Origin of the sequence: Citrobacter sp. XY323 (assembly GCF_025106035.1) — a bacterium.
GTDB lineage: Bacteria > Pseudomonadota > Gammaproteobacteria > Enterobacterales > Enterobacteriaceae > Citrobacter > Citrobacter braakii.
This window is the reverse complement of record NZ_JANYUK010000004.1, coordinates 459,354-642,944: the sequence shown is the minus strand read 5'-3', so window position 1 is coordinate 642,944 and position 183,591 is coordinate 459,354. Positions and strand designations below refer to the sequence as shown.

The 183,591-nt window shown below is 53.1% G+C and carries 163 protein-coding genes and 2 tRNA genes (1 of these 165 cut by a window edge); 104 read left to right on the top strand and 61 right to left on the bottom strand.

Features of this window, described 5'->3' with window-relative positions:
* Nucleotide 1: 1 nt before the first annotated feature.
* A tRNA-Ala gene (locus N0B36_RS09465) sits at nucleotides 2–77 on the top strand.
* 153 nt (nucleotides 78–230) lie between these two features.
* On the opposite strand, the gene nupC is transcribed toward N0B36_RS09465, so the two are convergent.
* Nucleotides 231–1,433: a nucleoside permease NupC gene (nupC, locus tag N0B36_RS09460; RefSeq protein ID WP_016153912.1), complete on the bottom strand. Its 1,203-nt coding sequence runs from the start codon at nucleotides 1,431–1,433 to the stop codon at nucleotides 231–233.
* A gap of 344 nt (nucleotides 1,434–1,777) precedes the next feature.
* On the opposite strand from nupC, the gene N0B36_RS09455 reads away from it, so the two are divergent.
* A complete protein-coding gene (locus N0B36_RS09455; RefSeq protein WP_259687136.1) occupies nucleotides 1,778–3,016 on the top strand; it encodes an Nramp family divalent metal transporter in 1,239 nt (412 codons plus the stop codon).
* 83 nt (nucleotides 3,017–3,099) lie between these two features.
* Nucleotides 3,100–4,647, top strand: coding sequence for a hypothetical protein (locus N0B36_RS09450; protein ID WP_153690165.1), 1,548 nt, complete (start codon nucleotides 3,100–3,102; stop codon nucleotides 4,645–4,647).
* Here N0B36_RS09450 and N0B36_RS09445 read toward each other — a convergent pair.
* The 5 genes from N0B36_RS09445 to mgrA form a co-directional block, all read right to left on the bottom strand.
* On the bottom strand, nucleotides 4,640–5,851 hold the full coding sequence (locus N0B36_RS09445; protein WP_200046902.1) for an N-acetylglucosamine-6-phosphate deacetylase: 1,212 nt from the start codon (nucleotides 5,849–5,851) through the stop codon (nucleotides 4,640–4,642). The genes N0B36_RS09450 and N0B36_RS09445 overlap by 8 nt on opposite strands.
* Nucleotides 5,844–7,196: an adenylosuccinate lyase family protein gene (locus tag N0B36_RS09440; protein WP_049281513.1), complete on the bottom strand. Its 1,353-nt coding sequence runs from the start codon at nucleotides 7,194–7,196 to the stop codon at nucleotides 5,844–5,846. The genes N0B36_RS09445 and N0B36_RS09440 overlap by 8 nt, the downstream gene beginning before the upstream one ends.
* 16 nt (nucleotides 7,197–7,212) lie before the next feature.
* Nucleotides 7,213–8,772, bottom strand: a complete 1,560-nt coding sequence (locus N0B36_RS09435; protein WP_016153907.1) for a PTS transporter subunit EIIC — start codon at nucleotides 8,770–8,772, stop codon at nucleotides 7,213–7,215.
* A gap of 402 nt (nucleotides 8,773–9,174) precedes the next feature.
* On the bottom strand, nucleotides 9,175–9,504 hold the full coding sequence (gene ypeC, locus N0B36_RS09430; RefSeq protein ID WP_016153906.1) for a DUF2502 domain-containing protein YpeC: 330 nt from the start codon (nucleotides 9,502–9,504) through the stop codon (nucleotides 9,175–9,177).
* Nucleotides 9,505–9,632: 128 nt separating this feature from the next.
* Nucleotides 9,633–10,631, bottom strand: a complete 999-nt coding sequence (gene mgrA, locus N0B36_RS09425) for an L-glyceraldehyde 3-phosphate reductase (protein ID WP_016153905.1) — start codon at nucleotides 10,629–10,631, stop codon at nucleotides 9,633–9,635.
* A gap of 182 nt (nucleotides 10,632–10,813) precedes the next feature.
* On the opposite strand from mgrA, the gene N0B36_RS09420 reads away from it, so the two are divergent.
* Nucleotides 10,814–12,466 (top strand): alpha-keto acid decarboxylase family protein, encoded by a 1,653-nt coding sequence (locus tag N0B36_RS09420; protein WP_047358784.1) that lies wholly within the window; start codon nucleotides 10,814–10,816, stop codon nucleotides 12,464–12,466.
* Here the strand turns inward: N0B36_RS09420 and N0B36_RS09415 are convergent, their stop codons facing one another.
* The gene (locus N0B36_RS09415) at nucleotides 12,467–13,702 is read right to left on the bottom strand and encodes an ion channel protein (RefSeq protein ID WP_259687135.1); all 1,236 of its coding nucleotides are present in this window, start codon (nucleotides 13,700–13,702) and stop codon (nucleotides 12,467–12,469) included. It lies immediately after the preceding gene.
* A 204-nt stretch (nucleotides 13,703–13,906) separates the two neighbouring features.
* Between N0B36_RS09415 and glk the strand changes: the two genes are divergently transcribed.
* From glk to ptsP, 6 genes are all read left to right on the top strand, one after another.
* On the top strand, nucleotides 13,907–14,872 hold the full coding sequence (gene glk / locus N0B36_RS09410; protein WP_016153902.1) for a glucokinase: 966 nt from the start codon (nucleotides 13,907–13,909) through the stop codon (nucleotides 14,870–14,872).
* 220 nt (nucleotides 14,873–15,092) lie between these two features.
* Complete coding sequence (locus N0B36_RS09405; RefSeq protein WP_003028254.1) at nucleotides 15,093–15,419, top strand: PTS fructose transporter subunit IIB; 327 nt, start codon at nucleotides 15,093–15,095, stop codon at nucleotides 15,417–15,419.
* Between the two features lie 20 nt (nucleotides 15,420–15,439).
* Nucleotides 15,440–16,687 carry a PTS fructose transporter subunit IIC gene (locus N0B36_RS09400; protein ID WP_016157076.1) on the top strand — a complete coding sequence of 416 codons (1,248 nt, stop codon included), beginning with the start codon at nucleotides 15,440–15,442 and terminating at the stop codon, nucleotides 16,685–16,687.
* 17 nt (nucleotides 16,688–16,704) lie between these two features.
* A complete protein-coding gene (ypdF, locus tag N0B36_RS09395) occupies nucleotides 16,705–17,790 on the top strand; it encodes an aminopeptidase (protein WP_259687134.1) in 1,086 nt (361 codons plus the stop codon).
* Entirely contained in the window at nucleotides 17,790–18,830 is a 1,041-nt protein-coding gene (ypdE, locus tag N0B36_RS09390; protein WP_200051577.1) for an aminopeptidase, read from the top strand. The genes ypdF and ypdE overlap by 1 nt, the downstream gene beginning before the upstream one ends.
* A 23-nt stretch (nucleotides 18,831–18,853) precedes the next feature.
* The gene (gene ptsP / locus N0B36_RS09385) at nucleotides 18,854–21,349 is read left to right on the top strand and encodes a phosphoenolpyruvate--protein phosphotransferase (RefSeq protein WP_259687133.1); all 2,496 of its coding nucleotides are present in this window, start codon (nucleotides 18,854–18,856) and stop codon (nucleotides 21,347–21,349) included.
* Nucleotides 21,350–21,426: 77 nt separating this feature from the next.
* Here ptsP and N0B36_RS09380 read toward each other — a convergent pair whose 3' ends face one another.
* The 4 genes from N0B36_RS09380 to N0B36_RS09365 form a co-directional block, all read right to left on the bottom strand.
* Nucleotides 21,427–21,615 carry a hypothetical protein gene (locus tag N0B36_RS09380; RefSeq protein WP_032931709.1) on the bottom strand — a complete coding sequence of 63 codons (189 nt, stop codon included), beginning with the start codon at nucleotides 21,613–21,615 and terminating at the stop codon, nucleotides 21,427–21,429.
* Nucleotides 21,616–21,714: 99 nt separating this feature from the next.
* Entirely contained in the window at nucleotides 21,715–22,578 is an 864-nt protein-coding gene (locus N0B36_RS09375; RefSeq protein WP_259687132.1) for an AraC family transcriptional regulator, read from the bottom strand.
* A gap of 15 nt (nucleotides 22,579–22,593) precedes the next feature.
* Entirely contained in the window at nucleotides 22,594–23,328 is a 735-nt protein-coding gene (ypdB, locus tag N0B36_RS09370) for a two-component system response regulator YpdB (protein ID WP_016153896.1), read from the bottom strand.
* Nucleotides 23,329–23,342: 14 nt separating this feature from the next.
* Nucleotides 23,343–25,040 (bottom strand): sensor histidine kinase, encoded by a 1,698-nt coding sequence (locus N0B36_RS09365; RefSeq protein ID WP_029139619.1) that lies wholly within the window; start codon nucleotides 25,038–25,040, stop codon nucleotides 23,343–23,345.
* 387 nt (nucleotides 25,041–25,427) lie between these two features.
* Here N0B36_RS09365 and alaC point away from each other — a divergent pair, with 387 nt between their 5' ends.
* Complete coding sequence (alaC, locus tag N0B36_RS09360) at nucleotides 25,428–26,666, top strand: alanine transaminase (protein ID WP_016153894.1); 1,239 nt, start codon at nucleotides 25,428–25,430, stop codon at nucleotides 26,664–26,666.
* A 65-nt stretch (nucleotides 26,667–26,731) separates the two neighbouring features.
* Here alaC and ypdK read toward each other — a convergent pair whose 3' ends face one another.
* Nucleotides 26,732–26,803, bottom strand: coding sequence for a membrane protein YpdK (gene ypdK / locus N0B36_RS09355; RefSeq protein ID WP_010723117.1), 72 nt, complete (start codon nucleotides 26,801–26,803; stop codon nucleotides 26,732–26,734).
* 343 nt (nucleotides 26,804–27,146) lie between these two features.
* Between ypdK and N0B36_RS09350 the strand changes: the two genes are divergently transcribed.
* Nucleotides 27,147–27,761, top strand: coding sequence for a lysozyme inhibitor LprI family protein (locus N0B36_RS09350; protein WP_259687131.1), 615 nt, complete (start codon nucleotides 27,147–27,149; stop codon nucleotides 27,759–27,761).
* A gap of 41 nt (nucleotides 27,762–27,802) precedes the next feature.
* On the opposite strand, the gene lpxP is transcribed toward N0B36_RS09350, so the two are convergent.
* Entirely contained in the window at nucleotides 27,803–28,723 is a 921-nt protein-coding gene (lpxP, locus tag N0B36_RS09345) for a kdo(2)-lipid IV(A) palmitoleoyltransferase (protein WP_016157070.1), read from the bottom strand.
* Between the two features lie 442 nt (nucleotides 28,724–29,165).
* On the opposite strand from lpxP, the gene N0B36_RS09340 reads away from it, so the two are divergent.
* Complete coding sequence (locus N0B36_RS09340) at nucleotides 29,166–29,408, top strand: DUF2545 family protein (protein ID WP_016153891.1); 243 nt, start codon at nucleotides 29,166–29,168, stop codon at nucleotides 29,406–29,408.
* Nucleotides 29,409–29,491: 83 nt separating this feature from the next.
* Here the strand turns inward: N0B36_RS09340 and pgtP are convergent, their stop codons facing one another.
* A complete protein-coding gene (gene pgtP / locus N0B36_RS09335) occupies nucleotides 29,492–30,883 on the bottom strand; it encodes a phosphoglycerate transporter PgtP (protein ID WP_259687130.1) in 1,392 nt (463 codons plus the stop codon).
* Between the two features lie 421 nt (nucleotides 30,884–31,304).
* Here pgtP and pgtC point away from each other — a divergent pair, with 421 nt between their 5' ends.
* From pgtC to pgtA, 3 genes are read left to right on the top strand one after another with little or no spacing between them, the layout of a single operon-like run.
* Complete coding sequence (gene pgtC / locus N0B36_RS09330) at nucleotides 31,305–32,498, top strand: phosphoglycerate transport regulator PgtC (protein ID WP_409065454.1); 1,194 nt, start codon at nucleotides 31,305–31,307, stop codon at nucleotides 32,496–32,498.
* Nucleotides 32,499–32,509: 11 nt separating this feature from the next.
* Nucleotides 32,510–34,504, top strand: a complete 1,995-nt coding sequence (gene pgtB / locus N0B36_RS09325) for a two-component system sensor histidine kinase PgtB (RefSeq protein WP_170973721.1) — start codon at nucleotides 32,510–32,512, stop codon at nucleotides 34,502–34,504.
* Entirely contained in the window at nucleotides 34,494–35,741 is a 1,248-nt protein-coding gene (gene pgtA / locus N0B36_RS09320) for a two-component system response regulator PgtA (protein ID WP_235116919.1), read from the top strand. Before pgtB ends, pgtA begins: the two co-directional genes overlap by 11 nt.
* A gap of 104 nt (nucleotides 35,742–35,845) precedes the next feature.
* On the opposite strand, the gene N0B36_RS09315 is transcribed toward pgtA, so the two are convergent.
* A complete protein-coding gene (locus N0B36_RS09315; RefSeq protein ID WP_235116918.1) occupies nucleotides 35,846–36,385 on the bottom strand; it encodes a DUF2058 domain-containing protein in 540 nt (179 codons plus the stop codon).
* A gap of 373 nt (nucleotides 36,386–36,758) precedes the next feature.
* Between N0B36_RS09315 and N0B36_RS09310 the strand changes: the two genes are divergently transcribed.
* Nucleotides 36,759–38,657, top strand: a complete 1,899-nt coding sequence (locus N0B36_RS09310) for a methyl-accepting chemotaxis protein (RefSeq protein ID WP_259687129.1) — start codon at nucleotides 36,759–36,761, stop codon at nucleotides 38,655–38,657.
* Between the two features lie 66 nt (nucleotides 38,658–38,723).
* Here N0B36_RS09310 and N0B36_RS09305 read toward each other — a convergent pair whose 3' ends face one another.
* Complete coding sequence (locus N0B36_RS09305; RefSeq protein ID WP_049281499.1) at nucleotides 38,724–39,755, bottom strand: isoaspartyl peptidase/L-asparaginase family protein; 1,032 nt, start codon at nucleotides 39,753–39,755, stop codon at nucleotides 38,724–38,726.
* A 317-nt stretch (nucleotides 39,756–40,072) separates the two neighbouring features.
* Between N0B36_RS09305 and N0B36_RS09300 the strand changes: the two genes are divergently transcribed.
* A complete protein-coding gene (locus tag N0B36_RS09300) occupies nucleotides 40,073–40,705 on the top strand; it encodes a DNA-binding protein (RefSeq protein WP_047500165.1) in 633 nt (210 codons plus the stop codon).
* Nucleotides 40,706–40,752: 47 nt separating this feature from the next.
* On the opposite strand, the gene N0B36_RS09295 is transcribed toward N0B36_RS09300, so the two are convergent.
* Nucleotides 40,753–40,824 (bottom strand) — tRNA-Arg (locus N0B36_RS09295).
* Nucleotides 40,825–40,899: 75 nt separating this feature from the next.
* Entirely contained in the window at nucleotides 40,900–41,841 is a 942-nt protein-coding gene (locus N0B36_RS09290) for a formate/nitrite transporter family protein (protein ID WP_047500861.1), read from the bottom strand.
* Nucleotides 41,842–42,129: 288 nt separating this feature from the next.
* On the opposite strand from N0B36_RS09290, the gene mlaA reads away from it, so the two are divergent.
* Nucleotides 42,130–42,885: a phospholipid-binding lipoprotein MlaA gene (mlaA, locus tag N0B36_RS09285; RefSeq protein WP_003028190.1), complete on the top strand. Its 756-nt coding sequence runs from the start codon at nucleotides 42,130–42,132 to the stop codon at nucleotides 42,883–42,885.
* Nucleotides 42,886–42,944: 59 nt separating this feature from the next.
* On the opposite strand, the gene fadL is transcribed toward mlaA, so the two are convergent.
* Nucleotides 42,945–44,225: a long-chain fatty acid transporter FadL gene (gene fadL, locus N0B36_RS09280; protein WP_016157062.1), complete on the bottom strand. Its 1,281-nt coding sequence runs from the start codon at nucleotides 44,223–44,225 to the stop codon at nucleotides 42,945–42,947.
* Between the two features lie 371 nt (nucleotides 44,226–44,596).
* Between fadL and N0B36_RS09275 the strand changes: the two genes are divergently transcribed.
* From N0B36_RS09275 to sixA, 4 genes are all read left to right on the top strand, one after another.
* Complete coding sequence (locus tag N0B36_RS09275; protein ID WP_003834838.1) at nucleotides 44,597–44,881, top strand: YfcZ/YiiS family protein; 285 nt, start codon at nucleotides 44,597–44,599, stop codon at nucleotides 44,879–44,881.
* A gap of 176 nt (nucleotides 44,882–45,057) precedes the next feature.
* Nucleotides 45,058–46,368, top strand: coding sequence for an acetyl-CoA C-acyltransferase FadI (fadI, locus tag N0B36_RS09270; RefSeq protein ID WP_016153879.1), 1,311 nt, complete (start codon nucleotides 45,058–45,060; stop codon nucleotides 46,366–46,368).
* The gene (gene fadJ, locus N0B36_RS09265; RefSeq protein WP_259687128.1) at nucleotides 46,368–48,515 is read left to right on the top strand and encodes a fatty acid oxidation complex subunit alpha FadJ; all 2,148 of its coding nucleotides are present in this window, start codon (nucleotides 46,368–46,370) and stop codon (nucleotides 48,513–48,515) included. Before fadI ends, fadJ begins: the two co-directional genes overlap by 1 nt.
* 208 nt (nucleotides 48,516–48,723) lie before the next feature.
* Nucleotides 48,724–49,209, top strand: a complete 486-nt coding sequence (sixA, locus tag N0B36_RS09260; protein ID WP_003028179.1) for a phosphohistidine phosphatase SixA — start codon at nucleotides 48,724–48,726, stop codon at nucleotides 49,207–49,209.
* 80 nt (nucleotides 49,210–49,289) lie between these two features.
* On the opposite strand, the gene smrB is transcribed toward sixA, so the two are convergent.
* A complete protein-coding gene (smrB, locus tag N0B36_RS09255) occupies nucleotides 49,290–49,841 on the bottom strand; it encodes an endonuclease SmrB (RefSeq protein ID WP_016153877.1) in 552 nt (183 codons plus the stop codon).
* A gap of 166 nt (nucleotides 49,842–50,007) precedes the next feature.
* Here smrB and prmB point away from each other — a divergent pair, with 166 nt between their 5' ends.
* From prmB to N0B36_RS09225, 6 genes are read left to right on the top strand one after another with little or no spacing between them, the layout of a single operon-like run.
* Complete coding sequence (prmB, locus tag N0B36_RS09250) at nucleotides 50,008–50,940, top strand: 50S ribosomal protein L3 N(5)-glutamine methyltransferase (protein WP_003028173.1); 933 nt, start codon at nucleotides 50,008–50,010, stop codon at nucleotides 50,938–50,940.
* Between the two features lie 39 nt (nucleotides 50,941–50,979).
* Nucleotides 50,980–52,065 (top strand): chorismate synthase, encoded by a 1,086-nt coding sequence (gene aroC / locus N0B36_RS09245; RefSeq protein ID WP_003028170.1) that lies wholly within the window; start codon nucleotides 50,980–50,982, stop codon nucleotides 52,063–52,065.
* A 3-nt stretch (nucleotides 52,066–52,068) separates the two neighbouring features.
* Nucleotides 52,069–52,893, top strand: coding sequence for a penicillin-insensitive murein endopeptidase (mepA, locus tag N0B36_RS09240; protein ID WP_137351911.1), 825 nt, complete (start codon nucleotides 52,069–52,071; stop codon nucleotides 52,891–52,893).
* Nucleotides 52,893–53,702: a sulfite exporter TauE/SafE family protein gene (locus N0B36_RS09235; protein ID WP_016153874.1), complete on the top strand. Its 810-nt coding sequence runs from the start codon at nucleotides 52,893–52,895 to the stop codon at nucleotides 53,700–53,702. Before mepA ends, N0B36_RS09235 begins: the two co-directional genes overlap by 1 nt.
* Entirely contained in the window at nucleotides 53,702–54,250 is a 549-nt protein-coding gene (locus tag N0B36_RS09230) for an elongation factor P hydroxylase (protein ID WP_016153873.1), read from the top strand. Before N0B36_RS09235 ends, N0B36_RS09230 begins: the two co-directional genes overlap by 1 nt.
* Before the next feature lie 32 nt (nucleotides 54,251–54,282).
* Complete coding sequence (locus N0B36_RS09225; protein WP_016157057.1) at nucleotides 54,283–54,561, top strand: YfcL family protein; 279 nt, start codon at nucleotides 54,283–54,285, stop codon at nucleotides 54,559–54,561.
* A 103-nt stretch (nucleotides 54,562–54,664) separates the two neighbouring features.
* On the opposite strand, the gene mnmC is transcribed toward N0B36_RS09225, so the two are convergent.
* Entirely contained in the window at nucleotides 54,665–56,665 is a 2,001-nt protein-coding gene (gene mnmC / locus N0B36_RS09220) for a bifunctional tRNA (5-methylaminomethyl-2-thiouridine)(34)-methyltransferase MnmD/FAD-dependent 5-carboxymethylaminomethyl-2-thiouridine(34) oxidoreductase MnmC (protein WP_259687126.1), read from the bottom strand.
* A 159-nt stretch (nucleotides 56,666–56,824) separates the two neighbouring features.
* Between mnmC and fabB the strand changes: the two genes are divergently transcribed.
* The gene (gene fabB / locus N0B36_RS09215) at nucleotides 56,825–58,045 is read left to right on the top strand and encodes a beta-ketoacyl-ACP synthase I (protein WP_141875461.1); all 1,221 of its coding nucleotides are present in this window, start codon (nucleotides 56,825–56,827) and stop codon (nucleotides 58,043–58,045) included.
* A 53-nt stretch (nucleotides 58,046–58,098) separates the two neighbouring features.
* Here fabB and N0B36_RS09210 read toward each other — a convergent pair whose 3' ends face one another.
* From N0B36_RS09210 to N0B36_RS09200, 3 genes are all read right to left on the bottom strand, one after another.
* On the bottom strand, nucleotides 58,099–58,623 hold the full coding sequence (locus N0B36_RS09210; protein WP_103766585.1) for a YbjP/YqhG family protein: 525 nt from the start codon (nucleotides 58,621–58,623) through the stop codon (nucleotides 58,099–58,101).
* A complete protein-coding gene (locus N0B36_RS09205; protein WP_016153868.1) occupies nucleotides 58,623–58,991 on the bottom strand; it encodes an NlpC/P60 family protein in 369 nt (122 codons plus the stop codon). The genes N0B36_RS09210 and N0B36_RS09205 overlap by 1 nt, the downstream gene beginning before the upstream one ends.
* Before the next feature lie 161 nt (nucleotides 58,992–59,152).
* Nucleotides 59,153–59,398: a helix-turn-helix domain-containing protein gene (locus N0B36_RS09200; protein ID WP_141875460.1), complete on the bottom strand. Its 246-nt coding sequence runs from the start codon at nucleotides 59,396–59,398 to the stop codon at nucleotides 59,153–59,155.
* A 173-nt stretch (nucleotides 59,399–59,571) separates the two neighbouring features.
* Here N0B36_RS09200 and N0B36_RS09195 point away from each other — a divergent pair, with 173 nt between their 5' ends.
* Both N0B36_RS09195 and N0B36_RS09190 read left to right on the top strand, forming a co-directional pair.
* Nucleotides 59,572–59,949 carry a hypothetical protein gene (locus N0B36_RS09195; RefSeq protein WP_047500873.1) on the top strand — a complete coding sequence of 126 codons (378 nt, stop codon included), beginning with the start codon at nucleotides 59,572–59,574 and terminating at the stop codon, nucleotides 59,947–59,949.
* A gap of 179 nt (nucleotides 59,950–60,128) precedes the next feature.
* On the top strand, nucleotides 60,129–61,307 hold the full coding sequence (locus N0B36_RS09190) for an MFS transporter (RefSeq protein ID WP_016153865.1): 1,179 nt from the start codon (nucleotides 60,129–60,131) through the stop codon (nucleotides 61,305–61,307).
* On the opposite strand, the gene flk is transcribed toward N0B36_RS09190, so the two are convergent.
* Nucleotides 61,304–62,305: a flagella biosynthesis regulator Flk gene (gene flk, locus N0B36_RS09185; RefSeq protein ID WP_016153864.1), complete on the bottom strand. Its 1,002-nt coding sequence runs from the start codon at nucleotides 62,303–62,305 to the stop codon at nucleotides 61,304–61,306. The genes N0B36_RS09190 and flk overlap by 4 nt on opposite strands.
* A gap of 108 nt (nucleotides 62,306–62,413) precedes the next feature.
* Between flk and pdxB the strand changes: the two genes are divergently transcribed.
* From pdxB to hisP, 15 genes are all read left to right on the top strand, one after another.
* Nucleotides 62,414–63,550, top strand: coding sequence for a 4-phosphoerythronate dehydrogenase PdxB (gene pdxB / locus N0B36_RS09180; RefSeq protein WP_016153863.1), 1,137 nt, complete (start codon nucleotides 62,414–62,416; stop codon nucleotides 63,548–63,550).
* A gap of 67 nt (nucleotides 63,551–63,617) precedes the next feature.
* Entirely contained in the window at nucleotides 63,618–64,631 is a 1,014-nt protein-coding gene (locus tag N0B36_RS09175) for an aspartate-semialdehyde dehydrogenase (protein WP_016157051.1), read from the top strand.
* A complete protein-coding gene (gene truA / locus N0B36_RS09170; RefSeq protein WP_016157050.1) occupies nucleotides 64,631–65,443 on the top strand; it encodes a tRNA pseudouridine(38-40) synthase TruA in 813 nt (270 codons plus the stop codon). Before N0B36_RS09175 ends, truA begins: the two co-directional genes overlap by 1 nt.
* A 24-nt stretch (nucleotides 65,444–65,467) precedes the next feature.
* Nucleotides 65,468–66,127, top strand: coding sequence for a DedA family protein (locus tag N0B36_RS09165; protein WP_016153860.1), 660 nt, complete (start codon nucleotides 65,468–65,470; stop codon nucleotides 66,125–66,127).
* Nucleotides 66,128–66,276: 149 nt separating this feature from the next.
* Nucleotides 66,277–67,191, top strand: coding sequence for an acetyl-CoA carboxylase, carboxyltransferase subunit beta (accD, locus tag N0B36_RS09160; RefSeq protein WP_016153859.1), 915 nt, complete (start codon nucleotides 66,277–66,279; stop codon nucleotides 67,189–67,191).
* 192 nt (nucleotides 67,192–67,383) lie between these two features.
* On the top strand, nucleotides 67,384–68,652 hold the full coding sequence (folC, locus tag N0B36_RS09155; RefSeq protein ID WP_259687118.1) for a bifunctional tetrahydrofolate synthase/dihydrofolate synthase: 1,269 nt from the start codon (nucleotides 67,384–67,386) through the stop codon (nucleotides 68,650–68,652).
* Nucleotides 68,642–69,304 carry a cell division protein DedD gene (dedD, locus tag N0B36_RS09150; RefSeq protein WP_016153857.1) on the top strand — a complete coding sequence of 221 codons (663 nt, stop codon included), beginning with the start codon at nucleotides 68,642–68,644 and terminating at the stop codon, nucleotides 69,302–69,304. Before folC ends, dedD begins: the two co-directional genes overlap by 11 nt.
* Nucleotides 69,305–69,525: 221 nt before the next feature.
* Nucleotides 69,526–70,014, top strand: a complete 489-nt coding sequence (gene cvpA, locus N0B36_RS09145; RefSeq protein WP_005129678.1) for a colicin V production protein — start codon at nucleotides 69,526–69,528, stop codon at nucleotides 70,012–70,014.
* 33 nt (nucleotides 70,015–70,047) lie between these two features.
* Nucleotides 70,048–71,565, top strand: coding sequence for an amidophosphoribosyltransferase (gene purF, locus N0B36_RS09140; protein ID WP_005129677.1), 1,518 nt, complete (start codon nucleotides 70,048–70,050; stop codon nucleotides 71,563–71,565).
* 95 nt (nucleotides 71,566–71,660) lie between these two features.
* Nucleotides 71,661–72,230, top strand: a complete 570-nt coding sequence (locus tag N0B36_RS09135; RefSeq protein ID WP_019077299.1) for a UbiX family flavin prenyltransferase — start codon at nucleotides 71,661–71,663, stop codon at nucleotides 72,228–72,230.
* 288 nt (nucleotides 72,231–72,518) lie between these two features.
* Nucleotides 72,519–73,301: a lysine/arginine/ornithine ABC transporter substrate-binding protein ArgT gene (gene argT / locus N0B36_RS09130; protein WP_006683634.1), complete on the top strand. Its 783-nt coding sequence runs from the start codon at nucleotides 72,519–72,521 to the stop codon at nucleotides 73,299–73,301.
* Between the two features lie 247 nt (nucleotides 73,302–73,548).
* On the top strand, nucleotides 73,549–74,331 hold the full coding sequence (gene hisJ / locus N0B36_RS09125) for a histidine ABC transporter substrate-binding protein HisJ (RefSeq protein ID WP_003028120.1): 783 nt from the start codon (nucleotides 73,549–73,551) through the stop codon (nucleotides 74,329–74,331).
* Between the two features lie 186 nt (nucleotides 74,332–74,517).
* Nucleotides 74,518–75,204 (top strand): histidine ABC transporter permease HisQ, encoded by a 687-nt coding sequence (locus tag N0B36_RS09120; protein ID WP_016153853.1) that lies wholly within the window; start codon nucleotides 74,518–74,520, stop codon nucleotides 75,202–75,204.
* Entirely contained in the window at nucleotides 75,201–75,908 is a 708-nt protein-coding gene (hisM, locus tag N0B36_RS09115; protein ID WP_003028116.1) for a histidine ABC transporter permease HisM, read from the top strand. The genes N0B36_RS09120 and hisM overlap by 4 nt, the downstream gene beginning before the upstream one ends.
* 13 nt (nucleotides 75,909–75,921) lie before the next feature.
* Entirely contained in the window at nucleotides 75,922–76,695 is a 774-nt protein-coding gene (gene hisP / locus N0B36_RS09110) for a histidine ABC transporter ATP-binding protein HisP (protein WP_043017062.1), read from the top strand.
* 18 nt (nucleotides 76,696–76,713) lie between these two features.
* On the opposite strand, the gene N0B36_RS09105 is transcribed toward hisP, so the two are convergent.
* From N0B36_RS09105 to yfcG, 4 genes are all read right to left on the bottom strand, one after another.
* The gene (locus N0B36_RS09105; RefSeq protein WP_016157046.1) at nucleotides 76,714–77,244 is read right to left on the bottom strand and encodes a GNAT family N-acetyltransferase; all 531 of its coding nucleotides are present in this window, start codon (nucleotides 77,242–77,244) and stop codon (nucleotides 76,714–76,716) included.
* Nucleotides 77,245–77,315: 71 nt separating this feature from the next.
* Nucleotides 77,316–78,209: a TIGR01777 family oxidoreductase gene (locus N0B36_RS09100; protein ID WP_016153850.1), complete on the bottom strand. Its 894-nt coding sequence runs from the start codon at nucleotides 78,207–78,209 to the stop codon at nucleotides 77,316–77,318.
* Nucleotides 78,210–78,229: 20 nt separating this feature from the next.
* On the bottom strand, nucleotides 78,230–78,592 hold the full coding sequence (gene folX, locus N0B36_RS09095; protein ID WP_016153849.1) for a dihydroneopterin triphosphate 2'-epimerase: 363 nt from the start codon (nucleotides 78,590–78,592) through the stop codon (nucleotides 78,230–78,232).
* Between the two features lie 54 nt (nucleotides 78,593–78,646).
* Nucleotides 78,647–79,282, bottom strand: coding sequence for a GSH-dependent disulfide bond oxidoreductase (gene yfcG / locus N0B36_RS09090; RefSeq protein ID WP_016153848.1), 636 nt, complete (start codon nucleotides 79,280–79,282; stop codon nucleotides 78,647–78,649).
* Between the two features lie 134 nt (nucleotides 79,283–79,416).
* On the opposite strand from yfcG, the gene yfcF reads away from it, so the two are divergent.
* From yfcF to yfcD, 3 genes are read left to right on the top strand one after another with little or no spacing between them, the layout of a single operon-like run.
* Nucleotides 79,417–80,061, top strand: a complete 645-nt coding sequence (yfcF, locus tag N0B36_RS09085; RefSeq protein ID WP_200080063.1) for a glutathione transferase — start codon at nucleotides 79,417–79,419, stop codon at nucleotides 80,059–80,061.
* Nucleotides 80,062–80,116: 55 nt separating this feature from the next.
* On the top strand, nucleotides 80,117–80,668 hold the full coding sequence (yfcE, locus tag N0B36_RS09080) for a phosphodiesterase (protein WP_016153846.1): 552 nt from the start codon (nucleotides 80,117–80,119) through the stop codon (nucleotides 80,666–80,668).
* 56 nt (nucleotides 80,669–80,724) lie between these two features.
* Nucleotides 80,725–81,279, top strand: coding sequence for an NUDIX hydrolase YfcD (yfcD, locus tag N0B36_RS09075; RefSeq protein ID WP_006683645.1), 555 nt, complete (start codon nucleotides 80,725–80,727; stop codon nucleotides 81,277–81,279).
* Nucleotides 81,280–81,335: 56 nt separating this feature from the next.
* Here the strand turns inward: yfcD and yfcC are convergent, their stop codons facing one another.
* From yfcC to ackA, 3 genes are all read right to left on the bottom strand, one after another.
* Complete coding sequence (yfcC, locus tag N0B36_RS09070) at nucleotides 81,336–82,856, bottom strand: putative basic amino acid antiporter YfcC (RefSeq protein ID WP_016157044.1); 1,521 nt, start codon at nucleotides 82,854–82,856, stop codon at nucleotides 81,336–81,338.
* 200 nt (nucleotides 82,857–83,056) lie between these two features.
* Nucleotides 83,057–85,201, bottom strand: a complete 2,145-nt coding sequence (gene pta / locus N0B36_RS09065) for a phosphate acetyltransferase (RefSeq protein ID WP_016153844.1) — start codon at nucleotides 85,199–85,201, stop codon at nucleotides 83,057–83,059.
* Between the two features lie 75 nt (nucleotides 85,202–85,276).
* Entirely contained in the window at nucleotides 85,277–86,479 is a 1,203-nt protein-coding gene (ackA, locus tag N0B36_RS09060) for an acetate kinase (RefSeq protein ID WP_016153843.1), read from the bottom strand.
* Nucleotides 86,480–86,818: 339 nt separating this feature from the next.
* On the opposite strand from ackA, the gene yfbV reads away from it, so the two are divergent.
* The 4 genes from yfbV (at nucleotide 86,819) to N0B36_RS09040 (ending at nucleotide 90,432) form a co-directional block, all read left to right on the top strand.
* Nucleotides 86,819–87,274, top strand: a complete 456-nt coding sequence (yfbV, locus tag N0B36_RS09055) for a terminus macrodomain insulation protein YfbV (protein ID WP_259687115.1) — start codon at nucleotides 86,819–86,821, stop codon at nucleotides 87,272–87,274.
* An 83-nt stretch (nucleotides 87,275–87,357) separates the two neighbouring features.
* A complete protein-coding gene (locus N0B36_RS09050) occupies nucleotides 87,358–87,852 on the top strand; it encodes a YfbU family protein (protein ID WP_016153841.1) in 495 nt (164 codons plus the stop codon).
* Entirely contained in the window at nucleotides 87,845–88,522 is a 678-nt protein-coding gene (locus tag N0B36_RS09045) for a sugar phosphatase (protein ID WP_085951065.1), read from the top strand. Before N0B36_RS09050 ends, N0B36_RS09045 begins: the two co-directional genes overlap by 8 nt.
* Before the next feature lie 77 nt (nucleotides 88,523–88,599).
* On the top strand, nucleotides 88,600–90,432 hold the full coding sequence (locus tag N0B36_RS09040; RefSeq protein WP_137380921.1) for an SLC13 family permease: 1,833 nt from the start codon (nucleotides 88,600–88,602) through the stop codon (nucleotides 90,430–90,432).
* Nucleotides 90,433–90,484: 52 nt separating this feature from the next.
* Here N0B36_RS09040 and yfbR read toward each other — a convergent pair whose 3' ends face one another.
* Nucleotides 90,485–91,084 (bottom strand): 5'-deoxynucleotidase, encoded by a 600-nt coding sequence (gene yfbR, locus N0B36_RS09035; RefSeq protein WP_003028083.1) that lies wholly within the window; start codon nucleotides 91,082–91,084, stop codon nucleotides 90,485–90,487.
* Nucleotides 91,085–91,179: 95 nt separating this feature from the next.
* Nucleotides 91,180–92,397 carry an alanine transaminase AlaA gene (gene alaA, locus N0B36_RS09030; protein WP_005129483.1) on the bottom strand — a complete coding sequence of 406 codons (1,218 nt, stop codon included), beginning with the start codon at nucleotides 92,395–92,397 and terminating at the stop codon, nucleotides 91,180–91,182.
* 928 nt (nucleotides 92,398–93,325) lie between these two features.
* Here alaA and lrhA point away from each other — a divergent pair.
* The 14 genes from lrhA to nuoN all read left to right on the top strand — a co-directional run bounded on the left by lrhA (nucleotide 93,326) and on the right by nuoN (nucleotide 109,849).
* Complete coding sequence (gene lrhA / locus N0B36_RS09025; RefSeq protein ID WP_016153838.1) at nucleotides 93,326–94,264, top strand: transcriptional regulator LrhA; 939 nt, start codon at nucleotides 93,326–93,328, stop codon at nucleotides 94,262–94,264.
* Between the two features lie 627 nt (nucleotides 94,265–94,891).
* Complete coding sequence (gene nuoA / locus N0B36_RS09020) at nucleotides 94,892–95,335, top strand: NADH-quinone oxidoreductase subunit NuoA (RefSeq protein ID WP_003028077.1); 444 nt, start codon at nucleotides 94,892–94,894, stop codon at nucleotides 95,333–95,335.
* 15 nt (nucleotides 95,336–95,350) lie between these two features.
* Nucleotides 95,351–96,013: an NADH-quinone oxidoreductase subunit NuoB gene (gene nuoB / locus N0B36_RS09015; RefSeq protein ID WP_003028075.1), complete on the top strand. Its 663-nt coding sequence runs from the start codon at nucleotides 95,351–95,353 to the stop codon at nucleotides 96,011–96,013.
* A gap of 85 nt (nucleotides 96,014–96,098) precedes the next feature.
* Complete coding sequence (nuoC, locus tag N0B36_RS09010) at nucleotides 96,099–97,901, top strand: NADH-quinone oxidoreductase subunit C/D (protein WP_016153837.1); 1,803 nt, start codon at nucleotides 96,099–96,101, stop codon at nucleotides 97,899–97,901.
* 2 nt (nucleotides 97,902–97,903) lie between these two features.
* A complete protein-coding gene (nuoE, locus tag N0B36_RS09005; protein WP_003028069.1) occupies nucleotides 97,904–98,404 on the top strand; it encodes an NADH-quinone oxidoreductase subunit NuoE in 501 nt (166 codons plus the stop codon).
* The gene (gene nuoF / locus N0B36_RS09000; protein WP_016153836.1) at nucleotides 98,401–99,738 is read left to right on the top strand and encodes an NADH-quinone oxidoreductase subunit NuoF; all 1,338 of its coding nucleotides are present in this window, start codon (nucleotides 98,401–98,403) and stop codon (nucleotides 99,736–99,738) included. The genes nuoE and nuoF overlap by 4 nt, the downstream gene beginning before the upstream one ends.
* Nucleotides 99,739–99,818: 80 nt before the next feature.
* Complete coding sequence (gene nuoG, locus N0B36_RS08995; RefSeq protein WP_259687112.1) at nucleotides 99,819–102,545, top strand: NADH-quinone oxidoreductase subunit NuoG; 2,727 nt, start codon at nucleotides 99,819–99,821, stop codon at nucleotides 102,543–102,545.
* Entirely contained in the window at nucleotides 102,542–103,519 is a 978-nt protein-coding gene (gene nuoH / locus N0B36_RS08990) for an NADH-quinone oxidoreductase subunit NuoH (protein ID WP_016153834.1), read from the top strand. Before nuoG ends, nuoH begins: the two co-directional genes overlap by 4 nt.
* A gap of 14 nt (nucleotides 103,520–103,533) precedes the next feature.
* A complete protein-coding gene (gene nuoI / locus N0B36_RS08985) occupies nucleotides 103,534–104,076 on the top strand; it encodes an NADH-quinone oxidoreductase subunit NuoI (protein WP_005129470.1) in 543 nt (180 codons plus the stop codon).
* Nucleotides 104,077–104,087: 11 nt separating this feature from the next.
* Entirely contained in the window at nucleotides 104,088–104,642 is a 555-nt protein-coding gene (gene nuoJ, locus N0B36_RS08980) for an NADH-quinone oxidoreductase subunit J (protein ID WP_016153833.1), read from the top strand.
* Complete coding sequence (nuoK, locus tag N0B36_RS08975) at nucleotides 104,639–104,941, top strand: NADH-quinone oxidoreductase subunit NuoK (protein ID WP_006683663.1); 303 nt, start codon at nucleotides 104,639–104,641, stop codon at nucleotides 104,939–104,941. Before nuoJ ends, nuoK begins: the two co-directional genes overlap by 4 nt.
* A complete protein-coding gene (gene nuoL / locus N0B36_RS08970) occupies nucleotides 104,938–106,779 on the top strand; it encodes an NADH-quinone oxidoreductase subunit L (protein ID WP_016153832.1) in 1,842 nt (613 codons plus the stop codon). The genes nuoK and nuoL overlap by 4 nt, the downstream gene beginning before the upstream one ends.
* A gap of 76 nt (nucleotides 106,780–106,855) precedes the next feature.
* Nucleotides 106,856–108,385: an NADH-quinone oxidoreductase subunit M gene (nuoM, locus tag N0B36_RS08965; RefSeq protein WP_016153831.1), complete on the top strand. Its 1,530-nt coding sequence runs from the start codon at nucleotides 106,856–106,858 to the stop codon at nucleotides 108,383–108,385.
* Between the two features lie 6 nt (nucleotides 108,386–108,391).
* A complete protein-coding gene (gene nuoN / locus N0B36_RS08960) occupies nucleotides 108,392–109,849 on the top strand; it encodes an NADH-quinone oxidoreductase subunit NuoN (RefSeq protein WP_016153830.1) in 1,458 nt (485 codons plus the stop codon).
* A gap of 92 nt (nucleotides 109,850–109,941) precedes the next feature.
* Here nuoN and N0B36_RS08955 read toward each other — a convergent pair whose 3' ends face one another.
* Both N0B36_RS08955 and rbn read right to left on the bottom strand, forming a co-directional pair.
* Nucleotides 109,942–110,946: a chemotaxis protein gene (locus tag N0B36_RS08955; protein ID WP_016157041.1), complete on the bottom strand. Its 1,005-nt coding sequence runs from the start codon at nucleotides 110,944–110,946 to the stop codon at nucleotides 109,942–109,944.
* A gap of 64 nt (nucleotides 110,947–111,010) precedes the next feature.
* Nucleotides 111,011–111,928 (bottom strand): ribonuclease BN, encoded by a 918-nt coding sequence (gene rbn, locus N0B36_RS08950; protein ID WP_016157040.1) that lies wholly within the window; start codon nucleotides 111,926–111,928, stop codon nucleotides 111,011–111,013.
* Nucleotides 111,929–111,995: 67 nt separating this feature from the next.
* Here rbn and N0B36_RS08945 point away from each other — a divergent pair, with 67 nt between their 5' ends.
* The 9 genes from N0B36_RS08945 (at nucleotide 111,996) to pmrD (ending at nucleotide 120,353) form a co-directional block, all read left to right on the top strand.
* Nucleotides 111,996–112,457, top strand: coding sequence for a GNAT family N-acetyltransferase (locus tag N0B36_RS08945; RefSeq protein ID WP_016153827.1), 462 nt, complete (start codon nucleotides 111,996–111,998; stop codon nucleotides 112,455–112,457).
* 63 nt (nucleotides 112,458–112,520) lie between these two features.
* Nucleotides 112,521–112,826 (top strand): stress response protein ElaB, encoded by a 306-nt coding sequence (elaB, locus tag N0B36_RS08940; RefSeq protein ID WP_003027683.1) that lies wholly within the window; start codon nucleotides 112,521–112,523, stop codon nucleotides 112,824–112,826.
* 104 nt (nucleotides 112,827–112,930) lie between these two features.
* Complete coding sequence (menF, locus tag N0B36_RS08935; protein ID WP_103766579.1) at nucleotides 112,931–114,229, top strand: isochorismate synthase MenF; 1,299 nt, start codon at nucleotides 112,931–112,933, stop codon at nucleotides 114,227–114,229.
* Nucleotides 114,230–114,313: 84 nt separating this feature from the next.
* Nucleotides 114,314–115,984 (top strand): 2-succinyl-5-enolpyruvyl-6-hydroxy-3-cyclohexene-1-carboxylic-acid synthase, encoded by a 1,671-nt coding sequence (gene menD / locus N0B36_RS08930; protein ID WP_103766578.1) that lies wholly within the window; start codon nucleotides 114,314–114,316, stop codon nucleotides 115,982–115,984.
* Nucleotides 115,981–116,739, top strand: coding sequence for a 2-succinyl-6-hydroxy-2,4-cyclohexadiene-1-carboxylate synthase (gene menH, locus N0B36_RS08925; protein WP_155574476.1), 759 nt, complete (start codon nucleotides 115,981–115,983; stop codon nucleotides 116,737–116,739). Before menD ends, menH begins: the two co-directional genes overlap by 4 nt.
* Nucleotides 116,740–116,753: 14 nt before the next feature.
* Nucleotides 116,754–117,611, top strand: coding sequence for a 1,4-dihydroxy-2-naphthoyl-CoA synthase (gene menB, locus N0B36_RS08920; protein WP_003027671.1), 858 nt, complete (start codon nucleotides 116,754–116,756; stop codon nucleotides 117,609–117,611).
* A complete protein-coding gene (gene menC / locus N0B36_RS08915; RefSeq protein WP_259687109.1) occupies nucleotides 117,611–118,573 on the top strand; it encodes an o-succinylbenzoate synthase in 963 nt (320 codons plus the stop codon). The genes menB and menC overlap by 1 nt, the downstream gene beginning before the upstream one ends.
* The gene (gene menE, locus N0B36_RS08910) at nucleotides 118,570–119,994 is read left to right on the top strand and encodes an o-succinylbenzoate--CoA ligase (RefSeq protein WP_259687108.1); all 1,425 of its coding nucleotides are present in this window, start codon (nucleotides 118,570–118,572) and stop codon (nucleotides 119,992–119,994) included. The genes menC and menE overlap by 4 nt, the downstream gene beginning before the upstream one ends.
* Before the next feature lie 95 nt (nucleotides 119,995–120,089).
* Nucleotides 120,090–120,353 carry a signal transduction protein PmrD gene (gene pmrD / locus N0B36_RS08905; protein ID WP_104651206.1) on the top strand — a complete coding sequence of 88 codons (264 nt, stop codon included), beginning with the start codon at nucleotides 120,090–120,092 and terminating at the stop codon, nucleotides 120,351–120,353.
* A gap of 2 nt (nucleotides 120,354–120,355) precedes the next feature.
* Here pmrD and arnF read toward each other — a convergent pair whose 3' ends face one another.
* The 8 genes from arnF to nudI form a co-directional block, all read right to left on the bottom strand.
* The gene (arnF, locus tag N0B36_RS08900; RefSeq protein ID WP_181221399.1) at nucleotides 120,356–120,742 is read right to left on the bottom strand and encodes a 4-amino-4-deoxy-L-arabinose-phosphoundecaprenol flippase subunit ArnF; all 387 of its coding nucleotides are present in this window, start codon (nucleotides 120,740–120,742) and stop codon (nucleotides 120,356–120,358) included.
* Nucleotides 120,742–121,077: a 4-amino-4-deoxy-L-arabinose-phosphoundecaprenol flippase subunit ArnE gene (gene arnE, locus N0B36_RS08895; RefSeq protein ID WP_016153819.1), complete on the bottom strand. Its 336-nt coding sequence runs from the start codon at nucleotides 121,075–121,077 to the stop codon at nucleotides 120,742–120,744. The genes arnF and arnE overlap by 1 nt, the downstream gene beginning before the upstream one ends.
* Complete coding sequence (gene arnT / locus N0B36_RS08890) at nucleotides 121,074–122,732, bottom strand: lipid IV(A) 4-amino-4-deoxy-L-arabinosyltransferase (RefSeq protein WP_131379688.1); 1,659 nt, start codon at nucleotides 122,730–122,732, stop codon at nucleotides 121,074–121,076. Before arnT ends, arnE begins: the two co-directional genes overlap by 4 nt.
* On the bottom strand, nucleotides 122,729–123,631 hold the full coding sequence (arnD, locus tag N0B36_RS08885; protein WP_259687107.1) for a 4-deoxy-4-formamido-L-arabinose-phosphoundecaprenol deformylase: 903 nt from the start codon (nucleotides 123,629–123,631) through the stop codon (nucleotides 122,729–122,731). Before arnD ends, arnT begins: the two co-directional genes overlap by 4 nt.
* Nucleotides 123,628–125,610: a bifunctional UDP-4-amino-4-deoxy-L-arabinose formyltransferase/UDP-glucuronic acid oxidase ArnA gene (gene arnA, locus N0B36_RS08880; RefSeq protein WP_259687106.1), complete on the bottom strand. Its 1,983-nt coding sequence runs from the start codon at nucleotides 125,608–125,610 to the stop codon at nucleotides 123,628–123,630. The genes arnD and arnA overlap by 4 nt, the downstream gene beginning before the upstream one ends.
* A complete protein-coding gene (gene arnC / locus N0B36_RS08875; protein ID WP_049281478.1) occupies nucleotides 125,607–126,590 on the bottom strand; it encodes an undecaprenyl-phosphate 4-deoxy-4-formamido-L-arabinose transferase in 984 nt (327 codons plus the stop codon). The genes arnA and arnC overlap by 4 nt, the downstream gene beginning before the upstream one ends.
* Nucleotides 126,591–126,592: 2 nt before the next feature.
* The gene (arnB, locus tag N0B36_RS08870; RefSeq protein ID WP_200051644.1) at nucleotides 126,593–127,732 is read right to left on the bottom strand and encodes a UDP-4-amino-4-deoxy-L-arabinose aminotransferase; all 1,140 of its coding nucleotides are present in this window, start codon (nucleotides 127,730–127,732) and stop codon (nucleotides 126,593–126,595) included.
* A 289-nt stretch (nucleotides 127,733–128,021) separates the two neighbouring features.
* On the bottom strand, nucleotides 128,022–128,447 hold the full coding sequence (gene nudI, locus N0B36_RS08865; protein WP_016153813.1) for a nucleoside triphosphatase NudI: 426 nt from the start codon (nucleotides 128,445–128,447) through the stop codon (nucleotides 128,022–128,024).
* Between the two features lie 317 nt (nucleotides 128,448–128,764).
* Here nudI and N0B36_RS08860 point away from each other — a divergent pair, with 317 nt between their 5' ends.
* The 6 genes from N0B36_RS08860 to yfaU all read left to right on the top strand — a co-directional run bounded on the left by N0B36_RS08860 (nucleotide 128,765) and on the right by yfaU (nucleotide 134,984).
* Nucleotides 128,765–129,307, top strand: a complete 543-nt coding sequence (locus N0B36_RS08860; RefSeq protein WP_016153812.1) for a YfaZ family outer membrane protein — start codon at nucleotides 128,765–128,767, stop codon at nucleotides 129,305–129,307.
* A 79-nt stretch (nucleotides 129,308–129,386) separates the two neighbouring features.
* Nucleotides 129,387–130,589, top strand: a complete 1,203-nt coding sequence (locus N0B36_RS08855) for a nicotinamide mononucleotide deamidase-related protein YfaY (protein ID WP_094761629.1) — start codon at nucleotides 129,387–129,389, stop codon at nucleotides 130,587–130,589.
* A 218-nt stretch (nucleotides 130,590–130,807) separates the two neighbouring features.
* Nucleotides 130,808–131,590, top strand: a complete 783-nt coding sequence (locus N0B36_RS08850) for an IclR family transcriptional regulator (protein ID WP_047500908.1) — start codon at nucleotides 130,808–130,810, stop codon at nucleotides 131,588–131,590.
* Between the two features lie 13 nt (nucleotides 131,591–131,603).
* Nucleotides 131,604–132,809: an L-rhamnonate dehydratase gene (gene rhmD / locus N0B36_RS08845; protein WP_016153809.1), complete on the top strand. Its 1,206-nt coding sequence runs from the start codon at nucleotides 131,604–131,606 to the stop codon at nucleotides 132,807–132,809.
* 56 nt (nucleotides 132,810–132,865) lie between these two features.
* On the top strand, nucleotides 132,866–134,155 hold the full coding sequence (locus N0B36_RS08840) for an MFS transporter (protein WP_019077274.1): 1,290 nt from the start codon (nucleotides 132,866–132,868) through the stop codon (nucleotides 134,153–134,155).
* A 25-nt stretch (nucleotides 134,156–134,180) separates the two neighbouring features.
* Nucleotides 134,181–134,984, top strand: coding sequence for a 2-keto-3-deoxy-L-rhamnonate aldolase (yfaU, locus tag N0B36_RS08835; RefSeq protein WP_049281473.1), 804 nt, complete (start codon nucleotides 134,181–134,183; stop codon nucleotides 134,982–134,984).
* A gap of 39 nt (nucleotides 134,985–135,023) precedes the next feature.
* Here yfaU and glpC read toward each other — a convergent pair whose 3' ends face one another.
* From glpC to glpA, 3 genes are read right to left on the bottom strand one after another with little or no spacing between them, the layout of a single operon-like run.
* Entirely contained in the window at nucleotides 135,024–136,214 is a 1,191-nt protein-coding gene (gene glpC / locus N0B36_RS08830; protein WP_016153805.1) for an anaerobic glycerol-3-phosphate dehydrogenase subunit GlpC, read from the bottom strand.
* Nucleotides 136,211–137,470 carry a glycerol-3-phosphate dehydrogenase subunit GlpB gene (gene glpB / locus N0B36_RS08825; RefSeq protein ID WP_259687105.1) on the bottom strand — a complete coding sequence of 420 codons (1,260 nt, stop codon included), beginning with the start codon at nucleotides 137,468–137,470 and terminating at the stop codon, nucleotides 136,211–136,213. The genes glpC and glpB overlap by 4 nt, the downstream gene beginning before the upstream one ends.
* Nucleotides 137,460–139,088 carry an anaerobic glycerol-3-phosphate dehydrogenase subunit A gene (glpA, locus tag N0B36_RS08820; protein WP_016157025.1) on the bottom strand — a complete coding sequence of 543 codons (1,629 nt, stop codon included), beginning with the start codon at nucleotides 139,086–139,088 and terminating at the stop codon, nucleotides 137,460–137,462. Before glpA ends, glpB begins: the two co-directional genes overlap by 11 nt.
* A 270-nt stretch (nucleotides 139,089–139,358) precedes the next feature.
* Between glpA and glpT the strand changes: the two genes are divergently transcribed.
* Together glpT and glpQ are read left to right on the top strand one after the other, a co-directional pair.
* Nucleotides 139,359–140,717: a glycerol-3-phosphate transporter gene (gene glpT / locus N0B36_RS08815; protein ID WP_016153802.1), complete on the top strand. Its 1,359-nt coding sequence runs from the start codon at nucleotides 139,359–139,361 to the stop codon at nucleotides 140,715–140,717.
* Nucleotides 140,718–140,720: 3 nt separating this feature from the next.
* Nucleotides 140,721–141,788 carry a glycerophosphodiester phosphodiesterase gene (gene glpQ, locus N0B36_RS08810; RefSeq protein ID WP_016157024.1) on the top strand — a complete coding sequence of 356 codons (1,068 nt, stop codon included), beginning with the start codon at nucleotides 140,721–140,723 and terminating at the stop codon, nucleotides 141,786–141,788.
* A 172-nt stretch (nucleotides 141,789–141,960) separates the two neighbouring features.
* On the opposite strand, the gene yfaE is transcribed toward glpQ, so the two are convergent.
* The 4 genes from yfaE to ubiG all read right to left on the bottom strand — a co-directional run bounded on the left by yfaE (nucleotide 141,961) and on the right by ubiG (nucleotide 146,915).
* Nucleotides 141,961–142,215 (bottom strand): ferredoxin-like diferric-tyrosyl radical cofactor maintenance protein YfaE, encoded by a 255-nt coding sequence (gene yfaE, locus N0B36_RS08805; RefSeq protein WP_016153800.1) that lies wholly within the window; start codon nucleotides 142,213–142,215, stop codon nucleotides 141,961–141,963.
* Nucleotides 142,215–143,345: a class Ia ribonucleoside-diphosphate reductase subunit beta gene (nrdB, locus tag N0B36_RS08800; protein ID WP_016153799.1), complete on the bottom strand. Its 1,131-nt coding sequence runs from the start codon at nucleotides 143,343–143,345 to the stop codon at nucleotides 142,215–142,217. The genes yfaE and nrdB overlap by 1 nt, the downstream gene beginning before the upstream one ends.
* A gap of 112 nt (nucleotides 143,346–143,457) precedes the next feature.
* The gene (nrdA, locus tag N0B36_RS08795; protein WP_016153798.1) at nucleotides 143,458–145,743 is read right to left on the bottom strand and encodes a class 1a ribonucleoside-diphosphate reductase subunit alpha; all 2,286 of its coding nucleotides are present in this window, start codon (nucleotides 145,741–145,743) and stop codon (nucleotides 143,458–143,460) included.
* A 443-nt stretch (nucleotides 145,744–146,186) separates the two neighbouring features.
* Nucleotides 146,187–146,915, bottom strand: a complete 729-nt coding sequence (gene ubiG, locus N0B36_RS08790) for a bifunctional 2-polyprenyl-6-hydroxyphenol methylase/3-demethylubiquinol 3-O-methyltransferase UbiG (protein WP_016157023.1) — start codon at nucleotides 146,913–146,915, stop codon at nucleotides 146,187–146,189.
* Nucleotides 146,916–147,073: 158 nt separating this feature from the next.
* Between ubiG and gyrA the strand changes: the two genes are divergently transcribed.
* Nucleotides 147,074–149,710: a DNA topoisomerase (ATP-hydrolyzing) subunit A gene (gene gyrA / locus N0B36_RS08785; protein ID WP_016153796.1), complete on the top strand. Its 2,637-nt coding sequence runs from the start codon at nucleotides 147,074–147,076 to the stop codon at nucleotides 149,708–149,710.
* Nucleotides 149,711–149,753: 43 nt separating this feature from the next.
* Here gyrA and N0B36_RS08780 read toward each other — a convergent pair whose 3' ends face one another.
* From N0B36_RS08780 to atoS, 6 genes are all read right to left on the bottom strand, one after another.
* Nucleotides 149,754–150,938, bottom strand: coding sequence for an acetyl-CoA C-acetyltransferase (locus N0B36_RS08780; protein ID WP_259687103.1), 1,185 nt, complete (start codon nucleotides 150,936–150,938; stop codon nucleotides 149,754–149,756).
* Between the two features lie 30 nt (nucleotides 150,939–150,968).
* Nucleotides 150,969–152,291, bottom strand: coding sequence for a TIGR00366 family protein (locus tag N0B36_RS08775; protein WP_016153794.1), 1,323 nt, complete (start codon nucleotides 152,289–152,291; stop codon nucleotides 150,969–150,971).
* Nucleotides 152,288–152,938: a 3-oxoacid CoA-transferase subunit B gene (locus N0B36_RS08770; RefSeq protein WP_016157021.1), complete on the bottom strand. Its 651-nt coding sequence runs from the start codon at nucleotides 152,936–152,938 to the stop codon at nucleotides 152,288–152,290. Before N0B36_RS08770 ends, N0B36_RS08775 begins: the two co-directional genes overlap by 4 nt.
* A 2-nt stretch (nucleotides 152,939–152,940) precedes the next feature.
* A complete protein-coding gene (atoD, locus tag N0B36_RS08765; RefSeq protein WP_016153792.1) occupies nucleotides 152,941–153,600 on the bottom strand; it encodes an acetate CoA-transferase subunit alpha in 660 nt (219 codons plus the stop codon).
* 199 nt (nucleotides 153,601–153,799) lie between these two features.
* On the bottom strand, nucleotides 153,800–155,185 hold the full coding sequence (gene atoC, locus N0B36_RS08760; protein WP_259687101.1) for an acetoacetate metabolism transcriptional regulator AtoC: 1,386 nt from the start codon (nucleotides 155,183–155,185) through the stop codon (nucleotides 153,800–153,802).
* A complete protein-coding gene (gene atoS / locus N0B36_RS08755; RefSeq protein WP_137351858.1) occupies nucleotides 155,182–157,020 on the bottom strand; it encodes a two-component system sensor histidine kinase AtoS in 1,839 nt (612 codons plus the stop codon). The genes atoC and atoS overlap by 4 nt, the downstream gene beginning before the upstream one ends.
* 168 nt (nucleotides 157,021–157,188) lie before the next feature.
* On the opposite strand from atoS, the gene rcsC reads away from it, so the two are divergent.
* Complete coding sequence (rcsC, locus tag N0B36_RS08750; RefSeq protein WP_019077260.1) at nucleotides 157,189–160,035, top strand: two-component system sensor histidine kinase RcsC; 2,847 nt, start codon at nucleotides 157,189–157,191, stop codon at nucleotides 160,033–160,035.
* 112 nt (nucleotides 160,036–160,147) lie between these two features.
* Here the strand turns inward: rcsC and rcsB are convergent, their stop codons facing one another.
* Nucleotides 160,148–160,798 carry a response regulator transcription factor RcsB gene (gene rcsB / locus N0B36_RS08745; protein WP_003027592.1) on the bottom strand — a complete coding sequence of 217 codons (651 nt, stop codon included), beginning with the start codon at nucleotides 160,796–160,798 and terminating at the stop codon, nucleotides 160,148–160,150.
* A 16-nt stretch (nucleotides 160,799–160,814) separates the two neighbouring features.
* Nucleotides 160,815–163,484, bottom strand: coding sequence for a phosphotransferase RcsD (rcsD, locus tag N0B36_RS08740; protein WP_049040855.1), 2,670 nt, complete (start codon nucleotides 163,482–163,484; stop codon nucleotides 160,815–160,817).
* Nucleotides 163,485–164,222: 738 nt separating this feature from the next.
* Between rcsD and N0B36_RS08735 the strand changes: the two genes are divergently transcribed.
* The 6 genes from N0B36_RS08735 to mgtE all read left to right on the top strand — a co-directional run bounded on the left by N0B36_RS08735 (nucleotide 164,223) and on the right by mgtE (nucleotide 171,546).
* Nucleotides 164,223–165,323 (top strand): porin OmpC, encoded by a 1,101-nt coding sequence (locus N0B36_RS08735; protein ID WP_016153787.1) that lies wholly within the window; start codon nucleotides 164,223–164,225, stop codon nucleotides 165,321–165,323.
* A gap of 115 nt (nucleotides 165,324–165,438) precedes the next feature.
* Nucleotides 165,439–166,491 (top strand): FAD:protein FMN transferase ApbE, encoded by a 1,053-nt coding sequence (apbE, locus tag N0B36_RS08730; protein WP_259687099.1) that lies wholly within the window; start codon nucleotides 165,439–165,441, stop codon nucleotides 166,489–166,491.
* Nucleotides 166,492–166,570: 79 nt separating this feature from the next.
* Entirely contained in the window at nucleotides 166,571–167,635 is a 1,065-nt protein-coding gene (gene ada, locus N0B36_RS08725; RefSeq protein ID WP_016153785.1) for a bifunctional DNA-binding transcriptional regulator/O6-methylguanine-DNA methyltransferase Ada, read from the top strand.
* Nucleotides 167,635–168,285: a DNA oxidative demethylase AlkB gene (gene alkB / locus N0B36_RS08720; RefSeq protein ID WP_016153784.1), complete on the top strand. Its 651-nt coding sequence runs from the start codon at nucleotides 167,635–167,637 to the stop codon at nucleotides 168,283–168,285. The genes ada and alkB overlap by 1 nt, the downstream gene beginning before the upstream one ends.
* Nucleotides 168,286–168,360: 75 nt before the next feature.
* Nucleotides 168,361–170,004, top strand: coding sequence for a multidrug ABC transporter permease/ATP-binding protein (locus tag N0B36_RS08715; protein ID WP_103766564.1), 1,644 nt, complete (start codon nucleotides 168,361–168,363; stop codon nucleotides 170,002–170,004).
* A 105-nt stretch (nucleotides 170,005–170,109) separates the two neighbouring features.
* A complete protein-coding gene (mgtE, locus tag N0B36_RS08710; protein ID WP_259687098.1) occupies nucleotides 170,110–171,546 on the top strand; it encodes a magnesium transporter in 1,437 nt (478 codons plus the stop codon).
* On the opposite strand, the gene N0B36_RS08705 is transcribed toward mgtE, so the two are convergent.
* Nucleotides 171,509–172,756: a SulP family inorganic anion transporter gene (locus N0B36_RS08705; protein ID WP_049281469.1), complete on the bottom strand. Its 1,248-nt coding sequence runs from the start codon at nucleotides 172,754–172,756 to the stop codon at nucleotides 171,509–171,511. The genes mgtE and N0B36_RS08705 overlap by 38 nt on opposite strands.
* A gap of 277 nt (nucleotides 172,757–173,033) precedes the next feature.
* Between N0B36_RS08705 and mqo the strand changes: the two genes are divergently transcribed.
* Nucleotides 173,034–174,695 carry a malate dehydrogenase (quinone) gene (gene mqo, locus N0B36_RS08700; protein WP_016153779.1) on the top strand — a complete coding sequence of 554 codons (1,662 nt, stop codon included), beginning with the start codon at nucleotides 173,034–173,036 and terminating at the stop codon, nucleotides 174,693–174,695.
* 47 nt (nucleotides 174,696–174,742) lie between these two features.
* On the opposite strand, the gene eco is transcribed toward mqo, so the two are convergent.
* On the bottom strand, nucleotides 174,743–175,240 hold the full coding sequence (gene eco, locus N0B36_RS08695; RefSeq protein WP_029139607.1) for a serine protease inhibitor ecotin: 498 nt from the start codon (nucleotides 175,238–175,240) through the stop codon (nucleotides 174,743–174,745).
* Between the two features lie 413 nt (nucleotides 175,241–175,653).
* Here eco and napF point away from each other — a divergent pair, with 413 nt between their 5' ends.
* From napF to N0B36_RS08645, 10 genes are all read left to right on the top strand, one after another.
* Nucleotides 175,654–176,145, top strand: coding sequence for a ferredoxin-type protein NapF (napF, locus tag N0B36_RS08690; RefSeq protein ID WP_016157008.1), 492 nt, complete (start codon nucleotides 175,654–175,656; stop codon nucleotides 176,143–176,145).
* Nucleotides 176,135–176,398, top strand: coding sequence for a chaperone NapD (gene napD / locus N0B36_RS08685; protein ID WP_016153776.1), 264 nt, complete (start codon nucleotides 176,135–176,137; stop codon nucleotides 176,396–176,398). Before napF ends, napD begins: the two co-directional genes overlap by 11 nt.
* The gene (gene napA / locus N0B36_RS08680; RefSeq protein WP_016153775.1) at nucleotides 176,395–178,881 is read left to right on the top strand and encodes a nitrate reductase catalytic subunit NapA; all 2,487 of its coding nucleotides are present in this window, start codon (nucleotides 176,395–176,397) and stop codon (nucleotides 178,879–178,881) included. The genes napD and napA overlap by 4 nt, the downstream gene beginning before the upstream one ends.
* A gap of 6 nt (nucleotides 178,882–178,887) precedes the next feature.
* Nucleotides 178,888–179,583, top strand: a complete 696-nt coding sequence (gene napG, locus N0B36_RS08675; RefSeq protein WP_259687097.1) for a ferredoxin-type protein NapG — start codon at nucleotides 178,888–178,890, stop codon at nucleotides 179,581–179,583.
* Nucleotides 179,570–180,433, top strand: coding sequence for a quinol dehydrogenase ferredoxin subunit NapH (gene napH / locus N0B36_RS08670; protein WP_259687096.1), 864 nt, complete (start codon nucleotides 179,570–179,572; stop codon nucleotides 180,431–180,433). The genes napG and napH overlap by 14 nt, the downstream gene beginning before the upstream one ends.
* Nucleotides 180,430–180,879, top strand: coding sequence for a nitrate reductase cytochrome c-type subunit (gene napB, locus N0B36_RS08665; RefSeq protein ID WP_016153772.1), 450 nt, complete (start codon nucleotides 180,430–180,432; stop codon nucleotides 180,877–180,879). Before napH ends, napB begins: the two co-directional genes overlap by 4 nt.
* Before the next feature lie 9 nt (nucleotides 180,880–180,888).
* Complete coding sequence (gene napC / locus N0B36_RS08660; protein WP_003027548.1) at nucleotides 180,889–181,491, top strand: cytochrome c-type protein NapC; 603 nt, start codon at nucleotides 180,889–180,891, stop codon at nucleotides 181,489–181,491.
* 20 nt (nucleotides 181,492–181,511) lie between these two features.
* Nucleotides 181,512–182,132, top strand: coding sequence for a cytochrome c biogenesis heme-transporting ATPase CcmA (gene ccmA / locus N0B36_RS08655; RefSeq protein WP_016153771.1), 621 nt, complete (start codon nucleotides 181,512–181,514; stop codon nucleotides 182,130–182,132).
* Nucleotides 182,129–182,788 carry a heme exporter protein CcmB gene (ccmB, locus tag N0B36_RS08650; protein ID WP_003027542.1) on the top strand — a complete coding sequence of 220 codons (660 nt, stop codon included), beginning with the start codon at nucleotides 182,129–182,131 and terminating at the stop codon, nucleotides 182,786–182,788. Before ccmA ends, ccmB begins: the two co-directional genes overlap by 4 nt.
* Before the next feature lie 76 nt (nucleotides 182,789–182,864).
* Nucleotides 182,865–183,591, top strand: partial view of a heme ABC transporter permease gene (locus N0B36_RS08645; protein WP_016153769.1) — the 5' portion only. It continues 11 nt past the right edge of the window; the window shows 727 of its 738 coding nt (coding positions 1–727); it begins with the start codon at nucleotides 182,865–182,867; the stop codon falls past the right edge of the window.

Below are 183,591 nucleotides of genomic sequence, written 5' to 3'. Positions count from 1 at the left end.
TGGGGCTATAGCTCAGCTGGGAGAGCGCTTGCATGGCATGCAAGAGGTCAGCGGTTCGATCCCGCTTAGCTCCACCAAAATTTAAACCCTCGCTGAAAAGCGGGGGTTTTTTGTTTCTGCATCCTGCCAGTTCTTACTCTTTATCTCTTTGGTTTGCTGAATCGCAGGCATAAAAAAACCGGGGAGAATATGAATCTCCCCGGTCTTATCACTGCGACGTTGTCTTACACTTACAGCACCAGTGCGGCGATAGATGCGGACAGTACGCTCACCAGCGTAGAGCCGTACACCAGCTTCAGACCAAAGCGAGAAACCACGTTACCTTGCTCTTCGTTCAGGCCTTTAATCGCACCGGCGATAATACCGATGGAAGAGAAGTTAGCGAAGGAAACCAGGAACACGGACAGGATGCCTTCTGCGCGCGGGGAGAGCGTAGCGGCGATTTTCTGCAGATCCATCATCGCAACGAATTCGTTGGAAACCAGTTTAGTCGCCATGATACTGCCCACCTGCAGCGCTTCGCTGGACGGCACACCCATCACCCATGCAACCGGGTAGAAGATGTAACCCAGGATGCCCTGGAAGGAGATGCTGTAGCCAAACCAACCGGTCACGGTGGCGAACAGGGCGTTCAGGGCAGCGATCAGTGCGATGAAACCAATCAGCATCGCCGCAACGATAATTGCCACTTTGAAACCAGCCAGAATGTATTCACCCAGCATTTCGAAGAAACTCTGGCCTTCGTGCAGGTTAGACATCTGGATATTTTCTTCGCTGGCATCAACGCGGTAAGGGTTGATCAGCGACAGCACGATAAAGGTGCTGAACATGTTCAGAACCAGCGCCGCAACCACGTATTTCGGTTCCAGCATGGTCATGTAGGCGCCGACGATAGACATGGAAACGGTCGACATCGCCGTTGCTGCCATGGTGTACATACGGTTGCGAGACATTTTACCGAGAATATCTTTATAGGCGATAAAGTTCTCAGACTGACCCAGGATCAGAGAGCTGACGGCGTTGAAGGATTCCAGTTTGCCCATACCGTTTACTTTGGATAACAGGAAACCAATCGCGCGGATGATTACCGGCAGTACGCGGATATGCTGCAAAATACCGATCAGGGCGGAGATGAAGACGATCGGGCAAAGCACTTTCAGGAAGAAGAATGCCAGGCCTTTATCGTTCATGCTACCGAAGACAAAGTTTGTCCCTTCATTAGCAAACCCGAGCAGTTTCTCAAACATCTCGGAGAAGCCTCTCACGAAGCCCAGACCGACATCAGAGTTCAGGAAGAACCATGCCAGTAACACTTCGATAACAAGCAATTGAATAACATAACGAATGCGGATTTTTTTACGGTCACTGCTTACCAGCAGTGCGAGTACCGCAACCACGGCAAGGGCCAGGACAAAATGAAGAACGCGGTCCATATTTGCTCCAAATATGAGGCAGGTTTAGTTTTCGTGCACATTCTATGTAACAACCATAAAGAAAACGAGATCAAACACACACTATAATAAGGACCTGTGACGAGATTCAAAATTAGTGATCGGTGATACACTTCCGTTATGTTTAGTATGGAAGTGAAAAGTTATGTCATTGTGCTATTCTCATAACAATAATTAAACATCTCGCCGGTATTTCCAGAATCCTTATCGATCCATAGACAAACGCTATCAGAGAAATCAACGTCACCCATTAAAATGAATTTGATAATCATTCTCAGTAGGCGTAGCTTGAAATATAGCAAAGGCTATGTTTCTGAGGCACTAAAATGACTAACGATCGCGTTGAGAGTGGCAGTGGGCGGGCAGCGCGCAAGTTGAAGCTCGCATTAATGGGACCTGCGTTCATTGCGGCGATCGGCTATATCGATCCGGGTAACTTCGCCACCAATATCCAGGCAGGGGCCAGCTTTGGTTATCAATTGCTGTGGGTGGTGGTCTGGGCAAACCTGATGGCGATGCTGATTCAGGTGCTGTCGGCAAAACTCGGCATTGCTACGGGTAAAAACCTGGCGGAGCAAATTCGCGATCACTATCCTCGCCCGGTGGTGTGGTTCTACTGGGTGCAGGCAGAAATTATCGCTATGGCAACAGACCTTGCTGAGTTTATTGGCGCTGCGATTGGCTTCAAACTGATCCTCGGCGTTTCCTTATTGCAAGGGGCCGTACTCACCGGTATCGCGACGTTCTTAATTCTGATGCTGCAGCGTCGCGGTCAAAAACCGCTGGAAAAGGTGATTGGCGGCCTGCTGCTGTTTGTGGCCGCGGCTTACATTGTGGAGCTGGTTTTTTCCCAACCGAACTTTGCGCAGCTTAGTAAGGGAATGGTGATCCCAAGCCTGCCTAATTCCGAAGCGGTGTTCCTGGCCGCTGGGGTACTCGGTGCGACTATCATGCCGCACGTCATTTATCTGCACTCTTCCTTAACTCAGCATTTGCACGGCGGAACACGCCAACAGCGCTATGCGGCCACTAAATGGGATGTGGCTATCGCCATGACGATTGCCGGATTTGTCAATCTGGCGATGATGGCGACGGCTGCCGCTGCATTTCATTTTAGCGGGCATACCGGTATTGCCGATCTCGATCAGGCGTATCTGACACTTGAACCGTTGTTGAGTCACGCTGCAGCGACGGTGTTTGGTTTAAGCCTGGTGGCTGCGGGACTCTCTTCTACCGTGGTCGGTACGCTGGCGGGGCAGGTGGTGATGCAAGGGTTTATCCGTTTTCACATTCCGCTATGGGTACGCCGTACCGTCACCATGATGCCATCATTTATTGTAATTCTGATGGGATTGGATCCGACCCGTATTCTGGTGATGAGTCAGGTGTTGCTCAGTTTTGGTATCGCGCTGGCGCTGGTGCCGCTGCTGATCTTCACCAGCGACAGTAAGCTGATGGGGGATCTGGTCAATCGTCGTTGCGTTAAACAGATTGGCTGGGTCATTGTGATACTGGTCGTGGCGCTCAATCTCTGGCTACTGGCAGGCACGGCGATGGGGCTATAATCAACCGTGACTCGCGACGGGTCACGGTTTTAATTGAGCTTTTCCTCTATTATGTGCCCTGCATAATTAACTGGCAGGCGTTCATGAATCACTTTGATCTCTCTTTCCTGAAATATCTCCAGGACAACAGTCCGCTCCCCGTTGAAGAGGCTGTCGAGCGTTTCGGTAAAACGCTCTCCACGCTAAAACGGACAATGAAAGAGCTCAATGAACTTCTGCCAGAAAATGTCCAGCTACATCAGGATAATCAGTTTATTACCACCCGGATTGGCTACAGCGAATACCGACAGTTTTTAGCGCGCGTCCAGTTTAATCGCTATATCACTACGGCAGAAGAGAGGGTGAAGGATCTCTTTGTGGCGCTCTGTTTGCACGATGTGGTGAATAAAAATGATTATTACAAAAAATTTTATGTCAGCGCGGGAACGGTAAAAAATGATAATCCCGTCATGATGAGCCTGGTGCAGGAACGCGATCTGATTGTGCAAAGTATCCCGCGTAAGGGCTCCCGGCTTGCGGGGGATGAGTTCCAGCTGCGGCTGGCGGCGTGCATGACGATATTAAAAACGGTCGAAATTGGTGAGGATCACCGACTTATCGCCCACCAGGCCAATGAGCCGACAGGCCGTTCGATTGCCGAACAGTTTCTTCATCAGTGTGCTGCAGAGATAAACCAGGCGGCAGACTATTACGAAGATAAAATCAGTCCGGTCATCGCCTTGGGATATAACGGCAGAAAATACTTACTGGTCTATCTTAGCCTTGCCCTGCACCGTATCCGCAGGGGACACAGAATTACGGAGAGTTCGGCGGCTGAGTTTTTGACAACCTTTCCTTATGCCGTATTGCCTGATGCGGATGAAAATATCTGTCTGGATCTGCTGATTGCTTCACTGACGTTTACTCATCGCCCCTTCACATTATACGACGCCCGGCTGGTCTCTTACGTTAAGCGCACCTGTCACGCTTTAGCCGGATGTCTGGAGAACACCATTCACAATCAGCACGCCTGGTTTGCGGAGATTTATAATTTTATCTATGCCGCCATCATCCAGAATAAATTTCATCTCTGGTTCGATGATAAAAAGCTCCATGATGTCCAGCGACGCTATCCTGAGCTATGGGATCATGTCCAGTATGCGGTGAAGGAGATTGAACATCACTGGCAAACGACCTTTTCTGCTATTCACCTGGCAACCCTGGTGCTGATTATCAAAAAGTATGCGCTCAAAAATCGGGTTGTTGGCGATAAGAAAAAGCGGGTCATTATTGTGACGAACTCGTCAGAGAGTAAGGTCGGCTATTTTAAAGAGATGCTTTTCTCCCGCTTCCATATTGAAATCCCCGCCTGCATCAACATCAACGAGATTGCGCGGCTTCAGCAGCTCGAATTCGACCTGCTGATTACCTTTACAAACAAGATATCGAGTCATCTCCGCTACGCAGGGCTGGATTATGTCAAAGTGAATTTCTGGCTCACGCAGGACGATCTCCTGTTATTACGCGAAAATGGACTTCCCTCCGCGCGCAAAAAAATACCTGCTGAGGACTTTATTCAGCAGGTTCAGGGAATGAGCCAGGAGGCGTTAAAAATTTTTCTTGATACGCATTACAGTGATATTTTTATTTAGCCAGAGGTTGCGAAACGCCGCGACACCAGACGGCTTCCAGGTTTAACTCTGCACCCAACACGAGAATATCGGCATCTTTTCCTGACGTCAGGCTGCCTTTTCTCGCGTCAACACCCGCCAGGATTGCCGGATTAAGGCAGGCAATCTGCGCGGCTGAAACCCAGCCTTTTTCCAGCCTGTCGACCACATTTTTCACGGAGTCCAGAAAGCTCATCTCCAGTTTGCACACTTCGGACCACTCCGTGGGTGAAACCGTTCGGGTCTTTCCGCTGTGGTCGGTGATTTCAAGACAATGATTGTGAATGCGAAACGTCTCCTGGCGCAGGTAATGGTGGAATTCAGATCCTTCGGGAAAATCCACATATCCCAGACAATCGCTGACCATGACCAACCGGCGATCTTTTTTCAACCGATAGAGAATGTCGAACACTTCTGGTCGCAACGTAATCCCGCTCTGCTTTGCCACCTCGGCATACGTATTCTGATGGTACATCAGCGCCCCCACCACGCCAGGCTCCCGGTGATGCAGCCCGCGCATGGCGCTAAAGGCATGGGTAAAGTGGGTTAAACCGGCTTCAATGGCGAGGGTGGTTTCATCAAAGGTGGCGTCGGTATGACCGGCTGACACGGTGACGCCTGACTGGCGTAAATAGCGGATTAGCGCCAGGGCGCCCGGCAGTTCAGGTGCGAGCGTCATCAGACGGATATTTCCCCTCGCGGCGTGCTGATAGCGTTTGAATCCTTCGATACCGGGTGGTTGAATCGCGTCCTTGCTCTGCATTCCGCTGTATGCAGGGTTAATAAAGGGGCCTTCCATATGAATACCCACCGCTTCGGCACCATCTTCCGCTTTTGCGTCTGCAATCCAGTCTGCGGCGGTGGAAAGACTCTCCAGCAAGAACGTTTCCGACTGGGTGGCTGATGTTGCAAGCCACGCGGTAACCCCGGCGTTAACCAGATCCCGGCTCATCGCCTGCAAAGAACGGCGTTCACCTCTCCAGGCAAACGACCCTCTCCCCCAGCCGTGAACGTGAATATCCACAAAACCGGGCATCAGCATGGCATGGCGATAATCGACGATTTTTCCTCGCGGTGTACTGTCGAGGCCAGAAATACGTCCGCTTTCAATATGCAGATAGCCGCTTTCGATTCCATTCGGGGTGACAATGCGTTCACTTGCCAGAGAAAGCAGGGGATCAGCCATTGTCTTTCTCCCATACGCGAGCGGCCGTTTCCTCGGCGATTTCTGCGCAAAGGCCGATGTAGTGAGCAGGATCCAGCAGCGTATTAATTTCTGAGTCGCTAAAGTGCTGGCGAATAAGAGGGTCATCACGCAGCACATCAGCGTAGGGGATGCCTTCATGCGTGCTGCGCATTGCCAGTTGGTAGACGCGTTCATGTGCGGCATCTTTGCCCAGCCTTTCCACCAGCTGCATCATGATTTTTTCGCTATTAATAAGACCATGCGTTAACTGCACATTCTGGCGCATACGCCCAGGATTGATGACCAGCGTTCGCGTCAACTCTTCGGCTCGCATCACAATCTCAGCCATTAGCTCCATACTCTCCTGGATATTACCGTCAAAGATAAAGTAAGCGGAGCTGTCTGCTTCGAAGGGACGTGGGCTGACATACAGGCAGGAGGTCATTACTGAGTACAATTTCTGCGCGTTGGCGATGATCCCCTTCGCCAGTTTAGGATTCACTTTTTGCGGCATGGTGCTGCTGCCAACGGTGCCTTTAGTGAAGGCTTCTGAAACTTCGGCAAACTCTTCACTTGAGGTCTGATAAACCTCTTCGGCTATTTTGTGTAACGTCGTCGCCAGCAGGCACAAATTACTGATGTATTCAGTGCGGTAAATGCGCGAGTTGCGGGAGGGAATCGCCATTGAATGCATTCCCAGCTTTTGGGCAACGCTATCCTGAACCCGGCGGCCGGTTTCACCGGTCGCGTGGAAGGCGCCCACGGCTCCCCCCATCATCACGGTAAAGACGCGTTTTTCCGCTTCCCGCATGCGCTGCTGGGCGCTCAGTAACTCATCAATCCACACGGCGGCTTTATAGCCCCAGGTGATGGGCAGCGCGTGCTTACCGTGGGTACGTCCGGCCATAATCGTTGCTTTATGGTCAGATGCCATCTTTGCCAGGTTACGCAGTATATCGTCCACAAAACCCTGCATGATGGTATCGAACTGCTTTGCCAGATAAAGCTGTGCGGTTTGCTGAATATTCTGCGTGGTGACGCCGTAATGCACGTATTTTCCGCTTTCACTGTCACAGGCTTTGACCAGTACTTTGATGACCGGAACGAAGCCGTGACCAATCTCGCGCAGCAGGCGTTCCATTTCCGTCAGGTCAATCTTATCCACGTGGCAGTTAGCGGTAATATTGACAGCGGCGCTGGCGGGGATCATGCCGTGTCCGGCCTGAGCCTGAGCCAGGGCGGCTTCAACATCGAGCCATGACTGTACCCGTGCTGGCTGCGCGAGGAGAGATTTCATTCCTCGATCGTCGATCGTTTTGCTTTTTGAATCATACAGTGCACGCATTACTATCTCCTTGAATTTATTTCGCACCGACGAGGCGGTCGTCTACCGCGTTACGGACAAATTCTACGTGTGGGCCGAATACCACATGAACATGGTTGCTGGAGGGGATAAAGGTTCCCAGCGAGCCAGATTCTTTAAGAATGGCCATGTCCATTTTTTTCTGATCTTTCAAATCAATACGTAACCGTGAAACGCAGTTTTCAACGCGCTTGATATTGTCTGTCCCGCCCAGCCCCTGAATCACCAGTTCGGCGACTTTGTCGTACTCTTTATTGTTCAGTAAGGTGCTGTCAGCGATTTCACTCTCGCGGCCTGGGGTCTTAATATCAAATTTACCGATCGCGAAGCGGAAGACGAAATAGAAGACAACAAAGTTAATCACGCCGAGGATAATTAAATTAATCCATTGGGTGTGTTCATACATCAAACCGAAAATACCAAAATCAAAAATGGTGCCGCGAATATAGCCGATGGAGACTTCCAGTAATTGCAGTGGAATGGTCAATAAGCCACAGAGTACCGCATAGACAATAAAGAGTTTTGGCGCGATAAACAGGAAGGAGAACTCCAGCGGTTCGGTAATATTCCCCAGCATGGCGGTCAGCACCACGGTCAGGATCATCCCTTTGGCAAATTTCTTATTCTTGAAATAGGCCATGTGGTACATCGCCAGACCAATCGCCGGAACGCGGAACAGCGTCGTGAGCATTTGTGATGAGGCAAGATAGCTGGTGAGCGTCGGCATATACTCTTTCCATGCCGGATGGGTGGGACCAAGCTCAAACAGGATTTTATTGATAGCGGGTAAAATACCGACATAGGTCTGCCCGTCAATCAGGTACGTACCGCCTGCCGCGGTGAAACGCACGGTGGAACTGAGGACGTGGTGCAGGCCAAACGGGATTAGCAGGCGATTGAGCGTCATATAAATACCTGCACCAATGTTGGGTGCCATCATTATTGTTGATATGGCGCGCATACCTGCGGTAAACAGATCCCAGATAAAAGGAATGATCAAGCCGACGGGAATGGAAAAAGCAATGGCTAAGATCGCGACGGATTTTTTACCGCTGAAAAAGGCGAAAGCGAGAGGTAATTGCAGCCGGTAAAAACGGTCGGTTATTTTAGCTGCCAGCAGCCCGGCAATAATGCCGCCCAGCGCTTCGATTTTCAGCGTCTGAATACCTAATACCATTCCCTGTCCGACGAAAGCCATATCCTCTTTCGCCAGCGTACCCGCCAGCTTAAGATGCACATGCATGGCGATAAGCAGAGTCAGGTAAGCCACGACGGACGCAAATACAGCAATCCCTTTTTCTTTTTTAGACATGCCATAGGCGACACCCATCGCGAACAGTAAAGGAATATTATTAAAAACGACGCTGCTGATTAATCCCAGAGAAGAGAGAATTGCTCTGAAAATTTCATTGCCCAGAAAGGGGAGTTTATCAATCATATAGCTCTGCCCTAACGCAGCGCTAATTCCCATGACCATCCCCACAGGCGCCAGTACGGCGATCGGTAATAATAGCGATCGACCGAATGTCTGAATTTCATTCTTAAAATTAGCATTCATAAGTTAATCCTGACGTGAATTCTCTTGAGGATAAGATACGTTCAGGAGATTTTTGCTCAAGGGCAAATAGTGAAAAATAAAAAGCGCAGGATTTGACCATAAAAAAGCAGCCTGCAGGCTAATGCTGGTCACTTAAGGGTTGATTAGCCGCAAAGGTATTTTTTATTAAAGCGAAACGGATTGAACTGAAAGTCAGCGTACTGAAGCGATCCGAAGGAAGACGACATAAGGCGAATGGATCACGAAGTGACGATTTTTCCTGCCGGAAGCCTGGGTGGCAAGGGAGACGGTGAGCCTCCCTTGCCCGTTACGGGAATGAGGGGTTCAGAGATACAATGAACATACGGTGAACGGAACCCTTTGCCATTGTTAAAAATTCTCTGTTATCGCAGGTTCCTTTTCTTAATGACGATGCCCGTGACCGCCGCGCCCACGACCGCGATGGTCGTCACGGTCATTCCAGCCTTCTCGATAGCCGCGTTCATAAGCTTTGCGTTTATCCCAGCCACGATGGTAGCCGTTGTCATGACGCCACCAGCGATTTTTGCGCCACTCATAGTTATGGTGCCAGTAATCCCGGTCGCGCCAGCGGCCGCCATCCCAGTAGTTACCGTAATTATCGCGATCGCCAATTTGCAATTTTATTGATGGCAGCAGGGTGATTTCGCCAGCGTTCGCGGCCAGCGGTGTAAAAGCCATTAAGACTGCCGCCAGAATCAGTGACCTGAACATGTTTTCTCTCCTTCACGATCGAGCCGTAGCCGGCCTGTTAACGTAATATTACGGGGCAGTAAAGCCCCGTTTCATCGCCACAACTCTTAAATCGCAAGTGAGAGCACTTTTTGTTAATAAATGTGTCTTTATTTCAACCGACTCAGAATGGCATCAATCTCCGCGCACTCTTCAGGCGTAAAGTGACGGTTTGCCAGCATGCCGACGGCATCTTCAATTTGCGCCGGTTTACTGGCGCCAATCAGCACAGACGTAACTTTGTCTTCCCGAAGAACCCACGCGAGCGCCATCTGAGACAGCTTTTGTCCCCGTCGCTCTGCCAGTGCGTTCAGCGCTCGAACTTTTTCCAGTTTTTGTGGGGTGATCTGGTCCGGATTCAGAAAACGGCTGGTGCTTGCGGCGCGAGAATCCGCAGGAATACCGTTCAGATAGCGGTCGGTTAACTGCCCGCCAGCCAGCGGTGAGAAGGCGATACTACCGACGCCTTTTTCCTGTAAAAGCGACAGCAGGCTCTCTTCGACCCAACGCTCAAACATAGAATATTTAGGCTGATGAATAAGGCATGGCGTACCTAAATCGTCGAGTATTTCAATCGCTTGCCGGGCAAGTTCAGCCGGATAGTTAGAGAGGCCTACGTACAGCGCTTTGCCCTGACGGACGATATGATCCAGCGCGCGCATGGTTTCTCTGAGCGGTGTTTCAGGGTCGGGGCGATGGTGGTAGAAGATATCGACATACTCCAGCCCCAGACGCTTCAGGCTTTGGTCGAGGCTGGCAATCAGGTATTTGCGTGAGCCCCAGTCCCCGTAAGGGCCTTCCCACATGGTGTAACCCGCTTTGGTGGAGATGATCAGCTCATCTCGCCACGGTAAAAAATCTTCCTGCAGGATGCGACCAAAATTTCGCTCCGCTGAACCCGGCGGTGGACCATAGTTATTCGCCAGATCAAAATGGGTGATCCCCAGATCGAATGCACGCTGTAACAGCGCCCGACTGTTCTCGACCTGCGTGGTATCACCAAAATTGTGCCACAACCCCAGTGATACAATCGGGAGCTTGAGGCCGCTCTGACCGCAGCGGCGGTACTCCATTGTCTGATAACGATTTTCAGCAGCCTGATAAGCCATATAGCCTCCTGTCAGATAAGGTGTGACTTTGAGTGTATACGTTTACACAAGGCCAGCTGCAATTAAATTTAGGGATGAAAACTGTACATCTTGCTTTCCACCCCCTTCACAGCGACTTTCCTGGACAGTCATCACAGTTCTTCGATACTCAACATGAGGTTACCGTCAGAAGGAAAGCTGTCATGCAAACCCCGTATTCCGTTGCTGATTATCTGCTGGACAGGCTGGCAGGCTGTGGTGTTGGCCATCTCTTTGGTGTGCCTGGCGATTATAATTTGCAGTTTCTTGATCACGTGATTGAACATCCCAGCGTACGTTGGGTCGGGTGTGCGAACGAGTTGAATGCGGCTTATGCTGCGGATGGCTATGCCCGGGTATCCGGGGTGGGGGCGCTGCTCACCACGTTTGGCGTGGGTGAGTTAAGCGCGATTAACGGTATCGCGGGAAGTTATGCGGAATATGTTCCTGTTTTGCATATTGTTGGCGCGCCCTGTCGCGGTGCCCAACGTCGTGGGGAGTTGATGCATCACACCCTTGGGGACGGTGATTTTCAGCATTTTTATCGTATGCAGCAGGCGGTGACGACGGCCAGCGCAGTGCTGGATGAACAAAACGCCTGTTATGAAATTGACCGCGTGCTGCGAACAATGCTCATCGAACGCAGACCGGGCTATCTGATGTTACCTGCTGATGTGGCAAAACAGCGGACCACGCCGCCGAATGACATCCTGATTGTTCCTCTGAGCGAGCCAGAAAGCAGCGTGGCAGAAGCGTTTCGCTACCATGCCCGCGAGCGGTTACTGGACAGCCCGCGCGTAGCGCTTCTGGCAGACGTTCTCGCGCAACGCTTTGGCCTGCAGCCGGTATTGCAACGCTGGATGGCGGAAACGCCGATGGCCCACGCCACGTTGTTGATGGGCAAAGGGCTATTCGATGAGCGCCATCCGGCGTTTGTCGGCACCTACAGCGCTGGAGCCAGCAGCGACTATGTACGTCAGGCGATAGAAGATGCCGACACGATAGTATGTGTTGGCACACAATTTGTTGACACTCTGACCGCCGGGTTTACGCAACAGTTACCACAGGAGCGCACGATTGAGGTGCAGCCACATGCCTCACGGATTGGAAACCGTTGGTTTAACGTCCCGATGGAGCAGGCGGTAACCACCTTGCGGGAGCTGTGTCTGGAGATGTCCTTTTCACTGCCGCCAGAACGCCCGCCAGTTAGGCGTATTCAGGTTGAGAAGGGACCTTTGACGCAGGAAAATTTCTGGCATACGGTGCAGCAATATCTGGCGCCCAATGACATTATCCTCGTCGACCAGGGGACCGCTGCATTTGGCGCGGCTGCGCTCACGCTACCCGGTGGAGCGGAGGTGCTGGTTCAGCCGCTGTGGGGGTCTATCGGCTACGCGCTCCCGGCTGCATTTGGCGCGCAAACCGCCTGCCCGGACCGCCGGGTGATCCTGATTATTGGCGATGGTGCGGCGCAGCTCACCATTCAGGAACTGGGCTCTATGCTCAGAGACGGGCAATCTCCCGTTATTTTGCTGCTAAATAATGACGGCTATACCGTGGAGCGGGCTATACATGGGGCAAATCAGCGCTATAACGATATCGCCGCCTGGAACTGGACGCAGGTGCCGCAGGCGTTTCGTCGTGAATGTCAGGCGGAGTGCTGGCGTGTGGAGCAGGCGGTACAACTGGAAGAAGTGCTGGCCCGTTTGTCCCATCCGCAACGATTGTCGTTAATTGAGGTGGTGCTACCGAAAGCCGATCTTCCTGAGCTATTGCGCACGGTGACCCGTGCGCTTGAAACGCGTAACGGAGGCTAACTACTTATCGGTACGCTCGGCGATCATCATCGGTTTGCCCGCCAGCAGCAGCCAGGCGGGCAGCATGACGATGCACAGCAGCGGCAGCAGGGTGGAATCTGGCACCACCACTGCTGCCATAAACAGGCTCAGCCAGGCGTCACGGGTGACGACCAGCACCAGTCCAAGAATCGCGCAGGAGACGGTAATGGCCGCTGGCACCGCTTCAACGTGGGCGTGCAGCATCAGGCCAAGCGCGACCCCAACGAATACTGCCGGGAAAATTCGCCCGCCGCGAAAACCACTCGCAGCTGCAACCACTAATGCCGCCAATTTGATCACGGCGAGCATGAAATAATCCGATGCTCCCAGCGTCTGGCTAAATGCCATTTGCTGCATTTCGTCCAGTCCTTTAAACAAGGTAAGCGGTCCGCCGAAAACGCCTAAAATGCCGAGGATTAAGCCGCCAGCCCCAAGAATCAGGACCGGGTGTTTCAATCGATGCATTAAATGGTGTAAACGTGGCAGACACCAGACAGCCACCATCCCGGCGGCAATGGCGATGGCGGCAACGACCGCACCGCTGAGGATATCGATCACATGCATCTGCGTGTAGTGCGCGATGGGCAGTGAAAAATGGGGGTGAAAAAACAGACTGGTGGTCAGCGAGCCCGCGGCGGCGGCCATTAACGGTGCAAACAGGCGATCCCACAAAGGAACATTGTCCGAGCTATTCAGCGTTTGTGAAAAGACCAGCGCGGCGGCAACGGGGGTGCCAAATAGCGCGCCGATGGTGCCGGCAGAGGCGAGGATGGTCCAGTCCAGCTTAGCAATGCGGGGAAACATACGGCTGCCGAGCGCCACAGCCAGTGCGATATTCACGGTCATGATCGGGTGTTCCGGACCCAAACTGACGCCACCCGCCAGGCCGAGGATGAGCGCTGCCAGCAAGCCCGGAATTGCTGAGGTGGGGACCGGCATTCCAATTAACGGCTCACAGGCAGGATCCGGTCCCGCGTGACCCTGGCTGTAGCGAATAACTAACCCGACCATGATCCCCGTGAGCGTCAGCATGCCGATAATCCACAGCGGAGAGTCCTGGGCAATACCGATGCTAACGGGCAGGCGTTCCCACAAAAATTGCTGTAAAACGGACGCCACTTTCATCACAACGATCAACACCAGGCTGGAGGCAATACCAATAATTAGCGCAGGAGTTGATAGCAAGAGCATCGTTCTGGCTCGTGGATGAAGCATATTCTATTCCTTAAAACAGAGTCATAGACATAGTTTGCACAGCCTGCGCAACCGCATCGCTGCAAATGGTGCTGAAACGATAAAGTAATTATGTGATCTGGATCGATTTTCCACGGGCATCAGCCTTCAGGGCGTTGTTGTTATGCCCCCATGAATTTACAGTGTGGCAAAGATTTATTCTGACTTTAGCGGAGCAGTGGAAGAATGACAAAATATGCTTTAGTAGGTGATGTTGGCGGCACCAACGCGCGTCTTGCTCTGTGCGACATTGCCAGCGGCGAGATTTCGCAGGCAAAAACCTATTCCGGGCTGGATTACCCAAGCCTCGAGGCGGTAGTACGCGTATACCTGGATGAGCATAGCGTCAGCGTTGAGGATGGTTGTATTGCCATTGCCTGTCCGATTACCGGTGACTGGGTGGCAATGACCAACCATACCTGGGCATTCTCTATTGCTGAGATGAAAAAAAATCTGGGCTTCAGTCATCTGGAAATCATCAATGATTTCACCGCCGTGTCGATGGCGATCCCGATGCTGAAGAAAGAGCATTTGATCCAGTTTGGCGGTGCGGAACCTGTTGAAGGCAAGCCGATTGCTGTCTATGGCGCAGGTACCGGACTCGGCGTGGCGCATTTGGTGCATGTAGATAAACGCTGGGTTAGCCTGCCCGGTGAAGGCGGTCACGTGGATTTTGCGCCTAACAGCGAAGAAGAAGGGATTATCCTTGAGGTCCTGCGTGCGGAAATTGGTCACGTTTCCGCAGAGCGCGTACTGTCAGGTCCGGGGCTGGTTAATCTGTATCGCGCCATCGTCAAATCAGACGGGCGCCTGCCGGAAAATCTGCAGCCAAAGGATATCACCGGGCGTGCGCTGGCTGATTCCTGTATCGACTGTCGTCGCGCGCTGTCGCTGTTCTGCGTCATCATGGGGCGTTTTGGCGGCGATCTGGCGTTAACGCTGGGCACGTTTGGCGGTGTGTACATCGCGGGCGGCATCGTACCGCGCTTCCTCGACTTCTTTAAAGCTTCGGGTTTCCGTGGTGGTTTTGAAGATAAGGGGCGTTTTAAAGCCTACGTACAGGATATTCCGGTATATCTGATCGTGCATGATAACCCGGGCCTGCTTGGTTCCGGTGCGCATCTGCGCCAGACGCTGGGCCATATTTTGTAAGACCAACGCCGGACGGTGCACAGCGCTTATCCGGCTTACACATATCCCGCAAGACCGCGTTATTACGCGGTTTTTTTATGCCTGCCGCCCGCCTTTCCGACCTTCGTCACATTTCCGAATGGCGGGATTATTTGTCCAGTAAAAGCATTATTTGTCTGATAACGGTCGTTACTTTCCCCGGACCATAATTTCACTCGTTAACTATTACGAGGAAATGATTATGAGCAAAAAACTGATTGCCGTTTGCGCGTGCCCAATGGGGCTGGCCCATACCTTTATGGCGGCTCAGGCGCTGGAAGAAGCCGCGGTTGAAGCGGGTTATGAAGTGAAAATTGAAACCCAGGGTGCGGACGGAATTCAAAATCGCCTGACGGCGCAGGATATCGCAGAGGCAACGTTGATCATCCATTCTGTTGCCGTTACTCCGGAAGATAACGAGCGTTTTGAGTCGCGTGACGTCTACGAAATTACGTTACAGGACGCGATAAAAAATGCAGCCGGCATCATCAAAGAGATCGAAGAGATGGTTGCCGCTGAACAACAATAATCATCGACAGGGAATTACGTATGGCCATTAAAAAACGCAGTGCAACCGTTGTGCCTGGCGCATCTGGTGCGGCAGCGGCAATAAAAAATCCACCGGCCTCCCACAATAGCTTCTGGGGCGAACTTCCGCAGCATGTGATGTCGGGTATTTCGCGCATGGTACCGACGTTAATTATGGGCGGGGTAATTCTCGCCTTCTCGCAACTGATCGCCTATAGCTGGCTCGATATTCCTGCTGACACCGGCATCATGGATGCGCTGAACAGCGGAAAATTCAGCGGTTTTAATCTCTCATTACTGAAGTTTGCCTGGCTGTCGCAATCTTTTGGCGGCGTGCTGTTTGGTTTTGCTATTCCGATGTTTGCCGCGTTTGTCGCCAACTCTATCGGCGGTAAGCTGGCGTTTCCGGCGGGGTTCATTGGTGGACTGATGTCCACTCAGCCCACGCAGATACTGAATTTTGACCCAGCGACGCTGCAATGGGCAACCAGTGCCCCCGTCCCGTCAACCTTTATTGGCGCGCTGATTATCTCGATTGTCGCCGGGTATCTGGTGAAGTGGATGAACCAAAAAATCCAGTTGCCTGATTTCCTGCTGGCATTCAAAACCACCTTTTTACTGCCCATTCTTTCCGCGATCTTCGTCATGTTGGCGATGTATTACGTGATAACGCCGTTTGGCGGGTGGATCAACGGCGGAATTCGTTCTCTGCTGACGGCGGCTGGAGAGAAAGGCACGCTGATGTACGCGATGGGGATTTCTGCGGCAACGGCGATTGACCTCGGCGGTCCGATTAATAAAGCCGCAGGATTTGTCGCCTTCAGCTTTACTACCGATCACGTTCTGCCGGTAACCGCACGCTCTATTGCCATCGTGATTCCTCCAATTGGCCTCGGGTTGGCTACGCTTCTCGACCGGCGCTTAACTGGCAAACGCCTGTTCAACGCACAGCTCTACCCGCAAGGGAAAACGGCAATGTTCCTCGCGTTTATGGGCATCAGCGAAGGGGCGATCCCGTTTGCACTGGAAAGCCCCATCACGGCAATTCCATCCTATATGGTTGGCGCTATTGTCGGATCGACGGCTGCCGTCTGGCTGGGGGCGGTGCAGTGGTTCCCGGAATCGGCTATCTGGGCATGGCCGCTGGTCACTAACCTCGGCGTCTATATGGCGGGGATCCTGTTAGGTGCGGTGATTACGGCGCTGATGGTGGTGTTCCTGCGCAACATGATGTACCGCAAAGGCAAATTGCTGATTGAAAGCCTCTGATTAGAAGGATTGTGACCATGAGCTTACTTGCCTCGCTGCGTGACTGGCTAACGGCGCAACATCTCGATGCGATGCTGCTGTCATCGCGACAGAATAAACAGCCGCATATGGGGATCTCCAGCGGTTCAGGGTTTGTGTTTATCAGCCATCAAAGCGCGCATATCCTGGTCGACGCCCGTTACTACACCGATGTCGCTACGCGTACTCAGGGCTATCAGATCCATCTACTTGATGGCGCGCAGACGCTGTATTCACGGGTGAATCACATTATTGCTGACGAAAAGCTGCAGACGGTGGGATTTGAAGGCGAGCAGGTAAGCTGGAATACGGTGAATGGATGGTCGGGCAAACTGCGTGCCCGACTAGTGAGTGCCGTGCCGGATGTGCTCCGGCAGGTAAAAACGGCGCAGGAGATAGCCTGCATTCGCGAAGCCTGCCGGATAGCTGACCTTAGTGCTGAACATATTCGCCGCTTTATTCAACCTGGCCTCAGTGAGCGCGAAATCGCCGCTGAACTGGAGTGGTACATGCGCACGCTCGGTGCAGACAAACCCTCTTTTGACACCATTGTCGCCAGCGGCTGGCGCGGCGCGCTGCCGCACGGTAAAGCCAGCGACAAGCGTGTCGAGGCGGGTGAGTTCATCACGCTGGATTTTGGTGCGCAGTATCAGGGCTATTGTTCGGATATGACGAGAACCTTTCGCATCCCAGACGCAAACCAGCCAGCGGAAGAAAGCCCGCTGTTTTCCGTGTATCAGATTGTCCTGGCGGCGCAGCGGGCGGCGGTGGCAGCAATTCGACCAGGTCGGCGTTGCCATGAGGTTGACGCCGCAGCCAGGCAGGTCATTACGCAGGCGGGCTATGGTGATGAGTTTGGTCACAATACCGGACACGCTATCGGCATTGAGGTGCATGAAAATCCCCGTTTTTCCCCCACCGACGCGACGCTTCTGGCGGCTGGCATGCTGCTCACCGTTGAGCCGGGTATTTATCTGCCGGGGCAGGGAGGCGTGCGTATTGAGGATGTGGTGCTGGTTACGCCAGACGGCGGCGAGATGCTCTACACCATGGCGAAGACATTGTTACACACGGGAGAGGCGTAATGGACTTATCGCTACTGAAGGCGCTGAGTGAGGCGGACGCGATCGCCTCTTCAGAACAGGAAGTGCGGCAGATCCTGCTTGAAGAGGCGGATCGTCTGCATAAAGAGGTGCGCTTTGACGGCCTGGGATCGGTGCTGATCCGTCTGAATGAATCAACCGGTCCGAAGGTAATGATCTGCGCGCATATGGATGAAGTGGGATTTATCGTGCGCAGTATTTCCAGCGAAGGAGCGATCGATGTATTGCCGGTGGGAAATGTGCGTATGGCGGCCAGGCAATTGCAGCCGGTGCGGATCACTACCCGTGAAGAGAGCAAAATTCCCGGTCTGCTCGACGGAGAGCGCAGCGGTAATGACGTCAGTGCGCTGCAGGTGGACATTGGCGCGCGGTCTTATGAAGAGGTACTTCAGGCCGGCGTACGCCCTGGCGATCGCGTCACCTTTGACACGACGTTTCAGGTTTTGCCGCACCAGCGAGTCATGGGCAAAGCCTTTGATGATCGACTTGGATGTTATTTGCTGGTGGCGCTGCTGCGCGAATGGCATAACGCCATTCTCCCATGTGAGGTCTGGCTGGTGGCCAGTTCCAGTGAAGAAGTGGGACTGCGCGGAGGACAAACGGCAGCACGTGCGGTCGCCCCGGATGTGGCGATCGTGCTGGATACCGCCTGCTGGGCCAAAAACTTTGATCATGGTGCGGCCAACCATCGGCAGATTGGTAATGGCCCGATGCTGGTGTTAAGCGATAAATCGCTGATTGCCTCGCCAAAGCTGACGGCGTGGGTTGAAAGCGTGGCCACCGATGCGGGCATTACCCTGCAGCTTGACATGTTCAGTAACGGCGGCACTGATGGCGGGGCGGTGCACGTAAGCGGCACGGGGATCCCCACGGTTGTCATGGGGCCAGCTACGCGGCATGGACACTGCGCGGCGTCGATTGCCGACTGCCGTGACATCATCCAGACGCAGCAGTTGTTGTCGGCTCTTCTTTCACATCTTACGTGCGAAACCGTGGTTCATCTGACGGATTTCAGGTGCTGATTTCGCGCTAAACAGGAGTTGTTATGCTAACGATTCAATTTCTTTGCCCGCTACCCAATGGCCTGCATGCGCGTCCGGCGTGGGAGCTGAAAGAGCAGTGCAGCCAGTGGCAAAGTGAGGTGATATTTCTTAACCATCGCCAGAACGCCAGGGCAGATGCGAAAAGTTCGCTGGCGCTGATTGGCACCGGGACGCTGTTTAATGACAGTTGTAGCTTAACCATCACCGGTCGCGATGAAGAACAGGCCCGGCGAGCACTGGAGGAGTACCTCCTGCACCGGTTTATTGACAGCGACAGCGTTCAGCCGACGCCAGCGGAACTGGCGGCACATCCGTTGCCGCGTTCGCTGATTCGCCTCAACCCAGACCTTCTTTATGGCACCGTACTGGCAGGGGGCGTAGGGGCGGGTTCGCTCACGCTTTGGCAGAGCGATAATCTGGAAAGCTATCGCGCAATTGCGCCGAGTGCGGAAGACAATACCCGGCTGGAGCATAGTCTGGCGACGCTTGCCGAACAGCTCAATCAGCAACTGCGCGAGCGTGAGGGTGAGAGTAAAACCATCCTCAGCGCCCATCTGTCTCTGATTCAGGACGACGAGTTTGCCGGGAATATTCGTCGCTTAATGCGGGAGCAGCATCTGGGGTTAGGGGCGGCGATTATCGCCAATATGGAGCAGGTGTGCGACAAGCTGTCGGCCTCCGGTAGCGATTACCTGCGCGAGCGCGTTAGCGATATCCGTGATATCAGCGAACAGCTGCTGCACATCACCTGGCCTGAAAGACGTCCGCGCAATGCGCTGGTGCTGAATAAGCCGACGATTCTGGTCGCTGAGGATTTGACGCCCAGCCAGTTTTTAAGCCTCAATTTGCAGCATCTGTCAGGCATGATCCTGGAGAAGACAGGGCGCACCTCGCACACCCTGATCCTCGCTCGCGCGTCGGCTATACCGGTGCTTAGCGGCTTGCCGCTGGAGGCCATTAGCCGCTATGCAGGCCAGCATGCGGTACTGGATGCCCGCTGTGGGGTACTGGCCATCAATCCAGACGATGCGGTTCGCGGTTATTACGCGATTGCGCAGAAGCTGGCCGATGAATGCCAGCGGCGGCAGGCGCTGGATGCCGCTCAGCCCGCGCTGACCAAAGATAATCAGCGTATTGACGTTGCAGCGAATATCGGTACCGCGCTGGAAGCGCCGGGGGCGTTTGCCAATGGCGCGGAAGGGATTGGGCTGTTTCGTACTGAAATGCTGTTTATGGACCGCGACAGCGCTCCCGACGAGCAGGAACAGTTTGAAGCCTACCAGCAGGTCTTATTGGCCGCGGGCGACAAGCCGGTTATCTTTCGCACCATGGATATTGGGGGGGATAAAAATATCCGTTACCTCAATATTCCGCAGGAAGAGAATCCTTTCCTGGGCTACCGCGCGGTGCGAATTTATCCAGAGTTTGCCGGACTGTTTCGCACGCAACTGCGCGCCATCTTACGTGCGGCAACCTTCGGCAATGCGCAGCTGATGATCCCAATGGTGCACAGCCTTGACCAGATTTTGTGGGTAAAAAGCGAACTGCAAAAAGCGCTGGTGGCACTGAAAGCCGACGGTTTACGCCATGCTCCGACAATTTCATTGGGGATTATGGTTGAAGTGCCGTCGGTGTGTTACATCATTGACCATTTCTGCGATGAGGTGGATTTCTTCAGTATTGGTTCAAACGACATGACCCAGTACCTGTACGCCGTCGATCGTAATAACCCGCGCGTTTCGCCGTTGTACAACCCGATTACGCCGTCGTTCCTGCGAATGTTGCAGCAGATTGTCCGCGTGGCGCACGAACGCGGTAAATGGGTGGGCATTTGCGGCGAACTGGGGGGCGAAGGACGCTATTTACCGCTGCTACTGGGCTTAGGACTCGACGAGCTGAGCATGAGCAGTCCACGTATTCCGGCGGTGAAAAGTCAGCTTCGTCAACTGAAGGGCCAGGCATGCCGTGAACTCGCCATACGGGCCTGTGAGTGCCGTAGCGCTCAAGAGATAGAAGATCTGCTCAACCAGTTTGCACCGCAGAAAGACGTGCGTCCGCTGCTGGCGCGGGAGAACATCTTTGTTGGTGAATCTCTGAGTAACAAAGAGCAGGTGATTCAGTTTCTGTGCGGCAATCTGGGTGTTAATGGGCGAACTGAACATCCGTTTGAGCTGGAGGAAGATATCTGGCAGCGCGAAGAGATAGTCACCACTGCTGTCGGTTTTGGTGTGGCTATTCCGCACACTAAGTCCCAGTGGATCCGCCATTCCAGCATCAGTATTGCCCGGCTTGCTCATCCCGTTGACTGGCAGTCAGAGATGGGCGAAGTGGAACTGGTTATCATGCTGACGCTGGGGGCTGATGAAGGCATTAACCACGTGAAGGTCTTCTCGCAGCTGGCGCGTAAGCTGGTGAACAAGCCGTTCCGCCAGTCGTTGTTTGCCGCTGAAAATGCCGACAGTATTCTCGCGTTGCTGGAGGCGGAACTGACGTTTTAAGCTTCACTGAAAGAGCGCTCTCCAGCCTGCGACGATCTGGTTGCAGGCTGGATGAACGCGACCGGAAAGCGACATCATCAATGCGGCGCGTTTGGCACCGGCAGTTTCCCGGCTCTTAAGAGCGTCATTTCTTGCTTACAGAGCAGAACCACCGCCTGGCGAGCTTTAACACGGCGGGAGGTAAGGGCTCTTTTCACGGTCTGACGATCCGCACCTGATTCCAGCATCTGAAAACACATCAGGGAGAGTGCACGTCTGTTTTTCATCGCATATTCACTTTATTGAGTAAGCCTGCAGGGGGAGCTACATGCCGTTATTTTACAACGATGCAAACGGATATTACTAACCTGTTGGCGTTGTCTCACTTAACGTGCTGACTGAAAACGTACGCTGTACTCTCCCGGAGTCAGGCCAAACTGACGCCGGAACAGGCGGCAGAAATAATTACTGTCCTGATAACCGCACCGCTGTGCGACTTCGCTAATCGACAGATGGTATTTCTGTAAGATGATGCGCGCCTTCGCCATTCTGACCCACCGCAGGTACTCGACGAATCCCATGGTGCCGTGCTGGGCAAACACTTTTGACAGGTGGTTGGGCGTGATATTAAAAAACTGCGCTACGCTTTCCCGGGTCAGCGGTTGGGCATAGTTATCCTGCACCCAGTTACACACACTGTGATAGAGAAATTCAGCGCGCGGACGCTCTGTGTCAGGGCGGGTATTCACCACGCTACGACACAGATGCAGCAGGCTAAGCACCAGCGGCTGAATAATATCCTGGGCCTGAGGAGAGCGGCTTAAATGGGTTAATGCGGTGAGCATCGCCTCGCCTTCGCCGCGCTGCGGATGTGGTAACTCAATACGGCGGATTGGACGTAACAGCGATGCCGTTCGATTATCGTAAAAAGAGAGCCCCAGCCAGGCCGGAGAAAACACCAGACTCAGTAGCATCACGGGTTTATCGCTGCCGGGCAAATTCGCTGCCTTCGCCGGGATAAACAGCATGTCGCCTTCTGGCAGGCTATGCTGCTGTTTTTCCAGTTGATTACTGTATTCGCCACGCAGCACGATATCGAGGCGCGGAAGGTCAATACACAAACTGCCGGACGGTAACGTGCTGGGCTGGGACGCGAACCACACGCGGCCAAGACGCTGCGGGTTCAATACCAGGCCGCTGAACAGATCGGCGAAAAACTGTTGGTCTGCGGGTAGGCCTGGCTCTTTCATCGCTCTTTCTCTGCGCTATAAGTGCATTAACTGCCTGAACTCTTTCACTTTACTCCGACTCACCGGGATTTCAAATTCCAGATCTTTTAAGCGCAAAATGTAGGTGTTGTTAAACCAGGGTTCGATCTCGCGGATTTTATTCAGATTCACACAGAACGAGCGGTGGCAGCGGAAGAAATGCGAAGCAGGCAATTTGCTGCAAAATTCAGTGATGTTCATTGGCATCACATACGATTCGCGCCGGGTGTAGACAAACGTCATCTTTTCATGGGCTTCTGCGTAGTAGATGTCGTTGATCGGGGTCACGATGATCCGCTCATCTTTGATCAGATTGATTGTATCGTTTTCGCGGGTCACCGGACTGGCAGGCGAGGTTCCCGTTTGCTGTTGCTGCCAGGCGGCTTCCAGCTTTTGCAGCATGCCGACGATGCGTGATTCCTGATACGGCTTCAGGATGTAGTCAAAGGCCTCCAGTTCAAAGGCTTCAACAGCGTGCTCTTTCCACGCGGTAATAAAGACAATAAAGGGCTTGTGCGCGAACTGGCTGATGTTTTGCGCCAACAGGACGCCATCCAGCGAGGGAATATTGATATCCAGAAAAATGGCGTCAACGCGGTTGTGCTGGAGATATTTCAGCACGTCCAGACCGTCGTCAAATGTGCCGACAATCTCCATCTGGCTGTGCTCTTTTATCAGCCAGCTAAGTTCCTGTTGGGCCAGGAATTCATCTTCAACAATGATGACTTTCACGACTTCACTCCTGGTTAAAGCAACAATGTGGCCGGTGCGGCTGCGGGCGAGTGCTGATTAGGCACATAAAAGGCAATCTCTGTGCCTGGCTCCAGACGGCGGATATGGAGGCCCTCGCCGTAGAGCAGCTTAACGCGATGATGCACATTCAACAGACCAATTTTATTGCCCGGCATTTCATTGGATTCGACCCGTTCAATCACTTTTGGATCGATACCGTGGCCCGTATCCCGCACGGCAATCCGTACCCGATTACCGCACTCCGCAACGCTGATAGTGACCACCCCTTTTCCTTTGCAGGGCTGAATCCCATGGACGATAGCGTTCTCTACCAGCGGCTGAATCAGCAGGCTGGGAATATAACAGCTTACCTCTTCATCGATATCATAAATAACCGTCAGCTTGTCGCCAAAACGGGCCTGTTCGATGGCGATGTAATCCTTGATTTGATACAGCTCTTTTTTGATGTCGATCTGCTCATCGTCTTTTAATTCAATATTATAGCGAAGATAGCGCGATAAATTAAAAATCAGCTGGCGCGCTGTGTCTGGATTCAGTCGCACAGACGATGAAATTGCGTTCAGGGCGTTAAAAAGGAAATGGGGATTTATTTTACTTTGTAGCGCACGCAGCTCTGCCTTATTTGCCATTTCACGTAGCTGCTCCGCGCGGGAGACTTCCAACTGAGTCGAGATAATTTGCGACAGGCCGATGGCCATTTCTTGTAGCGAGGAGGTTATCTGGTGGGCGTGACAGTAGTAGATTTTTAGCGTACCGGTGACAACACCTTTCTCCCAAAGCGGAATCACCAGCATGGAGTGTATTTCCGGCGTACGGTGCGCTTCATCATTGTTTTTAATGATGATTTTTCCGTAATTGATCGCCTGTTGCGTAGTCGGACTGACGAAATCATCATTATCGCGGTAGTTAAGTTCACCCACGCCAACGTAGGCCAGCACGTGCTGGGTGTTGGTAATAGCGACGGCATCAGCATGGATATCATGGCGAATAATTTCGCACACCTGGCGAAGCGATTCGCTATTGACCTGGCGAAAAAGCGGCAGAGTTTTGTTGGCGATATCCAGAGCCAGCTTAGCCTGCTTCGCGGCGCTGGCTTCTTTCTCGCCTTCCACGCTTTGCACCAGCATGACGATAAAACCAATGCAGACACTACCCAGAATCATTGGGATGCCGATCTTCGAGACGATATCCAGCCCCAGTTCGGTGGTGGGCGCCCAGGCGACGACGAGGATCATGGTCAGAGATTCACACAGCATTCCGCCTAAAATACCCGCACGCCAGTGCTGCGCTTTGGGGATCCTACGGTTGATCCAGCCAGCAATGCAGCCTGCCAGAATGCTGGTGATAAAGCAGGGCAGGGCGGTTACGCCGCCGATGTCGATCAGGTAGCGGTGGGTGCCCGCGATCAGGCCTGTAATGATACCGACCCAGGGACCGAACAGAATTCCCCCTGACATGACGGCGATAATACGTACGTTAACCAGTGAGCCTTCAACCGGTACGCCGGACCAGGTACTGAACAGGGCAAACATTGAGAAAATCGCGGTAACGGCGAGCAGCTCTTTCGGGGAGTGGGCTGACTTGTGCAACAGTTCGCGAAACAGGCGGATACGAATCAGGAAAAACAGACAGAACAGCATCAGCGCTGCCCGGTCGAATACCGCCAGCAGCATATTGAATATTTCGTGCACGGGTGACTCTTGCGCAAGGGTTAAACCTCTATGATAGGTAACCTGAGGCTGGATGACCAGCACCCGCGCAGCCTGTAGCTAATGGGGAAAAACCTTAATATTAAAAGGGGATTGTTGCATGATTGTTGTATTTACAATGCCTGTCCTGTCAACAGAGCGCACAAAGTAATATATTTAACAATAAAATGTTAAATGGTGGTAATTTTAAGTGGAGTGTGAAAAATTTTATTTCCTCATTTTTTCTGGCTATTCCTCTTTTACCTCAATAAAAAATATTTTGTTTTGCCTCTCGACAGAAGGAAATTATTCAGGCTATTTTCTAAACGTGCCACCATCGTGGCAGCGTCGCTCGGACGGTCCGGGCGCTAACGTTAATCTGAGGATATTATGGCTGACTCCCGCCCTGAACGTCGCTTTACGCGTATTGATCGTCTTCCCCCTTACGTTTTTAACATTACTGCTGAACTGAAGATGGCTGCGCGTCGGCGCGGCGAAGATATTATCGATTTCAGCATGGGGAACCCGGATGGGGCCACGCCTCCTCACATCGTCGAAAAACTCTGTACCGTGGCGCAGCGCCCGGATACGCACGGTTACTCCACCTCGCGCGGCATTCCGCGTCTGCGTCGGGCGATTTCCCGTTGGTACCAGGAACGCTATGACGTTGAGATCGATCCGGAATCCGAAGCGATTGTGACGATTGGCTCGAAAGAAGGATTGGCGCACCTGATGCTGGCCACGCTGGATCACGGCGATACGGTCCTCGTACCGAACCCGAGCTATCCGATCCATATTTATGGCGCGGTGATTGCCGGCGCGCAGGTACGCTCAGTGCCGCTGGTCGAAGGCGTCGATTTCTTTAATGAGCTGGAGCGCGCGATTCGCGAAAGCTACCCGAAACCGAAGATGATGATCTTAGGTTTTCCTTCCAACCCGACTGCGCAGTGCGTCGAGCTGGAGTTCTTCGAAAAAGTTGTGGCCCTGGCTAAACGCTATGACGTGCTGGTGGTTCATGACCTGGCCTATGCCGATATCGTCTACGATGGCTGGAAAGCGCCGTCGATTATGGAGGTACCGGGCGCTCGTGATGTCGCGGTGGAGTTTTTCACCCTATCGAAAAGCTACAACATGGCGGGCTGGCGTATCGGTTTTATGGTAGGTAACAAAACGCTGGTGAACGCGCTGGCTCGAATTAAGAGCTATCACGATTACGGAACCTTTACTCCGTTGCAGGTTGCAGCAATCGCCGCGCTGGAAGGCGATCAGCAGTGCGTGCGGGATATTGCTGAGCAATATAAACGTCGTCGAGATGTGCTGGTTAAGGGGCTGCATGAAGCCGGGTGGATGGTCGAGATGCCCAAGGCCTCGATGTACGTTTGGGCGAAAATCCCAGAGCAATACGCCGCGATGGGATCACTTGAATTTGCCAAGAAACTGCTGAACGAGGCGAAGGTATGCGTTTCGCCGGGGATTGGTTTTGGTGATTATGGCGATACGCACGTGCGCTTTGCGTTAATTGAAAACCGCGACCGTACCCGCCAGGCGATCCGTGGCATCAAAGCAATGTTCCGCGCCGATGGCTTACTGCCTGCCAGTGCAAAATCGGCCACTGAAAGTACCGACTAACAACACGTTTCCCCAAAAGCAAACAGGAGCCATCAGGCTCCTGTTTATTTGCTGCGTCTTTTAATTTAGATCATCAGGGCGAAAGTACCGGCCCAAACGATGACCATAAAAGAAATGCCCATAAAGAAATATTTCACTTTTCATCTCTCCGCGTACCTGAGGTACGTCTAAATGAACATATGCTAACCTGACAGAGAGCTGATGCACGCGTAAACGAAATGGAGAATTCCCTTCGTTTGCTTGTCTGCATCACCTCAGAATTCTGAGCTTTTATGCTCCAGACGGCGCTAATGTACGCCTAAAAATGAGGTGAGACAAGAGGCATTTTTTTATTTAATTTTAATAACTTACAAGTGTCGTGATTCGGCGACAGTTTAATTTCTATCGGTAATAAATTGCTATTGAGCGACGGAATGTTTACTCGGAGAATTCTCATATCTCCATGATGTTAATGCGGTTAATTTTTCGCGGAATGAGATTATGAAAAGGTTAAAAATGACCAGATTAATGATGTTAGCACTCGTTCTTACGCCAGTGACGTCGATGGCGGCCTCGCCGATGGCATTCAATTTCAGCTGCGCAATTATTGGTGGTGTGAATAGTGATGGTAAAGGCAATATCTGGATTGATGGCACTAAGGCGACGGTAAAGGCCTTCAATGAAAATTACTGGGAAGCAAAAAGCGGTAACAATACCGTGTCTATCTCCCGTAAAGATGACGGGAATCCGGACGTTTCCTGGACCGGGCCTAATCGTAAGCACGGGATTTGCCTGCCTGAAGACAATATCGACTTTTCAGGGGCAAAGAAATCGACCAGCAACGGGCCTTCTTTTTCCTGTTCTGCGGTAGCAAAGGGCAGTATCGAAGAGGTTATCTGTCAAAGTCCTTCGCTCTCAGCCATGGATTTGGCATTGAACGGGGCCTACAAGCAGGCGCTGGTGAAATCGAGTAATAACCCGACTCTTAAAGCAGAGCAACGCGGCTGGGTGAAAGGGCGTAACGAATGCTGGAAAGAGCAGGATAAGCCAGCGTGTATAGCCCGTAACTACAATGAGCGAATGGCTGAATTACAGAACAAGTGGGGCGTGAAGTAATTCAGGCGCAGAAAAAAAGAAAGGCCTTTCGGCCTTTCTTTTTAGATGTACAACGAGGCTTCACCCATCGGGCGAGTTTTGAAGCGACGGTGGATCCAGAGATACTGCTCGGGCGCGCGCATGATCTCTTTTTCGATAATTTTGTTCATATACGCCGCTGCCTGGCTTTCATCTGTTGGATAACCTTCCATTTCTGGCGTGATGAACAGGCGGTAACCGGAGTTATCTGCTTTTCTCACCATGGTTACGGTCAGCATCGCTGCGCCCGATAACCGTGACAGCACGTAAGTACCGTTGGTGGTCGCGACGTTTTTGACTGCGAAGAAGGGGGCGAATGAACTCCCTTTACGACCGTAGTCCTGATCGGGGGCAAACCATACCGCTTCCCCTTTTTTCAGGGCGCCGACAATACCGCGCAGATTATTTCTGCCGATCATGGCCTTGTTGGAGCGCATACGACCGCGGGTTTGGATCCACTCCATCAACTTATTGTTGTGCGGGCGATAGGTTGCCATCATCGGTTGGCAAAGTCCCATTACGCGACCACCCAACTCGAGTGACATAAAGTGTACGCCTACCACCATCACGCCACGGTTTTGCATCTGTGCGCGTTTCAGGTTGTCCAGCCCTTCTACATCAAACCATTTGCGTACCCGGCGATCCGGCCAGAACCAGGCCATACCCGTTTCAAGCAGGGCCATGCCGAGTGAACGGAAGTTCTCATCGACCAGTTTGTCTCTTTCTTCTTGCGACAGATTTGGGAAACAGAGTTCGAGATTTTTATGAGCAATAGATTCACGGCGCTTTAAAAATGGACGAGCCAGCGTGCCTGTACGGGTACCAAGAAAACACAATACCGGATAGGGAAGCTGTACCAGTAACCAGAGCACACCGACGCCAAACCATGTGAGCCAGTAGCGCGGATGCAAAAACGCGCGTGAAAATTTACATTGGGGGAACATAAGCACCTGTTGTTGATACGAAATAGGTGTATCGCGAAGATTCTTTAGTCTGCCGCTTTACAGTCTGTACTGATCGTTAGGCCGCCATGAACGACATTGGTTCCTGTAAAGAGTGTAAAACTGAGTCAGGACAAAACCAGGAAGGGGCATGAATGATCGGACGCTCAATGTACACCCGAATATTAATGTCAGCCAGAAATAATTACTCAAGATGCGTAAATGTTTTTACGGCGATTAAGGTCAAAAATGAGTCGATATATAATGCGTTGTTTTTATGACGATTAAATAAACGGCAGTCGAATAAATTATTAGTCAGCGATTGAGTGATTTTTGTAACGAAAATGTTGCTTAAATTGCGAACCATTGGGAATTGTCTTAGAATATAAACTCAAGGGAGTGTAAGGACTTACGTAAATTTTTACGGCAAACAGGAGGTATCGCTATGTTCTATTTTTGGATCTTTCTCGCGTTGAGCATTCTGAGCGTCAGTTGCTATATCTGGCAGGTTATGGGGGCTGCGGCGTCAATAAGTGCTTTTATCGGCATGGCCATACTCACGGCATTAATTTACGTTTTTACTATGCAGTTGACCAATGGTAACGAGATGGTTACCGGATTATTCCTTTTTCTTGCCCCAGCATGCGGTTTGATCATCCGCTTTATGGTGGGTTACGGTAAGCAATAAATTATCACGCTGAGCTATTTATTCTTTATCTGAATGTATTGAAGTGCCAGCATCGCTGGCACTTTTTGCGAGACTGAAATCGGCTACCGGGCATCAGCCAACTGGAGTGACGCTTCCTCTTGCTGAGCGTTTTTCCGCTGTTGTTCGAGCTCCAGCGCGCCGCGATGGGAGAGGTAGCAGAACAGGATGCAGCAGACAATCCCGCCCATCAACAGATAGAAGCCGCCATGCCATCCCATTTTATCGACCATCACGCCAAACAGGCTGGTTCCCAGCGATGCGCCAAAAATGTAGCTCATGAATCCGCGTAACCCTACCGCAGAACCTACTGCGAAGCTGGGGACGATTTCCATGGTCTGCACGGAGGCCAGGAACTGCGGAACATAAATCAGGCAACCCACGATGGCGGCAAAAATAGTGACCATCAGCAGCGATTCACTTTTCCAGTAACCGATCAGGCAGACGAAAATCAGCGCCATACAGATCATGGCCAGCGGCATGCGACGGCCTTTAAACAGTTTATCGGTGAGCCAACCCGCCAGTAATGTGGAAGGAATTGCCGCCCATTCGAAAAACAGAAAAGCTATGCTCATTTGCTCTTTCGAGAAATGTTTTTCGGTTAATAAATAAATTGGCAGCCAGCTAATCATACCAAAACGCACCATATAGACAAAGACGTCTACCAGTGAAACATACCAGGCATTCTTATTACGCAATACATAGGTGCAGAAGATCTGGAAGGCACTCATATTTTCTGGCACCTGGACAGCGTGTCGGGAATTTAATACGACTTTTTCTTCCGGCATCATTTGTTCCAGAGCCGGTAAACCCTCCTGGCGTGGTGAACCTTTCCCCAGCATCAGCACAATAAAAGCAAACAGTACGGCAACACAGGCCGGAACAATATAGCTGGCGCTTTGCCAGTGTTCGCTCCCCAAAATGGCAAACGCGGCGCCAACAATCGGGGCGACAATACCACCGCCAACGTTGTGTGAGATATTCCAGAATGCGCCAACGCGTCCACGTTCTTTACGTGGAAACCAGTTAGCGATGGTAATAAATGAAGGGCCAACGCCCATCCCCTGAAACAAACCGTTGAAAACGACCAGCGCGGCAAATATCCAGAATCCGGTACTGAACCCCAGGCCTACGTTGACGATAGCGCACAGGATCAGGCCGCATGCCATGAAGACTTTCGGGCTGGCCTTGTCTGCCAGACTGCTCATAATGCCTTTACTGATCCCATAGGCAATAAGCATGCAGCTGCTGAGTAAACCAATCTGCGTAGCGCTGAGATCCAGGTGCTCCTTCAGGTATGGAGTCGAGAGCGTGAAGTTATTGCGCACAATATAGTACGCAAGATAGCCAAGAAATACGCTGAGTAATGCCTGAATGCGGTATCGGCCATAAGTTGCCTGGACTTTCTCCGCCGGGACTTTATTCGCCGCTGGTCCTGCCTTAAATATTGATAACATATCATCACCTAATTTTTTATTGATGTGAATATCAGGATTTTTCGCAGTGAAGAGTGAAATAGACGGCAAAGAAACTCAAGTTGATGAAATGTGTCACTATTGACTCAATTTACGGGCGGCGTGGCAGATTTTGACACTTTTTTAATAATGGATTTTCAATTCTATTCTTTCACGGGCATTTTTATCATCGGCGTGTGCGGGTATTAACAAATTCAGGCTGCATTTTCGGGTATTCTTTACTGATGTCGTCACTTTCCGTTTGGTTATTCTACGAATAACCTTATTCTTCCCCCCAGCGGTGATAAACGGGTAAGTTTTGTCTCAATATTATTTTTTGTACATGTTGGTATTTATGAACGGGATCACAAACAGACTGTTGGGCCGGGGGCGTTTTTGGGCATTCTTGCTCTGTTTTATGTCGCTGTCGGCGAGCTGCCAGGTCCTGGGTAAAGAGCTGGTGATGGCGACCACCTTTTCCCCAGGGGCCACGGCCTGGATTATCCAGCGCTGGCAGACGGAGCCAGGGTCAGTGATGATTCGCACGTTAAACCGGACCAGCGGTTCGCTGGAACAGTTGCTGGATACTGCGAATGCGGAAAACGTCGATCTGATTTTGACCTCATCACCCATGCTGTTGCAGCATCTTCAGGAGCACCAGAAGCTGGCACCTTTCGATAATGCGCTGCCTGAAAGCCAGCGGCTGGTGCCAGACTCGATTCGCTCGACCTCCGTGGCTGTGGCGATATCAGGGTTTGGCCTGTTGATTAATCGTTCTGCGCTGGCGGCGCGGCATCTTCCGCCGCCTGCCGACTGGGGGGATTTAACGCAGCCTAAATATCAGAACGCGCTGTTGATGAGTAGCCCGTCGCGTTCCGATACCAACCACCTGATGGTTGAGTCGCTGCTGCAACAGAAAGGGTGGGAAGAGGGCTGGGCGACGTTGTTGGCCAGCGCCGGTAATCTGGTAACGATTTCATCACGCAGTTTTGGCGTGGCCGACAAAATTAAGAGCGGTCTGGGGGGGGCGGGGCCGGTTATTGATAACTATGCCAACCTGTTGCTTAACGATCCGCACCTTACTTTTACCTATTTCCCTCGCTCGGCGGTGTCACCCACCTATGTTGCCGTACTCAAGAATAGCCAGCACCCCAACGAAGCGCGTCGCTTTATCCGCTATCTGTTAAGCCCGGAAGGACAGCGGATCCTTGCGGATGCGAACACGGGGAAATATCCGGTCACGCAGCTCGCGCCTGATAACCCACGCGCCGCTCAGCAGGCTATTTTGATGAGCCAGCCCGCGCTTAATTATCGGCTGATCCTTAAGCGGCAACAGTTGGTGCAGCGGATGTTTGATACCGCCATCAGTTTTCGACTCGCGCAGCTGAAAGATGCCTGGCGGGCGCTATACAGTGCGGAAGCGCGCCTGAAACGCCCGCTACCCGAAATCAGAGCATTACTGACCAGCGTCCCGATAGATGCCAGAAGTAGTGAGGATGAGGCCTGGCTTGCGCAATTTGAGAATAAAAGCGTAGCCGAACAGCAGATGATGGAGTGGCAGCTCTGGTTTCTTAAAAATCAGCGTCAGGCGATATCCAAACTGGAAGAGTTAAAATGAAAGGTGGTTCGATACTGCAACGCCTGCGCCAGCTCAGCATCAGCAGCAGCCTGCGGGGAGCGTTTCTGACGGGCGCATTACTGACGTTGAGCGTAAGCTGCGTCAGTTTGTACTCCTGGCATGAGCAGAGCTCGCAGATACGCTATTCACTTGATGATTACTTCCCGCGCGTACATTCCGCTTTTTTGATAGAAGGAAATCTCAACCTGGTTGTGGATCAGCTTAATGAATTCCTGTTGGCCCCCAACACCACGGTGAGGCTGCAACTGCGCAATCAAATTATTTCTCATCTGGACAAAATTGAGGTGCTGAGCCGGGGATTACAATCGGCAGAACAACAGCAGTTGGCGGTGATTTTGCAAGACAGTCGGGCGCTGATGGCGGAGCTGGACCGGGTGCTCTACAACATGTTCCTCGTGCGCGAAAAGGTGAGTGAACTCTCCGCGCGCATCGACTGGCTACATGATGATTTTACTACCGAGCTGAATTCGCTGGTGCAGGATTTTACCTGGCAGCAGGGGACGTTGCTGGATCAAATTGAGGCCAAAAACGGCGATGCGGCGCAGTATCTCAAACGTGCCAGAGAAGTACAAAACGAGCAGCAGCAGGTTTACACCCTGGCAAGAATTGAAAATCAGATCGTGGATGATTTACGCGACAGGCTCAATGAACTGAAGTCGGGTAGCGACGACGGAATGCTGGTGGAGAATCATATCCGCTATCTGGAGAACCTGAAGAAAACGGCGGATGAAAATATCCGTACCCTCGATGACTGGCCCAGTACTATCACCCTGCGGCAAACCATTGATGAGTTACTGGAAATCGGGATGATGAAAAATAAAATGCCCGATACCATGCGCGATTATGTCGCCGCGCAAAAAGCGCTCGTTGATGCTAACCATGCCAGAGAGGCAACGCTCGGGCGCTTTCGAACACTGCTTGAGGCGCAGTTGGGGAGTAGCCATCAGCAAATGCAGATGTTTAACCAGCGGCTGGAACAAATTGTTCGCGTCAGCGGTGGACTTATTCTGCTGGCGACGCTGCTGGCGCTACTTCTCGCCTGGGGGCTCAACCATTACTTTATTCGTTCGCGTCTGGTGAAGCGTTTTACCGCTCTCAACCAGGCCGTGGTGCAAATTGGTCTTGGCAGAACGGATGCCACCATCCCGGTTTATGGGCGCGATGAGCTCGGGCGCATCGCAGGATTGCTGCGCCATACTCTGGGCCAGTTGAGTGCGCAAAAAAATCAGCTGGAGCAGGAAGTGACAGAGCGCAAGGAGATAGAGTCCGATCTCCGGGCAACGCAGGATGAACTGATCCAGACGGCAAAACTGGCAGTGGTTGGACAGACCATGACCACGCTGGCGCACGAGATTAACCAACCGCTGAATGCGCTGTCGATGTACCTGTTTACGGCGGGAAGGGCAATTGAACAAGGACAATCCGCTCAGGCCAGAAGTACGTTAACCAAAGCGGAGGGGCTGATTACCCGTATTGATGCCATTATCCGTTCGCTGCGTCAGTTTGCACGTCGGGCTGAGCCGGGCGCGCCTTTGCATCCGGTCGATCTGCGACAAACATTCAGCGCCGCCTGGGAACTGTTGGCCATGCGGCATAAGCCACAGCAGGGTACGCTGACGCTTCCAGCCCAGAGTGTATGGGTGACAGGTGATGAAGTGCGTATTCAGCAGGTGCTGGTAAACGTACTGGCAAATGCGCTGGATGCCAGTCCGACTGGCGCGCAAATAGAGGTTCACTGGCAGGCTGAGGGCAGCCGATTGTGCGTCTTTGTCTGCGATAACGGCCCCGGCTGGCCGGAGGCGTTATTGCCATCACTATTAAAGCCGTTTACCACCAGTAAGGATGTGGGGCTCGGTATTGGCTTATCGATTTGTGTATCGTTAATGGGGCAAATGAACGGCGAGCTGCGCCTGGCGTCGACACCGGGGCGTAATGCCTGCGTCGTTCTGCAATTTAATCTGACGGATGTAAACGATGTTGTGTGATGACTATTCTGTTCTGCTGATTGATGATGATGCCGATGTTCTCGACGCTTACACTCTGTTGCTTGAACAAGAGGGGTACCGTGTCTACGCATGCAATAACCCTTTTGATGCCCGAAACTGGCTGCAGGCCGACTGGCCGGGGATTGTTCTGAGCGATGTGTGTATGCCTGGCTGCAATGGAATAGACCTGATGACGTTGTTTCATCAGGATGATAATCAGTTGCCAATCCTGCTTATCACCGGGCATGGCGATGTCCCGATGGCGGTGGAGGCAGTAAAGAAAGGCGCATGGGACTTTCTGCAAAAACCGGTCGACCCCGGCAAACTGCTGTCGCTGGTAGAGGATGCGCTGCGTCAGAGACAATCCGTGATTGCCCGTCGCCATTATTGTCAGCAAAAGCTTCAGGTTGAACTGCTCGGCTACAGTGACTGGGTCAATCAGTATCGTCAACGTCTGCAACACCTGGCGGAAACGGATATTGCCGTCTGGTTTTATGGCGAGCCGGGGACAGGACGTATGACCGGAGCCCGGTATTTGCATCAGCTTGGGCGCAGCGCTGATGGGCCGTTTATCCGCGGTGAACTGACGCCCGGGAACGCGGGACTACTCAATGACCTTATTGCACAGGCGCAAGGAGGAACGCTGGTCCTGAACCATATTGAATGCCTGACGCGTGAACAGCAGCACCATCTGGTGCATCTACAAAGCCAGGAGCGGCGTCCGTTTCGTCTGATAGGCATTGGTGACACATCGTTAGTGGAACTGGCGGCAACCAACCAGATTGTGGCCGAACTCTACTACTGTTTTGCGATGACGCAAATCGGTTGCCAGCCGTTGTCACAGCGTCCGGATGATATTGAGCCGCTGTTTCGTCATTACCTGCAGAAAGCCTGTCTGCGCCTGAACCATCCCGTGCCCGAGGTTGAAGGGGAGTTACTGAAAGGCATGCGGCGTCGCGTGTGGTTAAGTAATGTCCGGGAACTGGCGAATGCCGCCGAGCTTTTTGCCGTTGGGCTACTCCCGCTGGCTGAAACCGCGAATCCGCAGCTGCATCTGCCTGAACCAACACCGCTCGATCGGCGGGTTGAAGAGTACGAGCGACAGATCATTACTGAAGCGCTAAATATTCATCAGGGGCGCATTAACGAAGTGGCGGAGTATTTACAAATCCCGCGTAAAAAATTGTATTTACGCATGAGAAAATACGGGCTGAGCAAAGAACACTATAAGTTTTAGTCGACAGAATTGGGGGCGAAGGGACGCCGAGAGTATTTCGGTGGCGGCGTTGGCGTTCACCGAAATAGGCAACGGAAGTCCAGGTGATTATCTGGTTGTTTTTCTTACCACATCAAATCATCAGGGATGACAAAATCAGCATACGGATCGTCTTCGTCCTTCGCTTCCTGGCTCAGCTCGCAATTTAAAACAATATAACTTGCATCGCGCTGCGCAATCTTGTCGGCGACGACAGCCGGGATAATGGCGTATTCGCTATCGTTGCCGCTTTCAGCCGTCAGTCGGGCAATGGCCAGACGGCCCTTGATCAGCTGAGACTGAGTCACCTTATCAACATAGACTTTTTTGATCAGATTATTATCAGTAAAGTTGTAACCAATATCGCCACGGGTAATGGTGATTTTATTCATTTCAATCAGTTGCTTGATCTGCGCTTTATATTCTTTAGACAGCGCGGCCTGTTTCCGCTGTTCGCTGAGCTGCTTGTCGCGCTCAATTTGCGCTTTTTTATTCTCTTCAACCGCTTCTCTGGCTTCGCGAGCCTGAACGCGCGATTTCTTCGCCGTTCTTTGCACTTTGGCCACTTTTTTGCTGCTGACCAGACCTGCCTTAAGCATCTGTTCTTGTAGGGTAAGTTTTGTCATCGTCGCTTCTAATCCAATAAAATCGTTGTCAGGATTATAACCTTAACGTTCGGCGGGATGCCAGAAAATGGCCGTGCCACGACGGTTATCTCCAGTAGGCGTCACCGTTCTGTGTCTTACTCCTTTCCGAATCGTGTTGATAGTTAACCCGTTTTTTAATAAGAAATAATATGCTGAATGATTTAACTAACTTGAGAATAGATATCATAAATATAAATATTCCAGTGATTTATCCTGATTGTCATAATCAAATAGAGTTATTTTGGCAGGTATTTAATCTAAAAAACAATCAGTTGTCTCTTGATCAAATTTAAAGTGCAGCCTCATTGCGCCGATAACCATAATGAAAATATGGACAATGGAGGGGAGTGGTATGTGGTGGGTTTATCGAATGCCGATGAAAATGAAGTTAATAATCGCGCTACAACCACTATTATTGGCGTTATGTTGGTTTGCTGGTTCAGGAATATTGACGCGCATTGAGACAGAACGGCAAATGGAAAATATTGCTCAACTGACAGCGCTCGCGCGTAGTGCCGGAAATGTGGTGCATGAGCTGCAAAAAGAACGGGGAATGAGCGTCGGATTTCTGGGGGCTGAAGGGAAGACGTTCAAAGATGAGTTAACCGCACAGCGGGCTTTAACCGATCGCGAGATCGAGGTCTTTGTGCGTTCACTGTCCGATACTGCATTACCAGAAGGGGATGCCGCCAATTCTGTCACCACGTTCAAGAAAAACATTCTGTCGCTTGCCACCATCCGGGAAAACGTCACGCGATTGGGGCTTCCGGCCTCAGATGTCGTTAAGTTTTATACTAATGTCATTGCTGATGTGCTGAGTTTTGTGGGCAGGTTGGGACAGTTGACGGATTCAGGCGAGATGGCGAACGCATTCGCCGCCTACTACAACTTGCTGAATTTGAAAGAACAAGCAGGTATTGAACGCGCGCTGCTGTCAAATATCTTTTCCTCCGGTCATTTCGCCGAGGGGCAGTTACATCAACTCAGTGATGTCGTCAGTAAACAGAACGTCTGGCTGGCACAATCGTTGCGTCTGAGCCCACCGGAACAGGCAGCCATGCTGGAAAGCCGCTTACAGTCCACAGAAGCGTCAAAAGCCCTCTCATTACGCGAAACCGCGTTTAGTCATGCCGCGAACGGTGGATTTGATGTCGATCCTACTGTCTGGTTCAAGGTTCAAACCCAGCGTATTGAAGTGATGCGGCAGATAGAAGATGTGACGGCGAATCTTCTGTTAGCGAATGCGGAAAAACTCGCGCAGGATGCACGAAAAAACTGGCAAATATATATGATTGTCAGCTTGTTAGCGCTCCTGGCATCATTGGCGTTCGCAGGGGCTATCGCTATCAATATACATCGTCAATTTAGTGACACGCTCCGCAAGATTGCGGGTATGAACGGCGATCTGACTCAACGACTGGCGACCCCGGGGAAAGATGAGCTTTCCTCACTTAATCGCGCCTATAACACGATGCTGGAAAGTATTCAGCATATCGTCCAGGAGATTAAACAAGGCTCCGTGGTTTTATCCGATGCCAGCAGCAGTATTACGACGGGTAATCAGGACCTGGCCCAACGCACGGATGAACAGGCAGCATCAATAGTACAAGCGGTGGCCAGTATGGAACAGCTCTCCACGACGATTACGCAAACGGCGGACAATGCCCGCGAAGCGGAGCATCTGACAATCAGGCTGGAAAAAGAGGTCCGCCAGGCCAGTAACGTCGCCAGTGCGGCAAATCAAAGCATGGGGGATATTCGCTCTTCCAGTGAGAAAATCTCGAATATTGTGACCTCGATTGACGATATTTCGTTTCAGACTAACTTGCTGGCGCTGAATGCGGCAGTGGAAGCTGCACGGGCAGGAGAGATGGGCAGGGGGTTTGCGGTTGTCGCCAGTGAAGTGCGAAATCTTTCGCAGCGTTGTGCCAAAGAAGCTAATCAGATCCGCGAGCTGGTCGCGCAGAATATGGTAAAAATTAGTGAGGGTGTTGAGCGGGTTACGGCGTCCGCTACCGCGCTAGAAGCCGCGGCGGACAATACCACCAGCATGAAGCAATATATTGCGGATATCGCTCGTGTAGCGACGGAACAATCGCAAGGGGTAACTCAGATTAACCTGGCACTGCGACCTATGGAGCAGGTCACGCAGCAAAACGCGGCGTTGGTTTCTCAGGCCGCGAGCGACAGCCAGCGCCTGGACAATCTGTCTGTCACCATGAAGGATCTGGTCAATCGTTTTGTTGTCTGACCTGACGCCGTTTAACCGACCCGGACAACATACCGGGTCGGTTCATCCCCTGGCGGGGAAATAGTATTAACGATAAATTGCTACAACGGGTTTTCCGTCATCGCCTATGGTTCCCCGGTACATACCTTCAGAGTTGAAGGACATGGTGTAATTACCGGCTTTATCAAGCACAATTACTCCACCGCTGCCATTCAGCGCCTTAACTTCATCCAGAGCATTCTGCGCTGCGTCTTTTAAAGGGGTATTGCGGTATTTCACCTGGGCTGCAATGTTATACGCGGTCAGCGTGCGGATAAACATTTCTCCTGAGCCGGTTGCGGATACCGCCACGGTTTCATTGTCGGCATAATTTCCTGCGCCAATGATAGGTGAATCCCCCACACGTCCGTAACGTTTGTTGGTCATTCCGCCTGTAGATGTTCCGGCAGCGAGATTACCGTCTTTATCCAGAGCAACAGCGCCGACAGTGCCATATTTATAGTCATACATCATTGGATCAGCGAACAGGGCAGCGCTCTTTCCATCGTGATCAAGGAGCACTTTTTCTTTTTGGATTGCATTCTGTAATTGCTGCCAGCGAAAATCTGTTTTGAAATAAGCAGGATCAACGGTTGCGAGTCCCTGTTCTTTTGCAAAGGTATCCGCGCCTGTCGAGACCATGAGTACGTGCGGGCTTTGAGTCATAACGGCATACGCCGCATTAATTGGGTTTTTAACCGTGGTTACACCGGCAACGGCACCGGCTTTTCGGGTTTTCCCATCCATAATGGACGCATCCAGTTCATTGCGGCCATCGTGGGTAAACACGGCACCTTTACCTGCATTGAAGAGAGGAGAATCTTCCATCACATTAATCGCTTTCTGAACGGCTTCCAGGCTGCTACCGCCTTTATTCAGAACCGCATAACCTGCATTCAGAGCTTCAGTGAGTTTTTCTGTATACTGCTTTTCCTGTTCTGGTGTGATGGTATCTTTTGTAATGGTACCGGCACCACCATGGATCACCAGCCTTATCGGCGATTGCGCGTCTCCCCATGCGGGAGCTGTCAGTAAGGTACAAAGGGTCAAAGTAGCGATACTGGTCTTGATTCTGATCATATGAATAAATTCCTTTTTTCTGAGTGATGAATCATTTCCGATAATGTTTCTCATTACCGGTATTAATCAGCCTGTTTATGGAGAACTTATTCCTGACAAACTGGCTAAAGATTAATCATGGCTATACTTCAATAATCATAATTTTGGTTAATTGATTTTAGTCAAAATATATTTTTAATGATTGATTTATCAAAAAATGAAGCGTTTCCGCAGAAGTTTCTATCATTCCACTGACCATACTCGCAGGCTTCCGGTTGCAGTCTGTCGCTGGTAAAGTGAGCAACCAATACCGAGATGTGGCCAGAAGGGAATTCCGAGTGACCGAACGTATTGATTATCAGACTGAAAAATACAGCTTTACTGAGGCGACTGAAAGTTCCCGTCTGGCTGGCCAGTGGGCTGATGTTATTGCTGAATGTCGGGAAATGAAGGCGGGTCCGGAAGAGCGTCTGCGTATTGCTTTATTGAATGTGGACTATGTGACCAGCTTTGAGCTGCCTTTCCGTTTGTTATTACTCCGTACCCCGCAACTGATTGCCAGCGTTCGTGAAGAGCTGCAGCTTAGTCAGAAAAACGTAATCTTTAACGGCAAACGCTTTGGTTGTGTTTACAGCCTGAAAGCGAGTCTCGGCGGGATACCGGATGAATTTCAGTACCGCCTGTCGCATCGTATTCGACGCATTAATCGTGCAGGCTCAAGCGAAGCGCCATATCAGCAAATTGCTAAAACGGTAAAAGCACCGCGTGAGCGTCTGAAGCTGGCACTGGAATCAGGCCTTGATGTCACTGCTTTGGACGGGCTTTTCTGGTTTGGCAGCCAACGTATTGCTGCTGACGTACTGAGGCTGAGAAAATCAGGGATGCGGATAGCTACTGAGCAGACAATGGTGTCCGACAATCTTACTGCAACGGTGAGGAATGTGCCGTTTTATCGCCTGGCTCAGGGATGAACTGACAGGTAAATGAAAGGATTTAGCCGGATGCATTTAATTAAAAGTGTCCCCTGCAGGAATCGAACCTGCAACTAGCCCTTAGGAGGGGCTCGTTATATCCATTTAACTAAGGGGACGAAGCGGCACGAGTATAGCGTTTTTTACTCACAACGGTAAGCCTCAGGCCGCCCAACTGCTCAAACCGTCACCATTCAAGCCTGTTTTTTCTGGTTTTTCTGCTTTTGCTCATTCCGCCTGGCTTGCAACCTGGCTTCTTCTTTGCGTTTATTGCTCATATCATTGCGGATCTGCGCGTGGCTCATCAGCGCGAAGATAAACGTCCCGCCACAGATATTCCCGGCGAGCGTAGGGAGAGCAAAGGGCCAGAAGAAATCACTCCAGTGCAGCGTACCATTAAAGACCAGATAGAGAATTTCCACCGAACCGACGACGATGTGCGTGGTATCGCCCAGCGCAATCAGCCAGGTCATCAGAATAATAACCACAATCTTTGCCGCACCGGCGGCGGGAAACATCCATACCATTGTGGCAATTAACCAGCCAGAAATGATGGCGTTAGAAAACATCTCAGTTGGCGTGTTTTTCATCACATCCATGCCGATTTTGACAAAAGCATCGCGGGTTTCTTCATCAAAAATCGGCATATGCTCAAACGCCCATGCGGCAACCCCGGTGCCAATAATATTACCCAGCAGAACCACGCTCCACAGGCGCATCAGCAGGCCAAAATTGCCGAGCGTAGGGTTTTGCATTACCGGCAGGACGGCGGTGACGGTATTTTCGGTAAACAGTTGCTGGCGGGCCATAATGACAATTATAAAGCCGAAGGTATAACCGAGGTTCTCCAGCAAAAATCCTCCAGGCACACCTTCCAGTTGCACATGAAAAATTCCTTTAGCCAGTAGCGAGGCGCCCATCGACAGTCCCGCAGCGATGGCTGACCACAGTAGCGCCATCGCGTCGCGCTCCATTTCTTTCTCCCCATCCTGGCGGATATGTTCATGGATCGCCATGGCGCGGGAGGGGAGTCTGTCCTCATTGACCTCAATCTTTTTACCCTCTAGCTTTTCGTCACTGTCGACCTGAAGTTCGTCGCTGTGCCGATCAATCTTTTCGTTCTCAATGTCATTCATAGCCGAATCCTGAATTAGCACGTATTGCTAAAGCGTAGCGGCTTTTGTCCGAAAATCAGCGGGAGAAAGTCTGAGATAGCAAAAATGGTAACGTTAGTTTTTATTGGGGTAGCTAGAATAGAGCCGCCGCGGAGTGCGCATTACCAGGCTATGATCAAATCAGTAACACAGGGTATATAGACATCATTTGACGTGCTGTTACAATCGCTCACATCTAAACAGGCGGATACGTCATCGTTCCGTCATGGATGGCAATCAGCGATAGCCATAATATACAGGGAGACACTTATGAAGCTTCGCCTGTCGGCGCTTGCGCTGGGAACCACACTTTTGGTGGGGTGTGCGAGCTCTGGTACTGAACAGCAGGGGCGTTCGGACCCATTTGAAGGGTTCAACCGCACCATGTACAACTTCAACTTTAATGTTTTAGATCCATACGTTGTTCGACCGGTGGCAGTTGCCTGGCGTGATTATGTCCCGCAGCCGGCGCGTAACGGTTTGAGCAATTTTACCGGCAACCTTGAAGAGCCGGCCGTTATGGTCAACTACTTCCTGCAAGGCGACCCCTATCAGGGGATGGTGCACTTCACCCGTTTCTTCCTGAACACCCTGTTAGGTATGGGCGGATTTATCGACGTGGCGGGTATGGCTAATCCGAAGTTACAGCGCGTTGAACCACACCGTTTTGGTAGTACGTTAGGCCACTATGACGTTGGTTATGGACCGTATATGCAGCTTCCATTCTACGGCAGCTTCACGCTGCGTGATGATGGCGGCGACATGGTGGATACGCTGTATCCGGTACTGTCCTGGCTGACCTGGCCGTTGTCGATAGGTAAATGGACGGTTGAAGGGATTGAAACCCGCGCGCAACTGCTTGATTCCGACGGTCTGCTGCGTCAATCTTCCGACCCTTACATCATGGTGCGAGAAGCTTACTTCCAGCGTCATGACTTTATTGCGAACGGTGGGAAACTCAAACCAGAAGAAAACCCGAACGCGAAAGATATTCAGGACGATTTAAAAGAGATCGATTCTGAGTAAGGAAGGATGAAAATAAAAAGGTGAGCTAAAAAGCTCACCTTTTTTATATCTGAAGAAAATCAGAATGCGTAGTTGAAGTTGGTACCGAACAGCCAGGCTTTACCTTCAGAATCGAAAGTATACGGGCCTTCTTTGACGGTCACTTTCTGGCCGTGCATATAAGAAACGCCTACGTCAATGGACGCGTCATCATTGAAGGCGTAAGTGGTACCCGCACTCAGCCACAGACGGTCCTGGTCCGGAATGGAGATGGAACGCTTGCTCGCAGGAACCGGGCTATCGTCATAGGCGATACCGGTACGGAAGGTCCAGCTTTTATCCATGTAATAAGTCGTACCCAGCGCGATGCGGTAAGAATCTTTGAACCCTTCTTCTTTATAGAACAGCGTCTGCCCGTTGGTGCCGGTTGCTTTCAGTTCCTGGAACTGACTCCAACTGGTGTAAGCCATGCTGTAGTGAATAGCCCACTGTGGTGCAACGCGGTTGTAACCCGACAGTTCCCACATTTCCGGCAGGTTAAGCGTCAGAGAACCTGGGACAGTGGCGTTGGTGGTTCCCCAAGGGAACGCCGTGCCTGCGCCAGGTAACGCGTTGGCCTGGGTGCGGATGCCGCTCTTGTAATCGCCATCGAAGTCGATTTTGACTTCAGAACGATACGTTAAACCGTAGCGGTTATTTTTATCCAGCTCGTACAAAATACCAGCGTTCCAGCCGTAACCCCATTCGTCACCTTTCAGGCTGGCAATTTTCTGGCTGACTTTTGGCAATGCAGCAGTTTGTTCACCGGAATAACGCTCAATTTTTGCATCGGCATAGACGGCATTAAAACCAACGCCAAAGCTCCAGCTATCATTCAGACGGTAGGCACCGCTCAGGTTCAGGTTGACCGTTTTAAGATCGGTCTTCCCGCCGTATTCGCCGACGATGTAGTTATCGTTAAATTCGGTTGCCAGGCCATAGTTTGACGTGACAGAAGCCCCCCAACCAAACTGTTCGTTGATCGGCATTACGAAGTGAGCATTGGGAACCCACGCCGTAGGCGCGATGTTGTCCGCATCGGTGCTGCGACCGGTGTATGGCGATTTACCGGAAATATTCACGTCTGGATCGATATACACCGCACCCGCTGAAAAAGTAGGGCGGTCAAACATCATAATCAGCGCCGGGTTACGACTGGCGTTACCTGCATCATCTGCAATAGCGCCTTCACCCGAATATGCCCGGCCAAGGCCAGAGGAAGAAAATTCGTTTAACTGAAAGCCTGCAGACCAGGCCTGTGTGGAGATAATTGCCACTGCGACTGCGAGAGCAGACTTTGTAAACAGGGTTTTCTGGCTCATGACCATAACCTCATTGATTTATTTTTATACAAACAATGTTACATACCGTAACAGGAGCGCGAAGTGTAGGGTCTGAGGTACAACTTAGAAATCAGACCAGTGCCGAGAGTATAGGTCTGACCAGCTGAAATGTTGCAAGTATGTTTATAAATATTTTCAATTCTGATCTCGGAAACGCGATCCAGCTGGCAAAATTGCGGGTATGCACACTCACCTGTTTGGGTGATTTTTGTTTTAGATCATTTTTAAGTGTGATTTCGGTCACTTATCCCATTTCATACAATTAACGACTGGAGAGGCGAATAAGGGGAGCGTAAAATATCCCCATCGTTTATCTGGCACCACAGGTGCGAATACAGAGGAAATCTACAATGAGTAAATGCAGTGCTGATGAAACCCCGGTTTGCTGCTGTATGGATGTTGGCACCATCATGGACAACTCCGATTGCACCGCGTCATACAGCCGTGTGTTCGCGAATCGTGCAGAGGCAGAAGAAACGCTGGCCGCTCTGACTGAGAAGGCGCGTGGCGTGGAATCTGAGCCTTGCCAAATCACCTCGACCTTTACTGAAGAGTCTGAAGGTGTGCGTCTGGATATCGACTTTGTTTTTGCCTGTGAAGCTGAAACGCTGATCTTCCAACTGGGTCTGCGTTAATCCCTTCTTTAAAAGCCCTTGTTACCCGGTAGCAAGGGCTTTTTCGTCACTGTCAGTGATTATTCACTGTGTCATAGCTCCCACTTTCTTTTCTCCCTGCTTGGCTAAATGTAAAAAATTGGTTAAGACTGTGATCAGGTCAGACCACTTATTTTTATTTTTTACAGGGGAGTGTTATGAGTCAGGCTTTACCGCTGGTTACCCGCCAGGGCGATCGCATCGCCATCGTAAGCGGATTGCGTACGCCATTTGCCCGCCAGGCAACCGCGTTTCATGGCATTCCCGCCGTAGATTTGGGGAAAATGGTCGTTGGCGAGCTGCTGGCGCGCAGCGAAATTTCTGCTGATGTGATTGAGCAACTGGTCTTTGGCCAGGTGGTGCAAATGCCCGAAGCCCCAAATATTGCTCGTGAAATCGTGCTGGGAACCGGGATGAATGTGCACACCGATGCCTACAGCGTAAGCCGAGCCTGCGCCACCAGTTTCCAGGCGGTGGCGAATGTCGCGGAAAGCCTGATGGCGGGGACTATTCGCGCAGGAATTGCCGGCGGTGCGGACTCCTCGTCAGTTCTGCCTATTGGCGTTAGCAAAAAGTTGGCGCGGGTGCTGGTGGATGTCAATAAGGCCCGGACCACCGGTCAGCGTCTTAAACTTTTCTCCCGACTGCGCTTACGTGACCTGATGCCCGTACCGCCAGCCGTCGCCGAGTATTCCACCGGTTTACGCATGGGGGATACGGCCGAGCAAATGGCCAAAACTTATGGGATTACGCGAGAGCAACAGGATGCCCTGGCGCACCGTTCTCATCAGCGCGCCGCTCAGGCGTGGTCTGAAGGAAAACTGGCAGATGAGGTGATGACCACCTACGCGCCACCTTTCAAAGATCCTTTTTCAGAAGATAACAATATTCGCGGCAACTCTACGCTGGCCGATTACGCCAAACTGCGTCCGGCCTTTGACCGAAAGCACGGCACCGTTACCGCGGCGAACAGTACCCCGCTAACGGACGGCGCAGCCGCCGTGATTATGATGACGGAATCGCGTGCGAAAGAGTTGGGGCTGGTGCCGCTGGGATACCTGCGTAGTTTTGCCTTTACCGCCATCGATGTCTGGCAGGACATGCTGTTGGGGCCGGCGTGGTCAACGCCGCTTGCCCTGGAGAGAGCGGGTCTGACCATGGCTGATTTAACCCTGATCGATATGCATGAAGCATTTGCCGCACAAACGCTGGCGAATCTTCAACTGCTGGGTAGCGAACGTTTTGCCCGCGAAGTGCTTGGCAGGGCGCATGCCACGGGCGAGGTTGATGACAGTAAATTTAACGTGCTGGGCGGATCGATTGCCTATGGACACCCCTTCGCCGCCACCGGTGCTCGCATGATCACCCAAACTCTCCATGAGTTACGACGTCGTGGTGGTGGTTTTGGTTTAGTGACAGCCTGTGCAGCAGGTGGTCTGGGTGCGGCAATGGTTCTGGAGGCGGAATAATGGAAATGGCATCGGCTTTTACGCTAAACGTACGTCTGGATAACGTCGCTGTTGTCACCATTGATGTGCCCGGAGAGAAAATGAATACCCTGAAGGCGGAATTTGCCTCTCAGGTTCGGGTCATTCTGAAACAAATTCGCGATAACAAAGCATTACGCGGCGTGGTGTTCATTTCGGCGAAACCCGATAACTTCATTGCCGGGGCGGATATCAACATGATTGGTCGCTGTCGCAGCGCGCAGGAAGCTGAAACGCTGGCACGCCAGGGGCAGCAGATTATGGCGGAAATTAATGCCTTGCCGATCCCCGTAATCGCCGCAATTCATGGCGCCTGTCTCGGCGGTGGCCTGGAGATGGCGCTGGCGTGCCACAATCGTATTTGTACCGATGATGCTAAAACCGTACTGGGTTTACCGGAAGTGCAGCTTGGTCTGCTGCCCGGCTCTGGCGGTACCCAGCGGTTGCCCCGTCTGATTGGCGTCAGTACCGCGCTGGATATGATCCTCACCGGAAAACAACTACGCGCAAAACAGGCGCTGAAAGTGGGTTTAGTGGATGAAGTTGTACCGCATACCATTTTGCTGGAAGCGGCCGTAGAACTGGCCAAAAAGGACAGTCCCGCACACCGTACTCTGCCGGTGCGAGAGCGTGTGCTAGCGGGGCCGCTGGGGCGGGCGCTGTTATTCCGCATGGCCAGTAAAAAGACGGCGCAAAAAACGCAGGGCAACTACCCTGCAACAGAACGTATCCTTGAGGTCATCGAAACCGGCCTGGCGCAAGGCAGCAGCAGCGGTTACGACGCCGAAGCCCGCGCGTTTGGCGAACTGGCGATGACATCTCAGTCTCAGGCGCTGCGGCACATCTTTTTTGCCAACACCGATGTGAAAAAGGATCCCGGAAGTGATGTGAAGCCCGGCCCGCTAAACAGTGTAGGCATTTTGGGCGGCGGTCTGATGGGGGGCGGTATTGCCTATGTGACGGCCTGTAAAGGCGGCTTGCCAGTGCGTATCAAAGATATAAATGCCAAGGGAATCAACCACGCGCTGAAGTACAGCTGGGATCAGCTTGAAACGAAGGTTCGCCGCCGTCATATCAAAGCCAGCGAGCGTGATAAACAGCTGGCGCTGATTTCGGGATCAACCGATTACCGTGGCTTCGCTCATTGCGATCTGGTTATTGAAGCCGTATTTGAAGATCTGGTGTTAAAACAACAGATGGTGGCAGAAGTTGAGCAAAATTGCGCATCTCATACCATTTTTGCCTCTAACACCTCATCTTTGCCGATTGGCGATATTGCGGCGAATGCTGCCAGGCCTCAACAAGTAATTGGTTTGCACTTCTTTAGCCCGGTGGAAAAAATGCCGCTGGTCGAGGTTATCCCGCATGCCACGACCTCTGAGCAGACAATTGCCACAACCGTTAAACTGGCGAAAAAGCAGGGCAAAACGCCGATAGTGGTCAGAGATAAGGCCGGATTTTATGTTAACCGCATTTTAGCGCCATACATTAACGAAGCTATTCGTATGCTGACCGAAGGCGAGCGGGTTGAAGCCATTGACGCCGCGCTGGTTAAGTTTGGTTTTCCGGTCGGGCCAATCCAACTTTTGGATGAGGTCGGAATTGATACGGGCACTAAAATTATACCAGTGCTTGAGGCTGCATATGGAGAACGTTTTAGCGCGCCTGCAAATATTGTTGCTTCAATTTTGAATGACGATCGCAAAGGTAGAAAAAATGGTCGTGGTTTCTATCTTTATGGAGCGAAAGGGCGTAAAAGCAAAAAACAGGTCGACCCTGCAATTTATACGCTTATTGGCGTCCAGGGGCAGGGCCGACTCACCGCCGCGCAGATCGCCGAGCGGTGCGTCATGTTAATGCTCAATGAAGCAGCACGCTGTTTCGATGAGAAGATTATCCGCAGCGCGCGTGATGGCGATATCGGCGCTGTATTTGGTATTGGTTTTCCGCCCTTCCTCGGCGGCCCGTTCCGGTATTTGGATTCGCTCGGCGCGGGTGAAGTGGTTGCTGCTCTGCAACGACTGACCACGCAATACGGCTCGCGGTTTATGCCGTGTGAGCAGTTATTGCAGATGGCGGAACGTGGTGAAAGATTCTGGAGTAATGGGGAAACTGACCTGAATTCATGAGGTCAAAGGTAGGATGAATCCGCACTGAATGTATGGGTCGCGCTCAAAATGTAAACAGAGATTGACTATACTTACGCCGTTGAGGTAAAAAACAGCGTTTCATTCGGTGAATGGATAAGGCACAATGCCGGCCACCACATCGTTACCACGGTCAATAGGGGCTGTGGATAAAGGTGTCGGTGATTCTGGTTAACAAAAGCGGTGCACTATGCAAGTTTTTATCATGCGTCACGGCGACGCAGCCCTCGATGCCGCCAGTGATTCGGTTCGTCCCTTAACCTCCTGTGGTTGTGACGAATCTCGCCTGATGGCGAACTGGCTGAAAGGTCAAAAAGTGGATATCGAACGTGTTCTGGTGAGCCCGTTCCTACGAGCCGAACAAACGCTGGATGTGGTGGGGGAGTGTATGAACCTGCCAACCGGTGTGGATGTTTTGCCGGAGCTGACTCCCTGCGGCGATGTCGGTCTGGTCAGCGCCTATTTACAGGCTCTGGCCAATGAAGGTATCGCCACGGCGCTGGTCATCTCTCACTTACCTTTAGTGGGGTATCTGGTGTCTGAACTTTGCCCAGGCGAAACACCGCCGATGTTTACCACATCAGCGATTGCCAGCGTAACGCTTGATGAGAGCGGGAAGGGTACTTTTAACTGGCAGATGAGCCCGTGTAACCTGAAAATGGCAAAAGCGATTTAAAAAGCCTGGAATCGGATAAGGCACAGCCGTCATCCGGAAAATCAAAGAGCCGCAAATGCGGCTCTTTCTGTTTATCTGCATCAGGGAAGTTCGGGTGGTTGCCACTCTTCCACTTCAATCAGCAGCAGCAGCGCGGCGTCGCCACCGTACTCTTTTGGCGCTTGATGAAAGGCCATCACGTGCGGATGCTGCGCCAACCAGAGCGGTGTTTGCTGCTTAAGAATATGTTTTCCGTGGCCATGCATCACGCAGGCGCAAAACACATGCTCACGACGACAGGCGGCAATCAGCGCGCCTAACTCCTGTTTGGCCTGCTGCTGGGTCAGCCCGTGCAGATCGAGAAACAGCTCCGGGGAGTAATCGCCACGGCGCATTTTCTTCAGTTCGAAATGGCTGACGTCGGCACGCAGATATCTTACCGGGCCGTCCGTATTCAGCAGCGGCTGAAACTCGTCCGAGAAATAGTGACTGGCATCAGCTTGTTCCTGCAGCAGCCTTTTAACCGGAACCTCGGTAATTTTTTTACGTAGCGGTCGGTGAACAATGGTGTCCTGTTTCATTTTACGCGTGCCGGTCATCAGCTGGCGAAACAGCGTCTGATCCTCCTCGCTGAGCGATGTTTTCTTTTTCATTCGAGAGTCTCATCTTTTATTTTTCGTTAGTTTAACCCGACTCGGCGGGCATCCGATCGCTTAAAACGCAATTTTCGCGCTCAGGCCCTGTGTGAATGCTGATTTATCGCCGTCTTCGTGGCAAACTAGCCGCCGAAATTAATACGAGCATGCCCTGGAGGAATACGTGGATAAAATTTTCGTCGATGAAGCAGTGAGTGAACTGCATACCATTCAGGACATGTTGCGTTGGGCGGTCAGCCGTTTTAGCGCGGCGAACATCTGGTATGGCCATGGCACGGATAACCCATGGGACGAGGCCGTACAACTGGTGCTGCCGTCACTTTATCTGCCGCTGGATATTCCAGAAGATATGCGTACCGCGCGTCTGACTTCCAGCGAGCGCCATCGCATTGTTGAACGCGTGATTCGCCGCGTCAACGAGCGCATTCCGGTCGCTTATTTGACCAACAAAGCCTGGTTCTGCGGACATGAGTTTTATGTTGATGAACGCGTGCTGGTGCCACGTTCGCCGATTGGCGAGCTTATTAATAACCGCTTTGCGGGCCTTATCAATGAGCAGCCGCAGCATATCCTGGATATGTGTACCGGCAGCGGCTGTATTGCCATTGCCTGCGCCTATGCTTTCCCGGAGGCCGAAGTGGATGCGGTGGATATTTCCACAGACGCGCTGGCGGTGACCGAACACAATATTGAAGAGCACGGCCTGATCCATCATGTTACGCCGATCCGTTCCGATCTGTTCCGCGATCTGCTGAAAGTCCAGTATGACCTGATTGTGACCAATCCGCCGTATGTCGATGCGGAAGATATGTCCGATCTGCCAAACGAATATCGTCATGAACCTGAGCTGGGTCTGGCGTCCGGCAGCGATGGACTAAAACTTACCCGTCGCATTCTGGGTAACGCTCCGGACTACCTGTCAGATAACGGTATTCTGATTTGTGAAGTCGGAAACAGCATGGTACATCTGATAGAGCAATACCCGGATGTACCGTTCACCTGGCTGGAGTTCGACAACGGCGGTGACGGTGTATTCATGCTGACCAAAGAGCAGTTAGTTGCTGCTCGTGAGCACTTCAGCATTTATAAAGACTAAATACACGCGCACATACACAACACTCATAACGGAGCCGTGATGGCAGGAAACACAATTGGGCAACTCTTTCGCGTAACCACTTTCGGTGAATCACACGGGCTGGCGCTCGGTTGTATTGTCGATGGTGTTCCGCCGGGCATTTCTCTGACAGAAGCTGACCTGCAGCACGATCTCGACAGACGCCGTCCGGGCACATCGCGCTACACTACGCAGCGTCGTGAGCCGGATCAGGTGAAAATCCTCTCCGGCGTGTTCGAAGGCGTTACCACCGGCACCAGTATTGGCCTGTTGATCGAAAATACCGATCAGCGTTCACAGGATTACGGCGCGATTAAGGACGTTTTTCGTCCAGGACACGCCGACTATACCTATGAGCAGAAATATGGCCTGCGTGACTACCGTGGCGGCGGACGCTCATCCGCACGTGAAACGGCGATGCGCGTTGCGGCCGGAGCGATTGCCAAAAAATATCTGGCGGAAAAATTCGGCGTTGAAATTCGCGGCTGTCTGACGCAGATGGGGGATATTCCGCTGGAGATCAAAGACTGGTCCCAGGTGGAACTTAACCCGTTCTTTTGTCCAGATCCGGATAAACTCGAGGCGCTGGACGAACTGATGCGTGGGCTGAAGAAAGAGGGCGACTCCATCGGAGCGAAGGTGACCGTGGTTGCAAGCGGCGTACCAGCGGGTCTCGGCGAACCTGTATTTGACCGCCTGGATGCTGATATCGCTCACGCGCTGATGAGCATTAACGCCGTTAAAGGCGTTGAGATTGGCGACGGTTTTGACGTTGTTGCACTGCGTGGCAGCCAGAACCGTGATGAAATCACCAAAGAAGGTTTCCAGAGTAATCATGCGGGCGGCATTCTTGGTGGGATCAGCAGTGGGCAACAAATCATTGCTCATATGGCGCTGAAACCGACCTCGAGCATTACCGTTCCAGGGCGCACTATTAATCGCTTTGGTGAAGAAGTCGAAATGATCACCAAAGGTCGTCACGATCCGTGTGTTGGGATCCGCGCCGTGCCAATCGCCGAAGCGATGCTGGCGATCGTGTTGATGGATCACCTGCTGCGTCAGCGGGCGCAAAATGCGGACGTGAAGACCGATATTCCACGCTGGTAAGAGATGAAAAAAACGGCACTTGCGGCGCTGACTCTGTTTGCCAGCACCGCCTGTCTGGCGGCGACGCCCTGGCAGAAAATTACCCATCCGGTTGCAGGCAGCGCGCAGTCTATCGGCGCGTTCTCCAATGGCTGTATTGTTGGCGCAGATACGCTGCCTGTACAGTCAGAACACTATCAGGTGATGCGCACCGATCAGCGCCGTTACTTTGGCCATCCGGATCTGGTGATGTTTATCCAGCGTCTGAGTAATCAGGCCAACAATCTGGGGCTGGGTACGGTGTTAATCGGCGATATGGGCATGCCGGCTGGTGGGCGATTCAATGGCGGTCACGCCAGCCACCAGACGGGACTGGATGTAGATATTTTCCTGCAATTACCGAAAACCCGCTGGACTCAGTCGCAACTGCTGCGGCCGCAGGCGTTAGATCTGGTCTCACAGGATGGCAAACGTGTCGTGCCGTCACTCTGGAAGCCGGAGATTTTCAGCCTGATCAGGCTGGCGGCAAAAGATAATGAAGTCACGCGTATTTTCGTGAATCCGGCGATTAAGCAGCAACTTTGTCTGGATGCAGGGACCGACAGGGACTGGTTGCGTAAAGTGCGGCCATGGTTCCAGCATCGTGCGCATATGCACGTACGGTTACGTTGTCCTGCCGACAGTCTTGAGTGCGAAGATCAACCGTTACCACCACCGGGTGACGGCTGCGGCGCGGAGCTGCAAAGCTGGTTCGAACCTCCGAAACCTGGAACCACCAAGCCTGAGAAGAAGACACCGCCGCCGTTGCCGCCTTCCTGCCAGGCGCTACTGGACGAGCATGTACTCTAATGGATCATTTTGCCTCTCTGTTTATGGTGTCGCCACTGCTGTTAGGTGTGCTTTTTTTCGTGGCGATGCTGGCAGGTTTTATTGATTCTCTGGCCGGAGGCGGTGGTTTACTCACTATCCCGGCATTGATGGCGGCCGGAATGCCACCCGCGCAAGCGCTGGCCACCAATAAGCTACAGGCCTGTGGAGGATCTATCTCTTCCTCCCTCTATTTTATTCGCCGGGGCGTGGTTAATCTGGCGGATCAGAAGCTCAATATCTTCATGACTTTTATCGGCTCAATGAGCGGCGCGCTGTTGGTTCAGCACGTGCAGTCAGATATTCTGCGCCAGATCCTGCCGGTTCTGGTTATCTGTATTGGCCTTTACTTTCTGTTGATGCCGAAAGTGGGGGAGGAGGACCGACAGCGTCGGTTGCATGGGTTGCCTTTCGCGCTGGTGGCCGGGGGCTGCGTCGGCTTTTACGATGGCTTTTTTGGTCCGGCTGCGGGGTCGTTCTACGCGCTGGCTTTTGTCATGCTGTGCGGCTACAACCTGGCGAAATCGACGGCCCACGCCAAAGTATTAAATGCCACATCGAATATCGGTGGGCTGTTGCTGTTTGCCCTCGGCGGCAAAGTGATTTGGGCGACCGGATTTGTGATGCTCATTGGCCAGTTTATTGGCGCACGGATGGGCTCACGGCTGGTGCTCAGTAAAGGACAAAAACTCATTCGGCCAATGATCGTCATTGTCTCCGCCGTGATGAGCGCCAAGCTACTTTATGATAATCATGGACAGGAGATTCTCCACTGGCTGGGGATGAACTAATGAATAATACCCATCACTACGAACAGTTAATTGAGATTTTTAACGGCTGCTTTGCCGATGAATTTAATACCCGTCTGATTAAAGGCGATGACGAACCGATCTATCTTCCTGCGGATGCGGAATTACCGTATCACCGTATCGTTTTTGCGCATGGCTATTACGCCAGCGCGTTACACGAAATTTCACACTGGTGCATCGCCGGTAAGGCGCGGCGTGAACTGGTCGACTTCGGTTACTGGTACTGTCCGGATGGACGCGACGCGAAGACGCAATGCCAGTTTGAAGACGTGGAAGTGAAGCCGCAGGCGTTTGACTGGCTGTTTTGCATGGCGGCGGGCTACCCGTTTAACGTCAGTTGCGACAACCTTGAAGGGGACTTTGAACCGGATCGCGTGGTATTCCAGCGCCGTGTCCATGCTCAGGTGATGGAGTACCTGGAAAAGGGGATCCCTGAACGTCCGGCGCGCTTCATTAACGCGTTACAGAATTATTATCACACGCCTGAACTTAAGGCGGAACAATTCCCGTGGCCCGAGGCGCTCAACTGAAGTCGCTGCCACGTTTACAATGAGGAAAGAAGATGATCGCGGAGTTTGAATCACGCATTCTGGCATTAATCGACGATATGGTAGAGCACGCCAGCGATGATGAGTTGTTTGCCAGTGGCTATTTGCGTGGACACCTGACGCTGGCCGTGGCCGAACTGGACGCTGGCGAGGACCATTCCGCTGAGGCATTGTACGCCAATGTGACCAGCAGCCTGGAAAAAGCCATCAGCGCAGGCGAACTATCGCCGCGTGACCAGGCGTTAGTGAAAGAAATGTGGGACACTCTGTTCCAGAAGGCTACTGCACAATAATTGCGGTAAATTGTGCCGGATGGCGACGCTCTGGTGTCTTATCCGGCCTACCTTGTTGGGGTGTTTGTAGGCCTGATAAGCGTAGCGTCATCAGGCCATTCTTTTATTTCACCGCTTTACCCTTCAATAACTTCCTGACCCACAAACGATTTGGATTTAGCGCCGCCAGCGTGCTGGCATCCATGGGAATCGGTTCATTGCTCATTTGCGAAGCCAGAATTTCTGCACACAGCGGGGCAGTACACAGCCCGCGCGATCCCAGCACGCCCAGCATAAATAAATCGGAATAAACTGGCGCGCTTACGGCGTGCTCTTTGTCTGCAGCAAGTGTGGTGTACTGGCTGAGCGTGGCGTCATAGTCCGCGACGTTGCCGACCATTGGCATGTGATCGCGCGTGGCGCAGCGCACCCCGCAGCGGGCGGCATTGTCACTAACGTCTACCTCTTTTGCCCACACAGCGTTCGGGAAGCAGTCGATTAAGCGTTGACGGTTTTGTTGCTGATCGTCCTCGCGATACGCTGTCTCTTCACTCCCTCGATGATAGCTGGCGCCAATGCAGTGCTGCTGATTTTGCGGGTTGTGCGGCGTGAGGTAGCCGTCATAGCACAGCACCTGACGTAACGCTGAAAGTGCAGGTGTGGTGGGAATATGACTCACCTGACCGCCCACGGAGTACACCGGTAGCGGCTGCGTTTGCTCAAAACCGCTAATGCGATGACCGTTAGCCAGAACGACTGCTGCGTGAGAGGCGGTTTCTCCACTGGAAAACTGCAATTGCCAGCTTGCTGTCTGGCGAGTCAGTGAGGTCAGCGTATGGTGGTAGCGGGTGCGTAATCCCAGGGTTGTTGCATAGTCCAGTACCGCGGCGGTTAACTGCGCCGGGTACAGCCATCCTCCGGCCGGATACTGAATCCCGCCGCATCCGGTTTCCACACCTGTTGTTTGTAAAACCTGCTGTGCGTCAACCCCGACGGCGAGCGCAGCGGGCAGTTCAAGGGACAGCATCTGGGTGATTTTTTGCTGGCTTTTCTCATCCCACGCGAGTTGCGTCACGCCGCACCAGTCATGCGCGAACTCAACGGGGAGGGTGTCATACAGTCGACGGGCGAAGGTAAACGCAGTGGGGAAAAAGAGATTAATGGCCGCGTCATGTTTGCTAAGTAGGGGGTAGAGCGCCCCCTGGCGATTACCGGAGGCGCCCCCGGCAGGTTTATCGTCGGCGCAATACAGCGTGACCTGCCAGCCGCGGCGCAATAACGCCAGTGACAGCAATGCGCTGGCAATTCCTCCACCAATAATAGCGGCTTCGCGCTTATCTGTTCCCGTACGCGCAAACCATGGCGCCGAGGACGTGAGCGCCTGAGTCTGTTCCATCACGCCACAGAGCATTTCGCGTTTGCGCCCAAAGCCTTTGCATTTTTGCATTGTAAATCCGGCTTCCTGCAACCCCCGACGTACAAAGCCTGCCGATGTAAAGGTTGCCAGCGTCCCGCCGGGACGAGCCAGTCGAGCCATCGCGTTAAACAGCGTTGGCGTCCACATATCCGGGTTTTTTGCCGGTGCGAAACCGTCCAGGAACCAGGCGTCCACCTTTTGATTCAGAGAGTCATCCAGCGTACTGGTCAGTTCGTTAATATCGCCAAACCACAGATCCAGCGTGACGCGCCCATCATCAAGCAGCAGGCGATGACATCCCGCCAGCGGTAGCGGCCATTGTTCTTGCAGTGCCGTGGCCCACGGGGCAAGTTCTGGCCAGTGCTGGTGGGCTAAGGTGAGATCTTCACGCGTCAGCGGATATTTTTCAAAGCTGATGAAATGTAATCTTTCCAGGGTAGCTTCTGGGTGGGTATCGCGAAAATCGGCAAATGCCTGCCAGAGCGTGAGGAAGTTAAGTCCGGTGCCAAACCCGCTTTCTGCCACCACGAAGAGAGGACGTGAATGCGCAGGGAATCGTTGTGCGAGATGGTTACCGCCGAGAAAGACGTAACGTGTCTCTTCCAGCCCGTTATCATTAGAAAAATAGACATCGTCAAAATCTCGGGAAACAGGTGTACCCTCAGCGTTGAATTCAAGGTTGGCAGGTTGTATAGCGTATTGTTTCACGTAAGTTACTCGTCTGACAGGCTGTGTCCCGATCTTAGCGATGAGTGCCTGGCTGCGCAAATTTCCACATAAAATGGCTGATCGGACTTGTTCGGCGTACAAGTGTACGCTATTGTGCCATTCGAAACTTTAAAATAGTGCGACTTACAGAGGTATTGAATGAAACGTGCAGTGATTACTGGCTTGGGCATCGTTTCCAGCATCGGTAATAACCAGCAGGAAGTCCTGGCATCTCTGCGTGAAGGACGTTCAGGGATCACTTTCTCTCAGGAGCTGAAGGACTCCGGCATGCGTAGCCACGTTTGGGGCAACGTAAAACTGGATACCACTGGCCTCATTGACCGCAAAGTAGTGCGCTTCATGAGCGACGCATCCATCTATGCATTCCTATCAATGGAGCAGGCAGTGGCTGATGCCGGCCTGGCTGCAGAAGATTACCAGAACAACCCGCGCGTTGGCCTGATTGCAGGTTCCGGCGGCGGCTCCCCACGTTTTCAGGTGTTCGGCGCTGACGCAATGCGTAGCCCACGTGGTCTGAAAGCGGTTGGCCCGTATGTGGTCACCAAAGCGATGGCGTCCGGCGTTTCTGCCTGCCTCGCAACGCCGTTCAAAATCCACGGCGTAAACTACTCCATCAGTTCTGCCTGTGCGACATCTGCGCACTGCATCGGCAACGCGGTAGAACAAATTCAGTTGGGCAAACAGGACATCGTTTTTGCTGGCGGCGGCGAAGAGCTGTGCTGGGAAATGGCGTGTGAATTCGATGCAATGGGCGCGCTGTCTACCAAATACAACGACGATCCGTCAAAAGCTTCCCGTACCTATGACGCAAACCGCGACGGTTTCGTTATTGCTGGCGGCGGCGGTATGGTCGTGGTTGAAGAAATGGAGCACGCTCTGGCACGTGGCGCGCACATCTATGCGGAAATCGTCGGTTACGGCGCAACGTCCGATGGCGCAGACATGGTTGCTCCGTCTGGCGAAGGCGCAGTACGTTGCATGCAGATGGCGATGCACGGTGTAGACACGCCGATCGACTACCTGAACTCTCACGGTACCTCGACTCCGGTAGGCGACGTGAAAGAACTGGGCGCAATCCGCGAAGTGTTTGGCAACAACAGCCCGGCAATCTCCGCAACCAAAGCGATGACAGGTCACTCACTGGGCGCGGCTGGCGTGCAGGAAGCTATCTACTCTCTGCTGATGCTGGAACATGGCTTTATCGCGCCAAGCATCAACATTGAAGAGCTGGATGAGCAGGCGGCAGGTCTGAATATCGTGACCAAACCGACCGAGCAGGCGCTGACCACCGTGATGTCCAACAGCTTCGGCTTTGGCGGCACCAACGCTACGCTGGTTATGCGTAAGCTGAAGGCGTAAGTCTCAGCTTGAATACCAAAAAAGGGAGCCAACAGGCTCCCTTTTTACCGTGTTTACTTCGGCATTTTTTCGTATTCCGGCGCGATCTCAGCGGACCATGCTCTGGCTCGCGTAATCTCTCCGGCATTGTAAATGGGCTGCTCGTAATGACGACCCACGTCCCGGACACGATAAATTTTCCACCGTCCTTCCTCCCAACGGGTATAAACCTCCAGTTGAATAGGGGCTGACTCAGTGCCTAACTGCAGGTTCAGTTTTTCACCGCCGAGGAATGGCTGCGCCTGTCCAACCCGCAACAGCGGGATCCATGCCGGTGCGTAATCCTGCACATACATAAAGTAGTCCGCTTGCACGATCTCCTGCTCATAAAGCGTATCAATTAGCGCCAGACGCCCGATAACCTCTTTTGCGACATAGCGTTGCAGTAATGCTGATGTTTCGCGGGGCGCATCCGGATCCTGAGTGTAGTTCTTCATCCACGAAAGATAGAACTGTTTCACATCCTGCGTGCTGTCACGGTGAGAAGGGGTACAGCCACAAATCAGCAGGATGAGAACAATCAGTGGAAAGGCTTTCATTACTTCTTCCTGTAAATGGTGTATGACGGCTTTGCGGTTCGATAACCTGGACCGGCCCACATGTCTCGCTGTTTGAAGTCGGAATACCAGTCATGACCGTCATATATCGCCATGTGACCGCTCGGGTTTCCATTAGCATAAGGTTGAATGATGATGACATCCCCTTCGCGCGGCTCTTCAAGCGCGCCAATGGCGCTGAAACCGGCGTTTTTCAGCATCGGACCATAATCTTTGGCATGGTATGTGCGCCCAAGAGTAACGCCGCCTGCCTGAACAGCTTTGCGGGTATATTCCGCACAGCGCCCTTGTGAATGTGAACTCGCGTGCGATTTGGCGTAATTGACCGCCACCTTTTTATCCCAACTCATAACGACTCCTGTTAATAACATACGTAATAGCAATTACGTGATGCTTTAACAGTATTTACGCAATTGGAAATGGCAAATAGTGCTATTAATATTCTCAATATATTAAGCTGGGATATTTATTAATTTATATGCTCGATAAATTACGAGTGATCTATTTAATATTAAGTATTACTTGTTTTATCCTCTGGCTGCTGGCGTGGATAGCGTGACGGCCAAATCACGTCTGGCGAGGTTTCGAGCGCCTGCGCAATGATCTGTTCCGCTCTGGGCCAGCTTCGGGTAAATACATTGCGCAGTGAATCGGGTGATAATCCAGCCGCACGCGAAAGATCTCTGAGCGTGATTCCTTTTTTTTCCAGTGCACTTTTAATATCTGCACGATGCCAGTCTTGGCTTTTGTGTTCCATTCTGTAATCCTAAGGAAATGTGTTATCGGCGCCGATATTTTTCAGGGTATAAACCAGAGAAACAAAAGAATGTAACTTTCTTTTTTGTCACTGGAATATTGCCAGAATAAAACTGAAATTTCGCGCAAAAGAAAAAATATTTTTTATTCCACAGGCAGAAAGGAAAGAAACTAATGGCAAAAGAGTGGTTCACGGTAAAGGAATGTCTTGAATTGCCGGGGTTTCCAGGAAGCGCGCCTGCGGTTCGTTCCCGTTTAAACATGTACAGTGAAGGCAAAGAGGGCGTGAAGCGCAAACGTGTTAAATCAAAGGCTGAGGAGTTCCATATCTCCATTTTCCCTTTGTATGTCCGTCCTTACCTGAAAGAAACTGAAAAGGTGTTGGCCTTAGAGAGCCGTTGCGTACAGGAAGCGGAACCGAAAGAGATCTGGGATATGATGTTCAGACTGCTGACGCCGGGGCAGCGCAAGCAGGTGACCGGATTGTTTGGTACAAAAGGAATTGATGCTGTATTTCCTTTTTTATTCGACGAAAAGTCGTCTTTACCGTGAACCAACCTGGTGAGATTTCAGGGTTGACAAATTTAGTGGCTCACAGGCAGACTTCGCACTCAACATTATCTATCTGATAATGCGTAAGCGTTTAACGTTATCCAACGCACCTTAATCCTGAAAGTCAGGTAGAGGGGGCGTGGACATTCCTCGCCTTACTCTGCATTTTGGAGTAACGCATGACAGCTGTAACCCAACAAGAAAAAACACCTTCGGCGAACTTTTCGCTGTTTCGTATCGCTTTTGCAGTTTTCCTGACCTATATGACGGTCGGTCTACCTTTGCCCGTTATTCCTCTGTTTGTGCATCAGGAGCTGGGCTATGGCAACACCATGGTTGGTATCGCCGTAGGCGTACAGTTTCTGGCAACGGTATTAACGCGCGGCTACGCCGGGCGCTTAGCCGATCAATATGGCGCCAAACGTTCGGCGCTACAGGGGATGTTTGCCTGTGGGTTGGCGGGTGCGGCGTGGCTGTTAGCCGCGCTATTGCCTGTTTCTGTCCCTGTAAAATTTGCATTGTTAATCGTCGGGCGTTTGATCCTCGGTTTTGGCGAAAGCCAACTGCTCACCGGAACGCTGACCTGGGGGCTTGGGCTGGTCGGTCCAACACGCTCGGGTAAGGTGATGTCGTGGAACGGGATGGCGATTTACGGTGCGCTGGCCGCCGGTGCACCGCTGGGCTTGCTGATCCATAGCCACTTTGGCTTTGCGGCGCTGGCGGGAACGACAATGGTATTACCGCTGCTGGCATGGGCATTCAACGGCACCGTTCGCAAAGTGCCCGCTCATGCAGGAGAGCGCCCTTCGTTATGGAGCGTGGTAGGGCTTATCTGGAAACCGGGCCTGGGCCTGGCGCTGCAGGGCGTTGGCTTTGCGGTGATCGGTACGTTTATTTCACTCTATTTTGTCAGCAACGGCTGGACGATGGCGGGGTTCACCCTGACCGCGTTTGGCGGGGCGTTTGTGCTGATGCGCATTCTGTTTGGCTGGATGCCGGATCGGTTCGGAGGCGTGAAGGTAGCCGTTGTCTCCTTACTGGTTGAAACCGCGGGGCTGATTCTGCTGTGGCAGGCCCCATCAGCATGGATTGCGCTGCTCGGGGCGGCACTAACCGGGGCAGGGTGTTCGCTTATCTTCCCGGCATTGGGCGTAGAGGTTGTGAAGCGAGTGCCCGCGCAGGTTCGCGGTACGGCGCTGGGCGGTTACGCCGCGTTTCAGGATATCTCCTACGGCATAAGCGGCCCGGTCGCCGGGGTGCTGGCCACCGCGTACGGTTATCCCTCGGTATTCCTTGCCGGAGCGATATCCGCCGTGGTGGGGATTGTCGTGACGCTGCTTACGCTGCGCAAAGGTTAAGCGACCAGCCAGAAAATGGCTAATGCGATCATTAACGCGACAAACAGCAGTCCCGGTCGTGCCGACAGAGATTTTACCGTTTCAATCATCGGCGCGAACGGGCTGTAAATAGGCTGAAGATGGCGCGGATCGTTTAGCTCGCGTTCCCGTTCTACGCGGCGCAGGAAGATTTGATTCAGCAAGTCCTGCACCTGTACCGTGGTCAGAATCGTTTGTGGTTGGATCTGATACGTCTGCTGCGCGTACTCTTTTATTGCCGTCAGCTCATTCGGCTCTAATGGCAGCTTCAGGGCCGCCTGGAGCGTTTGTAGCGTCGGGGCGCTTTGCAGGCTGAGCGTCTGGCGCGCCTGCAGCCAGGTGACCAGATGAGTAAACTGTTTGGCGGGGATCAGCTCACCGCTTTTTACGCCAGACAGCTCTAACATTGACTGCCAGATCATCTTACCTGACTCTCCCGTGGCCGCCGCCAGTTTGGTAACCAACTGGTTCAGCGTATTGTGCTCTGCGGGTAACAACGGACGATCGGTGGCCGGGCGCTGTTGCGGTTGCGGTATAGAAAGCTGCCCTTGTTGCAGCAGCGTGAGCACGTTCTTCAACTGCTCAGGCGTGAGCTGGCTGAGCGCCGTTTGCCCATACTGCTGACGGATAAAATCGCTTACCGCCTGGCGGTTATTTCCCTGACTCAGTAATTCAGTGAGCTGTGAGAGAACCTGACGATTAGCATGATTTTGCTGAGCAACACCCAGCCGCTGATTCAGGTTTTGCTCCGCGGCAGGAAAGTGACGTGATTGCAGCGGCGTATCACTTTTGACGCCCAGATCGTGCTTCATTCCGGCCCACACCTCGGCGCTTTGCTGTTGGGTGAGTGAAATCAGACGGGTAATCAGTCGTTCCAGCACGGTACGTTGTTGTGTGGATAACGGTTGTTCGCCCGCAGCAGAAGGGGCATTTTGGCCTTCGCCGGGAGGGCGTGCGGGTGTACCTGAAATGGGCTGCATCATCTCTGTTCCTTAAATCTGTGCTGACCAGGTCTCGCAGTATGCCTGGCGGCGAGATTATGGCACACTTGCCCGGTTAACTCTCGTTCTCAAACAGGTGCGAAAGACGTGAAAATCCTCGTTGATGAAAATATGCCCTATGCCCGCGAACTGTTCAGTCGTTTGGGGGAGGTCAAAGCGGTTCCCGGTCGCCCGATTCCCGTTGCCGAACTGGATGATGCGGATGCCTTAATGGTGCGCTCGGTGACGAAAGTAAATGAATCACTGCTTAGCGGAAAACCGGTTCAATTTGTCGGCACGGCAACCGCAGGCACGGACCATGTGGATGAAGCTTGGCTTGCGCAGTCGAAGATCGGCTTTTCCGCAGCGCCCGGCTGTAACGCGATTGCGGTCGTAGAATATGTTTTTTCAGCGTTGCTGATGCTGGCGGAGCGCGACGGGTTTGCGTTACGCGATCGTACTGTAGGCATCGTAGGCGTGGGCAATGTGGGCGGACGTTTGCAGGCACGTCTGGAAGCACTGGGGATCCGCACGCTGCTGTGCGATCCGCCGCGAGCCGATCGCGGTGATGAGGGAGATTTCCGCTCGCTGGACGAACTGGTAGAGCAAGCCGATGTGTTGACTTTCCATACGCCGCTGTTTAAAGACGGACCGTACAAAACGCTGCACCTGGCAGATGATGCGCTGATTAGCCGGCTGAAGCCGGGCACCATTGTGATCAACGCCTGCCGCGGGCCAGTCATCGACAATACGGCATTGCTGAACCGATTGAATGCCGGGCAGTCGCTGAGCGTCGTGCTGGATGTCTGGGAAGGGGAGCCGGATCTCAATGTGGCATTGCTGGAGAAAGCCGATATCGGCACGGCGCACATTGCCGGGTATACCCTGGAAGGAAAAGCGCGCGGCACCACGCAGGTCTTTGAGGCTTTTAGCAAGTTTATTGGTCGCGAACAACACGTTGCGCTCAATACCCTGTTACCTGCGCCGGAATTTGGTCGTATCACTCTGCATGGCCCGTTAGATCAGCCAACGCTGAAAAGGCTGGTGCATTTAGTGTATGATGTGCGCCGCGATGATGCGCCGCTGCGTAAAGTCGCTGGAATTCCGGGTGAGTTTGATAAGCTGCGTAAAAATTATCTTGAGCGCCGTGAATGGTCGTCTTTATACGTGATGTGTGACGACGCAACGGCTGCTGCCTTGCTGTGTAAGCTGGGTTTTAACGCTGTTTATCACCCGGCACATTAATGTCTTCTTAATGCTCCCTGTCGAATAATGCGACAGGGACGCTTACGTATTTCTGGAGTAAATCACCATGTCTGAAGGCTGGAATATTGCCATTCTGGGCGCAACGGGCGCCGTAGGCGAAGCCCTGCTCGATACGCTGGCTGAACGCCAGTTCCCGGTCGGTGAAATTTATGCGCTGGCGCGTAATGAAAGCGCGGGTGAGCATCTGCGTTTTAACGGTAAATCGGTCCTTGTTCAGGACGTTGTAGACTTTGACTGGACGCAGGCGCAACTGGCATTTTTTGTTGCGGGCGCTGAAGCCACCGCCGCATGGGTGGAAGAAGCGACCAATGCCGGTTGCCTGGTTATCGACAGCAGTGGCCTGTTCGCGCTTGAGCCGGACGTTCCGCTGGTGGTTCCGGACGTTAACCCGTTCGTACTGGCCGATTACCGCAACCGCAATGTGATTGCGGTCCCTTCCAGCCTGACCAGCCAACTGCTGTCTGCGCTGAAGCCGCTAATTGATGACGGCGGGCTGTCACGTATTACGGTGACCAATATTATTTCTGCTTCCGCTCACGGTAAAAAAGCCGTAGATGCGCTTGCCGGACAGAGCGCGAAACTACTGAACGGCATCCCGATTGACGATGACGATTTCTTTGGTCGTCAGCTGGCGTTCAACATGCTGCCGCTGCTGCCGGATCGCGAAGGTAGCGTGCGCGAAGAGCGTCGTATCGTCGATGAAGTGCGCAAAATTATGCAGGACGACGGGCTACTTATCTCCGCCAGCATCGTGCAGTCGCCGGTATTTTATGGCCACGCACAGATGGTGAATTTTGAAGCTCTGCGTCCGTTGGCGGCGGAAGAAGCACGCGATGCGTTTTCACGCGGTGAGGACGTAGTGTTGTCAGAAGAGACCTATATCCCGACGCAGGTTGGCGATGCGTCAGGTACTCCGCACCTTTCAGTTGGCTGTGTGCATAACGATTACGGGATGCCGGAACAGGTTCAGTTCTGGTCTGTGGCAGACAACGTACGCTTTGGCGGCGCGTTGATGGCGGTAAAAATTGCGGAAAAACTGGTGCAGGAGTACCTGTACTAATGTCTGACCTGCAACAGCCGTCAACCCATAAAATTGCGCTGGGCATTGAGTATGACGGCAGCAAATATTATGGCTGGCAGCGCCAGAACGAAGTGCGTAGCGTTCAGGAAAAACTGGAAAAAGCGCTCTCTCAGGTGGCGAATGAACGCATCACTGTCTTTTGTGCGGGACGCACGGATGCGGGCGTTCATGGCACAGGGCAGGTCGTGCACTTTGAAACGACTGCCCAGCGTAAAGATGCAGCCTGGACACTGGGGGTAAATGCGAATTTACCTGGTGACATCGCTGTGCGCTGGGTGAAAGCTGTACCCGATGATTTCCATGCCCGATTTAGCGCCACGGCTCGCCGTTATCGCTACATCATCTACAATCATCGGTTGCGCCCTGCGGTTTTAGGTAAAGGGGTAACCCATTACTATGAACCGCTGGACGCTGAGCGTATGCATCGTGCGGCCCAGTGTTTGATTGGCGAAAATGATTTTACCTCGTTTCGGGCGGTGCAGTGTCAGTCGCGCACACCGTGGCGTAACGTGATGCACATTAACGTTGAACGTTTTGGTGCATATGTGGTGGTGGATATTAAAGCGAATGCCTTTGTACATCATATGGTCAGGAATATTGTCGGCAGCCTGATGGAAGTAGGCGCCAACAACCAGCCGGAGAGCTGGATAGCAGAACTGCTAGCGGCGAAGGACAGAACGCTGGCAGCGGCAACGGCGAAAGCGGAAGGATTGTATCTGGTTGCAGTAGATTACCCGGAACGGTTCGACCTGCCAAAACCGCCTATGGGCCCGCTATTTCTGGCGGACTAATTTGAGTCGTATAAAGGCAAAACTATGGACCTGATTTACTTTCTTATCGATTTTATCCTGCACATTGATGTGCATCTGGCGGAGCTGGTTGCGGAATACGGTATCTGGGTATACGCGATTCTGTTTCTGATCCTGTTCTGCGAAACCGGGCTGGTGGTGACGCCGTTCCTGCCGGGAGACTCGCTGCTGTTTGTCGCTGGCGCGCTTTCTGCGCTGCCAACTAACGATCTCAATGTTCATCTGATGGTGATGTTGATGATTGTGGCGGCGATTATCGGCGATGCGGTGAACTACACGATTGGCCGTTTGTTCGGTGAAAAACTCTTCAGTAACCCGAACTCTAAAATTTTCCGTCGCAGTTACCTGGATAAAACCCATGCGTTCTACGAGCGTCATGGCGGCAAAACGATTATCCTCGCGCGTTTCGTACCTATTGTGCGTACATTTGCACCGTTTGTTGCCGGTATGGGGCACATGTCCTACCGTCATTTTGCGATGTATAACGTCGCAGGCGCGCTGCTGTGGGTATTGCTGTTCACCTATGCAGGCTATCTGTTCGGCGATCTGCCGATCGTTCAGGAAAACCTGAAATTACTGATTGTGGCGATCATCGTCCTTTCCGTATTGCCGGGCATAATTGAAGTGATTCGCCATAAACGCGCTGCGTCACGGGCTGCAAAATAGAAAGTAACTCAGCGGTTCGACCACTTTTTTATCCAAAGTTTCGGGCTGTTATGTTTTAATGTGCAACATTCATGGTCTGTTAGGGGCAAAAATGGCATTATGCGCCCCTTATAACAAAGCTGACTAGGGTTCAGGCAGAAAGGTCACCAATGAGCTGGATTGAACGAATTAAAAGCAACATTACTCCCACCCGCAAGGCAAGCATTCCTGAAGGGGTGTGGACCAAGTGTGATAGCTGCGGTCAGGTTTTATACCGTGCTGAGCTGGAACGTAATCTTGAGGTCTGTCCGAAGTGTGACCATCATATGCGCATGTCGGCGCGCAATCGCCTGCATAGCCTGTTAGATGAAGGTTCTCTTGTGGAACTGGGTAGCGAGCTTGAGCCGAAAGATGTGCTGAAGTTTCGTGACTCCAAAAAGTACAAAGACAGACTGGCTTCTGCGCAGAAAGAAACTGGCGAGAAAGATGCGCTGGTGGTAATGAAAGGCACGCTGCACGGTATGCCGGTCGTTGCTGCTGCATTCGAGTTCGCGTTTATGGGCGGCTCCATGGGCTCTGTGGTCGGCGCGCGTTTTGTCCGTGCCGTTGAGCAGGCGCTGGAAGATAACTGTCCGCTGATCTGCTTCTCCGCTTCTGGCGGGGCGCGTATGCAGGAAGCGCTGATGTCTCTGATGCAGATGGCGAAAACCTCTGCTGCGCTGGCGAAAATGCAGGAACGCGGTTTACCGTATATTTCTGTACTGACCGACCCAACAATGGGCGGTGTTTCTGCTAGCTTCGCGATGCTGGGCGATCTCAACATTGCAGAACCGAAAGCACTGATCGGCTTTGCTGGTCCGCGTGTTATCGAGCAAACCGTACGTGAGAAACTGCCGCCGGGATTCCAGCGTAGCGAGTTCCTGATTGAAAAAGGCGCTATCGATATGATCGTCCGCCGTCCGGAAATGCGCCTGAAACTGGCAAGCATTCTGGCGAAGCTGATGAATCTTCCTACGCCGAATCCGGATGAGCCGCGTGAAGGCGAGGTGGTACCTCCGGTTCCCGATCAGGAATCAGAGGCCTGATAGTTTACTCTATGGGTTTCGGGTTGCAGGCAGGCGATAAGAGAGTTGATCCCGATGAGCTTACACAGGTAAGTGATTCGGGGGAGCGAGCACAGCCAACGCATCTGCAACGTGAAAAACAACGTGTAAAAAAGGGCAGGCCGGTTGGTGCTGCCCTTTTGCTTTTCTCAACGTAAAGAATCTACAGCCATCATGGACAATAAACGTATTCCTCAAGCCGCGTCGCCCCTGGCATCGTGGCTTTCTTATCTGGAAAACCTGCACAGTAAAACCATCGATCTCGGCCTGGAACGCGTAAGTCAGGTGGCGCGCAAACTGGGTGTGTTGAAACCCGCGCCATTTGTTTTTACGGTGGCGGGAACCAACGGGAAAGGCACAACCTGCCGTACGCTGGAATCTGTGCTGACCGCAGCAGGTTATAAAGTTGGCGTTTACAGTTCGCCGCATCTGGTACGCTACACGGAACGCGTACGCGTGCAGGGGCGTGAACTGCCGGAATCAGCGCATACCGCCTCGTTTGCTGAGATTGAAGACGCGCGTGGCGACATTTCCCTGACTTACTTTGAATACGGCACGTTATCGGCGCTCTGGCTGTTTAAACAGGCCCAACTGGATGTCGTCATCCTGGAAGTTGGGTTAGGCGGTCGCCTTGACGCGACCAATATCGTGGATGCCGATGTTGCGGTGGTCACCAGCATTGCGCTTGACCATACTGACTGGCTGGGCCCGGATCGCGAAAGCATTGGTCGTGAGAAGGCGGGAATTTTCCGTGCAGAGAAACCGGCTATCGTCGGTGAACCGGAAATGCCTTACACCATCGCCGATGTTGCGCAAGAGAGCGGGGCGGTTTTGCAACGCTGCGGCGTGGACTGGCGCTATGCGGTCACGGAGAACGACTGGTCCTTTACGGACAGTCACGGCACGTTGGCGCACCTGCCGTTGCCGCAGGTCCCGCAACCTAACGCCGCTACCGCACTGGCAGCACTGCGCGCAAGCGGGCTTAACGTCAACGAGCAGGCCATTCGTGACGGTATTGAACAGGCGATTTTACCGGGGCGCTTCCAGATTGTGAGCGAGTCGCCGCGGGTGATTTTTGATGTTGCCCATAATCCGCATGCGGCGGAGTATCTGACCGGCCGTCTGAAAAAATTAGTGAAAAGCGGGCGTGTACTTGCGGTTATCGGTATGCTACATGATAAAGATATTGCCGGTACGTTAGCCTGGTTAAAAAGCGTGGTTGACGCCTGGTACTGTGCGCCCCTGGAAGGGCCGCGTGGTGCTACTGCAGAACAACTGCTGGAGCATCTGGGCAAAGGCTACGCCTATGACAGCGTGGCGCAGGCATGGTCTGCGGCGCTAGCTGAGGCGAAGCCAGAAGATACCGTGTTGGTGTGTGGATCGTTTCACACTGTCGCACATGTCATGGAAGTGATAGACGTGGGGAGAAGCGGTGGCGAGTAAGTTTCAGAATCGATTAGTTGGCACAATTGTGCTGGTCGCGCTGGGGGTGATTGTGCTCCCCGGGCTGCTTGACGGGCAGAAAAAGCATTATCAGGATGAGTTTGCGGCGATCCCGCTGGTGCCGAAACCCGGCGATCGCGATGAACCAGACATGATGCCTGCAGCAACGCAGGCGCTGCCGACGCAGCCACCGGAAGGGGCGGCTGAAGAGGTGCGCGCGGGTGATGCTGCCGCGCCATCGTTGGACCCGTCACGTTTGACGACGGCAAACAGCGCGGAGTTAGATCCTGTCCCCGCGCCTGTAGAACAGCCGAAACCCAAACCGAAGCCGCAGCCGGTTGCCGTCGCTCCGACGCCAGCACCGGCTCCAGCGCCGAAACCGGCCGCGGTGGAACCGCCAGCGCCAACCGGCAAAGCGTACGTTGTACAGCTCGGTGCGCTGAAAAATGCGGATAAGGTCAATGAGATCGTGGGTAAACTTCGTGGCGCGGGCTTCCGGGTATATACTTCCCCGTCAACGCCGGTGCAGGGTAAAATAACCCGTATTCTCGTAGGACCTGACGCCTCCAAAGATAAGCTGAAGAACTCGCTGGGCGAGCTGCAGAAGATCTCCGGTCTGAGCGGCGTAGTGATGGGGTACACCCCTAATTAAGGGATTGCGCTGTTCACGGCGCTGCTCTTAATTCAGGCCGGATAGGGCGTTTTTACCGCTATCCGGCAGTGCCCGAAGAGGCATAAAACGGTATGGCGTTGAAGATTTTTTCAGCGCCATTTTTATTTACGCGTGGAAAGGAAATCCCTACGCAAACGTTTTCTTTTTCTGTTAGAATGCGCCCCGAACAGGACGACAGGGCGTTAAATCGTGGGACACTTATGGTCTGGATTGATTACGCCATTATCGCGGTGATTGGTTTTTCCTGTCTGGTTAGCCTGATCCGTGGCTTTGTTCGTGAAGCATTATCGTTGGTGACTTGGGGTTGTGCTTTCTTTGTCGCCAGCCATTACTACACTTACCTGTCTGTCTGGTTTACGGGCTTTGAAGACGAACTCGTTCGAAATGGGATTGCTATCGCGATACTGTTTATCGCGACACTTATCGTCGGCGCTATCGTTAACTTTGTGATAGGCCAACTGGTAGAGAAAACAGGCCTGTCGGGTACCGACAGGGTGTTGGGGATCTGCTTTGGTGCTCTGCGAGGAGCGCTGATCGTCGCCGCCATACTGTTCTTTCTCGATACCTTTACCGGTCTGTCGAAAAGTGAAGACTGGAGCAAGTCGCAGCTGATCCCGCAGTTCAGTTTCATCATCAGATGGTTCTTTGACTATCTGCAAAGCTCGTCAAGTTTCTTGCCCAAAGTATAAACTTTGGGTTGTTGCTGAACGAGGAAAAGACGTATGTGCGGTATTGTCGGTATCGCCGGTGTTATGCCGGTAAACCAGTCGATTTATGACGCGTTAACGGTGCTCCAGCATCGTGGTCAGGATGCCGCAGGCATCATCACCATTGATGCCAACAACTGCTTCCGCTTGCGTAAAGCAAACGGAATGGTGAGCGATATTTTTGAAGCGCGCCATATGCAGCGTTTGCAGGGCAATATGGGCATCGGTCATGTGCGTTACCCAACGGCTGGCAGCTCCAGCGCCTCCGAAGCTCAACCTTTTTACGTCAACTCACCGTATGGCATCACGCTTGCCCATAATGGCAACCTGACCAATGCGCATGAGCTGCGTAAAAAGCTGTTTGAAGAAAAGCGCCGCCACATCAATACCACTTCAGACTCTGAAATTTTGCTGAATATTTTCGCCAGCGAGCTGGATAACTTCCGCCATTATCCGCTGGAAGCCGATAATATTTTTGCTGCTATTGCGGCAACCAACCGCCAGATCCGCGGCGCCTATGCCTGCGTGGCGATGATTATTGGCCACGGTATGGTTGCCTTCCGCGATCCTAACGGTATCCGTCCGCTGGTACTGGGTAAACGCGATATCGGGGATGGTCGTACCGAGTATATGGTGGCCTCCGAGAGCGTGGCGCTGGATACGCTGGGCTTTGAATTCCTGCGCGATGTGGCACCTGGCGAAGCGGTGTATATCACCGAAAAAGGTCAGCTGTTTACTCGCCAGTGTGCCGATAACCCGGTTAGCAATCCGTGCCTGTTTGAATACGTTTACTTCGCACGTCCTGACTCCTTTATCGACAAGATTTCCGTCTACAGCGCCCGTGTAAATATGGGGACCAAGCTTGGCGAAAAAATTGCTCGCGAGTGGGAAGATCTGGACATTGACGTGGTGATCCCGATTCCGGAAACCTCCTGCGATATCGCGCTGGAAATTGCCCGTATTCTCGGTAAGCCGTACCGTCAGGGTTTTGTGAAAAACCGCTACGTGGGTCGTACCTTTATCATGCCCGGCCAGCAGCTGCGCCGTAAATCCGTGCGCCGTAAGCTGAACGCCAACCGTGCGGAATTCCGTGATAAAAACGTGCTGCTGGTGGATGACTCCATCGTGCGCGGTACCACCTCGGAACAGATTATCGAGATGGCGCGTGAAGCCGGAGCGAAGAAAGTGTATCTGGCCTCTGCGGCCCCGGAAATTCGCTTCCCGAACGTTTATGGTATCGATATGCCTACGGCGACGGAGCTGATTGCTCATGGTCGCGAAGTGGACGAGATTCGCCAGATAATCGGTGCAGACGGTCTTATCTTCCAGGATCTGAACGATCTGATTGAAGCGGTCCGCGCTGAGAACCCGGATATTCAGCAGTTTGAATGTTCAGTGTTTAACGGCGTGTACGTCACCAAAGACGTCGACCAGCAATATCTCGATTTCCTTGACTCCCTGCGTAATGATGATGCCAAAGCAATTTTGCGTCAGAACGAAGCGGAAAACCTCGAGATGCATAACGAAGGGTAATGTTCTGTTGCAGGTCAGGACACATAGAGTGGACTGACTTGCAACTGCGCATAAAAACCTGCAAAGTCAGCCCTGAAGCAAGTAAGGGCGAAAAAATGAAACGACTCATTGTAGGGATTAGCGGTGCCAGTGGCGCGATTTATGGCGTGCGCCTGCTGCAGGTTTTGCGTGACGTTACTGATGTGGAAACCCATCTGGTGATGAGTGCTGCTGCCCGACAGACGCTGGCGCTGGAAACAGACCTCTCTGTACGCGACGTGCAGGCACTGGCGAATGTAAATCACGATACGCGCGATATCGCCGCCAGTATCTCTTCCGGCTCTTTTCAGACCGCCGGAATGGTAATATTACCGTGTTCAATCAAAACGCTTTCAGGCATCGTCCACAGTTACACCGATGGGCTGCTTACCCGTGCGGCAGACGTGGTGTTGAAAGAACGCCGCCCGCTGGTGCTGTGCGTGCGTGAAACGCCGCTGCATCTGGGGCATCTGCGACTGATGACGCAGGCGGCAGAAATTGGCGCGGTGATTATGCCGCCAGTCCCGGCATTCTATCATCGCCCACAAACGCTAGATGATGTGATTAATCAAACGGTTAACCGCGTACTCGACCAGTTTGATATCTCCCTTCCACAGGATCTGTTCACCCGCTGGCAAGGGGCGTAAAACCGTTCCATCAGCGTGCAAAGAAACATCCATTGCCCTGTTTCAGGGCAATTTTGTAACCGCGATCATATCCTCAACATTTAATTCGTTAAAACTCAACGAAACGCTGCGGTTCAACCGTCAGACCTGCTATCTTCAAAATCAGGACATTATTGCAACGTTTTATTAACATATTTAACGTCGAATATCCTCATCGACGCGACAATGGCATAAGACCTGCATGAAAAAGTCTGCAAACACACAACACAACGTAAAACATAATAAAATTACGCCACTTGAGGGTTATGTATGAAGAAGACGGTTCTTGCTTTGTCTTTGCTGGTAGGACTCTCCGCCACCGCGGCCAGCTACGCAGCACTTCCGCAGACGGTTCGTATTGGTACAGATACAACGTACGCACCTTTTTCCTCTAAAGATGCCAAAGGCGACTTTGTCGGTTTTGATATCGATCTGGGAAATGAGATGTGTAAGCGCATGCAGATCAAATGTACCTGGGTAGCCAGCGACTTTGATGCGCTGATCCCGTCGCTGAAAGCGAAAAAAATTGATGCCATCATCTCCTCGCTTTCAATCACTGAGAAGCGTCAGCAAGAGATTGCGTTTTCAGACAAGCTTTACGCAGCAGACTCACGTCTGATCGCCGCGAAAGGTTCCCCAATTCAACCGACTCTTGATTCCCTCAAAGGTAAACATGTTGGCGTACTGCAAGGCTCGACTCAGGAAGCCTATGCTAATGACAACTGGCGCAGCAAAGGCGTAGATGTAGTGGCCTATGCGAACCAGGACCTCATCTATTCTGACCTGACAGCGGGTCGTCTGGACGCGGCGTTGCAGGATGAAGTCGCGGCCAGCGAAGGTTTCCTGAAGCAGCCTGCCGGTAAGGACTACGCTTTTGCTGGTCCGTCGGTGAAAGATAAAAAATACTTTGGTGACGGCACCGGGATTGGCTTGCGCAAAGATGATGCAGAGCTGAAAGCTGCTTTCGATAAAGCGCTGGGCGAACTGCGCAAAGACGGCACCTACGACAAAATGGCGAGCAAGTATTTTAACTTCAATGTCTACGGCGATTAATACGCCGCAGCGGGGAATGGACTGCACCATTGCGGGTAACCATTACGGTGCATAATAAATTCAGTGCACTGTTTTGGTGCTTTTGTCGCTGTCTTAATAAGCATGAGTGCATACTTAAGCGCTTTTCATGCAAATAAATACCGTCGACAGGGTAGAATGCTTTGCCTTGTCGGCCCGATTAATGGCACGATAACTGCACCTGGTCCTGTAAAGATCCCCTATAAAAGACAGTCTGTTGAGGATAGTTATGAAAAAACTGGTGTTGTCTCTTTCTCTGGTCCTGGCTTTCTCCAGTGCTACCGCAGCATTTGCAGCCATTCCGCAAAAAATTCGTATCGGTACCGATCCTACTTATGCGCCGTTCGAATCGAAAAATGCACAGGGTGAATTAGTCGGTTTTGATATCGATCTGGCTAAAGAGCTGTGCAAACGTATCAATACACAATGTACCTTCGTGGAAAACCCGCTGGACGCGCTTATCCCTTCGTTAAAAGCGAAGAAAATCGATGCGATTATGTCCTCGCTTTCCATTACTGAAAAACGTCAGCAGGAAATCGCCTTTACCGACAAGCTTTATGCAGCCGACTCGCGTCTGGTTGTCGCTAAAGATTCTGCTATTCAACCAACCATTGAGTCGCTGAAAGGTAAACGTGTTGGAGTGCTGCAGGGCACGACTCAGGAAACCTTCGGCAACGAGCACTGGGCGCCAAAAGGCATTGAAATTGTCTCTTATCAGGGGCAAGACAATATCTATTCTGACCTGACTGCCGGGCGTATTGATGCTGCTTTCCAGGATGAAGTCGCAGCCAGCGAAGGCTTCCTGAAACAGCCGGTCGGTAAAGATTACAAATTCGGCGGCCCATCTGTAAAAGACGAGAAGTTATTCGGCGTGGGTACCGGTATGGGGCTTCGCAAAGATGATAACGAACTGCGCGAAGCACTGAACAAAGCCTTTGCCGAGATGCGAGCTGACGGTACTTACGAGAAGCTGGCGAAAAAGTACTTCGATTTTGATGTTTACGGCGGTTAATCACCGCAGGTGCTGATAAAGCCCGTAGATTTTTGACGAGTTGAATTTATGCCTGATGGCGCTGCGCGTATCCGGTCTACAGCGATTTTGTAGGCCGGATAAGGCAAAGCCGCCATCCGGCATTAAACGATTTGTCTGAAATCAAAAGAGGCTTATTACTCCACCACACACGACAGGACAGGCAGCATGTTGTATGGCTTTTCAGGTGTTATTTTACAGGGCGCAATTGTTACGCTGGAGCTGGCACTTAGCTCGGTGGTACTGGCGGTTCTGATAGGCCTTGTCGGCGCGGCAGCAAAGCTGTCGCAAAGCCGGGCGCTGGCGCTTATTTTCGAAGGGTACACAACGCTTATCCGCGGCGTGCCCGATCTGGTCTTAATGCTGCTCATCTTTTACGGATTACAAATCGCGCTGAATACCCTTACCGATGCAATTGGTATCAGCCAGATTGATATCGATCCGATGGTCGCGGGTATTATTACGCTCGGGTTTATCTACGGAGCCTATTTTACCGAAACATTTCGTGGCGCATTTATGGCCGTGCCAAAAGGACATATTGAAGCCGCGACGGCATTCGGTTTTACCAGTTCACAAATATTTCGCCGCATTATGTTCCCGGCGATGATGCGCTATGCCTTACCGGGAATTGGCAACAACTGGCAGGTCATTCTTAAGGCCACGGCGCTGGTATCGTTGCTCGGCCTGGAAGACGTGGTGAAAGCCACTCAGCTTGCCGGAAAAAGTACCTGGGAGCCGTTCTATTTTGCCGTAGTGTGCGGGGTCATCTATCTGGTGTTTACCACTGTTTCTAATGGTGTGCTGCTGTACCTTGAGCGCCGCTATTCTGTGGGTGTGAAGAGGGCTGACCTGTGATTGAGATTATTCAGGAATACTGGAAGTCCCTGCTGTGGACCGACGGATATCGCTACACCGGCGTGGCTATCACCCTGTGGCTTCTGATTTCATCGGTGGTGATGGGCGGGATACTGGCGCTGTTTTTGGCAATTGGTCGTGTTTCCAGTAATAAATTTATCCAGTTTCCCATCTGGCTGTTCACCTATATTTTTCGTGGGACGCCGCTGTACGTCCAGTTGCTGGTGTTTTATTCCGGGATGTATACGCTGGAGATAGTCAAAGGCACGGACTTCCTCAACGCGTTTTTCCGCAGTGGGCTAAATTGCACCGTGCTGGCGCTGACGCTGAATACCTGCGCCTATACCACGGAGATTTTCGCCGGGGCTATTCGTTCCGTACCCCATGGTGAGATTGAAGCCGCGCGCGCTTACGGTTTCTCGTCGTTTAAACTGTATCGCTGCATTATTTTGCCTTCCGCGCTGCGTATTGCGCTGCCGGCTTACAGCAATGAAGTTATTTTAATGCTGCACTCCACGGCGCTGGCGTTTACCGCAACGGTGCCTGATTTGTTGAAAATCGCCCGCGATATCAACTCGGCAACCTATCAGCCGTTTACCGCCTTCGGTATTGCCGCTGTTCTGTATTTGATTATTTCGTATGTCCTGATCAGTCTGTTCCGCAAAGCGGAAAAACGCTGGTTGCAGCATGTATCCTCTAAATGATTCGAGTAACACGATGTCTGAAAATAAATTAAACGTTATCGATTTACATAAGCACTACGGCGAACATGAAGTGCTGAAAGGGGTATCGCTGCAGGCCAATGCGGGTGATGTTATCAGTATTATTGGCTCGTCAGGTTCCGGTAAAAGTACCTTCCTGCGCTGCATTAACTTTCTCGAGAAACCGAGCGCCGGGTCGATTGTGGTGAGTGGTCAGAACATTGGTCTGGTACGCGACAAAGACGGCCAGCTTAAGGTTGCAGACAAAAATCAGCTGCGCTTGCTGCGCACGCGACTGACGATGGTCTTTCAGCACTTTAATCTGTGGAGCCACATGACGGTGCTGGAAAACGTGATGGAAGCGCCGATCCAGGTGTTGGGGCTGAGCAAGCAGGAAGCTCGCGAACGTGCGGTGAAGTATCTGGCGAAAGTGGGTATTGATGAGCGCGCTCAGGGCAAATATCCGGTGCATCTGTCCGGTGGTCAGCAGCAGCGTGTCTCCATTGCTCGTGCGCTGGCGATGGAACCGGAAGTGTTGCTGTTTGATGAACCCACGTCGGCACTTGACCCGGAGCTGGTGGGCGAAGTGCTGCGCATTATGCAACAACTGGCCGAAGAGGGAAAAACCATGGTGGTCGTGACCCACGAAATGGGGTTTGCCCGTCATGTCTCCACGCACGTGATTTTCCTGCATCAAGGGAAGATTGAAGAAGAGGGCGATCCGGAGCAGGTATTTGGTAATCCGCAAAGTCCGCGTTTGCAGCAGTTCCTCAAAGGTTCGTTGAAGTAAGTCACCTGCCCGGAGGCGCTACGCTTTCCGGGCCTGGGATTTTAGCGCGTCGCACTCCAGACGATAAACCCAGTCGTCGTAGGCGATACCATCAATCTCATACGCCTTTTCCAGCACCTGCGTACGCACGAACCCCGTTTTTTCCAGAATCCGTATTGAGCCCTTATTATCCGCCAGTGCGTAAGCATTTATCGCTGTGACCGCCGCGTGCTCGAAGGCGTACTGGCACACCGCGCGTACGGCTTCGCTGGCAATACCTTTCCCCTGCGCCTGTGGCATGATGGCGTAGCCGAGGTCGGCTTCGTGCGGGTAGAGATGGCTGATTTGCAGACCAATATCGCCGAGCGGCGTCGGGTTGTTGTGCTCGCGGATGACAAAAGTGTGCTGTGCGGCAAGGCGTCTGGCGAATAACAGACGCGTATCTTTCGCCGGGGCGATGTTGCCCATATAGCGCATGACTTCAGGACATTCACGTAGTTTCTGGAAAAATGACCAGTCAGAAAACTGAAACAAAGAGAGGGTAAGTCGGGGAGTCGAAATTATCGCCATAACGTCGCCATTGCAGAAATCTGGCCTATAACCTTACCACCACAACGGCGACCGTGAATAGCGCTTAGGGGTTATCGGATGACATCCGCCAGCGCTTCTTCTAAATCGTACCAGCGAAACGCGAAACCGGAGGCTTCCAGGCGTTTTGGCAACGCTCGCTGCCCGCCGAGAACCAGCACTGAAGATTCGCCCATCAGCAACCGCATTGCGGTGGCGGGAACGCGCAGAATGGCAGGACGGTTCAGGGCGTGGCCCAGCGCGTGGGCAAACTGCTCATTGTGTACCGGGTACGGTGAAACCATATTAAAGGGACCGCGCAGATCGTTATCCAGCAGCCAGAGAATTCCGTTGACCATATCATCAATATGGATCCAGGCCATATACTGGCGTCCGTTGCCAATTGGTCCGCCTAAGCCAAGACGAAACGGCGGGACCATTTTCGCCAGAATGCCGCCAGCAGAGGCCAGTACCACGCCGGTGCGCAGCATACACACGCGGGTTTTATCGCTTTGCGCAGTGCTGGCAATTTGCTCCCAGCGGGCGCACAGCTTATGGGTAAATTCGTTATGCGGCGGCTCTTCTTCTGTGACCACCACTTCGCCTAAATCGCCGTAGTAACCGGTAGCGGAACCGGAAATTAGCACTGCGGGCGGTGTCTCGCTGGCATTGATTAAATCGACTAGCTTCTGCGTGATGACCCAGCGGCTCTGACACAGGCGTTCCTTTTGCTGGGCACTCCAGCGCTTGTCCGCAATCGGCTCTCCGGCAAGGTTAATGACGGCATCAATGTCATTGAGATTTTGCCGCTCTTCCAGCCCTTTGGACAGCGTAACCCGGGAGTCGAGAATCTGACGCGCCTTATCAGGAGAACGGGTCACTACGGTTATCTGATGCCCCAGCTCCAGCAAGCGGGGGATCAGATGACGTCCAATCAGGCCAGTACCGCCGGTAATCAGAATCTGCATGTCGCCTCCCGGGTTATGTTTTAACGCTGCCAGCTCAGCGTCATAGAGACTGAGTCGGCGTAACGTAATGCGTGAAGTTTATCTATCTCTACTTGAGCATAAGTGACCCAGTGATGTTCGCGTGCGATATCGAGCACATCTTGAGTTAATTTTTCTAACAATGAGAAGCGGTTACCCTCCACGTGGGCAATGATGCTCTTGGTGATAGTGCGATAATTCAGCGCGTCGTTGATATCTTCGCTGGTACGGGCTTTGTCTGCCGGATAGTGAATGGCAATGTTGATGACGATATCCTGGCGGTTAAGGATCTCCTCTTCTTTGATGCCGATAAAAGTGCGCAGACGAAGGTTTTTTATACGAATAATTGCGTCAGGTTGTGACATTGCAGGTTTCCTCCATGTATGAACCTTTGCATGATACACGAGAACCGAATCGCGTCACCGCTTCTCACTTTGTGCTTGTTGCATGGCGCGTTCCGTTGCGGGACGCGTACGGATGCGTTCATGCCAGTTATTGACCGCCGGGTAGTTGTCGAGGTCGATGCGCTGACGCTGATGGGCGTGGATCCACGGCCAGCAGGCAATGTCGGCAATGCTGTAGTGATCGCCTCCCAGCCAGGGGGACGTTTCCAGACGTTTATTCATCACGTTGTACAGGCGCTGGGTTTCAACCTGGTATCTTTCAATGGCGTAGGGAATCGTTTGTGGGGCGTAGTGGCTAAAATGATGATTCTGACCCAGCATGGGTCCGAGGCCGCTGACCTGCCAGAACAACCACTGCAGCGTAGTGTGGCGTTCACGTAACTCACCGCTCAGCAGCTTACCGCTCTTTTCTGCCAGATAGAGTAAAATTTCTCCGGACTCAAACAGGCTGATGGGCTTTCCGCCGTCTACCGGGGCACTGTCGATAATGGCCGGGATTTTATTGTTTGGTGAGATTTGCAGAAAATCAGGGTGAAACTGGCTACCTTTGCTGATATCGACATGAATCAGACGGTATTGCAGCTGCGCCTCTTCAAGAAACAGCGTTATTTTGTGACCGTTTGGCGATGGAGTGTAATAGAGATCGATCATTTTCAGCGTCCGTTTTGTCATGAACCGGGTCATAACAAGTATAGAGCCTGTTGGCGTGCGTGAGTTTTCATCAAGTGACAGTGAGAGAAAGACTCTATATTTTGAAGGCAAGCCAATACATTTCAGAGGACATTATGAGCAAATCTGCAATTACGCTGTGGTCAGATGCCAATTTTTTCTCCCCTTACGTGCTGTCTGTTTATGTCGCTCTGCAAGAGAAAGGACTGCCTTTTACGCTGAAAACCGTTGATCTCAACAGCGGCGAACACTTGCAACCTTCATGGCAAGGGTATGCGTTAACGCGGCGCGTGCCGGTGCTTGAAATCGACGGTTTCGAGCTGAGCGAATCATCAGCGATTACTGAGTTCCTGGAAGAGAGTTTTGCGCCGCCGCAGTGGGAGCGAATCTACCCACACGATGTGCAAAAGCGCGCGCGGGCGCGCCAGGTTCAGGCGTGGATCCGCAGCGATCTGATGCCTATCCGTGAAGAACGCTCAACGGACGTGGTTTTTGCTGGCGTGAAAAAAGGTCCGTTAAGCGAAGCGGGAAAAGTCAGTGCGGAGAAATTGTTCGCCACTGCGAGCCATTTATTGAGCCACGGTAAGCAGAATTTATTTGGCGAATGGTGTATTGCCGACTGCGATTTAGCACTAATGCTGAATCGTCTGGTCCTTAACGGCGATGAGGTTCCCGAAGCGCTTGCAGAATATGCCGCCTTCCAGTGGCAGCGCGCTTCAGTCCAGCGTTTTATCGCGCTTTCAGCGAAGCGTACCTGCTGAAAAACGGGGCGTAATCCAGTATCATTACAAGGTACTTTTCAACGAGGAGTGAGTGATGAAACTGATGTTCGCATCGGACATTCATGGTTCGTTGCCAGCCACGGAGCGCGTACTTGAACGGTTTGCCGCAAGCGGTGCGCAATGGCTGGTGATATTGGGTGATGTTTTAAACCACGGACCGCGTAATGCGCTCCCGGAAGGCTATGCGCCTGCGCAGGTTGCTGAGCGGTTGAATGCGCTGGCAGCGCGGATTATCGCGGTGCGTGGCAATTGTGACAGCGAAGTGGATCAGATGCTTCTGCATTTTCCGATGACCGCGCCGTGGCAGCAAATTCTGACAGAAAACCAGCGACTCTTTTTGACGCACGGGCATCTTTTTGGCCCGCAAAATATGCCGGCACTCAACGTGGGAGATGTACTGGTTTATGGGCATACACATTTGCCCGTCGCTGAGCGTCAAGGGGATGTTTACCACTTCAATCCCGGCTCGGTAAGCATCCCGAAAGGGGGCTTTGCGGCAAGTTACGGGATTCTGGATGATAATGTTCTCAGCGTAATGGCACTCAATGATCAAAGTGTTATTGCACAGGTCGAGATTAATCCGTAATTTACCCCACAAACATAAACGCGCCGTAAGAGCGCAAGAAAAAAGAAGGTTTCCTGATGGTGGAACAGCGTCGTTTGGCAAGTACGGAATGGGTGGATATTGTGAATGAAGACAACGAAGTCATTGCACAATCCAGCCGGGAACAAATGCGGGCGCAACGCTTACGCCATCGTGCAACGTATATCGTCGTGCATGATGGTATGGGCAAAATTCTGGTTCAGCGTCGTACTGAGACAAAAGATTTTTTGCCCGGCATGCTGGATGCCACCGCTGGCGGTGTTGTGCAGGCTGACGAGCAACTACTGGACTCAGCGCGCCGTGAAGCGGAAGAGGAACTGGGGATTGCGGGCGTACCGTTTGCCGAGCATGGGCAGTTTTATTTTGAAGACCAGAACTGTCGCGTCTGGGGCGGGCTGTTTAGCTGTGTTTCCCACGGACCGTTTGCGCTTCAGGAAGAAGAGGTTAGTGAAGTTTGCTGGCTGACGCCGGAAGAAATTACCGCGCGCTGCGACGAATTTACGCCGGACTCACTGAAAGCCCTGGCGCTGTGGATGACCCGCAACGCTAAGAATGAAGGGGCGAAAGCCGAAAAGCAGGAAGAAGCTGAGTAAAATCTGCTCATCCGGCCTACAGCGTCGAGAAATCGTGTAGGCCGGGCAATCGTTTTTTAATGGTAACCCATTATCTGCGCGCCAATTACCACCACGCTGGACATAATAAACAGCAGTCCCAACAGCGTGGCGCCTACCTTCAGCCAGTTACGAAAATCCACCCGACACACGCCTAACGTTGCCATCAGCGATGCCGACGTAGGATAGATAATATGGCTGAATCCGTCGCCAAACTGGAAGGCCAGTACGGTGACCTGACGGTTTACGCCAACCAGATCGCCTAAGGGTGCTAATAACGGCATGGTCAATGCAGCCTGACCAGAGCCGGAAGTAACGAAGAAATTAAACACCGCCTGGAACAGCAGCATAAACCACGCCGCGATGGCGTTATCCAGCCCGCTGATGCCGTTGGCAATGCTGTGCAGCAGCGTGTTTAACACGCTGGCTTCACCCGCCTCTCCATTACCGACCAGCAGTAATATGCCCTTGGCAAAACCGACCAGCAGGGCAGGGGCAATCATCATTCGCGCGCCTTCAGTGAATGAGGAGGCCATGATGTTGACCGTCATGCCGTTGAGACGAAAGACCACGCCGATGATGCCAATTACCAGGCCCATGGTGAAGAACTGGCTGGCTATCTCAGGAATAAACCACGCGTTGACGATCACGCCCCAGACAACCCAAATCATTACCGCGGTCAGCACCAGCAGCACCAGCCAGTCGCCCAGCGTGAAGCGTCGTTCCACCACGTCGTCCTGCTGTTCGCGAAAGAAACGGTCGGATTCATGTACCCGGGACAAAAGCGGATTCTTTTTGATGCGCGCCGCATAGGCCAGCGTGAAGGTCAGCCCTATCAGGGTCGCAACCACCCACACAATGATACGCAGACCGGAACCAGAGAGCACCGGTACGCCCGCAATCCCCTGCGCGACGACCACGCAGAACGGGTTCATCCATGAGCTGGCGAATCCAATTTGAGTCGCAATATAGGTGACCAGAACGGTGGTGATACTGTCGTAACCTAACCGTACCATTAACGGTGCGATGATAATGGCAAAGGCGACCGCCTCTTCCCCCATGCCAAACACCGCGCCGCCTAATGAGAAGAGAACAAACAGCACCGGGATAAACAGGACTTCGTTTCCTCGCGTATGGCGGATGAGCGCCAGGATGCCGTTATCGATGGTTCCGGTACGCATAACGATGCCGAATGCGCCGCCAATCACCAGCATAAACATAATAATGCCGACGGCAGTGCCGAATTTAGAGCCGGAGGTTAACCCTTCAAACGGAAAATTCATCAGGCCAGGGCGCTCATCACCGGTGGTGAAAAACTGCACCCGGTGATACTGCTCTTCGCCCGCGTCGTTGGTCAGAATTCGAAAAGAGTGGGGGTCGACCACCTTACGGGTTTTGGTTTGTCCATCAACCTGATACTGCACTTCCTGACTGTCGAACATCCCGACGGGAACAACCCATGTCGCTAGACTGGTTAAAATGGCAACGAAAAAAATAATCACCAACGTATCGGGCATCGCCCATTTTTTAGCTGGCTGTGTTTCTGTTACTGCTGACATGAAAGACTATCCCTGTTGCAATGCAAAAGAGGATAAGTATGCAAACAGGAGAATAGTTATTCATTGATGCAGCGCATCCTGGCAAATGTTTCAGAATATGCCAACGGGAAAAACAGGTATAAAAAAACCGGAAATATAAGCTATTTCCGGTTTAATAAGCAGAAGTGTTGCCGGATAAGACATCCGGCACACTCGACAGATTACTGCTGCTGTTGGGAAGACTGGATCGCGGTCAGAGCGATGGTGTAGACGATGTCGTCAACCAGCGCGCCACGAGACAGGTCGTTCACAGGCTTGCGCATACCCTGCAGCATCGGCCCGATGGAGATCAGGTCGGCAGAACGCTGTACCGCTTTGTAGGTGGTGTTACCGGTGTTCAGATCCGGGAAGATGAACACGGTAGCGCGACCTGCAACCGGAGAGTTCGGCGCTTTGGATTTTGCTACGTCAGCCATAACGGCGGCGTCATACTGCAGCGGACCGTCGATCATCAGGTCAGGACGTTTTTCCTGCGCCAGACGTGTGGCTTCACGAACTTTTTCTACGTCGCTACCTGCACCAGAAGTACCGGTGGAGTAGGAGAGCATTGCTACACGCGGTTCGATACCGAAGGCAATGGCGGATTCAGCGGACTGAATCGCGATTTCTGCCAGTTGCTCTGCAGTCGGATCCGGGTTGATCGCGCAGTCGCCGTATACGTAAACCTGATCCGGCAGCAGCATGAAGAACACGGAAGACACCAGGGAACTACCCGGTGCAGTTTTGATCAGCTGCAGCGGCGGACGGATGGTGTTCGCGGTGGTATGAACTGCACCAGAAACCAGACCGTCAACGTCGTCCTGTTCCAGCATCAGGGTACCGAGAACCACGTTGTCTTCCAGCTGTTCGCGGGCAACGGTTTCGGTCATACCTTTGTTTTTACGCAGTTCGACCAGGCGAGCAACGTAGCTTTCGCGAACTACATCTGGATCAACGATTTCTACGCCAGCGCCCAGCTCAACGCCCTGAGAGGCCGCAACGCGGGTGATCTCATCCGGGTTGCCCAGCAGTACGCAGGTTGCGATACCGCGTTCAGCACAGATAGCCGCTGCTTTAACGGTACGCGGCTCGTCACCTTCCGGCAGAACAACACGCTTGCCGGCTTTACGTGCCAGCTCGGTCAGCTGATAACGGAACGCTGGCGGAGACAGACGACGGCTGCGCTCAGAGGTCGCAGTCAGGGATTCAATCCAGTCAGCGTTGATGTAGTTAGCAACGTATTCCTGAACTTTCTCAATACGTTCGTGATCGTCAACCGGAACTTCCAGGTTGAAGCTCTGCAGGCTCAGAGAGGTCTGCCAGGTGTTGGTGTTCACCATGAATACCGGCAGGCCGGTTTCAAATGCACGTTCGCACAGTTTAGTGATACGCGCGTCCATTTCGTAGCCGCCAGTCAGCAGCAGGGCACCGATTTCCACGCCGTTCATGGCTGCCAGGCATGCTGCAACCAGCACGTCAGGACGATCGGCGGAAGTCACCAGCAGAGAACCTGCACGGAAGTGCTCCAGCATGTGCGGAATGCTGCGTGCGCAGAAAGTCACAGACTTCACGCGACGGGTATTGATATCACCTTCGTTAACGATAGTGGCGTTCAGATGACGCGCCATATCGATTGCACGCGTTGCGATCAGATCGAAGCTCCATGGCACCGCGCCCAGAACCGGCAGCGGGCTGGATTCTTGCAGTTTAGCCGGATCAACTTTGATCACTTTTGCTTTGGAAGAGTCGTCGAAAATCTCGGACAGATCCGGGCGAGTACGGCCCTGCTCATCAACCGGTGCGTTCAGTTTGTTAACGATTACGCCGGTGATGTTGGTGTTTTTCGCGCCGCCGAAGCTGCTGCGAGTCAGTTCAATACGCTCGTTCAGCTGTTCCGGGGTATCGGTACCCTGAGACATTACGAAGACGATTTCTGCGTTCAGCGTTTTCGCGATTTCGTAGTTCAGAGACTGCGCGAACTGATGTTTGCGGGTTGGGACCAGGCCTTCAACCAGTACAACTTCAGCGTCTTTAGTGTTCGCGTGGTAGTTCGCGATGATCTCTTCCATCAGCACATCTTTCTGATTGCTGGACAACAGAGATTCAACATGGCTCATCTTCAGCGGCTCAGCGGCTGGCAGAGAAGAGTTAGCACGGACGATGCTGGTAGTCTGGTCTGGCGCATCGCCACCGGCACGCGGTTGAGAGATCGGCTTGAAGACGCTCAGACGAACGCCTTTGCGTTCCATTGCGCGGATCACGCCAAGGCTGACGCTGGTCAGACCGACGCTGGTTCCGGTAGGGATCAGCATAATAATACGGGACACGGTTTATCCTCTTTCGTTACCGTCGATGTAGACGGGTTACAAAACAGCACCGCCAGCTAGGCTGGCGGTGTGAAATCAGGCAGTCAGACGGCTCGCGTCTTGCGCGATAACCAGTTCTTCGTTGGTTGGGATAACCACCGCAGGACGGGTACCTTCTTTGTTGATGAAACCAGATTTGCCGAAACGTGCGGCCAGGTTACGTTCGTGGTCAACTTCAAAGCCCAGAACGCCCAGTTTGCCCAGAGACAGTTCACGAACCATCGCTGCGTTTTCACCGATACCACCGGTGAAGACAACTGCATCCAGACGACCATCCATCAGCGCAGTGTAAGAACCGATGTATTTCGCCAGACGGTGACAGTAAACGTCCATTGCACGTTTAGCGTCTTCTTTAGTCGCGTAGTTATCTTCAACATAACGGCAGTCGCTGGTGACTTCGGTCAGACCCAGCAGGCCGGACTCTTTGGTCAGCATTTTGTTGATCTGGTCAACGCTCATGCCCAGGGTGTCGTGCAGGTGGAAGATGATCGCCGGGTCGATGTCACCGGAACGCGTACCCATCACCAGACCTTCCAGCGGGGTCAGGCCCATGGAGGTATCAACACATTTACCGTTACGGATAGCAGAGACAGAACCGCCGTTGCCCAAGTGGCAAGTGATGATGTTCAGCTCATCAACCGGTTTGTTCAGAATTTTTGCCGCTTCCTGAGTCACGAAGAAGTGGCTGGTACCGTGTGCGCCGTAACGACGAACACCGTGTTCTTTGTACAGGCTGTATGGCAGAGCATAGAGGTAAGACTCTTCCGGCATGGTCTGATGGAACGCGGTGTCGAACACAGCCACGTTTTTGTCTTTCAGATTCGGGAAGGATTTCAGCGCTTCTGCGATACCGATCAGGTGTGCAGGGTTATGCAGCGGTGCAAAAGAGGCTGCGTCTTTGATACCCTGAATAACAGAATCGTCGATAACCACAGAGCCGGTGTATTTCTCGCCGCCGTGAACAACACGGTGACCAATCGCAGTCAGCTGAGCAGACAGTTCTGGTTTTTGTGCCAGAATAGTATTAACGATAAAATTCAGCGCTTCACTGTGAGCGGCGCCTGCACCTAAAGCCGCTTCTTGTTTACCGCCGTCCATTTTCCACTTGATACGTGCTTCTGGGAGATGGAAACATTCGGCTAAACCAGAGAGGTATTCTTCACCGTTTACTGCATCGATGATGGCAAATTTCAGTGAGGAGCTACCGCAGTTCAGAACCAGTACTAACTTACTCGACATGGAAGTACCTATTTATGATACGTGGCTAAAAAAACGTCAGGAAGTCATAGAGCGTAGCGCATGATGACACCGACGTTTATGATTAACATCATGCGCCATAGTCTTTTTGGGCACGATGGAATAAATACCTTTGAGTCTATGTCATTTTGCGTATTTTTCAGCCAATGGCATACTATGTGTCAATTTGACGACTCAATGATTTTGGACTAAAGGCCTTACAGGCCGGCACAGGATACCTGAATGTGGGTATTAAAGACAAAATGTTTTGAACGATGTCCTTTGTAGTTGTTGTTTTGCACAAATTTTTTAATTTTTATATGTGAAGTTGAGGTAACCGCCATGTCTACACCGGATAATCGTTCCGTCAATTTTTTTAGCTTGTTTCTCCGGGGGCAGCACTATGCGAAGACGTGGCCAATGGAAAAGCGCCTCGCGCCTGTGTTTGTAGAGAACCGCGTGATCCGCATGACGCGTTACGCGATCCGTTTTATGCCGCCTATCGCCGTCTTCACCTTATGCTGGCAAATTGCGTTAGGGGGGCAGTTGGGACCGGCCGTGGCGACTGCGCTGTTTGCGCTCAGCCTGCCGATGCAGGGCATGTGGTGGCTGGGTAAACGTTCTGTAACGCCGCTGCCGCCTTCAATACTCAACTGGTTCTACGAAGTTCGGGGTAAATTGCAAGAAGCCGGGCAGGCGCTCACTCCGGTAGAAGGAAAGCCTGATTATCAGGCGCTGGCTGACACGCTTAAGCGCGCCTTCAAACAACTGGATAAAACTTTCCTTGATGATTTGTAATTGACCCCTGATTACGCATATAAAAGAAGGCACAAGATGCCTTCTTTTTTTTCATCGCAGTAGTAGTGATACAGGAGTCCCAAATGGAAATGACCAACGCTCAACGTCTGATTTTGTCTAATCAGTACAAAATGATGACTATGCTCGATCCCACTAACGCCGAGCGTTATCGTCGTTTGCAGACGATTATTGAACGCGGTTACGGCTTGCAGATGCGCGAGCTGGATCGTGAGTTTGGTGAGCTGACGGAAGAAACCTGTCGTACGATTATCGATATTATGGAGATGTATCACGCATTACATGTGTCCTGGACTAATCTTAAGGACGCGCAGGCTATTGATGAGCGCCGCGTGACCTTCCTTGGCTTTGACGCCGCAACGGAAGCCCGTTACCTCGGGTACGTACGTTTTATGGTTAATGTGGAAGGTCGTTATACCCACTTTGATGCGGGTACGCATGGCTTCAACGCCCAGACCCCAATGTGGGAAAAATATCAGCGTATGCTGAATGTCTGGCACTCTTGCCCGCGCCAGTATCACCTGAGTGCGAATGAAATTAACCAAATCATTAATGCCTGAGGGGGCGAGCGTGCAGTGCAAAGGTTTTCTGTTTGATCTGGATGGAACGCTGGTCGATTCCTTACCCGCAGTAGAACGCGCGTGGTGCAACTGGGCCGATCGTTTTGGCCTCGATCACGCCGAGGTGCTCGGCTTTATTCATGGCAAGCAGGCCATTACCTCCCTGCGACACTTTATGGTGGGCAAATCTGAGGCTGAGATCGCCGCGGAATTCACCCGCCTGGAGCAGATCGAAGCGACGGAAACCGCGGGGATCACTGCGCTGCCGGGAGCGGTTGATTTGCTCAACCACCTCAATAAAGCGGGTATTCCATGGGCGATTGTGACCTCCGGATCCATGCCGGTAGCACGAGCGCGTCATCGTGTCGCGGGGCTGCCTGCTCCTGAAGTGTTTGTCACCGCCGAGCGGGTAAAAAGAGGCAAACCCGAGCCAGACGCCTATCTGTTAGGCGCCCAGCTTCTGGGTCTTGCGCCACAGGAATGCGCGGTGGTGGAAGATGCGCCCGCTGGGGTGCTTTCAGGACTGGCTGCAGGGTGTCATGTGATAGCGGTCAACGCGCCTGTGGACACGCCGCGTCTGGATGAGGTCGATTTTTCGCTGACCAGTCTGGAACATATTTCTGTGACCAAACAGCCTAACGGAAATGTGGTCGTGGTAAGAAATACCTGAACATGATTTAGCCCCAGATTGTTGGGGCTTTTTTATGGCAGAATCGATCCATCCCTCTCATTTAACAAGGATATGTTGTGAACGGTGAATTGACATGGGTTCTCTCATTGCTGGCGATTGCCGTCGTCTTGTTTGTCACTGGCAGAGTGCGTATGGACGCGGTCGCTTTGCTGGTCATCATTGCCTTTGTTCTGAGCGGAACATTGAGCATCACAGAAGCCTTTTCCGGATTCAGCGATCCTAACGTTATTTTGATAGCGGCATTATTCATTATCGGCGACGGCCTGGTGCGTACCGGGGTGGCGACGGTAATGGGTGCCTGGCTGGTGAAGGTGGCTGGCAGCAGTGAAGTCAAAATGCTGGTGTTGCTGATGATTACCGTTGCCGGACTCGGGGCGTTTATGAGTTCGACCGGCGTGGTCGCCATCTTTATCCCGGTGGTCTTAAGCGTTTCCATGCGCATGGAAATTTCCCCTTCACGCCTGATGATGCCGCTGAGCTTTGCCGGCCTGATAAGCGGCATGATGACGCTGGTGGCGACGCCGCCGAACCTGGTCGTCAACAGTGAACTGTTACGTGAAGGACTTAACGGGTTCAGCTTTTTTAGCGTTACCCCGCTGGGGCTGGTGGTTCTGGTACTCGGCATAATTTATATGCTGCTGATGCGCTTTATGCTCAAGGGAGAAGATTCCAGGCAGCCGGGAGACGGCTGGAAACGCCGGACCTTTCGCGATCTGATTAAAGAATATCGCCTGACCGGGCGCGCGCGTCGCCTGGCGATTCGTCCCGGTTCTCCTATGATTGGCCAGCGTCTGGATGATCTGAAGTTGCGTGAGCGCTACGGGGCAAACGTGATTGGCGTGGAACGCTGGCGTCGCTTTCGTCGCGTAATAGTCGACGTTAACGGGGTTTCTGAGTTTCGCGCCCGTGACGTATTGCTGATTGATATGTCCGCGGCCGATGTCGACCTGCGTGAATTTTGCAGTGAACAGTTTCTGGAACCAATGGTACTGCGCGGCGAATACTTCTCCGAGCAGGCGCTTGATGTGGGGATGGCCGAGATCTCTCTGATCCCTGAATCGGAATTGATTGGCAAAACGGTACGGGAAATCGCTTTTCGTACCCGTTACGGGCTGAATGTCGTTGGGCTGAAGCGCGATGGCACGGCTCTGGCTGGAGCGGTGGTGGATGAGCCATTGCTGATGGGCGATATCATATTAGTGGTGGGCAACTGGAAGCTCATCACACTGTTGGGACAAAAAGGGCGTGATTTTGTCGTGCTGAATATGCCAGAGGAAGTCAGTGAAGCTTCTCCGGCGCACAGCCAGGCACCGCATGCGATTTTCTGTCTGGTGCTGATGGTCGCTCTGATGCTCACTGATGAAATTCCCAATACGGTGGCTGCGATCATCGCCTGTCTACTGATGGGGAAATTTCGCTGTATTGATGCCGAAAGTGCCTATAAAGCGATTCACTGGCCAAGCATTATTTTGATTGTCGGGATGATGCCCTTCGCGCTGGCTTTACAAAAAACCGGCGGTGTCGACTTGGTGGTGAAAGGGCTGATGGATGTCGGTGGCGGGTATGGCCCGTATATGATGTTGGGCTGCCTGTTCGTGCTGTGTGCGACTATCGGGTTATTTATCTCCAACACCGCGACGGCGGTGCTGATGGCGCCAATCGCGCTGGCGGCTGCAAAGTCGATGGGCGTTTCACCGTATCCTTTTGCGATGGGGATTGCGATGGCAGCATCCGCAGCCTTTATGACACCGGTCTCTTCGCCGGTAAACACTCTGGTGCTCGGACCTGGCAACTACAGCTTTAGCGATTTCGTGAAGATTGGCGTACCGTTTACCATCATTGTGATGGCGGTGTGCGTGGTGATGATCCCGATGCTGTTTCCGTTTTGATTTTGTTGGCGGATGGCGACGGGGATATCTTCGCCGCCACCGGGTCATGCGTTTATAGCGGAGAATCCTGGCTGATTTCATCTAATGAGAGGTGAAAACTCGGGACAAACACGTCCATAAAGTAGTCCATCTCTTCGCTGCGTCGCGACTCCAGCGTTTTTTCCAGACGCGTCTTGGCAAGCAGAAATTCGTTGTTACCGGCAGAGAGTTCCTCCAGACACTTCAGATACGCGCACAGGGCATCGGCCTGTTTAACAATCGATCTCTCTTCTTCACTTAAGGCATGTTCATCAATGAGCGGCGCAAAAATATCGCGCAGTTCATCAGGTACCATATCGACCAGTTTTTGCTGGGCAATTTTCTCTATCGCTTTATATTCCTGCGCAATCTGCGAGTTGAAATATTTCACCGGGGTAGGGAGATCACCGGTCAGCACTTCTGACGCATCGTGATACATCGCCAACAGAGCAATACGCTCAGCATTAACCTGACCACCAAATTTGCGGTTTTTGATCGCGGCCAGCGCATGGGCAACCATGGCAACCTGCAGACTGTGTTCAGACACGTTTTCGGTGCGCACGTTGCGCATCAGCGGCCAGCGATTAATGAGCTTCAGACGGGAGAGGTGGGCAAAAAAATGGCTCTGCTTCATAACGACCCTTATATGATGGCAACCTAAGAGTCATTTTGCGCAGAGAAGGCTGTCAGATGCAAATACTCGTCATCCATCCGACAGCCTTTGTTTAATTACAGCTGGTGATACCCTGACAGGAAACGCTCAAATTTACTCAGCGACATTTCAATATCGTCAATACGCGGCAGCGTGACGATGCGGAAATGATCCGGCCACGGCCAGTTGAATGCTGTTCCCTGAACCAGCAGTACTTTTTCCTGCAGCAGGAAGTCGAGCACCATCTTCTGGTCGTCATGAATGTTGAAGCGTTTAGCATCAATTTTCGGGAACATATACAGCGCGCCGCGCGGTTTTACGCAGGAGACACCAGGAATGTCATTGAGCAGTTCCCAGGCGCGGTTGCGTTGTTCATACAGACGCCCACCAGGCATGATAAATTCGCTGATGCTCTGGTATCCGCCCAGCGCGGTCTGAATGGCATGCTGCGCCGGAACGTTGGCACACAGGCGCATAGAGGCCAGCATCTCAAGACCTTCAATATATCCTTTAGCATGTTTCTTCGGCCCGTTCAGCACCATCCAGCCCTGACGGAAACCGGCAACGCGATAGGTTTTTGACAGGCCATTGAAGGTGATGGTCAGCAGATCCGGCGCCATTGCAGCGATGGAGTGGTGTTCAGCATCGTCGTAGAGAATTTTGTCGTAAATCTCATCCGCAAAGATGATGAGGTTGTTCTGGCGAGCAATCTCAACAATCTCCATCAGCAGCTCTTTGGAGTAAACAGCGCCGGTTGGGTTGTTTGGGTTGATGATGACGATCCCACGCGTACGCGGCGTGATTTTGGCGCGGATATCATCCAGGTCCGGGAACCAGTCTGATGATTCGTCACACAGGTAGTGCACGGCATTACCGCCGGAGAGCGATACCGCCGCCGTCCACAGCGGATAATCAGGAGCAGGAACCAGCATTTCGTCCCCACTGTTCAGCAATGCCTGCATAGCCTGCACAATTAATTCAGAAACGCCGTTGCCGATATAAATATCTTCCACGGTTACGTCGCGCATACCACGGGCCTGGTAATGCTGCATAATCGCTTTACGGGCGGAATAAAGGCCTTTGGAGTCGCAATATCCTTGCGCTGTTGGCAAATTGCGGATCACATCCACCAGTATTTCATCTGGCGCTTCAAACCCGAATGGCGCCGGGTTGCCGATGTTTAGTTTCAGAACCTTATTGCCTTCTTCTTCCAGGCGCTTTGCTTCCTTCAGAACCGGGCCGCGAATGTCATAACAGACGTTTTCTAATTTGCTGGATTTTTCAATGGGGGACATGAACGTTGACCTTTTTAGCTGTGAATGCCACTCCCTGCCATGGAAGTCAGCCCAGCACAATGTACTCCCACGGCGGTGAGTTTTGAAGGGTCTTTAGTAGAAGATTTTGAAAAGCTATGAAATGATAATTAACTGTTAACAACTAAATAATGTAAATATTATGAGATAATAATCTATCTGGATGTATTTTGTTGGTGGTATGTTTTGTTTTATTGGTTTTGTTGTGGTGATTTGTTTGGTCAAAAAAAGTTAAGCCTGTAAAGCGAAATGTCACGGGTGTCTAAGCTGGATGAGGTAATTCGAAAATACTGAGGTTTTATCTGCGGGGTCTGTTATCGGCCTGATCCGTACGTGATACGGTGTGAATTCATTGTTAAGCATAATTAATGAATTGAAGAATTCTTAATTAATTATTATTTAATATTTAAACGACATTAAATTGAATGGGCCAATAATAGCAAAACCGCTGCTCTGACATAACACCTGGTAGCCTGGAATTATTCACGATAACACTTATAAATATAGTGGTTTTAGGTTAAGATAAGTCTCATGAAATGGTAAGTAGTCTGAATTTTAAGATAATTCAAATGTTTGTTGGTTGTTCCTAACACACTGAAAAGTTAGTTTTTAATGTGTAAATTATTGTTCGTTAACTTTTTTTTAAATTTACAAAATTTACATGTTTTCCCTAAGTCAGAATCATCCAGCAGCTAAAAATTCGGCTCTTTCTCGTTGCTATATTCCGATGAATATCACGGGAATTAAAATAGCCAGGAAAGAGAATTGTTTCGTTTGTTAAACCAAATACATCCTTATTTTCACTTGGTTACACTAAGCGAAACTGCGAGGGAGGCACATTACAAATGGAGTTGTTTGATTCCAAATGCACAGCATTAACCCGGTATGACCCGCGAGTAAGTGAAAAACTATGATAAATGCAAATCGTCCGATAATTAACCTCGACCTCGATCTGCTGAGAACCTTCGTTGCTGTTGCCGACCTGAATACCTTTGCGGCTGCGGCAGCTGCGGTATGTCGAACTCAGTCTGCGGTGAGTCAGCAAATGCAGCGTCTTGAGCAACTCGTGGGGAAAGAGTTGTTCGCGCGCCATGGACGCAACAAACTACTGACCGAACATGGTATACAACTGTTGGGTTACGCCAGAAAAATACTGCGCTTTAATGATGAGGCATGCTCATCATTAATGTTTAATAATCTTCAGGGAGTGTTAACTATCGGTGCTTCTGATGAATCTGCCGATACCATACTGCCTTTCCTGCTCAACCGGATAAGTTCGGTTTATCCGAAGCTTGCGCTGGATGTGAGGGTCAAGCGTAACGCCTACATGGTGGATATGCTGAAGTCGCAAGAAGTGGACTTGGTTGTGACTACCAACCGTCCTGGCGATTTTGAATGTCTGAATCTGCGTACCTCGCCAACGCATTGGTACTGTGCTGCCGAATATATTCTGCAAAAAGGTGAGCCGGTACCGTTGGTTCTGCTGGACGATCCGAGCCCGTTTCGCGATATCGTGCTGGCGACATTAAATGCTGCCCAGATCCCGTGGCGTCTGGCTTATGTTGCTTCAACATTACCTGCGGTTCGCGCGGCGGTAAAAGCAGGGCTCGGCGTCACTGCGCGGCCTGTTGAAATGATGAGTCCAGATTTACGCGTACTGGGCGCCGCCGACGGATTACCGCCATTGCCTGATACTGAGTATCTGTTGTGCTGCGATCCGTCCACGCAAAATGAGTTGGCAGAAGTTATCTTTAAGTCGATGCAAACGTATCAAAATCCTTGGCAATACAATCAGTTTACCCCGGAAGGGGGAGATGACTCGCTGATTGTTGAAGGCGACTTTGAGTAATCCGTCACAAAAAATCGTTTTAAAATGTTAGTGTAAAAAAGAGCCACTGGTGATGAAAAAACATCCAGTGGCTCTTTTTTTATGCAAATATTGCCGCTTTATGTCATTTGCTATACTAAAACTTAACAAAATCAGAAGGTAAAAAAACGGCCTGACGCCTGGCTGAAAAATAAGCAGCAGCGTTACTAATTGTTTCCATGTTAAAAAACTAGAGAAATTGTTGCTGTTTTTTATGGTGAATTAACAAAAGCGTGTCGCAGATCAAGAAAATACTCCCATTTAGGGGGAGGCATCTGGGTGAATTCCTGTCAAAATAGGTGAGTATTATCTTTTTTACTTCACTACGGACACGATTCAACAACATTAAAAATGACCGATGATGCGATCGAAATTGGTCTAAATAGCACTTTATGTTAATGAAGTTGGAGCGGTGTAAAATAATGTGAGGAAACTTTTGTTAAAGTTGACAAAAGGTTATAGAAAGGAGTAAAAAACCCCATCAATTAGCTGTATAAAATGGTTTTTCACAGTGATTGTAAGGTTTTTTTTATTCCTCCCCATGAATCGATGTGGCGTTCATCTGCCGAAAAGAGCAGAGAATTTGGCGCTACTTTTGATGAGTAAGCAATGAGTATGTCAACATCCACTGAAATCATCGCTCATCACTGGGCATTCGCTATCTTTCTTATTGTTGCCATTGGCCTGTGCTGCCTGATGCTCGTCGGCGGCTGGTTTTTAGGTGGTCGCGCGCGCGCGAGATCTAAAAACGTGCCGTTTGAATCAGGTATCGACTCGGTCGGCACCGCCCGCTTGCGCCTGTCTGCCAAGTTTTATCTGGTAGCCATGTTCTTCGTTATCTTCGACGTTGAAGCGCTGTATCTGTTCGCATGGTCAACTTCTATCCGTGAAAGCGGCTGGATTGGCTTTGTGGAAGCTGCAATTTTTATTTTTGTGTTACTGGCAGGTCTGGTTTATCTGGTGCGTATTGGCGCGCTGGACTGGACGCCCGCGCGTTCACGCCGCGAGCGTATGAACCCGGAAACGAACAGTATCGCTAATCGTCAACGCTAACCGCGAGGCATTAAGATGGATTATACGCTCACCCGCATAGATCCTAACGGTGAGAACGACCGTTACCCCCTGCAAAAACAGGAGATCGTAACCGACCCCCTGGAGCAAGAAGTTAACAAAAACGTGTTCATGGGTAAGCTGCATGACATGGTTAACTGGGGCCGTAAAAACTCAATTTGGCCATATAACTTTGGCCTTTCCTGCTGCTACGTTGAGATGGTGACCTCGTTTACCGCCGTGCACGATGTGGCCCGTTTTGGTGCGGAAGTACTGCGTGCATCGCCGCGTCAGGCTGACCTGATGGTCGTCGCCGGAACCTGCTTTACTAAAATGGCGCCGGTTATTCAGCGCCTCTACGATCAGATGCTGGAACCGAAATGGGTTATTTCCATGGGCGCATGCGCCAACTCCGGCGGTATGTACGACATCTATTCTGTGGTGCAGGGCGTTGATAAATTTATTCCGGTCGATGTGTACATCCCGGGATGCCCGCCGCGTCCGGAAGCGTATATGCAGGCTCTGATGCTGCTGCAAGATTCCATTGGCAAAGAACGCCGTCCGCTCTCCTGGGTGGTTGGCGATCAGGGCGTTTATCGCGCCAATATGCAGTCAGAACGCGAGCGTAAACGCGGCGAACGTATTGCTGTAACGAATCTTCGTACACCAGACGAGATTTAATTTGCGCCTGTCGGCAGCAGCACTTCCTTCGCTTATCACTACATAAATAGCGCGAAGCACTGCCGACCACCACGGACCATTTGCAATGGTGAACAATATGACCGACTTAACCGCGCAAGACGCTGTATGGCAAACACGGGATCACCTTGATGACCCGGTCATTGGCGAACTGCGCAACCGTTTTGGGCCGGATGCCTTTACCGTTCAGGCGACTCGCACCGGGGTACCTGTTGTTTGGGTCAAGCGTGAACAATTACTGGAAGTTGGCGATTTCTTAAAGAGACTGCCGAAACCTTACGTCATGCTGTTTGACTTACACGGCATGGACGAACGTCTGCGTACGCACCGCGAAGGGTTACCCGCCGCGGATTTTTCCGTTTTCTATCACCTGATCTCCATTGAACGCAATCGCGATATCATGCTCAAGGTGGCATTGTCTGAAAACGACCTGCGCGTACCGACGTTCACCAAACTGTTCCCGAACGCCAACTGGTATGAGCGTGAAACCTGGGAAATGTTTGGCATCGACATCGAAGGTCACCCGCACCTGACGCGTCTGCTGATGCCGCATACTTGGGAAGGTCATCCGCTGCGTAAAGACTACCCGGCGCGTGCGACCGAATTCGATCCGTTTGAGCTGACTAAAGCCAAACAGGATCTGGAAATGGAATCACTGACCTTCAAACCAGAAGAATGGGGCATGAAGCGTAGTTCCGAAAACGAGGACTTCATGTTCCTCAACCTCGGTCCTAACCACCCGTCTTCTCACGGTGCGTTCCGTATTGTGCTGCAGCTTGATGGCGAAGAAATCGTCGACTGCGTGCCTGACATCGGCTACCACCACCGTGGCGCTGAAAAGATGGGTGAACGTCAGTCCTGGCATAGCTACATTCCGTACACCGACCGTATCGAGTACCTCGGCGGCTGCGTTAACGAAATGCCTTACGTACTGGCCGTTGAGAAACTGGCTGGCATCACCACGCCGGATCGCGTCAACGTGATTCGCGTTATGTTGTCTGAACTGTTCCGTATCAACAGCCACCTGCTGTACATCTCCACGTTCATCCAGGACGTCGGCGCGATGACGCCGGTCTTCTTCGCCTTTACCGACCGTCAGAAAATCTATGACGTAGTGGAAGCGATCACCGGTTTCCGTATGCACCCGGCCTGGTTCCGTATCGGCGGTGTGGCACACGATCTGCCGCGCGGTTGGGACAAACTGCTGCGTGACTTCCTCGACTGGATGCCAAAACGTCTGGATTCCTACGAGAAAGCCGCACTGCGTAACACCATCCTGAAAGGCCGTTCGCAAGGCGTTGCCGCTTACGGTAAGAAAGAAGCGCTGGACTGGGGTTGTACCGGTGCTGCGCTGCGTGCGACCGGTATTGATTTTGACGTGCGTAAAGCGCGTCCATACTCTGGCTACGAAAACTTTGACTTTGAAGTCCCGGTTGGCGGCGGCGTGTCCGACTGCTATACCCGCGTGATGCTGAAAGTTGAAGAGCTGCGCCAGAGTCTGCGCATCCTTGAGCAGTGCCTCAACAACATGCCGGAAGGCCCGTTCAAAGCGGATCACCCGCTGACTACGCCGCCGCCGAAAGAGCGCACGTTGCAACATATCGAAACCCTGATCACCCACTTCCTGCAGGTTTCGTGGGGACCGGTTATGCCGGCAAACGAGTCCTTCCAGATGGTGGAAGCGACCAAGGGTATTAACAGTTACTACCTGACCAGCGATGGCAGCACCATGAGTTACCGTACCCGTATCCGTACCCCGAGCTATGCGCACCTGCAGCAGATCCCGGTAGCGGTACGTGGCAGCCTGGTGTCCGACCTTATCGTCCACCTGGGTAGTATCGATTTTGTTATGTCAGATGTGGACCGCTAATTATGCACGAGAATCAACAACCACAAACCGAGGCTTTTGAGCTGAGTGCGGCTGAGCGTGAAGCGATTGAGCACGAGAAGCACCACTACGAAGACCCGCGTGCGGCGTCCATTGAAGCGCTGAAAATCGTTCAGAAACAGCGTGGCTGGGTGCCGGATGGGGCGATCTATGCGATCGCTGATGTGCTGGGGATCCCGGCAAGCGACGTAGAAGGTGTTGCCACGTTCTATAGCCAGATCTTCCGCCAGCCGGTAGGTCGCCACGTGATCCGCTATTGCGACAGCGTGGTGTGCCATATCAACGGCTATCAGGGGATCCAGGCTGCGCTTGAGAAAAAACTCAACATCAAGCCGGGGCAGACGACCTTTGACGGTCGTTTTACGCTGCTCCCGACCTGTTGCCTGGGGAACTGCGATAAAGGGCCGAACATGATGATCGATGAGGATACTCATGCTCACCTGACCCCGGAAGGCATTCCCGAACTGCTGGAGCGGTATAAATGAAAGACATTATCCGTACTCCCGAAACGCATCCGCTGACCTGGCGTCTGCGTGATGACAAACAGCCGGTCTGGCTGGACGAATACCGTAGCAAGAACGGCTACGAAGGTGCGCGTAAGGCCCTGACCGGGCTGTCACCGGACGAAATCGTTAATCAGGTAAAAGACGCTGGCCTGAAAGGGCGCGGCGGTGCGGGCTTTTCCACCGGTCTGAAGTGGAGCCTGATGCCGAAAGACGAATCCATGAACATCCGTTACCTGCTGTGTAACGCCGATGAAATGGAGCCGGGTACCTATAAAGACCGTCTGCTGATGGAACAACTGCCGCACCTGCTGGTAGAAGGCATGCTGATCTCCGCGTTTGCGCTGAAAGCGTACCGTGGTTACATCTTCCTGCGTGGTGAATATATCGAAGCGGCTGTGCATCTGCGTCGCGCGATTGCCGAAGCAACCGAAGCCGGCTTGCTTGGCAAAAACATCATGGGCACCGGTTTCGACTTCGAACTGTTTGTCCACACCGGGGCAGGGCGCTATATCTGTGGTGAAGAGACGGCGCTGATTAACTCCCTTGAAGGTCGTCGTGCTAACCCACGTTCCAAGCCGCCGTTCCCGGCAAGCTCTGGCGCTTGGGGTAAGCCGACCTGCGTTAACAACGTCGAAACCCTGTGTAACGTACCAGCTATCCTCGCGAACGGCGTGGAGTGGTACCAGAACATTTCGCAGAGCAAAGACGCGGGCACCAAGCTGATGGGCTTCTCCGGTCGCGTGAAGAACCCTGGCCTGTGGGAACTGCCTTTCGGTACTACCGCGCGCGAGATCCTCGAAGATTACGCGGGCGGCATGCGCGATGGCCTGAAATTCAAAGCCTGGCAGCCGGGCGGCGCGGGTACGGACTTCCTGACTGAAGCGCACCTCGATCTGCCGATGGAATTCGAAAGCATTGGTAAAGCCGGTAGCCGTTTGGGCACCGCGCTGGCAATGGCTGTCGACCACGAGATTGGCATGGTTCCTCTGGTGCGTAACCTCGAAGAGTTCTTTGCCCGCGAGTCCTGCGGCTGGTGTACGCCGTGCCGTGACGGTCTGCCGTGGAGTGTGAAAATTCTGCGCGCGCTGGAGCGTGGCGAAGGCCAGCCTGGGGATATCGAGACGCTTGAGCAACTGTGTCGTTTCCTCGGCCCGGGTAAAACCTTCTGTGCACACGCACCGGGTGCGGTGGAGCCGCTGCAGAGCGCCATTAAATATTTCCGCGAAGAATTCGAAGCTGGCATCAAGCAGTCCTTCAGCAATACCCATCAGATTGGTGGTATTCAGCCGAACCTGCTGAAAGAGCGCTGGTAATAGCAGGGTAACCCTGAATCGCGATCAGAAATTCGATTAACGCTCGGTTTTAGACCGAGCCAACTGGAAGCATGCTGACTATGGCTACGATTCATGTAGACGGCAAAGAATATGAGGTCAACGGAGCGGACAACCTGCTGGAAGCTTGTCTGTCTCTCGGCCTTGATATTCCGTACTTTTGCTGGCACCCGGCGCTGGGAAGCGTCGGTGCTTGCCGCCAGTGTGCGGTGAAGCAATATCAAAACGCGGAAGACACGCGTGGTCGCCTGGTGATGTCTTGTATGACACCGGCCACCGAAGGCACCTTTATTTCAATTGATGACGAAGAAGCGAAGCAGTTTCGCGAAAGCGTAGTGGAGTGGTTGATGACTAACCACCCGCACGACTGTCCGGTCTGTGAAGAGGGCGGTAACTGCCACCTTCAGGATATGACCGTCATGACCGGTCATAGCTTCCGTCGCTACCGCTTCACGAAGCGTACTCACCGCAACCAGGACCTGGGGCCGTTCATCTCTCACGAAATGAACCGCTGCATCGCCTGCTATCGCTGCGTACGTTACTACAAAGATTACGCCGATGGTGCGGATCTGGGCGTCTATGGCGCACATGACAACGTCTACTTTGGTCGTCCGGAAGACGGTACGCTCGAAAGCGAATTCTCCGGTAACCTGGTGGAAATTTGCCCGACCGGCGTCTTCACCGATAAAACGCACTCCGAGCGTTATAACCGTAAATGGGACATGCAGTTTGCGCCGAGCATCTGCCAGCAGTGTTCTATCGGCTGTAACATCAGCCCGGGCGAGCGCTACGGTGAACTGCGTCGTATCGAAAACCGCTACAACGGTACCGTTAACCACTACTTCCTCTGCGACCGTGGTCGTTTTGGCTATGGTTACGTGAACCTGAAAGACCGTCCACGCCAGCCGGTACAGCGTCGTGGCGATGACCTGATCACGCTGAACGCCGAACAGGCGATGCAGGGCGCGGCAGATATTCTGCGTCAGTCGAAGAAAGTGATTGGTATCGGCTCCCCGCGTGCCAGCGTTGAAAGTAACTTCGCGCTGCGTGAACTGGTCGGTGCGGATAACTTCTATACCGGTATTGCCCAGGGCGAGCAGGAACGTCTGCAACTGGCTCTGAGCGTGCTGCGTGACGGCGGTATTCATACCCCGGCACTGCGCGAAATCGAGTCATACGATGCGGTTCTGGTCCTGGGCGAAGATGTCACCCAAACCGGCGCGCGCGTTGCGCTGGCAGTGCGTCAGGCGGTGAAAGGTAAAGCGCGTGAAATGGCGGCGGCGCAGAAAGTGGCCGACTGGCAGATTGCGGCAATCCTCAACATCGGCCAGCGCGCCAAGCACCCGCTGTTCGTTACCAACGTCGATAACACCCGTCTGGATGATATCGCGGCATGGACCTACCGTGCGCCGGTTGAAGATCAGGCGCGTTTAGGTTTCGCGATCGCCCATGCGCTGGATAACAACGCCCCGGCGGTTGACGGTATCGACCGTGACCTGCAGAACAAAATTGACGTCATCGTTCAGGCTCTGGCCGGGGCGAAGAAACCACTGATTATTTCCGGTACCAACGCCGGTAGCGCCGACGTGATTCAGGCTGCTGCCAACGTGGCGAAGGCGCTGAAAGGCCGTGGCGCAGACGTCGGGATCACCATGATTGCTCGCTCTGTTAACAGCATGGGGCTGGGTATGATTGGCGGTGGTTCCCTTGACGACGCGCTGACCGAGCTGGAAACAGGTCGTGCTGACGCCGTTGTGGTGTTGGAAAATGACCTGCATCGCCATGCTTCAGCAACGCGTGTGAACGCCGCGCTGGCGAAAGCGCCGCTGGTACTGGTTGTTGACCATCAGCGCACGGCTATTATGGAAAACGCCCATCTGGTGCTTTCCGCCGCTAGCTTCGCCGAAAGCGATGGTACGGTAATTAACAACGAAGGTCGCGCCCAGCGTTTCTTCCAGGTCTATGACCCATCCTACTACGACAGCAACACCGTAATGCTGGAAAGCTGGCGCTGGCTGCACTCGCTGCACAGTACCGTGCAGAGTCGTGAAGTGGACTGGACGCAGCTCGACCATGTTATCGACGCGGTCGTTGAGAAGTTACCGCAGTTGGCGGGTATTAAAGATGCCGCGCCGGATGCAAGCTTCCGTATCCGTGGACAGAAACTGGCACGTGAACCGCACCGCTACAGTGGTCGTACCGCAATGCGCGCCAACATCAGCGTCCACGAACCGCGTCAGCCGCAGGACAAAGACACCATGTTCGCTTTCTCTATGGAAGGGAATAACCAACCGTCTGCGCCGCGTTCACAAATTCCGTTTGCCTGGGCTCCGGGCTGGAACTCCCCACAGGCGTGGAACAAGTTCCAGGATGAAGTGGGCGGTAAACTGCGTCATGGCGATCCGGGCGTGCGTCTGATCGAAGCTTCGGCGGGTGGTCTGAATTACTTCACAACCGTTCCGGCGAGCTTCCAGGCTCAGGATGGTCAGTGGCGTGTCGCGCCTTACTATCATCTGTTTGGTAGTGACGAAATGTCCCAGCGTGCGCCTGTCTTCCAGACCCGTATGCCGCAACCGTACATCAAACTCAACCCGGCTGATGCCGCGAAGTTGGGTGTGAATGCCGGTACGCGCGTATCTTTTAGCTACGATGGCAACACGGTTACGCTGCCGGTTGAAATCGCTGAAGGATTAACGGCAGGGCAGGTTGGTTTGCCAATGGGTATGCCTGGCATCGCACCGGTTCTGGCTGGTGCACGTCTTGAGGATCTGCAGGAGGCACAACAATGAGTTGGATTACACCCGATCTGATTGAGATCCTGCTGAGCGTTCTCAAAGCGGTCGTGATTCTGCTGGTGGTGGTCACCTGCGGGGCATTCATGAGCTTTGGCGAACGTCGTCTGCTCGGTCTGTTCCAGAACCGTTACGGACCGAACCGTGTTGGCTGGGGCGGTTCGCTCCAGCTGGTTGCGGACATGATCAAGATGTTCTTTAAAGAAGACTGGATCCCGAAATTCTCGGATCGCGTCATCTTTACCCTGGCACCGATGATCGCCTTCACCTCGCTGCTGCTGGCTTTCGCCATCGTGCCGGTGAGCCCGAACTGGGTGGTTGCTGACCTGAACATCGGGATCCTGTTCTTCCTGATGATGGCAGGGCTAGCGGTATACGCGGTGTTGTTCGCAGGCTGGTCCAGTAACAACAAATACTCGCTGCTCGGTGCGATGCGCGCGTCTGCGCAGACGCTGAGCTACGAAGTATTCCTCGGACTTTCCCTGATGGGCGTGGTGGCGCAGGCCGGTTCATTTAACATGACCGACATCGTCAACAACCAGGCTGATATCTGGAACGTTATTCCGCAGTTCTTTGGTTTTGTCACCTTTGCCATCGCGGGCGTGGCGGTGTGTCACCGTCACCCGTTTGACCAGCCAGAAGCCGAGCAGGAACTGGCCGACGGTTACCACATTGAATACTCCGGTATGAAATTCGGTCTGTTCTTCGTGGGTGAGTACATCGGCATCGTCACCATTTCTGCACTGATGGTTACCCTGTTCTTCGGTGGCTGGCATGGTCCGTTCTTACCGCCATTCGTCTGGTTCGCGCTGAAAACCGCGTTCTTCATGATGATGTTCATTTTGATTCGTGCGTCGTTACCGCGTCCTCGTTATGACCAGGTAATGTCCTTCGGCTGGAAAGTCTGTCTGCCGCTGACGCTCGTCAACTTGCTGGTAACGGCGGCTGTCATTCTCTGGCAGGCGCAATAAGGGACACAAAGACCATGACCTTAAAAGAATTGTTAGTAGGTTTCGGCACCCAGGTACGCAGTATCTGGATGATCGGCCTGCATGCGTTCGCGAAACGCGAAACGCAGATGTACCCGGAAGAGCCGGTCTATCTACCGCCCCGTTTTCGTGGTCGTATCGTTCTGACCCGTGACCCGGACGGCGAAGAGCGTTGCGTTGCCTGTAACCTGTGTGCGGTAGCGTGTCCGGTAGGCTGTATCTCTTTGCAAAAAGCAGAGACCAAAGATGGCCGCTGGTATCCGGAGTTTTTCCGCATTAACTTCTCACGCTGCATTTTCTGCGGCCTGTGCGAAGAAGCCTGTCCGACAACGGCTATTCAGCTGACTCCAGATTTCGAGCTGGGTGAGTACAAGCGCCAGGACCTGGTTTACGAGAAAGAGGATCTGCTGATCTCCGGTCCGGGTAAATACCCGGAATATAACTTCTACCGGATGGCAGGTATGGCAATCGACGGCAAAGATAAGGGCGAAGCAGAGAACGAAGCCAAGCCTATCGACGTCAAGAGCCTGTTACCGTAAGGAGAGGGGCAATGGAGTTCGCTTTTTATATCTGTGGCCTGATAGCCATTCTCGCAACCTTGCGGGTGATCACCCACACCAATCCGGTACACGCACTGCTGTACCTGATTATTTCGCTGCTGGCGATTTCCGGGGTGTTCTTCTCGTTAGGTGCTTACTTCGCGGGGGCGCTGGAAATAATCGTCTACGCGGGCGCCATCATGGTGTTGTTCGTGTTCGTGGTCATGATGCTCAACCTCGGTGGTTCTGAAATTGAACAGGAACGCCAGTGGCTGAAACCGCAGGTGTGGATTGGACCGGCGATTCTGTCGGCCATCATGCTGGCGGTTATTGTTTATGCCATTCTGGGTGTTAACGATCAGGGCATCGACGGGACGCCAATTAGCGCGAAAGCTGTCGGTATTTCCCTGTTCGGACCGTATGTACTGGCGGTCGAGCTGGCTTCGATGCTGCTGCTGGCAGGTCTGGTTGTGGCCTTCCACGTAGGGCGCGAAGAGCGTTCTGGTGAAGTGCTGAGCAATCGCACCGATGACCGCGCGAAAAGAAAAACGGAGGAGCACGCATGATCCCCTTACAACATGGACTGATCCTCGCGGCTGTCTTATTCGTACTGGGCTTAACCGGTCTGGTTATCCGCCGCAATCTGCTGTTTATGCTGATCGGGCTGGAAATCATGATTAACGCCTCCGCGCTGGCCTTCGTGGTCGCCGGAAGCTACTGGGGCCAGACCGATGGTCAGGTGATGTATATTCTCGCCATCAGCCTTGCGGCTGCGGAAGCGAGCATTGGACTTGCGCTGTTGCTGCAACTTCATCGCCGTCGCCAGAACCTGAACATCGATTCAGTAAGTGAGATGCGTGGATGAACATGCTTGCCTTAACCATTATTCTGCCATTTATTGGCTTTGTATTACTGGCGTTCTCTCGCGGTCGTTGGTCAGAAAATCTGTCCGCGACCGTGGGCGTCGGGTCGATTGGCCTGGCGGCGCTGGTGACCGCGTTTGTTGGCGTTGACTTCTTTGCTAATGGTCAACAGGCCTACAGCCAGCCGCTGTGGACGTGGATGTCTGTCGGTGACTTCAATATCGGTTTTAATCTGGTGCTGGACGGCCTGTCGCTGACCATGCTCAGTGTGGTGACCGGTGTGGGTTTCCTGATCCACATGTTCGCCTCCTGGTATATGCGCGGTGAAGAGGGATACTCCCGTTTCTTCGCCTACACCAACCTGTTTATCGCCAGCATGGTGGTTCTGGTACTGGCGGATAACCTGCTGCTGATGTACCTCGGCTGGGAAGGCGTGGGCCTGTGCTCCTACCTGCTGATCGGTTTCTATTACACCGATCCGAAGAATGGCGCTGCGGCAATGAAAGCCTTCGTCGTGACCCGTGTGGGTGACGTGTTCCTCGCCTTCGCATTGTTTATCCTCTACAACGAGCTGGGCACGCTGAACTTCCGCGAAATGGTGGAACTGGCACCTGCTCACTTTGCAGATGGTAACAACATGCTGATGTGGGCAACCCTGATGCTGCTGGGCGGTGCGGTGGGTAAATCCGCGCAGCTGCCGTTGCAGACATGGCTTGCTGACGCGATGGCAGGTCCGACGCCTGTCTCCGCGCTGATCCACGCCGCGACGATGGTTACCGCCGGTGTCTACCTGATTGCACGTACTCACGGCCTGTTCCTGATGACGCCGGAAATCCTGCATCTGGTGGGGATTATCGGGGCTATCACTCTGGTACTGGCTGGTTTCGCCGCGCTGGTACAGACCGACATCAAACGCGTTCTCGCATACTCCACCATGAGCCAGATTGGTTATATGTTCCTGGCTCTCGGGGTTCAGGCGTGGGACGCGGCGATTTTCCACCTGATGACGCACGCCTTCTTTAAAGCGCTGCTGTTCCTGGCATCCGGCTCGGTTATCCTGGCCTGTCACCACGAACAGAACATCTTCAAGATGGGCGGTCTGCGTAAGTCTATTCCGCTGGTGTATCTCTGCTTCCTGATCGGTGGCGCGGCGCTGTCGGCTCTGCCGCTGATTACCGCAGGCTTCTTCAGTAAGGATGAGATTCTGGCCGGTGCGATGGCGAACGGTCATATCAACCTGATGGTTGCAGGTCTGGTCGGTGCGTTCATGACCTCTCTGTACACCTTCCGTATGATTTTCATCGTGTTCCACGGTAAAGAGCAAATTCACGCTCACGCAGGGAAGGGGATTACACATCATCTGCCGCTGATTGTGCTGATGATCCTGTCCACCTTCGTTGGCGCACTGATTGTGCCACCGCTGCAGGGTGTACTGCCTGCGACGACCGAGCTTGAGCATGGTCGCGTGATGACCCTGGAAATTACCTCCGGTATCGTCGCGATTGCAGGCATTCTGATCGCTGCATGGCTGTGGCTGGGTAAACGTACTCTGGTGACATCGATTGCCAACAGTGCGCCAGGCCGTCTGCTGGGTACCTGGTGGTATAACGCCTGGGGCTTCGACTGGCTGTACGACAAAGTGTTCGTCAAGCCGTTCCTGGGCGTTGCATGGCTGCTGAAACGCGATCCGCTGAACGCAATGATGAACATTCCGGCGATCCTTTCCCGATTTGCAGGTAAAGGCCTGTTGTTAAGCGAGAACGGCTATCTGCGTTGGTATGTAGCATCAATGAGCATCGGTGCCGTCGTTGTGCTGGCTCTGTTGATGGTACTGCGTTGATCGTAAAGTGAATTTTATCCAAATTCGTTGAAAATCAGGCCTCTATTAGGGGCCTTAAAAAGGAATAAAAATCGCCATGTTACTACCCTGGCTAATATTGATTCCCTTTATCGGTGGCTTCCTGTGCTGGCAGACCGAACGCTTTGGCGTGAAGGTGCCGCGTTGGATCGCGCTGATTACCATGGGACTGACGCTGGCGCTTGGCCTGCAACTTTGGTTGCAGGGCGGCTATTCACTGACGCAATCCACTGGCATTCCGCAGTGGCAGTCTGAGTTTGTCCTGCCGTGGATCCCACGCTTTGGCATCTCGATTCATCTTGCTATCGACGGTCTGTCGCTGCTGATGGTGGTGCTGACCGGCCTGCTCGGTGTTCTGGCGGTACTTTGCTCCTGGAATGAAATCGAAAAATACCAGGGCTTTTTCCACCTGAACCTGATGTGGATCTTAGGCGGCGTAATCGGCGTGTTCCTTGCCATCGACATGTTCCTGTTCTTCTTCTTCTGGGAAATGATGCTGGTGCCGATGTACTTCCTGATCGCGCTATGGGGGCATAAAGCCTCTGACGGTAAAACGCGTATCACGGCAGCAACCAAGTTCTTCATTTATACCCAGGCGAGTGGTCTGGTGATGTTGATTGCCATCCTGGCGCTGGTGTTTGTGCACTACAAAGCGACCGGTGTGTGGACTTTCAACTATGAAGAATTGCTGAATACTCCGATGTCCCACGGTGTGGAATACCTGCTGATGCTGGGCTTCTTCATCGCTTTCGCGGTGAAAATGCCGGTGGTTCCGCTGCACGGCTGGTTGCCGGATGCTCACTCCCAGGCACCGACCGCAGGTTCCGTTGACCTGGCAGGTATCTTGCTGAAAACCGCAGCCTACGGTCTGCTGCGCTTCTCCCTGCCGCTGTTCCCGAATGCGTCAGCGGAGTTTGCACCTATCGCAATGTGGCTTGGCGTCATCGGCATCTTCTACGGCGCGTGGATGGCCTTTAATCAGTACGACATCAAACGTCTGATTGCTTACACCTCCGTATCCCACATGGGTTTCGTACTGATTGCTATCTACACCGGCAGCCAGTTGGCATACCAGGGTGCGGTGATTCAGATGATCGCGCACGGCCTGTCCGCAGCCGGTCTGTTCATCCTGTGTGGTCAGCTGTACGAACGTCTGCACACGCGTGATATGCGTATGATGGGCGGCCTGTGGGGCAAAATGAAATGGTTGCCTGCGCTGTCAATGTTCTTTGCAGTGTGTACGCTGGGTATGCCGGGTACAGGTAACTTCGTTGGCGAATTTATGATTCTGTTCGGCAGCTACCAGGTGGTTCCGGTTATTACCGTGATCTCGACATTTGGTCTGGTGTTTGCTTCTGTTTACTCGCTGGCGATGCTGCATCGCGCTTACTTTGGTAAGGCGAAGAGCCAGATTGCCAGTGTTGAACTGCCAGGGATGTCGCTGCGTGAGCTGTTTATCATCCTGTTGCTGGTCGTGCTTCTGGTACTGCTTGGCTTCTATCCGCAGCCGATTCTGGATACCTCGCATTCTGCGATGAGCAACATCCAGCAGTGGTTTGTTAATTCCGTTACTACTACAAGGCCGTAAATCGCCATGACAATAACTCCACAACACCTGATTGCGCTGCTACCGCTGCTGATCGTCGGCTTGACGGTGGTGGTTGTGATGCTCTCCATTGCGTGGCGACGCAATCACTTCCTCAATGCCACGCTGTCGGTCATTGGGCTTAACGCCGCACTGGTTTCGCTCTGGTTTGTTGGCCAGGCGGGCGCTATGGACGTCACCCCGCTGATGCGGGTTGACGGTTTCGCCATGCTCTACACCGGGCTGGTGCTGCTGGCGAGTCTTGCCACCTGTACCTTCGCTTACCCGTGGCTGGAAGGCTACGACGACAACCGGGAAGAGTTCTATCTGCTGGTGCTGATTGCCGCGCTCGGCGGTATTCTGCTGGCTAACGCTAACCATCTGGCGGCGCTGTTCCTTGGTATTGAGCTTATCTCTCTGCCGCTGTTTGGTCTGGTTGGCTATGCGTTCCGTCAGAAACGTTCGCTGGAAGCCAGTATCAAATACACCATTCTGTCTGCCGCAGCGTCTTCCTTCCTGCTGTTTGGTATGGCGCTGGTATACGCGCAGTCTGGCAACCTGTCGTTTGTCGCGCTCGGTAAGAGCCTCGGCGACGGTATGCTGCAAGAACCGCTGCTGCTGGCGGGCTTCGGTCTGATGATTGTTGGCCTCGGCTTTAAACTCTCGCTGGTTCCATTCCACCTGTGGACGCCAGACGTATACCAGGGCGCTCCGGCTCCGGTTTCCACCTTCCTGGCGACGGCGAGCAAAATCGCTATCTTCGGCGTGGTGATGCGTCTGTTCCTGTACGCACCGGTAGGTGATAGCGAAGCGGTACGGATCGTGCTGGGTGTGATTGCCTTTGCTTCCATTATCTTCGGTAACCTGATGGCGCTGAGCCAGACCAACATCAAACGTCTGCTTGGTTACTCTTCTATCTCTCACCTTGGTTACCTGCTGGTGGCGCTGATTGCCCTGCAGAGCGGCGAGATGTCGATGGAAGCGGTTGGCGTTTACCTGGCCGGTTATCTGTTCAGCAGCCTCGGCGCGTTCGGTGTGGTCAGCCTGATGTCCAGCCCGTACCGCGGCCCGGATGCAGACTCTCTGTTCTCCTACCGTGGTCTGTTCTGGCATCGCCCAATCCTTGCGGCGGTGATGACGGTGATGATGCTGTCTCTGGCGGGTATTCCGATGACGCTGGGCTTTATCGGTAAGTTCTACGTACTGGCGGTGGGTGTGCAGGCTAATCTGTGGTGGCTGGTTGCCGCCGTGGTGGTGGGTTCCGCGATTGGTTTGTACTACTACCTGCGCGTTGCCGTGAGCCTGTACCTGAGCGCACCGCAGCAGCTGAATCGCGATGCGCCGTCCAACTGGCAGTACAGCGCGGGCGGTATTGTGGTGCTGATTTCTGCCCTGCTGGTACTGGTGCTGGGTATCTACCCGCAACCGTTGATCAGCATCGTGCAGTTAGCGGCTCCGCTGATGTAATTCATCATGCTGTGATCGAAAAAGAGTCTGGACAATGTCCAGACTCTTTTTTTTACCTGTCTATACTCATCATACTTCAAGTTGCTGGGGCGTCAGGCCGAAAGTTGACGGCTCACCAGCGGGCCGCTGATGCCTTTCGCTGTGCGATCCATCACTTCCTGAATTACTGAAGACAGCTCATTGACTTCGAATTTGGCCACGTAACCATCTGCTTTCACTCGACGTACGTGATCTTCATTGGCGCTACCGGAAAGTGAGGAGTGGATAACGACCGGGATCTTCTTCAGGCGTTCGTCGGTTTTTATCTTACGGGTAAGCGTAAAACCGTCCATCTCCGGCATTTCCAGATCGGTGAGCACCAGCGCAATCTTCTCGCTGATTGGTTTACCTTCCGCTTCTGCTTCTTCAGATAGCTGTTGTATCTTTTCCCATGCATCCTGGCCCGTCACATGCATCAAGTGTGGGATCTCCATGGCGTTAAGCCCTTTTTCCAGCATCGCGCGAGCCACTTTGGAATCATCAGCCACAATCGCCACCGCACCCGGCGTAATGTTGAACTTATTGGTTTTCAGCTCTGTTGCGCGCAGGTCGTGGTTCGACGGTACAATATCGTACAGGATCTGTTCGACATCGAGCACCAGCGCCAGATTGTTAGTCTCTTTGTTGTCGTCCAGACAGGCGATACTGGTAATGTAGCGACCATTGACGGCTTTCTCGGCGGTATGCACCTGTTGCCAGTCCAGACGCATAATGTTTTCTACCGACTCCACCGCAAACGCCTGAACGCTGCGGGCATATTCCGTGATCAACAGGATGTTGAGTCCGGTCTCTGGCTTACAGCCCGCGACGGCAGGCAGATCAATCACCGGGATCACCTGATCGCGAATGTTAACCATACCCAGCAACGGGGCTTTCATACCTGCGGGACGCGTAAAGGTCGGCATCGGTACGATTTCACGCAGTTTGAATACGTTGATGCCAAACAGTTCTGATTTCTGCTCCTCGACGGATTTGCCAAGGCGAAACAGCAGCAGTTCAAAACGGTTAGACAGGGTTAGGTTTGTCCTGTCATCAATATCTTTCTGGAAATTGTTCATCCTGTCCTCAGTGTGAAAGCCAGCCTTTCCACTGTTATCGGCACTGAGGCGGAAAAATGGAGCATTAAACGGTGAAAATGGCGAAATCGTGAGCCAGTTCAGTGTCTGGAAATATCGCTTTGCACTCTTCGAGTAACCGCTGACAGCCTTTTTCATCGTAGCGTGAGCTAACGTGGGTCATGATCAGGCGTCCCACTCCGGCCTCAAGCGCCAACTGGGCGGCTTGTCGGGTCGAGCTGTGACCGCGGCTGTTGGCTTTTTCCTCCATTGAGGAGTCCAGTGTGGTTTCATGTACCATCACATCCACACCGCGTGCCAGTTCAATGGCGGACGCGCAAGGTCCTGTGTCGCCGAAAATAGCCACAGATTTTCCTCTGGTGGCAGGGCCGAGAAAATCGGCGCCGTTAATCGCTCGACCATCCTCCAGCACGATGGTTTTCCCGGCTTTCAAATCCTGGAACCACGGGCCCGCTTTAACACCAGCCGCCTTCAAGGCGCTGGCGTCAAGTGCCCCCGGTTTGTCGTGCTCTTCAACACGAAAACCGTAGCACTCCAGCGGATGCTCCAGCGGGTACGCCGTTACTTTACGCAGGCCGTCATCGACAATTTCACCCGCGGTGATTTCGACAATATCCAGCGGATAGTCGGTCCAGGAGCCGCTCAAACGCAAAGCCGTTTCGGTAAACTCTCGCAATCCCTTTGGTCCGTAAAGCGTCAGTGGCTGGACGTTCCCGGCCATTGAGCGACTGCACAGCAGCCCCGGTAAACCAAACAGGTGATCGCCGTGTAGATGGCTGATAAAAATACGCTCGAGTTTTCCAGGGTTAAATGGCGTGGTCAGCATCTGATGCTGCGTTCCTTCACCACAATCGAAAAGCCACAGCCCCGCCTGAGTCGGGTGTTGCAGATTCAGTAAAATTGCCGTTACATTGCGTGAGCGCGTGGGGACTCCCGCAGACGTGCCTAAAAATAGTAATTCCATCTTCGCGTTACACTTTTCGCCATCAATAAGGCAGGGTGTTCAGGTTATCACAACAAAGGGGCAGACTATGATTCACTGGCAAGATCTCCACCATGCAAAGCTCAATACACAGCAGCTGTACGCCATTCTTGAGCTTCGCTGTGCGGTATTTGTTGTTGAGCAACGGTGTCCGTATCAGGATGTGGATGGTGATGACCTCAGTGGTGAAAACCGGCACATTCTGGGTTGGCATAACGATGAACTGGTGGCGTATGCGAGGATTCTGAAAAGCGATGATGAACTTGAGCCGGTCGTCATTGGGCGGGTGATCGTAAGCGAAGCGCTGCGGGGTGAAAAATTGGGGCAACAGCTAATGACTCAGACGTTGGCCTCCTGTACGCAGCATTGGCCGCACAAGGCGCTGTATCTGGGGGCGCAGGCACATTTGCAATCATTCTATGCGCGCTTTGGCTTTGTGCCGGTCACGGATATCTATGACGAAGACGGTATTCCACACGTCGGAATGGCGCGGGAAGCACATCAGGCGTAAACAGGCGCAAACACGCCTGATTGTCTATAGTTAGCGGGTACGTCAATAGAAAGGGAGAATAAAATGTCTTTTCATTCTTATGAATCACGTATCGATGACGATCTGGAATTATTGAGTGAAACGCTGGAGGAGGTGCTGCGTTCTTCCGGCGATCCAGCCGATCAAAAATACCTTGAGTTAAAAGCGCGGGCAGAGCGGGCGTTAGAAGAGGTGAGAAATCGCGTCAGCCATGCCTCTGACAGCTACTATTACCGCGCGAAGAAAGCCGTTTGCCGGGCGGATGATTATGTGCATGAAAAACCCTGGCGCGGAATCGGCGTTGGTGCCACGGTCGGTTTAGTGATGGGATTATTGTTAGCACGGCGATAAATTCCATTCCGTCAGCGCATTTGTACGTACTCCCTAACTGGGGGTACTGCTTTTTCTGCTCAGTACCCCGTATAATGTGAGGTTTTTAACAGGGAGAGGTCCGCGTGCATTCAATCACTACTGCGCTGGAAAGTCTGATGCGTCATTTGTCGCAAGAGATACCAGCAGCACCTGGAATTCGTATTTACGATATCCCTTTCCCACTGAATGATGCGTTTGACGCTTTAGGATGGCTGGCCAGTCAACCTGTCTGGCCCCAGTTTTACTGGCAACAGCGTAATGGCGATGAAGAAGCCGCCGTACTGGGCGCTGTTGCCACATTTTCCTCGCTCGAATTAGCCCAGCATTTTTTACACCAGCATGATGATAATCCTGACCTGCGTATCTGGGGCCTGAATGCCTTTGAGCCTCAGCGCGGCCATTTGTTATTGCCACGGCTGGAGTGGCGACGTTGCGCCGGGGTGGCGAGCTTACGCTTACATCTCTTTAGCGACGTGTCGCTGCGTGAAGACGCCGCGCAGGCGGTGGCGTTTATCTCATCGCTCGCTAACGTAAAGCCGCTGCCCGCATTGCGTCTGCGTTTGACGGGAGAACAGAACTGGCCGGATAAAACTGGCTGGACAGATCTGATAAAGCTCGCCACGCAAACGATCAATAGGGAACAGCTCGATAAGGTCGTGCTGGCGCGGGCGACCGATTTACAGTTTTCTCAGTCGGTTAACGCCGCGGCCGTGATGGCTTCCAGTCGTCGTCTAAACCTGAACTGCTACCATTTCTTTATGGCGTTCTCCGCAAAGTGTGCGTTTCTTGGTTCTTCCCCTGAACGTTTGTATCGGCGGCGTGACACGGCGCTGCGCACCGAGGCGCTGGCGGGAACCGTTGCCAACCACCCTGAGGATCATCGGGCCTGGCAGTTGGGGGAATGGCTAATGAAAGATGATAAAAACCAGCGCGAGAATATGCTGGTGGTCGAAGATATTTGCCAGCGTCTGCAAGGCTGTACGCAAACTCTTGATGTGCTGCCGCCGCAGGTGCTCAGACTGCGCAAAGTGCAGCACCTGCGCCGCTGTATCTGGACGGAACTGAATCAGGCTGATGATACGCTTTGTCTGATGCAGCTCCAGCCCACGGCGGCAGTCGCAGGTATTCCGCGTGAGCTGGCGCGTGAATTTATCCAACATAATGAACCGTTTGAACGCGAGTGGTATGCCGGTTCTGCGGGTTACCTTTCTCTGCGCCAAAGCGAGTTTTGCGTGTCATTACGGTCGGCGAAAATTAGTGAAAATGTGGTACGCCTGTATGCCGGGGCAGGGATCGTGCGTGGTTCAGATCCTGAACAGGAATGGCAAGAAATAGACAATAAAGCGGCAGGACTGCGCACTTTATTACAGATGGAAGGGTAATGAGTTGTATATTACCGACTCATATCAAAAATCCATTTATTCGATTCTTTATACTGTGTCGCAATATTGATACCGGACAATCTCATGTCAGTAAGCGCATTTAACCGACGCTGGGCGGCGGTCATTCTGGAAGCACTCACTCGCCACGGCGTCAGGCATGTCTGCATTGCCCCTGGCTCTCGTTCTACACCGTTGACTCTGGCGGCTGCGGAAAACCCGGCTTTTATTCACCATACTCATTTTGATGAACGTGGCCTTGGGCATCTGGCCTTAGGTCTGGCAAAAGTCAGCCGGCAGCCTGTCGCTGTGATTGTGACGTCCGGTACGGCGGTGGCAAATTTGTATCCCGCGTTGATTGAAGCGGGCCTGACCGGTGAAAAGCTGATTCTACTCACGGCTGACAGACCTCCTGAGCTTATCGACTGCGGCGCTAACCAGGCGATTCGTCAGACCGGAATGTTTGCCTCGCATCCATCGCAAACGCTCTCTTTACCGCGCCCGACCCAGAACATTCCGGCTAGTTGGCTGGTATCCACCATTGATAACGCCTTAGCTGCGCTGCATAGCGGGGCGGTTCATATCAATTGCCCATTTGCAGAACCGCTGTATGGCGATATGGACGAAACGGGGATTGACTGGCAGCAGCGCCTTGGCGACTGGTGGCAGGATGATAAACCCTGGCTGCGTGAGTCGCGTCGGCTGGAAAGCGACAAACAGCGTGACTGGTTTTTCTGGCGACAAAAACGCGGCGTTGTTGTTGCAGGCCGCATGAGCGCGGAAGAGGGCAAAAAGGTTGCGCAGTGGGCGCAGATGCTAGGCTGGCCGCTGATTGGCGATGTTCTGTCACAAACCGGACAACCTTTGCCGTGCGCCGACCTGTGGCTGGGGAATGCGAAAGCGGTCACTGAATTACAGCAGGCGCAGATTGTGGTGCAGCTTGGCAGTAGCCTGACCGGAAAACGGCTCCTGCAATGGCAGGCCAGCTGTGATCCGCAGGAATACTGGATTGTCGATAATATCGAAGGCCGCCTCGATCCGGCTCACCATCGTGGGCGCAGACTGGTAGCGACGGTTGGCGACTGGCTGGAGTTGCATCCGGCGGAGAAACGTCAGCCCTGGTGCGTGGAGATCCCACGCCTGGCGCAACTGGCCTGGCAGGCGGTAGAAGCCCGTCGCGACGCGTTTGGTGAAGCGCAATTAGCCCACCGTATCCGCGAATACTTGCCGGAGCAGGGGCAACTGTTCGTGGGCAACAGTCTGGTGGTGCGCCTGATTGATGCGCTGTCGCAGCTTCCGGCGGGTTACCCGGTCTATAGCAACCGTGGCGCGAGCGGCATTGACGGCCTGCTGTCAACGGCAGCAGGCGTACAGCGTGCCAGTGCGAAATCGACGCTGGCTATCGTCGGCGATTTATCTGCGCTGTATGACCTCAATGCGCTGGCGTTATTGCGCCAGGTTTCCGCGCCGTTTGTCCTGATAGTGGTCAATAATAACGGCGGGCAAATTTTTTCCCTGTTGCCGACGCCAGCAAGCGAACGCGAACGGTTCTACCTGATGCCGCAGAACGTGCATTTTGAGCATGCTGCCGCCATGTTTAACCTTAAATACCAGCGCCCGGAAAACTGGGAGCAACTGGAGAGCGCGCTGACTAACGCCTGGCGTACTCCAGCGGCAACGGTGATTGAGCTGGTGGTAAACGAAACTGATGGGGCGCAAACCCTGCAGCAACTGCTGGCGCAGGTAAGCCATCTATGATCCTGCACGCGCAGGCGAAAGTGGGCCAGACGGGATTTCCCTGGCTGGTTTTCCTGCACGGTTTTTCCGGTGATTGTCGGGAATGGCAGAGGGTTGGCGAAGCGTTTAAGAATTATTCGCGGCTGTATATCGACCTGCCGGGACACGGTGGCTCCGCTGACATCAGCGTGAGCGGATTCGACGACGTAAGCGCTTTGCTGCGTAACACGTTACTTAGTTACAACATACTTAAATACTGGCTAGTAGGCTACTCTCTTGGCGGCAGAGTCGCGATGATGGCGGCTTGTCAGGAGATGCCAGGGCTGTGCGGTCTGGTGGTTGAAGGTGGACATCCAGGCTTGCAAAGTGAGGAGGCGCGCGTTCAGCGTCGCCTCTCTGATGGTCGCTGGGCTGCGCGTTTTCGCGCTGAGCCGTTGTGCGAGGTGTTTATTGACTGGTATCAACAGCCGGTTTTTTCCTCGCTGAATGCGGCGCAAAGAGAAGCGCTGGTCGCACTGCGTAGCCAGAATAACGGGCATACGCTGGCAGCGATGCTGGAGGCCACCTCGCTAGCCGTACAACCTGATTTACGTGCGCAACTCACTACGCGCACATTTCCGTTTTATTATTTATGTGGTGAACGTGACGATAAATTCCGTGCTCTGGCGGCGGAAATATCCGTACCAAGCCATGTGATTCGTAATGCCGGACACAACGCGCATCGGGACAATCCCGCTGGCGTGGTGGACTGTCTGGCTCAGATTCTGCATCGCTGACTATAGGACATTTTATGATCTATCCTGATGAAACAATGCTTTACGCACCGGTAGAATGGCACGATTGCTCTGAAGGCTACACCGACATTCTCTACGAGAAATCCACCGACGGTATCGCAAAAATCACCATTAATCGTCCGCAGGTACGCAATGCCTTCCGTCCGGTCACCGTGAAAGAGATGATCCAGGCGCTGGCGGATGCTCGCTATGATGACAACATTGGCGTGATTATTCTGACCGGTGCTGGCGACAAAGCATTCTGCGCGGGTGGCGATCAGAAAGTGCGCGGTGACTACGGCGGATACCAGGATGATTCCGGTGTGCATCACCTGAACGTACTGGACTTCCAGCGCCAGATTCGTACCTGTCCGAAGCCGGTAGTGGCGATGGTTGCAGGCTTTTCCATCGGCGGCGGCCATGTGTTGCACATGATGTGTGACCTGACCATTGCGGCTGAAAACGCCATCTTCGGCCAGACCGGTCCGAAAGTTGGTTCCTTCGATGGCGGCTGGGGTGCCTCTTACATGGCGCGTATTGTCGGTCAGAAAAAAGCGCGTGAAATCTGGTTCCTGTGCCGTCAGTACGATGCGAAGCAAGCGCTGGATATGGGCCTGGTAAACACCGTGGTTCCGCTGGCCGATCTGGAAAAAGAGACCGTACGCTGGTGTCGTGAAATGCTGCAAAACAGCCCGATGGCGTTGCGCTGCCTAAAAGCTGCACTGAACGCCGACTGCGATGGTCAGGCTGGTCTGCAAGAGCTGGCGGGTAACGCCACCATGCTGTTCTACATGACGGAAGAAGGTCAGGAAGGCCGTAACGCCTTTAACCAGAAACGTCAGCCGGATTTCAGCAAATTTAAACGGAATCCGTAATGCGTAGCGCGCAGGTATACCGCTGGCAGATCCCCATGGACGCGGGGGTGATTCTGCGCGACAGGCGGTTAAAAACGCGTGACGGGCTGTACGTTCGCCTTTGTGACGGCGAGCGCGAAGGGTGGGGAGAGATCTCCCCGCTGCCGGGCTTCAGTCAGGAGAGCTGGGAAGAGGCGCAAACCGAGCTGCTGGCCTGGGTCAACGGCTGGCTACAGGGGGATTCTTCCTTACCGCAGCTGCCTTCGGTCGCCTTTGGCGCAAGCTGTGCGCTGGCCGAACTGGCTGGCGTATTGCCAGTGGACGCAGACTACCGTGCAGCGCCGCTGTGTACGGGCGATCCTGATGATCTGGTACTGCAACTGGCGGACATGCCGGGTGAAAAAGTAGCGAAGATCAAGGTCGGACTGTATGAAGCGGTTCGTGACGGTATGGTCGCCAACCTGCTGCTTGAGGCTATCCCGGAGCTGCATTTGCGACTTGACGCCAACCGAGCCTGGACGCCGTTGAAAGCCCAGCAGTTCGCGAAGTACGTTAATCCAGAGTACCGCGGGCGCATCGCTTTTCTCGAAGAGCCATGCAAAACCCGCGATGACTCTCGTGCTTTTGCGCGTGAAACCGGCATTGCCATTGCCTGGGATGAAAGCCTGCGTGAAGCGGATTTCATCTTCGAAGCCGAAGAGGGCGTCAAGGCAGTGGTTATCAAACCTACGCTGACGGGCAGTCTCGATAAAGTGCGCGAACAAGTGGCAGCGGCGCATGCACTTGGTCTCACCGCTGTTATTAGTTCGTCGATCGAGTCGAGCCTGGGCTTAACCCAACTGGCGCGAATTGCGGCCTGGCTGACGCCGCAGACCATTCCGGGGCTGGATACCCTGAGCCTGATGCAGTGCCAGCAGGTACGCACCTGGCCGGGTAGCGCATTGCCGTGTATCGATGTTGATGCGCTGGAACGCCTGCTATGACCCAGCGGGAAATGCCCGATAGCGTAAGCATATCGGGCCTGGTACAACCCGATGACTGGCCGTGGCGTCACTGGCGACAGGTTCGTGCAGAGGTGCCTGCTCTACGCCTCAACGATGAAGTATTAAGCTGGAGCGAGCTCTGCACGCGCGTTGACCATCTGGCCAGCGGTTTTGCCGCTCAGGGCGTGGAAGAGGGCGATGGCGTCCTGCTTCGCGCCTGGAATCATCCGCGTGCTTTGCTGGCCTGGCTGGCATTGTTGCAATGTGGGGCGCGGGTTTTACCTGTTAACCCACAGCTGCCTCAATCGCTGCTTGACGCGCTGGTCCCGGACTTAACGCTGCGTTTTGCGCTGGATCTTGAGGCAGCTAATGTTCTCACGGGACTCCATCCGTTGCAGATGCAGGCAGTGCCAGGCAAGCATGCCGCCGCGTGGTTACCCCAGCGTTTGAGCACGATGACGTTAACCTCAGGTTCTACCGGATTGCCAAAGGCAGCGGTGCATACCTGTCAGGCTCATCTGGCAAGCGCGCAGGGCGTGCTGTCATTAATGCCGTTTGACGCTGAAGATGATTGGCTGCTCTCGCTGCCGCTGTTTCATGTTTCCGGCCAGGGTATTTTGTGGCGTTGGTTGTTTGCCGGGGCACGAATGACCGTGCGCGACAAGCAACCATTGGAGCAAATGCTGGCTGGATGCACCCATGCTTCGTTGGTGCCCACGCAGCTGTGGCGCCTGCTGGTCAACAAAACGGCGGTAACGCTCAAAGCAGTGCTCTTGGGTGGCGCGGCAATTCCTGTTGAATTGACGGAACAGGCGCGCGAGCAAAGGATTCGCTGCTGGTGCGGTTACGGTTTAACGGAGTTTGCTTCTACGGTCTGTGCGAAAGAAGCGGATGGCCTGGCGGATGTGGGGTCGCCCCTGGCAGGCAGAGAAGTCAGAATCGTTGATGGTGAAGTCTGGCTGCGTGCCGCCAGCATGGCGCAAGGTTACTGGCGTAACGGGCAGCTGATTCCTTTAGTAAACGCGGAAGGCTGGTTTGCCACCCGCGATCGCGGGGTGTTGAAGGACGGCAAGTTAACCATTGTCGGTCGGATGGACAATCTGTTCTTTAGCGGCGGGGAAGGCATACAGCCGGAAGAGGTGGAACGCGTGATTGCTGCGCATCCGCATGTTCTGCAAGCCTTCATTGTGCCGATAGAAGACAAAGAGTTTGGTCATCGCCCGGTGGCGGTCGTTGAGTATGACACCAATGCGGGTGACACCAATCTGGCAGAGTGGGTGAAAGATAAGCTGGCCCGCTTTCAGCAACCGGTATGCTGGCTGACATTGCCACCCGAACTAAAATCCGGAGGGATTAAAATCTCTCGTCGTGCGCTGTCAGATTGGGTAAGTGCTTCATTCTTAAAATTAAGCAAACAGTAATTACATTTCTCACTTTCGCTATTGAGTCGCTATTGTCATTTTGTTTATCTGCTAATGTGTAACCTGTTGTGAAATTTTTTAACAAAAGGTGCGCTATGGAATGGCATGTGAAGAAGTCTTGCTGTCACAAAAAAGCAGGCAGGCTCTATATCGTACTTTGTGATAGCGGCGGTTCGCTAAAGATGCTGGCTGAGGCGCAATCTTCCGAGTGGGTTAAGCCCGGAGACCTCCTTTCACCGCTGAAAGATGCACTGTATTGCATTAATCGCGATACCTCACGGTTAATCAAAATAATTGATGCCAGACAGTACACGTGCGAGGAATGGGAACGCCTGTTACGACTGTCTGAAGATAAATAATCTCAGGGTTGGCGCTGGTGTGAAGGTAAAAAAATCGTCAGTAGCCCTGCCATGATGCACAGCACTCCGGCGAGCGCTTTCGCTGATAATATTCCCTGCCAGCCGGGCAGGATCATTGATGCAACCCACACCAGTACATAGCTCAGGCTGAGCAGGGCATACGCTTTGCTCAGTGCGAGCTGGTGCAGCGCTTTATGCCAGCAAATCACCGACAGTAAATACCCTGCCAGTCCGGCATACAGAGCAAATGCGCTGACGCTAAGAGAGAATACGGCGGAAATGAATTGCTGCGGCTGCAGCATTGGCGGCAGATTATCCATCGCAAAGCCGAGACTCAACTGGGCGGCTGAAGTGATAATAACGCTGCATAATCCCCAAAAGATGCCCATTACACCGCGCTCCCAAGAATAAAGATGCCGGTGATGATTAACCCCACACCTAGCCAGTGGCGCGGGGTGACGGGTTCGCGCCAGATTTTCCAGGCAGCCAGAGTCACCCATACAAAATTAAGACTCAGCATGGGGTAGGCGATGCCGACCGGAATGTTCTGCAGCACCGCCAGCCATAGCAGCATGGCCAGACCGAGACTTGCCAGAGCAAGCCCAATCCATAGCGTAATGTGGCGTTTTCGCGCTCGAACGGGAACGGGTCGCGACGCCTGCTTCTGACATAACTGACCGCAGACGCTGAGCAGGCTGGCGAGAACTAAGGCTATCCAGATCATTTCGGCCGATACTGAATCAGGACCAGACGCCCCTGATTATCGATATAGTCAGCGGGAGGGATAGCAAGTCGATTAATATCTTCATCCTTATCAATTGTGAGCACGAGCGTAATGTTTCCTTGCTGACGATGTTGCGCTAACCACTCGGCAAAGTTCCCCCGACCGACAAAACGCCCCTGGGCATCCGGGTAGTTAAGGCCATATTTTAACTCGCCCGTTTGTCCGTACATTATGATGTCGTCACGCTTCAGGCTCCAGGCCAGCCCCGCGGCGACGCCAACGCTGTCGGTGAGAATATAACGGCTCGACTCCAGCGACTCTTTGGTCATCTCGACAAAAAATTGTGGCTGTTTAGATTCCATCACCCGGTCAGGAATGGAGAAGCCAAACAACAGTGCCAGGCCTAATGGACACAGCGCTGCGAACGTCCAGTTCTTCTCGCGGTTATTTAGCGTATACCAGCCAAAGAGCGTCCAGATGATAAAAATGCCCCACGCACAAAACACCTTATAGGTTTCGATATGCGACCAGACCGGCGTCTTTAATGGACCCAGTGTAGAAACAATAAACGTGGCGACAATGCCGGTTACACCGAACAGAACGTTGATCCAGCCATTCACGCGCAGCGCGGTTGCACCTTTTTGCGCGGCCTGCAGGCCGAACCGCGCCGTCAATATTGCCAGCGGCGCGAAGCAGGAAAGAATATAGGTCGGCAGTTTTCCTTTCGCGATGCTGAAAAACAGGATTGGCATGATAATCCAGCTTAACAGGTACAGTGCACTGCGCGGAACATCCCGTTCACGCCAGCCCGTACGCAGCGCGCCGGGGAGCAGCCCGAGCCACGGTAATGCGCCAGCCACCAATACCGGAATGTAGTACCAGACGGGGGCCTTATGTTGGGCATCCTCCTGCGCGAAGCGTTGAATATGTTCAACCCAGAAGAAGTAATGCCAGAAATCCGGCTCACGCCGGGCAATCGCTATTCCCCAAGGCAGCACAGTCACGATGCAACCGACTACTGCCAGCAGACCGTAGATAATGAGATCTTTCCAGCGCTTTTGTACGAAAACCCACGGCAGTACGCTGAGCACAGGAACGGCGAGTGCCAGGAAACCCTTGGTCATCACGCCCATGCCGCAGGTTAACCCTAACAGCAGAAAGGCGGTAATTTTGCGCGTTCTGCTGGTGGCTTGCATCCCCTCCCAAAAGCAGCACATGCCCGCCATTAGCCAGAGCGCAATGATGGGATCAAGTACCGCGTAGGTGCCGATGCTGTAAACCGAAAAAAACGTTAAAAAGATAACCGAAGAGAGTACGGCGGTGCGCTTATCCCGCCACAACCGCATGGCAAGCCAGGCTACCATAAGCGCCGTCAGCAAAGTGGCAAAAATGGCTCCTGCTCTGACTCCAAAATTATTGGCGCCAAACAGCCATTGCCCGATGCTGTTTAACCAGTATCCGGCAATCGGTTTTTCAAAATACCGCAGCCCTAAAAAGTGCGGAACGATCCCGTCGCCAGAGGTCAGCATTTCCCGACTGATTTCGGCATAGCGCGTTTCATCAGGCTGCCACAGCAGGCGGCTGTTGATGGGGAGAATAAAATACAGCGCAATAAAAGCGATAAATGCCAGGGTGTAGCGGACAGTAAGTTTCATCTTGTCACACTCACTGGTTGTTGGCGGCCGACCCATCCCTCTCTGCCGGGTATTTTGCCACGCACGATCTGCCCTGTTGGCAGCGAACTGACATCGTCCGGTAACAGGTCGCCGAGCGGGCAAAATGTTATCCCCATGTCTGCGGCGCGAGTAAGCAGCTCGTCAAAATTCTGCTGAAAGGCGATGCCTTCAACTTCCGCATGAATGGTATACACCGGTGTTCCTCTGCTCATCTGGATGTGGGAGAGAATGTAAGCGTTGAAGTCCACCGCCTGGACTTCCTGACCAACCACTTCATCCCAGGTGGGTAGCGTGACGGGAATTTGCGGCGTACCTGTTTTCCCGGATGTCAGCACCGGACGGAATAACGACGTTCCCCGACAGTCGCTGTTATAACGCAGATGGAACGTTTCTTTGGCGTGGACGACGCGATCGTCGGCACGCCATCCGGCAACGGCAGAACAAGTGACGGGTTGTCCGATAAGAGTTTCAAGGGCCGTGATGCCTCGTGAAATATCATCAATCAGCTGTTTGTCATTCCAGTTTCCGCTTCGCGCCTGCCAGGCATGGTGATCCCAGGCATGCAGACCGGTTTCATGAATCAGGGCGGTTTGTGCAATGATCGCCGCGTTGGCCAGGCCGATCTCTTTTCCCGGCCAGGCGGTTCCCGCCAGCAATATATCCCATCCGTAAAGTGATGCGGCGTTTGAGCGCAGCATCTTCCACAGAAATTGTGGTTTCACAAGACGCCAGAGGTGGCGTCCCATGTTGTCCGGTCCAACGCTAAAGAAAAAACTTGCCCGCACGTTATGTTGGTTCAATGTCTCCAGCAGGCGGGGTACGCCTTCGCGCGTCCCCCTGAAAGTATCGACATCTATGCGCAAGCCGACTTGGGTCATGATGTGTGTTCCGTGATATTCACACTGCGTAAGAAGAAGTCCAGCGTCTCTTCTACCGTTTCCTGCATCTCAATGGTGGGCTCCCAGTTCAGGCAGCGTTTCGCATTGCGGATGTTGGGCTTACGATGTTCAACGTCTTGATAACCTTTACCATAGTAGCTGCTGCTTTCGACGTCACGGAAACCGGCAAACGGCGGGAAGTGGCTACGCAATGGATGTTTTTCAAAGCAGGTAAGCAGCATTTCTGCCAGTTCCTGAATACTCGCTTCGTTCTGCGGATTACCTATGTTGATAATCTCACCGTCGCAGCGTCCGCCTTCGTTTTCAATGATGCGGTACAGGGCTTCGATACCATCCCGAATGTCGGTAAAGCAGCGTTTTTGCTTGCCGCCTTCAATCAGCTTAATCGGTGAACCTTCCACCAGATTGAGGATCAGTTGGGTAATGGCGCGTGAGCTGCCGATACGCGCGGCGTTAAGGCTGTCCAGACGCGGCCCCATCCAGTTAAACGGGCGGAACAGGGTGAAGCGCAATCCCTCTTTTTCGCCGTACGCCCAGATTACGCGGTCCAACAACTGCTTGGAAACGGAGTAGATCCAGCGTGGTTTATTCACCGGACCGACGATCAGATTCGAGCTGTCCTCATCGAAGACTTTGTCGGTACACATGCCGTAGACTTCGGACGTTGACGGGAAAATGATGCGCTTACGGTATTTCACGCAGTAGCGAATGATTTTCAGGTTCTCTTCAAAATCGAGCTCAAATACGCGCAACGGGTTGCGGGTATATTCGATTGGCGTTGCGATCGCCACCAGCGGCAGCACGACGTCGCATTTTTTAACATGGTATTCAATCCATTCGGAGTGAATGCTGATGTCGCCTTCGACGAAGTGGAATCGCGGATGCTGCAGAAAACGTCCAATGGCGTCACTGCCAATATCGAGCCCATACACTTCGTAATGATCTTCTTGCAGCAGGCGTTCGGTCAGATGGTTACCAATGAAGCCATTGACGCCAAGGATCAGCACGCGTGTACGACGTTTAGTGGTGGTAACTGATTGACTGTTCAGGCGGGAGCCTGGAACCAGGCCCAGAACCTGCGCCAGTTGCGACCCTTGCATTGCAATACCATCGCCAGCTTGTCCGGTAATAATTTCCAGGGCGCCATCGCCACAGGCGATCAGCAAAGGAGAAACGGAGATGACGGTACCCGGTTGGGCCGCTGAGTTATTTACGCAAACGCGCGATGACCAGACGGTGAACTTTTGTGTACCGACATAGCTATATGCGCCCGGCCACGGATCGCTGACGGCGCGGACCTGGTTATGCAACTCTACGGCAGGTGTGTTCCAGTCGAGGAAGCTATCTTCCGGTGTACGGCGACCGAAACAGGTAGCATCTGCTTCCTGTTGGGGGCGTTCTGCATAATCCCCGGTTTTAATCGCGGGCAGTGCCTGTTCCAGCAGGTGACGCGCAGCCTGGCACAATTTATGGTGCAGCGTTATCGCCACGTCATCTGGCGAAATAGCGACGCGCTGCTGGGCAATAATGGCGCCAGCATCCGCGCGTTTGACCATGCGGTGAAGCGTGACGCCGGTTTCGGTTTCGCCATTGACCAATACCCAGTTCAGCGGCGCGCGACCACGGTATTTCGGCAGCAACGAACCATGCAGATTAAAAGCCCCGGCAGGCGCAAGACTGAGGATCTCATCACTCAGTAAATGACGATAGTAGAACGAGAAGATAACATCCGGCGCCAGTTGGCTAATGCGTTCAATCCACAAGGGATGATTGACCTCATCCGGGGCGTAAACCGGAATTCCGGCGCTGGCGGCAAGGCGGGAAACCGATCCAAAAAATGCTTTTTCGCCCGGATTATCAGTGTGCGTAAAAATGGCAGCGATTTCATAACCGGCATCCAACAAAGCCTGGACACCCTGACATCCCATATCGTGATAGGCAAATACGATGGCTTTCATGCGCGGTTTTCCTCGGTTGGCTGCGTGGTTTGTGGGCGGATAACGTGTTGAACAAAATAGCGGGGGCGGGCGCGGACATCGTTATAGATGCGACCGATATATTCGCCGAGTAAACCCATGCCAATAAACTGTGCGCCGATAAAGGTAAACAGGACGGCAAACAGCATGAATACCCCTTCCGCGGCCCACTGTGGACCGAGCGTCAGACGCAGAACCACAAGCAGGATAGACAAGGTAAAGCCAGTGGCGGCGATTACGCTGCCCAACAGGCTCAACATACGAAGTGGCGTTGTGGTCAGACAGGTCACCAGGTCATACATCAGGTTGATCAGACGCATAAAGCTGTATTTGGAGTCACCAAATTCTCGCTCTGCATGGTGTACCGGGATTTCCGTAGCGCGCCGGGCAAAAATGTTGGCCAGAATCGGGATAAAGGTACTGCGCTCCTGGCAATGCAGCATGGCATCGACGATGTGGCGGCGATAAGCGCGTAACATGCAACCGTAGTCGCCCATCGCTTTACCGGTGGTGCGCTGAATCAGATGGTTAATCATTCGTGAGGCGGTCTTACGAAATACGCTGTCCTGACGGTTCTGACGTACCGTGCCGACCACATCGAAGCCTTCATCTGCGGTGGCGACCAGCCGTGGGATCTCCTCCGGCGGGTTTTGCAAATCGGCATCCAGTGTGATGATCACGTCGCCGGTGACATGACTGAAACCGGCCATAATCGCCGAGTGTTGCCCGTAATTGCGATTCAATAAAATAGAAACAATGTGGCTGTTCGGTGCCTGGGAAGCGTCCATCATCAGCTGTGCGGAATGGTCGCTGCTGCCGTCATCAATTAGCAAAATTTCATAGTCTTTGCCCAATTTTTCGCAGGCAGCGCTGGTACGTCTGATTAACTCCGGTAAGCTTTCCTGTTCATTAAAAACGGGAATGACCACCGAGACTTTTTTGATCGGTGCTGCTTCAAACATGGTTATTGTCCTGCAATCTCGTGAAGTGCCGTAATTACCCGCTGGGTGTCATCGGCGGTCATATCGGGGAATAACGGCAGTGAGCAAATGCGCGCGCTATTCCATTCTGTATTGGGGAGCGAAAGGGTAGTGAAGCGTTCGCGGTAATATTTTTGCGTATGGGCCGCACGAAAATGCAGACCGGTGCCGATATTTTTGGCCTTTAACGCCTCCATTAAGGCATCTCTGCTCAGACCGCAGCGGGCTTCGTCAACGCGGATGATGAACAGGTGCCAGGCGTGAACGTGCGCCCACTGGGGCAGACTCAGTGGTTGAAATGGCGTATCGGCCAGCGCCTGTTGATACTCGCGGGCAATTTGCGCCCGGCGTGAGTTCAGGTGTTCCAGTTTATTTAGCTGTACCAACGCAATGGCGGCATTGATATCCGTGAGGTTGTACTTGTACCCTGGCGCAAGCACTTCGGCCTGCGGCGCCCGGCCATAGGTTTGTCGATCAAAGGCATCAACGCCCAGACCGTGAAACTTCAGGCTGCGAAGCCGTTGGGCAAGCTGGCTGTCGTCGGTAACGATCAACCCGCCTTCGGCGCAGGTAATATTTTTGATGGCGTGAAACGAGAATATTGCCGTGCCGCGCGCGCCGACATGACGACCTTTATACAACGTCCCTACGGCGTGGGCCGCATCTTCTATAATCGGAATGCCATAGCGTTCGCTAATGGCATAAATCGCGTCCAGGTCGGCGGGGGCGCCTGCGTAATGTACCGGAATAATGGCTTTGGTTCGCGGGGTGATGGCGGCCTCAATTTGCTCCGGTGTGACCATGAGCGTATCGCGGTCGACGTCGATCATGACTGGCGTCGCACCCAACAGGACAATCATGTTGAGGGTAGAAACCCACGTCATTGACGGTGTGATGACCTCATCGCCTGCACCGATGTCCAGCGCCATCAGCGTGATGTGCATTCCTGCCGTAGCGGAGCAGACGGCGACGGCGTGTTGATTTCCCGTGAGCTGGCAGAAGGCTTCTTCCAGCTGTTGATTTTTCGGGCCGGTGGTTATCCATCCAGAGTCCAGAACCGTCTTCACAGCGGCAAGTTCTTCAGCCCCCATTGCCGGGCGAGAGAAAGGCAAAAAGTCAGGCATCATTATTCCTTCAAGCCATTTAACGCCACCGACGTTTTATTTTTAGTGATAAACAGGGGCGTCGTTAATTATTTCATCAGGCTTCAAAGGGTAATGACGGAAGGTTAATTTATCCTTAAGAGTTTAAGGTTTGGGAAAGAGAGAGGAATAGCGTATTTTTTATTTATCTTAATGAAAAAAAGATCATGTAGGTTTGAGTGGTTTGGGCGACATTGCTGTTATCTGCAGACTGATGAGCGCAATGCCGCTATTAAGAATGCTAATTATATGCCGTTATTAAAATGATGATTTACAGTAACCCTTTCAAGGTTAACGTTTTACGCGTGGCGATATTTAAATCGTAAGAGCCGAGATCTTCCGCTTTAACCCAGGCGAATGCCTGGAATTCTTCATTAATTTTCACTTCACGATTAGCCGCCACACAATCGAAGATGAGATAAATCATATAAATCTCTTCCTGACTGCCATCGGCGTACGTTTTGGTGCGAACATCGTCACTGAAGGTCCATGGCGTAATATCTGATAACACCAGTTGTTCGCCCAGCTCTTCTCTTACTTCACGGCGCAAAGCTTCTTCAATACGTTCACCCGGTTCAACGCCGCCGCCAGAAAGCGCCCACTGACCGGGGAACACACCGCGGTCGTCAGCCATTTTGCACAGTAAATAACAGCCATCGTTTTGAATTAATGGGCAAACAATTGTTCTTTGGCGCATAAGTCGAATCCTTGTAGGGGAGGTATAGAAAATTCCATCGTGCACGCATCTTACCTTTTGCTGACGGTAGAAAAAACGCTTCATCGACGAATAACGCCGCTTTGGCAGGGAAAACAGGATGTTTGTAGAAAATGGCATTCTGCTGCCATCAGTGGCGTAATTGCTACAAGAATTTAACCTTATCTAAATCTTGTGAGTAGTATTTGCTTACAATATGTTATTGCATCGCTTTTTTAGTGCATTGATTCCTCATGATCTAACAGTACAATTCACCGGTTTTGGGGCTATGTTTTGATTCTTGCTGGAAAGGATAGAAAATGAAAAAAAGTTTAATGTTGGGTTTTGCCGGAATGCTGTTTGTTTCCGCGTCGGCGAGCGCGATTAGCATCAGCGGCCAGGCTGGCGAAGACTACACCAACCTGGGGTTCGGTATGGGTACTGAGACCACCGGTTTGGCCGTCAGCGGTAACTGGATGCATAACGATGACGACGGCGATGCGGCCGGGCTGGGACTGGGTCTGAATATTCCTCTCGGTCCGCTGCTGGCAACGGTCGGTGGGAAAGGCATTTATACTAACCCGAATGATGGTGACGAGGGTTACGCGGCGGCGGTCGGTGGCGGTTTGCAGTGGCCGATTGGCGACAGCCTCCGCCTGTTTGGTGAGTATTATTACTCTCCCGATTCTCTTTCCAGCGGTATCGACAGCTATGAAGAAGCGAATGCAGGTGCTCGTCTGACCATTATGCGTCCGCTGAGCATTGAAGCCGGTTATCGCTACCTGAACCTGGCAGGCAAAGACGGTAACCGCGATAACGCGATTGCTGACGGCCCGTACGTTGGGGTTAACGCGAGTTTCTGATTTTTCCGGCGCGGCGTTCAGTCGCGCCTTCCCCCCTCCATGCGTTATAGTGTTTTCATCATAAAAGCAGGAGAACACGATGTTAAACGTGGAGATGCTATCCACCGGGGATGAAGTGTTGCACGGACAAATCGTCGACACGAATGCCGCCTGGCTGGCCGATTTTTTCTTTAATCAGGGGTTACCACTAACCCGTCGCAACACGGTAGGTGACAATCTTGATGATTTGGTCGCCGTTTTGCGTGAGCGTAGCGAACATGCCGATGTACTGATCGTTAACGGCGGTCTGGGACCAACCAGCGATGATTTGAGCGCGCTGGCGGCGGCAACGGCAAAAGGTGAAGGGCTGGTGCTGCATGAAGCATGGCTCGACGAGATGACGCGTTATTTCCGCGATCGTGGACGCGTGATGGCACCGAGTAACCGCAAACAGGCTGAGCTACCTGCCAGCGCGGAATTCATCAATAATCCCGTAGGAACCGCGTGTGGGTTTGCCCTGAAGCTTAACCGCTGCCTGATGTTCTTTACCCCAGGAGTGCCATCAGAATTTAAAGTCATGGTTGAGCATGAGATCCTGCCGCGTTTGCGTGAGCGTTTTTCGCTGTCTCAACCCCCGCTATGCCTGCGATTAACCACCTTTGGTCGTTCTGAAAGCGAGCTTGCGCAGAGCCTGGATCCGCTGCAATTGCCTCCGGGAGTGACAATGGGCTACCGCTCGTCAATGCCGATTATCGAACTAAAGCTGACCGGGCCGGATTCCCAACGGGAAGCGATGCTGGCGCTGTGGCCAGAAGTTAAGCGGGTTGCCGGGCAGAATATGATTTTCGAAGGTACGGAAGGTTTACCCGCGCAAATCGCCCGCACGTTGCAGGAACGGCAATACAGCCTGACGCTAAGCGAACAATTCACCGGTGGTCTGGTGGCGCTGCAGCTTTCGCGCGCGAATGCTCCGCTGTTGGCGAGCGAAGTGGTTCCGCCCCAGGAAGAAACGCTGGCGCAAACGGCACACTGGATAACCGAACGACGCGGCAACCATTATGCCGGGCTGGCGCTGGCGGTATCGGCTTTCGAAAACGAACATATTAACTTTGCGCTGGCAACGCCTGATGGAACGCATGCCTTACGCGTACGGCTGAACGCTAATCGTTATAGTTTGTCGGTGCGTCAGGAAGTGTGCGCAATGATGGCGCTCAATATGCTGCGCCGTTGGCTCAACGGGCAGGATATTGCCAGCGAACACGGTTGGATAGAAGTGGTTGAATCCCTGACGCTGCCTTCCTGACTTGCACTGTCTCACGCGCTTGTTATGGGAAGGCATTCTGGCCTTCCCGTTATCAGTCCAACCTGTTGTACTCTCTGTAAAAAAATCCGTGCGTTAGTTCACAATTGTGCTCGTTTTTTCTCCAGCCAGCTGGAAGAACGAGAGGATTTGATGCGCTTCACAATTTTAACCCCCTTAACCTACCACACTGATTCCAGTATCTCAGACTGGAGTCCAGTATGTTGGAATCAAGCAAAGTTCCCGCGCTCACCAGGGCGATCGAAATACTCAATCTCATTGCGCGTATCGGCCCATGTAGCGCCGCCACCATCATAGAGACGCTGGGTATTCCAAAAAGCACCGCGTACCTGTTACTTAACGAACTGAAGCGTCAGCGCTTTATTAGCATTGATCATCAGGAAAATTACTGCCTGTGGACCAAGCTGGTTGAGTTGTCCGGGCATGCGCTGAGCAAGATGGATTTACGTGAATTGGCGCGTCCACGGCTGACACAACTGATGGATGAGACAGGGTTACTTTGCCATCTCGGGATCATCGACCACGAAAGCGCGTATTACATTCTGAAAGTGGAATCGTCATCCACTATCAGCGTGCGCTCCCACGAAGGGAAAAGTCTTTCGCTCTATCGCTCGGGTATCGGCAAATGCCTGCTGGCCTGGCAACCGGCAGCCGCACGAAAAGCCATTATTGAACAGCTGATATGGGAACAGGCAACGCCGACCACTATCACCAGGCCACAGCAGTTGAATGACGAGCTGGAGCGTATTCGACAGCGTGGATGGAGCTTTGATAATGGCGAAGATTATCCCGATGTTCGTTGCGTCGCAGCGCCTGTTTTTAACGCTAACAATGAACTGACCGCCGCGATTTCAGTGGTCGGCACTCGTCTGCAAATTAACGAAGAGAACCGTGATTATCTGGCCGGTAAAGCGATTGCCTGCGCCAGGGATATTTCACGCCTGTTGGGATGGAAAAGTCCCTTCGACTCACTCGCTTCATAAAAAGGAGAACACCATGACCCTACCTAAAATTAAACACGTTCGTGCCTGGTTTACCGGTGGTGCTACGGCGGATAAAGGCGCTGGCGGCGGCGACTATCACGATCAGGGCGCTAACCACTGGATTGACGATCATATCGCCACGCCAATGAGCAAATATCGTGAATATGAGCAATCGCGCCAGTCCTTTGGCATCAACGTATTAGGGACACTGATTGTTGAAGTGGAAGCTGAAAACGGACAGACCGGTTTTGCTGTTTCCACCGCAGGGGAGATGGGGTGCTTTATTGTGGAAAAGCATCTCAATCGTTTTATTGAAGGGAAATGCGTCAGTGATATCAAACTCATTCACGACCAGATGCTGGGCGCAACGATGTACTACTCCGGCTCCGGCGGTCTGGTGATGAACACCATCTCGTGCGTGGATCTGGCGCTGTGGGATCTGTTTGGCAAGGTGGTGGGTTTACCGGTTTACAAGCTACTGGGCGGCGCGGTACGCGACGAAATTCAATTCTACGCGACCGGTGCGCGCCCTGATCTGGCGAAAGAGATGGGCTTTATTGGCGGCAAAATGCCGACCCACTGGGGGCCGCACGACGGGGATGCAGGGATCCGCAAAGATGCGGCAATGGTAGCCGACATGCGTGAGAAATGCGGTCCGGATTTCTGGTTGATGCTCGATTGCTGGATGAGTCAGGACGTGAACTATGCCACCAAACTGGCCCATGCCTGCGCACCGTCCAACCTGAAGTGGATCGAAGAGTGTCTGCCGCCGCAGCAGTATGAAGGCTATCGCGAGCTGAAACGTAACGCCCCGGCGGGGATGATGGTCACCAGCGGTGAACACCACGGGACGCTGCAATCCTTCCGCACGCTCTCAGAAACCGGCATCGATATCATGCAGCCTGATGTGGGCTGGTGCGGTGGGTTAACCACGCTGGTGGAAATTGCCGCTATTGCTAAATCGCGCGGACAGCTGGTGGTGCCGCATGGTTCCTCGGTTTACTCGCACCACGCGGTGATCACGTTCACCAATACCCCGTTCAGCGAGTTTTTGATGACCAGCCCGGATTGTTCAACGATGCGTCCACAGTTTGATCCGATCCTTCTGGACGAACCGGTACCCGTCAATGGCCGCATTCATAAGTCGGTGCTCGACAAACCAGGATTTGGCGTCGAGCTTAACCGCGACTGCAATCTGAAGCGCCCTTATAGCCACTAATGACCAGTGCGTTGCCAATGCCACGGCAACGCCCTCATTTCTTTGAGGATCTTGCTATGAGTACCACGTTACTTGATGGTGTGGTGAAGAAAAACCGCGCCCGTTTGATTCCCTTTATGCTGGCGCTGTATGTGCTGGCGTTTCTTGACCGCTCGAACATCGGTTTTGCCAAAGAGACCTATCAGATTGATACCGGTCTGAGCAACGAAGCTTATGCGTTGGGCGCGGGGATTTTCTTTGTGGTTTACGCCTTTCTGGGGGTTCCTGCCAACCTGTTGATGCGTAAATTTGGTGCCAGAACCTGGATTGGTACCACCACGTTGCTGTGGGGATTCCTCTCTGCGGCGATGGCATGGGCGGATACTGAATCGAAATTTCTGATTATCCGTACTCTGCTGGGGGCGGCAGAGGCGGGCTTCTTCCCCGGTATGATCTACCTGACGTCCCAGTGGTTCCCCCAGCGTAACCGCGCCAGCATCATGGGGCTGTTCTACATGGGGGCGCCGCTGGCGTTAACCCTGGGATCGCCGCTTTCCGGTGCGCTGTTGGAGATGCACGGCTTTATGGGGCATCCAGGGTGGTTCTGGATGTTCGTTATCGAAGGTTTACTGGCGGTAGGTGCGGGCATTTTCACCTTCTTCTGGCTGGATGATACCCCGCAGCAGGCGCGTTTCCTGAGCGCGGAGGAAAAGTCGTTACTTATTAGCCAACTGACAAGTGAAGAGGAGAAAAAGGTCACTTCACGCCTGTCGGATGCGCTGCGTAATGGCCGTGTCTGGCAACTGGCGATTATCTATCTGACGATCCAGGTGGCGGTGTATGGCCTGATCTTCTTCCTGCCAACTCAGGTTGCTGCGTTGTTAGGGACAAAAGTGGGCTTTACGGCTTCGGTCGTGGCGGCAATACCGTGGGTGGCGGCGCTGTTTGGTACCTGGCTTATTCCTCGCTACTCCGATCGCACCGGCGACCGGCGTAATGTTGCCGCGCTGACGCTGCTGGCGGCAGGAATCGGCATTGGCCTTTCCGGGCTGGTTTCACCGGTACTGGCGATTGTGGCGCTCTGCGTCGCGGCGGTCGGTTTCATTGCGGTACAGCCGGTGTTCTGGACGATGCCAACGCAACTTCTTTCCGGGACAGCTCTGGCGGCGGGGATCGGCTTCGTCAACCTGTTTGGTGCCGTTGGCGGCTTTATTGCTCCCATTCTGCGCGTCAAAGCCGAAACGGTGTTTGCCAGCGATGCGGCGGGTCTGCTGGTCCTCGCGGGCGTCGCGATTATTGGCTCGCTAATCATCTTTACGCTGAGTGTGAACCGTTCAGTTTCACAAGCAGGCGCTGCGCATCATTAATCTTATCTACGTTGTAAGGATCGTTATGAACGCATTGTTATCAAATCCCTTCAAAGAAGGATTACGCAAAGGGGAAGTCCAGGTCGGCCTGTGGCTCAGTTCGACCACCTCTTACATGGCGGAGATTGCCGCGACGTCGGGCTATGACTGGCTGCTGATTGATGGAGAACACGCGCCGAACACGGTGCAGGATCTTTACCATCAGTTGCAGGCGATTGCGCCTTATGCCAGCCAGCCTGTGGTTCGACCGGTGGAAGGCAGTAAAGCGTTGATCAAGCAGGTGCTGGATATCGGCGCGCAGACGCTGCTTGTCCCGATGGTCGACAGCGCAGAGCAGGCGCTTCAGGTGGTTTCCGCGACTCGTTATCCACCGCTCGGCGAGCGTGGTGTCGGCGCCAGCGTGGCACGGGCGGCGCGCTGGGGGCGTATCGACAATTATATGGCCCAGGCTAATGAATCACTCTGCCTGCTGGTACAGGTCGAAAGCAAAGCGGCACTGGATAATCTGGATGCCATTCTGGACGTTGACGGTATTGACGGTGTCTTTATTGGCCCGGCGGATCTTTCTGCGTCGTTAGGCTACCCGGATAATGCCGGACACCCGGAGGTGCAGCGGATCATTGAGCAAAGCATTCGCCGTATTCGCGCAGCCGGAAAAGCAGCCGGTTTCCTCGCTGTTGACCCAGCAATGGCGCAGAAATGTCTGCAATGGGGAGCAAATTTTGTCGCGGTAGGCGTGGATACCATGCTTTATACCGAAGCGCTGGATCGCAGGCTGGCAATGTTTAAATCAGGACCGGCAATTCAACCGCTGAAAAGTAGTTATTAGGTGCTAAAGCCCGGTAGCCAACGCCACCGGGCAACAGAATTAACCTAACGCTTTGGCAAGCAGGGTGATGGGGTGTTCGCAGCGTTTGCTTGTCGACATCTCAATCTGCCATTTACAGGTTTCGCAGTCGGTGACGACGATATCAGCGCCGCTGTCTTCAATCTGGCGGAACAGCGGTGCGCCAATGGACTGCGATGTCGGGTAGTTTTCCTTTTTAAAGCCGTATGTCCCGGCAATCCCGCAGCATTGCGAGTCCAGCACCGTTAGCTCCAGCCCTGGAATTTGTCGTAGCAGTTCCAGCGTGTAGAGCGTCCAGCCCATTTTCTCCATGTGGCATGGCGTGTGGTAGACCACTTTCAGCGGCAGCGTTTTCAGCGGCAGCGTTTTGCCTTCATCCAGCTTGCGCCACAGCCAGCGGGTTGCCAGTTCAATGTGTTCGCGTAGACCTGAGTTGTCGACGTCCAGCACTTCCGGATATTCATCACGCAGCGCAAAGGTGCAGGTTGATGAGGTGGCGATCACCGGAATGCCTTTACCGTCAATTGCTTCTCTGAGCGAGGCCACGTTGCTCACCGCCTGCTTACGCGCTTTATCGGTAAAGCCGTTGGCAATCAGCGGTACGCCGCAGCATTTCTCTTTGCTCAGCAGTTGCACCCCGGTTCCCATCGCATTCAATACTTTGATCAGATCTTTGCCGAGCTGCGGATGGTTGTAATTCACAAAACAGCCGTGGAAAAAGGCAACCTGATCCTGATATTGCGCTTGCTGTGCGGCAACGCTGCGATACCAGCGGCGGAAGGTGCCGAAAGAGTACTTCGGCAGCGTACGGCGATGGTCGATTTTTAGCGCGTAATCCAGCAACTGACGCACCGGTTTGAGTGAGGTGGCGGTATTCACTATCGGGGCGAACGGTGTGGACACGCTACCCATCAAATCGGTATGGCTTAAGACAAAGTTACGCAGCGACGGACGCGTTGTGTCGTATTTGGCGCGCGCGCGTTGGATGATATCGCCAATCTTCACATCTGACGGACAGGCTACTTCGCAACGCTTACAGTTGATGCAGTATTTCAGCGCATCGTCATATAACGCGCCATCTTTCAGGCGCAGACGCTCACCGTCCGGTCCGGCCTGTTTAGGACCAGGGTAGTTCGGATTGACGCGACTTACCGGGCAGGCCGTGGTGCACACCGTGCATTTGATACAACTTTCAAAACGTGTGTCGCTCATTGCTGGCCTCCTGCACGTTTCGCAATATGATGTGCGGCGTGTAAGGCGCTAACAGCGCACACGCCGCCTCCGCAACCCTGGGCGATAGGGTCGAATCCGCCGAGAACGGAACCGATGGCATACATGTTCTCTATCGTTTGTCCCGCCAGCGACGGGCGCAGCCCGGCATCGGTCGTAACGCCAAACTGCTGCCACGGTTGTGGGTCGAAGACGTCACGCTCATACCACTCGGCGCGCGTGGCGGTTTGCTGTACATCCAGCCCCAGGATAGGTTCGTAGATGGCCTCACGCGTGGCGACCAGCCCGCTGCTGAAGAAGCTGCCGCTGGCGAGCACGGCGAAACGTGGCCGCAAAGGAATATCGGCATGATTACGGGTCCAGATTTCGCTGACCACGCCGTCCTGACAGGTGATTTTCTTCACTTCATCACCCGGCATCCAGACGCCGCCCTGGCGCACAAACTGGCGCTGCAATTTGTTATGCAAACGCATACCCAGTACCGAAGGCGGGAGGGTCGGTAACAGCGTCAGCGAGCAGGGGAGACGCTCGTTAAGCCATTGCCAGAGCTGTTCATCCGCCAGACCGAAGCAGGCCGGCATAATTATCATGTCGCAGGTTTTTGCTACTGGCAGTAAAGCGTCATAGAGCAGCGACCATTTATCTTCGTTATCCAGCAGGCGCGCAATATTGACGGCGCGAAACTCGGTCGGGTTATCACGCAGGACATCCAGCTCAGGCAGATCGATTTCTGCCGTCTCGACGCTGAGATTGCGTTGACGCAGCGACGCTGCGGCGAGATGTGCCTGAAAATCCAGTAAACCGCTAATACCTACAACGCAGATACGCTGCGCGGACAGCGGCCAGACCGGAACTTCCGGGGAACTTAACCAGGTTGAGCGCAGCGTTCCCAGCGGGGTGATGCGTTGATGTGACTGATGTACCTTGCCTTGCAAATGCGTTCCGCATTCTTCCAGCAGATTTTGCGCCTGCTGGGCCAGCTCCAGGACGTTGTGCGTTTCGATGGTGCTGTACGGGTGCGCGGGTGCCTGAGTGCGCAGCGCATTCAGGCCTGCTTCTATATCCGTCACCGGTTGGCCATCGGGTAAGTTGCTGAGCAAATCCAGTGAGCCGGAGGAGAAATGCAGGGCGCTTTGGCCGCGAGTGACAATCGTGCAGCGTAAACCGCTTTTTTGCAGTTGCAGGCCGCACAGTAGTCCGGCCAGGCCGCCGCCGATAATGACGGTATCAAATTTCATCCTGGTGCTCCTTTTCCAGACCGCACAATCCCTGATAGACCCAGCGTGTGAATTCGCTTTCGCGCAGCGCATCTCCCCAGGCGATAGGCTGCACGCCTTTCCAGCGTTCATTGAGGAAATCGGAAAGCTGAGTGATAGATTGCGCGGCGGTGGTGACATTAAAACGTTGCAGCAAACCTGCGGCGCGGCAGGCACACAATTCGCCCTGGCAGGTCCCCATTCCAACACGGGTACGGCGACGCAAATCCAGCAGGCTGTTGACGGTCAAATTCTCGACGGCGTACTGCACTTCACCTGCAGTGACCGCTTCGCATTCACAGACCAGGCTGCGGTGCTGACGACCTTCGCTAAGCCACGCAGGGGTGCGATCGCCGTGACGGTAGACCGCTGAGCCGCGCAGTGGCGCGGGCAACGAGATCACGCGTTTGAGCGTATGCTCGGTCGATTCTTGTGAGCCAGGCAGCGCCGTGTCTGCCGTTGTGCAAGGTTGGGTATTGCCCAGTTTACGGCAAACGGCATCGGTGGCCCACTCTGCCATCAGGCGGTAGGTCATCAATTTGCCGCCGGTAATGGTGATAAACCCGTCAAGTCCGTCACGCTGGGCGTGATCGAACAGTACAATCCCACGGCTGACGTTACGTCCACTTGGATCGTCGTCGCTGGCTACCAGAGGACGCACGCCGGAGTAGGCGCGTAAAATGCGCGTTTTCGCCATAATCGGCGCCAGTTTTTCGCCTTCACGCAGCAGTATATCGACCTCTTCTGCGGTGACGCGGTTGCTGTCGATATCATCGTAATCGATGTGCTGTGAGGTGGTGCCAATCAGCGAAATGGTATCACCGGGCACCAGGATATCGGCGTCAGACGGCTTACGACAGCGGTTGATGACATGCTGGTTAATGCGGTGATCCATAATCAGCAGCGAACCTTTGGCCGGGAACATACGGATGCTCAGATCGGCATATTCCGCAATGCGCTGGCCCCAGATCCCGGCGGCGTTGACGACTACCGGTGCATGCAGGGACTGCATCTCACCCGTCAGATGATTGCGTACGTTCACGCCGCAAACCGTTGCCCCTTCACGAATCAGTCCCGTCACTTCATGCGCCGTTAAGATTACTGCGCCATGCTCACGCGCATCCAGCATGTTGGCGGCGGTTAAGCGGAAAGGATCAACCGTGCCGTCCGGCACTTTTACCGCGCCAATCAGCTGTGGGTTGACGGAAGGTTCAATAATGCGCGCCTGCTTAGGGTCAATTGCTTCTGCGCGAATACCGGCCTCTTCACAGGCGCGAATAAAGGTTGCCTGGAAGGAGAGTTCATCTTCCGGCAGGGTAATAAACAGACCGTCCGTCGGCTCAACGCAATGACGGGCGATACGTTTGAGAATTTGGTTTTCGCTGATGCACTCCCGGGCAGATTCAGCGTCGGTGACGGCGTAGCGTGCACCGCTGTGCAGCAGACCGTGGTTACGTCCGGTCGCCCCTGTGGCGATATCGTGGCGTTCCACTAAGATGACGCGCAACCCGCGCAGCGCACAATCGCGTGCGATCCCTGCACCTGTTGCTCCTCCACCAATGATAATCACGTCACTTGTTTGCGAGTCGCGAATTTTCATTGTTTTTCCTCACAGTTCGTTTTTTATCATTTAGCCACATAAAAAACATGGATTGTTTGATTTCGCGCATAATCGCTCATTATTCGAAAATGAAACGTGATTTCGTGCGCCTTTATGAACATTTGTCATAAATCTGTAACAATATGTGCAGCGTTTCACATTTTTGTTATGTATCTTTCCTTAACATCGCGGCCACACTGGGAGCGGTAGGGTAGTAATGACGAACTGCAGTGTTTACTTCGAATGAAAGACGGCCACGGAGGCTACACTATGTTGAGCATTTTTAAACCAGCGTCACACACGGCGCGTTTGCCTGCAGCGGAGATCGACCCGACATATCGTCGATTACGTTGGCAGATCTTTCTGGGGATTTTCTTTGGCTATGCCGCGTACTATCTGGTACGTAAGAACTTTGCCCTTGCGATGCCGTATCTGGTTGAGCAAGGTTTCTCGCGTGGCGATCTGGGTTTTGCGTTATCCGGTATCTCCATTGCTTACGGATTTTCGAAATTCATCATGGGGTCCGTTTCGGATCGCTCGAATCCGCGCGTTTTCCTGCCAGCGGGTCTGATTCTGGCCGCCGCTGTCATGTTGTTCATGGGCTTTGTGCCGTGGGCGACTTCGAGCATTGCGGTTATGTTTGTGCTGCTGTTCCTCTGCGGATGGTTCCAGGGAATGGGTTGGCCGCCGTGTGGTCGTACCATGGTGCACTGGTGGTCGCAGAAAGAGCGTGGGGGCATTGTTTCCGTCTGGAACTGTGCGCACAACGTGGGCGGTGGTCTGCCTCCTCTGTTGTTCCTGCTGGGTATGGCCTGGTTCAATGACTGGAAAGCGGCGCTGTACATGCCTGCTTTCGGTGCGATCGTCGTCGCGCTGTTTGCTTTTGCTCTGATGCGTGATACGCCGCAGTCTTGTGGCCTGCCGCCTATCGAAGAGTACAAGAACGACTACCCGGACGATTACAACGAGAAAGCGGAAGAAGAGCTGACTGCGAAGCAGATCTTCATGCAATACGTACTGCCGAACAAACTGTTGTGGTACATCGCTATCGCCAACGTGTTTGTTTATCTGCTGCGTTACGGCATCCTGGACTGGTCCCCGACCTATCTGAAAGAAGTGAAACATTTCGCGCTGGATAAATCATCCTGGGCCTACTTCCTGTATGAATATGCGGGTATTCCGGGCACGCTGCTGTGCGGCTGGATGTCGGATAAAGTCTTCCGTGGCAACCGTGGTGCGACCGGCGTGTTCTTTATGACGCTGGTGACTATCGCGACTATCGTCTACTGGATGAACCCGGCAGGCAACCCGAACGTGGATATGGCTTGTATGATTATCATCGGCTTCCTGATCTACGGTCCGGTAATGTTGATTGGTCTGCATGCGCTGGAACTGGCACCGAAAAAAGCGGCGGGTACGGCGGCTGGCTTTACCGGTCTGTTCGGTTATCTCGGCGGTTCCGTAGCGGCGAGCGCCATTGTTGGCTATACCGTTGACTTCTTCGGTTGGGACGGCGGCTTTATGGTGATGATTGGCGGTAGCGTGCTGGCGGTTATTCTGCTGGTGGTCGTCATGATTGGCGAAAAACGCCATCACGAAGAGATCGCACTGAAGCGTAACGGGGGCTAATAGATGAAAACCACATTGAAAAGTCTCAGCGTGGCGCTAATGCTGACAGGTATTGTGGTGAGCAGCGCGGCGGTTGCCGCAGAAAAAATCGTGATTGCGCACCGTGGCGCCAGCGGTTATCTACCGGAGCATACGCTGCCAGCAAAAGCGATGGCTTATGCTCAGGGGGCTGATTACCTGGAACAGGATTTGGTGATGACCAAGGACGACCATCTGGTTGTCCTGCATGACCACTACCTTGACCGCGTCACCGATGTTGCCGAGCGTTTCCCGGATCGTGCGCGTAAAGATGGGCGCTACTACGCTATCGACTTTACGCTGGATGAGATTAAATCGCTGAAATTTACCGAAGGCTTTGATATCGAAAATGGCAAAAAGGTCCAGACCTACCCGGGGCGTTTCCCGATGGGTAAATCTGATTTCCGTGTGCACACTTTCGAAGAAGAGATTGAGTTCGTTCAGGGATTAAATCATTCAACCGGTAAAAACATTGGCATTTACCCAGAAATGAAAGCGCCGTGGTTCCATCATCAGGAAGGGAAGGACATTGCGGCTAAAACGCTGGAAGTGCTGAAAAAGTACGGGTACACCGACAAGAATGACAAGGTTTATCTACAGTGTTTTGATGTCGCAGAGTTAAAGCGCATTAAGAATGAACTGGAACCGAAGATGGGGATGGATCTCAATCTGGTACAGTTGATTGCGTACACTGACTGGAATGAAACTCAGGAGAAAAAGCCGGACGGTAGTTGGGTTAATTACAACTACGACTGGATGTTTAAACCGGGTGCCATGAAGCAGGTTGCGCAGTATGCGGACGGCATTGGGCCGGACTATCACATGCTGATTGATGAGAAGTCGAAGAAAGGTAATATCTCGTTAACGGGTATGGTACAGGACGCGCATCAGAATAAGATGGTGGTGCATCCTTATACCGTTCGTGCCGATCAGCTGCCGGATTACACCACTGACGTAAACCAGCTGTATGACATTCTGTATAACAAGGCGGGCGTTGACGGGCTGTTCACCGACTTCCCCGACAAAGCAGTGACATTCCTGAATAAAGAGTAATGGCACAAGGTCTGTGATGCACCTCCGGTCACAGGCCTGGTTGGATCAAACGTTATTAACGGCTAGATAAGGCCGTCTGCCGTCAACGTGACCATACCTGCCTCCAGGAGAAATAAAGAGCTGCCGTCCATCGGCGGCTCTTTTTTAGTCGTAATTTTTATCCCGCCACGCGTTACAGCTCTATTTCAATATCGCCTTTTGCCCGACAGCAGCAGGGCAAAATTTCACCTGGCTGAATGAAGGCCAGGGGTTCGGCAATCCAGTCGACCTGTCCCGCTACCAGACGGGTACGGCAGGAGCCGCAATAACCTGCGCGGCACTGGTATTCAACTTCAACATTGTGCGATTCGAGCGCGGCAAGCAGGGAAGGGTGTTCATCCTGGCACAGCAGTTGTGTGCCAGAGATGCGCAGAGTAACGCGGCCCATCAGAGCTGGAAGTTACTCAGGTCGTCGGTATCGACTTCCGAATCGATCTGGCCGACCAGGTAAGAGCTGACTTCCACTTCCTGCGGCGCAACCTGCACGTTATCAGACACCAGCCAGGTGTTGATCCACGGGATTGGGTTAGAGCGGGTCTGGAACGGCAAGTCGAGTCCGACAGCCTGCATACGGATGTTGGTGATGTACTCAACGTACTGGCACAGAATATCTTTGTTCAGGCCAATCATTGAGCCGTCACGGAACAGATAATCCGCCCACTCTTTTTCCTGCAGCGCGGCCTGTACGAACAGGTCGTAACATTCTTGTTTACACTCTTCGGCGATTTCCGCCATTTCCGGATCGTCCACGCCGCTGCGCAGCAGGTTCAGCATATGCTGGGTCCCGGTCAAATGCAGGGCTTCATCGCGGGCGATCAGGCGAATAATTTTCGCGTTGCCTTCCATCAGTTCACGTTCGGCGAAGGCGAAGGAGCAGGCGAAGCTGACGTAGAAGCGGATCGCTTCCAGCGCGTTCACGCTCATCAGGCACAGATACAGCTTCTTCTTCAGTTCACGCAGGCTTACGACAACCGTTTTACCGTTAACGGTATGCGTGCCTTCGCCCAGCAAATGCCAGTAGCTGGTCATCTCAATCAATTCGTCGTAATAGCTGGAAATGCCTTCCGCGCGTTTCTGGATCTGCTCGTTGGTGACGATGTCATCAAACACCACCGCCGGATCGTTCACGATGTTACGAATGATGTGGGTGTAGGAACGGGAGTGGATCGTTTCTGAAAACGCCCATGTTTCCACCCAGGTTTCCAGCTCAGGGATCGAGATTAACGGCAGTAGCGCTACGTTCGGGCTACGTCCCTGAATGGAGTCCAGCAGCGTCTGATATTTCAGGTTGCTGATGAAGATATGCTTTTCATGCTCCGGCAGCGCCTGGAAGTCGATGCGATCGCGAGAAACATCAACTTCTTCCGGACGCCAGAAAAAAGAGAGCTGCTTTTCGATCAGTTTTTCGAAGATGTCATATTTTTGCTGATCGTAGCGGGCGACGTTCACCGGCTGGCCGAAGAACATCGGTTCCAGAAGTTGGTTATTTTTCGTCTGTGAAAAAGTGGTGTATGCCATTGATGTGAATCCTTTGTGGGATGAGTGCCGGATGGCGTTACAAGCACCCTTTCCGGCCTACAAACCAAGCTACTGTAGGCCGGGTGAGCCTGGTGCCACCCGGCATCGTTCATCAGATCTTACATGCGCCGCTTTCGCAGCCGTCGTCCTGAATGGACGGCACCAGATCGTCCTGAGAATCTTCCGCACCGTCACGGGTGTTTTGATAATACAGCGTTTTGACACCAAATTTGTAGGCGGTGAGCAGGTCTTTCAGTAACTGCTGCATCGGTACTTTTCCGGATGGGAAGCGCGACGGATCATAGTTGGTGTTGGCGGAAATCGACTGATCGATAAATTTCTGCATGATACCTACCAGCTGCAAATAGCCATCGTTGTTCGGCATTTCCCACAGCAGTTCGTACGCGTCGTGCAGGTGTTCGTAGTCCGGCACGACCTGGCGCAGAATACCGTCTTTCGACGCTTTGATGCTCACATAGCCGCGCGGTGGTTCAATACCGTTGGTGGCGTTAGAGATCTGCGAAGAGGTCTCCGATGGCATCAGGGCTGAAAGCGTGGAGTTACGCAGACCGTGCGTCTTGATGGATTCACGCAGTTGTTCCCAGTCCAGATGCAGCGGCTCGTTGACAATAGCATCGAGATCTTTTTTATAGGTATCGATCGGCAGAATACCTTTGGAGTAGGTCGTTTCGTTAAACCACGGGCACGCGCCTTGCTCTTTCGCCAGCTCGTTAGAGGCTTTCATCAGGTAATACTGAATGGCTTCAAAGGTTTTGTGAGTCAGGTTGTTCGCGCTGCCGTCAGAATAACGCTTACCGTTTTTCGCCAGCCAGTAGGCGTAGTTGATCACGCCAATACCCAGCGTACGGCGACCCATCGCGCCGCGTTTGGCGGCAGGAATCGGATAATCCTGATAATCGAGCAGCGCATCCAGCGCGCGCACCGCCAATTCGGCCAGCTCTTCCAGCTCGTCCAGGCTGTTGATAGCACCGAGGTTAAATGCGGACAGCGTACACAGCGCAATTTCGCCGTTTTCGTCGTTAACGTCGGTCAGCGGTTTGGTCGGCAGGGCGATTTCCAGGCACAGGTTAGACTGGCGCACCGGAGCGACAATTGGATCAAACGGGCTATGGGTGTTGCAGTGGTCAACGTTCTGAATATAGATACGCCCGGTAGAGGCACGTTCCTGCATCATCAGTGAGAACAGCTCAACGGCTTTCACGCGTTGCTTGCGGATACTGTCGTCGTTTTCATATTTGGTGTACAGACGTTCGAATTCGTCCTGGTCGGCGAAGAATGCATCATACAGGCCCGGGACGTCGGACGGGCTGAACAGCGTGATGTCGCCGCCCTTCAGCAGACGGGTGTACATCAGTTTGTTGATCTGTACGCCGTAGTCCATGTGACGCACGCGGTTGCCTTCGACGCCACGGTTGTTTTTCAGGACCAGCAGGCTTTCAACTTCCAGGTGCCACATTGGGTAGAACAGCGTTGCAGCACCGCCGCGTACGCCGCCCTGGGAGCAGGATTTTACCGCGGTCTGGAAGTGCTTGTAGAACGGAATACAACCGGTGTGGAACGCTTCTCCGCCGCGGATCGGGCTACCCAGCGCACGGATGCGACCGGCGTTGATACCGATGCCGGCGCGCTGGGAAACGTATTTCACAATCGCGCTGGAGGTGGCGTTGATGGAGTCCAGGCTGTCGCCGCACTCGATCAGTACGCAGGAGCTGAACTGACGGGTAGGGGTGCGCACGCCGGACATAATCGGCGTCGGCAGCGAAATTTTAAACGTAGAAACGGCGTCGTAGAAACGTTTTACGTATTGCAGACGCGTTTCACGCGGATAGTTAGAGAACAGGCACGCCGCTACCAGAATGTAGAGGAACTGCGCGCTTTCATAAATCTCACCGGTAACACGGTTTTGTACCAGGTATTTACCTTCTAACTGCTTCACCGCAGCGTAGGAGAAGGTCATATCACGGTCGTGTACGATGAACGAGTCCATCTGCTTGAACTCTTCTTCCGTGTAGTCTTCCAGCAGATGATTGTCGTATTTGCCCATTTCAACCATTTTCACGACATGGTCGAACAGTTTCGGCGGTTCAAACTCGCCGTAGGCTTTTTTGCGCAGATGGAAAATCGCCAGGCGAGCAGCCAGGTACTGATAATCCGGTGCCTCGCGGGAGATCAGGTCGGCGGCAGCTTTGATGATTGTTTCATGGATATCGGATGTCTTGATACCGTCATAAAACTGAATGTGGGAGCGCAACTCGACCTGAGAAATCGATACGTTATTCAGTCCTTCTGCCGCCCAATCCAGAACTCGGTGGATTTTGTCGAGATTGATGCGCTCTGTACTACCATCACGCTTTGTCACCAGCAGACTCTGATTCATGTGGTTTTTTACCTGTCCGTGAAAGAAAAAATATCCCCCATATTATCCACAAAGTCATGTTGTGACTAAGTCTGTGGATAAATACTATATGTAGGGGTTGTTTGATAAAGTAGACGCTATATGGTGAGTATTCTAGTAGGGATTCTTTTCAGTACAAGAGTTGATTTTGAGGTTAAATTGAGGTTGCAAAAGGGTAATAATCGCTAAGTGCGCGTCTTATAAGGCCTGGCGAGGATGTCAATAATTGAGAAAAAAAATAGAAAATTTGATCGAGTGCTGATTTCTTCATCTAAGGCAAGGTAAGTTCTTATGACCTGGCGCAAAAATTGCCCTGACGATCCTACTCAGGATTGGTAGGCGATGCGCAGGCCCGAAAGCTGCGCACTATCAGGCACTGTGCCGGATTGCGGCGTTGCACGCCTTATCCGGCCGGGTGGAGGGGGTTAATCTGCTTGCGCGGTAGTGTGTAGCATATAGTTCACATCAACGCCGGGGCCGAGTTTAAAACTGTTGGTGATCGGGTTGTAGTGCAGGCCGGTCATATGACGCTCTTTCAGCACGGTCTGGTCAACCCACTCTAACAGTTCAGCCGGCTTAATGAATTTTTTCACATCATGCGTGCCTTTCGGCACCATACGCAAAATATATTCCGCGCCGACCACCGCCATTAGCCAGGATTTGCCGTTGCGATTAAGCGTGGAGAAAAACACTTCGCCGCCCGGTTTGACCAGTCTGGCGCAGGCCCTGACCACCGACTGCGGGTCCGGTACGTGCTCCAGCATTTCCATGCAGGTCACAACGTCATACTGATGCGCATGTTTTTCCGCATGTTCTTCAACCGTTTCTTGAACGTATTCCACCTGGATGCCACTCTCCAGCGCATGCAGTTTTGCTACCTGTAACGGTTCAAAGCCCATGTCCAGCCCGGTGACGGTTGCGCCTTCGCGCGCCATGCTTTCCGCCAGAATGCCGCCGCCGCAGCCGACGTCGAGTACCTTTTTACCAAACAGGCCGCCTGAGCGCTCCGTGATATAGCCCAGGCGCAGCGGGTTAATACGGTGCAGTGGCTTAAATTCACCCTCAAGATCCCACCAGCGTGACGCGACTGCTTCAAACTTGGCAATTTCTTCCTGATCAACGTTGTGAGTTACCGGAGGTTTTTCGGCATTCATTGGGGCTTCTACTCCTAAATTTGCGATGCAAATGAGTATATCAGCCTGACGGGATGAATAAAGCCTCTGTCAGGGGGAATCCATTTACCTGAATCTGCACGGATGTGTTATAATTTGCGACCTTTGAATCCGGGATACAGTAGAGGGATAGCGGTTAGATGAGCGACCTTGCGAGAGAAATTACACCGGTCAACATTGAGGAAGAGCTGAAGAGCTCCTATCTGGATTATGCGATGTCGGTCATTGTTGGCCGTGCGCTGCCGGACGTCCGAGATGGCCTGAAGCCGGTTCACCGTCGCGTACTTTACGCCATGAACGTATTGGGCAACGACTGGAATAAAGCCTATAAAAAATCTGCCCGTGTCGTTGGTGACGTAATCGGTAAATACCACCCTCATGGTGATACCGCCGTTTACGACACCATTGTTCGTATGGCACAGCCATTCTCCTTGCGTTACATGCTGGTAGATGGTCAGGGTAACTTTGGTTCTGTCGATGGCGACTCCGCAGCGGCGATGCGTTATACGGAAATCCGTATGTCGAAAATCGCCCATGAGCTGATGGCTGACCTGGAAAAAGAAACGGTGGATTTCGTCGATAACTACGACGGCACCGAACAAATTCCTGACGTCATGCCAACCAAAATTCCTAACCTGCTGGTGAACGGCTCGTCCGGTATCGCGGTAGGTATGGCGACCAACATTCCGCCGCACAACCTGACGGAAGTGATCAACGGCTGCCTGGCATACATTGACGATGAAGACATCAGCATTGAAGGGCTGATGGAACATATTCCGGGTCCGGACTTCCCGACCGCCGCGATCATCAACGGTCGTCGTGGTATTGAAGAAGCCTACCGTACCGGCCGTGGCAAGGTGTACATTCGCGCACGCGCGGAAGTCGAAGCGGATGCCAAAACTGGCCGTGAAACCATCATCGTCCATGAAATTCCGTATCAGGTGAACAAAGCGCGCCTGATCGAGAAAATCGCCGAGCTGGTAAAAGACAAACGCGTTGAAGGTATCAGCGCGCTGCGTGACGAGTCTGACAAAGACGGTATGCGCATCGTGATTGAAGTGAAACGCGACGCAGTCGGGGAAGTGGTTCTGAACAACCTCTACTCCCAGACCCAACTGCAGGTTTCTTTCGGTATCAACATGGTTGCGTTGCACCATGGACAGCCGAAAATCATGAACCTGAAAGATATTATTGCTGCGTTTGTACGTCACCGCCGTGAAGTCGTAACCCGCCGTACTATCTTTGAACTGCGTAAAGCCCGCGACCGTGCGCACATCCTTGAAGCACTGGCGATTGCGCTGGCGAACATCGATCCGATCATCGAACTGATCCGCCGTGCGCCGACCCCGGCAGAAGCGAAAGCAGCGCTGGTCGCGCGTTCGTGGGAGCTGGGTAACGTTTCTGCCATGTTGGAACGTGCCGGCGATGATGCCGCGCGTCCTGAATGGCTGGAACCGGAATTTGGCGTGCGTGACGGTCAGTACTACCTGACTGAACAGCAGGCCCAGGCCATTCTGGATCTGCGTTTGCAGAAACTGACCGGCCTTGAGCACGAAAAACTGCTCGACGAATACAAAGAGCTACTGGAGCAGATCGCTGAACTGCTGCACATTCTGGGCAGCGCCGATCGTCTGATGGAAGTCATCCGTGAAGAGATGGAGCTGATTCGTGAACAGTTCGGCGACGCACGTCGGACCGAAATCACCGCGAACAGCGCTGACATCAACATCGAAGATCTGATTAGCCAGGAAGATGTTGTCGTGACCTTGTCTCATCAGGGCTACGTGAAATATCAGCCGTTAACCGATTACGAAGCGCAGCGTCGTGGCGGTAAAGGCAAATCTGCAGCACGAATTAAAGAAGAAGACTTTATCGACCGCCTGCTGGTGGCTAACACCCATGACACGATCCTCTGCTTCTCCAGCCGCGGTCGTTTGTACTGGATGAAGGTTTATCAGTTGCCGGAAGCAAGCCGTGGTGCGCGTGGACGTCCTATCGTCAACCTGCTGCCACTGGAAGCTAACGAACGTATCACCGCAATTCTGCCAGTACGTGAGTACGAAGAAGGCGTCAACGTCTTCATGGCAACCGCCAGCGGTACCGTGAAGAAAACAGCGCTGACCGAGTTCAGCCGTCCGCGTTCAGCCGGTATCATTGCGGTTAACCTGAACGAAGGCGATGAGCTGATTGGCGTTGACCTGACGTCTGGTAGTGACGAAGTTATGCTGTTCTCTGCTGCCGGTAAAGTGGTGCGCTTCAAAGAGGGGGCTGTTCGTCCGATGGGACGTACCGCGACCGGCGTACGCGGTATCAAACTGGCGGAAAGCGACAGCGTGGTATCGCTGATCGTTCCGCGCGGTGAAGGTGCTATCCTCACCGTTACCCAGAACGGCTACGGTAAGCGTACGGCGGCGGAAGAGTATCCGACCAAGTCTCGTGCGACCCAGGGCGTTATCTCCATCAAAGTCACCGAGCGCAACGGTTCCGTTGTCGGCGCAGTGCAGGTTGAAGATACCGACCAGATCATGATGATCACCGATGCAGGTACGCTGGTGCGTACTCGCGTGTCGGAAATCAGCGTGGTAGGACGTAACACCCAGGGCGTTATCCTCATCCGTACCGCGGAAGATGAAAACGTTGTGGGTCTGCAACGCGTTGCTGAACCGGTTGATGATGAAGAGCTCGACTCCATCGACGGTAGCGCTGCTGAAGGGGACGAGGATATCGCGCCTGAAGCGGAAAGCGATGACGATGCAGCGGACGACGCTGAAGAGTAATTAAGACGTGATAAAAAGGGCCGGAAATATCCGGCCCTTTTTTTTAATTCATTCGCTCTACTATCATCGCAATGCCCTGACCGCCGCCGATGCACAGCGTGGCCAGTCCAAGCGTTTGATCCCGTGCCTGTAGCGCATGCAGCAGCGTCACCAGTATTCGCGCGCCGCTGGCGCCAATAGGGTGTCCCAACGCAATTGCCCCTCCGTTGACGTTAACCTTTTGCGGATCAAATCCCAGCGTTTTACCGACGGCAAGAAACTGAGCAGCAAATGCCTCGTTAGCTTCGATCAGATCGATATCAGAAAGCTGTAAGCCGCTCAGTTGCAGTGCCTTCAGCGTGGCGGGAACCGGCCCCATCCCCATCATAGCCGGAGCTACGCCGCCACTGGCCCAGGCTTTGATTCGTGCCAATGGCTTCAGCCCAGCCTCCAGTGCTGCGGACTCTTCCATTATCACTAATGCCGCTGCACCGTCGTTGATCCCCGAGGCGTTACCTGCGGTGACGGTTCCTGCTTTATCAAAGGCTGGACGCAATGCGGCGAGGCCTGCTGCCGTCGAGTCAGCTTTGGGGAATTCGTCACGCTCAACGATGATGGTTTTCTTTCGTGATGACACGCTGACGGGCACGATTTCAGCCTCAAATGCGCCAGACTCGATTGCGGCAACGGCTTTACGCTGTGACTGCAGAGCCAGTTCATCCTGCATTTCGCGGCTGATGCCATACTCTTTGGCAACATTTTCTGCAGTGATCCCCATGTGGTAACCATGCTCGGCGCAGATCAGGCCATCGCGCAGAATCACGTCGGACAATTGCCCGTCACCGAGGCGATAGCCCCAGCGGGCTTTTGCGTCTAACAGGTAGGGGGCCAGGCTCATGTTTTCCATCCCTCCCGCGACGATCGCCTGGGCTTGTCCGGCCTTGATAGCGAGGGCGGCAAGCGCCACGCTTTTCAGGCCAGAGCCGCACACTTTGTTGACGGTAAAGCCGCAAACGGTGTCGGACAGGCCGCTTTTTAATAATGCCTGACGCGCTGGGTTTTGCCCGAGTCCTGACTGCAGCACGTTGCCCATAATCACCTCGTCCACGCGCTGTGGGTCAAGGTGCGCGCGTTCAAGAGCGGCTCTAATGACGGTTGAGCCAAGCTCGACGGCACCCGTAGTTGCCAGTGCGCCGTTAAAACTGCCGATTGCGGTACGTGCCGCGCTGACGATGACACAGTTTTTCATTTTTCAGTTCCTTTAATTAAGTTGTTGCCGTCAGAACAAGGTCAATCCAATAACAAAAATGACGCCGGAGAAGAGCAGGGCGGTGATGCAGTAGCCCATAATGTCGCGTACTCCGAGACCGGCGATGGCCAGCGCGGGTAGCGCCCAGAACGGTTGTGCCATGTTCATCCACTGCTCACCGTAGGCGATGGCCATGACTGATTTGCCAAGATCGGCACCCAGCGCCTGAGCGGCAGGCATGACGAACGGTCCCTGAATAACCCAATGGCCACCGCCGGATGGCACGGCAAAGTTAATCAGGGCTGAACTGAAGAAAGTCATCAGTGGGAAGGTATCTTTGTTGGCAACGTTGATGAAAAATTCAGTAATGAGCCCACCGAGGCCGGAGTGCTCCATCATCAACTGAATACCGGCATAGAAGGGGAATTGCACCAGAATCCCGGCGGTACTCCGTGCGGCAGCACTAACGGCACGCATATAGGCCATCGGCGTTTTGTGCAGCAGCAGACCGGCAATCATAAACATCAGGTTGACGGTGTTGATGGTGATGTTGAAACCTTTCTCGGCAAAGTAGATACCCAGATAGGCAATCCCTAATGCACCGATGATCAGCGCCAGAATGCGGCTCTCTTCCAGTTTTTCAGATGGCGGCGCATCCGGCGGCAGTTTCTTCTGAAAATCAGCTTCTTCCAGTAACAGTTTCGGATCGATGCTCACCACATCTGAAGGTTTTGGCGTCATCATCCGGGTGATAAACGGCATCACAACAATCAGGCCGAGGGTGATGAAAATATTGAAGCCGGTGAACAGGGTATCCGCGACAGGAATGAGGCCCGCTACGTGCTCGACCGGGTTGCCAGGCGTTGCCGCCAGCAAAGGCATTGAGCCGGAGAAGCCGCCGCCCCAGGTCAGGAACCCGATGTAGGCGCAGGCAATCAGTAACGGATAATCGGAACCCGGTACCCGACGAGCAACTTCGCGGGCGAACATCGCCCCGACCACCAGACCAAATCCCCAGTTAATAACGCAGGCAACTGAACCAAAAAAAGTCACCAGCATGACGCCCTGAGCGGGGGTTTTGGCGGCGGATGCCGCCGTACGCAGCAGGCTTTTCACCGGCCCGGAACTGGCTAACGCATGGCCGGTTACGATGATCAGCGCCATCTGCATACCAAACGCCAGCAGGTTCCAGAAACCGTCACCCCAGAATTTCACCATGCTGATGGGGGTCTGCGGCGTTAACCACAGCGCGATGCCAAAGGTCAGCAACGTTAATAACATGGCGAAAATCAGTGGGTCGGGCAGCCAGCGGCTGACTACCCGTGTCATAAAGCGAGCGATGCGGCCAATCATGCGTCACCTCGCAGGATGCGCAGATCGTCGGCAATTTCAAACTGTGCTTCGGTTTTTTCACATAGCGTGGCGATGTCGCATCCTTCGACGATTTCAGTCAGCCACATCTTGCCATCTATAAAGCGGAATACAGCCAGCTCGGTGACCAGCATATGCACAGCATGCTGTGCAGTGAGCGGCATGGTGCATTGACGCAGGATTTTTGCGGAGCCGTCTTTTGCGCAATGCTCCATGGCGATAATGACTTTACGCGCACCGGTCACCAGATCCATTGCGCCCCCCATGCCGGGCACCATCTTGCCGGGAACCACCCAGTTGGCGAGGTTTGCCTGCTCATCGACCTGCAACCCGCCAAGCACACAGGCATCAACATGACCGCCGCGAATCAACGCGAACGACATGGCGCTATCAAACATCGCCGCGCCCGGCAAAATACCGCACGGTTGGCCGCCCGCGTTCACCAGGTCAGGATGGGCGGTGGTGACTGGGCCCAGCCCCAGAAAACCGTTCTCAGATTGCAGCGTAATGTGAATATCAGCAGGTAAGTAGTTGGCTACCATCGTTGGCAGGCCGATACCTAAGTTGACGATATCGCCATCGCGAAGTTCTTGCGCCACCCGGCGCGCAATACGTTGTTTAGCATCCATGATTAGCTCTCCTGTGGAATGACGATATGGTCGATAACGGCGGCGGGGGTCACAATTTGGTCAGGCTGCAGCTCCCCTGTTTCAACCATTTCGTCCGGTTCGACCAGCGTGATGTCAGCGGCGAGGGCAATCAGAGGGTTAAAGTTACGGGCGCTGAGCTGGTAGGTGAGGTTGCCAAGCATGTCAGAGCGGTGGGCGCGAATAAGCGCTAAATCGGCGCGTAAAGGGCGTTCAAGCAGCCAGGTTTTACCCTCAAGCGTCATGGTTTGCTTGCCTTCTTCCACGATGGTGCCAACGCCAGTGGGGGTGAGAAAGCCGCCAAGACCCGCGCCGCCGCAGCGAATCTGTTCGATCAGGGTACCTTGTGGAACCAGCTGTACATCCATCTCGCCGGCAATCATGCGACGACCGGTTTCCGGGTTTGTACCAATGTGCGAGGCAATCACTTTGCTCACCCGCCCATTGACGATCAGGGGTCCGATACCGGTATCGACAAAGGCGGTATCGTTAGCAATCAGCGTCAGATCCCTGACGCCGGACTCCAGCAGGGCTTCAACCAGACGAGGTGGTGTGCCAACGCCCATAAAACCACCGACCATGATGGTCATGCCGTCACGAAAGAAGCCCGCAGCGTCTTGTAAGGTAATCAGTTTTGTTTTCATTATGTTTCCCTTTTTGCATACTCCATTTTGGGTACGCTCAGGGAATTGCAAGCAGGGTGCCAGAATGACTAAAGAAACGTATTAATGTTTAGTTGATTGAATTTATTGGTTTGTTTTTGTGGTCCTGGTGAAAGGAGACCACGAGGGGTTATGCAGAATTTTGCGCAGTGTGCAAAATTCTGCATAGCAAATTTGCGTATCAGGAACCTGATGGGTCGATGCCGTACTCTTGTAATTTATACATTAAAGCGCGACGGCTAATTCCCAGCATCAGCGCCGTGCGGGTGCGATTGCCGTCCTGATTGTCGAGGACTTCGAGGATAATTCGTTTTTCCTCACGCTTAATCTCTTCTTTCAGATTGCGTTCCCCGGAGTAAGTCGGTTTTGCCTCTATTGTGGCGCTCACCGGGTTGCGCAACGGGTCGGGGAGATCGTCGGCAAAGATCACCGCGCCGGTATTCATAACGACTGCACGTTCGATGACGTTTGACAGTTCGCGAATGTTACCGGGCCAGGGCCAGGCGGTGAGGATCGACATCGCCGTCGGGTCGATTTCGATAATATCCCGCTGATTTTCAGAGCTGAATTTTTGTAAAAAGTGGTTTGCTAATAAGGCAATATCTTCACGACGCTCGCGTAAGGGCGGCAAAGTCAGATGGATAACGTTGAGCCGGTAAAACAGGTCTTCGCGAAACGTTCCTTCCTTCACCATCGTTTGCAGACAGCGGTTGGTGGCGGCGACGATTCGAATGTCAACGCGAATGGTCTGGTGCCCGCCGATGCGTTCAAACTCCCTCTCCTGCAAAATGCGCAGCAGTTTGGCCTGCAGCACTAGCGGCATCTCGCCAATTTCATCAAGCAATAACGTTCCCTGATGAGCGCGTTCGAACAATCCCTGGCGCAACGTCTGTGCCCCGGTAAACGCGCCTTTTTCGTGACCAAATAGCTCGCTTTCTAACAACGACTCCGGCAGGGCCGCGCAGTTAATTTTGATAAAGGGGCCATTGGCGCGTTTGCTGTTGTAGTGAATGGCGCGGGCGATCAGTTCCTTTCCTGTGCCGCTTTCACCGCTAATCAACACGTTTGCCTGGGAGAGGGCGATTTTCGCCGTATCTTTACAGATATCCATCATACGCGGGCTGGTGGTCAGAATGTGTCCCCACTGCCAGCTGGTGGTCAACGCTTTATGCAGATTGCGGATTTCCTGTTTCATCTCCTGCAGTTGCAATGCGCGTTGAATCACCATGCTTAGCTCGTCGAGATCAAAGGGCTTAATCACGTAGTCGAATGCGCCGCTACGTAAAGCTTCTACTGCGGTTTCTACTTCAGCGTAAGCGGTCATCAGAATGACGGGGATCCGTGGTTGCTGCGTGCGCATAACTTTCAGCGCGTCGATTCCGTCCATCTCCGGCATGCGAATGTCCATCAGCACCACGTCTGGCTGCGTTTCGCTAAACAGGCTCAGCGCGGCTTTCCCGTCGCTGGCGCAATGTGTCTCATGCCCTTGCAGGGAAAATGCGGTGGCAAGCATACGGCGAACATTTTCTTCATCATCAACGATGAGAATACGATAGGTCGTTTTCATTCTGACGGATTTCCCTGCGGGTTAAGAGGTAAAATCAGAGTGAATATCGCCCCGCAGCCAGGCTGGCTGGTTACGTGGATATCCCCCTGATGCGCGTTGATGATGCGCTGGCTCAGCGCCAGTCCAAGACCGGTGCCTGATGCTTTTGTCGTAAAAAAGGGATCGAATATTTTCTTCTGTATGGCGAGATCGATACCGTTGCCATTATCTTCAATCATCACGGCCTGTTGCGAGGCCGAGTATTGCCAGGTACGGATGCGAATTTCGCCTCGCGCAGCGATCGCCTGTACCGCATTGATTAAAATATTGAGGATCACCTGTTTGATGAGTTCGCGATCGGCGACGATCGGCGGCAGGCTGGGATCTAATTCCGTTGTAAAGGCGATCCGTGCCTGCAGGCCAGCGGTTTGCACCAGGATTAGCGTCTCTTCAATGAGCGCATTGAGCCGAATCTGTTGCCACTGACTTTGTCGTGGGCGTGAGAAATCTAACAGTTGTTGAATAACTTTATTGATGGAATCAATTTCATTCAGCACAACAGATAAATATTCCTGATGTTCCGGCAGCGAGGTTTGCTGGCGGATGATCTGGACGTACCCACGAATTGCGGTCAGCGGGTTTCGCACTTCATGCGCGACGCCGGCCATCAGCTCACCCAGGGTGGCAAGCCTTTCGGTTTGCGCCAGTCGACGCTGGGTCTCTTTACGGGCGGTTAAATCGGAGAAAATAACCAGCGCGCCAATCAGCTCGCCGTGTGCGTTATGGATCCGACTGGTGGTTACACTGATCTCAATGGTGCGTTCACGTCCTGGAAAGCTAATTTCCTGGGCCACATGTTCAGTACCGTGCTCAAGGGTGTCCAGTACCGGGCTATAAAACTGCGTATTGGCAAAGAGCGTCGCATAGGGCTGTCCGACCAGCTCATGCAGCGTGTAGCCCGTTATCTGTTCTGCCGCCGGGTTCATGGTGGTAACGTCGCCTTGCCTGTCGATGGCGATCACGCCATCTGCGGCATTTTCAATGATCAGATCGTTAAGGGTTTTGGTTTCCCGTAGCGTTTGTGCCAGCGCATTGACGCTACGGCTGATTTGTCCCAACTCGCCGGGGAGTTCAGGCAGTCGGGTAGGGGTTTTTTGTGCCAGCGTGGAAAGCCCATCGGTGATGATGTCGATATTCGCACTGAGTCGACGTGAGAAGTGCACGATGAGTAGCAGGCTACAGATGAGCCCGGCAACCAGTACGGCAATAATCCTGACGTCCATTCTCCAGGCCTGCTGGCGGATATCTTCGGTGAGCTCATTGGCCCAGATATACCCAATAACCTCTCCCTGGCGCGCTATTGGGATCATCGAGTTGAGTATGTCGCCGCGAACCTGTCGCCCGGAATAGACCACAGGTGCGTTGCTACTCATCACTTCGCGTCCGGGATGATCCTCGGTGATGGTGATACCTACGTTGCCTTGGTAAAGCGCGGAGGGGGCGTAGGTGATAATGGCATCCAGCGCTTTGTGATAATACCCGGCGCCAATGCCGGGAAACGCTTGCGTAATGCGCTCGGTGATGGGGGCCAACTCTTGATTAAGCGCGCGAATGCGTGCTTCACGCGGCAAATTTGGGTAGTGACTAAAGCGGTCGCCCAGCGCATCGTTTAGCAGGGTTATCACCGATGACAGTTTTTTCTCTTTTTCAGATAAGACTGCTGAACGGCCTTCAGTTTCTACGATATAACCTATAGATATCGTCGGAATGATGACCATCAGGATGGCCATCATGATCATTTGGTTGCGTAATCGTCGTGGGTATAACCGACGAGCCAGCCATCTCAGGTCGCGCATTCTGACATCCGTGCAGTGTTTTTCAGGCAAACGACGATTATCACGGGTTAAGACAATGGTTTCAGAGCGGTGTATCATATTCCCGTAAAGAGAGGGCATTGCGACGCCGGACATTTACCGCTACCTTAACCACACTCTATTAATGCCCTGAGGCGGAGCTTCGCCCCTTTGAAATACCTTGCTTCCGTTCATTCAACGCTAAAAGTCTCACGCTATCTGTTCAGGGCGTTGGCGCTCCTGATCTGGGGGCTAATCGCATTTGCCTCCGTTTTCTACATCGTGAATGCGCTGCACCAGAGAGAGTCCGAGATTCACCAGGAGCTTAACCTCAGTTCCGATCAGGCCCAACGTTACATTCAGCGCACCTCTGATGTGATTAAAGAGCTGAAATATATCGCGGAGAATCGCTTAACGGCGGAAAACGGCGTGATGTCGTTGCGCGCGCGGGATGATAAAACGGCCGTGCCAAACTTTGAGCCGCTGTTTGCCGACTCCGACTGCTCGGTGATGGGCAACGCCTGGCGAGGTTCTCTGGAATCGCTGGCGTGGTTTATGCGCTACTGGCGGGATAACTTTTCCGCGGCCTATGATTTGAATCGTGTGTTCCTGATCGGCAGCGACAACCTTTGCATGGCCAATTTCGGTCTGCGTGATATGCCTGTCGAACGTGACGGGGCGTTGAAGGCGCTGCATGAGCGCATTATTAAGTATCGCAATGCACCTCAGGACGAAAACGGTAATAACCTGTTCTGGATTAGCCAGGGGCCGCGGCCGGGGATAGGCTATTTCTATGCGCTGACGCCGGTTTATCTCGCTAATCGCCTGCAGGCGCTGTTGGGTGTGGAACAGCCTATCCGCATGGAGAACTTTTTCACGCCGGGCAGTTTGCCGATGGGAGTGACCATCCTTGATGAAAATGGTCATGCGCTGATTTCGCTCACCGGCCCCGAGGGTAATATTAAGGCTGAACCTCGCTGGATGCAGGAGCGCTCCTGGTTTGGCTATACGTCGGGTTTTCACGAACTGGTGCTGAAGAAAAACCTGCCACCGTCATCGCTAAGCATTGTGTACTCCGTACCGGTTGACCTGGTACTGGAGCGGATCCGCATGATGATCCTGAACGCTATTCTGCTGAATGTGCTGGTTGGCGCGGCGTTATTTATGCTCACGCGCATGTATGAGCGGCGCATTTTTATTCCTGCGGAAAGCGATGCCCAGCGTCTGGAAGAGCACGAGCAGTTTAACCGTAAAATCGTGGCTTCTGCGCCGGTTGGGATTTGTATTCTGCGTACGATAGATGGCATTAACATCCTGAGTAATGAGCTGGCGCACACCTATCTCAACATGCTAACGCATGAAGACCGGCAACGGTTAACGCAAATTATCTGCGGCCAGCAGGTCAATTTTGTTGATGTGCTGACCAGCAACAATACCAATCTGCAAATCAGCTTTGTGCACTCGCGCTATCGTAATGAAAACGTGGCAATTTGTGTGCTGGTTGACATCAGCGCGCGCGTTAAAATGGAAGAGTCGTTGCAGGAGATGGCGCAGGCGGCGGAGCAGGCGAGCCAGTCCAAATCGATGTTCCTTGCGACGGTAAGCCACGAGCTGCGTACGCCGCTGTATGGCATTATCGGTAACCTTGATTTGTTGCAAACCAAAGAGTTACCCAACGGAGTGGATCGCCTGGTGACGGCGATGAACAACTCTTCCAGCCTGCTGTTGAAGATTATCAGCGATATTCTCGATTTCTCGAAAATTGAATCTGAACAGCTGAAGATTGAACCGCGCGAGTTTTCACCGCGTGAAGTAATGAATCATATTACGGCTAACTATTTGCCGCTGGTGGTTCGCAAACAGCTGGGGTTGTACTGCTTTATCGACCCGAATGTACCGGTGGCGCTCAATGGTGATCCGATGCGTTTGCAGCAGGTGATTTCCAATCTGCTGAGTAATGCTATCAAGTTTACCGATACCGGCTGCATTGTGCTGCACGTGCAGTGTAACGAAGACTATCTCAGTATTCGCGTGCGTGATACCGGGGTTGGGATCCCAGCTAAAGAGGTCGTCCGCTTGTTTGATCCTTTCTTCCAGGTGGGAACCGGCGTACAGCGTAATTTCCAGGGAACCGGGCTTGGTTTGGCTATCTGTGAAAAACTGATCAGCATGATGGATGGGGATATTTCCGTCGATTCTGAACCGGGAATGGGTAGCCAGTTTATGCTGCGTATTCCGCTTTATGGCGCGCAGTACCCGCTGAAAAAAGGTATCGAAGGGCTTGTCGGCAAACGTTGCTGGCTGGCGGTGCGTAACGCGTCGCTGTACCAGTTTATTGAATCCAGTCTGGCGCGTAACGGGATGACGGTGCAGTGCTATGAGGGACAGCAACCGGATGCGGATGACCTGCTGATTGCCGACGATGTGCTGGAGCAGGCGTGGCAGGGACGCGCCGCGGTGATTTTCTGCCGTCGTCATATCGGTATTCCGCTGGAAAGGGGGCCTGGGGAGTGGGTGCACAGCGTGGCATCGCCTCACGAATTGCCCGCGCTGTTGGCGCATATCTACAGCCTTGAGCTGAGCAGTGAAGAGCTTTCAACGGCGTTGCCAGCCCCGGATAAAGTTGCTGCAACTAACGATGACATGATGATTCTGGTGGTCGACGATCATCCTATCAACAGGCGTTTACTGGCCGATCAGTTGGGATCGTTGGGGTATCAGTGTAAAACCGCGAATGACGGCGTGGACGCACTCAATGTACTGAGTAAAAACCATATCGACATCGTGCTGAGCGACGTTAACATGCCGAACATGGATGGTTATCGTCTGACCCAGCGTATTCGCCAGTTAGGATTAACCCTGCCGGTTGTCGGCGTGACGGCCAACGCGCTGGCTGAAGAGAAGCAGCGTTGCCTGGAGTCAGGTATGGATAGCTGTCTGTCTAAGCCGGTGACGTTAGATGTATTGAAGCAAACGCTGACGGTCTATGCGGAAAGAGTGAGAAAGGCGCGGGAATAAAAGAGGCCGGATGGGGGCATTTGCCTTATCCGGCCTACGGAACACGCACAACATCGTGTCATTCGTAGGCCTGATAAATGCCGTGCCATCAGGCACGTCGAGGTTAAAAGAATTACTCTTTGTCTGACGGACTCAGCGTGACGGAAGAAAGGTAATTCAACAGGGCGATATCGTTTTCCACACCGAGTTTCATCATTGCCGACTTTTTCTGGCTGCTGATGGTTTTAATACTGCGGTTGAGTTTTTTCGCGATTTCAGTAACCAGGAAACCTTCGGCAAACAGGCGCAGAACTTCGCTCTCTTTCGGTGACAGACGTTTGTCGCCGTAACCGCTGGCGCTGATTTTTTCCAGCAGACGAGAAACGCTTTCTGGGGTGAATTTCTTACCCTTCTGCAGCGCGGCAAGCGCTTTCGGCAGATCTGTTGGCGCGCCTTGCTTCAGGACAATTCCTTCAATATCGAGATCCAGCACCGCGCTCAGGATTGCCGGGTTGTTGTTCATGGTGAGAACAATAATCGACAGGCTCGGGAAATGGCGCTTGATATACTTAATTAACGTGATCCCGTCACCGTATTTATCTCCCGGCATGGAGAGGTCGGTAATCAACACATGAGCATCTAACTTAGGCAAATTGTTGATCAGTGCAGTGGAGTCTTCAAATTCGCCGACAACGTTTACCCACTCGATTTGCTCAAGTGATTTACGAATACCGAACAGTACAATCGGGTGGTCATCGGCAATAATTACGTTCATAGTGTTCATGTATTGGGCTACCTTGCTACAGCAAGCTCTTGACGTAATCGTCAATGTCGCTGATGTATTTTTCTATACCTGGAGCATCTTTCTCTTGAATAAGATGTTCCAGCGCTTCACATAACTGCTTGCCGGGTACCAGATTAAGCATGGCAAACACGCCTTTCAGGCGATGGGCCGTTTGGGCTAACGCAGCGAAATCGCTGGTTGCTGCCTCAGTATACAACCTCTTAACATCATCCGGTACTGTGTCTACAAAGAGTGCATAGTAACCACTGGCATGAAGTTCGGCGTTTTCATCTCCGCCGAGGGGGAGTTCCTGGATCTCTTCTTGTGCCAGCTGCTCTTCTATCAGCTCGAGGACAGCTTCCTGCATAGCATTGCTCATATTAAAGTTGACGCGCAGCTGACCAGGGCCAATTTTCCGCACGCCAGACTCATCATCGCTTAAAAGAAGGCCTGAGGCAGTAAGATTAGACGGATTATCTGTTAAAAAGAGATCATATTCTTGACTATTCAACCGCTCATCAGGCGTGATGCAGGTTGCTCCCCAGTTCTCCAGTTGGCGTAATACGATGCTGCGTACGTCATTAGAGGTGACATCAACCATTATGCAGACGTCATCTAACAAACGCTCTTCACTTTCAGCATGTTGATCGTGCAGCGGCATTTTAACATGGACTATATAACGTGTTCCAAGTTCTTCCCGCGCTTTAATGTTCAGGTGTCCACCTAGCTTGCGGGCGAGCTGATCGCATAACCAGAACGTCAGCGGGTTGGCCTTGCTATACCGATCGCCTTGGGTGTCATTGATGAACGGGAAGTGCAGGTTATCAACTTCATTCAACGTGACACCTTGCCCGGTATCCAGTATGCGGAAGGTCAGGCGTTCAGTCTCCGACTCATCCTGGTCGACTTCCAGCGTGATTTTGCCAATTTGCGTGGTGGTTACCGCATATTGGATCAGCAACAGCAAAATACGGCGCAGGGCATCGCGGTCGCCGCGGCGTTCATCATGGGCGCTAAGGTGATTTTTAATCAGTAGCTGCAGCCCTTTACGTTTAATGGCTGGCAGAACCTCCGGAACCACGTCATCAATTAACGACTGCACGGAAAACAGCGTCGATTCACTTTTCCAGGCGTCGCTTTCCAGCAGGTTGGCCAACTGTATTTCATCTACCATACGCACCAGAACGTCTGCCTGATTGGCCAGTTTCTGGCTGTCCGGGCTATTCAGTGCGGCAGCATTAGCGGCAAGTGTTTTCGCCGGGTCTTTCAGTGCGCTGCCGATATTCTGCATAAAGGCCGCCCGGGCCTGCTGGTTTTTCTCATACAGTCGCTGCGCTTGCTTCAGCTTCTTATTAACCAGCACTTCGCGGTCCTGGTCACGAATAATAAAGATCTGCGTTCTCGATGAGATCTGGCTGCGGAACAGCCGGATCTCATACAGCTCATTATTGATGGTGGCCTGAATCACCCCCTGATGCTGCTCCGCCATACTGGTAATGTTTTGCAAATTTAAATGCGGTAACAGGTGGTCGGCAATTTTATTGCTGATAACCGTGCGGTTTGCTTCTTGATCGTGCACCAGCAAGCCCAGAGGCAGCAGGGACACAATCTCTTCATTGATGGCGCGCAGAACACGCAGTTCATTATTTGCCGCAAGGTTTGGTACCACTTCGGTGGAACGGGCAGGGAGGTGGCGAAAGGTGGTATAGCCAAACAGCGCCAGGGCCAACAAAGCAATGTTGAGTAACAGCGGCAGCAGAATGCTTTGTAAGGTGTCGAGCAGCAATGAGCCAAACGGAACCTGCCACACCAGCCGCATATCCGTTGAGTTTAGCGCCGAAGAGATCTCAATTTTACTGTTGTTGAAATTAATGCTGACGCTGTCAGGCGACTCTTTTTCATTCAGATGCTCGGTTGTTGACGTGGCATCTGGAACCAGATGGAAGCTGTCCAGCGGCATGCCGGGTGGGATCAAGTCATTAATCGGCAGGTCAAAGGCGACAACCGTGGCCAGATGTCCAGGCTGATTAAAGGTCGTGCGTAGCGTGAAGTAATGCCCGTTCTGCCACGCCAGACGGCGCAGTGAAGAGAAGCTTTCACGTTCATCCAGCGCATTGGCCTGTTGTAACATTTCCGCGCGCCGTGAATCGACAATATTACCAATCGTCGACTCTTTAAAACCGGAAGTCAGATCTTTTAGCGGCAACGTTGAGATAAGGATCAGGCTATTGTCCTGACCATTCAGGTAATACATAGACCACGGAACATTTTCCGCGCCCCACAGCGTATCAAGATAGGTTGAGATGCGTTGGGTCATCTCCAGCGTAGAACTGTCATGGGAACCGAAAATCAGCGCCTCGGTCTTTCTGCGCGGTTTCTCAAGATAATAGACGTCTTGTTTCAGACGCGTTTCCTGCAGTCCTTCTGCACCAGGTGAACTGGCCGTGGCGGCAATATTGTCATAGATTTGCCAGGTCACGTATCGCCAGGTATCGACCCTTTTATGAATGGCATGGGTGATATCGACAATCTGATAGCTCTTATCCTTTAACCAGGTGTTGACGGCGCTCTGGACCATAACGCCCATCATCACCAACAGCACAACGATCAGTAATAAGAAGAAACGGGTAATACTTCCCGGTAGCAGGGAGAATCGGGTAGAAGCCGTTGTGTCAGACTGACTCATTCGTGTTTATGACCTGTTAAACGACGCGAAAGATGATGGGGCAGTATAAAGGGTAATATATGAATTGCCACACTTACACCACGCCGGATGGCCCGCATTTTTTACGCTCCATTCTGTTGCAGCCATCACAATGCAAAGGTGTACAGTGGATAAAGGCGGGTACAAATATTTGTAAGGAATGTATACATTTAGCATTAAATAACAAGAAATTATTAATCAGATTTATATCTGAATACGACGCAATGAGATAGTTAATAGTTGTTATAGTTTTGCATCGGTAGCACAGAACGGTAAGTTTTGTGTAAAGAAGGGTAAAAAAAAACCGAACGCGAAGCATTCGGTTGAAATAGGGGTAAACAGACATTCATGAATGAATGACGGTAATAAATAAAGTTAATGATGATAGCGGGTCTATTTTAGTTGCGAGTGAAGATTTTGTTTTGTCATTCAGTGCTATAACTATTTTCGATGTAACCTATTGATTTTAAATTTAATTAAAATAGTTCTTGATTATTTGTGCTTATTTTGCCTGTTTTTTGATTTTAAAAAAGTTCCCTCGTATTAATATTTTGAAACATCTATGCAGATAAATGAAACACCTTAAAAGTTTTAGTATCATATTCGTGTTGGATTATTCTGTGTTTTTGCGGAGAATGAAGTTGCCGACTGGTTAATGAGCTTAATCAGTATGCAGTGGCATAAAAAAGCAATAAAGGCATATAACAGAGGGTTAATAACATGAAAGTTAAAGTACTGTCCCTCCTGGTACCAGCACTGCTGGTAGCAGGCGCAGCAAATGCGGCTGAAATTTATAACAAAGACGGCAACAAATTAGACCTGTACGGTAAAGTAGACGGTCTGCACTATTTCTCTGATGACTCCACTAAAGATGGCGATCAGACCTATATGCGTATCGGCTTCAAAGGCGAAACCCAGGTTAACGACCAACTGACCGGTTACGGCCAGTGGGAATACCAGATTCAGGGTAACTCCTCTGAAAACGAAAACAACTCCTGGACCCGTGTGGCGTTTGCTGGTCTGAAATTCGCTGACGTAGGATCTTTCGACTACGGTCGTAACTATGGCGTAGTTTACGACGTAACGTCCTGGACCGACGTTCTGCCGGAATTCGGCGGCGACACCTACGGTTCTGACAACTTCATGCAGCAGCGTGGTAACGGCTTCGCGACCTATCGTAACACCGACTTCTTCGGTCTGGTTGATGGCCTGAACTTTGCCCTGCAGTACCAGGGTAAAAACGGTAGCCCGGAAGGCGAAGGTATGACTGGTGTGACCGGCAACGGTCGTGATGCGCTGAGTCAGAATGGCGACGGCGTTGGCGGATCTATCACTTATGATATCGGTGAAGGCTTCGCGCTGGGTACTGCAGTCACCAGCTCCAAACGTACTGACGAGCAGAACCGTCTGAACTTCGGTACCGGTGACCGTGCTGAAACCTACACTGGCGGTCTGAAATACGACGCGAATAACGTTTACCTGGCAGCACAGTACACCCAGACCTACAACGCAACGCGTGCGGGCAACCTGGGCTGGGCTAACAAAGCACAGAACTTTGAAGCTGTTGCGCAGTACCAGTTCGACTTCGGTCTGCGTCCGTCCGTGGCTTACCTGCAGTCCAAAGGTAAAGACCTGAACAATGGTTACGGCGACCAGGATATCCTGAAATATGTTGATGTTGGCGCGACCTACTACTTCAACAAAAACATGTCTACCTATGTTGATTACAAAATCAACCTGCTGGATGACAACCAGTTCACCCGTGATGCTCGCATCTCTACCGATGATATCGTAGCGCTGGGTCTGGTTTACCAGTTCTAATCTGCGCTCATGTCGTTAAAAGGCCCTGCGGGGCCTTTTTTAATGCCGTTTTTTCGTCGTACAAACAACGATTTTTGGTGTACTCTTGCGCCCGTTCGCATGAGGATAATTACGTATGGAAGTGAATTTCTATCGCGCAGCACTACTGGCTGTGACGATCTTTTTTGTCGGGTGCGATGAAGCCCCGAAACCTGCCCAAACCACACAACCAGCCACCGTTCTGGAAGGTAAAACCATGGGCACTTTTTGGCGGGTCAGTGCGGTGGGCGTAGATGCCAAACGCGCCGGGGAACTGCAGGCGAAGATCCAGGCTCAGCTGGATGCCGACGATCAGCTTCTCTCTACCTATAAAAATGATTCTGCGTTAATGCGCTTTAACCTGTCGAAAAGCCTGTCGCCATGGCCGGTTAATGATGCTATGGCCGATATCGTGACTTCGGCGCTACGCATTGGCGCAAAAACCGGTGGGGCCATGGATATTACCGTGGGTCCGTTGGTCAATCTGTGGGGCTTTGGCCCGGATCAGCAACCGGTGCATATTCCTACGCAGGCGCAAATTGACGCCGCAAAAGCGCAAACCGGGCTTTCACATCTGAAGGTTGTTAATGAGGCGCATCGGAACTACCTGCAAAAAGATTTGCCCGAGCTCTACGTGGATCTCTCGACCGTTGGCGAAGGTTATGCCGCCGATCATCTGGCACGATTAATGGAGCGGGAAGGGATCGCCCGTTATCTGGTTTCCGTTGGTGGAGCATTGAACAGCCGCGGTATGAATGCAGACGGGCTTTCGTGGCGAGTCGCAATTCAGAAACCGACCGATCGCGAAAACGCGGTGCAGGCGATTGTCGACATTAACGGGCATGGCATTAGCACCTCCGGCAGCTACCGTAACTATTATGAGCTGGATGGTAAGCGCCTTTCCCATGTTATTGATCCGCAAACCGGTCGTCCGATTGAACACAACCTGGTGTCTGTAACGGTAATCGCACCAACGGCGCTGGAGGCTGACGGCTGGGATACCGGATTGATGGTTCTCGGCCCGGAAAAGGCCAAAGAGGTGGTGCGTCGTGAAGGACTCGCGGTCTATATGATTATAAAAGAGGGCGAGGGGTTTAAAACCTGGATGTCGCCGCAGTTTAAAAGCTTCCTGCTCAGCGAAAAAAATTAAAAAGCAAGATTGCGGGTTTACGTATCCGGCTATGGGGACACACTGAGGCTAAGCGCTATGCTTAACAAAGGAGTCCATAATGAAAAATCGTTTACACATAACTGATGATGACCGCTGGCAGTCCGTTGTGGATCGTGACGCCGACGCTGACGGTCAGTTTGTTTTCGCCGTCCAGACCACCGGCATTTTCTGCCGTCCGTCCTGTCGGGCGAAACATGCGCTGCGCAAAAATGTCAGTTTCTTTGCCGATGCCCGGCAGGCGCTGGCCGCCGGTTTTCGTCCCTGTAAACGTTGTCAGCCGGATAAAGACAGCGCCCACCAGCATCGGCTGGAGAAAATAGCCCACGCCTGCCAGTTGCTGGAGCAGGAATCTCCCCTCACGCTGGACGAGCTGGCGCAGCAGGTGGCGATGAGCCCGTATCACTTACATCGCCTGTTCAAAGCCACAACGGGCATGACCCCCAAAGCGTGGCAGCAGTCCTGGCGCGCCCGCCGTCTGCGCGATGCCCTGGCGAAAGGCGTTCCGGTAACGCAGGCAATTCTCAACGCCGGATTTCCCGACAGCAGCAGCTACTACCGAAAAGCGGATCAGACGTTAGGCATGACCGCAAAGCAATTTCGTAAAGGTGGCGACAACGTTTCTGTACGCTATACCCTGGCAGATTGCTCTCTGGGTCGCTGTCTGGTGGCGGAAAGCGAACGCGGTATCTGCGCGATCTTACTTGGTGATGATGACGCTACGTTGGTTGCGGATCTGCATGAGCTGTTTCCCGCCGCTCAGGATGTGCCAGCAGATGCCGATTTTCAGCAGCGCGTGCGCGAAGTGATCGCCGCAATCAATGCGCGTGACGCGCCGTTATCGCTGCCGCTGGATATCCGGGGAACCGCATTTCAGCAGCAGGTGTGGCAGGCGTTGCGCGCAATTCCGTGCGGCGAAACGATGAGCTACCAGCAACTGGCCAGCGCCATTGGCAAACCGAAGGCGGTGCGTGCGGTGGCCAGCGCCTGTGGGGCGAATAAACTGGCAATCGTCATCCCGTGTCACCGGGTGATCCGCGGCGATGGCGCGCTTTCTGGCTACCGGTGGGGCATTGCGCGCAAAGCACAGTTACTGCAACGTGAAACGACTGGCGAGGAAACATAATGCTCGATCTCTTTGCGGATGCGAAACCTTGGCAGGAGCCGCTGGCGTCAGGCGCGGTTATTCTGCGACGCTTCGCTTTTGACTGCGCACCGTCTCTGCTGCAGGCGATAGCGGCTATCGCCAGACAGTCGCCGTTTCGCCAGATGGTGACGCCCGGCGGCTACACGATGTCGGTGGCAATGACCAACTGCGGTCGTCTGGGTTGGACGACCGATCAACATGGTTACCTTTATTCTCCTTTTGATCCGCTAACCGGCGCGCACTGGCCGCCGCTGCCGGATGCATTCGCTGACCTGTGCCAACAGGCAGCGACGGCGGCGGGCTATGCTGATTTTCAACCCGATGCCTGTCTGATTAACCGCTACACGCCAGGGGCAAAACTGTCCTTACATCAGGATAAAGACGAGCCCGACCTGCGGGCGCCGATTGTCTCGGTGTCGCTAGGATTGCCGGCCATCTTTCAATTTGGCGGCTTGCGCCGTAATGACCCCTTAAAGCGTTTGCTGCTGGAACATGGCGATGTAGTGGTGTGGGGCGGTACTTCGCGGCTGTTTTATCATGGGATCCAGCCGCTTAAGACGGGGTATCATCCGTTGACCGGAGACTGTCGCTACAATCTGACGTTTCGTCAGGCGGGTAAAAAGGAATAAAAATAAGAATTATTATTGCTGTCAGCGAAGAGATGTTTAAACTGCGGGCTGTTATTACTTGTCCGGGTTGTTCGCATGGAACTTTTACTTCTTGTCTGGCGGCAGTATCGCTGGCCATTTATCAGCGTCATGGCGCTCAGCCTCGCCAGCGCTGCGTTGGGGATTGGGCTGATTGCGTTTATCAACCAGCGTCTGATTGAAACGGTCGACACCACGCTGATGGTGCTGCCGGAGTTTCTTGGCCTGTTGTTGCTATTGATGGTTGTTACTCTCGGCTCTCAGCTGGCGTTGACCACGCTCGGCCACCACTTTGTCTACCGCCTGCGTAGCGAATTTATCAAACGTATTCTGGATACCCACGTCGAGCGTATTGAACAGCTTGGCAGCGCCTCGTTGCTGGCCGGTTTAACCAGCGACATTCGCAACATCACCATCGCCTTTGTTCGTCTGCCTGAGCTGGTGCAGGGGATTATCCTGACCATCGGATCGGCGGCGTATCTGGCGATGCTGTCGACCAAAATGCTGCTGGTGACGGCTATCTGGATGGCAATCACCATCTGGGGGGGATTTGTGCTGGTGGCGCGGGTGTATAAGCACATGGCTACCCTGCGCGAAACGGAAGACAAGTTGTACAACGATTATCAGACGGTGCTGGAAGGGCGCAAAGAGCTGATGCTCAACCGCGAGCGCGCCGAGCATATCTTTAATCAGATGTACGTCCCGGATGCCAAAGAGTACCGTCACCATATTATTCGCGCCGATACCTTCCACCTGAGCGCGGTCAACTGGTCAAACATTATGATGCTGGGCGCCATTGGCCTGGTGTTCTGGATGGCGAATAGTCTGGGCTGGGCGGATACCGCCGTGGCGGCGACTTACTCACTGACGCTGTTATTCCTGCGTACACCGCTGCTCTCTGCCGTTGGCGCGCTACCAACCCTGCTCACTGCGCAGGTGGCTTTCAACAAGCTGAATAAATTCGCACTGGCACCTTTTAAGGCCGAATTCCCGCGCCCAACCGCTTTTCCAAACTGGCAAACGCTGGAACTGCGTAACGTGGTTTTCCACTATCAGGATAATGCCTTTTCCGTAGGGCCGGTCAATCTGACGATTCATCGCGGTGAACTGATCTTCCTGATTGGCGGCAACGGCAGCGGGAAATCGACGCTGGCGATGTTACTGACCGGGCTATACCAGCCGCAGTCAGGTGAAATTTTGCTTGATGGTAAGGCCGTGGCCGTTGAAAAGCCGGAAGATTATCGCAAGCTGTTCTCCGCCGTGTTTACCGACGTCTGGCTGTTCGACAAACTGCTGGGGCCGGAAGGTAAAGAAGCCAATCCGCAGCTGGTAGCGAAGTGGCTGGAACATCTGAAGATGGGTCACAAGCTGGAGATGAACGATGGCCGCATCCTCAATCTGAAGCTGTCGAAAGGGCAGAAGAAACGCGTGGCGCTGCTGCTGGCTCTGGCGGAGGAGCGCGACATCATTCTGCTGGATGAATGGGCTGCCGATCAGGATCCCCATTTCCGTCGTGAGTTCTATCAGGTCCTGTTACCGCTGATGCAAGAAATGGGTAAAACTATCTTCGCCATTAGCCATGACGATCACTATTTTATTCACGCCGATCGTCTGCTGGAAATGCGTAACGGACAGTTGAGTGAACTGCTGGGCGATGAGCGTGATGCCGCCTCGCGTGACGCGGTGGCCCGCACCGCATGATCCCACATGCCGCCGGTTTTTTATCCACCCGGCGGCACTGTTTATTGTTATTTACATAAATCGGCATCATGATTAATGATATTTCATATCATGGATTTATGATTAATGCCTGTAACAAACAAAAACAGCGCCAGACTGCGTGATGAAGAGCGTGCGCGTCTTATCTGGCTGCTGACCACTGATAAAGCCGTTGTTTCAACGCTATTGGGCAAGCTTACCCTGGCTGAGCAATATGACGTCGGCACGTTAGCCGACGATATTGCTGAGGTAGGGGCACTGGTCGCCCACCTGCCGCCGCCCGATTTGGCGGATACCCTCGAAGCATTACCTTCTGAAGAGCGTCACGCCCTGTGGCGACTGGTCGAAAGTGAAAAGCGCGGTAACGTCCTGATTGAGGCGTCAGAAAACGTCTGGGACGACCTGATCGATGAGATGAGCGACCGTGAGCTGCTGGATGCGTTGCAATACCTTGATATCGACGAACAGATTTATCTGGTTCAGCACCTCCCTCGTAACCTCACGGGTCGACTGCTGGCGACGTTACCGGCCGAGGAGCGGGCGCGCGTTCGCCAGGTGCTGCACTACGAGAAGAATCGCGTCGGTGCGATTATGGAGTTCGAAGTTATCACCGTGCGTCCGGACGTGACGCTGGAAGTGGTACAACGCTACCTGCGGCGGCTGGGAAAAATGCCGGAGAACACCGATAAACTCTTCGTGACCGACCGCAATAAAGTGCTGGTCGGGGAACTGACGCTCACCTGTATTCTGCTCAATGATGTGCAGCGAAAAGTCAGCGAGGTGATGGAAGATGATCCGCTCACCTTTTCTCCGGAAGATATCGCCGAACACGCCGCGCGAACCTTTGAACGTGACGACCTGGTCAGTGCCGCGGTCGTTGACTCTTCAGGTAAACTGATGGGCCGTTTAACCATCGATGAGATCGTCGATGTGGTCTATGAAGAAACCGATACCGATCTGCGTCGAATGGGCGGCTTAAGCGCTGGAGAGGATGTGTTTGCCCCCGTCACGAAAGCGGTAAAAACCCGCTGGGCGTGGTTGGCCGTTAACCTTTGTACCGCCTTTATCGCTTCGCGAGTGATCGACGGCTTTGAACATACAATTTCGCAACTGGTCGCGCTGGCCTCGCTGATGCCGATTGTGGCGGGGATCGGCGGCAACACCGGGAATCAAACCATCACCATGATTGTTCGCGCGCTGGCGCTACAAAATATTCAGCCGGGAAACCTGACGTTTTTAATCCTGCGCGAAATGGGCGTGGCGTTGATTAATGGCCTCGTGTGGGGCGGAATTATGGGTGGCATTACCTGGTGGCTGTACGATGACATGGCGCTCGGCGGCGTGATGACCCTGGCGATGATGCTCAATTTGCTGATGGCGGCGTTGATGGGCGTTATTATTCCGATGACGATGGTGAAGCTCGGGCGCGACCCGGCGGTCGGCTCGAGCGTCATGATTACGGCAATCACCGATACCGGTGGTTTCTTTATTTTTCTCGGTCTGGCAACGCTGTTTCTGATGTAGCCGCACGTTTGCCTCTGACGATACGCGGCAGAATGAGCATCGTCATCACCCCGGCAACCACGCCAAGCGCCAGGTTGCCGGTTGACACCGTTGCCGCGACGGTCATTAGCATCACCAGCGTTTCAGTAACGGGGAGTTGCCGCAGCGTAGCGGGCTGGATGCTGTGCCAACTGAAGGTTTTCACCGCTACAATCACCATAATTCCCGCCAGCACCGACATAGGGATTTTCGCCATTACTTCGCTTAACCCAGTGACCAGCAACAACAGCACCAGCCCGGCGGCGACCGTCGAGACGCGGCTGCGTCCTTTGCCCATCTCGACGTTAACGATGGTTTGACCAATCATCGCACACCCGGCGATGCCGCCATAAAAACCGGCCAGAATATTGGCTATCCCCAGCCCGGCGCTCTCGCGATTCTTATTCGACGGCGTAGCCGTCAGGTCATCCACCAGACGGGCGGTTAACAGCGACTCCATTAATCCGACAAAAGCGATGCTCAGCGCGCAGGGCCAGATAATCGCCAGCGTTTGCAGGTTGAGTGGTACCAATAACTGCGTGAATCCCGGCAGGCCGCCGCGCATTGAACCTTCGTCACCGACGGTCGGTAATAGTTGTCCGCTGGTGACAGTGAACACCGTCAGCAGCACGATGGCGATAAGCGGCGCGGGGATCGCTTTAATAAACCGCGGAACCCACAGCACAATCAGCAGGGTCAGGACAAACAGCCCCCAGATTAGCGGGCTTTTACCCCAGAAATGCGGGACCTGGGCAAAGAAAATCAAAATACCCAGCGCGTTCACAAAACCGGTCATGACGGCTGTAGGAATGAATCGCATCAGACGCGCCATCCCCAATACGCCAAACAGGATCTGAATAATCCCGGCCAGCACCACCGCAGGCAGGATGTACTGGACGCCGTGTTGATGCACCATCGGGCCAATCACCAGCGCGACCGATCCTGCCGCTGCGGTAACCATTGCCGGACGGCCACCTAAAAATGACATTGCCAGGCATAGTACGACTGAGGCTATCAGGCTGACTTTAGGATCGACGCCGGCGATAACGGAAAAAGAGATCACTTCCGGGATCAGCGCCAGGGCGGTTACCACGCCGGCCAGCGTTTCGCGAACCAGTAAACGGGGTTGGCGCAGCACTGCGCGCGTCGCGTGCTCCGCTACTGCGACAGAGGTGGGTTGAGTTGCAGACATCGTTACTCTTAGGTCAAAAATGGCCCGATACAGCAGACCGACAGGCATCCGTGCGGTGAATAGCAAAGCGCAGCATAGTACCTGTCTGACGGATCGGTTTCCAGAAATGATTGTCAATAACCGTATAAACTATCAACGTATTAATAACATTTTTAAAAATTAAATATAATTTATAAACAATATTTAAATATTTTTACTTAAGTGTTACCGTTGATACCGCTCGATTTTCACCTGCATTAAAAGCAAAAAGCGATACTAAAAGTAAGGCATTAACATTATGAAAAAAGTGACTGCCATGCTCTTCACCATGGCCGTTGGGCTGAATGTTGTCTCGATGGCGGCAAAAGCGAAAGCGGCGGAAGAGCAGGAAACGGATGTACTGTTGATTGGCGGCGGCATCATGAGCGCCACGTTGGGAACCTATTTACAGGAGCTGGAACCGCAATGGTCAATGACCATGGTTGAGCGACTGGATGGTGTAGCGCAGGAAAGCTCAAACGGCTGGAATAACGCCGGAACAGGCCACTCCGCACTGATGGAGCTGAACTACACGCCTAAAAAGGCCGACGGTAGCATCAGCATTGAAAAGGCAGTCGAAATCAACGAAGCCTTCCAGATCTCCCGCCAGTTTTGGGCCTATCAGGTCAATAATGGCGTAATGCATGAACCACGCTCATTTATCACCACCGTTCCGCACATGAGTTTTGTCTGGGGTGACGAGAACGTGAACTTCCTGCGTGCCCGTTACACCGCACTGCAGCAGAGCACGTTATTCCGTGGGATGCGTTATTCCGAAGATCACGCGCAGATTAAAGAGTGGGCGCCGCTGGTCATGGAAGGTCGCGATCCGAAGCAGAAAGTCGCGGCAACGCGTACCGAGATTGGTACTGACGTAAACTACGGCGAAATCACGCGCCAGCTGATTGCCTCGTTGCAGAAAAAGCCCAACTTTGCGCTGCAGCTGAGTACCGAAGTGCGTGGCTTTAAACGCAATGCCGACAATAGCTGGACCGTCACGGTCGCCGATCTGAAAAATAACGAAGCGGAACACGATATCAAGGCGAAGTTTGTCTTTATCGGTGCCGGTGGCGCTGCGCTGAAGCTGTTGCAGGAAACCGACATTCCGGAAGCGAAAGGTTATGCCGGATTCCCGGTTGGCGGGCAGTTCCTGGTTGCGGATAATCCGGACGTGGTGAATCGCCACCTGGCGAAAGTGTACGGTCAGGCCTCCGTTGGCGCGCCGCCGATGTCCGTGCCGCACATCGATACCCGTATCCTTGATGGCAAACGCGTCGTGCTGTTTGGGCCATTCGCGACATTCTCCACCAAGTTCCTGAAAAACGGTTCATTGTGGGATCTGCTCAGCTCGACCACCACCTCGAACTTTATGCCGATGGTCAACGTGGGTCTGGATAACTTCGATCTGGTGAAATATCTGGTAAGCCAGGTGATGCTCAGCGATGACGACCGTTTTGCCGCGCTGCAAGAGTACTATCCGCAGGCGAAAAAAGAAGACTGGCGTTTATGGCAGGCGGGCCAGCGTGTGCAGATCATTAAAAGTGATGCGGAGAAGGGCGGTGTGCTGCGTCTGGGTACCGAAGTCGTCAGCGATAAAGAGGGCACCATTGCCGCGCTGCTGGGCGCTTCTCCGGGTGCATCAACCGCGGCGCCGATTATGCTGCATCTGATGGAAAAAGTGTTTAAAGATAAAGTGGCCAGCCCTGAGTGGCAGGCGAAACTGAAAACCATTATTCCGTCTTATGGTACCAAGCTGAACGGTAACGTTGAAGCTACGGAACAAGAGCTGCAATACACCAGTGACGTTCTGGGGCTGAAATATGACAAGCCGCAGGCTGCTGATGAAGCGCCGAAACCTCAGCTGAAACCTCAGGCGCAACCGCAGCCTGAGCAGAAAGCTGTAGCGGATATCGCACTGTAAATAAAATGCCGGATAAGGCGGTACGCCGCCCTCCGGCACATTCTTACTTATCGCGCGACTGCGTCCTGAATCTTCTCTTCCGCTTTCCAGATACGGTATTTCACTTCCACGTTCTCCGGCGTATAGACCACAATCGGTAACTTGCTGTTGTAGCGCAGCATGCCGTCATCACCCAGATACGCGGTAATAAATTTCTTCTCTTTCTTACCGTCAGGGCAGGCCATCATGGTTGAAACCGGAGACGTCACTTTGTCGAAGACATAGTAGTCATATCCCCAACCTTCCAGCGTTTTGCTGTCCAGTTCTCCGCCCAGGCGGTGTTGGTTGCAGTCAACTTCCAGCGTTTGTCCGATCAGCAGTTCTACTTTCAGAGTAGATTCATCTTTCTCAGGAGTAAGCTGGATAACCTGGCGCTTCATACCCTTTTCCGCCTTAGGATAAGGGGCGACTTTTTCCAGCGGCTGAGCGCCGGCATCGTTACTGGCAGCCCATGCAGAGGCGCTGGCAAAGGCGGCGAAAAGTACGGCAGGGACAATTGTTTTCATCTTATTGTTCACAGTGTTTCCTTTCTTCTGTCTTATGAACGAGTCTGGGGCAGGTTAACATATTTACATAATCGATTAATCTGGATTTACTTATATTTTAAGTGTATTTGGTAGAGGTCTGCTTTCAGACTAGCGATATATTCTAAGAATAATCTTAATTATAAAATCATTCTCTTTTTGAGTGTTTCGTTATATACAGTGTTATATAACTCATTGAAATGTGAGCAAAAGCGCATTTTTTCCCGCCAACTCAACACTCCTTTGATCCGGCAACAGCATTTACCCCGATTGGGGTATGCACCTCTAACACATCCTGAAATATCTTACGACTAAAAATAACTACTCATAAATAGTGCAGTTTTTTATGTCGTTCAACCCGCCAGGGAAGGGCGTCATTATGGAAGGACAATGTCATGGTTGATTTATCCCGTCGAGGCATGTTGACAGGCAGTTGGCGAAACGCCAACTCAGGGATCCGTCCGCCCTGGAGCAAGGAAGACTCTCACTTTCTGGCCCATTGCCTTCGTTGTGACGCCTGCATCCAGGCGTGTGAAACCGACATCCTGCAGCGAGGCCAGGGCGGTTACCCGAGCGTAAATTTCAAACACGGCGAGTGTAGCTTTTGCTATGCCTGCGCAGAGGCCTGTTCTGAATCCCTTTTTCTTCCGCGCCACACCAGGGCATGGGATCTGAATTTTACGATTGGGGAAAACTGTCTCGCACATCAGTCCGTTGAATGTCATCGCTGTCAGGATAGCTGTGAACCCATGGCCATAACCTTTCGTCCCACGCTGTCCGGCATTTATCAGCCGCAGCTCGACAATCAGGACTGTAACGGATGTGGCGCATGTGTCGCTATCTGCCCGGTATCAGCCATTAACGCGGAGTACAACCATGGACAATAACTGGCAGGTCTGCAGCCTGGTCGTTCAGGCCAAAAGTCAGCATATCAATGATATCGCCACGCAGTTGCGTTCGTTCCCAGGTTGCGAAGTTGCACTCAGCGATGTGGAAAGCGGTCAACTGATCGTGGTGGTGGAAGCTGAGCACAGCGAAACGTTAATGAAAACTATTGAGTCAGTGCGCAACGTTGCGGGCGTGCTGGCGGTGTCGCTGGTTTATCACCAGCAGGATGAGCAAGGTGAGGAAACACCATGAAACTCAGTCGTCGTAGCTTTATGAAAGCTAACGCCGTTGCGGCCGCTGCGGCGGCTGCCGGGTTAAGCGTGCCGGGCGTAGCCCGTGCGGTAGTCGGTCAGCAAGAAGCCATCAAATGGGACAAAGCCCCGTGCCGTTTTTGCGGGACGGGCTGTGGCGTATTGGTCGGGACGCAGCAAGGGCGTGTTGTGGCATGCCAGGGCGATCCGGATGCGCCGGTTAACCGTGGGCTTAACTGCATCAAAGGTTACTTCCTGCCGAAAATCATGTACGGAAAAGACCGTTTAACGCAGCCGATGCTGCGCATGAAGGACGGTAAGTATCACAAAGAAGGCGAGTTCACCCCGATTAGCTGGGACCAGGCCTTTGACGTGATGGAAGAGAAATTCAAAACGTCCCTGAAAGAGAAAGGCCCGGAGTCTATCGGTATGTTCGGCTCGGGTCAGTGGACGATTTGGGAAGGTTATGCCGCTGCCAAATTGTTTAAAGCGGGTTTCCGTTCGAATAACATCGACCCGAACGCGCGTCACTGCATGGCGTCAGCGGTAGTCGGCTTTATGCGTACCTTCGGTATGGATGAACCGATGGGCTGCTATGACGATATCGAGCATGCAGATGCTTTCGTCCTGTGGGGCGCGAATATGGCGGAGATGCACCCGATCCTGTGGTCGCGCATCACCAACCGTCGTCTGTCCGATCCCAATGTTAATGTCGCGGTGCTCTCCACCTTCCAGCACCGCAGCTTTGAGCTGGCGGATAACGGCATGGTCTTCACGCCGCAAACCGATCTGGTGATCCTCAACTACATCGCTAACTACATCATTCAAAACAATGCGATCAACCAGGATTTCTTTAGCAAGCACGTTAATCTGCGTAAAGGCGTGACGGACATTGGCTACGGTCTGCGTCCAACCCATCCGCTGGAAAAAGCGGCGAAAAACCCGGGATCCGATGCCTCTGAGCCGATGAGCTTTGAGGATTACAAAGCCTTTGTTGCCGAGTACACGCTGGATAAAACCGCCGAAATGACCGGCGTACCGAAAGATCAGCTGGAACAACTGGCGCAGCTGTATGCCGATCCGAAGAAAAAAGTCATCTCCTACTGGACGATGGGCTTCAACCAGCATACCCGCGGCGTGTGGGCCAACAACCTGGTCTATAACCTGCACCTGTTGACCGGTAAAATCTCCCAGCCAGGCTGCGGTCCGTTCTCTTTGACCGGTCAGCCTTCCGCCTGCGGTACCGCGCGTGAAGTCGGTACGTTCTCCCACCGTCTGCCTGCGGACATGGTGGTTACGAACGAAAAACACCGCGATATCTGTGAGAAGCACTGGAATATTCCGGCGGGGACCATTCCGGCAAAAATCGGTCTGCATGCCGTGGCGCAAGACCGTGCGCTGAAAGATGGCAAGCTCAATGTCTACTGGGCGATGTGTACCAACAACATGCAGGCCGGTCCGAACATCAACGAAGAGCGTATGCCGGGCTGGCGCGATCCGCGCAACTTCATCATCGTCTCCGATCCGTACCCGACGGTCAGCGCTCTGTCGGCCGACCTGATCCTGCCGACCGCGATGTGGGTAGAGAAAGAAGGTGCTTACGGTAACGCGGAACGTCGTACACAGTTCTGGCGTCAGCAGATTAAAGCGCCGGGTGAATCGAAATCGGATCTGTGGCAACTGGTGCAGTTCTCTCGTCGCTTCAAAACAGAAGAAGTGTGGCCGGAAGCGCTGTTGGCACAGAAACCGGAACTGCGCGGCAAAACGCTGTATGACGTACTGTTTGCCACGCCTGCAGTGACGAAATTCCCGGTGGCTGAACTGGCTGAAGATCAGCTGAACGATGAATCCCGCGAGCTGGGCTTCTATCTGCAAAAAGGGTTGTTCGAAGAGTACGCCTGGTTTGGTCGTGGTCACGGGCATGACCTTGCGCCATTTGACGATTACCACAAAGCGCGCGGTTTACGCTGGCCGGTCGTTGAGGGCAAAGAGACCCAGTGGCGCTACAGCGAAGGCAACGACCCTTACGTGAAAGCGGGTGAAAGCTACAAGTTCTACGGTAAGCCGGACGGCAAAGCGGTCATCTTCGCGCTGCCATTTGAACCTGCCGCAGAAGCGCCGGATAAAGAGTACGACCTGTGGCTGTCTACCGGACGTGTGCTGGAGCACTGGCATACCGGCAGCATGACGCGTCGCGTACCTGAGCTGCACCGTGCTTTCCCGGAAGCTGTGCTGTTTATCCATCCGCTGGATGCAAAAGCACGCGATCTGCGCCGTGGCGACAAAGTCAAAGTGGTTTCCCGTCGTGGTGAAGTTATCTCGATAGTTGAAACGCGCGGGCGTAACCGTCCACCGCAGGGGCTGGTCTACATGCCGTTCTTCGACGCCGCACAGCTGGTGAACAACCTGACGCTGGATGCGACGGATCCGCTCTCCAAAGAGACGGATTTCAAGAAGTGCGCTGTGAAACTGGCGAAGGTGTAACGCGTTATGTCCCGGTCAGCAAAACCCCAAAATGGCCGCCGCCGCTTTCTGCGCGATATGGTTCGCGCAGCGGGCGGACTGGCCGTCGTTGGCGTGGCGCTGGCGTTGCAACAGCAAACCGCACGTGCAACCGGCGTGCGGCTACGCCCGCCAGGCGCACTGAGCGAGGAGGCATTCGCCAGTGCCTGCGTGCGCTGTGGTCAGTGCGTTCAGGCCTGCCCGTATGACACGCTGAAGCTGGCGACGCTGGCCTCAGGGCTGGCTGCCGGTACGCCGTATTTTGTCGCGCGTGATATTCCCTGCGAAATGTGTGAAGACATTCCGTGCGCCAAAGTTTGCCCCAGCGGTGCGTTGGACAGGGACATTGAATCTATTGACGATTCACGCATGGGGCTGGCGGTACTGCTTGATCACGAAAACTGCCTCAACTATCAGGGATTACGCTGCGACGTTTGCTATCGCGAATGCCCGAAAATCGATGAGGCTATCACCCTGGAGCTGGACCGCAACATGCGTACCGGCAAGCATGCGCGGTTTATTCCGACCGTACACAGCGATGCCTGTACCGGCTGCGGGAAATGCGAAAAAGTCTGCGTCCTGGAGCAGCCAGCAATAAAAGTGCTGCCCCTGTCGCTGGCGAAAGGGGAGTTAGGACACCATTACCGCTTCGGTTGGCTGGAGGGGAACAATGGCAAATCGTAAACGTGACGCCGGGCGTGAAGCGCAGGCAAAAAAAGGATGGTGGAAGAGTCATCGCTGGCTGGTGCTGCGTCGTCTGAGCCAGTTTCTGATACTGGCGATGTTCCTTAGCGGCCCGTGGCTTGGCATCTGGATCCTGCATGGCAATTACAGTAGCAGCCTGTTGCTGGACTCCATCCCGTTCACCGATCCGCTGATTACCCTGCAAAGCCTGGCCAGCGGACACCTGCCGGCGACGGTTGCGTTAATGGGGGCGGTCATCATCACGGTGCTGTATGCCCTGGCGGGTAAGCGACTGTTTTGCAGTTGGGTTTGTCCCATGAACCCTGTCACCGATTTAGCCAGTTGGTTGCGCAGAAGGTTTGACCTGAATCAGTCTGCAACCCTGCCGCGCCATATACGGTACGTCCTGCTGGTGGTTATCCTGGTCGGTTCCGCGCTGACCGGTACGCTGCTGTGGGAGTGGATAAATCCAGTCTCTCTGCTCGGACGGAGCCTGGTCATGGGATTTGGCAGCGGGGCGCTGCTGATCCTCGCGCTGTTTTTATTTGATCTACTGGTCGTTGAGCATGGCTGGTGCGGGCATCTTTGCCCACTGGGTGCGCTGTATAGCGTGGTGGGGAGTAAAGGTGCATTAACCGTTTCGGCAAAAGAACGTAACAGATGTAACCGCTGTATGGATTGTTTTCATGTTTGCCCGGAACCGCATGTGCTACGTGCGCCGGTGCTGGATGAGCAAAGTCCGGTGCAGGTAACCAGCCGCGATTGCATGGCCTGCGGTCGCTGTGTGGATGTCTGTTCTGAGGATGTTTTTACAATAACAACACGATGGAGTTCGGGAGCGAAATCATGAAAAGCCATGACCTGATTAAAGCGCTGAGTCAATGGACGGCTGCGCTGGCCCTGGTAGTCAGTGGGGCCGTTTGGGCTGCAAACGGAGTGGATCTGAGCCAGTCACCGGAAGTCTCAGGGACACAAGAAGGGGCGATTCGCATGCCGAAAGAGCAAGTGCGTATGCCGCTGAACTATGTGAATCAGCCGCCGATGGTTCCGCACAGCGTTGAAGGGTATCAGGTGACGACTAATACTAACCGCTGCCTGCAATGTCACGGTGTGGAAAGCTATCGCACCACCGGTGCGCCGCGCATCAGTCCGACGCACTTTATGGACAGCGACGGTAAGGTATTGGCTGAAGTCGCGCCGCGTCGTTATTTCTGCCTGCAATGTCACGTGCCGCAGGCTGACGCCGCGCCGATTGTTGAAAATACCTTCACCCCCTCGAAAGGTTACGGGAAATAAGAGGTCATTATGGAAAATTCTAACCGTAAACCAGGCTGGATTAAGCGCGTCTGGCAATGGTGGCGTCGCCCCAGCCGTCTGGCGCTCGGCACGCTGTTGTTAATCGGCTTTGTGGGCGGCATTATTTTCTGGGGCGGCTTTAATACCGGTATGGAAAAGGCCAATACAGAAGAGTTCTGCATTAGCTGTCACGAAATGCGCAATACGGTGTACCAGGAATACATGGAAACCGTACACTACAACAACCGTAGTGGTGTGCGAGCGACTTGCCCTGATTGCCACGTCCCACATGAGTGGGGTCCGAAAATGATTCGTAAGATCAAGGCCAGTAAAGAGCTGTACGCGAAAGCACTGGGGTTGATAGATACACCGCAGAAATTTGAAGACCATCGTTTAACGATGGCGCAAAATGAGTGGCGGCGTATGAAAGATAACAATTCGCAAGAGTGTCGAAACTGTCACAACTTCGAGTTTATGGATTTAACCGCCCAGAAAGGCGTTGCGGCCAAAATGCACGACCAGGCCGTGAAAGACGGGCAAACCTGTATTGACTGTCATAAAGGGATAGCGCACAAACTGCCTGATATGCGCGAAGTCAAACCGGGATTTTAACAGGATGTAGATAACCAGGTATGCTTGAAGCCAGAGAATTACTTTGCGAGCGGGATGACAGAATACTGTTCAGCGATTTGTCATTTCGCGTCAACGCAGGGGAATGGGTACAAATTACCGGCAGCAACGGCGCAGGGAAAACCACTTTGCTGCGGTTACTTACCGGGCTGGCGCGTCCCGACGCAGGGGAGGTTTGCTGGCAAGAGCAACCGCTGCATCACGTGCGGGACAGCTACCATCAACAACTGCTGTGGATCGGACATCAGCCGGGGATAAAAACCCGGCTTTCGGCGTTGGAAAACCTGCGTTTCTTCCACCATGACGGCGACGTCGCACAGTGTCTGGCTGCGCTGGCGCAGGCGGGGCTTGCCGGATATGAAGATATCCCGGTGAATCAACTCTCCGCCGGACAACAGCGGCGCGTGGCGCTGGCCCGTTTGTGGCTGACTCGCGCCCGGCTGTGGATCCTCGACGAACCCTTTACCGCCATTGATGTGAACGGCGTTGAGCGACTGACTCAGCGTATGGCGCAGCATACGGAGCAGGGCGGTATTGTTATTCTCACCACCCACCAACCGCTCAATGTAGAGACCGATAAAGTGCGACGTATTGCGCTGACCAGCGAGAGGGCAACGCAATGATGTGGCGAATCTTCCGTTTAGAACTACGAGTTGCGTTTCGTCATAGTGCGGAAATCGCCAATCCTTTATGGTTCTTCCTGATTGTTATTACGCTGTTCCCGCTGAGCATTGGGCCGGAGCCGCAACTGCTGGCGCGTATTGCACCGGGCATCATCTGGGTTGCGGCGTTGCTGGCGTCGTTGCTGGCGCTGGAGCGCCTGTTTCGTGATGATCTGCAGGACGGCAGCCTTGAGCAACTGATGCTGCTGCCGTTGCCGCTGCCGGCAGTGGTGCTGGCGAAAGTAATGGCGCACTGGGTCGTGACCGGCCTGCCGCTGCTGATCCTCTCGCCGCTGGTGGCGTTGCTGCTGGGCATGGATATGTACGGCTGGAAAATTATGGCGCTGACCTTGTTACTCGGGACGCCGACGCTGGGCTTCCTCGGCGCGCCGGGCGTGGGGTTGACGGTGGGCTTAAAGCGCGGCGGCGTGCTGTTAAGCGTACTGGTACTCCCGCTCACCATACCCTTACTGATTTTTGCGACCGCGGCGATGGATGCGGCTTCCATGCACTTACCGGTTGAAGGGTACATGGCGATTCTGGGCGCGTTGCTGGTCGGCAGCGCCACGCTAAGCCCGTTTGCCACAGCTGCGGCGTTACGGATCAGCGTGCAGTAGCGCAGTTGAGATATGCAGGCCGGGCAAGGCGCTCCGGCACAATGGATATTAATTTACGGAGTCTGGTGACTGAACTATGTGGAAAACACTTCATCAATTGGCGATGCCTCCTCGGCTCTATCAGATCTGCGGTTGGTTTATCCCGTGGCTGGCGATTGCCAGCGCGGTGGTACTGATAACCGGGTTGATCTGGGGCTTTGGCTTCGCGCCTGCGGATTATCAGCAGGGGCAGAGCTATCGCATTATTTATCTGCACGTTCCGGCGGCAATCTGGTCGATGGGTATTTATGCATCGATGGCCGTTGCCGCGTTTATTGGCCTGGTCTGGCAGATGAAAATGGCCAATCTGGCGCTGGCCGCGATGGCGCCCATTGGTGCTGTGTTTACCTTTATTGCGCTGGTGACGGGCTCTGCATGGGGCAAACCGATGTGGGGCACCTGGTGGGTCTGGGATGCCCGACTCACCTCTGAACTGGTGCTGCTGTTTCTCTACGTTGGCGCCATTGCGCTGTGGCATGCCTTTGACGACCGCCGTCTGGCTGGTCGCGCTGCCGGCATTCTGGTGCTGATTGGCGTGGTCAACTTGCCGATTATTCACTACTCGGTCGAGTGGTGGAATACGCTGCATCAGGGGTCGACTCGTATGCAGCAGAGTATCGATCCGGCAATGCGCGCGCCGCTGCGTCTGGCGATCGTCGGCTACCTGTTACTGTTTGTCACGCTGGCGCTGATGCGCATGCGTAACCTGATTTTGATGATGGAAAAACGCCGCCCGTGGGTGAGCGAACTGATCTTAAAAAGAG

Bases quoted from the DNA above. Each gene is read 5' to 3' on its own strand.
- N0B36_RS09315 (WP_235116918.1), bottom strand. From the start codon at position 36,385: ATGACAAAACTTACCCTACAAGAACAGATGCTTAAGGCAGGTCTGGTC.
- arnC (WP_049281478.1), bottom strand. From the start codon at position 126,590: ATGTTTGAAGCAGCACCGATCAAAAAAGTCTCGGTGGTCATTCCCGTT.
- N0B36_RS09420 (WP_047358784.1), top strand. From the start codon at position 10,814: ATGCAAACCCCGTATTCCGTTGCTGATTATCTGCTGGACAGGCTGGCA.
- folX (WP_016153849.1), bottom strand. From the start codon at position 78,592: ATGTCACAACCTGACGCAATTATTCGTATAAAAAACCTTCGTCTGCGC.
- pgtP (WP_259687130.1), bottom strand. From the start codon at position 30,883: ATGTTATCAATATTTAAGGCAGGACCAGCGGCGAATAAAGTCCCGGCG.
- truA (WP_016157050.1), top strand. From the start codon at position 64,631: ATGTCTGACCTGCAACAGCCGTCAACCCATAAAATTGCGCTGGGCATT.
- N0B36_RS08860 (WP_016153812.1), top strand. From the start codon at position 128,765: ATGAAAAAAAGTTTAATGTTGGGTTTTGCCGGAATGCTGTTTGTTTCC.
- menE (WP_259687108.1), top strand. From the start codon at position 118,570: ATGACCCAGCGGGAAATGCCCGATAGCGTAAGCATATCGGGCCTGGTA.
- alaC (WP_016153894.1), top strand. From the start codon at position 25,428: ATGGCTGACTCCCGCCCTGAACGTCGCTTTACGCGTATTGATCGTCTT.
- N0B36_RS09100 (WP_016153850.1), bottom strand. From the start codon at position 78,209: ATGCAGATTCTGATTACCGGCGGTACTGGCCTGATTGGACGTCATCTG.
- atoD (WP_016153792.1), bottom strand. From the start codon at position 153,600: ATGAAAACAAAACTGATTACCTTACAAGACGCTGCGGGCTTCTTTCGT.
- N0B36_RS09105 (WP_016157046.1), bottom strand. From the start codon at position 77,244: ATGGCGATAATTTCGACTCCCCGACTTACCCTCTCTTTGTTTCAGTTT.
- N0B36_RS09450 (WP_153690165.1), top strand. From the start codon at position 3,100: ATGAATCACTTTGATCTCTCTTTCCTGAAATATCTCCAGGACAACAGT.
- N0B36_RS09375 (WP_259687132.1), bottom strand. From the start codon at position 22,578: ATGAAAGAGCCAGGCCTACCCGCAGACCAACAGTTTTTCGCCGATCTG.
- N0B36_RS09310 (WP_259687129.1), top strand. From the start codon at position 36,759: ATGTGGTGGGTTTATCGAATGCCGATGAAAATGAAGTTAATAATCGCG.
- N0B36_RS09135 (WP_019077299.1), top strand. From the start codon at position 71,661: ATGAAACGACTCATTGTAGGGATTAGCGGTGCCAGTGGCGCGATTTAT.
- fadI (WP_016153879.1), top strand. From the start codon at position 45,058: ATGAGTCAGGCTTTACCGCTGGTTACCCGCCAGGGCGATCGCATCGCC.
- menC (WP_259687109.1), top strand. From the start codon at position 117,611: ATGCGTAGCGCGCAGGTATACCGCTGGCAGATCCCCATGGACGCGGGG.
- menH (WP_155574476.1), top strand. From the start codon at position 115,981: ATGATCCTGCACGCGCAGGCGAAAGTGGGCCAGACGGGATTTCCCTGG.
- N0B36_RS09455 (WP_259687136.1), top strand. From the start codon at position 1,778: ATGACTAACGATCGCGTTGAGAGTGGCAGTGGGCGGGCAGCGCGCAAG.
- N0B36_RS09275 (WP_003834838.1), top strand. From the start codon at position 44,597: ATGAGTAAATGCAGTGCTGATGAAACCCCGGTTTGCTGCTGTATGGAT.
- nuoF (WP_016153836.1), top strand. From the start codon at position 98,401: ATGAAAGACATTATCCGTACTCCCGAAACGCATCCGCTGACCTGGCGT.
- fadL (WP_016157062.1), bottom strand. From the start codon at position 44,225: ATGAGCCAGAAAACCCTGTTTACAAAGTCTGCTCTCGCAGTCGCAGTG.
- hisP (WP_043017062.1), top strand. From the start codon at position 75,922: ATGTCTGAAAATAAATTAAACGTTATCGATTTACATAAGCACTACGGC.
- nuoK (WP_006683663.1), top strand. From the start codon at position 104,639: ATGATCCCCTTACAACATGGACTGATCCTCGCGGCTGTCTTATTCGTA.
- napF (WP_016157008.1), top strand. From the start codon at position 175,654: ATGGTTGATTTATCCCGTCGAGGCATGTTGACAGGCAGTTGGCGAAAC.
- N0B36_RS08775 (WP_016153794.1), bottom strand. From the start codon at position 152,291: ATGATTGGCCGCATCGCTCGCTTTATGACACGGGTAGTCAGCCGCTGG.
- nudI (WP_016153813.1), bottom strand. From the start codon at position 128,447: ATGCGCCAAAGAACAATTGTTTGCCCATTAATTCAAAACGATGGCTGT.
- N0B36_RS09200 (WP_141875460.1), bottom strand. From the start codon at position 59,398: ATGGAACACAAAAGCCAAGACTGGCATCGTGCAGATATTAAAAGTGCA.
- arnB (WP_200051644.1), bottom strand. From the start codon at position 127,732: ATGCCTGACTTTTTGCCTTTCTCTCGCCCGGCAATGGGGGCTGAAGAA.
- ccmA (WP_016153771.1), top strand. From the start codon at position 181,512: ATGCTTGAAGCCAGAGAATTACTTTGCGAGCGGGATGACAGAATACTG.
- apbE (WP_259687099.1), top strand. From the start codon at position 165,439: ATGGAAGTGAATTTCTATCGCGCAGCACTACTGGCTGTGACGATCTTT.
- N0B36_RS09350 (WP_259687131.1), top strand. From the start codon at position 27,147: ATGAAAAGGTTAAAAATGACCAGATTAATGATGTTAGCACTCGTTCTT.
- arnT (WP_131379688.1), bottom strand. From the start codon at position 122,732: ATGAAACTTACTGTCCGCTACACCCTGGCATTTATCGCTTTTATTGCG.
- purF (WP_005129677.1), top strand. From the start codon at position 70,048: ATGTGCGGTATTGTCGGTATCGCCGGTGTTATGCCGGTAAACCAGTCG.
- arnF (WP_181221399.1), bottom strand. From the start codon at position 120,742: ATGGGCATCTTTTGGGGATTATGCAGCGTTATTATCACTTCAGCCGCC.
- N0B36_RS09230 (WP_016153873.1), top strand. From the start codon at position 53,702: ATGAATAATACCCATCACTACGAACAGTTAATTGAGATTTTTAACGGC.
- flk (WP_016153864.1), bottom strand. From the start codon at position 62,305: ATGCAGCCCATTTCAGGTACACCCGCACGCCCTCCCGGCGAAGGCCAA.
- yfcF (WP_200080063.1), top strand. From the start codon at position 79,417: ATGAGCAAATCTGCAATTACGCTGTGGTCAGATGCCAATTTTTTCTCC.
- nuoI (WP_005129470.1), top strand. From the start codon at position 103,534: ATGACCTTAAAAGAATTGTTAGTAGGTTTCGGCACCCAGGTACGCAGT.
- cvpA (WP_005129678.1), top strand. From the start codon at position 69,526: ATGGTCTGGATTGATTACGCCATTATCGCGGTGATTGGTTTTTCCTGT.
- N0B36_RS09210 (WP_103766585.1), bottom strand. From the start codon at position 58,623: ATGAAAGCCTTTCCACTGATTGTTCTCATCCTGCTGATTTGTGGCTGT.
- N0B36_RS09340 (WP_016153891.1), top strand. From the start codon at position 29,166: ATGTTCTATTTTTGGATCTTTCTCGCGTTGAGCATTCTGAGCGTCAGT.
- napC (WP_003027548.1), top strand. From the start codon at position 180,889: ATGGAAAATTCTAACCGTAAACCAGGCTGGATTAAGCGCGTCTGGCAA.
- N0B36_RS08735 (WP_016153787.1), top strand. From the start codon at position 164,223: ATGAAAGTTAAAGTACTGTCCCTCCTGGTACCAGCACTGCTGGTAGCA.
- N0B36_RS09305 (WP_049281499.1), bottom strand. From the start codon at position 39,755: ATGATCAGAATCAAGACCAGTATCGCTACTTTGACCCTTTGTACCTTA.
- N0B36_RS09440 (WP_049281513.1), bottom strand. From the start codon at position 7,196: ATGCGTGCACTGTATGATTCAAAAAGCAAAACGATCGACGATCGAGGA.
- yfcD (WP_006683645.1), top strand. From the start codon at position 80,725: ATGGTGGAACAGCGTCGTTTGGCAAGTACGGAATGGGTGGATATTGTG.
- ackA (WP_016153843.1), bottom strand. From the start codon at position 86,479: ATGTCGAGTAAGTTAGTACTGGTTCTGAACTGCGGTAGCTCCTCACTG.
- ptsP (WP_259687133.1), top strand. From the start codon at position 18,854: ATGCTAACGATTCAATTTCTTTGCCCGCTACCCAATGGCCTGCATGCG.
- napH (WP_259687096.1), top strand. From the start codon at position 179,570: ATGGCAAATCGTAAACGTGACGCCGGGCGTGAAGCGCAGGCAAAAAAA.
- aroC (WP_003028170.1), top strand. From the start codon at position 50,980: ATGGCAGGAAACACAATTGGGCAACTCTTTCGCGTAACCACTTTCGGT.
- napD (WP_016153776.1), top strand. From the start codon at position 176,135: ATGGACAATAACTGGCAGGTCTGCAGCCTGGTCGTTCAGGCCAAAAGT.
- atoC (WP_259687101.1), bottom strand. From the start codon at position 155,185: ATGAAAACGACCTATCGTATTCTCATCGTTGATGATGAAGAAAATGTT.
- N0B36_RS09445 (WP_200046902.1), bottom strand. From the start codon at position 5,851: ATGGCTGATCCCCTGCTTTCTCTGGCAAGTGAACGCATTGTCACCCCG.
- mqo (WP_016153779.1), top strand. From the start codon at position 173,034: ATGAAAAAAGTGACTGCCATGCTCTTCACCATGGCCGTTGGGCTGAAT.
- yfaE (WP_016153800.1), bottom strand. From the start codon at position 142,215: ATGGGCCGCGTTACTCTGCGCATCTCTGGCACACAACTGCTGTGCCAG.
- N0B36_RS09165 (WP_016153860.1), top strand. From the start codon at position 65,468: ATGGACCTGATTTACTTTCTTATCGATTTTATCCTGCACATTGATGTG.
- menD (WP_103766578.1), top strand. From the start codon at position 114,314: ATGTCAGTAAGCGCATTTAACCGACGCTGGGCGGCGGTCATTCTGGAA.
- nuoA (WP_003028077.1), top strand. From the start codon at position 94,892: ATGAGTATGTCAACATCCACTGAAATCATCGCTCATCACTGGGCATTC.
- N0B36_RS09435 (WP_016153907.1), bottom strand. From the start codon at position 8,772: ATGAATGCTAATTTTAAGAATGAAATTCAGACATTCGGTCGATCGCTA.
- nuoE (WP_003028069.1), top strand. From the start codon at position 97,904: ATGCACGAGAATCAACAACCACAAACCGAGGCTTTTGAGCTGAGTGCG.
- nuoH (WP_016153834.1), top strand. From the start codon at position 102,542: ATGAGTTGGATTACACCCGATCTGATTGAGATCCTGCTGAGCGTTCTC.
- mlaA (WP_003028190.1), top strand. From the start codon at position 42,130: ATGAAGCTTCGCCTGTCGGCGCTTGCGCTGGGAACCACACTTTTGGTG.
- pgtA (WP_235116919.1), top strand. From the start codon at position 34,494: ATGTTGTGTGATGACTATTCTGTTCTGCTGATTGATGATGATGCCGAT.
- N0B36_RS08705 (WP_049281469.1), bottom strand. From the start codon at position 172,756: ATGTCTGCAACTCAACCCACCTCTGTCGCAGTAGCGGAGCACGCGACG.
- arnE (WP_016153819.1), bottom strand. From the start codon at position 121,077: ATGATCTGGATAGCCTTAGTTCTCGCCAGCCTGCTCAGCGTCTGCGGT.
- mepA (WP_137351911.1), top strand. From the start codon at position 52,069: ATGAAAAAAACGGCACTTGCGGCGCTGACTCTGTTTGCCAGCACCGCC.
- N0B36_RS09120 (WP_016153853.1), top strand. From the start codon at position 74,518: ATGTTGTATGGCTTTTCAGGTGTTATTTTACAGGGCGCAATTGTTACG.
- rcsD (WP_049040855.1), bottom strand. From the start codon at position 163,484: ATGAGTCAGTCTGACACAACGGCTTCTACCCGATTCTCCCTGCTACCG.
- rbn (WP_016157040.1), bottom strand. From the start codon at position 111,928: ATGGAATTACTATTTTTAGGCACGTCTGCGGGAGTCCCCACGCGCTCA.
- N0B36_RS09050 (WP_016153841.1), top strand. From the start codon at position 87,358: ATGGAAATGACCAACGCTCAACGTCTGATTTTGTCTAATCAGTACAAA.
- glpT (WP_016153802.1), top strand. From the start codon at position 139,359: ATGTTGAGCATTTTTAAACCAGCGTCACACACGGCGCGTTTGCCTGCA.
- nuoJ (WP_016153833.1), top strand. From the start codon at position 104,088: ATGGAGTTCGCTTTTTATATCTGTGGCCTGATAGCCATTCTCGCAACC.
- nuoM (WP_016153831.1), top strand. From the start codon at position 106,856: ATGTTACTACCCTGGCTAATATTGATTCCCTTTATCGGTGGCTTCCTG.
- N0B36_RS09400 (WP_016157076.1), top strand. From the start codon at position 15,440: ATGGCCATTAAAAAACGCAGTGCAACCGTTGTGCCTGGCGCATCTGGT.
- nuoG (WP_259687112.1), top strand. From the start codon at position 99,819: ATGGCTACGATTCATGTAGACGGCAAAGAATATGAGGTCAACGGAGCG.
- napA (WP_016153775.1), top strand. From the start codon at position 176,395: ATGAAACTCAGTCGTCGTAGCTTTATGAAAGCTAACGCCGTTGCGGCC.
- yfaU (WP_049281473.1), top strand. From the start codon at position 134,181: ATGAACGCATTGTTATCAAATCCCTTCAAAGAAGGATTACGCAAAGGG.
- N0B36_RS08840 (WP_019077274.1), top strand. From the start codon at position 132,866: ATGAGTACCACGTTACTTGATGGTGTGGTGAAGAAAAACCGCGCCCGT.
- glpQ (WP_016157024.1), top strand. From the start codon at position 140,721: ATGAAAACCACATTGAAAAGTCTCAGCGTGGCGCTAATGCTGACAGGT.
- lrhA (WP_016153838.1), top strand. From the start codon at position 93,326: ATGATAAATGCAAATCGTCCGATAATTAACCTCGACCTCGATCTGCTG.
- gyrA (WP_016153796.1), top strand. From the start codon at position 147,074: ATGAGCGACCTTGCGAGAGAAATTACACCGGTCAACATTGAGGAAGAG.
- N0B36_RS09235 (WP_016153874.1), top strand. From the start codon at position 52,893: ATGGATCATTTTGCCTCTCTGTTTATGGTGTCGCCACTGCTGTTAGGT.
- glpC (WP_016153805.1), bottom strand. From the start codon at position 136,214: ATGAGCGACACACGTTTTGAAAGTTGTATCAAATGCACGGTGTGCACC.
- N0B36_RS08715 (WP_103766564.1), top strand. From the start codon at position 168,361: ATGGAACTTTTACTTCTTGTCTGGCGGCAGTATCGCTGGCCATTTATC.
- fabB (WP_141875461.1), top strand. From the start codon at position 56,825: ATGAAACGTGCAGTGATTACTGGCTTGGGCATCGTTTCCAGCATCGGT.
- eco (WP_029139607.1), bottom strand. From the start codon at position 175,240: ATGAAAACAATTGTCCCTGCCGTACTTTTCGCCGCCTTTGCCAGCGCC.
- menB (WP_003027671.1), top strand. From the start codon at position 116,754: ATGATCTATCCTGATGAAACAATGCTTTACGCACCGGTAGAATGGCAC.
- N0B36_RS09175 (WP_016157051.1), top strand. From the start codon at position 63,618: ATGTCTGAAGGCTGGAATATTGCCATTCTGGGCGCAACGGGCGCCGTA.
- fadJ (WP_259687128.1), top strand. From the start codon at position 46,368: ATGGAAATGGCATCGGCTTTTACGCTAAACGTACGTCTGGATAACGTC.
- elaB (WP_003027683.1), top strand. From the start codon at position 112,521: ATGTCTTTTCATTCTTATGAATCACGTATCGATGACGATCTGGAATTA.
- nuoL (WP_016153832.1), top strand. From the start codon at position 104,938: ATGAACATGCTTGCCTTAACCATTATTCTGCCATTTATTGGCTTTGTA.
- arnD (WP_259687107.1), bottom strand. From the start codon at position 123,631: ATGACCCAAGTCGGCTTGCGCATAGATGTCGATACTTTCAGGGGGACG.
- N0B36_RS09205 (WP_016153868.1), bottom strand. From the start codon at position 58,991: ATGAGTTGGGATAAAAAGGTGGCGGTCAATTACGCCAAATCGCACGCG.
- nupC (WP_016153912.1), bottom strand. From the start codon at position 1,433: ATGGACCGCGTTCTTCATTTTGTCCTGGCCCTTGCCGTGGTTGCGGTA.
- argT (WP_006683634.1), top strand. From the start codon at position 72,519: ATGAAGAAGACGGTTCTTGCTTTGTCTTTGCTGGTAGGACTCTCCGCC.
- nrdB (WP_016153799.1), bottom strand. From the start codon at position 143,345: ATGGCATACACCACTTTTTCACAGACGAAAAATAACCAACTTCTGGAA.
- N0B36_RS09225 (WP_016157057.1), top strand. From the start codon at position 54,283: ATGATCGCGGAGTTTGAATCACGCATTCTGGCATTAATCGACGATATG.
- N0B36_RS08945 (WP_016153827.1), top strand. From the start codon at position 111,996: ATGATTCACTGGCAAGATCTCCACCATGCAAAGCTCAATACACAGCAG.
- nuoN (WP_016153830.1), top strand. From the start codon at position 108,392: ATGACAATAACTCCACAACACCTGATTGCGCTGCTACCGCTGCTGATC.
- mgrA (WP_016153905.1), bottom strand. From the start codon at position 10,631: ATGGCTTATCAGGCTGCTGAAAATCGTTATCAGACAATGGAGTACCGC.
- mgtE (WP_259687098.1), top strand. From the start codon at position 170,110: ATGCCTGTAACAAACAAAAACAGCGCCAGACTGCGTGATGAAGAGCGT.
- smrB (WP_016153877.1), bottom strand. From the start codon at position 49,841: ATGAAAAAGAAAACATCGCTCAGCGAGGAGGATCAGACGCTGTTTCGC.
- lpxP (WP_016157070.1), bottom strand. From the start codon at position 28,723: ATGTTCCCCCAATGTAAATTTTCACGCGCGTTTTTGCATCCGCGCTAC.
- N0B36_RS09405 (WP_003028254.1), top strand. From the start codon at position 15,093: ATGAGCAAAAAACTGATTGCCGTTTGCGCGTGCCCAATGGGGCTGGCC.
- yfcE (WP_016153846.1), top strand. From the start codon at position 80,117: ATGAAACTGATGTTCGCATCGGACATTCATGGTTCGTTGCCAGCCACG.
- N0B36_RS09290 (WP_047500861.1), bottom strand. From the start codon at position 41,841: ATGAATGACATTGAGAACGAAAAGATTGATCGGCACAGCGACGAACTT.
- napB (WP_016153772.1), top strand. From the start codon at position 180,430: ATGAAAAGCCATGACCTGATTAAAGCGCTGAGTCAATGGACGGCTGCG.
- N0B36_RS08955 (WP_016157041.1), bottom strand. From the start codon at position 110,946: ATGAACAATTTCCAGAAAGATATTGATGACAGGACAAACCTAACCCTG.
- N0B36_RS09190 (WP_016153865.1), top strand. From the start codon at position 60,129: ATGACAGCTGTAACCCAACAAGAAAAAACACCTTCGGCGAACTTTTCG.
- rhmD (WP_016153809.1), top strand. From the start codon at position 131,604: ATGACCCTACCTAAAATTAAACACGTTCGTGCCTGGTTTACCGGTGGT.
- hisJ (WP_003028120.1), top strand. From the start codon at position 73,549: ATGAAAAAACTGGTGTTGTCTCTTTCTCTGGTCCTGGCTTTCTCCAGT.
- glpA (WP_016157025.1), bottom strand. From the start codon at position 139,088: ATGAAAATTCGCGACTCGCAAACAAGTGACGTGATTATCATTGGTGGA.
- alaA (WP_005129483.1), bottom strand. From the start codon at position 92,397: ATGTCCCCCATTGAAAAATCCAGCAAATTAGAAAACGTCTGTTATGAC.
- napG (WP_259687097.1), top strand. From the start codon at position 178,888: ATGTCCCGGTCAGCAAAACCCCAAAATGGCCGCCGCCGCTTTCTGCGC.
- yfcC (WP_016157044.1), bottom strand. From the start codon at position 82,856: ATGTCAGCAGTAACAGAAACACAGCCAGCTAAAAAATGGGCGATGCCC.
- nuoC (WP_016153837.1), top strand. From the start codon at position 96,099: ATGGTGAACAATATGACCGACTTAACCGCGCAAGACGCTGTATGGCAA.
- ubiG (WP_016157023.1), bottom strand. From the start codon at position 146,915: ATGAATGCCGAAAAACCTCCGGTAACTCACAACGTTGATCAGGAAGAA.
- ccmB (WP_003027542.1), top strand. From the start codon at position 182,129: ATGATGTGGCGAATCTTCCGTTTAGAACTACGAGTTGCGTTTCGTCAT.
- nuoB (WP_003028075.1), top strand. From the start codon at position 95,351: ATGGATTATACGCTCACCCGCATAGATCCTAACGGTGAGAACGACCGT.
- rcsB (WP_003027592.1), bottom strand. From the start codon at position 160,798: ATGAACACTATGAACGTAATTATTGCCGATGACCACCCGATTGTACTG.
- N0B36_RS08780 (WP_259687103.1), bottom strand. From the start codon at position 150,938: ATGAAAAACTGTGTCATCGTCAGCGCGGCACGTACCGCAATCGGCAGT.
- yfcG (WP_016153848.1), bottom strand. From the start codon at position 79,282: ATGATCGATCTCTATTACACTCCATCGCCAAACGGTCACAAAATAACG.
- yfbV (WP_259687115.1), top strand. From the start codon at position 86,819: ATGTCTACACCGGATAATCGTTCCGTCAATTTTTTTAGCTTGTTTCTC.
- glk (WP_016153902.1), top strand. From the start codon at position 13,907: ATGACAAAATATGCTTTAGTAGGTGATGTTGGCGGCACCAACGCGCGT.
- ada (WP_016153785.1), top strand. From the start codon at position 166,571: ATGAAAAATCGTTTACACATAACTGATGATGACCGCTGGCAGTCCGTT.
- nrdA (WP_016153798.1), bottom strand. From the start codon at position 145,743: ATGAATCAGAGTCTGCTGGTGACAAAGCGTGATGGTAGTACAGAGCGC.
- N0B36_RS08850 (WP_047500908.1), top strand. From the start codon at position 130,808: ATGTTGGAATCAAGCAAAGTTCCCGCGCTCACCAGGGCGATCGAAATA.
- ypdF (WP_259687134.1), top strand. From the start codon at position 16,705: ATGAGCTTACTTGCCTCGCTGCGTGACTGGCTAACGGCGCAACATCTC.
- accD (WP_016153859.1), top strand. From the start codon at position 66,277: ATGAGCTGGATTGAACGAATTAAAAGCAACATTACTCCCACCCGCAAG.
- atoS (WP_137351858.1), bottom strand. From the start codon at position 157,020: ATGCGCGACCTGAGATGGCTGGCTCGTCGGTTATACCCACGACGATTA.
- N0B36_RS09195 (WP_047500873.1), top strand. From the start codon at position 59,572: ATGGCAAAAGAGTGGTTCACGGTAAAGGAATGTCTTGAATTGCCGGGG.
- N0B36_RS09380 (WP_032931709.1), bottom strand. From the start codon at position 21,615: ATGAAAAACAGACGTGCACTCTCCCTGATGTGTTTTCAGATGCTGGAA.
- folC (WP_259687118.1), top strand. From the start codon at position 67,384: ATGGACAATAAACGTATTCCTCAAGCCGCGTCGCCCCTGGCATCGTGG.
- pmrD (WP_104651206.1), top strand. From the start codon at position 120,090: ATGGAATGGCATGTGAAGAAGTCTTGCTGTCACAAAAAAGCAGGCAGG.
- alkB (WP_016153784.1), top strand. From the start codon at position 167,635: ATGCTCGATCTCTTTGCGGATGCGAAACCTTGGCAGGAGCCGCTGGCG.
- N0B36_RS09045 (WP_085951065.1), top strand. From the start codon at position 87,845: ATGCCTGAGGGGGCGAGCGTGCAGTGCAAAGGTTTTCTGTTTGATCTG.
- ypeC (WP_016153906.1), bottom strand. From the start codon at position 9,504: ATGTTCAGGTCACTGATTCTGGCGGCAGTCTTAATGGCTTTTACACCG.
- glpB (WP_259687105.1), bottom strand. From the start codon at position 137,470: ATGAAATTTGATACCGTCATTATCGGCGGCGGCCTGGCCGGACTACTG.
- sixA (WP_003028179.1), top strand. From the start codon at position 48,724: ATGCAAGTTTTTATCATGCGTCACGGCGACGCAGCCCTCGATGCCGCC.
- ypdE (WP_200051577.1), top strand. From the start codon at position 17,790: ATGGACTTATCGCTACTGAAGGCGCTGAGTGAGGCGGACGCGATCGCC.
- N0B36_RS09415 (WP_259687135.1), bottom strand. From the start codon at position 13,702: ATGCTTCATCCACGAGCCAGAACGATGCTCTTGCTATCAACTCCTGCG.
- arnA (WP_259687106.1), bottom strand. From the start codon at position 125,610: ATGAAAGCCATCGTATTTGCCTATCACGATATGGGATGTCAGGGTGTC.
- N0B36_RS08770 (WP_016157021.1), bottom strand. From the start codon at position 152,938: ATGGATGCTAAACAACGTATTGCGCGCCGGGTGGCGCAAGAACTTCGC.
- yfbR (WP_003028083.1), bottom strand. From the start codon at position 91,084: ATGAAGCAGAGCCATTTTTTTGCCCACCTCTCCCGTCTGAAGCTCATT.
- N0B36_RS08855 (WP_094761629.1), top strand. From the start codon at position 129,387: ATGTTAAACGTGGAGATGCTATCCACCGGGGATGAAGTGTTGCACGGA.